196 protein-coding genes (1 of these 196 cut by a window edge) are annotated in these 230,686 nt (G+C 42.4%); 108 read left to right on the top strand and 88 right to left on the bottom strand.

Going from position 1 to position 230,686, the window contains the following annotated elements; all coding sequences use genetic code 11:
- From nusA to FN831_RS16780, 6 genes are all read left to right on the top strand, one after another.
- Positions 1–276: the 3' end of a transcription termination factor NusA gene (gene nusA / locus FN831_RS16805; protein ID WP_090555589.1), read on the top strand. Its footprint begins 960 nt before the window's first position; only the last 276 of its 1,236 coding nucleotides appear in the window; its start codon lies off the left edge, out of view; the stop codon is at positions 274–276.
- A 151-nt stretch (positions 277–427) separates the two neighbouring features.
- The gene (infB, locus tag FN831_RS16800; protein ID WP_142529347.1) at positions 428–3,496 is read left to right on the top strand and encodes a translation initiation factor IF-2; all 3,069 of its coding nucleotides are present in this window, start codon (positions 428–430) and stop codon (positions 3,494–3,496) included.
- Between the two features lie 29 nt (positions 3,497–3,525).
- Positions 3,526–4,503: a GDSL-type esterase/lipase family protein gene (locus FN831_RS16795; protein WP_142529346.1), complete on the top strand. Its 978-nt coding sequence runs from the start codon at positions 3,526–3,528 to the stop codon at positions 4,501–4,503.
- A 273-nt stretch (positions 4,504–4,776) separates the two neighbouring features.
- Positions 4,777–5,190: a C40 family peptidase gene (locus tag FN831_RS16790; protein WP_142529345.1), complete on the top strand. Its 414-nt coding sequence runs from the start codon at positions 4,777–4,779 to the stop codon at positions 5,188–5,190.
- 347 nt (positions 5,191–5,537) lie between these two features.
- On the top strand, positions 5,538–6,638 hold the full coding sequence (locus FN831_RS16785; RefSeq protein WP_142529344.1) for an acyltransferase family protein: 1,101 nt from the start codon (positions 5,538–5,540) through the stop codon (positions 6,636–6,638).
- A gap of 111 nt (positions 6,639–6,749) precedes the next feature.
- Complete coding sequence (locus FN831_RS16780; RefSeq protein ID WP_142529343.1) at positions 6,750–7,622, top strand: hypothetical protein; 873 nt, start codon at positions 6,750–6,752, stop codon at positions 7,620–7,622.
- Here FN831_RS16780 and FN831_RS16775 read toward each other — a convergent pair.
- The 3 genes from FN831_RS16775 to FN831_RS16765 all read right to left on the bottom strand — a co-directional run bounded on the left by FN831_RS16775 (position 7,609) and on the right by FN831_RS16765 (position 11,426).
- Positions 7,609–8,424, bottom strand: a complete 816-nt coding sequence (locus FN831_RS16775) for a DUF5672 family protein (RefSeq protein WP_142529342.1) — start codon at positions 8,422–8,424, stop codon at positions 7,609–7,611. The two genes, FN831_RS16780 and FN831_RS16775, sit on opposite strands and share 14 nt — an antisense overlap.
- Before the next feature lie 31 nt (positions 8,425–8,455).
- Positions 8,456–9,529: a glycosyltransferase family 4 protein gene (locus FN831_RS16770; protein ID WP_185960514.1), complete on the bottom strand. Its 1,074-nt coding sequence runs from the start codon at positions 9,527–9,529 to the stop codon at positions 8,456–8,458.
- A 64-nt stretch (positions 9,530–9,593) separates the two neighbouring features.
- Positions 9,594–11,426, bottom strand: coding sequence for an ABC transporter ATP-binding protein (locus FN831_RS16765; RefSeq protein ID WP_142529340.1), 1,833 nt, complete (start codon positions 11,424–11,426; stop codon positions 9,594–9,596).
- A gap of 128 nt (positions 11,427–11,554) precedes the next feature.
- On the opposite strand from FN831_RS16765, the gene FN831_RS16760 reads away from it, so the two are divergent.
- Positions 11,555–12,310, top strand: a complete 756-nt coding sequence (locus FN831_RS16760; RefSeq protein ID WP_142529339.1) for a glycosyltransferase family 2 protein — start codon at positions 11,555–11,557, stop codon at positions 12,308–12,310.
- Between the two features lie 13 nt (positions 12,311–12,323).
- Here the strand turns inward: FN831_RS16760 and FN831_RS16755 are convergent, their stop codons facing one another.
- The 4 genes from FN831_RS16755 to FN831_RS16740 form a co-directional block, all read right to left on the bottom strand.
- Positions 12,324–13,283 (bottom strand): glycosyltransferase family 2 protein, encoded by a 960-nt coding sequence (locus FN831_RS16755; protein WP_142529338.1) that lies wholly within the window; start codon positions 13,281–13,283, stop codon positions 12,324–12,326.
- Positions 13,284–13,322: 39 nt separating this feature from the next.
- Positions 13,323–14,120 carry a glycosyltransferase family 2 protein gene (locus FN831_RS16750; protein ID WP_142529337.1) on the bottom strand — a complete coding sequence of 266 codons (798 nt, stop codon included), beginning with the start codon at positions 14,118–14,120 and terminating at the stop codon, positions 13,323–13,325.
- Positions 14,121–14,192: 72 nt separating this feature from the next.
- Entirely contained in the window at positions 14,193–15,119 is a 927-nt protein-coding gene (locus FN831_RS16745; RefSeq protein WP_142529336.1) for a hypothetical protein, read from the bottom strand.
- Positions 15,120–15,265: 146 nt separating this feature from the next.
- Positions 15,266–16,168: a glycosyltransferase gene (locus tag FN831_RS16740; RefSeq protein WP_142529335.1), complete on the bottom strand. Its 903-nt coding sequence runs from the start codon at positions 16,166–16,168 to the stop codon at positions 15,266–15,268.
- An 87-nt stretch (positions 16,169–16,255) separates the two neighbouring features.
- Here FN831_RS16740 and meaB point away from each other — a divergent pair, with 87 nt between their 5' ends.
- On the top strand, positions 16,256–17,143 hold the full coding sequence (gene meaB, locus FN831_RS16735; RefSeq protein ID WP_142529334.1) for a methylmalonyl Co-A mutase-associated GTPase MeaB: 888 nt from the start codon (positions 16,256–16,258) through the stop codon (positions 17,141–17,143).
- Here the strand turns inward: meaB and FN831_RS16730 are convergent, their stop codons facing one another.
- Positions 17,144–17,800, bottom strand: a complete 657-nt coding sequence (locus tag FN831_RS16730) for a glycosyltransferase family 32 protein (RefSeq protein ID WP_142529333.1) — start codon at positions 17,798–17,800, stop codon at positions 17,144–17,146.
- A gap of 10 nt (positions 17,801–17,810) precedes the next feature.
- Positions 17,811–19,106 carry an aminopeptidase P family protein gene (locus tag FN831_RS16725; RefSeq protein WP_142529332.1) on the bottom strand — a complete coding sequence of 432 codons (1,296 nt, stop codon included), beginning with the start codon at positions 19,104–19,106 and terminating at the stop codon, positions 17,811–17,813.
- Between the two features lie 169 nt (positions 19,107–19,275).
- On the opposite strand from FN831_RS16725, the gene FN831_RS16720 reads away from it, so the two are divergent.
- The 3 genes from FN831_RS16720 to recG all read left to right on the top strand — a co-directional run bounded on the left by FN831_RS16720 (position 19,276) and on the right by recG (position 23,231).
- Positions 19,276–20,613: an OmpA family protein gene (locus FN831_RS16720; RefSeq protein ID WP_142529331.1), complete on the top strand. Its 1,338-nt coding sequence runs from the start codon at positions 19,276–19,278 to the stop codon at positions 20,611–20,613.
- 127 nt (positions 20,614–20,740) lie between these two features.
- Positions 20,741–21,121 (top strand): RidA family protein, encoded by a 381-nt coding sequence (locus FN831_RS16715; protein WP_142529330.1) that lies wholly within the window; start codon positions 20,741–20,743, stop codon positions 21,119–21,121.
- Positions 21,122–21,125: 4 nt separating this feature from the next.
- On the top strand, positions 21,126–23,231 hold the full coding sequence (gene recG, locus FN831_RS16710) for an ATP-dependent DNA helicase RecG (protein ID WP_142529329.1): 2,106 nt from the start codon (positions 21,126–21,128) through the stop codon (positions 23,229–23,231).
- Here recG and FN831_RS16705 read toward each other — a convergent pair.
- Complete coding sequence (locus tag FN831_RS16705; protein WP_142529328.1) at positions 23,228–24,436, bottom strand: serine hydrolase domain-containing protein; 1,209 nt, start codon at positions 24,434–24,436, stop codon at positions 23,228–23,230. The two genes, recG and FN831_RS16705, sit on opposite strands and share 4 nt — an antisense overlap.
- Before the next feature lie 139 nt (positions 24,437–24,575).
- On the opposite strand from FN831_RS16705, the gene fumC reads away from it, so the two are divergent.
- From fumC to FN831_RS16680, 5 genes are all read left to right on the top strand, one after another.
- A complete protein-coding gene (fumC, locus tag FN831_RS16700) occupies positions 24,576–25,973 on the top strand; it encodes a class II fumarate hydratase (protein WP_142529327.1) in 1,398 nt (465 codons plus the stop codon).
- Positions 25,974–26,010: 37 nt separating this feature from the next.
- Positions 26,011–26,472 carry a fumarate hydratase gene (locus tag FN831_RS16695; protein ID WP_246101589.1) on the top strand — a complete coding sequence of 154 codons (462 nt, stop codon included), beginning with the start codon at positions 26,011–26,013 and terminating at the stop codon, positions 26,470–26,472.
- An 8-nt stretch (positions 26,473–26,480) separates the two neighbouring features.
- Entirely contained in the window at positions 26,481–27,281 is an 801-nt protein-coding gene (locus FN831_RS16690; protein ID WP_142529325.1) for a S1/P1 nuclease, read from the top strand.
- Positions 27,274–27,732 (top strand): low molecular weight protein-tyrosine-phosphatase, encoded by a 459-nt coding sequence (locus tag FN831_RS16685; protein ID WP_246101588.1) that lies wholly within the window; start codon positions 27,274–27,276, stop codon positions 27,730–27,732. Before FN831_RS16690 ends, FN831_RS16685 begins: the two co-directional genes overlap by 8 nt.
- A gap of 75 nt (positions 27,733–27,807) precedes the next feature.
- Entirely contained in the window at positions 27,808–28,263 is a 456-nt protein-coding gene (locus FN831_RS16680) for a ferritin-like domain-containing protein (protein ID WP_142529324.1), read from the top strand.
- A gap of 59 nt (positions 28,264–28,322) precedes the next feature.
- On the opposite strand, the gene cphA is transcribed toward FN831_RS16680, so the two are convergent.
- On the bottom strand, positions 28,323–30,950 hold the full coding sequence (gene cphA / locus FN831_RS16675; RefSeq protein ID WP_142529323.1) for a cyanophycin synthetase: 2,628 nt from the start codon (positions 30,948–30,950) through the stop codon (positions 28,323–28,325).
- Between the two features lie 357 nt (positions 30,951–31,307).
- Here cphA and FN831_RS16670 point away from each other — a divergent pair, with 357 nt between their 5' ends.
- From FN831_RS16670 to FN831_RS16655, 4 genes are all read left to right on the top strand, one after another.
- A complete protein-coding gene (locus tag FN831_RS16670) occupies positions 31,308–32,183 on the top strand; it encodes a cyanophycinase (RefSeq protein ID WP_142529322.1) in 876 nt (291 codons plus the stop codon).
- A gap of 4 nt (positions 32,184–32,187) precedes the next feature.
- Positions 32,188–33,030: an isoaspartyl peptidase/L-asparaginase gene (locus FN831_RS16665; protein WP_142529321.1), complete on the top strand. Its 843-nt coding sequence runs from the start codon at positions 32,188–32,190 to the stop codon at positions 33,028–33,030.
- A gap of 38 nt (positions 33,031–33,068) precedes the next feature.
- Positions 33,069–33,746, top strand: coding sequence for a hypothetical protein (locus FN831_RS16660; RefSeq protein WP_142529320.1), 678 nt, complete (start codon positions 33,069–33,071; stop codon positions 33,744–33,746).
- 196 nt (positions 33,747–33,942) lie between these two features.
- Positions 33,943–36,096 (top strand): carboxy terminal-processing peptidase, encoded by a 2,154-nt coding sequence (locus FN831_RS16655; RefSeq protein WP_142529319.1) that lies wholly within the window; start codon positions 33,943–33,945, stop codon positions 36,094–36,096.
- An 81-nt stretch (positions 36,097–36,177) separates the two neighbouring features.
- On the opposite strand, the gene FN831_RS16650 is transcribed toward FN831_RS16655, so the two are convergent.
- Positions 36,178–37,104, bottom strand: a complete 927-nt coding sequence (locus FN831_RS16650; RefSeq protein WP_142529318.1) for an SPFH domain-containing protein — start codon at positions 37,102–37,104, stop codon at positions 36,178–36,180.
- Positions 37,105–37,226: 122 nt separating this feature from the next.
- On the opposite strand from FN831_RS16650, the gene FN831_RS16645 reads away from it, so the two are divergent.
- Entirely contained in the window at positions 37,227–37,412 is a 186-nt protein-coding gene (locus FN831_RS16645; protein WP_142529317.1) for a hypothetical protein, read from the top strand.
- Here the strand turns inward: FN831_RS16645 and FN831_RS16640 are convergent.
- Together FN831_RS16640 and FN831_RS16635 are read right to left on the bottom strand one after the other, a co-directional pair.
- Entirely contained in the window at positions 37,409–38,539 is a 1,131-nt protein-coding gene (locus FN831_RS16640; RefSeq protein ID WP_246101587.1) for a CapA family protein, read from the bottom strand. The two genes, FN831_RS16645 and FN831_RS16640, sit on opposite strands and share 4 nt — an antisense overlap.
- An 81-nt stretch (positions 38,540–38,620) precedes the next feature.
- A complete protein-coding gene (locus FN831_RS16635; protein ID WP_142529316.1) occupies positions 38,621–39,172 on the bottom strand; it encodes a C40 family peptidase in 552 nt (183 codons plus the stop codon).
- 234 nt (positions 39,173–39,406) lie between these two features.
- Between FN831_RS16635 and pdhA the strand changes: the two genes are divergently transcribed.
- From pdhA to hisS, 3 genes are all read left to right on the top strand, one after another.
- Positions 39,407–40,402 (top strand): pyruvate dehydrogenase (acetyl-transferring) E1 component subunit alpha, encoded by a 996-nt coding sequence (gene pdhA / locus FN831_RS16630; protein ID WP_090555553.1) that lies wholly within the window; start codon positions 39,407–39,409, stop codon positions 40,400–40,402.
- 29 nt (positions 40,403–40,431) lie between these two features.
- Positions 40,432–42,093 carry a pyruvate dehydrogenase complex dihydrolipoamide acetyltransferase gene (locus tag FN831_RS16625; RefSeq protein ID WP_142529315.1) on the top strand — a complete coding sequence of 554 codons (1,662 nt, stop codon included), beginning with the start codon at positions 40,432–40,434 and terminating at the stop codon, positions 42,091–42,093.
- 74 nt (positions 42,094–42,167) lie between these two features.
- Positions 42,168–43,559: a histidine--tRNA ligase gene (hisS, locus tag FN831_RS16620; RefSeq protein ID WP_142529314.1), complete on the top strand. Its 1,392-nt coding sequence runs from the start codon at positions 42,168–42,170 to the stop codon at positions 43,557–43,559.
- Between the two features lie 29 nt (positions 43,560–43,588).
- On the opposite strand, the gene FN831_RS16615 is transcribed toward hisS, so the two are convergent.
- Complete coding sequence (locus FN831_RS16615; protein WP_142529313.1) at positions 43,589–44,356, bottom strand: dienelactone hydrolase family protein; 768 nt, start codon at positions 44,354–44,356, stop codon at positions 43,589–43,591.
- A 102-nt stretch (positions 44,357–44,458) separates the two neighbouring features.
- Between FN831_RS16615 and ku the strand changes: the two genes are divergently transcribed.
- On the top strand, positions 44,459–45,229 hold the full coding sequence (gene ku / locus FN831_RS16610) for a non-homologous end joining protein Ku (protein WP_142529312.1): 771 nt from the start codon (positions 44,459–44,461) through the stop codon (positions 45,227–45,229).
- Here ku and FN831_RS16605 read toward each other — a convergent pair.
- The 4 genes from FN831_RS16605 to FN831_RS16590 all read right to left on the bottom strand — a co-directional run bounded on the left by FN831_RS16605 (position 45,226) and on the right by FN831_RS16590 (position 49,253).
- Positions 45,226–45,618, bottom strand: a complete 393-nt coding sequence (locus tag FN831_RS16605; protein WP_142529311.1) for a response regulator transcription factor — start codon at positions 45,616–45,618, stop codon at positions 45,226–45,228. The two genes, ku and FN831_RS16605, sit on opposite strands and share 4 nt — an antisense overlap.
- 232 nt (positions 45,619–45,850) lie before the next feature.
- The gene (locus tag FN831_RS16600; protein WP_142529310.1) at positions 45,851–47,296 is read right to left on the bottom strand and encodes an SDR family oxidoreductase; all 1,446 of its coding nucleotides are present in this window, start codon (positions 47,294–47,296) and stop codon (positions 45,851–45,853) included.
- The gene (locus FN831_RS16595; RefSeq protein ID WP_142529309.1) at positions 47,293–48,594 is read right to left on the bottom strand and encodes an ABC1 kinase family protein; all 1,302 of its coding nucleotides are present in this window, start codon (positions 48,592–48,594) and stop codon (positions 47,293–47,295) included. Before FN831_RS16595 ends, FN831_RS16600 begins: the two co-directional genes overlap by 4 nt.
- Before the next feature lie 5 nt (positions 48,595–48,599).
- The gene (locus tag FN831_RS16590; RefSeq protein ID WP_142529308.1) at positions 48,600–49,253 is read right to left on the bottom strand and encodes a TetR family transcriptional regulator C-terminal domain-containing protein; all 654 of its coding nucleotides are present in this window, start codon (positions 49,251–49,253) and stop codon (positions 48,600–48,602) included.
- 160 nt (positions 49,254–49,413) lie between these two features.
- On the opposite strand from FN831_RS16590, the gene FN831_RS16585 reads away from it, so the two are divergent.
- From FN831_RS16585 to FN831_RS16575, 3 genes are all read left to right on the top strand, one after another.
- A complete protein-coding gene (locus FN831_RS16585; RefSeq protein WP_142529307.1) occupies positions 49,414–49,752 on the top strand; it encodes a hypothetical protein in 339 nt (112 codons plus the stop codon).
- A gap of 165 nt (positions 49,753–49,917) precedes the next feature.
- Positions 49,918–52,239 carry a TonB-dependent receptor gene (locus tag FN831_RS16580; protein WP_142529306.1) on the top strand — a complete coding sequence of 774 codons (2,322 nt, stop codon included), beginning with the start codon at positions 49,918–49,920 and terminating at the stop codon, positions 52,237–52,239.
- Positions 52,240–52,364: 125 nt separating this feature from the next.
- Positions 52,365–53,354, top strand: coding sequence for an alpha/beta fold hydrolase (locus tag FN831_RS16575; RefSeq protein WP_142529305.1), 990 nt, complete (start codon positions 52,365–52,367; stop codon positions 53,352–53,354).
- A 31-nt stretch (positions 53,355–53,385) separates the two neighbouring features.
- Here the strand turns inward: FN831_RS16575 and FN831_RS16570 are convergent, their stop codons facing one another.
- The gene (locus FN831_RS16570; protein ID WP_142529304.1) at positions 53,386–54,411 is read right to left on the bottom strand and encodes a GntR family transcriptional regulator; all 1,026 of its coding nucleotides are present in this window, start codon (positions 54,409–54,411) and stop codon (positions 53,386–53,388) included.
- Positions 54,412–54,708: 297 nt separating this feature from the next.
- Between FN831_RS16570 and FN831_RS16565 the strand changes: the two genes are divergently transcribed.
- From FN831_RS16565 to FN831_RS16555, 3 genes are read left to right on the top strand one after another with little or no spacing between them, the layout of a single operon-like run.
- Complete coding sequence (locus FN831_RS16565) at positions 54,709–57,813, top strand: SusC/RagA family TonB-linked outer membrane protein (protein WP_185960513.1); 3,105 nt, start codon at positions 54,709–54,711, stop codon at positions 57,811–57,813.
- Positions 57,814–57,832: 19 nt separating this feature from the next.
- Positions 57,833–59,341: a RagB/SusD family nutrient uptake outer membrane protein gene (locus FN831_RS16560; RefSeq protein WP_142529302.1), complete on the top strand. Its 1,509-nt coding sequence runs from the start codon at positions 57,833–57,835 to the stop codon at positions 59,339–59,341.
- Complete coding sequence (locus FN831_RS16555; protein WP_246101585.1) at positions 59,341–62,100, top strand: alpha-L-rhamnosidase; 2,760 nt, start codon at positions 59,341–59,343, stop codon at positions 62,098–62,100. Before FN831_RS16560 ends, FN831_RS16555 begins: the two co-directional genes overlap by 1 nt.
- Positions 62,101–62,173: 73 nt before the next feature.
- Here FN831_RS16555 and FN831_RS16550 read toward each other — a convergent pair whose 3' ends face one another.
- Positions 62,174–62,959, bottom strand: a complete 786-nt coding sequence (locus FN831_RS16550) for a M90 family metallopeptidase (protein WP_142529301.1) — start codon at positions 62,957–62,959, stop codon at positions 62,174–62,176.
- The gene (locus tag FN831_RS16545) at positions 62,959–63,975 is read right to left on the bottom strand and encodes a Gfo/Idh/MocA family oxidoreductase (RefSeq protein ID WP_142529300.1); all 1,017 of its coding nucleotides are present in this window, start codon (positions 63,973–63,975) and stop codon (positions 62,959–62,961) included. Before FN831_RS16545 ends, FN831_RS16550 begins: the two co-directional genes overlap by 1 nt.
- A gap of 94 nt (positions 63,976–64,069) precedes the next feature.
- Here FN831_RS16545 and FN831_RS16540 point away from each other — a divergent pair, with 94 nt between their 5' ends.
- Positions 64,070–64,414 carry a hypothetical protein gene (locus FN831_RS16540; RefSeq protein ID WP_142529299.1) on the top strand — a complete coding sequence of 115 codons (345 nt, stop codon included), beginning with the start codon at positions 64,070–64,072 and terminating at the stop codon, positions 64,412–64,414.
- A gap of 118 nt (positions 64,415–64,532) precedes the next feature.
- Here FN831_RS16540 and FN831_RS16535 read toward each other — a convergent pair whose 3' ends face one another.
- From FN831_RS16535 to FN831_RS16510, 6 genes are all read right to left on the bottom strand, one after another.
- On the bottom strand, positions 64,533–65,213 hold the full coding sequence (locus tag FN831_RS16535) for an OmpA family protein (RefSeq protein ID WP_185960512.1): 681 nt from the start codon (positions 65,211–65,213) through the stop codon (positions 64,533–64,535).
- 149 nt (positions 65,214–65,362) lie between these two features.
- Positions 65,363–66,058, bottom strand: a complete 696-nt coding sequence (locus tag FN831_RS16530) for an ABC transporter ATP-binding protein (protein ID WP_142529297.1) — start codon at positions 66,056–66,058, stop codon at positions 65,363–65,365.
- A complete protein-coding gene (locus tag FN831_RS16525) occupies positions 66,055–67,530 on the bottom strand; it encodes a DUF5687 family protein (protein WP_142529296.1) in 1,476 nt (491 codons plus the stop codon). The genes FN831_RS16530 and FN831_RS16525 overlap by 4 nt, the downstream gene beginning before the upstream one ends.
- Positions 67,531–67,532: 2 nt before the next feature.
- Complete coding sequence (locus FN831_RS16520; protein ID WP_142529295.1) at positions 67,533–68,813, bottom strand: replication-associated recombination protein A; 1,281 nt, start codon at positions 68,811–68,813, stop codon at positions 67,533–67,535.
- A 50-nt stretch (positions 68,814–68,863) separates the two neighbouring features.
- Positions 68,864–70,111, bottom strand: a complete 1,248-nt coding sequence (locus tag FN831_RS16515; protein ID WP_185960511.1) for a DEAD/DEAH box helicase — start codon at positions 70,109–70,111, stop codon at positions 68,864–68,866.
- A 141-nt stretch (positions 70,112–70,252) separates the two neighbouring features.
- Positions 70,253–71,041 carry a DUF4197 domain-containing protein gene (locus FN831_RS16510; protein WP_142529294.1) on the bottom strand — a complete coding sequence of 263 codons (789 nt, stop codon included), beginning with the start codon at positions 71,039–71,041 and terminating at the stop codon, positions 70,253–70,255.
- Positions 71,042–71,164: 123 nt separating this feature from the next.
- Here FN831_RS16510 and FN831_RS16505 point away from each other — a divergent pair, with 123 nt between their 5' ends.
- Entirely contained in the window at positions 71,165–71,743 is a 579-nt protein-coding gene (locus FN831_RS16505) for an RNA polymerase sigma factor (protein ID WP_142529293.1), read from the top strand.
- On the top strand, positions 71,736–72,602 hold the full coding sequence (locus FN831_RS16500) for an energy transducer TonB family protein (RefSeq protein ID WP_142529292.1): 867 nt from the start codon (positions 71,736–71,738) through the stop codon (positions 72,600–72,602). The genes FN831_RS16505 and FN831_RS16500 overlap by 8 nt, the downstream gene beginning before the upstream one ends.
- Positions 72,603–72,630: 28 nt before the next feature.
- Here the strand turns inward: FN831_RS16500 and FN831_RS16495 are convergent, their stop codons facing one another.
- The 7 genes from FN831_RS16495 to FN831_RS16465 all read right to left on the bottom strand — a co-directional run bounded on the left by FN831_RS16495 (position 72,631) and on the right by FN831_RS16465 (position 78,506).
- On the bottom strand, positions 72,631–73,641 hold the full coding sequence (locus FN831_RS16495) for an inorganic phosphate transporter (protein ID WP_142529291.1): 1,011 nt from the start codon (positions 73,639–73,641) through the stop codon (positions 72,631–72,633).
- Positions 73,642–73,653: 12 nt separating this feature from the next.
- A complete protein-coding gene (locus tag FN831_RS16490; RefSeq protein WP_142529290.1) occupies positions 73,654–74,295 on the bottom strand; it encodes a DUF47 domain-containing protein in 642 nt (213 codons plus the stop codon).
- A gap of 86 nt (positions 74,296–74,381) precedes the next feature.
- The gene (locus tag FN831_RS16485; RefSeq protein ID WP_142529289.1) at positions 74,382–75,407 is read right to left on the bottom strand and encodes a sensor histidine kinase; all 1,026 of its coding nucleotides are present in this window, start codon (positions 75,405–75,407) and stop codon (positions 74,382–74,384) included.
- Between the two features lie 49 nt (positions 75,408–75,456).
- On the bottom strand, positions 75,457–76,218 hold the full coding sequence (locus FN831_RS16480; protein ID WP_142529288.1) for a TIGR03915 family putative DNA repair protein: 762 nt from the start codon (positions 76,216–76,218) through the stop codon (positions 75,457–75,459).
- Position 76,219: 1 nt separating this feature from the next.
- Positions 76,220–77,476, bottom strand: a complete 1,257-nt coding sequence (locus FN831_RS16475; RefSeq protein ID WP_142529287.1) for a putative DNA modification/repair radical SAM protein — start codon at positions 77,474–77,476, stop codon at positions 76,220–76,222.
- A 74-nt stretch (positions 77,477–77,550) separates the two neighbouring features.
- Positions 77,551–78,201: an HD domain-containing protein gene (locus FN831_RS16470; RefSeq protein WP_142529424.1), complete on the bottom strand. Its 651-nt coding sequence runs from the start codon at positions 78,199–78,201 to the stop codon at positions 77,551–77,553.
- Positions 78,202–78,221: 20 nt separating this feature from the next.
- Positions 78,222–78,506 (bottom strand): helix-turn-helix domain-containing protein, encoded by a 285-nt coding sequence (locus FN831_RS16465; protein WP_142529286.1) that lies wholly within the window; start codon positions 78,504–78,506, stop codon positions 78,222–78,224.
- A gap of 359 nt (positions 78,507–78,865) precedes the next feature.
- Between FN831_RS16465 and FN831_RS16460 the strand changes: the two genes are divergently transcribed.
- The 3 genes from FN831_RS16460 (at position 78,866) to FN831_RS16450 (ending at position 82,592) form a co-directional block, all read left to right on the top strand.
- Complete coding sequence (locus FN831_RS16460; protein WP_246101583.1) at positions 78,866–79,075, top strand: hypothetical protein; 210 nt, start codon at positions 78,866–78,868, stop codon at positions 79,073–79,075.
- 89 nt (positions 79,076–79,164) lie between these two features.
- On the top strand, positions 79,165–80,349 hold the full coding sequence (locus FN831_RS16455; protein ID WP_142529284.1) for an HlyD family secretion protein: 1,185 nt from the start codon (positions 79,165–79,167) through the stop codon (positions 80,347–80,349).
- A gap of 26 nt (positions 80,350–80,375) precedes the next feature.
- Positions 80,376–82,592 (top strand): peptidase domain-containing ABC transporter, encoded by a 2,217-nt coding sequence (locus tag FN831_RS16450; RefSeq protein ID WP_142529283.1) that lies wholly within the window; start codon positions 80,376–80,378, stop codon positions 82,590–82,592.
- Here FN831_RS16450 and FN831_RS16445 read toward each other — a convergent pair.
- Positions 82,589–83,857, bottom strand: a complete 1,269-nt coding sequence (locus FN831_RS16445) for a THUMP domain-containing class I SAM-dependent RNA methyltransferase (RefSeq protein WP_142529282.1) — start codon at positions 83,855–83,857, stop codon at positions 82,589–82,591. The genes FN831_RS16450 and FN831_RS16445 overlap by 4 nt on opposite strands.
- Positions 83,858–83,928: 71 nt before the next feature.
- On the opposite strand from FN831_RS16445, the gene FN831_RS16440 reads away from it, so the two are divergent.
- The 5 genes from FN831_RS16440 to FN831_RS16420 all read left to right on the top strand — a co-directional run bounded on the left by FN831_RS16440 (position 83,929) and on the right by FN831_RS16420 (position 90,661).
- Positions 83,929–84,300, top strand: coding sequence for a DUF3127 domain-containing protein (locus FN831_RS16440; protein WP_142529281.1), 372 nt, complete (start codon positions 83,929–83,931; stop codon positions 84,298–84,300).
- Positions 84,301–84,498: 198 nt separating this feature from the next.
- Complete coding sequence (locus tag FN831_RS16435) at positions 84,499–85,617, top strand: Fic family protein (protein WP_142529280.1); 1,119 nt, start codon at positions 84,499–84,501, stop codon at positions 85,615–85,617.
- A 154-nt stretch (positions 85,618–85,771) separates the two neighbouring features.
- Positions 85,772–87,595, top strand: coding sequence for a sensor histidine kinase (locus tag FN831_RS16430; protein WP_142529279.1), 1,824 nt, complete (start codon positions 85,772–85,774; stop codon positions 87,593–87,595).
- 1 nt (position 87,596) lies between these two features.
- Positions 87,597–88,292, top strand: coding sequence for a response regulator transcription factor (locus FN831_RS16425; RefSeq protein ID WP_185960510.1), 696 nt, complete (start codon positions 87,597–87,599; stop codon positions 88,290–88,292).
- Between the two features lie 101 nt (positions 88,293–88,393).
- On the top strand, positions 88,394–90,661 hold the full coding sequence (locus FN831_RS16420; RefSeq protein ID WP_142529277.1) for a helix-turn-helix domain-containing protein: 2,268 nt from the start codon (positions 88,394–88,396) through the stop codon (positions 90,659–90,661).
- A 68-nt stretch (positions 90,662–90,729) separates the two neighbouring features.
- Here the strand turns inward: FN831_RS16420 and FN831_RS16415 are convergent, their stop codons facing one another.
- The 3 genes from FN831_RS16415 to dapF all read right to left on the bottom strand — a co-directional run bounded on the left by FN831_RS16415 (position 90,730) and on the right by dapF (position 92,528).
- Positions 90,730–91,089, bottom strand: coding sequence for a hypothetical protein (locus tag FN831_RS16415; protein WP_142529276.1), 360 nt, complete (start codon positions 91,087–91,089; stop codon positions 90,730–90,732).
- A complete protein-coding gene (locus tag FN831_RS16410; protein WP_185960509.1) occupies positions 91,086–91,643 on the bottom strand; it encodes an ADP-ribosyltransferase in 558 nt (185 codons plus the stop codon). The genes FN831_RS16415 and FN831_RS16410 overlap by 4 nt, the downstream gene beginning before the upstream one ends.
- A 72-nt stretch (positions 91,644–91,715) precedes the next feature.
- A complete protein-coding gene (dapF, locus tag FN831_RS16405) occupies positions 91,716–92,528 on the bottom strand; it encodes a diaminopimelate epimerase (RefSeq protein ID WP_142529274.1) in 813 nt (270 codons plus the stop codon).
- Between the two features lie 290 nt (positions 92,529–92,818).
- On the opposite strand from dapF, the gene FN831_RS16400 reads away from it, so the two are divergent.
- The 4 genes from FN831_RS16400 to FN831_RS16385 all read left to right on the top strand — a co-directional run bounded on the left by FN831_RS16400 (position 92,819) and on the right by FN831_RS16385 (position 98,041).
- On the top strand, positions 92,819–94,360 hold the full coding sequence (locus tag FN831_RS16400; protein WP_142529273.1) for a trypsin-like peptidase domain-containing protein: 1,542 nt from the start codon (positions 92,819–92,821) through the stop codon (positions 94,358–94,360).
- Between the two features lie 200 nt (positions 94,361–94,560).
- A complete protein-coding gene (locus FN831_RS16395; RefSeq protein WP_142529272.1) occupies positions 94,561–95,241 on the top strand; it encodes a succinate dehydrogenase cytochrome b subunit in 681 nt (226 codons plus the stop codon).
- A gap of 26 nt (positions 95,242–95,267) precedes the next feature.
- Positions 95,268–97,247: a fumarate reductase/succinate dehydrogenase flavoprotein subunit gene (locus FN831_RS16390; protein ID WP_142529271.1), complete on the top strand. Its 1,980-nt coding sequence runs from the start codon at positions 95,268–95,270 to the stop codon at positions 97,245–97,247.
- A gap of 23 nt (positions 97,248–97,270) precedes the next feature.
- Positions 97,271–98,041, top strand: coding sequence for a succinate dehydrogenase/fumarate reductase iron-sulfur subunit (locus tag FN831_RS16385; protein WP_142529270.1), 771 nt, complete (start codon positions 97,271–97,273; stop codon positions 98,039–98,041).
- A 168-nt stretch (positions 98,042–98,209) separates the two neighbouring features.
- Here the strand turns inward: FN831_RS16385 and FN831_RS16380 are convergent, their stop codons facing one another.
- From FN831_RS16380 to FN831_RS27735, 3 genes are all read right to left on the bottom strand, one after another.
- Positions 98,210–99,829: a TonB family protein gene (locus tag FN831_RS16380; RefSeq protein ID WP_142529269.1), complete on the bottom strand. Its 1,620-nt coding sequence runs from the start codon at positions 99,827–99,829 to the stop codon at positions 98,210–98,212.
- Complete coding sequence (locus FN831_RS16375) at positions 99,826–100,203, bottom strand: BlaI/MecI/CopY family transcriptional regulator (protein ID WP_142529268.1); 378 nt, start codon at positions 100,201–100,203, stop codon at positions 99,826–99,828. The genes FN831_RS16380 and FN831_RS16375 overlap by 4 nt, the downstream gene beginning before the upstream one ends.
- A 248-nt stretch (positions 100,204–100,451) precedes the next feature.
- Complete coding sequence (locus FN831_RS27735; RefSeq protein ID WP_185960508.1) at positions 100,452–100,622, bottom strand: hypothetical protein; 171 nt, start codon at positions 100,620–100,622, stop codon at positions 100,452–100,454.
- Between the two features lie 409 nt (positions 100,623–101,031).
- Between FN831_RS27735 and FN831_RS16370 the strand changes: the two genes are divergently transcribed.
- Positions 101,032–102,057, top strand: coding sequence for a sensor histidine kinase (locus FN831_RS16370; protein WP_142529267.1), 1,026 nt, complete (start codon positions 101,032–101,034; stop codon positions 102,055–102,057).
- Between the two features lie 23 nt (positions 102,058–102,080).
- Entirely contained in the window at positions 102,081–102,833 is a 753-nt protein-coding gene (locus FN831_RS16365) for a LytR/AlgR family response regulator transcription factor (RefSeq protein ID WP_142529266.1), read from the top strand.
- Here FN831_RS16365 and FN831_RS16360 read toward each other — a convergent pair.
- From FN831_RS16360 to FN831_RS16350, 3 genes are read right to left on the bottom strand one after another with little or no spacing between them, the layout of a single operon-like run.
- Complete coding sequence (locus FN831_RS16360) at positions 102,830–103,576, bottom strand: lysophospholipid acyltransferase family protein (protein WP_142529265.1); 747 nt, start codon at positions 103,574–103,576, stop codon at positions 102,830–102,832. The genes FN831_RS16365 and FN831_RS16360 overlap by 4 nt on opposite strands.
- Before the next feature lie 6 nt (positions 103,577–103,582).
- Positions 103,583–104,137: an NUDIX domain-containing protein gene (locus FN831_RS16355; protein ID WP_142529264.1), complete on the bottom strand. Its 555-nt coding sequence runs from the start codon at positions 104,135–104,137 to the stop codon at positions 103,583–103,585.
- 20 nt (positions 104,138–104,157) lie between these two features.
- Positions 104,158–106,653, bottom strand: coding sequence for an outer membrane beta-barrel family protein (locus FN831_RS16350; RefSeq protein WP_142529263.1), 2,496 nt, complete (start codon positions 106,651–106,653; stop codon positions 104,158–104,160).
- Positions 106,654–106,750: 97 nt separating this feature from the next.
- Between FN831_RS16350 and FN831_RS16345 the strand changes: the two genes are divergently transcribed.
- Positions 106,751–107,353 (top strand): thioredoxin family protein, encoded by a 603-nt coding sequence (locus tag FN831_RS16345; RefSeq protein ID WP_142529262.1) that lies wholly within the window; start codon positions 106,751–106,753, stop codon positions 107,351–107,353.
- A gap of 128 nt (positions 107,354–107,481) precedes the next feature.
- On the opposite strand, the gene FN831_RS16340 is transcribed toward FN831_RS16345, so the two are convergent.
- The 5 genes from FN831_RS16340 to dcd all read right to left on the bottom strand — a co-directional run bounded on the left by FN831_RS16340 (position 107,482) and on the right by dcd (position 112,923).
- On the bottom strand, positions 107,482–107,763 hold the full coding sequence (locus tag FN831_RS16340; protein ID WP_142529261.1) for an ATP-dependent Clp protease adaptor ClpS: 282 nt from the start codon (positions 107,761–107,763) through the stop codon (positions 107,482–107,484).
- 66 nt (positions 107,764–107,829) lie between these two features.
- Positions 107,830–108,705, bottom strand: coding sequence for an SDR family oxidoreductase (locus FN831_RS16335; RefSeq protein ID WP_142529260.1), 876 nt, complete (start codon positions 108,703–108,705; stop codon positions 107,830–107,832).
- A 4-nt stretch (positions 108,706–108,709) separates the two neighbouring features.
- Complete coding sequence (locus FN831_RS16330) at positions 108,710–109,471, bottom strand: enoyl-CoA hydratase/isomerase family protein (protein WP_142529259.1); 762 nt, start codon at positions 109,469–109,471, stop codon at positions 108,710–108,712.
- A gap of 29 nt (positions 109,472–109,500) precedes the next feature.
- Positions 109,501–112,188, bottom strand: a complete 2,688-nt coding sequence (locus FN831_RS16325) for a carboxypeptidase-like regulatory domain-containing protein (protein WP_142529258.1) — start codon at positions 112,186–112,188, stop codon at positions 109,501–109,503.
- 198 nt (positions 112,189–112,386) lie between these two features.
- A complete protein-coding gene (gene dcd / locus FN831_RS16320; protein ID WP_142529257.1) occupies positions 112,387–112,923 on the bottom strand; it encodes a dCTP deaminase in 537 nt (178 codons plus the stop codon).
- A gap of 65 nt (positions 112,924–112,988) precedes the next feature.
- Here dcd and FN831_RS16315 point away from each other — a divergent pair, with 65 nt between their 5' ends.
- From FN831_RS16315 to FN831_RS16305, 3 genes are all read left to right on the top strand, one after another.
- Positions 112,989–113,630: a 4'-phosphopantetheinyl transferase family protein gene (locus FN831_RS16315; RefSeq protein WP_142529256.1), complete on the top strand. Its 642-nt coding sequence runs from the start codon at positions 112,989–112,991 to the stop codon at positions 113,628–113,630.
- A gap of 10 nt (positions 113,631–113,640) precedes the next feature.
- Positions 113,641–114,339, top strand: coding sequence for a lipoyl(octanoyl) transferase LipB (gene lipB, locus FN831_RS16310; RefSeq protein WP_142529255.1), 699 nt, complete (start codon positions 113,641–113,643; stop codon positions 114,337–114,339).
- Between the two features lie 139 nt (positions 114,340–114,478).
- The gene (locus FN831_RS16305; RefSeq protein WP_246101581.1) at positions 114,479–115,132 is read left to right on the top strand and encodes an SGNH/GDSL hydrolase family protein; all 654 of its coding nucleotides are present in this window, start codon (positions 114,479–114,481) and stop codon (positions 115,130–115,132) included.
- Positions 115,133–115,258: 126 nt separating this feature from the next.
- Here FN831_RS16305 and FN831_RS16300 read toward each other — a convergent pair whose 3' ends face one another.
- The 12 genes from FN831_RS16300 to miaB all read right to left on the bottom strand — a co-directional run bounded on the left by FN831_RS16300 (position 115,259) and on the right by miaB (position 133,388).
- Entirely contained in the window at positions 115,259–116,686 is a 1,428-nt protein-coding gene (locus FN831_RS16300) for an L-serine ammonia-lyase (protein WP_142529253.1), read from the bottom strand.
- A 37-nt stretch (positions 116,687–116,723) separates the two neighbouring features.
- Positions 116,724–117,383, bottom strand: coding sequence for an MgtC/SapB family protein (locus tag FN831_RS16295; protein ID WP_142529252.1), 660 nt, complete (start codon positions 117,381–117,383; stop codon positions 116,724–116,726).
- A 50-nt stretch (positions 117,384–117,433) separates the two neighbouring features.
- On the bottom strand, positions 117,434–118,474 hold the full coding sequence (locus FN831_RS16290; RefSeq protein ID WP_317132092.1) for a PorP/SprF family type IX secretion system membrane protein: 1,041 nt from the start codon (positions 118,472–118,474) through the stop codon (positions 117,434–117,436).
- Positions 118,474–124,482, bottom strand: coding sequence for a PKD domain-containing protein (locus FN831_RS16285; protein ID WP_142529251.1), 6,009 nt, complete (start codon positions 124,480–124,482; stop codon positions 118,474–118,476). Before FN831_RS16285 ends, FN831_RS16290 begins: the two co-directional genes overlap by 1 nt.
- A 143-nt stretch (positions 124,483–124,625) precedes the next feature.
- On the bottom strand, positions 124,626–126,266 hold the full coding sequence (groL, locus tag FN831_RS16280) for a chaperonin GroEL (RefSeq protein WP_142529250.1): 1,641 nt from the start codon (positions 126,264–126,266) through the stop codon (positions 124,626–124,628).
- A 53-nt stretch (positions 126,267–126,319) separates the two neighbouring features.
- On the bottom strand, positions 126,320–126,613 hold the full coding sequence (groES, locus tag FN831_RS16275; protein ID WP_142529249.1) for a co-chaperone GroES: 294 nt from the start codon (positions 126,611–126,613) through the stop codon (positions 126,320–126,322).
- A gap of 176 nt (positions 126,614–126,789) precedes the next feature.
- Entirely contained in the window at positions 126,790–127,866 is a 1,077-nt protein-coding gene (locus FN831_RS16270) for an aminotransferase class V-fold PLP-dependent enzyme (protein ID WP_142529248.1), read from the bottom strand.
- Between the two features lie 146 nt (positions 127,867–128,012).
- Positions 128,013–128,369 (bottom strand): preprotein translocase subunit SecG, encoded by a 357-nt coding sequence (gene secG, locus FN831_RS16265; RefSeq protein ID WP_142529247.1) that lies wholly within the window; start codon positions 128,367–128,369, stop codon positions 128,013–128,015.
- A 14-nt stretch (positions 128,370–128,383) separates the two neighbouring features.
- On the bottom strand, positions 128,384–130,153 hold the full coding sequence (locus FN831_RS16260) for a hypothetical protein (protein WP_142529246.1): 1,770 nt from the start codon (positions 130,151–130,153) through the stop codon (positions 128,384–128,386).
- Between the two features lie 32 nt (positions 130,154–130,185).
- On the bottom strand, positions 130,186–130,695 hold the full coding sequence (locus FN831_RS16255) for an LptE family protein (RefSeq protein WP_142529245.1): 510 nt from the start codon (positions 130,693–130,695) through the stop codon (positions 130,186–130,188).
- A gap of 3 nt (positions 130,696–130,698) precedes the next feature.
- Positions 130,699–131,931, bottom strand: a complete 1,233-nt coding sequence (locus FN831_RS16250) for a sigma-54 interaction domain-containing protein (RefSeq protein ID WP_142529244.1) — start codon at positions 131,929–131,931, stop codon at positions 130,699–130,701.
- A gap of 32 nt (positions 131,932–131,963) precedes the next feature.
- Positions 131,964–133,388 carry a tRNA (N6-isopentenyl adenosine(37)-C2)-methylthiotransferase MiaB gene (gene miaB / locus FN831_RS16245; RefSeq protein WP_142529243.1) on the bottom strand — a complete coding sequence of 475 codons (1,425 nt, stop codon included), beginning with the start codon at positions 133,386–133,388 and terminating at the stop codon, positions 131,964–131,966.
- 132 nt (positions 133,389–133,520) lie between these two features.
- Between miaB and FN831_RS16240 the strand changes: the two genes are divergently transcribed.
- Positions 133,521–135,377, top strand: coding sequence for a cell envelope integrity protein TolA (locus FN831_RS16240; RefSeq protein WP_142529242.1), 1,857 nt, complete (start codon positions 133,521–133,523; stop codon positions 135,375–135,377).
- Positions 135,378–135,433: 56 nt separating this feature from the next.
- Positions 135,434–137,230, top strand: coding sequence for a hypothetical protein (locus tag FN831_RS16235; protein ID WP_142529241.1), 1,797 nt, complete (start codon positions 135,434–135,436; stop codon positions 137,228–137,230).
- Between the two features lie 11 nt (positions 137,231–137,241).
- On the opposite strand, the gene FN831_RS16230 is transcribed toward FN831_RS16235, so the two are convergent.
- The 6 genes from FN831_RS16230 to FN831_RS16205 form a co-directional block, all read right to left on the bottom strand.
- Entirely contained in the window at positions 137,242–137,934 is a 693-nt protein-coding gene (locus tag FN831_RS16230; protein ID WP_142529240.1) for a tropomyosin, read from the bottom strand.
- Between the two features lie 206 nt (positions 137,935–138,140).
- Entirely contained in the window at positions 138,141–140,285 is a 2,145-nt protein-coding gene (locus tag FN831_RS16225; RefSeq protein ID WP_142529239.1) for a S9 family peptidase, read from the bottom strand.
- Positions 140,286–140,346: 61 nt separating this feature from the next.
- The gene (locus FN831_RS16220) at positions 140,347–141,411 is read right to left on the bottom strand and encodes a branched-chain amino acid aminotransferase (RefSeq protein WP_142529422.1); all 1,065 of its coding nucleotides are present in this window, start codon (positions 141,409–141,411) and stop codon (positions 140,347–140,349) included.
- Between the two features lie 59 nt (positions 141,412–141,470).
- Positions 141,471–142,430, bottom strand: a complete 960-nt coding sequence (locus FN831_RS16215; RefSeq protein ID WP_142529238.1) for a tryptophan 2,3-dioxygenase family protein — start codon at positions 142,428–142,430, stop codon at positions 141,471–141,473.
- 7 nt (positions 142,431–142,437) lie between these two features.
- Positions 142,438–143,736, bottom strand: coding sequence for an HAD-IB family phosphatase (locus tag FN831_RS16210; RefSeq protein WP_142529237.1), 1,299 nt, complete (start codon positions 143,734–143,736; stop codon positions 142,438–142,440).
- A gap of 1 nt (position 143,737) precedes the next feature.
- On the bottom strand, positions 143,738–144,706 hold the full coding sequence (locus FN831_RS16205) for an NAD-dependent epimerase/dehydratase family protein (RefSeq protein ID WP_142529236.1): 969 nt from the start codon (positions 144,704–144,706) through the stop codon (positions 143,738–143,740).
- Positions 144,707–144,779: 73 nt separating this feature from the next.
- Here FN831_RS16205 and FN831_RS16200 point away from each other — a divergent pair, with 73 nt between their 5' ends.
- Positions 144,780–145,967, top strand: coding sequence for a formimidoylglutamase (locus FN831_RS16200; protein ID WP_142529235.1), 1,188 nt, complete (start codon positions 144,780–144,782; stop codon positions 145,965–145,967).
- 695 nt (positions 145,968–146,662) lie between these two features.
- Here the strand turns inward: FN831_RS16200 and purD are convergent.
- On the bottom strand, positions 146,663–147,934 hold the full coding sequence (purD, locus tag FN831_RS16195) for a phosphoribosylamine--glycine ligase (protein WP_142529234.1): 1,272 nt from the start codon (positions 147,932–147,934) through the stop codon (positions 146,663–146,665).
- A gap of 275 nt (positions 147,935–148,209) precedes the next feature.
- On the opposite strand from purD, the gene secA reads away from it, so the two are divergent.
- The 9 genes from secA (at position 148,210) to FN831_RS16150 (ending at position 159,831) form a co-directional block, all read left to right on the top strand.
- Positions 148,210–151,515 (top strand): preprotein translocase subunit SecA, encoded by a 3,306-nt coding sequence (gene secA / locus FN831_RS16190; RefSeq protein WP_142529233.1) that lies wholly within the window; start codon positions 148,210–148,212, stop codon positions 151,513–151,515.
- A 168-nt stretch (positions 151,516–151,683) separates the two neighbouring features.
- Positions 151,684–152,124, top strand: coding sequence for an SPOR domain-containing protein (locus tag FN831_RS16185; protein ID WP_142529232.1), 441 nt, complete (start codon positions 151,684–151,686; stop codon positions 152,122–152,124).
- Positions 152,114–153,301: a M20 metallopeptidase family protein gene (locus tag FN831_RS16180; RefSeq protein ID WP_142529231.1), complete on the top strand. Its 1,188-nt coding sequence runs from the start codon at positions 152,114–152,116 to the stop codon at positions 153,299–153,301. The genes FN831_RS16185 and FN831_RS16180 overlap by 11 nt, the downstream gene beginning before the upstream one ends.
- A gap of 7 nt (positions 153,302–153,308) precedes the next feature.
- The gene (locus FN831_RS16175) at positions 153,309–154,232 is read left to right on the top strand and encodes a hypothetical protein (RefSeq protein ID WP_142529421.1); all 924 of its coding nucleotides are present in this window, start codon (positions 153,309–153,311) and stop codon (positions 154,230–154,232) included.
- Between the two features lie 124 nt (positions 154,233–154,356).
- Complete coding sequence (locus FN831_RS16170; protein WP_142529230.1) at positions 154,357–155,613, top strand: alkaline phosphatase family protein; 1,257 nt, start codon at positions 154,357–154,359, stop codon at positions 155,611–155,613.
- Positions 155,614–155,726: 113 nt separating this feature from the next.
- Complete coding sequence (locus tag FN831_RS16165) at positions 155,727–156,392, top strand: SGNH/GDSL hydrolase family protein (RefSeq protein ID WP_142529229.1); 666 nt, start codon at positions 155,727–155,729, stop codon at positions 156,390–156,392.
- Between the two features lie 9 nt (positions 156,393–156,401).
- Entirely contained in the window at positions 156,402–158,372 is a 1,971-nt protein-coding gene (gene dnaG, locus FN831_RS16160; protein ID WP_142529228.1) for a DNA primase, read from the top strand.
- A gap of 6 nt (positions 158,373–158,378) precedes the next feature.
- Positions 158,379–158,741 (top strand): YraN family protein, encoded by a 363-nt coding sequence (locus tag FN831_RS16155; RefSeq protein WP_142529227.1) that lies wholly within the window; start codon positions 158,379–158,381, stop codon positions 158,739–158,741.
- Positions 158,742–158,775: 34 nt separating this feature from the next.
- The gene (locus tag FN831_RS16150) at positions 158,776–159,831 is read left to right on the top strand and encodes a glutaminyl-peptide cyclotransferase (RefSeq protein WP_246101577.1); all 1,056 of its coding nucleotides are present in this window, start codon (positions 158,776–158,778) and stop codon (positions 159,829–159,831) included.
- 9 nt (positions 159,832–159,840) lie between these two features.
- Here the strand turns inward: FN831_RS16150 and FN831_RS16145 are convergent, their stop codons facing one another.
- Positions 159,841–160,380, bottom strand: coding sequence for a DUF4251 domain-containing protein (locus tag FN831_RS16145; protein ID WP_142529225.1), 540 nt, complete (start codon positions 160,378–160,380; stop codon positions 159,841–159,843).
- Between the two features lie 249 nt (positions 160,381–160,629).
- Positions 160,630–162,276, bottom strand: coding sequence for a glucose-6-phosphate isomerase (gene pgi, locus FN831_RS16140; RefSeq protein WP_142529224.1), 1,647 nt, complete (start codon positions 162,274–162,276; stop codon positions 160,630–160,632).
- A gap of 121 nt (positions 162,277–162,397) precedes the next feature.
- Here pgi and FN831_RS16135 point away from each other — a divergent pair, with 121 nt between their 5' ends.
- The 3 genes from FN831_RS16135 (at position 162,398) to FN831_RS16125 (ending at position 165,713) form a co-directional block, all read left to right on the top strand.
- On the top strand, positions 162,398–163,702 hold the full coding sequence (locus FN831_RS16135; protein ID WP_142529223.1) for an amidohydrolase: 1,305 nt from the start codon (positions 162,398–162,400) through the stop codon (positions 163,700–163,702).
- 16 nt (positions 163,703–163,718) lie between these two features.
- Positions 163,719–164,796, top strand: a protein-coding gene (prfB, locus tag FN831_RS16130) for a peptide chain release factor 2 (protein WP_142529222.1) whose coding sequence is annotated in 2 segments (ribosomal slippage) — positions 163,719–163,778 and positions 163,780–164,796 — 1,077 coding nt in all. Because the reading frame shifts where the segments join, the coding sequence is not laid out codon by codon here.
- On the top strand, positions 164,796–165,713 hold the full coding sequence (locus tag FN831_RS16125; RefSeq protein ID WP_142529221.1) for an alpha/beta hydrolase: 918 nt from the start codon (positions 164,796–164,798) through the stop codon (positions 165,711–165,713). Before prfB ends, FN831_RS16125 begins: the two co-directional genes overlap by 1 nt.
- On the opposite strand, the gene FN831_RS16120 is transcribed toward FN831_RS16125, so the two are convergent.
- Positions 165,710–166,579 (bottom strand): transglutaminase-like domain-containing protein, encoded by an 870-nt coding sequence (locus FN831_RS16120; protein ID WP_142529220.1) that lies wholly within the window; start codon positions 166,577–166,579, stop codon positions 165,710–165,712. The genes FN831_RS16125 and FN831_RS16120 overlap by 4 nt on opposite strands.
- 42 nt (positions 166,580–166,621) lie before the next feature.
- Between FN831_RS16120 and FN831_RS16115 the strand changes: the two genes are divergently transcribed.
- A complete protein-coding gene (locus FN831_RS16115) occupies positions 166,622–167,404 on the top strand; it encodes an O-methyltransferase (RefSeq protein ID WP_142529219.1) in 783 nt (260 codons plus the stop codon).
- Between the two features lie 76 nt (positions 167,405–167,480).
- Here FN831_RS16115 and FN831_RS16110 read toward each other — a convergent pair whose 3' ends face one another.
- Positions 167,481–168,611 (bottom strand): BamA/TamA family outer membrane protein, encoded by a 1,131-nt coding sequence (locus tag FN831_RS16110; RefSeq protein ID WP_246101575.1) that lies wholly within the window; start codon positions 168,609–168,611, stop codon positions 167,481–167,483.
- A gap of 342 nt (positions 168,612–168,953) precedes the next feature.
- Here FN831_RS16110 and FN831_RS16105 point away from each other — a divergent pair, with 342 nt between their 5' ends.
- The 20 genes from FN831_RS16105 to FN831_RS16010 all read left to right on the top strand — a co-directional run bounded on the left by FN831_RS16105 (position 168,954) and on the right by FN831_RS16010 (position 189,033).
- Positions 168,954–169,934, top strand: a complete 981-nt coding sequence (locus tag FN831_RS16105; RefSeq protein ID WP_142529218.1) for a deoxyhypusine synthase family protein — start codon at positions 168,954–168,956, stop codon at positions 169,932–169,934.
- 252 nt (positions 169,935–170,186) lie between these two features.
- Positions 170,187–171,485, top strand: coding sequence for a c-type cytochrome (locus FN831_RS16100; protein WP_142529217.1), 1,299 nt, complete (start codon positions 170,187–170,189; stop codon positions 171,483–171,485).
- Between the two features lie 49 nt (positions 171,486–171,534).
- Positions 171,535–174,564 carry a TAT-variant-translocated molybdopterin oxidoreductase gene (locus FN831_RS16095; protein WP_142529216.1) on the top strand — a complete coding sequence of 1,010 codons (3,030 nt, stop codon included), beginning with the start codon at positions 171,535–171,537 and terminating at the stop codon, positions 174,562–174,564.
- 23 nt (positions 174,565–174,587) lie between these two features.
- A complete protein-coding gene (gene nrfD, locus FN831_RS16090) occupies positions 174,588–176,060 on the top strand; it encodes an NrfD/PsrC family molybdoenzyme membrane anchor subunit (protein ID WP_142529215.1) in 1,473 nt (490 codons plus the stop codon).
- 2 nt (positions 176,061–176,062) lie between these two features.
- A complete protein-coding gene (locus tag FN831_RS16085) occupies positions 176,063–176,599 on the top strand; it encodes a DUF3341 domain-containing protein (RefSeq protein ID WP_142529214.1) in 537 nt (178 codons plus the stop codon).
- Positions 176,592–177,176 (top strand): c-type cytochrome, encoded by a 585-nt coding sequence (locus tag FN831_RS16080; RefSeq protein WP_246101573.1) that lies wholly within the window; start codon positions 176,592–176,594, stop codon positions 177,174–177,176. The genes FN831_RS16085 and FN831_RS16080 overlap by 8 nt, the downstream gene beginning before the upstream one ends.
- Positions 177,177–177,189: 13 nt before the next feature.
- Positions 177,190–178,407 carry a quinol:cytochrome C oxidoreductase gene (locus FN831_RS16075; protein WP_142529212.1) on the top strand — a complete coding sequence of 406 codons (1,218 nt, stop codon included), beginning with the start codon at positions 177,190–177,192 and terminating at the stop codon, positions 178,405–178,407.
- A gap of 66 nt (positions 178,408–178,473) precedes the next feature.
- Positions 178,474–179,730, top strand: coding sequence for a cytochrome c oxidase subunit II (locus FN831_RS16070; RefSeq protein ID WP_142529211.1), 1,257 nt, complete (start codon positions 178,474–178,476; stop codon positions 179,728–179,730).
- 20 nt (positions 179,731–179,750) lie between these two features.
- Positions 179,751–181,649, top strand: a complete 1,899-nt coding sequence (locus FN831_RS16065) for a cytochrome c oxidase subunit I (RefSeq protein WP_185960507.1) — start codon at positions 179,751–179,753, stop codon at positions 181,647–181,649.
- An 88-nt stretch (positions 181,650–181,737) separates the two neighbouring features.
- The gene (locus FN831_RS16060; RefSeq protein WP_142529210.1) at positions 181,738–182,796 is read left to right on the top strand and encodes a COX15/CtaA family protein; all 1,059 of its coding nucleotides are present in this window, start codon (positions 181,738–181,740) and stop codon (positions 182,794–182,796) included.
- 17 nt (positions 182,797–182,813) lie between these two features.
- Positions 182,814–183,716 (top strand): heme o synthase, encoded by a 903-nt coding sequence (gene cyoE / locus FN831_RS16055; protein ID WP_142529209.1) that lies wholly within the window; start codon positions 182,814–182,816, stop codon positions 183,714–183,716.
- A gap of 37 nt (positions 183,717–183,753) precedes the next feature.
- A complete protein-coding gene (locus FN831_RS16050) occupies positions 183,754–184,317 on the top strand; it encodes a cytochrome c oxidase subunit 3 (RefSeq protein ID WP_246101571.1) in 564 nt (187 codons plus the stop codon).
- 30 nt (positions 184,318–184,347) lie between these two features.
- Positions 184,348–185,055 (top strand): cytochrome c oxidase subunit 3, encoded by a 708-nt coding sequence (locus FN831_RS16045; RefSeq protein WP_142529207.1) that lies wholly within the window; start codon positions 184,348–184,350, stop codon positions 185,053–185,055.
- A 19-nt stretch (positions 185,056–185,074) separates the two neighbouring features.
- Complete coding sequence (locus FN831_RS16040) at positions 185,075–185,434, top strand: cytochrome C oxidase subunit IV family protein (RefSeq protein WP_142529206.1); 360 nt, start codon at positions 185,075–185,077, stop codon at positions 185,432–185,434.
- Positions 185,431–186,144: an SCO family protein gene (locus tag FN831_RS16035; RefSeq protein ID WP_142529205.1), complete on the top strand. Its 714-nt coding sequence runs from the start codon at positions 185,431–185,433 to the stop codon at positions 186,142–186,144. Before FN831_RS16040 ends, FN831_RS16035 begins: the two co-directional genes overlap by 4 nt.
- A gap of 37 nt (positions 186,145–186,181) precedes the next feature.
- The gene (locus FN831_RS16030) at positions 186,182–186,754 is read left to right on the top strand and encodes a DUF420 domain-containing protein (RefSeq protein ID WP_142529204.1); all 573 of its coding nucleotides are present in this window, start codon (positions 186,182–186,184) and stop codon (positions 186,752–186,754) included.
- 128 nt (positions 186,755–186,882) lie between these two features.
- Positions 186,883–187,131 (top strand): hypothetical protein, encoded by a 249-nt coding sequence (locus FN831_RS16025; RefSeq protein ID WP_142529203.1) that lies wholly within the window; start codon positions 186,883–186,885, stop codon positions 187,129–187,131.
- A gap of 11 nt (positions 187,132–187,142) precedes the next feature.
- Entirely contained in the window at positions 187,143–187,541 is a 399-nt protein-coding gene (locus tag FN831_RS16020) for a DUF983 domain-containing protein (protein WP_142529202.1), read from the top strand.
- On the top strand, positions 187,538–188,188 hold the full coding sequence (locus tag FN831_RS16015) for a DUF2461 domain-containing protein (protein ID WP_142529201.1): 651 nt from the start codon (positions 187,538–187,540) through the stop codon (positions 188,186–188,188). Before FN831_RS16020 ends, FN831_RS16015 begins: the two co-directional genes overlap by 4 nt.
- 2 nt (positions 188,189–188,190) lie before the next feature.
- Positions 188,191–189,033: an OmpA/MotB family protein gene (locus tag FN831_RS16010; RefSeq protein WP_142529200.1), complete on the top strand. Its 843-nt coding sequence runs from the start codon at positions 188,191–188,193 to the stop codon at positions 189,031–189,033.
- A gap of 139 nt (positions 189,034–189,172) precedes the next feature.
- On the opposite strand, the gene rfbC is transcribed toward FN831_RS16010, so the two are convergent.
- The 3 genes from rfbC to FN831_RS15995 are packed head-to-tail and all read right to left on the bottom strand — an operon-like array spanning position 189,173 to position 191,859.
- Positions 189,173–189,727 (bottom strand): dTDP-4-dehydrorhamnose 3,5-epimerase, encoded by a 555-nt coding sequence (gene rfbC / locus FN831_RS16005; protein ID WP_142529199.1) that lies wholly within the window; start codon positions 189,725–189,727, stop codon positions 189,173–189,175.
- A gap of 4 nt (positions 189,728–189,731) precedes the next feature.
- Positions 189,732–190,034, bottom strand: coding sequence for a DUF4286 family protein (locus tag FN831_RS16000; RefSeq protein WP_142529198.1), 303 nt, complete (start codon positions 190,032–190,034; stop codon positions 189,732–189,734).
- Between the two features lie 16 nt (positions 190,035–190,050).
- Positions 190,051–191,859 (bottom strand): tetratricopeptide repeat protein, encoded by a 1,809-nt coding sequence (locus tag FN831_RS15995; RefSeq protein ID WP_142529197.1) that lies wholly within the window; start codon positions 191,857–191,859, stop codon positions 190,051–190,053.
- A 258-nt stretch (positions 191,860–192,117) separates the two neighbouring features.
- On the opposite strand from FN831_RS15995, the gene FN831_RS15990 reads away from it, so the two are divergent.
- From FN831_RS15990 to FN831_RS15980, 3 genes are read left to right on the top strand one after another with little or no spacing between them, the layout of a single operon-like run.
- A complete protein-coding gene (locus tag FN831_RS15990; protein WP_246101568.1) occupies positions 192,118–193,938 on the top strand; it encodes a S9 family peptidase in 1,821 nt (606 codons plus the stop codon).
- 12 nt (positions 193,939–193,950) lie between these two features.
- Complete coding sequence (locus FN831_RS15985; RefSeq protein WP_142529195.1) at positions 193,951–195,621, top strand: sensor histidine kinase; 1,671 nt, start codon at positions 193,951–193,953, stop codon at positions 195,619–195,621.
- Positions 195,622–195,625: 4 nt separating this feature from the next.
- The gene (locus FN831_RS15980; RefSeq protein ID WP_142529194.1) at positions 195,626–196,315 is read left to right on the top strand and encodes a response regulator transcription factor; all 690 of its coding nucleotides are present in this window, start codon (positions 195,626–195,628) and stop codon (positions 196,313–196,315) included.
- Between the two features lie 79 nt (positions 196,316–196,394).
- Here the strand turns inward: FN831_RS15980 and FN831_RS15975 are convergent, their stop codons facing one another.
- The 7 genes from FN831_RS15975 to hemW form a co-directional block, all read right to left on the bottom strand.
- Positions 196,395–197,660 (bottom strand): metallophosphoesterase, encoded by a 1,266-nt coding sequence (locus FN831_RS15975; RefSeq protein WP_142529193.1) that lies wholly within the window; start codon positions 197,658–197,660, stop codon positions 196,395–196,397.
- A gap of 30 nt (positions 197,661–197,690) precedes the next feature.
- Positions 197,691–199,190 (bottom strand): sigma 54-interacting transcriptional regulator, encoded by a 1,500-nt coding sequence (locus tag FN831_RS15970; RefSeq protein ID WP_142529192.1) that lies wholly within the window; start codon positions 199,188–199,190, stop codon positions 197,691–197,693.
- A gap of 17 nt (positions 199,191–199,207) precedes the next feature.
- On the bottom strand, positions 199,208–200,305 hold the full coding sequence (locus tag FN831_RS15965; RefSeq protein WP_142529191.1) for a vWA domain-containing protein: 1,098 nt from the start codon (positions 200,303–200,305) through the stop codon (positions 199,208–199,210).
- Between the two features lie 129 nt (positions 200,306–200,434).
- Positions 200,435–201,319 (bottom strand): cupin-like domain-containing protein, encoded by an 885-nt coding sequence (locus FN831_RS15960; RefSeq protein WP_142529190.1) that lies wholly within the window; start codon positions 201,317–201,319, stop codon positions 200,435–200,437.
- Positions 201,320–201,398: 79 nt separating this feature from the next.
- The gene (locus FN831_RS15955) at positions 201,399–202,280 is read right to left on the bottom strand and encodes a cupin-like domain-containing protein (protein WP_142529189.1); all 882 of its coding nucleotides are present in this window, start codon (positions 202,278–202,280) and stop codon (positions 201,399–201,401) included.
- A gap of 144 nt (positions 202,281–202,424) precedes the next feature.
- Positions 202,425–202,976 (bottom strand): fasciclin domain-containing protein, encoded by a 552-nt coding sequence (locus FN831_RS15950; RefSeq protein WP_142529188.1) that lies wholly within the window; start codon positions 202,974–202,976, stop codon positions 202,425–202,427.
- Positions 202,977–203,067: 91 nt separating this feature from the next.
- Positions 203,068–204,204, bottom strand: coding sequence for a radical SAM family heme chaperone HemW (gene hemW / locus FN831_RS15945; protein ID WP_142529187.1), 1,137 nt, complete (start codon positions 204,202–204,204; stop codon positions 203,068–203,070).
- A gap of 208 nt (positions 204,205–204,412) precedes the next feature.
- Here hemW and FN831_RS15940 point away from each other — a divergent pair, with 208 nt between their 5' ends.
- The 10 genes from FN831_RS15940 (at position 204,413) to FN831_RS15895 (ending at position 214,576) form a co-directional block, all read left to right on the top strand.
- Positions 204,413–205,486, top strand: a complete 1,074-nt coding sequence (locus FN831_RS15940) for a site-specific integrase (RefSeq protein WP_142529186.1) — start codon at positions 204,413–204,415, stop codon at positions 205,484–205,486.
- A gap of 2 nt (positions 205,487–205,488) precedes the next feature.
- Positions 205,489–206,424 carry a hypothetical protein gene (locus FN831_RS15935; protein WP_142529185.1) on the top strand — a complete coding sequence of 312 codons (936 nt, stop codon included), beginning with the start codon at positions 205,489–205,491 and terminating at the stop codon, positions 206,422–206,424.
- Between the two features lie 133 nt (positions 206,425–206,557).
- Positions 206,558–206,911, top strand: coding sequence for a helix-turn-helix transcriptional regulator (locus tag FN831_RS15930; protein ID WP_142529184.1), 354 nt, complete (start codon positions 206,558–206,560; stop codon positions 206,909–206,911).
- An 8-nt stretch (positions 206,912–206,919) separates the two neighbouring features.
- Positions 206,920–208,119, top strand: a complete 1,200-nt coding sequence (locus tag FN831_RS15925) for a primase-helicase family protein (RefSeq protein ID WP_142529183.1) — start codon at positions 206,920–206,922, stop codon at positions 208,117–208,119.
- A gap of 234 nt (positions 208,120–208,353) precedes the next feature.
- Positions 208,354–209,229 carry a toprim domain-containing protein gene (locus FN831_RS15920; RefSeq protein WP_185960506.1) on the top strand — a complete coding sequence of 292 codons (876 nt, stop codon included), beginning with the start codon at positions 208,354–208,356 and terminating at the stop codon, positions 209,227–209,229.
- 311 nt (positions 209,230–209,540) lie between these two features.
- On the top strand, positions 209,541–209,918 hold the full coding sequence (locus FN831_RS15915; RefSeq protein ID WP_142529181.1) for a plasmid mobilization protein: 378 nt from the start codon (positions 209,541–209,543) through the stop codon (positions 209,916–209,918).
- Positions 209,908–210,882, top strand: coding sequence for a relaxase/mobilization nuclease domain-containing protein (locus tag FN831_RS15910; protein ID WP_142529180.1), 975 nt, complete (start codon positions 209,908–209,910; stop codon positions 210,880–210,882). Before FN831_RS15915 ends, FN831_RS15910 begins: the two co-directional genes overlap by 11 nt.
- Before the next feature lie 33 nt (positions 210,883–210,915).
- Positions 210,916–211,512 carry a hypothetical protein gene (locus FN831_RS15905; RefSeq protein ID WP_142529179.1) on the top strand — a complete coding sequence of 199 codons (597 nt, stop codon included), beginning with the start codon at positions 210,916–210,918 and terminating at the stop codon, positions 211,510–211,512.
- 831 nt (positions 211,513–212,343) lie between these two features.
- The gene (locus FN831_RS15900; protein ID WP_142529178.1) at positions 212,344–213,327 is read left to right on the top strand and encodes a helix-turn-helix transcriptional regulator; all 984 of its coding nucleotides are present in this window, start codon (positions 212,344–212,346) and stop codon (positions 213,325–213,327) included.
- A gap of 847 nt (positions 213,328–214,174) precedes the next feature.
- The gene (locus FN831_RS15895) at positions 214,175–214,576 is read left to right on the top strand and encodes a hypothetical protein (protein ID WP_142529177.1); all 402 of its coding nucleotides are present in this window, start codon (positions 214,175–214,177) and stop codon (positions 214,574–214,576) included.
- Between the two features lie 55 nt (positions 214,577–214,631).
- Here the strand turns inward: FN831_RS15895 and FN831_RS15890 are convergent, their stop codons facing one another.
- From FN831_RS15890 to FN831_RS15870, 5 genes are all read right to left on the bottom strand, one after another.
- Positions 214,632–216,152, bottom strand: coding sequence for a TlpA family protein disulfide reductase (locus FN831_RS15890; protein WP_142529176.1), 1,521 nt, complete (start codon positions 216,150–216,152; stop codon positions 214,632–214,634).
- 7 nt (positions 216,153–216,159) lie between these two features.
- Positions 216,160–217,560 carry a RagB/SusD family nutrient uptake outer membrane protein gene (locus FN831_RS15885; RefSeq protein WP_142529175.1) on the bottom strand — a complete coding sequence of 467 codons (1,401 nt, stop codon included), beginning with the start codon at positions 217,558–217,560 and terminating at the stop codon, positions 216,160–216,162.
- Between the two features lie 18 nt (positions 217,561–217,578).
- Positions 217,579–221,037, bottom strand: coding sequence for a SusC/RagA family TonB-linked outer membrane protein (locus FN831_RS15880; protein ID WP_185960505.1), 3,459 nt, complete (start codon positions 221,035–221,037; stop codon positions 217,579–217,581).
- A gap of 163 nt (positions 221,038–221,200) precedes the next feature.
- Positions 221,201–222,313 carry a FecR family protein gene (locus FN831_RS15875; RefSeq protein ID WP_142529173.1) on the bottom strand — a complete coding sequence of 371 codons (1,113 nt, stop codon included), beginning with the start codon at positions 222,311–222,313 and terminating at the stop codon, positions 221,201–221,203.
- An 86-nt stretch (positions 222,314–222,399) separates the two neighbouring features.
- Positions 222,400–222,975 (bottom strand): RNA polymerase sigma-70 factor, encoded by a 576-nt coding sequence (locus FN831_RS15870; protein WP_142529172.1) that lies wholly within the window; start codon positions 222,973–222,975, stop codon positions 222,400–222,402.
- A 382-nt stretch (positions 222,976–223,357) separates the two neighbouring features.
- Between FN831_RS15870 and FN831_RS15865 the strand changes: the two genes are divergently transcribed.
- The 7 genes from FN831_RS15865 (at position 223,358) to FN831_RS15835 (ending at position 230,517) form a co-directional block, all read left to right on the top strand.
- Positions 223,358–223,942, top strand: a complete 585-nt coding sequence (locus tag FN831_RS15865) for a hypothetical protein (RefSeq protein WP_142529171.1) — start codon at positions 223,358–223,360, stop codon at positions 223,940–223,942.
- 29 nt (positions 223,943–223,971) lie between these two features.
- A complete protein-coding gene (locus FN831_RS15860) occupies positions 223,972–224,622 on the top strand; it encodes a hypothetical protein (protein ID WP_142529170.1) in 651 nt (216 codons plus the stop codon).
- Between the two features lie 702 nt (positions 224,623–225,324).
- Positions 225,325–225,978, top strand: coding sequence for a PDDEXK nuclease domain-containing protein (locus FN831_RS27945; protein ID WP_221931345.1), 654 nt, complete (start codon positions 225,325–225,327; stop codon positions 225,976–225,978).
- Between the two features lie 60 nt (positions 225,979–226,038).
- The gene (locus FN831_RS15850; protein WP_142529169.1) at positions 226,039–226,311 is read left to right on the top strand and encodes a metallophosphoesterase; all 273 of its coding nucleotides are present in this window, start codon (positions 226,039–226,041) and stop codon (positions 226,309–226,311) included.
- 1,084 nt (positions 226,312–227,395) lie between these two features.
- Entirely contained in the window at positions 227,396–228,955 is a 1,560-nt protein-coding gene (istA, locus tag FN831_RS15845; RefSeq protein ID WP_142529168.1) for an IS21 family transposase, read from the top strand.
- 14 nt (positions 228,956–228,969) lie between these two features.
- Complete coding sequence (gene istB, locus FN831_RS15840; protein WP_142529167.1) at positions 228,970–229,725, top strand: IS21-like element helper ATPase IstB; 756 nt, start codon at positions 228,970–228,972, stop codon at positions 229,723–229,725.
- 141 nt (positions 229,726–229,866) lie between these two features.
- Positions 229,867–230,517 (top strand): hypothetical protein, encoded by a 651-nt coding sequence (locus FN831_RS15835; RefSeq protein ID WP_142529166.1) that lies wholly within the window; start codon positions 229,867–229,869, stop codon positions 230,515–230,517.
- Positions 230,518–230,686: the final 169 nt, after the last annotated feature.

The following is a 230,686-nucleotide window of genomic DNA, read 5'->3' as shown; positions in this document are numbered from 1 at the left end:
ATTGGCCGTGGCGGACACAATATCAAACTTGCCGGTAAATTAACTGGTTATGAGATTGATGTGTACCGTGAAGCTGGTGAAGAAGATGAGGATGTGGATATCGAAGAATTCTCAGATGAAATCGATAGCTGGATCATCGACGAATTGAAAGCAATTGGTTGTGATACTGCAAGAAGTGTACTGGCTTTATCAGTAGATGAATTAGTAAAAAGAACTGACCTGGAAGAAGAGACGATTAAAGAAGTCATCAGTATCCTTCAGTCAGAATTTGAGTAAGCGTTAACTTGATCAATTAAAAAACAAATACATACGGATGAAGATTGCATGGAATTTGCGATCTTCATACTGATAAAAAACAATTTGTACTGATGAAAAAACAAGAATAAACGTTACTTTTGTATAAGAATTAAGTAAAAATAGGAGATCAATGTCAGACGACAAACCAATAATTTTATTCAAAGCAGTTAAGGAACTTAACGTAGGGATAGCTACGGCCGTTGAGTTTTTAGAAAAGAAAGGCTTTTCTGTTGAGAATAAACCCACTACCAAACTCTCCCGAGATATGTATAATGCATTATTGAAGGAGTTTCAGGGTGATAAAATCGTAAAGGAAGAAGCCAATCAAATTGTCATTGGTAAAATTCGTCGTGATGAGCCTGAAGTAACTGAAAAAGTTGCTGAAGCACCCAGAAAGAATGTTGAATTTGAAAACGAAGGGATCTTAATCAAGAACCTTCATTCCTATACACCTCCTGTTGAGAAACACAAGGAAGAAGTGCCTGCACAACCCCTTAAAGAAGTTGCGGCAGAGAAGGAACCTGAAAAGGTTGAAGAAGGAACATTGAAAGGTGTTAAAATCGTAGGTAAAATCAACCTTGACGATTTAAACTCGAAAACACGTCCTGCTAAGAAAGAAGAAGTTCCGGCGCCTGAAGTTGCTAAAACTGAAGAACCGGCTGCTCCTGCTGCTGCGTCTATTCCGGCAGAAAAACCTGTAGAAGTTATTCCGGAAGCCCCGAAAGCAGTTCAGGAGGAAGTTAAACCGGTTGAGAAACCAGTTGAACAGCCTGCTGAAGTTAAAGCTGAAGTGGTTAAACCAGCGGAAGAAGTAAAAATAGAAGAAAAACCTATACCTGTGGAATCACCAGTTGTTAAAGCAGAACCGGTTAAAGATGTAGTAGCACCAAAACCTGATAAGCCTGACGAAGTTGAGGTGATCAAAGCGCGTTCGGTGAAACTTTCCGGACCAAATATCATTGGGAAAATTGTCTTGCCTACAACACCTGAGCGGAAATCACAGCCTGTGGCTTCTTCAGCTGAAAGTAATGATGCGAAAAGAAAACGCAAGCGTAAAAAGACTCCGGGAGCACCTGGACAACATCCGCAAGCCGGAGGTCATCAGGCCCCTGCCGGACAGCAAGGTGCTGGAGGGAGTACTACGCCGGCTACGCCTGCAAGACCTGCCGGAGCACCAACATTTACCAACAGACCTGATTTCAGGAACAACACAAATAATACAGCCAACAGGCCTAACTTTAGAAACAGCAAGCCTGGTACAACCGGCGGGCCTAAAGAAGAACCTACGGAAAAAGAAATACAAGACCAGATTAAAGCTACGCTTGCACGTTTAAGCGGAGCTGGTAAATCAGGTAAGTTTGCACAACGTGCGAAATTGCGCCGTGGTAAACGTGATGATGTAGCCCTTTCTGCTGAAGAAGCAGCAATGGAGCTGGAATCTCAGTCCAAAGTATTAAAAGTAACAGAATTTGTTACGGCTAATGAATTAGCAAGTATGATGGATGTACCGGTAACTAAAATTATAGGTACATGTATGAGCTTGGGTATGTTTGTATCCATTAATCAGCGTTTAGATGCAGAAACTTTAACTATTGTTGCTGATGAATTTGGTTACGAAATTCAATTCGTGAAACCTGATGATGAAGGTGACAGTATTATTGAAGAAGCGGACGAGCCGGAAGATTTAATCCCAAGAGCACCGGTAGTTACGATCATGGGTCACGTAGATCATGGTAAGACCTCATTGCTGGATTATATCAGGAAAGCAAACGTTGTAGCTGGTGAAGCCGGGGGTATTACCCAGCATATTGGTGCCTATATGGTAACCACGCCAACAGGGAAAAAAGTTACTTTCCTTGATACACCGGGTCACGAAGCCTTTACGGCGATGCGTGCACGTGGTGCGAAGGTTGCAGATATTGCAATTATCGTTATTGCTGCAGACGACGCTGTGATGCCACAAACAAAAGAGGCAATCAGCCATGCTCAGGCAGCTGGTGTTCCTCTAGTGTTTGCCTTTACAAAAATTGACAAACCAGGAGCGAATTCTGATAAGATCCGTGAGCAGTTATCAATCATGAATATTCTTGTTGAAGATTGGGGCGGTAAGTTCCAGTCGCAGGAAATTTCTGGTAAGAGCGGATTGAACGTAGATGCCCTGTTAGATAAAGTATTGTTAGAAGCTGAACTGTTAGAATTAACAGCGAATCCTGATAAACGTGCAACAGGTAGTGTAATTGAAGCTACTCTTGATAAGGGCCGTGGTATCGTAACTACAGTTCTGGTACAGGCAGGTACATTAAAAGTTGGTGATCCGATTCTTGCGGGTAGTTATAGCGGTCGTGTAAAAGCACTGTTTAACGAACGTGGCCAAAAGGTAGACCAGGCAGGTCCTTCAGTACCGGTACAGGTATTGGGTATGCAGGGTGCTCCAACCGCAGGTGATAAATTCAATGCGGTAGAAAATGAATCTGAAGCGAGAGAGATTGCAAACAAACGTTTACAATTGATGCGCGAACAGGGCTTGAGAACACAGAAACATATCACACTTGATGAGATTGGCCGTCGTTTAGCGATCGGTAACTTTAAAGAACTTAACCTGATTGTTAAAGGTGACGTAGATGGTTCGATTGAAGCATTAGCGGATTCACTGCTGAAACTTTCAACTGAGGAGATACAAATCAATATCATTAGTAAAGCGGTGGGTCAGATATCTGAATCTGATGTATTGCTGGCATCTGCTTCTGATGCGATCATTATCGGATTCCAGGTTCGTCCGTCTTCAGGTGCAAGGAAACTTGCTGAGGCTGAACAAATCGATATCCGTCTGTATTCTATCATCTACGATGCGATCAATGAGATCAAGGCGGCGATGGAAGGTATGCTTGCTCCTGAATTCCAGGAGAAAATTACGGCTAACGTTGAGATCAGGGATACCTTTAAAATCACCAAAGTTGGTACCATTGCAGGTTGTATGGTACTGGATGGAACAATCACACGTAACAGCAAGATCCGTATCGTTAGAGATGGGGTTGTAGTTTATACAGGTGAACTGGCTTCGCTGAAACGTTATAAAGATGATGTTAAAGAAGTAGCCAGAGGTTACGAATGTGGTTTGAATATTCAGAATTTCAACAACATTGAAGTTGGCGATATCGTTGAAGCTTACGAGCAAGTAGAGGTAAAAAGAAAACTCTAAGTTTAATAAATATTATAATACACCCTGCCATGAAATTTTTGACCACAAGGTTTTTAATTCTGGCAGGGTTTTTTTTTATGCATACAAGTTTGTATGCACAAGCCAGGTTTCCCGTTTGTGGGCCTCAGGCTCAATTTTATAGTAAGGATAGCATTCGCATCATCACCTTCGGTGCAAGTACCGTAGAGGGCACTCCTAAGCCTCTGAGTTTTCAAAAACCTTTACAAGCTTATCTGGAGAATTGTTACATGACCAAACCTGTTAATATCTTCAATTTTGGTGTAGGAGGCGAGACAACCGGTCAAGGATTGCTGCGTATTGATGCGGCTTTAGCTAACCCGGCTGATTTCTTTTTAATCCTGATGGGAGCCAATGATGCGATCAGGATAGCTGATAATCAATTAAGGGTCATTGATGCAGTCAACAACATGCGGGTTTTGATTGGAAAGGCCAAAGCAAAGAATCTCCCCGTGATTATTGGTACAATACAATATTTTGTTGAAGATCGGGGAACACCGGCAGAACGCGTTCTGGCCAGAAGGAGAAACCGGATCGTTGATCAGATTAATAATGCTTACAGAAATCTTGCTGTTGAAAGCAGTTCCAGAATTGCTGATTTCAATTCCACGATGGGGAAAGACCCCTCTCTGTATTCAGACTTTGTCCATCCCAATGCCAGAGGATATGAGGTGCTTGGCTTGGTTTGGTTTGATGCAATCAACCAGGAAATTGCACAGAATTTTCAATCCGTCGGCGTAGTACAAAATTATCCTAACCCTGCTAATACCTACACAAAAATTGGGTTTACATTAACTTCTGCTGCTAGGATAAAAATTACAATGTACAGCAGTTCTGGACAAAATATGGGAGTTATCTTTGATGACTACAGGAATGCCGGATATCAGGAAGAGCAAATTTCTACCTCTCAGTACGCTGCCGGAATTTATATCTTATATTATGAATTGCTGGGACTCAGGTTCTCAAAGAAACTGATCATTCAGCATTAATAAGCAAAACTTATTATGAGTAAACTAATGATAATCTTTAAGGGTTTTATCTTAGTTATATTTTATTATAAATAGGAATATAACTATTTCAAATTTCACACTACATAAATTTAGACTGGAAAATTATATGTTAATGATACTTAAAGTATCAATTGATAATAATTATCTTTATAATAAATTCTCATCAATTTTCTTGGTAACTAATCGTTTACATTTAAGTTATTATAACTTAATTAAATAGATTTATATTTATTAAAATTAATTCAATTAACTATGAAAACATTATTTAAAATTTTTATCTTTCTCACGGTATTCGTTGTAGGAAGTAGTGCAAAAGCTCAATCTGGTTTAGTTATTTTTAGAGAAAATAATGAGGGAACTGGTAAGACCATTAAACAGCTCACCGATTCTCCAGCCACTTATGATTTAACTCAAGTAGGGGGAAATGATGAGATAAGATCAGTGGTGCTGGTTAATGTTAGAGTTGGTGCAGTTATTTCAGTATTTAATGACAACACTGGTAGTTCGGGACATGCGTATACTGTTATTACCGTGAAGAGCTCTGGCCAATTTACATTAGGCGGATTTGAAGGCAGTTGGGAGGATGGAAACTTAAAGGTTGATTATCGTCCCTTTGGCAATGACCGTGAACTTGATGGTAAGGTCTCCTTTATTAGAATCGAATAAAAATTATTAACCGCGCTGCTAATTTATTATAACAGCGCGGTTTTTATTTTTAGAGATACTAACAAGTGGGGTTAATATTTGAATATGGTAAAACTTTTGCTTCTTATATACCAGGTACAAAGCTTATGTATCCATTGAATATTTTCTAATCGAAAATAAAATGCTAAAAATGGCTTTTACAGCCTTGACATTTATCATATTGATATTTTCTTTCAAAATACTCTCTTCTAACGTCAATAAGTGATAGAGTATATGGCCTCTTTTAATAGTAATAACTGTTAAAATATGTTATTTGGCGAATTTTTTCATTAAAATTGCATCATTTTATTGTCTAATACAATTAATTGATGCAGGAAGTACAATCAGCTATACAGATAAAGAAGAACTTTGATTTTGTAGATACCATAAGATGTCTGTCGATGATTGGGATAGTCTTTGAACACACGGAGGTATTTGGAAGTGCTAATTATGTGTCTTTTTACACCAGCTTGCTGCAAGCATCTGTGCTTCAGTTTTTTAAATTTGCCACAGTCGCGTTTTTCCTTATAGCTGGATTCCTAATCAATCACAAATTCACAGAATATACCCCATGGCAGTATTTGAAGAATAGATTTAAAAGTACGATTGGTCCATGGGCATTTTGGATTAATGTTTTGATACTAATCGATATTATCAATTTACTTTTTATTGCGTATTTCAAGTATAATGGAGAACGACATATGCCTTCTCCCTTTGCGGATTATCTGATCTCATCTTATTATTATATTATTACAGAAACCAGTTTTTGGTTTATACTGAATTTTTTGATCTGCATCGGAATTTTACTTCTTTTTAAAAGGTTTATTTATAATAAGATATTCGGTGTGTTACTTGGGCTGACTTCCCTGTTTTACAGCATCAATTTATACCATGGATGGATTAGAACGAGGCATACAACAGCGCTATTCGGATTTGTTTTCTTTCTATGGCTGGGTGCTTACATGAATAAGCACAGTGAAATACTTTTTAACTTTATCAAAAAGATATCCTTCATTTGGCTGACAGGCATTACAATCGTTTTATTTATTATGTCTGATCTTGAGATAATTTACCTGAAATCTATTGGGATGGAAGATGCTTATAACACACTACGTGTAAGCAATATTTTATATTCTCTATCATTTTTTCTTATCTTACTCAAGGTTGGTTCAATTCCTTCTGTCAATAGAATATTTCAGCCCAGAAATACCACGTTTGGTATCTACCTCATTCATCCCATCATTATCCTTCATTTTTTAGACGCTATATTCCGTCCATTTCACTGGCATGCTGAAGGTATGACAGCAATAGGTGCCATAGCTTACAGTGCTTTGAGGTTTGGGGTTACATACCTCATCAGCATCTTAATTGTAAGAGGATTATTAGTGACTAAGTTGCGCTGGACAATAGGAAGCTCCGTTCGTAATTAAGATTTCATAAAGAATCCTTACCTGTAGCATTTCAATTTAAATTTTCGTTTAACTGTCGGATCGACCTGATCTGTTTGTTCGTGGATTTAATATATACTATAAAAAGTAGAAATGAGTACTATAAAAGCGGGGTATCTAATCTCATATGATTATGAATACGTAAAAATTTCATTATTAAGAATTTATGATTTTGTCGACGAGATTTTTCTTGCTATCGATGTTGATCGCAAAACATGGTCGGGTAAGGATTTTTTAATTCGCGAGTCATTTTGGGAGTGGATAAAACTGGTTGACAACGCAAATAAGATAAAAATTTATGAAGACCGTTTTTATATTCCCGGACTCAGTCCCATGCAGTGCGACACCAGGGAACGCAACATGCTCGCGCAGCGGATGGGTGATTGTGACTGGTATCTTCAGATCGATTCAGATGAGTATTTTATTGATTTTGAAGTATTTGCTAGTAAGTTAAGAAGACTTCATCCGACTGTTCCGACAACAATTGTTTGCCCGGTTGCAACAATATTTAAAAAGGTAGTATCCGGATATTTACTGATCGCTGAATCCTCTGAAACGTTATGTTTTGCAACGAATCTCCCTGTATATGACAACGCTAAACATAATTCGGGGAATAACTATATATCCTGGGATGATCTTGTGTTACATCAGAGCTGGGCAAGGGAACCAGAGGAAATATACTGGAAATTGCATAACTGGAGTCATAAAAATGACTTTAATATAAATAGTTACTATAATTTATGGAATGCTGTTGACGAGTTTAATTTTTTTAGCTTGCAGGATTTTCATCCCCTGGGTTCTGGAGCGTGGCCAAAACTTAAAATGATCAAAGCAAAAAACATAGTCGAACTTCTAAATTCTGAAGAGGTAAGGATGATTAATCGCTCTGAAAAAGATAAGATAAAACGGAAGCCACTCACATCCAGGTTGTGGAAGGAAATTAGAAGTTCTTTTAAATATTCTTAATATCAACACCGCTCGCTGATGCCATTACTGGCGCCCAGAAGTCAACATACAAATTCCATGCATGGCAGCCAAATGGAAGCTTTCCCTCTGTGAGTTTGAACGCAAATTCCAGCTGATCATTCATTGAAAAGTAAATTGCTTTTTTGTAATTGGGTATGTTTAATTGTTTTCTTTTTCTATTAGCTTCAAGTCCGAAAAATACATCTTCATTAAATTGATGCTCTGCTCGACTGTTATAATGCGCTATCATTTTTTTATTCCGGATACATACTTCGTAAAAGCGTTTCGTATTTCTTAACGAAAATCCGCCATTACCTACGCGATTCTCAAGCTGTATTTCAGTGGGAAGGTTATTATCAGGTTGATGTAAGTTCAATTTGGTATGCAGAAAACGCTGTGTATGATTTTTGATCTTTTTGAAAACATCTGGATAAGCTGTATACCTTAGCCAGGGCGCCCCGATATAATCATAGCCCTGATTACACCAGTAAGCAAGATCATCCCTAAAAACAAAAGCATCGGGCTGGTAAATCAGTATAAACTTATATTTAAGGAATTTTTCATAGAAAGCTGATGAAAGCATAAGCCTGTTATACCCTGCTATGCTTTCAAAATATTCGTCCCCAAAACTCACTATTTCATTGAAAGGAAATTTATAATTAACCATCTCTAATTTTTGGGGTTTAAGAGCAATGATTTTGTAAGAAGACAATATTTTAAAACATTGACTGATTGAAATCTCTTCAAGTGGAGATAGTTCCGATTTATAGAGTGGTATAATGATAGATACTAAATCATCCATAATACAGTTGAATATTTATTTTGAATTTAATCTACGAGACGAGCTTGTTGTAAACGGATAACGTTTTATCCATACAGAGATCCATAGGGAATTTAGCTAGTTGTAAACGGCCTTTAGTGATTAGATTTAAGCGCAAATTTTGATTATTGATTACCTCTTCTACAGTTTTTAATATGCTATGTTTATCATTGGGTTGGAAATACGCAATTGCGTCTTCTCCAATCTCTTTGAAACATGGCTGGTCACTTGCAATCACTGGACAATTGCAGTTAAAAGCTTCCAGGATAGGTAATCCAAAACCTTCATAAAGAGATGGAAAAATAAATGCCTTGGCATTTTGATAAAGAGATGTCAATTCCCGATCCGTTGCACTTATTTGGGAGACCTGATTTTGCAATGTAAGCCTCGATATCATTTCTATTTCTGCCTCTGCAAAATGACCTCCTCCGGCACAGATTAGTTTTAAGTTGATGTCTTTCTTTAATAGCGGTGTCAATGCTGATAAAAAAACCGGGAAATTTTTATATCCTCGTCTATCTCCTACATATAATAAATACATTTTCTCAGTGGGAACCGGGCTCTCGGGTTCGGGTGGGAGAGAATTATTGATGTTCATCTGATAACCGTGATGTATAACAGTTATCCTATTTGAAGCAACATTCAGTATATCCTGCAGGTCTTTACTTGTGGATTCTGAAATTGCAATGATCTGGTCAGCATTTTCTATACAAAGTCTTTTATACCTTACATAGACGTCATTCGGGTCGAAATATTCCGGGAACTGCTCATGGATCATATCATGTACTGTGATGACAAATGGTTTTTTGTTATATTTTAAAAAGTAGGGATCATAGTAACTTGGGTGGAGAATATCAAAATCGTTCTTTTGAATCAGATATTTTGAATACTTCATGTTCCATTGAAAACGTCTGCTTTCTTTTTTAAGAAGCCATCGTCCCAGAGCATTATTTAAAGGTGCAGGATAATCCTTTAAATAATAATTTTTTGTGCAAAGAATTCCGACAACAGATTGTATGTCTTTTTTTACATCAGAAGTGTGTTGAATATTAGCAAAATAACGGGAGATTCCTCCATATTGTTGCATAGAGAACGTTTGATGGTCTATGAGGAGTCTTAGCATCTTCTGTTTTCCAATAATGATTTGAGAATTAATCGTTAAATGTCTGCATGTTTATCAGGCGTTTATATAATCCATTGTGTTCTATTAGTTCAGAGTGGGTACCTGTTTCCCTAATTTCACCCTGATCAATTACAACGATAAGATCTGCGTGCTGTATAGTACTTAGGCGATGTGCAATTACAATGGATGTCCTGTTTTGCATCAGTTTATATAAGGCATCCTGAACAAGTTTCTCCGATTCTGTATCCAGAGCTGACGTAGCTTCATCTAGCAGCATGATAGGAGGGTTAGCCAATACAGCTCTTGCAATACATAAACGCTGTTTTTGTCCACCTGATAGTTTATTTCCACGGTCGCCAATGTTTGTCTGATAACCATTTTCAGTATTCATGATAAAGTCATCGGCATTAGCAATCTTTGCAGCTCCAACTACTTCTTCATCAGTAGCATTAGGTTTTGCAAAGCGGATATTATTGATAATTGTATCATTAAAAAGTATGGATTCCTGATTTACAGTTCCTATTTGAGATCTTAGGCTTTCAGAAGTTATATCTCTAAGGTCAATGCCATCAATAGTTATTCTACCATCTTTAGGATCATAGAATCTTGGAATAAGATCCATTAATGTACTTTTACCGCCCCCCGATGGACCGATAACGGCTACAGTCTTTCCCTTTTCGATGGTAAGATTAATATTCTTCAGCACTTCTTTTTCACCATAGCTGAAACTAATATTATCAAATCTTAATTCCTTATTGAAATCATGGATTTCTGTGGCCGAAGGTTTATTCGTGAGCTCTGGATGTGTGTCTATAAGGTCTAATACACGTACTCCGGCAGCAATTCCTGAATGAATTCCACTGAATGAATCTGCAATTGCCTTCACCGGCTGCATTACCTGGGAAAATATTGCAATGTAGGCGATAAACCCAGCAGATGTCAACTCAGATGATTTATCAACCAGGATCATTTTACCGCCATATAATACAATCATTACAACTACGAGAATTCCCAATGCCTGAGATACCGGAGAAGCTAACTGTTGCCTACGGGCCATTTTCCTTGTGAGATCAGAATAATAGACATTCTCTTTCTGGAACTTCTCTTTTATTCTGTCAGTCGCATTAAATGCTTTGATAATTTTTATTCCTGATAATGCCTCGTCAAGAAATCCCAGCATCCTCGCGAAGGATTCATGTGCCTGAGTCGCCTGTTGCTTTAGGCGTTTTACAATTTTGCTGATAATAAAACCAGATAAAGGAATAACTAACAATGAAAATAGTGTAAGCTTAAGAGAAATGCTTACAAGGACAAAAATATAGAATATCAACTGTAGCGGCTCCTTAAATACTACCTGCAGTGTATTGGTTACTGTATATTGAACAACTTGTACATCGGAAGATACCTTTGACATAATGTCGCCTTTACGTTCATTATTGAAGTACCCTATGTGAAGATTCATTACATTGTTAAATACGGTTTTGCGAAGGTTTAGTAAAGTATGAACCCGCAGATCTTCCATAAAGCGCTGGGACAAATACCTGAAAAGGTTCGCCAATATCACTGAAACAAGAATGATACTGCATACCAATTTTAGTGTTCCCAATTTGTCATAATGTTGCATTGAATAGTCAACCAGTTCCCTGAATTTGGCCATAATGTTAAATATTGAGTCCGATTTTTCCACTGTACCGCTGTGAACTATTTTTTCTGGACTAGCAAATAAAGTGTCTAAAAGTGGAGCAAGCAGTGCAAGATTGAATGTGTTAAAAAAAACGGCTAACAGTGTTGCAATTACATAGGGAATGGCAAATTTTTCTATGGGTTTAGCAAATGAAAGTAATCTAAAATATGTTTTCATTAAAAATGATTAAAGTACGAAGGTACGCATAGTTAGTTTATAGACCTATTTTCAAGAAAAATAGCTATTTGATGCCAGATGGAAGTAGAATCATATATATGAAGTACATTTGAATCAAATATATTCAGATGAACAAATTACCTGATCCGGGAGTATTGATTACAGTAATTATTCCTTCTTACAATGCAGAGAAATACATTGCTGGCTGTTTGGAATCAATATTCAATTTAGATTTTTTATCTATTGAAATTATAGTAATGGATGGAGGCAGTACTGATAAGACTCTTGAGATACTATCGCAGTATACTTACAACATTCTACGATGGAAATCTGAACCGGATCTCGGAATATACGATGCGATGAACAAGGGGATTAGTATAGCTTCCGGCAGATGGTTGTATTTTATGGGGGCTGATGACAGACTTCTTCCTGGCTTTAAAGAGTTGGCGGGTAAGTTAACACATGACGGTACTATATATTATGGTAACAGCATTCCGTTTTATGAAGATGGGGTGGAAATAGATCCTTACGGATTGTTGAAGGGTGAATTTAGCGCTTACAGACTTGCTAAATATTGCATGAACCATCAATCGATTCTCTATCCGGCAAAAGCATTTTATAACTTAAAGTACGAGCTTAAATACAAGATAGCTGCTGATTACGCGTTGAATTTAAGGTTATGGGGTAACCATAATTTCAGGAAGGAATTCTATGCCATCGATGTTGTAAGCTACAATATGGGGGGATTTTCTGCTGGTAACAGTGATGAAATTTTTATAAAGGATAAGTCAGCTCTCATCAGAAAATGGATGGGCTGGAAAATTTATATGAGATATCTAATTAGAGGATTCAAAGATAAAAGGAGGCACAGGCAAGGTGTCTGAGGAAATATTAGAATTATTCTTTAATAAATTCTTTTATACGTGTAGAAATAGGATCGGATTTGATTCCAAAAGGCAGCATATGGAACAAGGTGTTACGTGCTTTCTCTGCTCTTTTTCTGGAAAAAGAAAATATGTAGTTAAAAGGAGTGATAATCAGAAGTAAAAACCAAATGTCAGGACGACCTTTCGTTTTTAATTTAGCTCTCATTGCCGCGTAATATTTCCTGAGAACAACATTAGCATCTTTAAACCGACCTAAATATGCATCTCTGCGTTTTACATCTAGTTTGTAATCCGCAATGAAATGATGGTAAACCAGCCCGGCGTCATAAAATAATCTGTAGCCCTTCAAAATTAAGCGCAAACAATATTCAGTATCTTCAGCAAAAATAATGTCGGTATCATGCTCAATAAGAAATGATGGAAAAGTTTTATACATTTCAAGATAAACAGATTTTCTGGTACTTAATCCCGCGCCCCAGAGTATAGATCTTACCGGCATAATACCGTGCTTTTTAGCTTGTGGGCCAACAGCATACACAACTTCGTAATCTTTAAACCAGTCGGGAAGTGGCTTGCCTTCTGTTACAGGGATTCCACGTCCGCCGATAGCTGCAACTTCTGGTGTTAATTCAAAGGTATCGTAAATTCGTTTAGCATAATCTGGTGCAAGCCAATTATCATCATCACAGGTGATTAGATATTCATAGCGTGCCGCTTGTATAGCTTTTTGTAATGCATATAATTTGCCCGGCTTAGGCTCACTAATTAGCCTGAAAGAAACATGGCTAAGTTCATACTTGTCCCACTCAGACTGGCCTGTTGCTGAAGAATTGTCGGTTGAGGCATTATCTACCAAAATTACTTCCCAGGGTATATCTGTCAGAGACTGCTGTGCAATGTACTCAATTGTTTTACCAAGTCGCTCAGCGCCGTTATATGTACATATAATTATTGTTACCCCTTTAGTCATGCCTTAATCTTTAATTCTATGCCCGCAGGCATTTTTTTATTATGCCTCAGTGAAGCCCTGAGCAGTGTAGGATAATTTCTCAGCAATCGTCTTCCTGTAAATGCTGTCATTTGGAAGGGTGTTATTCCTGGAATTGTCCTTATGAAAAATATGATATCCCAGAGCTGCCAGCTTTAGTCTTTTTCTTTTTATTCCTGAATGCAATAACCGGGCGGCAAATTCATAATCCTCTCCTCCCCAACCTTCAAACCTGTTATCGTATCCGTTTATTTTTATGTAATCACTTTTCCAGAATGCAATGTTGCAGGCTTTTATATGAAATGGATTAGATGGAAAGAGCATGATTATTCGACTTAGCAGTGGAAATCGTAAAGCATTGAACCTGCTGTGCAATCCCGATGAAAATACCGAAAAATTAATTTCTCCTGAATCCAGGATCTCTTTTGCCTTTTCTTCTGTAATCATTGCCCTGCTTCCCTGTACAAAATAACCTTGTTGGGCAGCTTTCAAGTGATCTGAAACAAAATGCGGATCTATAATTATATCACCATCAATTTCAAGTATATATGAAGAGTCTATATTTTGAACGGCCTTATTCAGAATTAAGCTTTTTCTAAAGCCTTTATCTTCATGCCAGATGTGCTTAACTGATAGCTTGTGCTGACGCTTAAATTCTTCAATCAATAATTTTGTATCATCCCTGGAACCATCATCTGCAATTACGATCTCATCTGGCATTCTTGTTTGCCTTGCTATACCTGCTAAAACCAGACTCAATGCCTGGGGCCAATTATAGGTAGAGATCAGGATGGCAACTGTAATGGGCTGGTCTTGCATTCAAATTATTTAAACTGATCTGCAAAATTACATCAATTATTGCGAATGTCAAATTATGAGGCTGAAGGACTCCTAGCGTATAGTTTCGATTTCGTTTTTTCTTGTATTAAAAACTTCCATTCCATGGATCTCCATTAAGCGATCAGTTCCATTGATATAAGTAAGCTGTCCTGCTGCATCTCTGCTTTCCCTGAACTGGGAGAGTACATAACCCTCCTCGAGGCTAAGCGGCTTCAGTCCCTTGATCTTATCCTCTCTTATAAAATATGCATTATTGCCATTGCTGTTGCAGCCGATAAAAGTATATCCTTTTTCTTTAGCCAAATCACATAATGACATTAACGAAGAACCAAAGTACAGATTACTATAGTGCGCATCTGTTCTGTAAAAGTTTGCTTGATAAGGAACTGTCCAAGGGTTTTTGTCACCAAATACGCTGTTGTATTCCACAATTACAATCACAGGAGAAACCACAGATATTGCTTTCCAAACCCAGTAATCATTACCATCAATGTCAATGTGCAACAATCCTAATTCGCCGGAAAATCCATGCTGACTGATTAATTCATTAATGTTTTCAGCAGTTATAAATGCTGTTACTGCAGTTAGATTGTACTTCCAGTAAATTTCCTGTTCATGCACATCTTTGATGTTACTTTCGGTACCGTCCATAATTAGCCCGGTCCAGTTATTATTTACTAACAAAAACCGGGTGTTGGATTCGGTGTAATTCTGTACTCCGAATTCTATAAATGTATTCGATTCCAGATCTAAATAGTCAACTAAGAATTGAATAATGCCATCATCCTTCCATTGCGAAAATACTTTGAACTCTGCCAATTGTATATTGTTAAGAACATGATGAGTATTGGCAATGTTTAACTGCGACAAAATAGCTGCCTGCAGTAATTTTTGCGAATTGGCGTCCTCTCTTAATGAATTTAATTCATCGATTATTGTGTTAAATTTTCTTGCGACAATATTATTCTTTGTGAACATAATCACAAATAAGCTAAAATTAAATTATATTTCAAATTAATTTCTATGTATTTAAGTATGTGATTAACGCATTGTGAGGTTGAATTATCTCCGAGAAGACAATTTTACCACTTTTAAATATTGTTTTCTTTGACCCTGGATATGATTTATCGTATGATCTTGTAATTTTTATACTCTCCGATCCTCCATCCTATGACCTGTTCGATGCGGTGCAGCATCAAACGGCGCAAAGAGAGTGCAATCTTTTTTGGGTTATGTACAAAAGTCCAGTCCTGGGCAGCAATGGTTTTTTGCATGGTAGCCGGATGCGATTCCGTAAAAGGTGCAAGAATGTCAGCTACTGTGCCAAAGTCAAACGTCTGGTAGGCGGCGTACTGCTCTTCCGTTTTTTCCTGCGACTGATAATAGTTATTGAACCGTTTTACTTTTCCCAGCAGCAGGTCCGGATTTCTGCAATAAGAATAATGGAATATCCTTGCGTTCAGCAATTTTACATTCAGCTTCCTGCTGTTGGTCTGGTTTTCGTAATCCTGCTCAGAAGGATAGATCCTGAAGCCCTGTGAATCTTTGTATGAAAATACTCCTGGCAAATTTCTTACAATCCGAATTTCGCGGCGATGCCAGCGCCTGGTGGTACCAATATGTTTATAGTCGCCAATAAAATGATAAAAGTTAAATAGAAAGCCTTCTACAGCAGGGTTATCCAGGTTGTCCTTCATCGCCTGCTGAATTTCGGCGAGAGCGTCCTCATGAAATACTTCGTCAGACTGTATGTGAAATGCCCAGTCGCCCGTTACCGCCTTCAGACCGATGTTGGCCTGTTGTGCAAATACCTTTCCGCCTTTAATCAGTTCATCATCCCATTCTGTATCGATAATCCTGATCTTATCAGAACCAATTGCTTCAATAGCCTCCCTTGTTCCATCATCAGATTTTCCTACCACAGCTATAAACTCATCACAGATCGGAAGGATAGATTTGATCGATTCAATTACAGGATAACCATATTTGAAACTATTGCGCATATAAGTGAAACCACTAACTTTCATTCTTTAAGGATATGAGTATTTTTATTTTGCCGGAGAATATATATTCTGGTTCTTTGCAACAAAGATAGATTTATCATTTATAATCAAATGAAAACCATACCGCAATTTTTAGCTGAAATCAGAAGAGGTGATTATTTATCTTTAGCGCGGGTGCTGACTCTAGCTGAAAACGAGCTGGCCGGTAGTGCCGAACTGCTGCAGGCTCTGGAAATGGATCCCAATATCCCGGTCATAGGTATTACCGGGCCTCCGGGAGCTGGCAAAAGCACGCTGGTAAGTTCAATGATCAGTATATGGAGCAGTCAGCAGAAGAAAGTGGCGGTATTAGCTGTGGATCCCACATCACCATTCAATCTGGGGTCTCTGTTGGGAGACAGGGTGAGGATGTCTGCACATTTTAACGACCCTAATGTGTATATCCGGTCTATCGCTACACGTGGTTCGGTGGGCGGGCTTTCAGGAAAGGTAATTGAAATGACGGATGTTTTAAGAGCTGCAAATTTTGATTATATTATTATAGAAACTGTAGGGGTTGGGCAATCAGAAATTGAAATTGCCGGTTTAGCCGATCTTACCATCGTTGTGCTGGTTCCCGAAGCGGGTGATGAAATACAGCATATCAAATCTGGTTTAATGGAAATCGGCGATGCTTTCATTGTGAACAAGGCAGACAGGGAAGGCGCCGGTTCTTTTGCCAGCAAACTGAGAAAGATGCTTCATCAGCGGATCAGCACTGTCCCGGTATTTGAAACAATCGCGGATAAACAGCAGGGCACAAAAGAAGTATTGGAGTGGCTGGAAGGAGCAGGGATTCAGAAAAATGGAAAGAAAGTATATTTATATACTGAGAAGGCCTATAAACTGATTCAAAATAAAAGGATGAAAGATGTTTCGAGAGCGGATCTCCAGCAGCGTATTGCTGACAGTTGTGATGCGCCAGGCTTCAATATATATCAGTTCATAGACCAGTACTAATTATTGCGGTTTCAGCACCGGGGTGGTTAACTGTTTCTTTTTCCAGTGATCTCCCTTTTCATATAAAAAGAATTTTCCAAGTTTATACTTCACCTTCAGGTGCCCGTTGTAATCCGTTCCCAAAAGCCTGTGCGGAGTTTGCGGATTGTTCTTTAAGCAATCGTCGATAGCAAGGGTATAAACGGTAGGCCCGGTCATGCGGTGTACATCGTGCGGGTATTTATCCTGACGGATATTGCTGAGTACCATTTCTATCGTTTTTTCGAGAAAAGGATGACCAGGGCTATAGATCAGCGCCCATTGTGCATAGAGTGTAGGATCTCCTTCTCTGGTAATGACTGCTACATCATCTGCGCGGATAAAATCATCCAGGCGGCTGTTGATGCCGCTGTCAATATCAACATAGATTCCACCCTTTTTATAGAGTACTGCATACCTGAAAAAATCAGCCTTTGCAGCGCCAATATTCAACCTGCTGTAAAGTTCAAAAACTTCGGCCCCGAATTCCTCCTGCAGGAACACAGCGATGCGTGCATCGTCATAAAACTCGTAGGCATATTCCGGATTTTTCTTCCTGAAGCCGGAAATATGCCAGCGCGTTAAGAATGGCAGTTTCGAAGATTTAAAAGTCTGATGTATGATTTTTGGTATGGACATGTCTGTGTGTTTAATAAGCGCTGTTCATCATCTCTTCGATTTCTTCCGCTTCCAGCGGGATATTTGCCATGAGATCAATATTGCCATCGCTGGTAAGGAGGAGGTTATTTTCGAGGCGGATGCCAAATCCTTCTTCAGGGATATAGATACCTGGCTCGCAGGTAAGGACATTTCCTTCTGAAAATGGAATATAACGGTTTGCAAAATCATGGACATCCAAACCAAGGTGATGACTGATGCCGTGCATAAAATACTTCTTATATAATGGATAAGCCGGATTCTGAGCCTTAACATCCTTTAGGTCCAGAAGATTCAGGCCTACCAGTTGCGCTGTCATTATCTCTCCAATTTCCAGGTTATAGTCTTTGGCAGTAAGGCCGGGTTTAAGCATCGTTTTTGCCTCTTTCATTACATACAGTACAGCGTTGTAAACATCTTTTTGCCGCGGTGTAAATCTGCCGCTTACCGGAATGGTGCGGCTCATATCTGCATTATAGTTTGCATATTCCGCTCCAAAATCCATCAGAATCAGTTCGCCTGCCGCACAAATCTGATTATTATCACCATAGTGCAAAATGTTCGCATTCTTACCCGAGGCTATTATAGGCGGGTAAGCATGTCCGGTAGCTCTTTTCCTGATAAATTCATGGATGATCTCCGCTTCAATTTCATATTCTGTCACACCCGGCCGGGTAAACCGCAGAACCCGCAAAAAAGCATCGCGGGTGATGTCACATGCTTTTTGTATCAATTGTACTTCTTCATGTGACTTTGTGTCACGAAGCTGACGCATTAACGGCGCGGCTCTTTCATAGTGATGTAACGGATATTTCGATTTTAGGTGTTCAATAAAACGGATATCACGCGAAGGGATGGTATATGCAGATGTAACATTTTCATTTATATTCAGATAAATGAAATCTGCGTAAGCAATGATGCTGTGCAAAATGGCTTCAAAATCCTCCAGCCAGTAAACCGTCTGAATACCAGATGCCTTTTGTGCTGAAAGTTTCGTGAATTTATGGCCTTCCCACACTTTAATCTGATCGCTGGTCTGTCTTAAAAAAAGGACTTCCCTGTACATAGGGTTAGGACAATCGGGATAAATCAGCAAAATAGTCTTCTCCTGATCTATACCAGAGAGATAAAACAAATCGGCATTTTGTTTGAACGGAAAGTCCTGATCACCGCTTTTTGGGAATTCATCATTGGATTGAAATATAGCTAATGAGTTGTTATTTAGGAGTTTCCGGAATTTTATTCTGTTTTCAATAAATAACTTGTTTTCTATATCTTCGTATTTCATGATCAGGCTGACTATATTGGCAAATAAAGTCAAATATATCCAAATCCTAAAATATGTTAAAATTGGAACGGTGTTTGTATATCTGTTGTGAGAAATAAAAATTTGTTTAATTTTGCTACACAAAAAAATTATACAGTTTAAATTTGTTTAACCTTAAAAAAGAAAAATTATGAATTATTCTACTTTGAAGAAGGGGCTAGCATTATCCTTTGTAACAGCTGTTGGAGTTTCGACTCTTGCTTCTGCACAGGATTCTACTGCAACTTCATCTTCAGCCAAAGTGTTTGGTGGAAGAGGCCAGTACAGAACTTGGTCAGTTGGTGTTAATGGTGGTGTTTTATCTCCGTTCATTGCGATCGGCGGATCAAACGACTTCACTAATGCTGATGTAAACTTAGGCTACGGTGTTTCATTAAAGAAACAACTAGGTCACGCTTTTGGTTTAGAAGGTAACATTTTCCGCGGAAAAGTTTCTGGAACAAACAAAGACGCTACAGGCGGATCACAATTTGGTGTTCAGGAATCTGAAACTTCAATCGGTTACGCAGCTGACATCAGAGGCGTTGTTAACGTTGCTACTGTTGACTTCTTACGTCGTGAGAACTCAGTTAACTTCTTCGTTACTGCTGGTTACGGTTTAGTTGCTTATGCTCCTAAAGTTACTTATACTGGTGGAACTGTTGTTGACTGGAAAGATCACGCAGGTGATAGCAGAGATAAAAAATACGTTAAAGAAGCTTACATCCCAGTTGGTGCTGGTGTGAAATTTAAAGTTTCTGACCGCGTTGCTTTTAACTTAGGTTACACAATGCACTTCATTGACAGCGATAACTTCGACGGAGTTTATGCTAAAGGAACTACTAAAGATAAATTCTCATACGGTTACGCTGGATTAGAATTCTCATTAGGTTCGAAAGCTAAACCAGATTTAGAATGGGTTAACCCTTTAGCTTTGATGTATGATGAATTGAAAGATCCTTCATTGCGTCAAGAAGTTGAAGCATTAAAAACTCGTGTTTCTAACGTTGAAAAATCTGTTGAAGATTTGAAAAAAGATAGCGATGGAGACGGTGTTTCTGATCAATTCGACAAATGCCCAGGAACTCCTGCAGGTACTGCTGTTGATGGTTCAGGATGTCCACTTCCAGCTCCAGTTGCTCCAGCAGCAAATGCTAACGTAACTGGTTTCGAAACTATCCAATTTGAATTCAACTCTTCAGTTTTAAAAACTGAATCTTACCCTACTTTAGATAAATTATCTTCAGTGTTACGTGAAAACGGTGGTAAAGCCTTAGTAAAAGGTTACGCTTCAAGCGAAGGTACTGCTGCATATAACTTGAAATTATCTAAAGACAGAGCAAACTCTGTAAAAACTTACTTAGTTAACTCTGGAGTTAACGCTAGCCAAGTTGCTACAAAAGGTTTAGGTGAAGCTAATCCAATCGCTTCTAACGATACTGAAGAAGGTCGTATCCAAAACCGTCGTGTTGAAACTTCAAGAAACTAATATTTCTTAAACAACATACAGAGAAAGGGCTTCGATTTATCGGAGCCCTTTTTTTTGTGCCCTGTTTTTCCTGCTATCCATTGTTTCTCTGCGAACAGGAATCACAATAATTATCTACATTTGTGATATGAAGAGAATAATCAATACTACAGATGCGCCGGCACCAATCGGACCTTATAGCCAGGCTGTTCTTGCAAACGGGTTTTTATATGTTTCGGGACAAATTCCTATCAACCCTGCAACGGGCGAGCTGACAATGGATTCAATTAAATCGGAAACAGAGCAGGTAATGCGTAACCTGAACGCCGTGCTGCTTGAAGCTGGGTTTGAATTTTCTGATATCCTGAAAACGACGATCTTTTTATCGGATATGAGTTTGTTTGCAGAAGTAAATGACGTTTACGGATCTTATTTTGAGACTGACTTCCCTGCACGTGAAACGGTTGCTGTAAAAGGATTGCCAAAAGGGGTAAATGTAGAAATATCTGTTGTTGCCTATAAGGGATAATATTTTGTTCGCGTCTGATCTTGATACCACGATAGAATTTTTAAAGGGCGTAGGGCCAAAGCGGGCGGAGATCCTGCAAAAGGAACTGGGGATATTTACTTATGGCCAGCTTCTTACCTACTATCCTTTCAGGTATATTGACAGAACGCGTTTTTATAAAGTTAATGAGCTCCAGCCAGACTTTCCCTATGTTCAGATCCTGGGCAGGATCACCGGGAAAGAAACTATCGGCGAGAAACATAAAAAGCGAATCGTTGCCCGCCTCACCGATGAAACCGGAACCATCGAACTGGTTTGGTTCCAGAGTTTAAAATGGGTTGAAGAAAATCTGGTACGTGGCAAGGTGTACATCGCCTTTGGCAAACCCACGGTATTTAACGGTTCATTCAGTATCTCACACCCTGAACTGGAAACCTATCCCCGTCCGCTTACAGTGACGGGCAATATGACGCTGCAGCCCGTCTACAATTCTACTGAAAAATTAAAGAAGTTCTCACTGGACAGCAAGGGAATTCAAAAGCTGCAGGCATTGCTGATCGAACAGTGTTTGCCTGAAGTAAAAGAGACCATGCCGGCATATATACTTGAAAAATACAAGCTGATAAACCGCCGGGAGGCATTATTAAATATTCACTTTCCCAAAGACACTGTTTCTTTACAGCGGGCAGAACGCCGGCTGAAATTTGAAGAACTGTTTTTTATTCAGCTGCAGCTGCTCAGCAGCAAACAATTCAGGGAAATGAAGTTCAAAGGACAGCTCTTCAGTATTGTAGGAGAACGCGTGAACCACTTTTACAAAGAGATCCTTCCTTTTGCACTTACAGGTGCGCAGAAACGGGTGATCAAGGAAATCAGGATTGATACCCAGCGCGGCGTTCAGATGAACCGTTTGGTTCAGGGGGATGTGGGCAGCGGGAAAACCGTAGTAGCTTTAATGAGTATGCTCCTTGCCAACGATAATGGCTTTCAGGCTTGTATCATGGCACCAACAGAAATCCTTGCACGTCAGCATTATCATTCTATCGCGTCATTGCTCGACGGCAAACTGATCAAGGTGGATATCCTTACCGGGAACAGCACAAAAAAACAGCGGACGCTGCTGCACCAGCAGCTCGAAGCCGGGGAGATTGATATCCTGGTAGGTACTCACGCACTAATTGAAGATAAAGTAAAGTTTAAGAACCTGGGCCTGGTAGTTATCGATGAGCAGCACCGCTTTGGCGTTGAACAAAGGGCAAAGCTTTGGCGCAAGAATGATATCCCGCCGCATATTCTGGTGATGACCGCCACGCCGATCCCCAGAACGCTTGCCATGACTGTATACGGGGATTTGGACGTGTCTATGATCGATGAGCTCCCTGTGGGCCGGAAACCGATTGAAACAAGGCATCTGTTCGAGGGGCAGCGCCTGCGTATGTTTGGGTTTATGAAAACGGAGATTGCCAAAGGCCGGCAGGTCTATGTGGTATATCCATTAATCAAAGAAAGCGAAAAACTGGACCTGCTGCATCTTGAAGCAGGTATAGAGCAGATGCGCTATCAGTTTCCGCTGCCGGAATATCAGATCAGCATCGTGCATGGAAAGATGCCGAATGCAGACAAGCAATTTGAAATGCAGCGGTTTATTGATGGGAAAACGCAGATCATGGTGGCCACCACTGTGATAGAAGTAGGAGTGAATGTTCCGAATGCCTCAGTAATGATCATCGAGAATGCAGAGCGCTTTGGCTTATCCCAGTTGCATCAGCTCCGCGGCAGAGTAGGAAGAGGGGCAGAACAGAGTTATTGCATCCTGATGTCGGGCCAGAAACTGAGCAGGGAAGGCCGGAAGAGACTGGAAACGATGGTCATGACAAACAATGGATTTGAGATCTCGGAGATCGATCTGGAGCTGCGCGGACCGGGAGATCTGGCGGGTACGCAGCAAAGCGGTGTGCTTGATCTTAAACTGGCAAACCTGGTGAAAGATCAGCAGATTTTGCAGGAGGCGCGAAACACCGTAATAGAAATTTTTCACGAAGATCCCCTGCTTGCTTTACCTGAAAATGCTTTACTCAAACGTTTCACAGATAAAAAAAGCAGAGGAATCGCTTTGGATAAAATTTCTTAGTCTTCGTCTGATCCAGGCATAGATCCTGTGCCTGTGTATGCACCTTTTCTGATCACAGGAACACCAAGGTGTTTATACAGATCATCAAGATGAAGCAGGCTGCCGTTTGTCAGGTTGCCCAGGAAAACAATCACAATATTTTTATCAAGATCGCGCACATAAATGTGGCGGAAACCATGCCACCAACCGGTGTGATATACTACTTTGCGTCCATTGTCCCCATCAAACATTCTCCATCCGTAACCATAGTTAAAGTGGCCGTTTACTGGTTTATTATGTCCGGTATAGGCAGAGTCCAGGCTCGCCTTCTTCAGTAATCTTCCTTTTTTAAGGGCATTATCGTACAAAACCAGATCGTGCACGGTACTGTAAACGCCTTTATCGCCCACAGGGCCATCCAGAAAGTTTTGTACTACAGAATATCTCCAGGTCCGGTCGTGACCTACTACATCAACCGGAATTTTTGGGTAAACCGTTGTTGAATATACATGAGTATGTTTCATTCCCGCAGGTTTAAATACATTGGCCATCATGTAATCAGCATACTTTTTGCCTGTTACCTTTTCTATGATTGCGCCAAGCACCATAAAGTTAGAGTTATTATAATGAAACCTGGTATCAGGCGCAGCATAACGTGCAGGTTTGTACTGTGCAATCAGGTCCATCACATCAGTATTGCTCATTGGTTTCCGTTTATCTTTCCATATTCCATCGGTAAAATATACATAGTTCATCATCCCGCTGCGGTGAGATAACAGCAGTTTTACCGTGATCCCCTCATACGGGAAATTAGGATAGAACTTTTTTACGTTATCATCCAGTTTGATCTTGCCCTGCTCAACCAGCTGCATGATGGCTACTCCGGTAAAAGTTTTGGTGATGGAGGCCAGCTCAAACTCCGAACTGATCTTCAGGCTGTCGCGATGCAGGTAATCTGCCCATCCAATGGCTTTTTCATAAAGGATTTTGCCGTCTTTGGCAACAAGCATATTGCCGTTAAAGCCATATTTCTTATGTAGGTTCTGAACAAAATCAGCGATCCATCGGTCACCTTTGGCGGGATTATAAACGAGCAGGAGGCTGTCTTTTTTATCGTCATTTACAGTCCGGACTTTTGGATCTTCGGTTTTTTTTTCAGCGTGTGAACAAGCATTAAATAGAAAAGTGGCCAGGACAGCCACAGGTAGAATGGTACGGTAGGTCATTGTATGGATAGGTATTTTTTGAAGCCGGAAAAATAAACAATAATTACCCTTTAAACGCAAAAGAGTTTTAAACATTATGATATACGTTACATTCACGTATGTATATAAACCTTATTTTTGGTTCAAAATTATAGAACAAATGAATTTTAGAACCGAACACGACACCATGGGCGAAGTGCAGGTGCCAGCCGATAAATACTGGGGCGCACAAACTGAACGTTCACGTAATAATTTTAAAATTGGTCCGGAGGCTTCGATGCCAAAGGAAATCATCCATGCTTTTGGTTACCTGAAAAAAGCCGCAGCACTGGCTAACCAGGAATTAGGTGTATTGACCAGTGAAAAAGCAGCATGGATTGCTTCTGCATGCGATGAGGTCATCGCTGGTCAGCTGGATGAGCAGTTCCCTTTAGTGATCTGGCAAACAGGATCAGGCACGCAAAGCAATATGAATGCGAATGAAGTGATTGCTTACCGTGCGCACGTGCTGAATGGTGGTGACCTTGCTGATGAAAAGAAAATCCTTCATCCAAATGATGATGTAAATAAATCACAGTCTTCAAATGATACCTATCCTACAGCCATGCACATTGCGGCATACAAACAGGCCGTAGAAATTACCCTTCCGGGTTTGGAGAAACTGCAGCAAACCTTACAGGCTAAAGCTGCAGAATTCAGCGATATCGTAAAAACGGGCAGGACCCACTTTATGGATGCTACCCCTCTTACCTTAGGACAGGAATTTGGAGGTTACGCACAACAGATTACCAATAGTATCCGCGCAGTGAAAAATGCGCTGGAGATGATCACTGAGCTTGCTCTTGGTGGTACAGCGGTAGGTACAGGTCTGAATACCCCTAAAGGATATGATGTGCTGGTTGCTGCAAAGATTGCAGAACTGACAGGACTGCCCTTTGTTACTGCACCAAATAAATTTGAGGCACTGGCGGCACACGATGCCATGGTAGAACTTTCTGCAGCATACAAACGTACAGCAGTAGCCCTGATGAAAATAGCAAATGATGTAAGGATGCTGAGCTCAGGCCCGCGTTCAGGAATTGGAGAGATCATTATCCCCGATAATGAGCCCGGTTCTTCGATCATGCCCGGAAAAGTTAATCCTACACAGCCCGAAGCACTGACAATGGTTTGTGCACAGGTAATGGGCAATGATGTTACCGTAGGTATTGGCGGAAGTAATGGTCATTTTGAACTGAATGTTTTTAAGCCTGTAATTGCTGCCAATGTTTTACAGTCGGGAAGATTGCTGGGCGATGCCTGCGTATCCTTTAATGATAACTGTGCTGTAGGTATTTTACCTAACCTGCCGGAGATCAAAAAACATCTGGAGAACTCTCTGATGCTTGTTACGGCCCTAAACCCGCATATCGGCTATGAGAATGCGGCGAAGATTGCCAAGAAAGCACACAAGGAAAATAAAACCCTGCGTGAGGCTGCCGTTGAACTTGGTTTATTGACCAGCGAGCAGTTTACTGAATGGGTGAAACCAGAAGATATGGTAGGTAGCTTAAAATAGCATGAATAAATACCATTATCTAATTATCCTATTATGTTTGACGGCGTTTCTCAGTTGTGAGAGACGCCCAAACGTTCAGGGTAATGGAGAACTTTTTTTGCAGGGCGTATGGAATCAGGACAGTGTAGCCAACTCGGCAGTGCTGCTCAATTACACAAAGTACCATATCAAATTTACCTGCGACTCTTTTTATGTAGACCTAACTACACATTCGAAGGTTAACTATTATGAAGACCCATGTTACAATAATGGGGTCTGGAAAGAGTATGCAAAAGGGGTTTACCAGGTTAGAAAGGATAGCCTGTTCCTGGAAGGCACCTACACCAAAGACAACTACAAGCAGAAAGTATCAGGGTGTTATACTATCGGTATTTACAGAAAAGGATTTATTGTTAAATCTTCGGATGCCGGACACCTTTACCTGCAGGGCTTAAGCGATCAGCGCGATGTTAACCTTGTTCTTAAACAAAAGATAACCTGTGTACCACAGGAATTATAGAAAAGTATATGATTTTAGCTCATCAATTAAAGAAGGCTCTTATAGCGATTGCACTGATCGCTTACCTGCCATTAACTGCCGGTGCCTGGGGCATGACGGGGCACCGGATAGTTGGGCAGATTGCCGATTATTATTTAACCTCAAAAGCACGTAAGGCTGTGATGCAGGTGCTGGGAACTGAGAGTCCTGCGATGGCAAGTAACTGGCCGGATTTTATCAAATCTGACAGTACTTATAACTATCTGAGCAGCTGGCATTATGTAAACCTTCCAGGTAACCTGGATCAGAATGGTGTATTTAATTTTTTGGATAGCTACAAGGAAGCGAATGTTTATAACAAGATTCCTGAGATGATTGCCATCCTGAAGGATAAGCAAAAGACAGGGGCAGAAAAGAAGATGGCCATGCGTTTGCTGATTCACTTTTTAGGGGATATTCATCAGCCGATGCATACGGCCAGAAAGGATGATCTTGGCGGAAATAAAGTGAACGTTACCTGGTTTGGCCAGCGGTCAAACCTTCACCGTGTTTGGGATGAGCAGCTGATTGACTATCAGCAATTGAGTTATACAGAATATGCTGTGGCAATCAATCATCCTACTAAGGAGCAATTGACTAAATGGCGAAGCGATTCACTTAAAGAAACTGTTTACGAGTCGTATGAAGCTTGTAATAAAATATATGCAGCTACAAAAGCAGATGATAAGTTAAGTTACCGCTATAATTTTGAGTTTGTTGATCTTATGAATGAACAGCTGCTAAAAGGAGGAGTGCGTTTAGCACAAATACTCAATACGATTTATGGCTAGGAAAAAGATACTTATGGTATGCCTGGGCAATATTTGCCGTTCCCCTCTTGCCGAAGGAATTGTGCGGCAAATCGCTGCAGACCATCAGCTCGACTGGGAAATTGCTTCCGCAGGTACCGGAGACTGGCATGTTGGGCAACCGGCAGACCGGAGAAGTATCGCCGTGGCCAAAAGTTATGGTTATGATATTTCCAGGCAGCGCGCCCGGCATTTTGACAGCAGTATGCTGGACGAGTATGATCAGATCCTGGTGATGGATAAAAATAATCTCAGGGATGTACTAACGCTGGCCAAAAACGATGAGCAGCGCAGAAAGGTGAGCTTATTCCTTACTGAAAACATGGATGTTACTGATCCTTATTATGACGATCAGTTATTCGACCCGGTATTTCTGACTATCGAAGAGAGGGCGAAAAATTTGGTGAAGGAGTTAATGGCAAAATTTAGTTAATCAACTTGTCTTTTCAAAAAAAATGAAACTTTTTTATAAGAGAGGTGTTCTTTCCGTACATCAAAACCTATAAAAATGAGTAATCTTACAGTAAACCCAGAAACATTAAACGACCTGATCCAAATTAATAATGACAGAATTGCTGGTTATGAAAAAGCAATTGAAGAGCTTTCTCCTGAAGACAGTGATCTGAAGGCATTATTTGTTAAAATGGTTGGTCAAAGTCATAAACATAAATTAGCATTAGCTACTGCAGTGCAGGGCAGCGGAACAGAACTGGAAACAGGTACTACTAATTCTGGTAAAATTTACCGTGCATGGATGGATGTGAAAGCAATCTTTACTGGTCATGACCGTAAAACTGTATTAAACAACTGTGAAGCAGGCGAAGATGCTGCTCAGAAAGCATACAAAACCGCTTTAGAAGAAGAAGGTTTGTCTGCAGATACAAGAGCACTCATCACAGAGCAAAAAGCTGATTTAAGAGTTTCTCATGATGAAGTTAAAGCGCTGAGAGATCAGCAGGCTTAATCTTTTCAATAAGCATAAAAAAACCGCAGAAGATATCTTCTGCGGTTTTTTTATGCTTATTATTTAGAGTTGTATATACCAAATTCTTTATCAAGATGTTCGGTTACCCTCTCGATCGCATTATCTATGGTATTGCTCAGGATCGTAATGAATGAACCTGATTTTGCTGTAGCAACCAGAAATTGCAGGGCATCAGCGCCATCATTGTTGATAATGATTTCCATTTTGGGATTTACATCATGTATACCTGCAATTAGCAGATCAATGAGTTCCTGCTGCTGTCTTCCGCGGAGGTACTTTTCCTGGCAAATGATAATCTTATCAAACATCTGCGCTGCGATGCGTGCAGTTTCTCTGATATCCTCATTTCTTCTGTCGCCCGTTCCGGAGATCACGCCGATATGTTCAGTAGCTTCTACGGTTTTAAGGTAATTTTTAATCCCGTTAAAACCATCCGGGTTATGCGCAAAGTCAACAAGAATTTTAAATTCCTTAAATTTAAAAATATTCATTCTTCCTGGGGTTTGCGCCGCTGAAGGGATAAATGTTTCAAGAGACATACGGATATCCTCTATTTTATAGCCATACAGGAAGGTCGCTAATGTTGCTGCCAGTACATTCTGGATCATAAAATCAACGCTGCCGCCAAAGGTTAAGGGAATATGTGTTACTTTCTCTACACGGATCTTCCAGTCGCCTTTTTTAATGGTGATATATCCATTTTCATAGATTGCAGCAGAGCCGCCTTTCTTGCAATGTTCAACAATCACAGGATTGTTTTCATCCATGCTAAAGTAAGCCACCCTGCAATCTGCATTCTGGCCAATCTTCACACAATATTTATTGTCTGCATTTAATACTGCCCAGCCATCTCTTTTCACAGCGCCGATCACTACCCCTTTTACTCTGGCCAGGTCTGACAAATTATGGATATCTGAGATGCCCAGGTGATCTTCCTGGATATTGGTGACGATACCGATATCACAGCGGTTAAATCCAAGTCCTGCTCTGAGAATACCTCCACGGGCAGTTTCCAGAACAGCAAATTCTACTGTAGGATCCCTGAGGATAAACTCTGTGCTGACAGGCCCGGTGGTATCACCTTTCATCAGCAGGGTATTCTGTACATATATTCCGTCAGACGTAGTATAGCCCACCCTGGTGCCATTGCTTTTCACAATGTGTGCAACCAGTCTTGTCGTTGTTGTTTTTCCGTTGGTTCCGGTGATCGCAATAATAGGTATCCTTGCAGATTTCCCGGGAGGATATAACATATCGATTACCGGTGCAGCCACATTTCTAGGCAATCCTTCGCTTGGTGCAAGGTGCATGCGGAAGCCGGGAGCGGCATTTACTTCAAGAACAACCCCGCCATTTTCTGTAAGCGGCTGTGTCAGGTTTTGTGCCATGACATCGATCCCACAGATATCCAGGCCAATGATCCTTGATATACGTTCGCTAATAAATATATTCTGAGGGTGAACAAGGTCTGTTACATCAATGGAAGTACCGCCGGTACTCAGGTTAGCTGTAGACTTCAGATACACCAGTTCGCCGTTAGGTGCTACTGTGTCCAGTGTGTAGTTCTTTTTGGCCAGCAGGTCCATCGTGTCACGGTCTACAATAATTTCGGTGAGCACATTTTCATGGCCATATCCGCGGCGGGGATCTTCATTCTCTTTATCAATCAGCTGCTGTATCGTAAGGATACCATTTCCTGTAACATGTGCAGGTACGCGCAGCGCTGCGGCAACCATTTTATTATCAATGACAAGTATACGGAAGTCGTACCCGGTGATAAAGCTTTCAATGATGATCCTGCGGGAGTATTGCTTGGCATATTCAAAAGCTGCTCTGGCTGCCTCGGCAGTCTTCACATTAATCGTGGCGCCCTTGCCATGATTGCCGTCAAGCGGTTTAAATACCAGCGGGAATCCTACAGATTTAATCGCCTCATCCAGGTCTTCAATTTCTGAAATGGTCACGCCCTTGGCAACCGGAATGGCCGAATCCTTCAGCATCCTTTTGGTTTCATCCTTATTTCCGGCAATGTCTACAGCTATGCTGTTGGTCTTCTCCGTCATTGTTGCCCTGAAGCGCACCTGATTTTTACCGTATCCAAGCTGGATCAGCGAGCTTTTATTAAGCCTGATCCAGGGTATGTCCCTTGCTATGGCTTCATCAACTATAGAGCCTGTACTTGGGCCAAGCATTTCCATATGTCTTAATTCCCTTAGGCGCTGGATATCCTCCTCCAGATTATATTCCACATTATTAATCAGCGCTTCTGCGATCCTCACACTGGCTTCTGCGGCATAGATACCGGATTTTTCTTCCAGATAGCTGAATACGACATTGTAAATCCCGTCGGTTTTAGTGGAGCGCGTTCTTCCGAAACCAGTGTCCATCCCCGCAAGGGTCTGGATTTCCAGTGCAATGTGCTCTATTACATGGCCCATCCATGTACCTTCTTTTACGCGTTCAAAAAAACCGCCCGGTTCTCCTTTTGAGCACCTGTGCGAGTATAGACTTGGCAGTATTTTTTCCAGGCGATCACCAAATCCTTCAATTGAGTTTGTGGGACGTTGTTCCATATCCTCCAGATCCAGCCTCATTTGAATTAATTTTTTTCTGTTGATCGACCAGATATTTGGTCCTCTTAGCACTTGAATGCCGAGTATTTTCATAAGTTGTTTATTTGTCTTTATAGGTTATGAAGCTTGCAGCAGTTTGCTCATAAAAAAATGAAATGTAGTGCTGCAGGTTTCATATAATGTATATTTCAGTTTTAGGTAATAGAGCTACCATGAGTACCTTCCATGCCCATGGTTAACCAGCAAAAATGCTCAGAATAAATTGAGGTTAAATCTAATCAAACAATGTCAATATTAAAGGAAAAAAATATTAGTGCTTTTTTCAACTGAGATGAATGATGTTCATTAAAATTTCATTTTTGCTAATAATTGTCAATTACTGATGAAATTATGGTAATAATTAAAGTATTGAATATATATTTGAAATTTTAGGATAACAAAACACATACAATGGCTCCAAAAGGTAAATTAATAATAATTGGTGGTGCGATAAACACCGGCAGTTTTACTGAGACCCAGTTCGGGCTCCCTCAGAATATGAATTTTTTTGAGAGAGGCATATTAAAACGTATTACCACAGAATCAGTAAAAGATGCTGCATCCCGTTTCGAGATCATTACCACTGCCTCTTTGGTTCCTGAAAAAGTTGGTGAAGAGTATATCAAGGCTTTTGCGCAGCTGGATGTCCACAATGTAGGTGTACTTAATATCAGCAACAGGGAACAGGCCAATGACCTGGCAAATTGTGAACGGGTAAAGGCTGCAGAGGTTCTTGTTTTTACAGGGGGCGATCAGTTGCGGCTATCTTCTATATTTGGAGGTACCGCCATTCATCAGATCCTGCTCGATAAATATCAGAATGAGGAGATTGTAATTGCCGGAACATCGGCCGGAGCAGCTGCGAGTTCAAAGAATATGATCTACCAGGGCAACAGTAAAGACGCCCTGTTAAAGGGAGAGGTTAAAATTACTGCCGGATTAGGATTTATTGACGGCGTGATCGTAGATACCCATTTTGTACAGCGCGGACGCATCGGCAGATTGCTTTATGCCACAGCCAGCAGCCCGGGAATCCTGGGTATTGGACTTGGTGAGGATACAGGTTTGTATATCTCAAACGGGAATATGATGGAGGCTATCGGCTCTGGTATGGTGATCCTGGTAGACGGGCGTCATATGAGCGATACCAATCTCACAGATGTGGAGATGGGCCAACCTGTTTCCATAAAAAATATGATTGTTCATGTCATGTGTGACGGTGATACTTATGATCTGACAGATCATCTTTTAACCATCCATCACCCTAAAGTTATCCCTCAATATTAAGACGATGAAACTGATCATTCATGGTGGTTTTTTTAGCGAATCCGCTACAAACCAGGAAACCAAAAAAGCCAAGCAGGACGCACTGGCAGAAATTGCTACACTATCCTATCAATATCTGCAATCGCATACTGCTTTAGAAACGGTAGCCTATGCGGTAAGCCTGCTGGAAGACAATCTACTTTTTAACGCGGGGCTGGGATCACAAATCCAGAGTGACGGAAAAGTGAGGCTGAGTGCCTCCATCATGGATGGTAAAACTCAAAAATTTGGTGGAGTAATTAATATTCAGGATGTTCAGCATCCAGTACAGGTGGCTTCGCTTTTATTAAATTATGAAGACAGCGTGCTGAGTGGCGACGGGGCCCTGGATTTTGCAAGGAAAAATGATTTTGCCTACTTTGATCCGATTACGCCTCAGCGACAGGAGGAGTATGAACTTAAACTCAACCAGCACAATAATAAGGGAACGGTAGGTTGTGTAGCACTGGACGCAGAGGGCAATCTTGCTGCAGCTACCTCCACCGGGGGCAAAGGTTTTGAAATTCCCAGCAGAGTGAGCGATTCTGCTACGGTAGCGGGCAATTACGCAAACGGTTTTGCAGGTATCTCCTGTACGGGAGTAGGTGAGGATATTGTGAGTATAGCTTTGTCTGCAAGGATTGTCACCCGGGTGACTGATGGATTTACACTTAAAGATGCCTGTGATAAATCTTTCGCAGAGCTTAAAGCTATAGATGGATTCGCCGGAATTATTGGAATAACCGCTGATGGGCAGGTGTATCATATCGATTCTCATCCCTATATGGTATGGGCATCTTATGATGATAACTTACAGGTATTCAACTAAAAAAGTATATATAATCAAAAAAGATATATATTTGTTACATGTATAAACTATGTTTCGCCTTGCTTTGCCTTGTTTTTTCCGGTTCGGCAATCGCACAAACGAATACTTTTACTCAGCAGGACCCCAACACCGGCGGGGGGGCAATCAGTATTGCCACTTCCGGCGCAGATGAAGCAGAAGGAGATGTTTATTTTCAGGAAGCGGAAAAAAATGAGAAAATGGGCGACTTGAACGATGCGCTGACACTTTTTGGAAAAGCTGCATTTGAGTACAATAACTCGGGCAATTTTTCGCGTTATGGCGCCTCTTTATTGAGATTGAGCAATGTTCATTATATGCTTGAACACTATACAGAAGCAGAACAGGTAGTACTGAACGTAGCGCTGAAAACGTATTCGCGCTTTGGTAACCGTACGGGACAGATGGCTTCATACAATCAGCTGGGCAAAATTTATCTGGCAGCAAATAAACTGACACAGTCGATGTGGTTTTATACCCAGCAGGGAATCCTGGCCAGACAGGTGAATAATAATTCTTCCTATATCGATTCCATCCTGGGATTGGTGCAGGTGAAAATCAGGAAAAAGGAATATACGCTGGCAATTAAAGACATTAACCGCGCAGAGCTTTTCGCTAAAAGCTCCAATATCAGCCAGTTCAGAGGGCAGATCAAACAGGCAAGAACTACTATTGCAGAGAAGAAAAGAGTAATGTAAATTAATCGTACGGATTTTCCGTATATTAGGGAATCACTGTTTGTACCATTCTTAAATACGGTGTACAATGGTCAGAACCATGTATTTACCGCAGAATTAATTATATTTGGGAAAGATTACAGAAAAGAGACAGTATAATACTGTCTCTTTTCTGTTTATTTGAGAAATTGGTATCATATTGGTTCTTACTATAAAAATGGAATTTAAATTATTTAAAGAGATGTTGAAAAGAATATTACTGGTAACCTTCACTGCAGCCATATTAGCCTGCCAGGCCGCTCCAAAGCCACAAAAGCTGGTTGAAGGAATCCCTAATATTAAGCCTGATGAACAGCAGAGTTTGGTATGTAAGGAAATTGTAGCACTGATTGAAAATTACAATTATAAAAAATTAACACTGAACGATTCTATTTCCTCTCTGATTTTAGATAAATATGTAAAGGCCCTCGATCCGTACAGAAGTTATTTTCTGGCTTCTGATATTAAAGATTTTGAACAGTTCAGAACTACACTGGATGACCAGTTCAGGGCAGGCGATCTTACTGCGCCATTTTATATTTTCAATGTTTATTCCAAAAGATATAATGAAACACTTGACTATGCCATTGCGCATATCAAAGATAAATACGATTTCAACCAAAATGATACTTACGTTTTTGACCGTGAGAAAATGCCATGGGTAAGCTCAACAGCAGACCTGAACGACATCTGGAAAAAAAGAGTAAAATATGAGCTGATCAACTTGAGTATTGCTGGTACCGCCGACAGTAAAAATGTGGAAACACTAACAAAAAGATATCAGAACCTTAAATCGCAGTCCTCAAAACTGAATAACCAGGATGTATTCCAAACGATCATGGATGCGTTTACAGAGACGATCGATCCGCATACAAACTATTTCAACCCAACCAATGCCCAGCAGTTTAATGAGGATATGGCCCGTTCTTTTGAAGGAATCGGCGCGCGTCTGAAACTTGAAAATGACGTGCTGAAAATTGATGAGATCATTGCAGGCGGACCTGCCTTCAAAAGTAAATTGCTGAATGCAGGCGACAGGATTATTGGTGTTGCTCAGGCTACCGGTGATTTCGAAGATATCATTGGATGGAGAATTGAAAGTTCAGTAGCCAAAATCAAAGGGCCTAAAGGAACAAAGGTAAGATTGAAGATCATTCCTGTGGGACATGAAATGTCATCCAAACCGGTAATTATAGAGCTGATCAGGGAGAAGATCGTAATGGAAGATCAATCCGCGAAAAAAGAAGTTAAAACCATTCAGTCTAACGGAAAACCATTTAAAATAGGTATTATCACTGTTCCTGGTTTTTATGCCGACTTTAAAGCGGCAAACGCAGGTGATCCAAATTACAAAAGCACAACGCGTGACGTAAGGTTGCTGATTGATACCCTGAAAACAAAAGATAAAGTAGATGCGATTGTAATGGACCTGCGTGCCAATGGTGGCGGTTCACTTGTAGAAGCCATTGATCTGACAGGATTATTTATTGACCGCGGCCCGGTGGTGCAGGTTAAAGATTTAAAAGGAAATATTGAAGTAAGTGAAGATGAACATCCGGGTGTTGCATGGGACGGCCCTTTTGGTGTGATGGTCGACAGACTGAGTGCATCTGCTTCTGAAATCTTCTCTGGTGCGATCCAGGATTATGGAAGGGGAATTATCGTGGGTACACAAACCTATGGTAAAGGTACTGTACAGTCTTCGATCGATTTAAATAAGCTGGTAAACCCTTCAATCCTTCAGCGTTTGGCTGCCCTGGTTCAGAAAGGACCAAACTCTTCAGGACTGGCAGTTAAAAGTGGTAAAGATGCAACTCCTCAATTGGGTCAGATCAACCTGACAATGGCCAAGTTTTACCGTGTAAACGGAAGCAGTACGCAGCATAAAGGCGTAATGCCTGATATCGTACTTCCTTCTTTCTATCCGATGGATAAAATCGGTGAGGATACAGAGCCATCGGCGCTGCCATGGGATGAGGTTCAGCGCTCTAATTTTGTGGCTGTATCAGATCTTACCGCAATCAAGCCTGAGCTTGTTAAACTCCACAACGAAAGAATGGAAAAATCGCTTGATTATAAAGGGCTGATCCAGGATATCGAAGACATGAAAAAACGTGATACCGAGACATCTGTAACACTGAACGAAAATAAACTTAAAGCAGAGCGGGACAGCCTTGAAGCTAAAACTTTAGAGAAGATCAACAAACTAAGGGCATCAAGAGGACTGCCGGCTGTTAAAAAAGGCGATAAGATCAAGAAGGACGAGACTTTTGACTTTGTTGAAGATGAAACCATGCACGTAATGGCAGATTTCATCCAACTGAAGAAATAGTAACCGCTAATAATAAAAAAGGGTATGATAATCAGACATTCTGAATATCATACCCTTTTTTATTTAAGGACATCTTAATTTCTAAGATTCCTTGCGCTTGGAAATCTGCATAGACATCATCTCTTTCATGGTTTTATTCATACCATCGGTAGAGCCATCAAGGAAGATCACATTGCCGTCACTATTCTCTGCAAAATGTTTAATAGACTCCGTCCACATTGTAAAAAGGATTACTGAGATGTCCAGATTGGCCTGTTCCATTTCCTGTGCCGCTTTGGTCATACCGTGTGCAACTTCTGCACGGAACAGCGCAATACCCTGTCCCCTTAACTGGGCAGCTTCGCGCTCTGCTGCTGCCGCAATCTTAATTGCATTTCCATCAGCTTCTGCCCCTTTGGTTTTGGTAATCAGTAAAGCCTGTCCCTCATTCTCAGCAGCAGCCTTCAGGTTATTTGAAGCAACCACGCGGCTCATCGAGCGCATGATCTCCTCGTCAAAGGTGATATCGTTCAGCTGAAGATCCTGCAGGTGATATCCCCATGACTCCAGAACTTTATCGATCTGTTCTTTCACGTGGAGCACAATCTCATTACGCTGGGCGAGCACATTCGCCTGTTTTTGTGTAGCCACGTAAGCCCTGATCGAACCTTCGATGGTACGGATGAGCGCCTGCATCAGGTTTGTGGCATCTACGAACTTAAAAGCCACATTTTTAATAGTTTCTTCATCATGATCCAGAACCGAATACAATAACATGGCCTTGAAATATACATTGGCCTGATCCTGCGTGACTGCCTGAAAAGACAGTTCTACCGAACGGTTCTGTATCGAGATCCGGGATTGGATCACCTCAATCAGCGGGATTTTAAAATTGAGACCGGGGCCTAACTGGCGCCTGTACTTGCCAAAGATTGTAACCACAGCGATGGTCCCCTGTTTAACCGTTACAAACGAGCTAAACAGTATAACCAGTGCTATAAAAAGGAAAATTAATAATCCGTAACCCATAAATTGAGAATTTTAAATTTAAACTTTTTCAAGATACGGAATTTAACAGGGATCATATTATGGAGCCTTAAATTAATGGGGCACAGATATTGTAACAAAAGCATTGAATCAAACAAAAAACTATGAACGTAAAACGTACTTTCGGAACAATTTTAACAGTACTAGGTATTATCGGCCTGATCTATACAGGCTATGGATTTGTGAAACATGACAATAACACCCGTTCGCTGCTTGTTGCAGGCCTGATCGGTGTGGTATTCTTTTTTTCCGGTATCAGCCTGGTGAAAAATACAAAAGACGAAGCTTAGTCTTTTTTCATTTTTATTTGCTGGTTGGCAAAAGACAACCGGTGCCCAACGAAATCAGAATCCGTTAAGGAGACGATCTTTTTAAAAGCGGTATGATTATGGTCGACCGTCAGGCGGCTCAGTTTTGTCTGCCTGGTAGACACCACATCTGCGTAAAGAAAGTCTCCACGCTTATTTAGCTTAATATTCAGCAGCGGCGCATAACCATTTGGGCCGTTCAGGTTAAACTGTCCGTAAGTACAGAAATTACCAAGGCTGTAAGCAATAAATTTGTTTTTGTACACTTCTACAGCCCTGGTAACATGCGGCCCGTGTCCCAAAACCAGGTCGGCCCCCGCATCAATTACCGCATGAGAAAAGGCGTATACATCGCCCCGGTCTTCCTTATAAAAGATTTCATGGGCTCTGGGAACATGCTCAAACGTAGCGCCTTCGCCACCTCCATGGAACGAAACAATAACAATATCTGCCCGCTGTTTCAGAAACGAAACAAGTTGTTTTGCACTGTCGATACTGGTGATAGAGAGCGTAAAATCATTGGGAGAAAAAGCACAGAAACCATATTTGACACTATCTTTCTCAAAAATTGTATAGGGATGGCTCGTTAGTCCGGCATAGTTGATCTGCAGGGAATCCAAAAGTTCCGAGCTTCGTTTTCTTCCGGCAAAGCCGAAATCGCCAACATGGTTATTCGCTGTACTCAGAAGATTAAAGCCCGCATTTTTATAAACTGCGGCATAATGCTCCGGCATCCTGAAAGCAAAACAACTGTTGCCTACGGTATCTTTGCATTTTGTGGATCTCCCCTTATTCAAAAAACATCCTTCAAGGTTCCCGAACACAACATCACCTTTCAGGTACGATTTAACATGCTTAAAACTGCCTGCAGCGTCATCAGGTGGGAGGTCTGCTGCTGACCGGTATGCGGAGCCCAGCATGATATCACCCACGGCAACGATAGATATGGTGTCTTTTCTGGCTACACTTGGCGTATCTGTTTCAGCTACCTGGCCTATGACATTCGTACTGCCGGCACAGCTGATAAATATCAGGGCAGTAGCTACACCCAGCAGCATCTGACAGCAATATTTTACCCGGATAAAGGTCATTTTTGTAACTCTGTTCATGATATGCCGGTGATAAATAATAAAAAAAAAGTCCCTCTAAAATAATTAGAAGGACTGTATATCTAAAAAAAGAATTTCAATTTATTCCTCAATCAGTTCTTTCTTGGCCGATTCAATAATGCGCCCTCCTCTGTAGAAGTGTCTTGCGTAATAAGGCTCGTCGAGGTTACTGATTACTACGCCACGTGATGAAGATGCATGTGCGAAACGATGATCGCCCAGGTAAATCCCGATATGTGTAATTCTTGAGCTTTTGATTTTAAAGAAAACTAAATCGCCTTCTTTCAACTCATCTTTTGCCAGGGGATCTACCATACTGAAGATATCTCTTGAGCTTCTCAATAAAGTTGTGTTAAAAACTTTCTCGTAAATCGCTTTAGTAAAAGCTGAGCAATCGATCCCTTTTTTGGTATTGCCACCATATTGGTAACGTACACCAACCCATTCGTAAATGAATTTGTAAAGTTTAATGTTTGATGTCGCATCCAGTGCAACACCCATAACCTGGGAAAAGTATTGAGAAGCTAGATTATCAGGATCTTCTAATTTGTTGGTTTCTTTTGTTGTTTGTGCGTTTAGAGCAGTAATGCTGCACAAGGCAATAAGGGTAGAAAACAAAAACTTTTTTATCATGTTACACTTTTAAGTTTGGGTAAAGACGTACTTGCACTTAAACTTACACCACTGCGGGCTTATTGTCAGGTTTTTCAAAACTATGTATTTCAGATTTGTTATCCAAATGTAATTTGTGGAAAAAACAGGTTTGTCACATTAATATGTAAACATCTCGTTCATTTTCTACTATTTCTTCGATTTATTGCAATAAAAAAGTAGATTTGCTCTCATAAATAAAATCAATAGCCAAAAATGAGTGCAGTAGAAATTAATAAGGATACCTATCTGAAGTGGTTCGAGTCGATGTTGCTGATGCGTAAATTCGAAGAGAAAACTGGTCAACTTTACGGACAACAAAAAATCCGTGGTTTTTGTCATCTATATATTGGTCAGGAGGCGGTAATCGCCGGGGCAATTTCAGCCCTTCAACCTGGAGATTCTATGATCACTACCTACCGTGATCACGCCCATGCCCTGGCATTGGGAGTGAGTGCTGACAGTATCATGGCCGAAATGTACGGTAAAGCTACGGGATGCTCTAAAGGCAAAGGTGGTTCAATGCACATGTTTAGCAAAGAACATAATTTTTATGGCGGCCACGCAATCGTTGGTGGACAGATCCCACTTGGTGCGGGTATTGCATTTGCTGAAAAATATAAAGGAACAAGCAATCTGAATGTTTGCTATATGGGTGATGGTGCTGTTCGTCAGGGCGCACTAAACGAAACCTTCAATATGGCGATGTTATGGAAACTTCCGGTAATCTTTGTTTGCGAGAACAATGGTTATGCAATGGGAACTTCTGTAGAGCGTACTACAAACATGACAGAGATATACAAAATCGGTTTAGGTTTTGATATGCCATGTGCTCCGGTTGATGGAATGGATCCTGTTGCTGTTCACAATGCAATGGATGAAGCTGCTCAGCGCGCACGTAATGGCGAAGGACCAACATTTTTGGAAATGAGAACTTACCGTTACAGAGGACACTCTATGTCTGACCCGGCTAAATATCGTACAAAAGACGAATTAGAAGAATATAAAGCTAAAGATCCGATTGAGCAGGTGAGAGAAGTAATACTGAAAGAAAAGTATGCTGACGAAGCCTGGTTTGAAGAAATCGAAGCTAAAGTGAAAGAGACTGTTGATCACTCCGTTAAATTTGCCGAAGAGTCTCCTTGGCCAGAAGCATCAGAATTATATACTGATGTATACGTACAATCCGACTATCCATATATCATGGATTAATTTAGAACTCTTTCAATATAAAATATAGAATGGCTGAAGTAGTTAAAATGCCCAAAATGAGCGACACCATGACCGAAGGGGTGATGGCTAAGTGGCACAAAAAAGTTGGCGATAAAGTAAAAAGCGGTGATGTTCTTGCTGAAGTGGAAACTGATAAAGCGACCATGGACCTTGAATCTTACTGGGATGGTGTGATGCTGTTTATCGGTGTAGAAGAAGGTAAAGCCGTTCCTGTAGATGCAGTTATTGCTGTTATAGGTAAAGAAGGAGAAGATTACAAAGCTGCTCTGGATGCTGAAGGTTCTGCTGCTCCTGCAAAGGAAGAAGCGCCTGCGGAAAAACCTGCTGAAGAAAAAGAAGCACCAAAAGCTGAAGCTGCCGGCGCTGCGTTAACAGATGCAGACCTGGAAAAAGCAGGTGTAACGGTTGTGCGTATGCCTTTGTTAAGCGATACCATGACTGAAGGCGTAATTGCTGAATGGCATAAAAAAGTAGGTGATAAAGTTAAAAATGATGATATCCTGGCTGACGTAGAAACTGATAAGGCAACTATGGAAGTAATGGGCTATGCAGACGGAACTTTACTTCACATTGGTGTAGAGAAAGGTGCTGCTGCAAAAGTAAACGGTATTATCGCGATTGTTGGTCCTGAAGGATTTGACATCAGTGGAATACTGAACCAGGGCGATGCGCCTGCGAAACCGGTTGCTGATAAAACTGCTGACGCTCCTGTTAAAGAAACAGCTGCTCCTGCTGCTGAATCAAAATCAGAAGAAGCTCCGGCTCCTGCAGCCACTGACGGTGCCCGTTTAAAAGCATCTCCGCTGGCTAAAAAAATCGCAAAAGATAAAGGAATTGATCTTTCACAGGTTTCAGGTAGTGCTGACGGTGGACGTATCATCAAAAAAGATATAGAGAACTTTAAGCCTGCTGCTCCTGCAAAAGCTGCTGAAGGATCTGCTGCACCTGCAGAAAAAGCAGCACCGGTTCTGGCTGCTTACATAGGTGAAGAGAAATTTACAGAGAAACCAGTATCGCAAATGCGTAAAGTAATTGCAAAACGTTTATCTGAAAGTCTGTTTACAGCACCGCATTTCTATCTTACAATGAGTATTGATATGGATGCTGCAATTGCTGCACGGGGCAAAATGAATGAGTTCTCTCCGGTGAAATTATCATTTAACGACCTGGTTGTAAAAGCAGTTGCTGTTGCGTTAAAACAACATCCAAATGTGAACTCTTCATGGAGAGGTGATGTGATCCGCTACAATGAGCATGTGAACATTGGTGTGGCAATCGCTGTTGAAGATGGCCTGCTTGTTCCGGTTGTTCGTTTTGCTGATGGTAAATCATTGTCACGCATTTCTGCTGAAGTGAAAGACTTTGCACAACGTGCAAAAGCTAAAAAACTGCAGCCGTCTGACTGGGAAGGTTCTACATTCACCGTATCTAACCTGGGTATGTTCGGAATTGATGAATTTACTGCAATCATTAATACGCCAGATTCCTGTATCCTTGCAATCGGAGGAATATCACAGGTGCCGGTTGTTAAAAATGGTGCTGTAGTTCCGGGAAATGTGATGAAAGTTACTTTGAGCTGTGATCACCGTACGGTTGACGGAGCTACAGGTGCTGCATTCCTGCAAACATTTAAAGCTTTGATGGAAGAACCAGTGAGATTATTGGTTTAATAAATCGATGAAATAATTAAAAAGCTGCTTCGGCAGCTTTTTTTATGCCTTTTAGTTTTTGTACTTTTGCAGTCATGTCTAATATTAAACCGTCCTTAGCCAAAGGAACCCGTGATTTTTCACCCCAGGAAATGGTGAAACGTAACTACATTTTTGATACGATTAAAAAGGTATTTAAGAAATATGGTTATGCGGAGATACAAACTCCCTCAATGGAAAATCTCTCTACCCTTACAGGGAAATACGGTGATGAAGGCGACAAACTGATTTTTAAGATCCTGAATTCCGGAGACTATCTTTCCAAAGCAAATGCAAATCATCTGTCTGCGATGAACTCCAATGCACTGATCTCTTCCATCAGCGAAAAAGCATTGCGCTATGACCTCACTGTGCCGTTTGCACGTTATGTGGTGATGCACCAGAATGATATTGCATTACCTTTTAAGCGCTTTCAGGTGCAGCCGGTATGGCGTGCCGACCGTCCGCAGAAAGGAAGATACCGCGAGTTTTACCAATGTGATGTTGATGTGGTAGGCTCAGAAAGTCTGCTGAATGAAGCAGAATTTGTGCTGATTTATCAGGAAGCGTTAAGCAACCTTGGCATGACGGACTTTACCATTAAGATCAATAACCGAAAAATCCTTTCCGGCATCGCCGAGATCATAGGTAAGCCTGAACTGATCGTGGATATGACCGTAGCCATTGATAAACTGGATAAGATCGGTTTTGAGGGCGTAACCAAAGAACTGATCGAAAGAGGATTTACTGAACAGGATATTGACAAGTTAAAGCCGGTAATCCTGCTGCAGGGTACAAATGAAGAGAAACTGAGCAGTCTGAAACAAGTGCTGTCAGCTTCTGCAACAGGTTTAAAAGGCATTGAAGAAATCGAAACGGTATTTTCTTACGTTGCAGGACTGCTCTCTGACAGCAAACTGAAAAAACCAGATCTGGAACTGGATATCACCCTGGCACGCGGACTAAACTATTATACAGGCTGTATCTATGAAGTAAAAACCAATGAGGCTGCCATGGGCAGTATCGGGGGCGGTGGCCGTTATGATGACCTTACGGGTATGTTTGGTTTGAAAGGCCTTACCGGTGTAGGGATCTCTTTTGGGGCCGACAGGATCTATGATGTGATGCAGGAAGTTAACCTCTTCCCAGAATCTGCAGCTGCAGGAACAAAGGTGCTGATCAGTAATTTCGACAGAGAGGCAGAATTGTATGCGCTGCCGCTTTTACAGCAGTTAAGGGAAGCAGGTGTTGCCGCAGAACTTTATCCTTCATCAGCGAAGCTTAAAAAGCAGATGAGCTATGCCGATGATAAATCTATACCTTATGTGGTTCTTATTGGAAGCGATGAAATACAAAGCGGAATTCTTACTTTAAAAAACATGCACACCGGTGAGCAGGAAAAGCTTTCAAAAGATGCTATCGTTGACTTATTAAAAGCACAACAATAGCATACTCTATATCTTTTAAGTATTAGCCATTAATTGGCTAATACTTCATCAAGGAACATCATCATATGTTTCCATGATCTTTTATCTGCAAGTTCATTATAAGCTGCGCCCTTGGAATTATCATTCCCCGCTTCAGCCTCTGTAAATGAATGGACAGCATTTGCATAATAGATCATCTGCCAGTCGGCCTTAGCTGTTCTCATCTCTTTCTGAAAGGCCAGTATTACCGGAACCGGAGCATACGGATCATCTGCGCCATGCAATACCAGTACCTGTGGTTTAATTGGATTAATCGTACGTGTACTGTCGCGGTCCAGTCCGCCATGGAAGGAAACAATACCCTTAACCGGGAAGTTCTCCCTGGCAGCTTCTAAAGCTCCTGTGCCACCAAAACAATAACCGATCACAACAATCCTTGAGGCATCAGCTCCGGATTTGATCAGTTCCTGCATCGCCAGTTTGATACGCTGATGATATGCTGCAATATTCTTTTTATAATAACCTGCCTTTGCACCTGCTGCTTTGACATCAGCAGGATAATTGCCTTCACCATAAATATCTGCTATAAATGCGTGGTAGCCTGATTGCGATAACTGTGCTGCAACTCTTTTTGAATGGGCATCAATTCCCATCCAGGCAGGCAGAATGAGGATACCGGCTTTCTTCATATTCCCCCTGGCAGGAGCAATAGAAAAACCATTTAATTTCTGGCTGCCATCCTGATAGGATACAGGTTTGAGCTGTGCCGAGCTGAGCGAAACGATGAGCGCAAATGCGATAGTAAGTATTGTTTTCATGTAATTTTTAGGGGTATAACAATATTGAATTTGCAATGTTTGCTCCAAAGCCTCCCAAACAAATGATAAACCCTGTTGTTAAAAAGATAAAATCTATTGATTATGAGAACACTCTGGAGAGGATCTATTGGATTCGGACTGGTGAATATACCGATAAAACTCTATTCTGCTGTACAAAGCAGTCATCTTGACCTGGATATGCTGGATAGCAAGGATCATGCCCACATCAAGTTTAAAAGAGTGAATGAAAATACAAACAAAGAAGTGCCTTATGATAAAATCGTAAAAGGATATCTTGTAAAAGACCAGTACGTAATTTTGGATGAGCACGACTTTGAAGACGCCAGTCCGGAAAAGACCAAGATGATCGAACTGGAGAATTTTGTGAATATCAATGATATCAACCCGATTTATTACGAGATCTCTTACTATGCAGAGCCAGAGAAGCAGGGTAAAAAGGCTTATGCCCTTTTATTAAAAGCACTGGTAAAATCCGGCAAAGCAGGAGTGGCGCGCTTCGTCTTTAGAAATACCGAGAATTTATGCGTAATCCATCCGCTGGGTGATGTACTTGTGGTCACCAAAATTCGCTTTCAGCAGGAAGTAAGGGGATATGATGAACTCGAAGTGCCTGAATCCAGCACGGTTACTAAAAAAGAACTGGATATGGGCCTGGCATTAATCAAGCAGTTTACATCTGAGTTTAATATTGAGAGTTTTAAAGACGAATACAGTACAGATCTGCTGAAGATTATCAAAGCCAAGGCTAAAGGTAAAAGGGCAACTGTTAAAAAACTGAAACCAAGAGAAGAAGTCAGCGACGATCTTTATACCCAGCTGATGCAGAGCCTCGACAAAAGAAAAGGAGCCTAATATATTTTACCGGCCAGGATTCCTTCAATCCGGTCCAGAAGATCATCAATATCAAATGGTTTTGCCAGAAAGCCATTTGGTTTGAATTCTCCATGCTGCACATTTTCTGCGGTATATCGTGCCGATATCATCAGTACAGGTATATCTGCTGTACTGGCGTCAGAACGTATTGCTTTTAATAAATCACGCCCGTCACCATCCGGTAGCATGATATCTAAAATGATGAGATCAGGCTTAAATTGCTCAATATGGATCATCATATCAGCACTTTTGTTCAAGCCCGTCACTTTATAAGATTCGCTTTGCAGGATTAAAGTGATCACATCCAGAATGGCGTGATTATCTTCAATTACAAGTACGTTTTTACAGGATGGTGGAAGTATGTCCAAAGCATTAAAAATTTGTCTACAAATATATTTATCTATATGGATTATGTTTACATATTTCAAAATTATTATAAACAAAAGACTTTTATGAGACAATATGACTTGTTCGATTTTGAAATTACACGTTTAGGTGGAATTAATTGTAAACCATTCAAACCTTTTGAGTTTACTACTGTCTTATATATAAGTTTTTAGGTTAGAATAGGGGGTATAGTTGTGGCGACTATACTCCTTTTTATTTTGGTCGATAGGTGGTAATTTGTTTGGCCATACCTTTAAAAAGTACCAAATGGAAAGGATACATGGAATACCAGTACAACCTGCCCCATAATCCTGAGGGCCTGAATGTAGCCACCTGAAGAAGATAAGATTTCCCGTGGTAGCTGATGATCTTCAGCTCAAGCCATGCCTCACCCGGTACTTTCATTTCCGCATACAACAACAGCCTTGTATTTTTTCTGTCTGCCAGAAGCACCCTCCAGAAATCCAGTACATCACCGGCCTGTAAAGTAACATTGCTGGTGCGTCCTCTTCTGGTGCCTACGCCCCCGAATAACTTATCAAGAAAGCCCCGTAGATTCCATAGCCAATCCAGATAATACCAGCCCCTGCTGCCTCCTATACCCCAGATGTTTTCAAAAACCTCCTCAGCTTTTCTTTCAAATGGCATTTTTACTTTGTATTCAAGTGTACCTTTTTGCGGTACTTTTACCTGATCCATGAATGATGTATCCAGGTATCCCCTGTTTAACGCATCCTTCCAGCTCGATACGATAGAGTGCTGTTCAATCTTCTCAAAGGCGAGCTTAAGGGTTTCCATATAGTTGAAACATGTTCTTGGCACTACTTCTTTGATATGGTCATCTTTGCAGACCACTTCATTTTTCATACTGTCTACCAGGCTGCGGGCCAGGGAATACGGTACGGTGGTTACCAGGTTTAGCCACAGTGACGATAATCGCGGCGTAAGTACTGGTACAGTAAAAATCCAGCGCTTTAATCCGCGTGATCTGGCATACTGCAGCATCATTTCTTTATAGGTAAGGATATCCGGTCCACCGATATCAAAAGTCTCATTAAAAGCTTTTTCATTCATCAGTATGCCGCTCAGGTAACCCAGCACATCACGTATACCGATAGGCTGGCACCTGGTATTTACCCATTTGGGCGCAACCATTACCGGCAGTTTTTCTGTAAGATCACGGATAATCTCAAAGGAGGCACTTCCTGATCCGATGATAATCGCGGCACGTAAGATCGTGTAGGCTATTCCTGATTTCTTTAATTCTTTTTCTACGGCTAAGCGCGAGGTCAAATGTTTGGAAAGATCTTCATCATTGACAATTCCGGTCAGGTAAATAATCTGTCTGCAGGATGTTTTCTGAATTGCCTTTACAAAATGCATGGCCGATTCAAACTCCTGTTCTGAGAATTCACTACCGCCAGACGACATGGAATGCACCAGGTAATAGGCGGCATCAATGTCATCCGGAATGTTTTCCAATGTCTCCGGTTTAAGCAGGTCACCAGTGATAATTTTCACCTTATCCCCAAAATCTGATTCCGCGGCAAAACGGCGCTTGTCGCGCACCATACAAACTACATCATGTCCCTCTTCCAGCAGGACCGGTAAGAGGCGTGTGCCGATATAGCCATTGGCGCCAGTTAGCAGGATCCTCATGCAACATGGGGTTTAAAGGTATCTGTGCGTACAACCGCTTTTAATTCCTGTAGTATCGTATACAGGCCAAAGTTGGTCCTGTTTACATAGATAAAGTGTTTTACACCACGCGCCTGTTTAAATTCAGGCATCTTCGCGATCTTTTCTCCATAAGCATAAAGTTTGGCGAAGAACTCCGGCTCACTAAAATCAAAGGTGCTGCTGAGATAAGGCTTTGCAAAAAGCTGGATCATCTCCAGATATGCTTTGTAATAAAATTCTATCTGTGCCGGGGTATCGCCGGTATGGATCATATCCAGTTTTCTGAAGGCTTCGATTGTTTTTTGTTTGTCGTTCACCACGTCAGACGAGATCAGTGAAAAGAAAGGATCGTAAAAGTCGGCCGGCATTTCCTTGATACAGCCAAAGTCGATTACCCCAAGCTTCTCGTCCGGTGTGATCATAAAGTTCCCCGGATGAGGATCTGCATGTACAGCCCTGAGCTCATGCTGCTGGAAATTATAGAAATCCCACAGTGCCTGGCCAATCTTATTGCGCAGTTCCTGTGATGGATTTGTTTGCAGGAACTCCTTTAAGTGGAGCCCCTCTATCCAGTCCATTGTGATAATCCGTTTGCCCGACAATTCGGGATAATAAGTTGGGAAAACCACATTATCGAGTACTTTACAAGCTTCTGTGATTTCTATCGAGCGGCGTACCTCCAGTTCGTAGTCTGTTTCTTCCAGCAGTCTTTCCTCTACTTCTTTGATATAGATATTCAGTTCTTTTTCGCTCATCCCGAGTAAACGGAAGGCAAAAGGTTTTACCAGTTTCAGGTCCGAAGAAATACTGTCGCCAACGCCCGGGTACTGGATCTTCACTGCTAACTTTTTCCCTTTCAGTTCAGCCTGGTGTACCTGGCCTATCGAAGCAGCATTGGTGGAGACAATATTGAATTTGTCATAAATTGCTTCGGGGGTTTTACCAAAGTTTTTGGTAAATGTCCGCACAATCAGCGGTCCTGAGAGCGGAGGTGCGTTGTATTGTGACTGTGTAAATTTGTCGACATACGATTTGGGCAGGATGTTCTTATCCATACTGAGCATTTGCGCAATTTTCAACGCGCTTCCTTTCAGTTCGCTCAATGATTTATAAATGTCTGTAGCATTATCTTCATTGAGTTCATCCCTTCCCATCTCGGGGTTAAAAAGTTTCTTGGAGTAATGTTTGATATAATTGCCGCCAATCTGGAAACCCGTTTTTACAAATTTAGCTGATCGCTCAGCTTTGGTAACAGGGATACTGTTCTGTTCGTTCATATGCTCTATTTCCTCATTTTTTCTGTAAACCTGCTGTTTCTCGACAAGAACTTTCCATACTCAAACAAGTTATCGAGAGGGGAGCGCTGAAACAGATCGAAGGTTACGTTAATGCCTTTTTCAATGGCTTCGTCGGTTTTTTCAAATCCTGTACTGTCGTCATTCACCCAGAAATTAAGAATAAAGGCAAACTGGATCCATAATGCGTCTTTATATCTTTTGGTCAGGAATTTACGGTCGGCCAGTTCCCCGTTTTCCACTCCTTCGCTGATCAGCTCTTCGGCAAAATTTTCGAATATTGGTTTTACGCCAGATAATACTGACGGTGTGGCAAATTTGGCAGAATGCTGTTTCAGGCTGTAAACGATAAAGCTCCTGTGTTTTTTCAGCACTTCTACATAACTGTAAAAGAACGAAAGCATCCTGTCACGCGAAGAATACTGTGCCCACACTTCCTGCTGCTGTATTGTATCTATCGTATCCACTGTAAGGTCTGCCCAAATCAGCTTCTCAATACTTTCAAATGAGGCATAGAACTGATAAAATTCAGATTCTGTGATTTTCAGTTTTTTCACAAAACTGTAAACAGATTTTGGCTGCTCGTCATGTGTAAGTACGTAATCGATATAGCCAGTTTTTATTTGCTGAGACGTTGCCATATAATTTGTATTTGATTTTAGAAATATCTGCTAAATGGCGTACAGTTACTATGCCATAAGTAGATACATATACGCTATTTGTAATTTAAAAGGTTTTATAAAGGCTTTGTTACTTTATAATTACACGAATGATCCTTATTTACTTACTTTTACAGATCAATTGAAAAAGAAACGCTTACATATTCAACAGGCCTTTGCGGTTTGTATGCTGTGGGTATTTGCCATAGCACTCATTCCCTGGAGTACTCTTCATCATCATGAGGAGGAGCAGAACGATTGCGCCAAATATGGTAAGATGTGTATGCACAAGACGCATATTGGCAATGAATCCCATAACTGCCTGATCTGTTCTGCACACTTTGAAAAAGATTATTTAACAAGTACCCATTCCTTTGAGCTGAAGTCCAGAAGTATATTGCTGATCAAAACTTATGTTTTGATTACTGCAAGTTATACTGCTTTAAGAGGCACTTCTCTACGCGGCCCCCCGATAGCCTGATCTCATTCCAAATAAACAGGTCTGTGTTTTACAGCACAGGCATCTGCTGAATACCTATTTGGCCTTCAGTAAATTACACACAAATGAAATCATGTGCTAATAGGATTTTGCAATAGCTCTAACCATCAATAGCGTTGCAGGCCATTGGCGAAAATATAAATATATATGAAAAAGATACTTCTATTTTTAGTTGTACTCATCTCCGTTTTTACTTTCAATGTTACATCCGCTGCCGCACAGACAGAGTTCAGGGGCAGGATTACTGATGCACAAACACAGTCACCTCTGCCAGGCGCAGCTATTTCTATTCCCGACCTGCGCAGTTCTGCAATTACCAACCAAAATGGAGAATTCGTTATCAAAAATATCCCTGCACGCGGACGCTTCCTCGTTCAGGTAAGCTATATCGGGTACAGGACCATCACACAATCTGTTGATCTTGCAAATGCCGGCGCGCTTAACTTTGCTTTACAGGCGAGCGTGATTGAAGGAAGGGAAGTAGTGATTACCGGATCTGCTTCAAGTTCAGATAACCGCAAAAACAGTACTTCCGTTTCTGCGGTGAGCAAGGCCGATCTCCTGTATCATCCTTCTACAAACCTGATTGATGCGATCTCCCGCGTACCGGGAGTAGCCCAGGTTACTACAGGCCCGGGTATCTCCAAACCAGTTATCCGCGGATTAAGCTATAACCGTGTGGTTACAGTAAGTGACGGTGTAAAACAACAGGGGCAGCAGTGGGGCGATGAGCACGGTATTGAAATTGATCAGTACAGTGCCGACCATGTGGAGGTACTGAAAGGCCCGGCCAGTTTAATGTATGGCTCCGACGCATTAGGCGGGGTAATCAATATCCTTGACGGGCTGCCTGCACCGGACGGTACACTGAGGGGAGAATTCCTGACCAATTATGCTACCAACAACGGGCTGACCGGAAGTTCACTGATGCTGCAGGGCAACGAGAACGGGTTTATATATAAAGTGCGCGGATCATACAAAAATGCCTACTCTTATAAAACCCCAACTGAATTTGTTCCAAATTCGGGCTTTAATGAAACAAACTTTGAAGGACAGATCGGCTTAAATAAAAAATGGGGATATGCACATTTGGATGCGTCCAGCTTTCGTACCAATATTGGCTTTTATGAGCCTGTGAGAAATGACGCAGGCGCGCTGGTAGATGACGACGGCAATACTTTTACCGATGCACAGAATAAAGACAGGACACTGGCCTACCCAAAACAGGATGTCCGCCATTACAAAATTGCGCTGAACAGTAATATCCTTTTAGGCGATGGTAGTTTAAAAGCTACGCTGGGTTATCAGCATAACCTTCGCAGGGAACTCGAAGGCGCAGGAGATGACGGACTGGCTCTATTCCTCAACAGTTATACTTACAGCTACGACCTTAAATACTCATTTAAGGAAGTAAACGGATGGGCCCCAGTATTGGGTGCATCAGGAGAATTTATGCACAGTATCAATACTACCGGTGCCGAACAGCTGATCCCTGATTATGATTCACAAGCCGCAGGTGGATTTGCCTATGTAAAAAAAACATGGGATAACGATACCTTTAATGCGGGTATCCGTTTCGACTACAGAAAAATGACTGGTAAAGCCTTTGACGGCGACTCACAGTTCAGTGCTTTTGACAATAAATTCTCGCACGTTACCGGGGCCCTGGGTTATACACATGAATTTAATGAGGCATTCAGCTTTAAGGCCAACGCAGGAAGCGCATTCAGGGCACCAAACATCGCAGAGCTATCAGCTAATGGCGTACATGAAGGTGCTTTCCGCTATGAGTTGGGTAATCCGGATCTTAAACCGGAACAAAGTTACCAGGCCGACGCTTCTTTTGAATACCAGAACCAGTATGTAAGTACAAGCCTGGGTGCTTTTGCCAATATCATCAACAACTATATTTATTACAGTACAAATGGTCAGAACATTGATGTAGATGGCAGAGATTACCCTGTATACAACTTTGTTCAGGACGATGCTTTTCTGCGCGGGATAGAAGCTACATTAACTTTACACCCGGTTAGCCTGATCCATTTTGAAAATAGCTTCTCTTATACCAGGGCAACAAACCGCACTACCAAAGAGTCGCTTCCGTTTACCCCGGCTGCTGCTTTGCGTAACGAACTGCGTTTTGAACCAAAGATAGCAGGAACCTCACATTCGTATGTTTCTGTTGGTATAGATAACTTCTGGAGACAGAGTAAAATTGACAGCTTTGAGCAACCTACTGCGGGCTATACCCTTTTAAATGCCGCTATCGGAACTACCCTGAAGCTAAGCAAAGATCAGGTGATCACGATTTATGCAGCGGGTAAAAATCTGCTGAACAAAGCTTATTATGATCATTTAAGCCGTTTTAAACCGGGCAGATTAAGTGATGAAGATCCTACACTGGGGATCTATAATATGGGACGTAATATCACATTTGGTGTGAATATTCCTTTTACATTAAAAAAATAGACTAGATCAATTCCGCCATTTTAAGCCCCGTTTCTTTAAAAAGGAACGGGGCTTTGTTGTAAATAATCGTTAATTTTAGAAACTTATCCTTCTGTGCATGTTTCATAGAGGAAAATTAAAACCCTATGTTCAGAAAACTTCTAGTTTCATCTTTCCTGTTATTTTGTTTTATGCTGTCTGCGTCTGCCCAGAAGACTGATACGCTTTCTATCACACTCGAAAATATCAAATACCCTTATCCCGTAAAGTTCTTTCCTATCCATACCGAAGGACAGGATATACGTATGGCTTATATGGATATCGCGCCCACTCAAAATGCAAATGGAAGAACAGTAGTCTTATTTCATGGAAAGAACTTTGGCGGTTATTACTGGACAAATGTAATCAAGGCTTTAACCGGCAGGGGTTTCAGGGTAGTGGTTCCTGACCAGATTGGATTTGGTAAATCATCGAAAGCATTTATCCATTACAGCTTTCACCAGATGGCGAGATGGAATAAAGCCTTATTGGATACCCTGGGGATTCAAAAAGCAAATATACTTGGCCATTCTATGGGCGGTATGCTGGCCACCAGATTTGCCCTCATGTATCCGCAAACTACAGAAAAGCTGTTGCTTGAAGATCCGATAGGTCTGGAAGACTACAGGCAGTTTGTGCCATACACCACGACAGAAGAGCAATACAAAACAGAACTGAAGGCTACTGCGGAAAGTATCAAAAAATATTATCAAAGCTCGTATTTTACAGTATGGAAGCCGGAGTACGATGAGCTGGTAAGTATAGGAGCTGGTGTAACCGGCAGTGCCGATTTCCCGCGCTATGCAAAAGTAGCGGCCATGACATTCACAATGATTTATGAACAGCCGGTACTGTATGAGTTGCAGAACATTACTGTGCCTACAATCTTGTTTATCGGCAAAGAAGATAAAACCATTGTAGGAAAAGGATTGCTCAGCCCGGAACTGCAGGCCGCTCACGGACAATACAAGTTGCTCGGAAAACAGACTGCTGCCCGTATCCCTAAAGCAAAGCTGATAGAATTTGACGGCTGCGGACATATCCCGCATGTAGAAGTTTCCACAGAGTTTATTGTGGCGCTGTTAGGCGGGCTTTAATAAATAAAAACCGCTATGCACAGCGGTTTTTTTATAAGCTTGCACGCTTCGTAAAATAGAAAGGTACTTCTATGTGTCTTCTCGAATTATCCAGGATCAGGTTTGCTGCTGCATTGCCCATAAAGCTGAAATCAGTCGAAATTGTAGAGATCCCGTTCACCAGTATCTTTTTCAATGGTGTCTCATTATAGGAAATTACCCCTACGTCCTTTCCTATTGTAGACCCCAGACTGATCAGGCGCTCCAGCAGTACAACCAGGTCATCTTCCATCAAATTGATAAACACTTCTCCTGAGTTAATCGGTTCAATAGAAATATTGTTCACCACCTGATGTGTAAAGGCATATTGCTGGCAAAACCTGATAAAACCTTTCAGGATCTCCTTTGGGAAATAGCTCTGTTTTGGAAAAATAATCTTGATCGTATGGTACTTGCTCAGTGGGGCCAGCGCCTGCTCCAGGGCATTATAGATATTCTGTTCAAAGTTTTCATAGGCAGCTGCATATTCACCCTCTATACCTGGCAGCAGCTTGTCCAGCATCACCAGTTTGTGTTTTGGCAGCAGGTTGATCACATCCCTTGCAAAGCCGTCGTCGTCTATAAAATGAGGAATAATTACATAATGTGAATAATCGTCCTTCTGGTTGGCCAGGAAATGTTTGAACAGGCTGAAGTTGTTGTTATAGATATAAAAGTCTACCGTAACATCCTGGCCCAGGGTGGCGATAAAGGCGTCATAAATAATCTTTTTATGTGCACTGAGTTTATTAAACAGCAGAAATACCTTCAGCTGCTGCTTAAAATTTGTATTGGTGATGTAGTAGCCTTTTCCCGGTACGGAATTGATGATGCCTTTCTTTTTGAGGTAACGATAGCCCTTTTCTGCTGTATCCCGTGATAATTCCAGATTGCAGCTCACTTCATTGATGGAGGGGAGCATACTGTCCATCTTTAATTTCCCCTGTTCGATGGCTTTGATCACCAGCCGGGAGAGCTGCAGGTACTTCGGGGTAGCAGAATATTCATCAATACAATCACAAAACATATTTGTCTTCATGTGATAAAAGGTTTTAGTCTTTCGTGAATAATAAATCCTTTCAGCGCGGCCGCGCTATAGCAGATTTCATACAGTACATCTATTTGGTTTATTATTTTTTTAAATAATAGTTCAAGGTATAATTTATTTGAGAGATAAACTATATCAATTTATATCTTTTTAAAAAAAGATAACACATTGTTTAGTAGTCTGTTAACGTGTATTTTCCATAACTGTACAGGACGGTTGTCAGGATGCTACAGGTCACTTTTTTGACACATGGCCTATACATTAGATCATCCAAATATTATTCCAGTTATGAAAAGAGAATTTCTACTATTCCGTTTTCCGGGTAGCCCTATGCTATTTTTCTTCTTGCTGTTTTGTTGCAGTGGCAGTTTGCTGGCGCAAGACATCACCGTGCAGGGAAAAGTAACCAGCGCAGATGACAATACACCATTACCCGGGGTGTCAGTTTATGTGAAAGAAACCCGCAAAGGGGCTTCAACCAATACCGATGGCCTGTTTTCTATCAGCGCTGCAAAAGGCAATACCCTCATCTTTACTTTTGTAGGCTATGAGACCAAAGAGGTACCTGTCACAGGTGCTGCTATCAGTGTAAAGCTCAGTCCGGCCAGCGCCGCCCTTTCTGAGGTAGCAGTAGTAGGGTATGGGGTGCAGAAAAAGAAAGATCTGACAGGTTCCGTGGCTACGGTAGACCTGGCACAGATCAAAGATCTGCCGGTTACCTCTGTAGACCAGAAGCTGGTAGGCCAGGTTTCCGGTGTGCAGATCAGTACCAATACTGGGTCGCCGGGGGCAGGGTCAACCATTAAAATCCGTGGTTCCGGATCCATAGGGGCAGGAGATAATCCCTTGTTTGTGGTGGATGGTTATCCCATCTCCAATACTGCCGGATTAACGTACAATCCATTAAATGTGATCAATCCTGATGATATCGAGTCGGTCACTATACTTAAGGATGCCTCCTCTACGGCGATCTATGGTTCGCGCGGATCAAATGGGGTTGTGGTGATCACTACTAAAAAGGGAAAAACAGGTGCGCCGGTCATTACCCTCAATTCTTATGTCGGCACCCAATCCGTCCCGCAGCGTGGCAGGCCTAAAATGCTCAATGGAGAGCAGTATGCGCAGTTCCGCCAGGATATCATTACTGATGATTTTGCTTTCAGGGGTGTACCGGTTACCCAGGTAGATATTCCTGCAGAATTCCGTAACCCTGCGCAGTACGGGGCGGGTACGGATTGGTACAATGAGATCCTGCGCAGGGCCACACAAAATAGCCTGGACCTGGGTATCAGCGGAGGTACAGAAGATACACACTATAACTTTTCGGTCAACCGTCTTAACCAGGAGGGTACCATCAGGTATACCGACTTTTCCCGGTACTCCATCCGTGCCAATATAGAAACTAACGTCAGTAAAAAATTAAAGGTGGGCATTAACCTGGCTCCCACCAACAGCGTGCAGAACCGTAATAATTTTGATTCCGGGGGCCGGGACGTGATCACGCGTGCTTTATGGCTCAGCCCTATTGTTCCTGTAACTGATGTGAATGGCAACCGTACTTCCTATATCAACTCTCCGGGCGGCATCGGGGCGCCAAATCCGCTCAACTCACTTCAATTTGCAGGAACGCAGGATAAATATTTCCGTGGCCTGGGCGGTGCCTATGCAGAATATCAGATTATCCCCGGCTTAAAAGCAAAATACAGCTACAATGTAGATTACACCAGTGAGAACTCATTCAACTTTAACCCCTCAACCGTAGGTGGAGAGAGTAACCCCGCACCGGTAGTGCCAAATTCCAATACCTATAAAAATACTACCTTCAACTGGCTGTCGGAGTTGTTGCTGAGCTATGATAAAACCTTTGGTACCAATCACCATGTGAGTGCCGTTGCAGGTTTCAGTGCACAGAAGGAGAGAATGAATGCGATTACACTTTTCGCTGATAACTATCCTGATGACCTGGTTAAAACGATCAATGCCGCAGCGGTAATCAGCACCTATGGAGAGGATATCCAGAAATGGTCGCTGATTTCCTACCTGGCCAGGGCAAACTATTCCTATAAGGATAAATACCTGATCACGGCAACTATCCGTACTGATGGTTCTTCGCGCTTTGGCAGCAACCAGCGGTATGGTACCTTTCCTTCCACTGCTATCGGATGGAGAGTGTCGCAGGAAGACTTCCTGAAAGATACCAAATGGCTGAGCGACCTGAAACTGCGCGCCAGTTTTGGTAAAGCCGGTAACTTTAATATCGGAAATTATACCTATACCTCCAATGTCGGCACCGCCAACTATGCTTTTAATGGCAACCTGGCTCCGGGCAGGGTATCCACTACACTGAATAACCCCGATCTTACCTGGGAAAATTCCGAAGAGTTTGATGGGGGTATCGACCTCGGATTATTCAAAGACCGTATCTACCTGAATCTCGATTATTATAACCGTTTAACTACTGGTATGCTCTACAACAGTGAGATCCCGCAGTCATCCGGATACTCGAATGCCATTATCAACTCCGGTAAAATCCGTAACCGCGGTTTTGAGATTGGCCTGTCTACGAAAAACCTGCAGGGCCAGTTCAAATGGAACACCAATGCCAACATTTCCTTTAACCGCAACAGGGTGCTGGCACTCAATGCCAATAATGATCCTATTTACAGCGGATTGAGTGGCGAGGGTTCCTACACACATGTTACTCAGGTGGGTCAGCCGATCGGGCAGTTCTATGGGTATGTGGTAGAAGGTATCTATAAAGATCAGGCAGACCTCAACAATTCGCCTCACCACGTTACTTCCGTAGTAGGGTCTATCAAATATAAAGATGTAGATGGCAATGGTATTATAGAACCTGTCAAAGATTTCGCCGTGATTGGTCATGCACAGCCCAACTTTACCTATGGCTTCAGCAACTCCTTCTCCTACAAAAACTTTGACCTCAGTGTAATCTTTGTTGGTTCGCAGGGCGGTCAGGAACTCAAAACAGCCAATCAGTACCTGCTCAACATTGACGGTGTATTCAATGTAGACCAGAAGGTACTCAACCGCTGGCGCTCGCCCCAAAATCCGGGTGATGGGTTTACGCCCACCACTAACGGTTCAAGGGTCATCTACCGTGATGTCAACTCCTCATGGGTAGAAAATGCCAGTTTCCTGCGCCTGCAGAACGTAACCCTTGGTTATAATTTTGCGGGCTCCCTGCTTGCCAAATCCAAATTGATCAAAGGTGCCCGTTTTTATGTCAGTGGCCAAAATCTGTACACCTTTACCAAGTACAATGGTAATCCGGAGGCCAATACCGCCACAGGCAGTGCTTTAACACCGGGAGAAGATTTTACCAACTATCCTTTGGCAAGAACGCTGATCATGGGACTTAACCTAACTTTTTAGACAAGCTTATCTGATAATCATGAAAACCACGATAAAATACATAGTCCTTCCCCTTTGTATCCTGCTCATTACTGCAGAAGGATGTAAAAAGGATTTCCTGGAGCAGTCGCCCGAGGCTACCATTGTAGGACAGAACTTCTTCAAAACTGAGACCGATATCAAACAGGCTGTAAACGGTGCTTACAGTTCACTAAACGGCCTCGGCAATACCAGCTACTGGCTTTTTGGCGAAATGCGCTCGGATAATACCTCGTATCAGTACAATGCAACCGACAGAGGACAGGAGCAGCGTGAGTTTGTAGACGAGTTTTTATCTTCCGCTACGGCACCGCCAATACAAACGTACTGGTCGCTCACTTACACTGCCATTTCCCGCTGTAACGATGTGCTCGACCATCTGGATGCCATCACCATGACAGCCACAGCCAAAGCACAATACAGTGGCGAAGCCAAATTTTTGCGCGCCTGGCATTACTTTAACCTCGTACAGCAGTTTGGTGGTGTTCCCTTAAGGATTACTGCGGTGCAGTCGCCCAGTGATTCCAAATCTGCCGGCCGCGCTGCTGTGGCCGACGTGTACACACAGATTGTGGCCGACTTAACTTCTGCCTCTACCTCGCTGCCTGCCAGCTATACCGGGGCCGATCTCGGCCGTGCCACCAAAGGCGCTGCCTTTGCACTGCTGGGCAAGGTTTACCTGACGCAAAAGAAATTCGCCGAAGCGCTTACCGCCCTGCGCCAGGTTACCGGCTACAGCCTGCTGCCCAGTTATGCCAGTGTGTTCGATCCTTCCAATAAAAACAATGCAGAATCTGTTTTCGAAATCCAGTACCTCGGTACCAAACCGGAGCTCGCCAGCAATTTTCTTTACCAGTTTGCACCCTGGACTTCGGGCAGTGCCGTTACCGGTGATCCGGGAACTAACCTTGGCAGCGGCAACGGCTGGAATATCCCAACTCAGGACATGCTCAATGCTTACGAAGCCGGAGATGCACGTAAAGATGTGTCCCTGGGTACCGGTTTCATAGGTTCCGATGGCAAATTCGTCAACGTACCTTATGTGAAAAAATATAATCATGGATTTGTAGACCGCAACAGGACTAACGATGATTTTCCTATCTTACGGTATTCAGATGTTTTGTTGATGATGGCAGAAGCCCTCAACGAACAGGGTTTTACCGCCGGTGGCGAAGCTTTTACCTTACTCAACAGGGTACGCACGCGTGCGGCGCTTCCTGATAAATCGGCTGGTAATGCAAATCCATTACTTGCTGTGAACGATCAGGCAGCCTTCCGCGCTGCGGTATTGCAGGAACGCAGGGTAGAACTTGCCTTTGAAAACCAGCGCTGGTATGACCTTGTACGTTCAGGTACCGCTGTAACGGTAATGACCGCCCACGGACAAAGAGAGATGCAGCAGTTTAGCAATATTCCTGCAGGATCTTATGTAGTTACGGCCAATAAATTGCTGCTGCCTTTACCACAACGTGATGTTACCTTAGATAATTTAACCCAAAATCCACAGTAATGAACAAGCCTTTTCTGATAAACATTCCTAAATTATACAGTGGCGGTATAGCGCTTGTACTGATGCTAACCTTTTCTGGCAGCCAGGCGCATGCCCAGCAGCTCAGTGTCAGCGATCTGGCCGTAGAATACATGCACCATCCCATGGGCCTGGATGCCCTGCATCCGCGAATGAGCTGGAAACTTAAAAGCGACGAGCGCGCAACGATGCAAACTTCTTACGAGATCAGGGTGGGTAAAGATGCTGCAGGTACCGCTGCCGGCAGAAACCTTGTATGGCAAAGCGGGGAGGTTAAAAGCGATGCCTCGGTACAGATCGCTTATGCTGGTCCGGCGCTGCAGGCCAAAACGCGTTATTACTGGCAGGTGCGTGTAAAGGATAACCATAAACACAGCTCTGCCTGGAGCCAGGTAGATTACTGGCAGATGGGTATGCTGTCAACATCCGATTGGTCGGCCAAATGGATCAGCACCTATGTGGGCGATACTGTTGTTGGCCCCAGCCCCTATTTCCGCAAATCCTTCAGCTTTTCCAAACCCATCAAATCGGCCACTGCCTATATCACGGCCCATGGTATGTACGAGGCCAGGTTGAATGGTAAAAAGATCGGCAGCGACTTCTTTACCCCCGGATGGACCAGCTACCATAAACGGCTCCTTTACCAGACTTACGACGTTACCGATCTCCTCAAATCCGGCAATAATACGATCGGTTTTGCGCTCGGCGACGGCTGGTACCGCAGTCAGATTCCCTTCAAAACCCAGCACGGTTATTATGGGAACCAGCTCAGCGGATTGCTGCAGCTGGAGATCGAATTTACCGACGGACAGCGCCAGGTTGTGCAGAGCGATGAATCCTGGAAATATCTTAAAGGACCTATCCTGTATTCTGATATATACAATGGAGAAACCTACGACGCCCGTTTAGAGGTTCCCGGATGGGCGGAAAATACTGCCAGCACCAGTAAATGGAAACCTGTGGCAGTGGTTTCGGCCGGCGCGGAGCGCCTCGAAGCCAGCATCAGTCCGCTGTCGCGCAAACACGAAACTTTTAAACCCAAACAGATCATCACTACGCCAGCCGGCGAAACTGTGATAGACTTTGGCCAGAACCTTGTAGGCTGGGTACAGTTTAAGGTACACGGGGCCAGGGGTACCGTTGTCAAAATTGAACATGGCGAAGTGCTCGACAAAGCGGGCAACTTTTACACTGCCAACCTGCGTAGTGCCAAACAACTGGTTACCTATACCCTCAAGGGCGCTGCAGTGGAAGAATACGAACCTCATTTCACTTACCAGGGTTTCCGTTATATCAAACTTGAAGGCTTTCCGGGAAAGCCTTCAGCGGCAGATTTTACAGCTGTGGCCATCTATTCAGATATGAAACCTACGGGAACGTTCAGCACTTCAAATCCCCTGTTAAACCAGTTGCAGCACAACATTCAATGGGGGCAGAAGGGGAACTTTGTAGATGTGCCTACAGATTGTCCGCAGCGTGATGAGCGCCTTGGCTGGACGGGTGATGCACAGGTTTTCTCACGTACCGCTTCCTATAATATGGAGGTAGCCGGATTTTTTACCAAATGGCTCAGAGATCTGGCCGCCGATCAGTTGCCGAACGGCAGCGTTCCTTTTGTAATTCCCAATGTACTGGGCGACCAGGCAGGGTCTACCGGATGGGGCGATGCGGCCACTGTTATTCCCTGGGATATGTATCTTGCCTATGGCGATAAGGACATCCTCAGCAATCAATACAGCAGCATGAAAGCCTGGGTAGACTTCATGACCGGCAAGAGCGTGAACAGCCTCTGGAATACCGGTTTTCACTTTGGCGACTGGCTTTTTTACCGTCCTGATGACGATAATGATGGCAGGGCGGCGATTACCGACAAATACCTGATTGCCCAATGTTTCTGGGCACATTCTACCCAGCTGCTCATCAACACCGCCCGCGTACTGGGTAAAGATGAAGATGTGCGCAAATACAGTGAACAGCTGGAAAACATCAAAAAAGCTTTTGTAAAAGAGTATATTACTCCGAGCGGGCGCATGGTATCAGGATCACAAACTGCCTATGTGCTGGCGCTCAACTTTGATATGCTGCCCGAAGAGCTTCGCGCGCAGGCTGCAGACCGCCTCGTAGAAAATATCAAAAGTTATGGCAACCACCTTACCACGGGATTCCTGGGCACTCCTTATCTGTGCCATGTGCTCAGCAGGTTTAACCATAACGATGTGGCGTATGACCTGTTATTGCAGGAGACCTATCCTTCATGGTTATATCCGGTAAAAACAGGTGCAACCACCATATGGGAACGCTGGGACGGGCAAAAACCGAATGGTACTTTCCAGACAACCGATATGAACTCTTTTAACCATTATGCTTATGGAGCTATTGGCGACTGGATGTACCGCACCATGGTGGGACTGGATACTGATGAATCCGGACCGGGGTATAAAAAGATTACTGTTACACCAAAACCAGGCGGCAACCTGAATTATGCCGCTGCCGAACTCCAGACACTATACGGTTTAACCAGTGCCAAATGGACCAGGTCTAGCCAGGTGCTGCAGCTTGATGTAGTGGTACCGCCCAATACTTCGGCAGTAGTCGTATTACCCGGGGGAGCAGAAGCTGCCATTACAGAATCCGGGAATCCTGTTAAAAAAGCTGCGGGTGTATTCAAAACCAGCACCGAGGGTAAGGATCTCAAAGTAAATGTAGGATCAGGGATTTATCACTTTGAATACAAACAATAGTACTATTGCCTGTTTAAAAGAGGCACATTGATCCGATAGTCTCAACAGGAATATCGGATCAATGTATATTCTGTCAGATCCCTGCTTTATTAGCAGGGTCCTGCAGGAAGGTATCAGCAAGCATCCGGTAAAGTTCCGGATGCTTGTCTTTAAACTGTTCTGGCTTCTCAAAAAAATACTCAGAAACTACAGCAAAGAATTCCGCTTCATTTGTAATCGCATAGGGATTGATGTCGGATTTGCCCTGCTCAATCCTGGCTATTTCCTGATGGATCATTTTTACCCAGGGAATGATATACTGATGTGGCATGAGATTTTCGGGAATACCGTCGGTAGCACCATCAGATTTATCCAGCAGATGAACGAACTCATGAATGGCCGTATTTTCCTTTCCTGCACTAGCAGAGAAACCCTGCTGCAAAGCAGAGCGTGACAGGATCATCTGGCCGTTCATATAGCCCGTGCCCACCATTCCAAGAATACTGCGTTCGGCGCCCTCAAACTGAAAATCCTTATTAAAGGTATCCGGATAGAGCAATACACTGCTGATGTTCTGATATGTCCAGCGCTCAAATCCAAAAACAGGAATGATTGCGCTGGAGGCAACAAGAAGCCGGTCCAGCGGCTCAATGCTTATTCCCACGCCTTCGATACGGACGCTGCCCAGAAATTCGGTTACCATGGCTTCAAACTTTAAGCGCCCGTCGGGAGCTAATTTCTGGTAATAGCTTACATGGTCCGAAAGCAGCTTTTTATCCGTTTCCGTTAAACCGCTGACCTCCGCGGATTGCCCTTTCTTTCTGAAGATAAAATAAAGGGCAATGATAAATGCAGCAATAAGTATAAGATATGGGCCCATTATTGCGCCTGCAGTATTTCAAGCTGTGCAAGTATCTGTTCCCGCGTTACAGGAAAAGCTTTGTCATTCACGAGCGACTGGTATACCTCTTCAAACAGAGAAAGATAAGTAGCACTGTCAGACGGCACAAGTTCCTGTGTCCGCTCTCCGTTTGTGTCAATCAGAGTCAGCTTACCTTCCTTGCCCCTGGCTTCTACGCCAAAACCAGCATCGTTGGGTTTGATCCCTTTCAAAAGTTGCTCTTCCTGGATATCCGCACGTTCCTTGATAAAACTACCTTTTTCTCCATGCAGCACAAATGAAGGCTGTACATCAACTACGAGCATGCTCGCATGAACAAAAACATTAACGCTGTTGGGGTAACTCAAATGAATAGAAAAATAGTCGTCAACCTTGGTACCAGCCCTATTTTTTCCCAAGATCTTGTGAAAAGAGTCTGGTTTGCCAAAGAGGCTGATCACCTGGTCGAGCAAATGCGGGCCAAGGTCATACTGAAGTCCGGTAGCGGGAAACAGCTCTTCTTTAAAGCTTTTAACACCAATCCCGGCTTTATAGCGGTCGTATCTGAAATTTACTTCAGACAGTTTTCCCAGTTTGCCACTGTCAACAATCTTTTTGACAGCATTAAAATCACTGTCCCATCTGCGGCTCTGAAAAACGAATACCTTTTTACCCAGTTTTTCTGCCAGTTCAAAGATTTCTGTAGCTTCTTCACTAGTAGCAGCAAATGGTTTTTCAACAAGAATATGTTTGCCTGCCTCCAATGCCTTTTTAGCGTTTTCATAATGCAGATAATTTGGCGTATTGATCACGATCAGGTCAATATTCTCATCAGCGATCAGCTCATCGGTACTATCATAACTGATAATACCCGGAAAGTCTTTCTCAGCATTCTTTTCGTGGCGCTCGGTAACTGCATGTAATTTGAATCCCTGATGTGCATCAATAAAAGGGCCCTGAAATAATTTGCCGGACATTCCGTAGGCCAATAGCCCTGTTGATATTACTGTACTCATTCGTTTCTGTTTTTATGGGTTAAAAGTAACAAATCTCAAAACTTATGTATTAATTATAATGTCATAAACCTTCCTTTTGTTTCTATCTTTGTATATGAAGCCAGCAGAAATAAATGCAAAATGGAAGGTTCTGCAGCAAAAGATTGCGCAGGAATTCGACTCAGATATACCAGATCTGAAAGTGATGTTATTTTTAATAGGTGTTCAGGAATTAGGCAAGGGGCCGGGTAAATACAGTAAGCGCCAGAAGGAAGAATTGATGCACATCGCTACCTGTCGTTTGCTGAGTGAGATGGGATTTTACGAACTGGAAGGACTTGACCAGGACGGGTGGCCGCACTGGAAACTCCTCAAACCGGTTCCATCCTTTGCGATGATGGAGCAGGAGCTGCTGCTGAAGTCGCTCACGATCTCTTATTTCGAAGACATCTACGAATAGAACTGTTATCAGTTCACAAAAAAACCGGAATACAAAGTACTCCGGTTTTTTGCTGTTTAATGTCAGGCAGAGCCTGTAACAATATTTAAATCGTCTCAGGGTAGCGCAGACTATAATTTTAGTTTGCTTGTGCAGCAGCTTCTTTTTTCAACTGATCATTTGCTGTAATTACTACCTCAACCCTACGGTTAGCAGCTCTTCCGGCTTCTGTAGTGTTGTCTGCGATAGGTTCAGAGAATCCTTTACCCAGCGTAGTTAAACGTGAAGCAGGTACTCCCTGTGCAACAGCGTAAGCCTTAACGGCAGCAGCTCTTTTTTCTGATAAGTTCAGGTTGTAAGTCTCAGTACCTTTGTTATCCGTATGTCCAATTACCCTGATCTCCGTGTTAGGATATTCATTGATCGAGTTAGCCAGTGACTTTACATTGTCCTTAGCCTGTGCTTTCAGATTGGCACTGTCAAAATCAAAAAGAATACCACTGTCAAATTTGACGATAATACCTTCGCCTTCACGTACAACTTCTGCATTCGGGATTGTATTCTGAATTTCTGCAGCCTGTTTATCCATACGTTTACCAATGAATCCACCAGCTGTACCACCTACCGCTCCACCTATAATTGCTCCAACAGCAGTGTTACCCGCTTTTTTACCAATAATTGCACCTAAAACACCACCTGCAGCAGCACCAATTCCGGCTCCTTTTTGAGTTTTTGTTAAACTATCGCAGCCTTGAAATCCCATTGCAGCAATTGATAAGGCTATACTGAATGTAGCTATTTTAAATTTTGAAGTAATCATATTCATAATTGTTTGTTAATCTCCGGACTAAAACAAAGGTAATGCCAAGTTGAGATTTTGTTCATTTATTGTATAAACACAAGTATATTACATTTCGGCTCATGCGGTTCTGTCATGCTTCCTTTTGCTGCTGACTACAATTGTGTACACTATTGAGAAAAGTAGGCTTCCAGTTCTTCCAGCGTATTCTCATTGGTGTAAATATCCTTGATTACCCTGCCCTTTTCGAACAGGATGATCCTGTCACAAACATCGGTTACATGATTGAGGTCATGGCTGGAGATCAATGTGGTCAGCGTGCCTGACTTCAGTGATTTAATATTGGCTTTCAGCCTGATCTGTGTAGTTGGGTCAAGATTTGCAAAAGGCTCGTCCAGTACCAGCAATTCCGGCTGCTGCATAAGTGCTGCAGTTATACCGATCTTGTTTTGGTTGCCCTTTGAAAAGTCCCTGATATACTTTCCCCTGTCAAGGATCTCAGCATTAAAAAATTCTTCATATCTATGCAGGTAATCCATTACCTCGCGGCTTTTCATCTGATGCAGGCTGCCGATAAAAATAAAATATTCTTCGGGGGTGAGGTAATCAATTAAAAAGCCTTCATCGAGGTAAGAGGCAGTATACTGCTTCCACTGATCATTATCAGCTACATTCTTTCCCTTCGACAAAATCTCTCCGGAATCAGGGCGTATGAGATCAAGCAACATCCTAAAGAGCGTAGTTTTTCCTGCACCATTGTTACCGATAACCCCTACAGTTTCTCCTGCGCCGATTGTCAGCTGCTCAATGTCAGTAACCGTACGGCCGGCATATGTTTTTTTTAGTTTGTTTATTTCTATAATCATGATCTTTCTCTAAAGCCTGCGGCAATCTGATGTTTTCTCTTCTGAAATTCGTTCGCCAGAAAACTGATCCAGAATTTCCGCGTAATTAAACCTGCTATGCCCAGAAAAGTGATGCCCAGCAGCCCCCAGTATGGTCCAATCAGGGAGAGGGGGAAGTAAATCAGATAAGGTGATAAAAGGATTGGAAGTGCAAGCAGCATCGTTGAAGCACTGACGCCTTCCCAGTTGAACTGCGCTCCCTTGCTGATGTCAATGTATTTGTAATTTCTTGTGGCAAAATAGAGCACAACGATGCTGCTTACCCCAATATTATACAGGTATGCTGCAAGATGTAAAATCAGGATCTTCCAGCTGAGATAGGCATAAAATGTAGTGAGTACCGTTAGCAACGATGCTGAGATTGTCAGCAGGATCAGCTTTGCCCTGAAAAAATCTTTGATGTTCACGCTGTTTGCCAATATTCCATCAAATTCGGCCGCCTGCCAGCCAAACATAAACTGTCCATAAATCAGAATTGTATTGCCTGTCATGAACACCGCTGGAAAAAGCATCTTCCCAAATTGACTGGAGGCAATCAGATCCCCTTTATAAAAGATGAAACCATAAAACAAGAGGAGCAAAGCCTTGGTCACCGTAGCCTTAGGGCGTCTGTTTCTTAAAATGAGTTTGATCTCCAGTGCTGCCAGCGTACCTGCCGCACCGAACCTGTCCAGAAAGGGGTAGTCTGTACTGGATTTCTTTTCCTCAGCCGATCTGAGGTTCTCCAGATAAAGATTGTTTTTGAGATACCTGTCGTTGATCAGAAAGATCGAGATGGCAAGTGCCGGGAAAACGCAGCCTGCGGCCGGATGAGTGGCAATAAAACTGAAAAGCTCATCAGAAAATGCCGCTATAGAAAATATATGCAGGTATTCGAGTCCGCCAACAATTGCCAAAGCCAGAATGGCAGGGATAACGATTTTAATGTTTTCTGCCGAAACCCTTTTGAAATATAGTGCAGCATAATTGTTAAATATGACCAGAGAGAATATACTGCTCAGGTATATTACGCACGCAAAAATTCCATATTCAAGCCCGATATTCCGGATGCAAAAGGGAAAGAAAATGATGAGGGGAAAAATGTTGATCACCGACAGCAGAGACCTGATCTGCAGGAAGTTCAGCAGCTTCCTTTTGGAGATATTCAGATGCAGGTAGGGCGTAATCGCCAGGGTGGGTAATTCCTGTATCTGCAGGCGTACGATAAAATCAATGGCAAAATAATAAAGGATTATGCCATTGAATACGGTAAAGACATCGCGCCCGGGCAGGAACTTATCAATCAGGTCTTCCATTACAAAACCTACCAGAAAGCATACCCCAATAAGATAAATTGCGAAAAAACCCAGGATCACCTGTGCCGCAATAGTTCCGCCTTTATTTCTTGATCTCCAGAAACCAATCCACTGGTGGTGTAAAAATGTTGAGAACATATTTAGTAATTGTATTTGTCTTTCCAGTTCTGCCTGAGTTTTTCTCTCAGCTTATCTTCTGCCGGATTTTTTCCGGGGTCATATAATTTTGTGCCGCTGATCAGTTCAGGTAAATATTCCTGGGCAGCAAAATTTCCTTCATAACCATGTGAGTATTTATAGTCTTTACCATAACCTATATTTTTCATCAGCTTGGTAGGCGCGTTCCTGATATGCAGCGGAACAGGGAGGTTGCCTGTCTGTTTCACCAGCTGCTGTGCATGGTTGATGGCTTCGTAAGAGGCATTGCTCTTCACTGAAGAAGCCAGGTAAGTAACGGCCTGGGCAAGAATAATCCTGGCCTCAGGGTAACCGATTACATTTACCGCCTGAAAACAATTGTTGGCCAGTAGCAGCGCGTTGGGGTTGGCATTGCCGATATCTTCGGAGGCAAGGATCAGCAGGCGGCGGGCGATAAATAAAGGGTCTTCACCGCCCTCAATCATCCTGGCCAGCCAGTACACTGCCGCATTGGGATCACTTCCCCTGATAGATTTAATAAAGGCTGAGATGATATCATAGTGCTGTTCGCCAGCTTTATCATACAAGGCAAGATTTTGCTGGGCATGCTCCAGTACATTTTCGTTGGTCAATACAATGGTCTTGCCGCCAATTCCGTTTACTGCAATTTCCAGTACGTTCAGGAGCTTCCTGGCATCACCACCAGACAGGCGGATCAGTGCTTCGTGGTCTTTTATTGTGATTTTCTTCTCCTTCAACAATACATCTTCACGAATTGCGGTATGCAGTAAACCGGAGAGCTCATCCTCATCCAAAGATTTGAGGATATACACCTGACAGCGGGAAAGTAGTGCGGAGATGACTTCGAAAGAAGGATTCTCTGTAGTTGCCCCAATGAGGGTCACCAATCCTCGTTCTACTGCACCCAGCAGACTGTCCTGCTGTGATTTGCTAAAGCGGTGTATCTCATCAATAAACAAAATAGGCAAACCCAACAGGCTGTCTTTTAGCAGTGCTGCTTTATCAATCACCTCGCGGATATCTTTTACACCGGAGTTAATGGCGCTTAAATTAAAGAAAGGGCGGTCGAGCGTCTGTGAAATAATAAAAGCCAAAGTAGTTTTGCCAACGCCCGGAGGACCCCAGAAGATCATCGATGGCAGCTGACCGCTTTGTATGGCCTTACGCAAAACGGCGTCTGGCCCTACCAGGTGTTTTTGGCCAACATACTCATCCAGATTGTGCGGACGCATACGTTCTGCTAATGGAGGTAGGTTTTGCATAACAGTAAAGATAAAAAAAACAGGAGCAAATTTGTTGCTCCTGTTCAATGTTATTCAGACTTGGGCGCGCTGCCGGCAGTCTTGGGTTTCTTCTTCCAGAATTTGCGCTGAGGCTTTCTCTGTTCCGGTTTGCGGTCGCCCGATGCCGGGGCTTCACCTTCTGCAGGTGCCTCTCCCAGATGCTCCGGTAATGGCATCCTGTCGATTGTCTTCCCGATTAGTTTTTCTATGTTGGCAAACTTGCGTTTGTCTTTGTCGTTTACTAAAGTTATTGCTGTTCCGGTAGTAGCAGCCCTGGCGGTACGCCCAATCCTGTGGATATAATCTTCAGGGTCATGCGGCACATCAAAGTTGATTACCAGCGAAATACCTTCTACGTCGATACCCCTTGATAATACATCAGTTCCGATCAGTACAGGCACACGTTTGTTCTTAAACTCTGATAAGATCGCTTCCCGTTCTTTCTGATCCAGGTCTGAGTGAAAAGCTTCAGCTTTAAAGCCCAGTCCGCGGAAAACCTTGCCAAGATTTTTTACCTTTTCTTTTGTAGAGGCAAAGATCAGGATACTCGGGTATTCCACATTTTTCATCAGCTCTGTCAGCAGTTTCACCTTCTGTGCATCATGCACAAGGTAGGCCTGCTGGTTAATACCTGCTGCCGGTTTAGAAATGGCAATGCTGATTTGTTCAGGCTCATGCAGCAGGCTGCTGGCCAGCTTTCTGATTTTCGGAGGCATCGTTGCCGAGAAAAGTACCGTCTGGCGTTTCTCCGGAAGGAAACTTACAATGCGCATGATGTCATCATAGAAACCCATGTCCAGCATTCTGTCAGCTTCATCCAGTACAAGGTGCTGCAGCTGGTCCAGCTTCAGTAAACCTGAGGAAAGATGTGAGATCAGCCTGCCTGGTGTGGCAATAATGATATCTACACCCTCACGCATACTGCGTTTTTGCTGTTCGTAAGCAATCCCGTCACCACCCCCATACACAGTTAAAGAACTGATATTAGTAAAATAGGACAATGCTTCTACCTGAAGGTCTATCTGCTGCGCTAGTTCACGTGTAGGCGCAAGAATGAGTGTGTTATTATGGCGGTTCTCTGTCTGGCTGATCATATTCATGACCGGCAGCAGATAGGCTCCTGTTTTACCAGTACCTGTTTGAGCACACGCTATTAAGTCTTTTTTCGCAAGGATGAGTGGAATCGCTTCCTGTTGTATCGGAGTTGCATTTCTGAAACCCATCGCTAATAAACCCTCTAAAAGATCGGGGTTAAAATTAAAATCTTTAAAATCCAATATACCTGTATGTTATTCGTAATTGTTCTCTATAAAAGTAGCTTTTTTTTATGAGTAATTGTTTTTTTTATCAAGCTTGTCAGGCTTTTATCAGCTACAACATTAATCAGGAGGCTACATTACCATTTCACTGCTTTATCATTATTTAAGCTGATCGGCATAGCCAAACACCTTTTGCAATAATGTAGAGGAGCGTGCGCCAATATTATTCCTTATCGTTAGTTCTTCCTGCGCCACCTGTATAAACATGCCCTCGATAGCTTTTTGCGTAGTATAGTCAGACAGATCAGTATTTACCTTCGTTACCATAGGCAGTTTGTTATACTGGCCTGTAGCGGTGCCCCAATATTTTGTTGCCCCTACCTTTTCAAGGCTGCCGGCGATTACCGGTTTAAATTTCTCCATCAGCTGTGCTGTTGTGGCCTTTTTAAAATATTCTGTAGCAGAGTTTTGGTTTCCAAGAAGGATATTGGTTGCATCAGTAACCGTCATTTGCTTGATGGCAGAAACAAAGATCGGCTTTGCTTCTTTCGCTGCATCTTCAGCCGCGCGGTTTAAACTCGTGATAACGTTGTCGGCCAGTGATCCCAAACCAAGGCTGCGCAGTGTTTTTTCAACTTTTTGTGCCTCAGGAGGGAAAAGAATCTTCACGGCGATGTTGCCCAGGTAACCATCTTTTGCTGACAGCAGGTCGGCTCCCCTGGAAATCCCAACTTCCAGCGCTTCTTTAATCCCTGTTCCAATTTCCAGTGTAGTAGGTTTGGCTGCGGTAGTTGTAGTAGTGGTGGTAGTGGTTGTTGTTTTTCCGCCTGCCTTTTGTGTAGTGGTAACTTTTTTAAGCAGTGTGCCTAATTTAGACTGGCCGTTAACGTTGTAACTCAGCAAAATGATGGCAGAAAAAGCAATCGCCAGAGATTTAATTTGATTCATTATTGATATATAATATATTCAATATTAAGCAAATCTCTGGCCATTTGCACTAACTTTCATAATTTCTATAAATCAGTCGGAAAATATTTTTATACTTGACAAGAATTTTCCTTCATATATACTTTGAAATTTATAAAGAATACAGCCGGAACTACTAACCAGGATGATGCAGCGCTCATAGCCCAGTATAAAAGTACGGGAAGCCTGGAGCTGCTTGGTGTGCTGTATAACCGGTACATGCACCTCGTTTATGGTGTGTGCCTGTCTTATTTTAAAGACGAGGAGGCCAGTAAAGACGCAGTAATGCAGATCTTTGAAGAACTGGTGCTCAAACTGCGGCTCCATGAGGTACAAAACTTCAAAAGCTGGCTGCACGTGCTTACACGGAACCATTGTTTGATGGCGCTGCGAAAAATGTCTAAACATGATACTGTATCTATCGATGATGTTTTTGTGGAAAATGCCGATTTTGTGCATCTTGATATCGAAGACACCAAAGAGACACAGCTCAGCATTATGGAGAAGTGCATGGATACCCTGCCGGTAGAACAAAAGATTAGTGTAGACCTGTTTTATCTGCAGGAAAAATGTTATAAGGAAGTTGCCGAGATTACCGGTTATGAAATGCTCAAAGTAAAGAGCTATATTCAAAACGGCAAAAGGAATTTAAAAATTTGTATAGAAAAAAATAGCAGTGAATAACGATTGGTTAGATATAGAATTACTGGAAGATTACCTGGATGGTAAGCTAGACAGCAAAGCTATGCACCGGATTGAGAAGCAGGCCCTTGAAGATCCCTTTGTTGCGCAGGCACTGGCCGGGCTCAGCGAATCACCAAAGCGCGCTTCGCAAAATGTTTCCCTGCTGCAAAAACAATTGTATGAGCGTATCGGCCAGCAGCAGGTAGCTAAAAAAGAAAGTGTATATACCTGGCAGCGTCTCAGCATTGCTGCTGCTGCCGCGGTGATGTTTATCTCAGTGAGCATTATTTTCTTTATGCGCGAGCAGGAACGCCGTACCGAAATTGCAAAGCTCAAAAATCAACCAAAAAACATAGAAGTAAATATTGCGCCCTCAGCATCATTACCTGATTCTGCGGTAACTGAGGATTATGCAGCTAACCCAAAACCTGTTGGTGTTGGCCAGATCAGTCCCAGAAGGAAAATGGAGAACCAGCCGGTACAAGTGGACGCTGCATTGTCGGCAGATGTACAGGGCGTAAAACAGGACACTGCTAAGGCAGGAACACAGGTGGCTGCCAGTAAAGTAAATGCAAGGATAGCTTCAGTATTGCCGGCTGCAACTGCTCCGGTTGGAGGATGGGCCAGTCTTGATACGTATATTACCGACCATAATGCCTTCACTAAGAACGGCAGTACCGGTAAATTTGTGGAACTCAGTTTTGGGATAGATGCCGAAGGTAATCCCTCAGAAATCAGAATAGAGAAAGGTGTTGCAAAAGAATTTGATGACGAAGCTGTTCGCCTGATCAAAGATGGCCCTAGATGGGAACAGCCAAAATCTGCAGGTGCCCGGATCAGTTATACAATCGCTTTTTAAGCGTTTGCAATTTCCTGGCTGAAAGCAGTTAGGTCAATAAATGGATAATGCTGTAAATAACAGCTGCGAGGGTTGCAGATACCGGTATAGTTAATACCCAGGCCCACAATAGGTTTACTGTTACGCCCCATCTTACTGCAGAAACACGTTTTAGCAGACCAACACCTACAATGGAACCCGTGATCGTATGCGTAGTAGATACAGGGATACCAAAGTGTTCGGTTAAACCTAAGGTTACTGCACCGGCAGTCTCTGCCGCTACACCTTCAAAGGCATTCACCTTGGTGATCTTGGAACCCATGGTTTTAACAATCTTCCACCCGCCGCTCATGGTGCCCAGTGAAATCGCCGCATAGCAGGAAATAGGAATCCATTCTGGCATGGCGTCACCAGTTTTGAGTACATTAGATGCAACCATGGCAACGTATATAATACCCATTACCTTTTGCGCATCGTTTCCTCCGTGCGTAAAGCTTAATGCTGCTGATGAAACCAGCTGTAATTTCTTAAACCACCACTCAGCCACTGACGGTCTGGCATTTTTGGCAAGATGCAGCAGGATAATGGAGATGATTACTGAAATAAACATACCGATTACCGGTGCCAGCACAATAAAGGCAACTACTTTCAGAATTGGCGCAAAGTTGATCGCTGCCATGGCACTGGCGCCCATTGAGGCAGCTTTCGCCATTCCTGCACCGGCAAAACCGCCCAGCAGCGTATGTGAGGAGCTGGAAGGAATACCATACCACCAGGTAAACAGGTTCCATAATATTGCTGCCACAAGTCCCGCAAGAATCACTTCTAAGGTGATATATTGTTCAAGGACTGTTTTGGCGATTGTATTGGCTACCTTATGATCAGTAAAATAGAAGTATGCAGCAAAATTGAACAGTGCCGCCCAGAGTACCGCCTGAAAAGGTGTGAGGACTTTAGTAGACACAACCGTTGCGATGGAGTTGGCCGCATCGTGAAAACCATTGATATAGTCAAAACCAATAGCCAGTATTATTACAACAACCAATAAGGTAGTTACCATTTTTATGATTTTTTAAGCGTTCTTAACCAGGATAGATTCCAACACATTTGCGGCATCTTCACATTTATCTGTTGCCATTTCAAGTGTTTGCAGAACTTCTTTTTGTTTAATCAGTTCAATAGCATTGGTTTCAAATTCAAATAATCTTGCAATAGCCAGATTACAAACATAGTCTGCCTGATTTTCACCGCTGTTGATACGTACACATGCATCAGCGATAACGCGAATATTTTTAAAACTTCTCAGTTCCCTGATCGCCTTGTCTAAATCCGTACACATTTCTACCAGTAGTTCTGCAAGTTTAATCATCGCATCACCAATATTCTTGATGTTATACAATTCGATATTGGTAGCGGACGCATGAATATAATCTGCAATATCATCCACGGCACTTGCCAGGGCATGGATATCTTCCCTGTCGAATGGTGTGATGAAATTTTTGCTGAGTTCAAGGAAGATAGAGTGGGTAATATCATCTCCAACGTGTTCTAAACGCTCAATTTCTTTGATATATTCTTTTCTCTTTTCCAAGTCTTTCGTGCTCAGCGCAAGAAAAAGTGCCTCAGAGATTTTTAAAACATTATTTCCGGCTTGTTCAAAAAGAGGTTGGAACTTTTTGTCTTTTGGTGTAAAGAACTTAAAGATGTTATTCATGTTAACAATAAAATATGGTACAAAAGTAGTAAGACAATGTTAAGTTAATGTTAAGTGTTAACATATGTCTTATATTTCTCAGTTATTTAACCTGTCTTCTCCAGGGTAAAAGCAAAAGTTGTTCCTATCTGAAGGGTACTTCTTACAGAAATGATTTGCTCATGGGCCTCCAGAATATGTTTTACAATAGCTAGTCCCAGTCCTGTTCCCCCTACCTCGCGTGAACGGTGCGAATCTATCCTGTAGAAACGCTCAAATAATCTTGCCAAATGTTTCTCATCTATCCCGATCCCGTCATCCGTTACTTCTATCAGGTACTGATCGTGTAACTCGAAGATCTTAATCGCTGTTGATCCATGTTCTTTACCGTACTTAACTGAATTGGAAATCAGGTTAATCATCACCTGCCTGATTTTTTCACGGTCTGCCCTTACAAAGGCCGGGTGCATATATTTTTCCTTGAAGGACAGCGAGATCTCTCTCTTTTTGGCTTTATCCTCCAGGCCTTCCATCACCTCTTTTGCCAGCAGGACAAAATCAAATTTTTGATAGTCGATGGGTATTTCTCCCGATTCAAGTTTAGAAATAGAATCCAGGTCATTGATGAGGTAACTCAGTCGCTCCACATTCTTTTCTGCCTTTTGCAGAAATTTTACCGCCATTTCCGGATCGTCAAGCAGGCAATCCTGCAGAGTTTCTATGTAGCCCTGTATTGCAAATAGGGGAGTTTTAAATTCATGCGAAACATTAGAGAGGAACTCCCTTCTGAATTGTTCCTGCTTTTTAAGTACATCGATTTCATTTTTTTTGGCACCAGCCCACTCTTTTACTTCCTGCTCAACATCATTGATTGGATCTGAGCTTACATACTCTCCCAGTGCATCCTTCAGGTCTTTTCCCAATTTCAGGTTGTGGATCAGCTTATAGATGAGTTTAATTTTAGAATAGATATATTTTTCAAGCAGGTAATAAAACAGGATAAAACTGGTGGCAAAAGAGATCCCGAAAGATACCAGCAGGTAATACCAGCTTTGCTGAAAATGGAAATTTACCAACGCAATAGAGAGCGCAACTCCGAGCGCCGTGATGAGAACCAAAACACTTAACTTCATGTAGGCAATTTACGAGTTAATTTTACAATTTAATGTTAATTGTATTCGCTTATTGCTGTTTTTCAGTCAGGTATTTCCAATACCGCTTCGGGACATGCTGAACGTGCAGTTTAGTGTTTTTTCTGGCCACAATATTGGCACTTTTAAAATAGTCTTTCCAGAGAACAGTGTATAACTCTTCTTTGTCGGATAGCGATCCTGAAGAAGGCCTCAGCATATTCGGCTCATTAAAATCCATTTTGATTTCTTCAACTTTTTCAAGATTATAATACAGCCCATATTTTCGGTTGATATCATAAATGATCCATTGCTGATCGGCATAGCGGTTTTTGAAATGCGACATGATTAAGGGCAGCACATTAAAATCAGGATCTATCCCGCAGTAAAAAATGCCATCGGCAGTATGCTGAAAGCGGATAAAGGCTTCCATCCTGTGTTTTTCGCGCTCAACTTTTATGGCAGTCTTGCTCACTGCAAGTACATGAGGGTTACCATAGTTGTTTTCCGCACCTGGTTCCGCAGAAAAGATATAGCAGGTAAATTCAAATAAAGCCGTATATGCTTCAGGGCTTTCTGATAAGTACGTACAATAGAACCTGCGCATCCAGCCTTTGGGCAGCCGTGACTGCAGTCCCTTCCAAACTCTGTCAGCCTTTCCCGCTTCAGGCAGAATATCCAGATGAGCAGTAAAGGCATCCGGCTGAAAGTCGTTTTTAGTAACCAATTGTATCTGCCCCGGTTTGCGCTCAAACCATTCAAATACTGCACAAAGCAGGCCTTCCAGGCTTCCGTCGAATACATAGATCTGCATGCTAGAACAGGATCAGCTGACTGGTATCGTGCTTAATATATTTACTCTGGCTTTCTGCAAGGATGAAAGATTTAATCTGAGTGCTCTGATAATCTTTTAGCTGATATGGGCTGTCTGCGCATTTAATAAAATGTTTGGCCCGGTTGTAAGCTACACCTATTTTCTGCAACTGGTCAATACGGAGCCTGCCAAATTTCCTCGCCTGCACAATTTTCTTTGCAGAACCTACGCCTATGCCGGGAACCCGTAAAATCACTTTATAAGCAGCTACATTTATATCCACCGGGAAATGCTGCAGGTTGCGCAGCGCCCAGCTCAGCTTGGGGTCGATATCAATATCGAGGTGCGGGTTTGCATCATTCAGGAGTTCATTTACATGAAAGCCATAAAAACGCATCAGCCAGTCTGTCTGGTAGAGCCTGTTCTCGCGGATCAGCGGAGGCTGGGTACCCAGGATTGGCATTCTGCTATCATTACTGATGGGGATGTAACCCGAGTAATAAACACGTTTGAGAGAAAAGTTGCGGTAGAAAGCATCTGCAGTATGCATAATGTCCTTATCTGTTTCAGGCGTTGCGCCAATCACCATTTGTGTGCTTTGCCCTGCTGGCACAAATTTAGGGACGCTCCTGATCAGTTTGCGCTCTTCTTTAAACTGAACAATCTGATTCTGTACAAAGCCTAAGGGCTTGATCACATCCTGATGGCTCTTATCCGGTGCCAGTAATTTCAATCCGCTTTCTGTAGGCATTTCCAGGTTGATGCTCATCCTGTCTGCATACATCCCTGCTTCCCTGATCAGTTCATCACTTGCTCCCGGAATAGTTTTGAGGTGTATATATCCATTAAAACGCTCTTCAAGCCTCAGCTTTTTTACCACCCTTAGCAGGCGTTCCATTGTAAAATCCGCATTTTTGAAAATGCCGGAACTCAGGAACAAGCCTTCAATATAATTCCTGCGGTAAAAGTTCATCGTCAGCTCTACCACTTCTTCAACGGTGAAAGCAGCACGCTCGATATCATTGCTCTTACGCGAAACGCAATAGGCACAGTCAAATATGCAATGGTTGGTGAGGAGAATTTTCAGCAGCGAAACGCAACGCCCGTCTTCAGTATAAGTATGACATATGCCTGAGGCATGACTGTCCCCAAGTCCTTTGTTATCATTTTTTCTTGTCCCTCCACTGGATGAACAGGAAACATCATACTTTGCTGCGTCGGCCAGGATATTGAGTTTTTCTCTAATGCGTTCAGACATAATACTATATTTGCTAACAAATATAGTATTTAATTACTATTATTATTAGTTATAAGTATTCCCGCACAGAGTATCTACTTTCCTTCCCATTCAGCATAAAACTGGTCCAGATAGCGCAGCATAAAATCATGGCGCTCCTGTGCAAGAGTTTTTCCTGCACTGGTTTTCATCAGGTCCTTCAGAAGAAGCAGCTTTTCGTAAAAATGATTGATTGTTGGCGCGCTGGAGTTTTTATAGGCTTCTTTACTTTGGTTGGCTACGCTTGGAATAGAGGGATCGTACATGGTCCTGTTTTTATATCCTCCATAAGTAAAGGCCCTTGCAATACCGATCGCTCCAATGGCATCCAGCCGGTCGGCATCCTGAACAACGTCAAGTTCTTTTGAATGAAAAGTAACTCCGGATAAACTGGATTTATAACTCAGGTTCCGGATGATCTGCTGTACATGGACAATAACTTCCGCTGAGATATTGAGGCCAGAAAGAAATTTTCCGGCCATCTGGGGGCCAATTTCTTCATCTCCGTTATTGAACTTGCTGTCTGCAATGTCATGTAATAACGCAGCAAGTGCAACGGTGAATAAATCTCCATTTTCCTGCGCATTGATATTCAGAGCAGTTTTGTAGACTCTTTCAATATGAAACCAGTCATGGCCAGCCTCAGCTTCGGCAAGCGTCTCCTTTACAAAACGTATCGTTTGTTCTATTATACTATCAAAATCCATTTGCATGGAGCAAAGATAACCTAACTAGACTTATATTTCAACGTATCGCCAGCGGCTGGGTCCAGTTTAACCGTTACTCTGTGGTCTACACAGATCAGCTGCATCACTTCAATGTCGAGGATGATAGCAATCTGAAATAACCTGTCTAAAGTAATTTTACTGTATCCCAGTTCAATTTTGCTGTATGCATTCTGTGAAATAGACAGTTTAGCCGCAAGGTAATCCTGAGTATAGTTTCTATACTCTCTGATTTTTCTGATGTTGCCTGCTACAACTTTAGGTTTTAATTCAATTGGGTCTTTCATAAATCTAATTTTTTAAAATTGGATTTTGTAATTAACGAAATATTTAAAGTGCCGGATTTCTGTTAATCTGATTTTATCAATAAAGAGGTGCTGATTATCAACTGATATGGGTTTTCTGCTACGTATTATCAACCCTTTTAGTTGACGTAACACCCACAACCACAGGGGGTAATGTATTCCTGCAGGTTGTGTCATATGAAGTGAAAAAAAAATCCTGTTAAAACATCTTCTCGTTCTATTATTTGAGAAGGCACCAGACATTTGGTACAGTCCAGGAACAGCCGAAGACCTGAAAAATAGTAGGCAACAACCAAATTTTAAGAATACGTATGAATCTTCAAGAATTGACTCAAAATGAAATGACAGAAATTAATGGTGGTGGATTATTAGACGGTACTAATCTCATCCAGGGTAACCTGATCGGCCCGGTAACTATCGGCAATATCTTATCGCTGAGCGTGAACTCGCAATCAGGTGTAACAGCATTACTGGCTACCGGCCCGCTTACCAATCTTACTAGCGGCCTTAATTTAGGCGGTCTTTTAAGTGGTCTTAACCTAAGTCTATAAAAACAAAGTTTAAACCAAACATCAGGTAAACAAAGGGAGGAAACGTCAGATTTCTCCCTTTTGCTTTTTTATTCACCCTTTGCTGATTTATGAACCAGGACCAATATATTTTCCCGCAGGAGATTATCGAGAACACTGCCGAGTTTCATTTTCATACGCATCGATCCGGAACAACTGTGATCTATCAGGCGATGCTGCTGGTATTGCTGGCGGCGTTTCTTGGACTGTTTTTTATAAAGGTAGATGTCAATGTAAAAAGTATGGGCCTGTTCCGGCCTGTGTCAGAACGCAATGAGGTCAAATCACTGGTATCAGGCAGGATAGATTCTGTATTTGTTACCGAGAATGCACATGTCCGGTCGGGGCAGGTGCTCCTGACTATTAAACGTGAATCTCTAGACGGAAAAAACGATATGACCTCCCTTCAGCAGGGTGATGTAAGGGCGCAGCTCAATGACCTTGTAGCGCTGATTGCTGCCAGTAAAGGAAACAGGTGGTCTCAGCGGCTTTCGCTCCGATCGGGATTATACGGACAGCAATACAGTTATTTTATGCAGCGGATCGCCGAAGCCCGTTCCAGGTATCAGGTAGCACAACGGAATTTCGACAGGTATCTCTACCTCTATCAGCGCAGGGCGATATCCTCACAGGAATATGAAGAGGCAAAACTGAAAGTGGATAATATCAGCAATGAGCTTTCCCTGATTGGTGAAGATCAGGGCAGTAAATGGCAGGCAGAATATAATGGCCTTCAAATCCAAAACCGCGAGCTCAATTCCCAGAACAGACAGTATTCAGAAGAAAAGGAGTTTTACACACTGAGAGCAGCGGTAACAGGATCAGTACAGCAGCTGAAAGGAATTCAGCCCGGAAGCCTGGTGACGGCCAATGAGCTGCTGGGCGAAATATCTCCTGATTCAGGAATCATCGCCGAAACATATGTGCTGCCCAGGGATATTGGACTGTTAAAAAAGGGGACACCGGCTAAATTTCAGGTTGATGCCTATAATTATAACCAGTGGGGCATGATTAAAGGAAAAGTCATCTCCATTTCCAATGATATTTTTATGGATAACGGTAAACAGCCTTACTTTAAAGTGAAATGCACGCTGGACCAGCACCAGTTAACACTCAAAAATGGCTATGTGGGAAAGATCAGAAAAGGAATGACCATGCAGGCCCGGTTTTTTGTTACCCGCAGAACGCTTTTCCAGCTGCTGTACGACAAGGCCGACGACTGGCTTAACCCAAATGTGACCGCCAATCAAATGTGATCATACTCCAAACCATAAATTAACGCATGAGCTCAAAAGGATCTTTCATCAGCAGGTACCTCTCCCTGAAAAAGAAAAACAAAAGGACAAATATAAAGCAGCATGATGTGACGGATTGCGGCGCTGCCTGCATTGCCTCGGTAGCTGCATTTTATGATCTGGATTTGCCTATCGCAAGGATCAGGCAGATGGCATCAACAGATACAAAAGGCACGAATATCCTGGGGCTGATTGAAGCCTCCGCCAGGATCGGCTTTACAGCTAAAGGGGTGAGGGGAACTTATGAAAACCTTCCCAATATTCCGCTGCCAGTAATTGCACATGTGAACCAGAATAATATGGCGCATTACGTGGTGATTTATAAAGTTACGGCATCATGGCTGGAGGTTATGGACCCGGCCTATGGAGAAAGGCAGAAGGTAACTTCCGATGAATTCAGAAAGAACTGGACAGGCGTGCTGTTGCTCCTGCTGCCTGGTGACGACTTTTCTGCCGGCTCGGAAAAAATCAGTATCGAACGGCGTTTTTTTTATTTGCTGAAACCACACCGTTCTGTATTGTTACAGGTACTTGCCGGCTCTGTTTTTTACACCATTCTGGGATTATCGTCTTCGATTTTCTTACAGAAGATCGTGGATAATGTACTGCCAGACGGGAACATGAACCTGCTCAACCTGATGGGGACGGTGATGATCGGGATTATCCTGCTGCAGATCTTTATCAACCATGCAAAAACACTGCTTACGATTAAGACAGGGCAGCAGATTGATGCCCGGCTGATCCTGGGATACTATAAACACCTTTTAAAACTTCCCCAGCAGTTTTTTGACACGATGAGGGTAGGGGAAATCATTTCCAGAATGAACGATGCCGTAAAAATCAGGGCATTTATCAATGATGTGCTGATCGGTTTTGCCGTTAATGTTTTTATCATCTTCTTCTCCTTTGCACTGATGTTTACGTATTGCTGGAAACTGGCGCTGATCATGCTGATCGTTGTTCCGCTTTATGCGCTTATTTACTATTTTTCCAACAGGCTAAACAAGCATACCCAGCGCAAGCTGATGGAAAAAACCGCGGAGCTTGAAAACCAACTGGTAGAATCCGTCACTGCGGTAAGCACTATAAAGCGGTTCGGACTGGAGGAGTTTACCAATCTGAAGACCGAAATCAGGTTTATCAATCTGCTGCGGACTATCTATACTTCAGGTATGAACTCCTTATGGATCAGCAATGCCGGGGGATTTATTTCCAGTTTGTTTTCCGTTATCCTGTTGTGGACCGGTGCAACCTTTGTGGTGGCCAATATGATTACGGCTGGTGAATTATTATCTTTCTACGCGATCATTGGATATTTTACCGGCCCGGTAGTGAGCCTGATCGGGATGAACAAAGTTCTGCAGGATGCCAGGATTGCGGCCGACCGTCTCTTTGAGATTATGGACCTGGAAAGGGAATCCACGGAAAATAAAACAGAACTGACCCATGATATGCTTGGCGATATCATCTTTAAGAATGTTGGCTTTCGCTATGGTACCAGGGTAACAGTTTTTGAAGATTTCAGCTTACAGATCCCGAAGGGCAAAATCACGGCTATTGTTGGGGAAAGCGGATCAGGGAAAACTACCCTGCTGTCACTGCTGCAGAATATCTATTCCCTTCAGTCGGGCAGTATCCAGATTGGCGATTACGATATCAAATACATCAGCAACAGCAGCCTGCGCAGCGTTGTAGGTGTGGTGCCCCAGGATGTACACCTGTTTGCAGGCAATGTGATCGATAATATCGCGATCGGCGATCTTGAACCAGATATGAAGAAGATCATCCGCATTTGCGGTGAGATCAATATCCTCGAATTTATTGAGAAACTGCCCAATGGGTTTGAGACCTGGTTGGGTGAAAATGCAGGTAACCTGTCGGGAGGCCAGCGGCAGCGCCTGGCCATAGCACGGGCCTTATATCGCGAGCCGGAAATCCTGATCCTGGATGAAGCTACTTCCTCACTTGATTCTGCCGCAGAGGAATATATCTATAAAACGATTGCTTATCTCCGTGAGAAGGGAAAGACGATCATCCTGATTGCGCACCGCTTAAGTACGGTGGTTAATGCCGATCAGATCTGTGTACTGCATCATGGAAAGCTGATCGAGGAAGGCAGGCATGCAGAATTGCTCAGGCGTAAATCTGCCTATGCGGCGATGTGGCAGAAGCAATTTCCCCTGCCGGAGCAAGCCGGGGTTTAATCTTCCGGCTGTTGTTCTTCCGGCTGTTGTTCTTCTGGATGTTGTTCTTCTGACTGGGCCTGCTCTTCTGCTTTGTAGGGTTTTGGCTGTGGCCTTTCGTCATCTGCGCGTTTTGAGCCATCATACAATTCATATTCCATCATGCGGCAATCTAATTTACCGTTGTAGAATTCTACTTTTCTGGATGCTTTTAAACCGATCTTTTTTGCAAGATCAGGGTTGCCGGTAAAGATATAACCGCTATATCCCTTACAATCCTTTTTCATGAAATCGCCAATACGCTTGTAGGTCAGCTCCAACTGTGAGTGCACGCCCAAACGCTCGCCATATTCAGGGTTAAATACAACTACTCCTTTTCCGCCTTCAGGTACAGGGGTGTCTGCAAAATCACAAACCTCAAAGGTAATCAGGGTATCTACTCCAGCTGTTTTGGCATTTTTACGGCTGATATCTACGGCATCTTCAGATAAATCCGAAGCTACAATCTGCAGGTCAACATTTTTAATTACCTGGTCTTTCAGAATGCGGCGTTCAGTAAAAAACACTTCTTCCTCGTAACCTATAATATGCATAAAGCCGTAGTTCATTCTGAACAGTCCCGGACGGCGGTTTGTTGCCAGCAGCGCAGCTTCAATAGCCAGCGTTCCTGATCCGCACATCGGGTTGATAAAAGGAGACTTCTGGTCCCATTTGGTGCTCATCACCACGCTTGCCGCCAGTGCTTCGAGCATAGGGGCTTTGCCTGGTATTTTACGGTATCCGTGTTTTGCAAGTGTTTCTCCTGAGGTATCCAGGAAAATATCTGCTTCATCATCTTTCCAGTAAAGATGCACAACGGTTTTATTGGCGTCTGATCCAGAATTGGGGCGGATACCTTTCTTATCCTTGATCCGGTCTACGATGGCATCCTTAACTTTCAGATTAGTGAAAAGCGGGGTAGTAATCGTTGGATTGTCAACATTGGAAGTAACGGAGAAATAACCTGCAAAATCGATCAGGTCTTCCCAGGCAATATCTACTACCTCACGGTACAGCTCCTCAGGATTGTTTACTTTAAAACTGCCGATGCAATATAAGATTTGGCTGGCACATCTCAGATTGAGATTTAGTTTAATACATTCTGTTAGCGTGATATTGAGCTCAACCCCTGTCTGGAAATCTCTTACGATTTCATAGCCAAGCGCTTGAACTTCTTCCACCAGGTATGGTGAGAGCCTTTTGTTACAGGTGATGATCACCTTACTTTTGTTGTGGAAAACTTGCATAATTTATTGTGCGAAGTTATCAATAAAAATATAGAGATTTGGACTAGTAAGTAGAATAAAAGAGTATTGTTATGGAATTAAAAGGAAAAGTGCACGAAATCGGTGCATTACAACAGGTAAGCGAGACTTTTAAAAAACGTGATCTCATCATCGAGTACGCGGAAAACCCAACTTATCCTGAATATATAAGATTTGAAGCTTTGCAAGACAAAACTGCTTTGTTTGACAGCTTAAAAACTGGTGATGATGTAGAGGTTTCTTTCAATCTGCGTGGCCGCCCATGGACAGATAAAGCAGGAAAAACTTCTTATTTCAACAGTTTAGTAGTATGGAGAATCAATGCACTGACAAACAGTGCAGCAGGTGCGCCTTCAACTCCGCAATACGCTCCGCCGGCAGACTTAAACAGCGCGCCAGGTGAAGAAGATGATTTGCCATTTTAAGAACTTTTTTAGGAAACAAATTGTACTACGGATGCCGGAAATTTATTTCCGGCATTTTTTTTTACGGCTATTTGAATATTATTGTTAATTGTATTATGCGGAGATTACGACCGCCAATCTCCGCATAATATGCGTAGTTTATATTGACATTGCGGAGAATAATCTGTATATTGGACGCGTAAAATGCGGAGATTAAATATGTATATTCATCAATTACCTCAATGGCCAAAATTTACCTGGGATGAAAATGTCCTTTCAGCATTATTAGGTAATGTCAGATATCTTCAGGGCAGATTACTCGGGAAAATGGAAGGTATAGGATTTGAGTTACAAAATGAAGCGTCTCTTCAAACCCTGACAGAAGATGTATTGAAATCCAGTGAAATTGAAGGAGAAATCCTGAATCCAGATCAGGTTCGATCTTCTATTGCCAGGAAATTAGGAATGGAAGTGGCTAGCCTTGTTCCCTCAGACCGAAATGTTGATGGTGTCGTTGAAATGATGCTTGATGCTACTCAACGGTATAGGAATGAATTAAGCGAGGAACGTTTATTTGGTTGGCATTCAGCATTATTTCCAACAGGTCGCAGCAGCATGTATAAAATAATTGTCGGCAATTGGCGCGATAATGATAAAAATGATCCAATGCAAGTTGTATCAGGGGCAATGGGGAAAGAGAAAGTACATTATCAAGCTCCCGACTCCGACATTCTATCCTCAGAAATGAAGGCTTTTTTAGTATGGTTCAATAACTATAACAAGATCGATCCGGTATTAAAAGCGGGAATAGCCCATTTATGGTTCGTCACAATCCACCCCTTTGATGATGGTAACGGGCGAATAGCGCGGGCAATAACGGATATGCAACTCGCAAGAGCTGACGGGAGTGCACAGCGCTTTTACAGTATGTCGGCACAAATACGATTGGAAAGGAATAAATATTACGAAGTATTAGAAATTACGCAAAAAGGGACAGTCGACATAACAGAATGGCTCTACTGGTTCCTGGATTGTTTTGGCCGTGCTTTATCCGCTACAGATCAAACACTGTCTAAAGTCTTATTTAAGGCCAGGTTCTGGGAGTATTTAAATAAGGCTACGCTGAATGATCGGCACAAGTTACTACTGAATAAATTGCTTGATGGTTTTGATGGAAAACTTAATTCTTCAAAATGGGCAAAAATCGCTAAATGTTCCCAGGATACGGCTGGACGTGACATTCAAGCTTTACTTAATCAAAATATTCTAATTAAGGAAGAAGCTGGCGGGAGAAGCACAAGCTATGTTTTAAACGAACAGCCTGGCAAAAATGAATAACTCTTTTGATCTGCTAAAAAGCGATTTCTCATAATTGATAATCACCACAATAAAATAAAAAACATATTATCCAACTGTTTGAATCTTACTGTGTTAAAAATTGTTAAAATAGCGCTTATCCACTTACTCTTCCTTATTTTTGCCCTTGTAAATAATGAAGAAAAAAAGCCTTTGGCTGATTACCGGACTCATGACCATAGCTTTGCTTGGTGTATTTGTAATGCAATTGTATTACATCAGGGAGGCATATCGGCTTAAATCACAGCTTTTTGAACAGGAAGTAAACCAGGCACTCAGTGCCGTGGCCGACAAGGTACAGCGGATCAACGCGGTAGACCGTATCAGCAAAACAGATTACGCCTGGCGTATCAAGATTGAAAATCAGCGCCGCGACAGGACCCGCCGGCTGATGGACCTCGATCAGAAATATAAAGAAGACGAGCGCAAAAGAAAGTACGATCAGCAGAAACAGATGATTGACGAACTCAATTATCAGGATGGCATGATCCGTAAAATGTACCTCAGCCCAACGATCATTTCTGAGGCTGATTTCTTTGCCCTGGCCAATCAGGCCACTACACCCCTGAATGTAGATGTCAATGTTGGTTTCGACGAGAACCTGAATATGATCGGCAGCAATGTACGAAAGGTATTCAGGATCGGCTCTGGCAAGACCTTTAACCTGGAGCCTAAAAAACTGCCTGACAGTATCAGATATCTGGTATATAGCAGCAATGACGGTCGTCCGTTGCGGATTTCCCTGCCCAGCCTGAATGCAGATATGCGGGCCAAGTTTAAAATTGAAGATGAGATTGCCGCCAGAAGGCGCAGCAATGCGCTGAGCGAATTACAGGCAGATACCGTGAGGCTTAACAATGGCGATTTTAATGTGCTCGAAGCCGCAGCCAGGGAAATGAGGGAGCTTGATATCCCGCTGGATGAGCGGGTGTCTAAAGGCAAGCTGGATACGTTGCTGCGGGCAGAACTGCTCAACAAAAATATTCAGCTGAATTATGATTTCTGGCTGAAAAGCGAAACCCGCGATTCTGTGGTTTTCAGTAAGGTGTCTTTCATCAAAGGAGAAATCTTACCAGACAATACCTTTAAAACAAAACTATTTAGCAATGATGTGATCCGTGACCCGGGAGTGCTGTATATCAATTTTCCGGATAAGGAATCTCTGATCCTGAGCAACCTGAAAGTGACAATGGCCTCGTCCGGAGCCTTGTTGCTGGTGCTGCTCTCCATCTTCTCCTACACGCTGTATGCGATATTAAGACAGAAGAAGATTTCTGAAATGAAAACGGATTTCATCAATAACATGACCCACGAGTTTAAAACACCCGTGTCTACGATTATGATCGCCAGTGAGGCGCTCAGGGATCCTGAAATCCTGGAAGATAAGGCGCGTATCGGCCGTTTGGCAGGAATCATTTACGATGAAAATGTACGCCTTGGAAATCATATCGAAAGGGTGCTGAGCATTGCGCGGCTGGATAAAAAAGAATTGAAACTGGAAGAAGAAGAAGTGGATATGAATGCGCTCATTGCGGCCGTTACCGATAGCATGAGCCTGCAGTTGCAGAAAAAAGATGCAGAGGTTGTGCTAAACCTCGATGCCCTTTATCCTGTAGTGAAAGGCGACGAGCTCCACTTGTCTAACGTGCTCTATAATTTGATTGATAACGCCAATAAATACAGTATCGATCCGCCGAAAATTACGATAACCACGAGAAATTCCGGGAAAAATCTCGTACTGGAGATAGAGGACGAAGGCATTGGAATGACAAAGGAACAGAGCAAGCGTGCATTCGACCAGTTTTACAGGGTGCCTACAGGTAACCTCCATGATGTAAAAGGATTTGGCCTGGGCCTTAATTATGTGTTGGATATTGTAACACAAATGAACGGATCCATTAAGGTACGCAGTGAGAAGGATAAAGGAACACATTTTGAAATAATTATACCCCTGAATTAAAATGAAGAAAATTCTATTGGTCGAAGATGATCCTAACCTGGGAATGCTTTTGCAAGATTATTTACAATTAAAAGGCAAGTTTGATATCGTTTTGTGCGTGGATGGCGAAGAAGGGCTGCGTGCATTTAACAAGCAGGCTTTTGACCTTTGCATCCTGGATGTGATGATGCCTAAAAAAGATGGTTTTGCCCTGGGTAAGGAAATCCGCAAGATGAATGAAACCGTGCCGATTATCTTTGCAACGGCGAAGGCGATGATGGAAGACAAAGCCTCGGCATATGATCTTGGGGGGGATGATTATATCACAAAACCGTTCCGCATAGAAGAACTGCTGCTGCGGATCAATGCGCTGCTGAAGCGTGCTTCAGTAAAGGAAGTTAAACCAGCCGAGCCTGTGCAATGCCAGTTCCAGATCGGCAGCTATACTTTCGATTATACCACCCAGCTGATCCAGCATAACGGACAGCAGCAGAAGTTATCCACCAAGGAGGCGGAGCTGCTCCAGCTCCTGTGCCTAAAGCAGAATGCTGTGCTTACCCGTGAAGAAGCATTGCTGAGCATTTGGCACGACGATAACTATTTCAACGGCAGAAGCATGGATGTATTCCTGAGCAAGCTGCGGAAATATCTTAAAGAAGATCCGAAGGTAGAGATCCTGAACGTACACGGAAAAGGGTACAAATTGCTGGTTAATTAATAAATTATACTTAATATTTTTAATTAGTGATGAATATTAATTGTATCTATAATTAGTTTGTTCCAATCTTTAGTACCTTTGCTTCAAAACTGTTGCAAAATATGTCTGAATACAATCCCGCTGAAATTGCTGCTAAATTCATCAATTACACCTCGCGGCACATTTTCCTGACAGGGAAGGCCGGTACAGGAAAGACCACCTTCCTGAGGAATTTAATTGAACTTACGCACAAGAAAGCCGTAATTGCTGCCCCCACCGGGATTGCCGCAATCAACGCTGCGGGAGTTACTATTCATTCACTGTTCCAATTGCCTTTTGGTACTTATCTCCCTAAGCAGCCAACAGCAGAGCACCCCAACCAGCAGTACAATACCCCCAGATCTATTGTGCGCCATTTGCAGATGACCAGTACCAAGCGCAGGATCTTTCAGGATCTTGAACTCCTGATCATCGATGAAGTCAGTATGCTGCGGGCAGACCTGCTGGATGCCATCGATATGGTGCTCCGATATATCAGGAAGAACAATGCCAGTTTCGGAGGTGTACAGGTCTTGTTTATCGGTGATCTTCACCAGCTTCCGCCGGTAGTCAAATCAAACGAGTGGCAGCTCCTTGGAGAATTCTACAACAGCGTTTATTTCTTTGATGCCCATGCCCTGCAGCAAAGCCCTCCGGTGTATATCGAACTGGAGAAAATCTACAGACAGGCAGACGGGGTGTTCATTAATCTCCTGAACAACCTGCGCAACAATGAAATTACCCCGGGGGATGTAGCACTGCTGGAGCAGTATTACAAAGCCGGATTTGTACCGGCAAAAGAAGATAAATATATCACACTGACTACGCATAACCAGCGTGCGGATGCCTTAAACAAAAAAAGCCTGGATGATCTTGAAGGGGTGTCTTACCTCTTCCAGGCAATAATCGAAGATGAATTTTCTGAAAGCTCCTATCCCGCAGAACGCATCCTGGAACTGAAGCTTGGCGCCCAGATTATGTTTATAAAAAATGACCAGAGTGGCGACCGCAGGTTTTTTAACGGGAAGATCGCTACGGTAATCAGCCTTAGGACAGACCAGATTGAGGTGGAAACTGAAGGTGAGCGGGAGCGTATTATCCTGGAGAAATACACCTGGAAGAATATTAAATACACTAATCATAAGGTGACCAATGAGATTGAAGAAGAGGTGATCGGTAAGTTTATACAGTATCCGATTAAACTGGCCTGGGCAATTACCGTGCACAAGAGCCAGGGGCTTACCTTCGATAAGGCGATCATTGATATCGGCAATGCCTTTGCGCCCGGGCAGATCTATGTGGCCCTGTCACGCCTCCGCTCCCTGGACGGACTGGTACTTACTTCGCAGATCTCAAAAACGGGTATCCGGCAGGATCAGAATGTTTCTCATTTTTCTAAGAACAAGCAACAGGAAGAAGAGCTGAAGATCCAGATCAAACAGGAAAGCGAAGCTTTTCTCAGAAGCTACCTGCTGCAATGTTTTGACCTTACTCCACTGGATAATTATGTATATGAACATGTGCATTCCTACAGTAAAGACATCAATAAGTCGGCAAAACAGAAACATGTGAAATGGGCACAGGCCCTGCTAAAAGAACTTAGCGAGATAAAAACCAATGCCAATAAATTTCTTGCCCAGATCCAGCGGCTGAGCCACGACCAAACACCCGAAGGCTTATCTGCCATGCTGCTCCGCACCACTGCTGCAGAAAATTATTTTAATCCCCTGCTGCTTGAGCTGTCCAAACGCATATTTGAAAGGATGGAACTGGTTAAACAGGACAAGCAGGTAACCGCGTTTCTGACTGAACTGCTGGAAATGGAATCGCTGTTCTATGAACAGTTTAAGAAGATCAGAAAGGCTACGGCCTTGTTGCAGTCTACCATCAACGGGACGGAATTCACGAAATCTGATGTGGGCTTACTGTTAAATCAGTCTGAACGCGAAGCACAGATGAAAAAGGTTTTTGCTATGCCCAACAAGCTGGATTTTACGGCAAAAAAGGAAAAGCCTAAAAAGGCCAACGCTGCAAAAACACCGAAGCCACCTAAAGAAGATACCAAAGAGGTTTCGCTGGAACTCTTCCGTAAAGGCAGGAGCATCGCCGAAATTGCTGAGCAGCGAAATATGGTGGTCGGTACCATTGAAACGCATCTGGCGCATTATGTAGCCAGGCAGGAGCTTGATGCCAAAGATATCCTGGGCAGAAAAAAGCTGGATAAGATCCTCGAAGCAATCAATGAACTGAAAACGGTAAATCTGAATCCCCTGCGTGCCCAGCTAGGAACCAGTGTCACTTTCGGCGAGATCAAGATCGGTATTGCGGCACACCTTGCGGGAGACAGTTAAGGTCTGCATCTTATTAACTCCCGATTTCGGGTAATGAAAATTAGACTTTAATTAATGATCATATTGATTTATTTTTTAGCGAACACAGACTGAGATTTGCGCCCTAACCTTTTACCTGCTTTGTGGATATCATTAAGATTAGTTTCATCAGTTAATAATTCTAAGAGCTCCTTTTGCCTGTTTAATTTAGATATAAATTTTATAAGCTGCAATTTCTTTTCTTTTGATCCAGTAAAGTGGAGTTTTAGATATTGTTCGATAAAAGTAGCAAAGGAGCTTATTAAGATTTCTTTTTTTGAAATAAAAGCCTCATCAGTATAATCCCCATTTGTAGTAATAGAATCATACATGATTTTTGTGATCTCATTAAATTCATCCTTATTTATCTGGTTATTCTCATCCTCTGCTGCAGATTTCAATGTTATCATATTTCTTCCATCGTTATTAAAGTATAACCGGCCTCTTTTATTACCTCTAATATAGTGAATTTTCTGCCCGATTTAAACAAAACTTCCTTCTCATTCGCAGGATCAAATTTCCCATATTTAGCAATTTTTTCGATTTCTTTTCCTGTCTTTGAATATATCACGAATCTGGTATTTCGACCAAAGGATATGGCAGTTAATTCGGATTTTGTGGTAGATATAAAAGAATGCTCTATTATTGCTTCCCCATCTTTTTCAGCGTCCAGGTATTTTTTTAATTCAAAACTATTAAGACTTGCACACCTATATACCAAGCCTTCAAAGTTTTCTAACTTCGACAGACAGGTATTGAGAATCGTACCAAAATTGCTGTTTGTTTTTCCATTTGTAGATCTCAGTAATTCGTTAACTTGTTCATAGCCGTCTTCTGAATACTTATAAATAATTGCTTTTTCATATACACTAAGATCGGGCAATTCATTTTTTCGAGCACTCCTCTCGATTTCATGTATTTCCCTTCCTAAATATTTTCGGGCGAACTGCTCTGCTTTAGTCAAATTTACAATCTTTTGATGATTGTAAATTTAACCATATAGAAATAAAAATAAAAATATTATCTTGAAATAAAACTACAACTTAACATCTCCCTCAAAAACAAGTTCTGCGGGTCCGCATAAAAAGATATTGCTGAAATCCTTTCCATCGTAGTCAAATTCGATACGCAGTTTACCCCCAAGAACAGTAATATCTGTTTTTAAGCTCCCTTTCTGATCATGTGCTTTTGCCATTGCCAGTGCTACAGCAGTAACCCCGGTACCGCAGGCATAAGTTTCATCTTCTACGCCGCGTTCAAAAGTGCGCACAAAGAGGTGGTCGCCTTTATCTTCAACGAAGTTCACGTTGATGCCTTCAGCTTTATAGGTTGAATTGTTACGGATTTCCTTGCCCCTGGAAAATACGTCCATATCTTTCAGGTCTGATACCTGGTCCACATAATGAGGGGAGCCGGTATTCAGCACATAAGCCGAACCGTCATTTTCAATGTCCTGCACATCAATCATCTGAAGTTCAACCCAGTTACCTTCTGCTGAAATTTTGGCATAATGGGGGCCGTCAACTGCCAGAAAGTTAGTCTCAGTGTCAATAATTCCGAGGTGTTTTGCGAATGCCACTATGCACCTGCCGCCGTTGCCGCACATGCTGCCCAGTCTGCCGTCAGCATTAAAATAAAGCATCTCAAAATCGTAATCCGGATGGTCCTGCAAAAGCATCAAACCATCACTGCCAACGCCAAAACGCCTGTCACACAATTGCAGCACAATATTGTTATCTTTATATTGGAATTTCAGTGAGCGGTTATCCACCAGGACAAAGTCGTTTCCTGCTCCCTGATATTTATAAAAATGCGTATGCTGCTGATCTGAAGGGGTATTATTTAACATTTTTTAACAATTTATGTGATGTTGTGCTGATACAAATATCGGTGTAATGGTATTAAATTTGAATATAATCCAACTAAATTAACAAATGATACCATTATATGACATATCTGGCTTCATCAGCGTTAAACTAAAGCAGTTCTTCTGCAGTCAAATGAAGCGTTCCCCAACAGGCCGTTAAGACAATAAAACCGAAAGTATAATAAGCAAATGAAACATTTATACGCTTAACAAATCTAATAAACCAGGAAGCCCTCAAAGCTTCATAACAAATTTTAAATCATAATACACACATGAAAAGAATAGCATTAATAGTTTTCGCTGCGTTCGTAGGTGGTGCAGCAGCAATCGGAGGTTATAAAATGCTGGAGAATAAAACCAGCAATCTGACACTGGCTGAAAAGCAGAATGTTCTTTTTGCCAGCAATCCGACAGCAATTGCTTCTACAGGAGCAGTTGATTTTGTACAGGCGGCAGCAGCAGTTTCTCCTGCGGTAGTTCACATCAAGACTACTTTTACTTCCGGCGGTTCCAGTGAAAGCGGATCACCAATGGATATGATGGAAGAGTTCTTTGGTGGCGGCAGCAGGGGCAGAAGATCGCGCGCGCCGAGGGCCGCTTCGGGATCTGGTGTAATCCTAACTCCTGACGGTTACATTGTAACCAACAACCACGTCGTGGAAAACGCAGAAAAGATCCAGGTGATCTTATCTGACAGGCGTAAGGTGGAAGCTAAAGTGATTGGCCGCGATGCCAACACAGATCTTGCTTTAATTAAAGTTGATGCTACCGACCTTCCGGTTGTAAAAATGGGCAACTCTGATAACGTTCAGGTAGGTGAGTGGGTACTTGCAGTAGGATTCCCCCTTGATCTGCAAACAACAGTTACTGCAGGTATTGTGAGTGCAAAATCACGTCAGATTGGTATTTTGGGCCGCGAAAGACAACAGCCTACAGAAGAAGAATATGAAGAATATCAGCGTACCGGAAAAGCTCCAGTAAGGGCTGCTAACAGTGCAATCGAGTCTTATATCCAGACTGATGCTGCGATTAATCCCGGCAACAGTGGCGGTGCCTTAGTAAATGCAAACGGTGAACTTGTTGGTATCAACTCTGCTATCGCTTCCCAAACAGGAACAAACGAAGGCTATGGCTTTGCTATTCCTGTAAACCTTGCCAAAAAGATTCTTGAAGATTTTAAAAAATATGGCAGCGTAAAACGCGGATATGTAGGTGTTACATTCCAGGAACTGAATGCCGATGTGGCTGAAGACCTGAAAATCGATGATATCAGCGGATTATATGTAAGTGAGGTCATGCCAAATGGCGGCGGTGCTGCTGCAGGAATCAGAAAAGGTGATATCATCAAAAAGGTAGAAGGGAAAGAGGTGTTCAACTCTCCGGACCTGCAGGAAAAAATCGGACGTATGAGCCCTGGTGATAAAGTTCTGCTTACCATCGCAAGAGAGGGAAAGTTACAGAATGTAAATGTCACATTGAAAGGCGATGCCAGCATTGGTGTTAAACCAAAAACCATCCTGGCCTCGAGAACAACAGGAACAACACTGGATAAACTGGGTGCAACATTTGCCCCTGCATCCGCTGCAACAAAAGCAAAGTATGGCGCTAAAAGCGGTGTCGTTGTAACTGCTGTTGAAGAGGGCAAGCTTTTTGACTCTTTTGATATCAGCAGAGGCTTATTGGTGACCGCAGTAAATGGAAAACCAGTAAACAGTGCCAAAGATGTTGAAGCTGCCCTGCCCACTTCAAGAAATGGTAAAACAACAATTTCCGGAATCGGCCCCAACGGGAACTATACCTTCAGTTTTAACTAAATTTATTGATTATATTTCCTTTAAGGGGGCAATGAAAATTGCCTCCTTTTTTGTTTTATATGCGTTATAATCAATTATTACACATTACGACGTAGAACGTTTCTAAATAGCTTTTTTATTACTAATAGATGATATTCGTGTTTAAATTAAGTCATTTATTAAATACTTTTGCAGGAATAGAACTCAAATATAAAAATCTAATGGCTAGTTTCGGAAACGCTTTTTCCTCATCTATAGGAAAAAAACTAATAATGGGTATCACCGGCCTGTTTCTAATCTTATTTCTCATCGTACATTGTTTTATCAATTCATTGATATTTCTGAATGACGGTGGTTTGGTATTTAACCTTGGAGCCAACTTTATGGCTACCAACTGGCTGATCAGGGGATCAGAAGTAATTCTGATGCTTGGTCTGATTGTACATGCAGTACAAGGCCTTCGTCTTACTTTTCAAAATCAGGCGGCACGCCCTGTAAAGTATGCAGTGAACAACGGAAATGCAAACAGTAAATGGTATTCCCGCTCGATGGGCTTACTGGGAACTTTATTACTGATCTTCCTGATCGTCCATTTGTCTAACTTCTGGGTAGTATCACGTTTTACAGGAATTCCTACTGAAGATGCAAACGGTCGCGAAAATCTATATGCAGTAATGCAGCAGGCCTTCCAGAATATCTGGCTGGTAGTTTTATATGAACTGGCGATGGTTTCTCTGGCTTACCACTTATTGCACGGTTTTGCTTCGGCATTCCAGACACTGGGCTGGAACCACAGAAAGTATAGCCCGCTGATTAAAGGCGTTGGTGTATGGTACTCAATCATCATATCGTTGCTTTTTGCAGCTATGCCTGTGGCATTTTATACAGGTCTTATTAAATAATTTCGAACGTATAACGCTAATATAAAATGGCAGATTTTAATGCAAATATACCGGAAGGGGAACTAACCGTAAAGTGGACTAAACTGAGGTCTTCAATGCCTCTGGTAAATCCGGCTAATAAAAGAAGTATAGAAATAGTAGTAGTAGGTTCAGGACTGGCAGGTGCTTCGGCAGCAGCTACACTGGCCGAAATGGGATATAAAGTAAAATGTTTTTGTTTCCAGGATTCTCCGAGACGGGCACACTCTATTGCCGCTCAGGGAGGTATCAATGCAGCAAAAAACTACCAGAATGATGGTGACAGTGTTTACCGTTTATTCTATGATACAATCAAAGGTGGTGACTACCGTGCCCGCGAAGCAAACGTTCACCGTTTGGCTGAAGTAAGTACAAGTATCATCGATCAGTGTGTAGCTCAGGGTGTGCCCCTGGCAAGGGAATATGGTGGATTACTGGATAACCGCTCATTTGGTGGTACACAGGTTCAGCGTACATTTTATGCCGCAGGACAGACAGGTCAGCAATTGCTTTTAGGTGCATACAGTGCCCTGGAGCGCCAGATCGGTATGGGTAAAGTGGAAATGTTTACCCGTCATGAAATGCTTGATGTGGTAGTGATCGAAGGTAAAGCACGTGGTATTATCGCACGCAACCTGATCACCGGCGAGCTTGAACGTCATTTTGGTCATGCAGTATTGCTTGGTTCAGGTGGTTACGGTAACGTATTTTACCTGTCTACCAATGCCATGGGCAGTAACGTGACTGCTGCCTGGAAAGCACACAAAAAAGGCGCATTCTTTGGTAACCCTTGTTTCACACAGATCCACCCTACCTGCATCCCGGTATCGGGAGATCACCAGTCTAAATTAACACTGATGTCTGAGTCCCTTCGTAATGACGGAAGGATCTGGGTGCCTAAGAAAAAAGACGATCAAAGAAAGGCTTCCGATATTCCGGAAGACGAAAGAGATTATTATCTGGAACGCCGTTACCCTGCTTTCGGTAACCTTGTACCGCGTGACGTAGCTTCGAGAGCAGCTAAAGAGCGTTGTGATGCAGGTTATGGTGTAGGTAAGTCTAAACTGGCGGTATATCTTGATTTTGCTGCGAATACAGAGCGTTACGGTCGTATTGAAGCTACAAAACATAACATTCACAACCCTGACAAAGCAACTTGTGTACGTCTTGGACTCGAGGTGATCAAAGAGAAATATGGTAACCTGTTTGATATGTATGCACAGATTACTGGTGAAAACCCGTATGAATTGCCAATGCGTATCTATCCTGCGGTTCACTATACCATGGGCGGTCTTTGGGTGGATTATAACCTGATGACTACTATTCCCGGTTTATATGCCTTGGGTGAAGCTAACTTCTCAGATCACGGTGCAAACCGTCTGGGTGCTTCTGCTTTGATGCAGGGACTGGCTGATGGTTACTTTGTGATCCCTTATACTATCGGTGCTTATCTTTCAAAGGAACTGGCGACAAAACCAATTCCATTGGATCACCCTGCTTTTGTGGAAGCCGAAGCAAGTGTGAGAGGAATACTGGAAAGGTTCGTTAACATTAAAGGCACCAAATCTGTGGATTTCTTCCATAAGAAATTAGGTCTGATTATGTGGGAGAAATGTGGAATGGCACGTAATGCACAAGGCTTAACTGAAGCGATTGCGGAAATTCAGCAGTTGCGTAAAGATTTCTGGAGCGATGTACGTGTACCTGGTGTCATCAATGAATTCAATCCTGAACTTGAGAAAGCAGGTCGTGTGGCCGATTTCATCGAGCTGGGAGAGCTGATGTGTATCGATGCACTGAACAGAAATGAATCCTGCGGAGGTCACTTCCGTGAAGAATATCAGACTGAAGAAGGTGAGGCTTTGAGAGATGATGAAAACTATGCATACGTAGCTGCATGGGAATTCAAGGAAGGTGTGAAATTTGAACTCCATAAAGAGGAGCTTAAATTTGAAAACATCAAGATCGCACAAAGAAGTTATAAATAATCTAGTACTAAATTATCCATACCATGAGTACAGGAAATATGAATTTAACGCTGAAAGTTTGGCGTCAGAAAGATAATAAAGCCAAAGGCAGTTTGGTAGATTATAAATTATCGGAGATTTCTCCGGATATGTCCTTCCTGGAGATGTTTGATGTTCTGAACGAGCAGCTGATCACCAAGGGAGACGAACCAGTTGTGTTCGACCATGACTGCAGAGAAGGTATCTGTGGTTCATGCTCAATGTTTATCAACGGCAGGCCGCATGGGCCAAAAGACCTGGTGACTACCTGCCAGCTACATATGCGCTCTTTCAAGGATGGTGATACCATTGTGGTTGAACCATGGAGAGCGGCTGCTTTTCCGGTAATTAAAGATTTAACGGTAGACCGTACTGCATTTGACAGGATTATCGCCGCAGGGGGCTTTATTTCAGTAAATACTGGTAATGCCCAGGATGCAAATGCACTCCCAATCCCTAAGATTCAGGCGGATGCTGCTTTTGAAGCTGCGGCTTGTATAGGCTGTGGTGCCTGTGTAGCTACCTGTAAAAATGCATCAGCGATGTTGTTTACCTCTGCTAAGATCTCACAGCTGGCATTATTGCCACAGGGACAGCCTGAAAGATACCGCCGTGCTCAGAGTATGGTTGCACAAATGGATGCAGAAGGCTTCGGAAACTGTACCAATACGGGTGCCTGTGAAGCTGAATGTCCTAAAGGAATCTCTCTGGAGAACATTGCAAGGATGAACAGAGATTTTTATGCTGCAAAATTTGTTTCTGAGGAAGAAGTTTAATAAATTTAGGCTCTACGAGACAAGGATTTAACACAAAAACCCCGGCTAAATTTTAGCAGGGGTTTCGTGTTTTTAAACGCTTTATTTTTACTGTTTGGATATGCATCGCACAGCTGCAAACCTGTATGTGCAGGATCGTTTAGGGATGCGGGTTTTCATCACGATTCTTTACTTTGATTTCTTAGAGACAATCAATACCACACCGTTTTTAGCCTCTGGTCCGTAGCTCTCTAAAGCAGCTTTATCTTTGATCACACTCATCGACTCAATCGTCTCAGGATCTATTTTATTTAATTCTGCTGAACTGGTACGTACACCATCGAGATATAAAATTGGACTGTTTGGCCCTTTAATCCTGATATTTGCCCGGGCTCCGTCTTCAGGTTTTGCCCCCGCAGGTCTTGCAACAGGTGCCTGATTCAGATTTGGTTTGTCAGTATCTGCCTTAGAGAGTGCAAAAGTTATCGGGATATTGTATTTCACACGCACCGGCTGATTACCGCTTGTACCTGGAACCCATTTGGGAGAAGCTTTCAGAACCCTCAATGCCTCTTCATCAGTGCCGCTTCCCAGGCTTCTTTCCACTTTAACATCAGTAAGCCTGCCATCCTTTTCTATAATATAGGATAAGAAAACTTTTCCCTGCACATTCTTCTCCAGTGCTTCTTTGGGATATTTTATGCTTTCTGCTATGTACTGGTAAAAGTGGTCCATACCGCCGGGAAAGCCTGGTTGAGTGTCAATTGAAACAAAATCATAGACCTTATCACCATTGGCTCCATTATCAGTTTTATCAGCCGGAGCAACTACGACTATCTTTGCTGGTTTAGACTGGCGTTTTTTCTTTGTGGTATCCTGCTGTGCCGGGCCGCTGATATCAGTGCTGACAGGGTTTTCTTTGCTCTCTGTGGTAAATAGTTCAGGGACAGGCGCAGGGATCTTCCTTGCCAGGTCCTTGATTTCTTCATTCCTGCTGATCTTTGCAGATGACAGCAGAAGCATTCCCGCAAACAGCGGGAGAAAGAGGCCATACTTTAGAATGGCGGTTTTGGTGGATCTTTGTTTATTCAGCATATATATTCGGTTTTTAATGAGTGATTTTGAAAAGAAGCTATTGGTAAGGGCACTTTGGTCTACATTAAAAGCACTGCATAACAGAAGTATTGCATAGGATTCCTTATCACCCTCCAATTGCGCCGCTGCCTCATCGGCCAGGTATTCATGTATATTTTTAATCGAATTTTTGTACAGGTAGATCACCGGGTTACACCACAGGAGAATACCCAGCAGTTCAAAATATAATACATCCGCCGTATGGTACTGCCGGATATGAATGTCCTCATGCTGGTGTATAATGCCCTGACCCGGCAGGTTCTGATCAATCACCTTTTTCCCCAAAAATGAAAAAGCCATTCCTTCGGAGTTTGAGCCAATCAGCCTTTTAACAATCAATAAGCGCCAGACGAAAAATACGCTGAAGAAGATCGCACCGCCAACATATATTGCTGCGATCAGTGCGCCCCAGTTAAAGCTTGTATCTGCCGCTGTATTTCCATCTGCAACCAGCATCGTCAACTGTCCCGCACTGATACTGATGTTCTGGTTGATGGCCGCTTCAGATATCCATTCCGGTTTGATGAATGGGATCAGAAGTGACAACGATCCTGCTGAAAGCAGATAAATCCTGTTCAGCATAAACCACGTTTCCTTTTCGAGAAGTACTTTATAAAATGCGTAAAATATAACCACGTATATATTTACTTGCAGGAGATACCAGGCCCAGGTCATTTTGATTTGTTTTTAAGTTTACTGATCATTTTAAGAATCTCGTCCACATCGTTCACATCCATCTTTTCTTCCTTTACAAAAAAGGAGAACATGCTTTCTACGGAATTTTCAAAGTAATTCCCCAGTAGTTTTTCTGTAGCATGCCGCTTATAATCTTCTTTGGAGATCAGTGGGTGATACTGATGCGCCTTACCAAATGCGGTATGGCCGATGAAGCCTTTAACTTCAAGTATCCGGATGATGGTCGAGACTGTATTGTATGCAGCTTTGGGTTCTGGCAGGAATTCCATCACTTCTTTAACAAATCCCTTTTCGATCTGCCAGATTACTTGCATAATCTGTTCTTCTGCTTTGGTGAGGTCTTTTATTTCCATCGTGCTGGTTTTGATTAAGTTAATAGTTGAACTAAGAATATAGTTAAATGTATGAACTATATTCTTAGTTTCAAAATATTATGTGTTTTTTTTTCAAAACCTTATAAAAAAGCAATGGCGGCCATCCAGCCGCCATTAACTACTATTAACTATAACTAAAACTAAAATTTTTGAGCACAGTGCTCATGATGTCTAAAAGACGTACTATATATCTTAACGTTGCAGGTACAGCTAACGTCGATTGATTTTTATTTTAAGATTGCGTTCGGTATGACAGCAACGCTTGTATTTGTAGCTGGCTTCAGGTTTGCCGAAGCGCTGTCTGAAGTGCCGGTATTACTGGACACTGTCAGGATCATCATGATAAAAACAGGTACCAGCAGTAATAAAAACGGAGAGACATTTGTTAATTTTTTCATGATATATGTATATATATTAGTCAGTTTGCTGAAGTCTATTTGATATGAAGAATAAATCCTGTTGTGTATTAAAGTGTCGAGGTGTTGAACAGATGCGGTTTTCATAATCGTTTCGTTTTGATGAAACAAATAGAATCATAAAATTCATGCTGCTAAAATGTTTTATACCAAGTGGAAATAATCATAGATCAACAGGTGATTTTAAGAAAAAATGCAAAATGTTGGTATTTTAGCCGTTGGTAGAAAAAAAATGCCAGTTCGTCGAAAGCTCTGACCAAAAAGTATTACTTTCAGTACTTTGGTTCAAAGCAAAAGAGTGCCCGGAATGCCTTTACAGAGCAATTAATGAATCCGCATTTATAGCTAACTGACTCCTGAAAATAATTTAGAAAATAACAGATACAGACAGATGAAGGGTAAAAGAGAGTTGATAGCACATTTGGTTTATTGGCTGCTGATTATAGGTCTGCTGGTACTACAACTGGTGTTTAGTGAGATCAAGCGTGATTCTGCTTATATCATTGTTAACATCGGCTATTTTTCTATCATCAACGTATCTGTGTTTTATATCAACTACACGCTGCTGATCCCGCAGCTTTTAAAAAAATACTGGTACTATATCGTCTCTCTTATCGCACTGATTGTGCTGATGTCTGCTGCAAAAACAATTATGGCTGTTCTTTACCGCGACCAGGTATTACAGCGTATCAATTCTAAAACCGGAATTTCTGAGGAAATCAGCCTCACCACATTTATTGTTACCACGATATTTTCTTCAGGATTCTTTATTATTTCGGGCTGCCTGATTAAGTTTGCGCTGGACTGGTTTGGAAATATCCGTATACAGCGCAGTTTGGAAACTGAGAAAAAAGATATGGAACTGCAATTTTTAAAATCCCAGCTTAACCCGCATTTCCTGTTCAATTCCCTGAATAATATTTATTCCCTGGCCTACCAGAAATCTGATAAAACGGCAGATGCAATCCTCAAATTATCAGAGATCATGCGGTATATGATCTACGAGAGCAATGACAGCTGGGTAACGCTGAGCAAAGAGATCGAATATGTACAAAGTTATATAGAGCTTCAAAAGCTGAGGTTTAAGGATGGTGCCGCCGTAGTGATGACGCTCAATGGTGAAATTGACAACCAGAGGATCCTGCCGCTGGTACTGATCTCTTTTGTGGAGAATGCGTTCAAGCATGGCGTGGCCAATGACCCATCAGACCCGATCAGGATCAATATCATTGCCAATCAGAAGATCCTGCATTTCAGTATTACAAATAAAAAAAATAACGCCAACAAAGACCATGTTGGCGGGGTGGGTTTAAATAATGTAGAACGCCGGCTGCAGTTGCTTTATCCTGAAAGGTATAAGCTAAATATCGTAAATTCGGCTACGCATTATACAAGTGAACTCATGCTTGATATATAAATTTCAGATTTAAAAAGAATACAATGACGCTAAAATGTATTGCAGTGGATGATGAGCCTTTAGCGCTCGATATTATTGAGGATTATGTTTCTAAGGTGCCATTTCTGGAATTGGTAAAGAGAACAGAAAATGCAATTGAAGCTTTGCAGATGGTACAGGCAGGGGGCATCGACCTCGTTTTCCTGGATATCCAGATGCCAGACCTCACAGGTATTCAGTTCCTCAAGATCGCAAATAATAAAGCAAGCTATATCTTAACTACGGCCTATTCGCAATACGCACTGGAGAGCTACGATTTAAACGTATCAGATTACCTGCTAAAGCCAATCGCTTTTGACAGGTTTTATAAAGCCGTGGAGAAGGTACATAACCAGCATAAGAACAATGCAGAACCTGCTCCTGCAACTGCACCTGTCGTACCAGTTGCAGCTCCGGCAGCGGTTCCCGTTCAGCCTGTGCAGGACTTTATTTTCGTTAAAACAGAGCATAAGATCCAGAAGATTGAGCTTGACAATATTCTTTATATTGAAGGCCTGAAAGATTATATTTCCATTTTTACTAAAGCTGAAAGGGTGATCACCCTGCAGAACATGAAAAGAATGGAAGAAACACTTCCGCAGTCGCAGTTTATCAGGGTGCATAAATCATATATCATCGCACTGGATAAAATCGAAAGTATTGAACGCAGCAGGATCACCATTTGCGGCAAGATTATTCCTATAGGTGATACTTACAGGGATGAGTTTTTCAAAAAGATAGAGAACAAGAATATTTAGGCTTTAATTTCCTGTTTAAGGGCTTTCCTGATCGCGGTTTCTGCCATCAGGGTAAGTTCTTCGGCATTTTTGCCAATGGGTAGGATAGGCTCCAGTATTGTCCAGCGAATTTTCTCGCCAAAGCTTAAAGGGTACATTCCGTACCGCACCGTTTTCCAGGAGTTCTCTATTGCCACAGGTACAATCAGCGCGTTAGGTACTGCTTTTAGCAATGTGGCAATGCCTCCAACCTGAAAGGGCTTCATCTGCCCGTCTTTGGCACGGGTGCCTTCTGCAAAGATCATGGCCGACCAATTGTTATCTTTCATTCTCCTGCCCAGTTTAATGATCTCAGAAATGGCCTGTTTACTGTCTTTCCTGTTGATATTTGCCCCGCCGCCATACTTGAGGTTAAATGAAATGGAAGGTATGCCTTTAGTGAGCTCAATTTTGGAAATAAATTTTACGTGGTATTTTCTGAGGAACCAGATGAGTCCCGGTATATCGTACATGCTCTGATGGTTGGCCACAAAAATAATCGGGTGATTGAGCGGAAGCTCCTGCTCATTTACAAAAGTAGAGGAGGAGCCCAGGAAAATGTGGCTGTATGTCAGGAAAAAATTAAGATAGTCTACAGACACCTTGTGTGCCTTGTAACCAAACAAGCGATAGCAAATCCATTGCACAGGCTGGAAAACGAGCAAAGTCAGTAAAAAGAAAAAGTAAAATACGGGAGTAAAGATATATCCCAAAAGTTTGTTCATATGGTTTTATATTTTGCCTTCCAACAATAACAGTTTGGTTTTTAACAGCCCGGCAACACTCATGCTGTCGGTAATTCTTCCGTCAAGAGCCATTTGGTAAGCCTCTTCGAAAGGTAATTTACGCAACACCAGTTCTTCAGTATCTTCTGGTTCAGCGAGCCCCATGGTAAGATCCCTTGCAATAAAAATTACTGCAGCTTCGTCACTTACGGAATTAGAGAGGTGCATTTTTAACAATTCTGTCCAGCTGCCTGCAATTATTCCTGTCTCTTCCTGCAGTTCACGCTTTGCACTGTCCAGTACGGGCAGGTGCAGCGGGCCCCCGCCTTCAGGGATCTCCCAGCTGTAGGCCTTCAGCGGAAAACGGTATTGCCCCACCAGCCAGGTATTCATTTCTTCATCCAGCGGGATAATTCCGATGGCATGGTTCCTGAAATGGACTTCTCCATAAATTCCCTTGCCACCGGAAGGATTAATCACCTGATGTTCTGTCAGCCTTATCCAGTTATTTTCATAAATTTTATGGCTTTCCATAGTAGTCCAGGGGTTCGTATCTTCCATGCTGCAAGATACGAAATTCCCTAAAAAGTTCCTTCGTCAGGTTTTTGTTCCTGTTGTTCCTGTTTTTTCTGTTTCTTCTGGAAAGTAGTTTTTCCGAAACGGTAAGAGAAGGTGAGGTTTCCCATCTGTCCTTTCTGGTAGCGCTGGAAATCAGTGATCGTATTGGCATCCTGGATGATAGCGCCAAATTTCCGGGTATTGAATATATCCCTCATGTTAAAGCTAAGTGAAGCTTTCTTGTTTGGGAAGTCGTACTTTGCTCCTGCATCTACGCCATACATCGCCTTGCGTTTTCCCTGCGCCTGTAATTCTGTGGAGTTATAATCTCCCCTGATCTGCAGTGAGATATTGTAAGGAAGCGTAAAATTATTGGTCAGGTTGGCATTCCAGCTGTACCCTGAGGTAGAATTGATGTTATAAGCTGGTACAGCATCAATATTGCTGTGATATCCGTTTACGTTAGCTGTAAAGCTCCATGCTTTCACCGGATCTACTTTGGCAATGATCTCCAGTCCGCTGTTTGTACTTTGCGTTAAGTTAAACGGTGTAAGGATAATCACCCCTGCCGAGTCTGGTGCAGAGCGCACCCGCTGGATGAGGTCGTTGGTATGGCGTGAATATAAACTGGTGATCAGCGTTACCTTTGGCCAGAACTTACTGTAGCTTAACTCATAGGAGTGTACATCTTCAGGAAGCAGGTTGGGGTTACCCTGGCGCCAGCTCAAGGGATCTGAATAATCTATGAAAGGATTGGTATCCCATGGTCTTGGCCTGTTTACCCTTCTGGTATAGCTTAATTGTAACTGCTGCTCGCCTTTAAACTTCTGTGTCAGGAAAATACTTGGATATAACCTGTCATAGGCAATACGTCCGGCGGCATTGGTTACCGTACCGTTAAGGTCGTAACCGCCGGAGTTGGTGTTTAGCCTGGCCATCTCGCCTCTCAGTCCAACCTGGTAACCAAAGTTTTTGATCTGGTTTGAATAATTCGCATACAAGGCATGAACCTGGTCTTTGCTGTTAAACAGGTTGGATAGCTGGTAATTATTGTCAAAGGCACCCGTTGCATCGTTATATGTTCTTGCAATGGTATTGTTATCGGAGTACTTGATCTGGCTGCGGTATCCTGTTTCAAGTTTACCAAGCTTGCCTAAAGGCATGGTATAATCAGCCTGTATATTGTAATTTTTGTTTGTACCGTCGTTATCGTTAGTCAGAATTTCTGATGGATCTGTTGCAGGAAGGCCATTCTGGCTAAGTACGGTCGTGTTGTACTGCTGAAAGTTATCGTTTGTCCCGTGCGAATATCCAAAATTAAACGTCAGTTCCTGGTTAGGTTTCCATTTATGGCTGTAATCCAGGTTCAGGTCATAGCTATCGCCGCTACCGTCAGTAGTATTGATCCTGTCACTTAAAAGTATGGGAGAGCCATCTATGTTGTTATACGTATTTACATTCAAAAAGTCTCTTTTATCCTGGTCACGTTTATTATAAGAGACACCAAAACTCAGGATATCCTTTTTGGTCAGGTAGTAATCTATCCCGGCTTTTGCATTGTGGGTTTTCTCCAGCTGATTGGAGGTGGTCAGCTGTTCAGCTCTTCCCAGAGAGTCGGCGCGGTTTAGATAAGTGATATTGTTATAGCCACCACCTATGCGTTTACCATACCGGTAGCCATAATTTCCGTACAGGTTGATCTTATTATTCTGAAAGCTTAAGCTGGCATTCCCGTTATAGTTATCCCTGTTACCGGCGGTGAGAGCAATGTTTCCGTTCAATCCCAGTTTTGAGTTTCTCTTCAGGACGATATTGATAATGCCGGAGTTACCCTCTGCATCATATTTTGATGAAGGGTTAGTGATCACTTCCACAGTTTCGATAGAACTTGCAGGGATCGAAGCCAGGATCGAAGCAATGTCTCCGCCTGCTATCAGCGAAGGTTTTCCATCAATCAGTACTTTTACACCTGTTGACCCTCTAAGGCTAACATTTCCATCTACATCGATCTGTACCGATGGAACATTGGTTAACAGGTCTGAAGCAGATCCGCCCTCGCTTACCAGGCTCTGGTCTACCGAAAATACTTTTTTATCGATACCCAGTTGTATTGGCGCTTTCTTGGCAGTCACGTTTACCTCATTCAGCACAGTACCTTTAGAAGCTTTCATTTTGATGGTGCCCAGTGCAAGCATTTGTTTTGAGGCACTCACAGAGACTGAATCTCTAACCAGTGTCTGGTAGCCTACATAACTGATCTTAATAGAGAAGGTACCATTAGGGATACCATTGATCACAAGATTACCGTTAACGTCGGTCTGGCCTGTTGCTACATTGACTTTTGTTTGCCTGTTCATAATCACTGCGGAGGCAAAAGGAATCGTTTCATTTGTTTGGGCGTCTACAATTTTTCCTGTAAGTTTACCAGACCCCGGGGCCTGAGCATGAAGTTGAAAGGAAGTGGCAGTAATACAAATAGCGAGCAGTATAAATATAAATTTACAGCTTAAATTGTTCATTTCGAATATATCGTTTTAGGTTTCTTTTGATAGAGGGACAAAGTAACGGCGAGGAAGTTTAAAAAACAGGCGGTAACTATTTTATTACAACGCATTTATGGCCAATTACAGTAATATTTTTGTGAGAGAGGGATTAAAGTATGCAGAATACCGCGAACTGATCAGTTCTCTCCTGGCGGAAGGTAAATCTACAAGTGCCGACCATAGCGAAGAGATGCTCCATTACACCACGTTAAATGTTCAGCGCATGAACCGGCTGGAGAAAACAGCGGTGTTAAATGAAAGCCTGACCGAAGCTATAGGCCGCTTAAAAAAGCATTATCATTTGCTGGTGATTACTGAAGGCTGGTGCGGGGACGCGGCGCAAATCGTTCCCTTGTTTGATAAAATAACTGCACTTAGTCCGGAGAAGTTCGACCTGCGTTTTGTATTCCGGGATCAGAACCTGCCCCTGATCGATGCACACCTGACCAATGGCGCCAGGTCTATCCCTGTAGTGCTGGTACTGGATGATGAAGGTGAGCTTCTGGTAAAATGGGGCCCAAGGCCCGCAGCTGCGCAAAAAGAACTGAATTACTGGAAGGCAGAATCGACCGATAAACATCTGCATTCTGAAAAACTGCACTTATGGTATGCCAGGGATAAAACACAGGCTACCCAGCAGGAGCTGACGGAGCTAATCAGTAATCTTGAAAAATGATCATATTTCAAAAATCACTAAACGGGAAAGCCAGCAGCTGTTTGATTCAGCGATGTTACGAAGTATAAAGGTGTGCCGAAATCAAGATCGTGCTGAAATATCAAGATCGTACCGGCTAATCGCAGGCATTAATCAACAGTAACTGTTAAACCTTCCTGCTGCAGGATTTTTCTATATACTTCCATTTCTGTAAAAGAGCCTTCCAGCACTGCGCACTTTCCTTTATTGTGCACTTCCCATGCAATTCTCTCCGCCTGGCTTTCTGTGTAATCAAGATATTTAGTCATACAGTGGATCACATGATCAAAAGTGTTTACGTCATCGTTCCATAAGATTAAACGGTGAGAGGTTTTGAGAGAGGTTAAAATCTCCTCAAGTGTAAAGGTTTCTTCTTTTGTTTCTGTTGACATGGTACAAAAATAAGCTAATTTCAAATAAAGAAGACGTTAAAATAAATTTTGCTTTAATGATTCAGCTTAGCTGCCTTTTGCCGACCTGGTCATCTGGGCAAAACTATCCCACAGATCATCCGGTATAGCTTCAAGGCCGTTGAACTGCCCGGCCCCCTGCAGCCATTCCCCACCGTCAATTGTAATGACTTCCCCATTGATGTACGCGGAGAAATCACTGACCAGAAAGGCCGCCAGATTGGCCAGCTCCTGATGGTCGCCCACGCGTTTCAGCGGTACCCTGTTTTTAAAGTCGAACTTCTCTGCCAGATCCCCCGGCAGCAAGCGGTCCCATGCGCCTTTGGTAGGGAAAGGCCCCGGAGCGATTGCATTGGTACGGATGCCATACTTGCCCCATTCTACTGCCAGTGAGCGGGTCATGGCCAGTACACCGCCTTTTGCACAGGCTGAAGGTACCACATATGCCGACCCGGTAAAGGCATACGTAGTCACGATGTTTAAGATGCTTGCCGGCTGTTTTTCCTTGATCCAGTGTTTGCCAAAGGCCAGCGTACAGTTCACTGAACCTTTCAGTACAATATCAATGATTGTTGAAAAAGCATTTGCTGACAGGCGCTCTGTAGGAGAGATAAAATTGCCCGCGGCATTATTGATCAGGCTGTCGGCCCTGCCAAACGTTTTCAGCGTTTCTGCCAGTACATTTTCTACCTGCTCATATTCCCTTACATCACAACTAACCGCAAGTACCCTGCCCCCTGTTTCTTTCTCCATCTCCTCCGCAGTCTTTTGCAATACATCCGCTTTGCGGCTGGTGATCACCAAATTGGCGCCCAGCTTTAAAAAGTAAGTGCCCATCGCTTTTCCCAGACCGGTACCGCCACCTGTAATGATGATGGTTTTACCTTTTAAGGCGTCATCTCTTAACATCGGTTGATTATACATATGCTTATTTCTTTTGCAGGTTATCAATAATCATTTTCAGCAGGTTTCTGCTGGAGGGCGACCACCATTGTGCAAGGAGGGTATCCAGGGTGGCCGACTGGTCTGCTGCCGTGGCGGCGATCAGCTCTTTTCTGATGTTGAGCTTGCTCTGCTGCCAGGTGTTTGGTTCCATGGCCATATATTTCCTGATCCTGCGTTCTGCGGCTGTCATGATGCTTGCCGGATTAACCAGCTCGTCTACCAGTCCGATGCTCAGTGCCTCTTCAGGACTAAACAGTTTTCCTTCGAGCAGGCTTCTGCTGGCATGGGCCCTGCCCAGCCAGAAGGAGTAGAGCTGAAATACACTGTCAGGTACGATAATACCTACCGGAATTTCGTTCAGGCCAATGATATATTTCCCCTCGGCCATTACCCTGGCATCACAGGCCAGTCCGATCACACAGCCACCTGCAGGAGCATGCCCGTTGATTGCAGCTACCATGGGTTTTTTGAAGGCTACAATCTTTGCCGTGAAATCCAGGAACAGGTTCCAGAATGATTTAATCTCCTCTTCATTATAGCTGTACAACGCAATCAGGTCTAGTCCGGCTGAAAAGAAATGTTCCTTTCCTGTAATGATCACACCACCGATGTTTGCATCGTTGTTAATGTTGTGCAGCATGTCACTCAGTTCAGTGAGCATTTCCCTGTCTATTGCATTTGATTTGCCGCGGTTGAGGGTGATCAAAGCTAAACGGTCTTTTATAGTAACATTTATGGTGTTCATCTGTGTGTTTTATTGAATTGTGTTCAGTTTTATTTTACCTGATAAGTATATACTTTTCTGGCTATATGGCCATCTTCGTTAATGCCTTCAATTACAATCCTGTACGTTCCTGGTTCATCAGTATTGTAAAAGTTGAATTTGCCAAGCCCATCGCCGGTAGCCACATGAGGGTTCCAGTATACTGTTGATCTTTTATCCTCATTGTTATCTGTATGCTCCGGTGTGTATTGCGGAGAGTAGAATTGTCTAACCGCATAATAACCTTTAGGTGCATACGTGATGATGCCGGGCGAATACCTCGAAAAACTTAAATCACCGCCGCCCCGCTTGGTGGTGATGATCAGCACACCGCCCCCGCCGCGGGAACCATAGATAGCCGTATTGCCTGCGTTTTTTAAAACTTCGATCGTTTCTACATCAAAGGGCTGGATATTATCAAGGAAATCTGGTTCTACATACATGCCGTCGAAGATGATCTGCATAGGCTGGCCATTGTTCCTGGTCAGGAAAGCTTTTCCATTCTGGATGGTCATGCCCGCTACCCTGCCCTGCAGGCACTGCGACAAGGTGATGCAGGTTCCCAGATCTTTTGAGGTCATGATGTAATCAGCATTGCCGGCTCCATTTAAATTTGCCGAGTTCTTTGCAGGGTTCTTCTTCTGCACCACATTAACCTGATCGAGCAGTAAAGTCCGTTCCAGCAGTCCGCGTTTATTTAGTCCGTCAAAATAACTGTTGCTCTTTTGGATATATCCCTGGATAGATTCATTGACATTGACTTCTACATCTCCGCTGTTCTTATTTTTGGTGACCACCTGACCGGGTAAGATATCTAAATTGATCTCTACATACTTTTTGTTTTTTGCATTCCGTGCCTGCACAATAAACTTGGTGCTATCTCCGAAAGAAAGATTATCAAAGCTAAAATGCCCTTTTGCGTCTGTAAGGGTATCCACCATAAACAGCCCGCCCCCGGTAGAGAACAGCGATACTTTTCCGTTAGGTACTGGTTTGCCGCCTGTGGTTGTAATGGTACCGGCTACTTTTAAGGCTCTTTCAGGTGGGAAAGCAATAGGTTTAGCTGCATCCGACATCAGATCTGACCATAGTAGCCTGCTCCATCCCTGAATGAGCATGAGGTTGTCCAGATGTTCGCGCGTTTCTTTGGTATTATTCCGCAGGTAATAATTCGGTTTCTCTACATAACCTTTTAAGTCGGCCGTAAGGAGTAATCCCGTTAGGATGTTACTTTCATTATCCGGATCTGGCGTAACTAGGCTGGTATTGGTAACAGCGACAGAAAAACTGCCTATCGTGGGTTTATCCCCATCCTTTGCAGCAAGTGTAAGCTCTACATTGCCGCGCGGGCTATAACTGTTTTTTAAGCCTGTGACACTGGCGCTGATCTGGTCGGCCGGGTTGTTGATAAAAATCAGGCGTTCTGCAACCGGCAGATTTGTAGCGTTAAACAGGGTTAAATGCAAAATTCCCGATGGTAAATCTTTCTTTGGCAAAGACAGTATATTCACCTGTTTAACCGATTGTATTTTCTGAACAGCAAAAACTGAATTGTTCTGCTGGATTACCAGTTTCAGTTCGCCCTGGCCAATCAAATTCTGACTGGTTAGTATTCTTATGCCAACCTTACTGCTGTCGCTATTATTTACGCTGAGTACATATCCTGATGGTACCGCTTTAGGCAGTGGTATGTCCATCGCAGTACCGTCTTTTAATTTAATCCTGGCTGTATAGGTCTTTCCCGGCTGCGGATTCACAATAAAGTTACCCATGCCCAGGTGTGTGGTGTTAAAGGCCAGCACTTCAGTACCATCATTATCTGTTAAAACTCCGGAAACGTCTATGCCCAGTCCTGCCGGGCTGATGGCTTTGATCCCTACTTTAGAGGGCAGGTTTTCCACGAGGGCTCCCCCTTCAGGAAACAGCTGTACCGACAGGGAACTGGCAGTAGTTTTTACAGGAATAGTTTTAACAATCTGCTGTTTGTTTGGCAGTGTAATGGTAGCTGTAACCGCACCTGATGCAGGTGTTCCTGTAGCATTCTGAAAAGAGAAATTGACCTCGCCCTGCGCATTGGTCATGCCTTTTCCACGTCCTGCAGGTTTGTTTTTCAGATGTACTTCGTAACTCACGCTCTGTCCTGCATAAGGGTTGCCATCCTTATCACTAAACCTGATCACCGCATCCACCAGCTCTGCATTGTTTTTTTTGCCAAAAGTATAGGTTGTACTGGTAAAAACCTTGTTTGCCCAGGCATTTCCTATCCTTATGGTTTTATCGAAAAAGTAATCCGGGCCGGCATTCCTCATCCATTGTGTATATGCCCTGATCCTGTAATTTCCTTCTTTAAGCGTATCCGTTAATTTGAAGTCGCCCCAGCTGAGGCCGCTGACCAACGGAAGTTTGATTTGCTTTTTGATGGAATCTCCTTCGCTGATCAGTTCTACATAAATTGCAGAACTGATTTTTGAAAGCTGGCCGCTGCGGTTGTCCGTCACATAAGCTTTAAACCAGATATTGTCTCCCACAGCATAATAAGGTTTGTCTAAATGGAGATATACTTTTTCCTGCGGATGCTCTTCGTTATACGCAGCAAGTTTTTTCAGCAGGGCTTCAAAAGGATCATCTGCGAACCGGAAGGCCAGAAACAGTGCAGATGCCAGCAGGCAAAATAAGACTTTCAGATATTTGGATTTCATCTATTAAATTTATTGTTTTAATTTGTCAGATGGAGCCTTTGATGATTAAAATAGTTCTTCTGAAAACACGGGAATACTAATTTTAATCATGTCGGGTTCATAGGTATCTATTGCTTTTTCATAGGTATACAACCGAAAAAAATAAAGCCTCAATATAAGAATATTGAGGCTCAAATGCTATAGCGATTAATCCAGCGTTTAAAAGTTATTCTTCCACATCATGCTTTCTACCGGTTTAGTGGTTTTGTTGCTGTATTTTGCATCATTCTTGGCATTGTACATGGTTTCAATATTTCCTTCCACCATGAAATAAATCAGCTGTCCGATGGGCATCCCTGCATAGATCTTCACCGGCTGGGCGCAGGAGATTTCCAGTGTCCAGGTATTGCAGAATCCTACATCGCCTTTTCCGGCGGTAGCGTGGATATCAATCCCCAAACGGCCGGTACTCGATTTGCCTTCCAGAAAAGGAACATGTGCGTGAGTTTCGGTATATTCAAGTGTTACGCCCAGGTATAGAGTGCCCGGCTGCAGTACGAATCCATCTTTTGGGATTTCAAAATGGATGATTTTGTTATGTGCTTTAGCGTCCAGCACTCTGTCTGCATATGTAGCCAGGTATTTGCCCAAATGAACATCATAAGAATTGGTGCCTAAACATTCTGGTTTAAAGGGCTCAATTATTATTGTTCCTTTGTCAATCTCCTCTAAAATACGCTTGTCCGAAAGTATCATTTGTTAAGTCTTTGGGCGAAATTATGATTAATTTAAGATACTTTTGCATTGATTTTTTAAATAGGATGCCTGTAATCTATAATCAAGACATTGACGATCATACCATACTCGCCGTATGGAAAATCGAAGAAGGAGAAGAGCAGTTGCTCTCCGGCCTCCAGCTAAAGCAGCACGAACTGGACTTCCTGGCTACACTTAGTCCTGGTAAACGTTTGCTGCAGTGGCTGAGTACGCGTTTTTTATTGCGTACTATGCTTAAAACCTCGGAGTATATCGACTGCCGGATGGATGAGCACGGCAAGCCATATCTGGCCGATTCTTCTTACAGCATTTCCCTCAGTCACTCCTATGATTATGCCGCTGTAATGATTGGCAAAGAAAAAGGTGTAGGGGTAGATATTGAACTCATTAAACCCAAAATCCACAGGATACAGCAGAAATTCCTTTCATTGCCGGAGCTTGCGCAAAGTAATGTGAAAAATAATACCGATGCACTATACGCCTGCTGGTGCGTAAAGGAAGCGGTGTACAAATGGTACGGAAAAAAAGGCCTGGAGTTCAGGAAACATATCCATATACAGCCCTTTGAATTACAAGATCATGGCTCGATGACAGTCCTTGTAGACCTCCCAACGGGAACGCAGCGCTTAACTGTATGCTATTTTAATACCATACCAGGCTATATGCTTGGCTATGTAGTTGCTTAATTGAAACAGGATGAACAAGAACGTTAAATTTGTAGATTGGGGAATGGTTGATTACCAGGAGGCATGGGACCGTCAGGAGCTCCTGCTGAATGAAACCGTTGCGATAAAGACCAGTAACCGGAATAACGGAACAACGGAGCAAACACCTAATTACCTGATTTTTTGTGAACACCCCCATGTTTATACGCTAGGCAAAAGCGGCCACTCTGAAAATTTGCTGCTCGATGAAGATGGGCTTAAAGAAAAACACGCTACATACTATAAGATCAACCGCGGGGGCGATATTACTTACCATGGCCCCGGTCAGCTGGTAGGTTACCCGATACTGGACCTGGATAACTTTTTCACGGATATTCATCTTTATTTAAGGACACTTGAAGAAGCCGTTATACTTACCCTGGCTGATTTTGGTATTCCCGCAGGCAGATATCCCGGATTTACCGGTGTATGGCTTGATGCCGACAATGATAAAGCCAGAAAGATTTGTGCAATGGGGGTAAGGTGCAGCCGCTGGGTAACAATGCACGGCTTTGCATTTAATGTAAATACAAATCTCGACTATTTTAAGAACATTGTGCCCTGCGGGATCGATGATAAAGACGTTACCTCGATGCAGCGTGAACTTGGGCATGAGGTGGACATGAATACCGTAAAAGAGGTGCTCAGGACTCACATCGCCGATCTCTTTCACATGGAGATAGCTCTGTAATCGTTGACTCATTGTGCCGGTAAAACATCGGTCCAGCATCTGATCATTTATTTCTTTCGTAGATTTACCCATGAAAATAACAGCTGCATTGATCTTGCTGCTATCGATAATAGCATGCGGGAAAAGTTCAATAAATGGAATGAGTAAAACCGACACAACAAAAATAGCAACTCCTGCCGTCGAGCTGAGTTATCTTGCGCTCGGCGATTCGTACACCATCGGTGAGGCCGTAGCACAAAGTTCATGTTTTCCCTTTCAGCTGGCATCACAGCTAAATAATGTTGGAATAAAGGTAAACACACCAAAGATCATTGCTAAAACAGGATGGACAACCAATGAACTGCAGGACGGTATTCAGGCTGAAGCTTTGACCGGCAAATTTGATATTGTTACGCTTTTGATTGGCGTAAACAATCAGTACAGGGGCAATTCTATTGAAACATACAGAACTGAATTCAAGGAACTACTGCAGACTGCAATCGGCTTTGCGGGTGGAAATAAAGCTCATGTTTTTGTAGTGTCCATACCTGATTGGGGAGCCACACCATTTGGGAAACAAAGCGGAAGGGGAATGCAGGTGATCGCCAAAGAGATTGATGCGTTCAATGCAATAAACAAAGAAGAGACAATAAAAGCAGGCATCAGCTATACGGATATCACACCAGGGTCAAGAAACGCTGCTACCGATCATTCTTTAGTTGCATCAGACGGGCTGCATCCTTCCGGTGTGATGTATAAGGATTGGGCTGCCATGCTTGCGCCTTCTGTTTTTAGGGCGTTTTCAAAAAAATAGCCAGGTTTACCCACTCCCCGGAAGGTTTACTCAACCCCGGTAGATTTACTTACTTCAGGGAGGAAATGTATATAGACAAAAGCGTGATTTGTACAGGGCTCTGCTTACTATATCAACAAGTAAAGCTTAACACTCCGGCAAGCTGATCGGAATATTCGTTGCCAGACCGCCGTCCGAGGTTTCCTTATATTTTGAGTTCATGTCAAGGGCCGTTTCCCACATCGTATTCACTACCGCCCCAAGACTTACTTTAGCCTTATCCGGATTACTCTGCAGCGCAAGCTGACTTGCCGTGATCGCTTTTATGGCACCCATTGTATTCCTTTCAATGCATGGAATCTGCACCAGGCCACCTATGGGGTCACAGGTTAAGCCTAAATGATGCTCCATTGCTATCTCCGCTGCCATCATTACCTGGCGCTGTGAACCGCCCATACATTCAGTTAAAGCTGCTGCAGCCATCGCAGAAGAAACCCCGATTTCGGCCTGGCATCCGCCCATTGCAGCAGATATGGTGGCCCCTTTTTTAAAAATGCTGCCGATCTCCGAGGCACACAGAATAAACTGTATGATCTTTTCTTCGCTGAAGCAGTCGCAGAAAGCGATTGCATATTGCAAAACTGCAGGGATTACACCTGCGGCGCCGTTGGTAGGAGCGGTAACTACACGCCCAAAGGAAGCGTTCTCTTCATTAACCGCCAAGGCAAAACAACTCACCCAGTCCAGCGTATAATTAAAGCTGTTACCGCCAGCCCTGATGGCATGTATCCAGCTATTGTAATCAGTATAAGGTCTTCCGGCCATCAGCCTCTTGTTTAACGCGGCCGCCCTGCGCCCAACATTTAATCCACCTGGCAGGAAGCCTCCGGCATGACAACCGCGGAAAGTACATTCCTGCATGATCTTGAAATGCTGCATTACACCGTTAATTGTCTCAGCTTCGCTGCGCCATGCGAGTTCATTTTCCATCACTACTTCAGAAACTTTTAGCCCTGTAGTGAGGCACCAGTGCAGCAGGTCGCCAGCTACCTCTATTGGGAAAGGCAACTCTACCATTTCTTTATCGTTCTTCAATTCCCCGTCTTTCACTACGAAACCTCCGCCCACAGAATAATAAGTCTCAGAAAAAGCCTTACCTGTCTTCAGGAAGGCCTGGAAAGTAACTGCATTGGGATGGAAGGGCAGGCTTTCCATATAAAGGAATACCAGATCTTCAGCATAATCAAAATTAACAGGATGTGTGCCTGCTAGCAGCAGGCTATGGTTGGTTTTGATGGCCTCAATTGTTGGCTCAATCGCATCGACATCAAACGTTACCGGATCTGCTGCCATCATACCCAAAAGAATAGCAATATCGGTACCGTGGCCAACACCTGTTTTAGCCAGAGAACCATACAGAAGTATTTTAATCTGAACCACCTCGTCCAGGAGCTCCTGCGCTGCAAGACCTGCCGTAAACTGCTGTGCCGCCCTCCATGGGCCTAAGGTATGTGAACTGGATGGGCCGATTCCGATCTTGAAAATATCAAATACTGAGATTTGTTCTCTAAACATGTGATAAAGCTAAACAGATTAAGGTAGTTTCGGAAAACTAAAAATGGAATTCGAGAATTTTCTCGTCCTGTAACATCTGATTTACAAATTTTTTGTGATTTTCCGGGCTGCCTTTAGCTGTCCAGGTTCCGCTGATTTGTCCATCCCGCATCTCCTGCAAACCACGCTGAAATTTTAAGCCCGATGTTCGCTTAATATAGTATTCAACTGCGTCAATATCCTCCCCTTCATATTTTTTGGATATTTTGTACTCACGTGCGGTATTTGTTCGTTCCAGCACCGCTTCAATATATGGGAAAAAGATCAGGGCAAGGAGCACCACTACTGTCACCCCTATTGCCTGTTCATAATATCCGTCGCCTATAGCCATACCAATAGCGGCGACAATCCAGATTACACATGCTGTGGTAAGTCCTTTGATTCTGTTTTCTTCTCTGAAAATTACGCCTGCGCCGAGAAATCCAATACCTGTTACAATGTTTGAAGCAATACGGTCCTGAGAATTAAGGCCTATTTTAACAGAAAGAATGGTAAACAGCGTCGATCCAAGCCCGATCATGATCATCGTTTTCAATCCCGCCTGTTTTGCACGAAGCTCCCGCTCTGTGCCAATCAATCCACAAAGTAAAATGGCGAGTAAAAATTTATTTACTTCGCTCTGTGTGATAAAGTGGTTACCCTGTATAAAGCTTTCCATTCTGCATCAAAAAATAAATATAAGCAAAGAATATTCCGGTTCTGAAACGATTAATAGAAATCGTAGCAGCGCAGACCATTGAATTTATTATAGCTGGAGCTGTTAGGGAAATATTTTTGATAACCGATACTGCCTTCAGATGTTCCGTTGGTATTGGTGTAATTGATCTTGGAAGTGGTGGCGTCATGACTGATCCCCACTCTCAGTTTCTCTCCGTTCTTGCGGTCGCTGGAGAAGATGTCAAAAATCAGTGAGACTACAATAGCATCAGGTCCGCCTTCTCCGGCGGTGCGGTACCAGAGACCGGCATTTACACCTTTGTATTTGTATTGCGCTCCGGCGCTCATTGATGAGACATTGCCCTGTTTATAATACACTACCGAAGGGATCAGGTATGAGCCATCGTCAGAACCATAGTTATAGCTACGTGTTAAAGGAAGACGGTAACTCGCATTTACGGCAATCCTTCTGGGCAGTTTGGCCTGTGCACCGCTAAAGGATTCGTCGGGCTGATTGATATGGTATACCGCAGCGCCTGCCATAAAATTACCGTAAACAAGGTTTACGCCGGCTCCAGGGTCAAAGAAGAACCTTTGTGCCATGTCTGGCAGCTGCGCAGAACTCACGCTTCCCGGAATATATCCCAGCCGGTTATCGATCTGATCTGAAAACACCAGTTTGTCCCAGTTGATACGCCTGTTTGTAAATCCGGCCTGTATCCCAAAAGAGAGCACAAAATCATCACTCCCCACACTATAGGCGTAAGTAGCCGCGATGTTGTTTTTTACAAGGAATGCTGTTCCTTCTGTGCTGCGGTTAAACTGCAGTCCCACCCCGCCGCCAAAATTAGGGATATTCAGGTCGCCAGAAGCATTCACGTAAGACAAGGTACCGTTCAGTCCTGACCATTGGTTCCTGTAGATCATATTCAGCCGCACATCCCCTTCAAACTGTCCTGTTAATGCCGGATTTAGATAAAGAGGAGCATTGTAAAATTGCGAATAGATATGATCCTGTCCGGATGCATGCAATGACCATCCGGATAAAAACACCAACACTATATATCTTAAGTACAATTTCATTTTCTTCATTATCTTATCATATGGATCACCCCTGTTTTTTTCGGTGCCGACGAATCGTAGGTCATCCCTTTCCAGGCAGTTCCATTCACAAACTCAACATCAATCTTCCAGAAGTATACTCCTTGCGGCTGTAATACTCCGTTAAACATTCCATCCCATCCTTCCACAGGCCGGCCTTCATTCAGAAGTGTGGTCTCCCATAATGTCTGTCCCCACTTATTAAATATGTTCATCCTCCATGATTTGATGCCAGATCCTTTTGCAATAAAAGTTCTCAGCTCAGGAGTTTCGCTTCCCGGCATAAAAGAGTTGGGAACAAACAGATAACCCGGAACTCCGACTATTGTTACAGTTTTAAATGTAGTGGTGAAACATCCCTGCTGATTACTTACTCTTAAGGTCACTACATACTTTCCTGTATCCAGATAGGTATGTGAAGGGTTCTTCAATGTTGAGTTTGTACCGTCTCCAAAATCCCATGCCCATATCGTAGGGGTATTGGTGCTCTCATCTTCAAACCTGAAGGTATAGTTAGGGATGCTGATCAGTGTTGAAGGCGCTACATTAAATAATGCATTAGGCGGTGGTACCACATGGATGTACTGATTCATGGTTGTGGTAGCCGGACAGCCGAGGCTGTTGGTAGCGGTGAGGCTGATCGTATAATATTCCTGGGCTCCAGTAAACACATGTCTTGGCTGGAACTCGTTCGAAGTGGTGCCATCGCCAAAGTCCCATAGGTAACTTACCCCGTCTGTACTGGTGTTTTTGAATTGGACAGCCAGTCCCGGGCAACCCAGTGTAACATCTGCGCTGAATGCCGTCAGCGGCTGCGGCAATACGGTTACCGACTCGGTAGTCGTAGTGTCTGAACAACCGTTAGAGGCTGTAAGTGTAATGGTATAGGTGCCTGCGGTAGTAAAGGTGTGTTTGACAACTTCCGGTGCACTTCTGGTAATAACAGTACTGCCGTCACCGAAATCATATTTAAATAAATTGGCGCCCCTGCTGTTGTTGTAGAAATTAACCGCAAGTGGTGCACAGCCTGTTTGTTCGTTGGCATTCACCACCAGCTCGGGCAGTACAGTATTTGGAGAAACGCGGATGGTATAGGAGCTTTCGTCCCTGCCGCACTCATTTTCAGCAATCATCTTCACTACAAAGTCTCTGACTACATTGGTGATGAAGATATGCGAGACCGGCAGTTTATCTGTTTTGGTTAATAGCGTACCGTCTCCGAAATCATAGTAGAAAGTGTTGTTTGTGCCAGGTGAACTGTTTGTAAAGGTTACTGTCATCGGAGAGCAGCCTACAGTTTTACTTGGAGAGAAAATAGAGATCGGTTTAGCTTTTACGAGTACGGTAGAGGTAATAGAGCTGGACCCACAAACAGTAGTTGCAGTAAGCGTGACGGTGTAAGTAATGTCTTTTCCTGTTGGGTCGGGCTGGTAGGTTACCGCCGCAGGCATAGTTTGCGAAGAAGTGACGCCGTTTCCAAAATCCCATCTGAATGTTGCTGCGGTCAGAGAAGTTGAGGTGTTCACAAAGTTGACCACTAAAGGGCCGCAGCCATCAGCAGTACTCTGGGTAAACGCTGGTGTAACAGCTTGCACAGTACTAAAGTCGTGCGACATCTCATCCGGCTGGCAACCTGTGCTCGGGGCGGTAACCAGTTTAATAGTCACTACGGCATTACTTGTTGTAATGGTATAACCAGGGAACGTAATGCCTGTGCCGATCTGTACATTATTTGCATACCAGGTATATGTGGCGTTGCGGTCCGGGTACGCTACTGCTTTTACATTATTGGCATCAATCACAAAAGGTGAACATGCTTTATCTGTCGTGTAAGTGAATTCCGCTTTTGCATTTGGTTTAACTGTAATCGTGACAACGTTACTTATACTTCTGAGATCTCCGTTACATGTAATGGTGCTTACTACACGTCTGTAGAATGTTGTTGCCGTGAGCACTGGCGGTGCATAAGCCGGAAATACAGCAGTGTTAATATCTGCCCATGTGGTGCCGTTTGTACTGATTTGCCACTGGTAATTAAAGTTGCCGTCAGATCCTGTAGGTACTGTTCCTGTCAATGCAACAGGAAGCGCTCCTGTACAAATGGTTTGATCTGCCGAAATCGTGTTATTTGAGATCGGTGGCTGGGCGATAATCCTGATGATATTGCTTACTAATGAACAGGCGCTGCTGTTTACAGTTCTTCTAAAGAATGAGGTAGCCTGAAGCTGATAGCTCAGGTCTTTTCCGGTTTGTCCGGCAAGCGTATTCCAGTTGTTTCCGTCTGTGCTTACTTCCCATTTATAAGTATATGATCCGTTTCCACCTGTTGGCGTGTCTCCGGTGATGGTGATAATCTGGTTGTAGCAAACCTCAGTGCTTGTGCTGCTGATGGTGTTGGTTAATGGAAGAAGATCAGTAATGGTCACATCATCCCTGGTTGGGCCGCAGGGCGATGGGCCTGTGATCGTCCAGGTGAAGGTATAAGTTGTTCCGGGAGCAAGGTTTTGTACTTGTGTTGCAGGACTGTTTGGGCTTACAATTACCGTGTTTGGTAACGCAGGGCTAACTGTCCACAATCCACTTTCACCTGCTTTTAATGCAGAAAGAGCAGACAGCTGAACGGTTGTTTCGTTGCACAATGTCTGATCCGCACCTGCATTTGCTATTGTTGTGGCAGGGGTAACGTTTATTGTGGTTATACTTGAAGTTGCGGCTGCACATTGTCCATTTTGAACAACTGCGCGGTACTGTGTAGAAGCAACAATATTGGAAAATGTAAGCGTTGTTGCTGTATTGGTGATTGATTGCCAGGTTGCTCCGTTATCTGTAGAGCTTTCCCAATTGAGTACTGTTCCAGTTTGACCTGATAAGGTGATCGTGCCTGTGTTTGCGGCCTCACAAACAAGAGGGTTAGTTGTGGCAGTTGCACCAGGAACAGTTGGAATGTTTACGGTAATTACTACATCATCTTCTGTGGGCGGGCAAGCACCGGTACCAGTAATGGTCCATCTAAAAGTATAATCCTGTCCTGAAGTAAGTCCTGAAACAACAGCATTTTCTGAACTGGGGTTGGTGATAGTTACACCAGTTTGTCCCGCTGTAGGTATGAATGTCCAATTACCGGTTCCAACGATTGCAGGGTTACCCCGTAAGGTATAATCTGGACGATCACATATACTTTCAGGCGGCCCGGCGTATGCAACGGTTGTAGCAGGATCCACCAATACTACAAACGTTTGTGCTGTGCCCGGACATCCAGCCTGGTTATCAGGTGTAACGTAGTATGGGATTATTGTATAAGTGACAGTCGCCTGAGTCGTTCCAGTATTTACTAGACGATTGGAGATTGTTGTTGTTGGCAATGGATCATTCTGACCGAAGTTTCCAGTTATCGTTCCACCAGTTACCGTTGATTGCCATGTATATCGGGTATTGGGATCAAGATTAGATGTTAAGCTGATTCCCGCCTGATCATTACTACATATTGGTGCTGTTGGTCCTGTAACTGTAAGTACAGGCAACGGATTAACGGTTACAGTGAGTGTAAAAGGGTCAGCTAAACACCCATTGCTGACAGGGGTAATGGTGTAAATTACAACAGCATTGGCTGTGGCGTTTGTATTAATGATATTGTCATTTATTTGGGTACCAGATCCTGAATTAAAGCTTCCTGGTTGGGCATTTCCGTCAGCATTTGTAGCAGTCCAGGTAAATGTACTTCCAAATATTTCAGAATTGGGTGTGTAATTTGTTGAAGTGCCTGTACAAATAGTCTTAGTGGTTGCACTGGTTCCTAAATTCCTTGGTCGCACATCAATGATTGGAGTATTGGCCTCAACCTGTGCACAATTTCCGGTTATACCTGTGTTGACAAATAGTTTTATACTTGTCGTCCCGGCAGCTATTTCTGATGCGGATGGAGTAAACGTTGGATTAAGACTATTTGCCGGAGTAAAAGTTCCTCCGCCGGTGCTGCTCCAAGTATATGTTGTGTTGGCGGTACTGTTTGTGATCGTGCCCTGAACATTTATCGGCTGGCCGTAACAGATTTGTGCCGGAGCGACGATTGATGGAACCGGTGCTTCGGAAAATGTGATTAACTGAGATGCTGTGACGGTTCCGCAATTATTCGTATGTGTTACCGAAACTGTATAAGTAGTATACTGAGTGAAATTAATTGTTGGGTATTTTGTGTTTGGTCCGTCGGTCCCAACAAAGTTTGCTGTTCCTCCAGTTACAGACCAAGTGTATGTACCGAGGTTACTGGCCTCTGTTGCTACAGTTGTGCCGGTAAAAGTTGTCTGTGTAACGCCCCCTGTAGGGCTAAACGTATAATTGCCTTGGGCACAAAGATTCTTAGGACCAGAAATGTTTATTTCGGGTGTGCTATTTACAATTACCGTTTGAGGTAAGGTGGTCTCAGAACAGAAGCCTGTCTGGATAGACAAAGCAATAGTGTAACTTCCAATTGCCGGGAACCTGAATTCAGGACTTGCACTTCCCTGTGTAAATGTTACGCCTGCTGCTGGTGTTACTGTCCAAGTGTAAGTAGGGGGAGTTCCGCAGGTATTATTCAATACTGTAGCACTACTGTTAGCGGTGACTGCACTGGATAGGCATGTTGTAGTCTCCGAAAGGGTAAATGCTGGCACAGGAGGGATCTGGACACAAACATTATAAATATCTTCACTTGGAGTACATGCACTGGAACCATTGGAAGCTACCAGCCTGACTGTGTGCGGCCCGGCGGTGGTAAAGGTCCAAACTAATGGCTCAGTAGTATTGGTGCTAAGGACCGGAGTAGGGTCAGAATCGACAAACCATGTATAATCCATTTGGCCCGTACAGTCTGACCTTGTTCCTCCGGTAGAACTATTGTTAAAAGTCATGGCTACATTAGTACAACCTATGGTGCTGCCGCTTATCTTGGCTATTGGGTTTACGAGTACCTGTGCATACACAGTAATAGGTTTGGTCGTTGCGCAAACAGTACTCACAGCGGTAATAGTAGCCTGAAAGGAATTGTTATTGGATCCATCTGGTGAACCCCCTTTGCCGCAAGAGGTCTCTGTATAAGTATGGAAGACAGAACCGCTGCTTGCCATAATCTGCGCATAAGTAAGCTCGCCTGTAGATCCGTCCCCCCAATTTATCCTGTAAATTGTCCCCGGATAATTTCCTGCAGTTGAGGTGATTCCATATGATACGGACGCCCCACCTCCTGCACCATTAATACAGCCTACACTTACACCCGAATCGCTAATTCCAAGACCCAAAATTGTATTATGAAGAATATAAGTTTTACTAGATTTAGTAGTGATCCCAGCGGTTATAGTTGTCGCAACTGCAGTCACTGAATAGTAGCCAATTGCTAAACCGGTAATATTATAGCCATTACTACCAGAAACAACAATTTCCGGATAAACTGTCGTTGCATTTGTCACAAGATTGCGTACTGTGACTTCTACTACTGAGGTAGCGGGCAAATTGTCTCTAAGTATAATGGATTTGTTTGGACCAGCATCGCTAGTACAAAAGCCGATGTTGTCACCTCCCAAGGCATTGCTGGCTGAATTGGGGGTAAGTGTCACTGCGGGTGTCGTTTGTGCCAGAATCGTAATAGGGGTTGCAACATCGAGAAATGTTGTAGCTGGGTTATTCGCAGGATTGCTAATCCTTATTCTTAACTTGTAGTTTGTACCTGCGGTTGTAACATTTGTAGGAATAGCACCATTTACAGCTGGGGTGTAAAAACCACTAAATGATCCTAGCAGTGTCCCATTTCCTATAAATGTACCAGTTGCGTCCGATAAGTATAATTCGAATACTGTACCAATCGGTAAGTCGGATTGATTACCTGCGAAATTAAGCGGAATAGTAATATTGCTACCAATTCCATACGGTCCCGGGTCAACCGTCCCAATAGTAACCTGTCCTTTGGATTGCGAGAAAATCAGAACTAAAATGAGAGTCCCAAGAGCGTGTAAAATTTTCCTCATAGTGTAGCGTTATCTAAAAATATCAAAATAATATGATACGTTCCAAACAACTGCCTTACAAAGAGTTGAAATTTCCACATAATAAAAAATCCTGCGAGCTATCGCAGGATTTTTTATTATAAAATAAATGGTTAAACGCTGAATTACATCATGCCGCCCATACCGCCACCGCCCATAGGAGGCATGCCGGCACCTGGCGCACTGTCTTCAGGATCATCAGCCAATACAACTTCTGTTGTTAACAACATAGCTGCAATAGAAGCTGCATTTTCCAATGCTACACGACTTACTTTAGTTGGGTCGATGACACCAGCACCAATCAGGTTTTCATATACATCAGTACGTGCATTGTAACCGAAGTCTGCAGTACCTTCTTTAACTTTCTGAACTACGATAGAACCTTCAATACCTGCGTTTTCACAGATTTGACGCAATGGCTCTTCAACCGCACGTTTCACGATAGCGATACCTGTAGTTTCATCTTCGTTATCACCTTTGAGGTTAGCCAAAGCTTCGATGGCGCGAATGAAAGCAACACCACCACCTGCAACGATACCTTCTTCAACCGCAGCACGGGTTGCATGTAAAGCATCATCAACACGGTCTTTTTTCTCTTTCATTTCAACTTCAGAAGCAGCACCTACGTAAAGAACAGCAACACCACCAGATAATTTGGCCAAACGCTCCTGTAATTTTTCTTTATCGTAATCAGATGTAGTAGTCTCAATCTGAGCTTTGATCTGGTTAACACGGCCTTTGATATCTTCAGACTGACCAGCACCGTTGATAATAGTTGTATTGTCTTTATCTACAACGATTTTCTCAGCAGTACCTAAGTAAGTAAGGTCAGCATTTTCTAATTTATAACCTCTTTCTTCAGAAATTACAGTACCACCAGTTAAGATTGCAAGATCTTCCAGCATCGCTTTTCTGCGGTCACCAAAACCCGGAGCTTTAACAGCAACAACTTTTAGGGAACCACGGATCTTATTCACTACCAAAGTAGCTAAAGCTTCACCGTCTAAATCTTCAGCGATAATCAACAATGGTTTACCAGTCTGAACTTGTTTCTCCAAAATCGGCAATAATTCTTTCATATTGCTGATCTTTTTGTCATAGATCAAAATGTAAGGGTTTTCTAATTCCGCTTCCATTTTATCAGCATTGGTTACAAAGTAAGGTGATAAGTAACCACGGTCAAATTGCATACCTTCAACTGTTTTTACTTCAGTTTCAGTACCTTTTGCTTCTTCAACAGTAATCACACCATCTTTACCTACTTTACCCATTGCTTCAGCAATCAGTGAACCGATTACTTCGTCATTGTTTGCAGAGATAGAGGCAACTTGTTTGATTTTGTTGTTGTCTTCACCAACAGTTTGTGATTGTTGCTTTAAGTTAGCAACGATAGCAGTAACTGCTTTGTCGATACCACGTTTCAAATCCATTGGATTTGCACCGGCAGCAACGTTTTTAATACCAGCAGTAACAATTGCCTGTGCAAGTACAGTTGCAGTTGTTGTTCCGTCACCTGCGATATCCGCAGTTTTAGAAGCAACTTCTTTCACCATTTGTGCACCCATATTTTCAATTGGGTCTTTCAACTCAATTTCTTTTGCTACAGTAACACCATCTTTAGTGATTGCTGGTGAACCGAATTTTTTGTCGATAATTACGTTACGTCCTTTTGGACCTAAAGTTACTTTAACTGCATTAGCCAAAGTGTCAACTCCTCTTTTCAGGGCGTCGCGGGCTTCTACGTTATATTTTACTTGTTTTGCCATTTTAAAATGTTGTTTAAATATTTGGTGGGTTTTGCTGGAAGTTAAACCAACGATTAAAGAACTGCGTAAAGATCAGTTTCACGCATTATAAGATACTCTTTACCTTCATAAGTAATTTCAGTACCGCCGTATTTTCCATATAAAACTACATCCCCAACTTTAACGCTCAATGGTACTAAGTTCCCTGTTTGTTCGGCAAATTTACCTGGTCCAACTGCTACAACTGTTCCTTGCTGAGGTTTTTCTTTAGCTGTATCCGGGATGTAAATACCCGAAGCAGTTTTTTCTTCGGCAGGAGCAGCTTCAACAACTACTCTATCTGCAATGGGTTTAATGTTTAAAGCCATAACTTAATTATTGTTTTAATTTAAAGGTTAATGTATAAATTTTATTAAACACGATGTACACAACAGTTTTTATGCCAAGCGTACATTGCTTGACAAATTTACACAGGCTTGTCAGCTAATAGATTAAGGTCATGTTTTTTCGTGTCAGACTGGCAGGGTAGAATTTAAGAATGCGATTAGCTTCGGTCTATCACTTCAAGTAAATGGTCGATGTCTTCTTCTGTATTGTAAAAGTGAAAGCCTACTCTGGTTCCCTGACCCCGTGAAATACATACAATGCCGGCAGCCAGGATTTTTTGGTGCAGCTCATCGCTGATATTAATCACATAAATGTGTGATGGTTCCTTTTGCAAAAGAACTGCCGGTTCAAGTAACCCCCGTTCAGCGAATGCTGCCTTCGCCTTTACACCAAGTATCCGGAGCTTGTTTTCAATAAACTCATGTCCCAGCTGTTCTAAATAAAATACGGACTGTTGCAGGGTGCCATGAGCTAGTGTATCGAGGTGGCCGGGTTCAAAATAAAGTCCCAGATGCCCCTGAATATTTTTAAAGCTTTCCAGAGGCAAGGGTCTGTTTTGGACACTGGAATAAAGCTGTTTTGCAATTCTGTCTTTGAGAAGAACAAATCCGTTCCCATAACCTGCCAGCATCCACTTGTAACCACTGGAAATCAACACGTCTAATCCGGATTCCTTAAAGTTGAACTTTGCCGTACCGCAGAATTGCGTTCCATCTGCAACGAGTATCAATTCAGGGAACATTGATTTCAGTCTTTTTGTAAATTCAAGGCTCATCTGCATCCCATTGGTATACTGAATCAGGCTGAACGCAAAGACAGTGGGTTTAAAAAGCCTGATTTTTTCAATAATATTGTCTTCCAGATGTTCATTAACAGGCAGAGAGTCACAAATAAATCCCCTGCTCTGTACAGGATAAGTAACTGAAGGGTAGTCCCCCTGTAAAAGCAGAAAGCGCTGGTCACCCGGCAACCCGTCCAGGAATACGTTATAACCAAAGGAGAAATTGGAGACCAGAAATATCTGGCCCGCTTTAGCATGAAAGAAGCTTGCCAGGGTATTTCTCACATCGTTGAGGAAAATATTCTGATGTGTTCTGAAACCGCTGCCATAATTCAGGAATTCGGTGTCATGTGCCCTTCGCCATTCAAATGTGGACTTTGATAAAATGCCTGAATTGGCAGTATTGAGATACGTACATTGATTTAGAATCGGGAACTGCTCTTTGAAATCCATCTGTAAATATATTTATAAATACAGATATGATCTGGTTATAACCCGTTAAAATTGTAAAGAACCGGTAAATACGAAATAAAAAATCGCCTGTGGTTTACTCAAATGAGCAATCCACAGGCGATCCCTGTATTTGTATTAGCCTGAGGCTATTTTTTTGATGTATCTGTAGTTGTTGCAGGTGCGGTCGCTGGTGCAGTACCTAATGCTCCACCGATTGGGGAAGGCGTTGGTGTCTTGTCCAGTTGCTCCTGAATTTTTGAATCTGTACTACCTGAAGTAGTACCGCCAGTTTTTCCAATAGCAGTAACCGCCAATGAAATAACTACAATAAGTGTTAACAATACCCAGGTGCCTTTTTCCAGAACATCTCCTGTACGTTGTACGCCGAACATATTGCTGCCAGACCCGCCTGTTGCCAGACCACCGCCTTTAGGATTTTGTATCAGAACAAACAGGCCTAACGCAACACAAATAATGATTAATAAGATAATTAAAAAAAGCATAGTATGTTAAATGGTTAAATTTTCTTTTCTATAGATTGGATAAGGTCGGCAAAGTAACGGCTTTTTTCCGGGAACTTCAAACTTAATTTTTCATAAGTATCTATCGCCTTGTCATAAAGCATCTGTTCGATGTAAATTCCGGCGAGGGTTTCAGAAACCAGGTCGTTCTGGTCCTCCGCACTTTTCTTCGCCTTATTTTCATTGTCGATCTGCTCGGCCTTGGGCGGATGGATCTGCGGATCATTTTTGATAAAGCTGTCGATGATCTGGAAATCCCTGCTTACCGGCTTTGGCTCTTCTGTACTGTCCAGCAGGGCCTCAGTTCCGGTGAGGTGGCTCTGTATGTGAAAAATATGTTCTACATACTGCTGTTGCAGTTCGTTTGAACCGGGCTTTTTCGCCGCAACATAAGGCTGAAAACTCTCATGTTCCTTGCGGGTTTTAGCAAGCCACCACAAAAAGGTATATGGCAGTTTATCGTCGTTATAGTTACTGACCCTGCTGTTGGCAACTTCAGCTGCGGCAGCTTCATCGTGTTCCTCAATAACAGGAGGGGCAGGTATTTCTGCCTTTTCCGGTTCAACTTCTTCAACGGCACTGAAGTTATTTTCAAAAGCAAAGAAATCCGAAGACACAATGCTTTCAAATACGAAATCATCTTCAAAAGTGTTTTTCTGTATATCTGATTCCGTGTCAGCCTTTTGCTCTGGCAAGTCCTCAACCGACTCTGCTGTATCCGGTATACTTTCAGTAAGATCCTCTTCCGGAAGGCTTTCCTCTGCAGTTCTGTCTTTAGGCAATACCGTATAAAAACCGGTGGATGCTTCTTCCGGTTTTGATGGCTCATCAGCCTGTGCTGAGTTCCTGAAAGGACGGTAAGCATTATAGTCAACCTCACCAATTTCTTCAAAAATATTTTCTTCTGTATCCGGCGAAATATCTTCAGCAGGTATATCTGCTACCGTTGGCGCAGGAATGGTTTCAAAATGCGCAATTCCATCAGGCTCAGAAATTTCTTCATAAGTCTCCTGTTCATCGGCTTCAGCAGAATGTACGACGGAATTCAGATCTCCTTCAGCATGTAAGTGCTGTTCATCTGGCACCGGAATGCTTTGCAGTTGACTAAATGCAGCAGTTTCAGAAATCTCTTCGAAGGTTTCCTGTTCGTCGCTAAGAGAATGTTGTTCTTCAAGCGGTACATCTTCATCAACTGGCAGCTTTTCTTCGTATGTCGGGTATTCTCCGACTGAGAGGTCATCTTCAGCGGTAACTTCTTCAATCTTAATTTCTTCAGAACTGGCAATACCTTCTTCTGTTTCGCCTTCAGTATTTACAATCGCCTCTGCAGGCTCGGTGTCGGCAATAAAGTGCTCAGTCTGTGCAGCTGTAACAGGCTCGTGAGAAGCAACTCCAGCAGGTTCATAGGAAGCAAAAGATAAAGGTTCAGAAATTTCTTCAAAGGTTTCCTGCTCATCCGTTACTACCGGAAGATCCGCACCAATCGCAGCAGGAGCTTCGTTTAACTGAAAATCACCCTTTATCTCTCTTTTTTCAAAGAGAAAACGGTGCAGTGTTTGTCCGTTTGTATAGAGGGATGCTTTTGCCAGTGCATTGTTGCGCTCTTCTGAATTCAGGCTTGCTTTCGCCAGCAGCAAGTGCAGTGGTTGATAGTAAGGATATTGCTGTAACAAATCATTTAACATTGCCGTATGCTGCGGCGATACCTTTTCAGGGTCCGCAAGTAATCCGGCGAGTTCTTGTTCTATGTTTTTGTCCAGCTCCACGTTGCTAAGTTAATAATTGGAATTCAATTTTCTTACCATTGTGCAAATGCCCTGTTGAAAATATCTTCGATGAGCATCACGTTGATATCTTTAATCAGCTGGATTTGAGCAATATCAAAAGTTGTGGTTCCAACCGGGAAATCCTTATACCTTTCGAAAGATTCTTCGAAACTTAGTTTAGGGTTTATGTTGTTGGTATATTTTACGCTTACCTTAATTGTAAGCCTGTTTGCTCCTGCGCTTGGGTTGTTATTGTTCTGAAGTGCCACAGGTCTGATATCATAACCTGTGATCCGGCCTTCAAACACAGCCTGTGCATCTGATGTGACAATATTCAGTCTGGTCTGGGTACGGATCCTGTTCTTCAGGGCTTCTGTGAAATCCTGACTCAGGGTAGGCACAACCAGCGGCGCATTGTTTTCAAAAAACAGTACGGTAATTGTCTTCATCTCTCCGGGGATCGAGATACCGTTCAGTTTCACCGAGCACGAATTTACCAGCATTACTAAGGGCAGCAACAGCAACAAATATATTTTCTTCATCTCTTAATTTAAATTCAGTTCTTTAATCTTTCTGTATAATGTACGTTCCGAGATGCCCAATTCCTGTGCAGCGAACTTGCGCTTGCCTTTGTGTTTTTTCAGTGCCTTTTTGATCAGGTCAGATTCCTTGTCGATCAGCGAAAGCGATTCTTCCACTTCCTCGGCCTCATGCGTATAGTTATAGTCTACAGGTGCATTCTGTGAAGGCTTTTTGATCGTTAGTGTAGAGTCATTATTCCCGGTCTGGTCAATCTCCTGATAAAGCTGGTTGATATAATGAGGATTGTCTGCTACAATATGAGATGTATTCCCGCCGCTCTGGATAATCTCCGCAACAAGTTTCTTCAGGTCCATCATGTCCTTCTTCATATCGAAAAGCACTTTGTAGAGAATGTCCCGTTCTGAAAAATCTTCTTTGTTATTGCCGTTGATCGCCATTGGCAGGTTGCTGCCGCTTTCATTAGGGATATAGTTCAGCAAAGCAGCGGCTGTTACATTGCGGTCTTTCTCAAGCACACATACCTGCTCGGCAATATTTTTCAGCTGCCTCACATTTCCCGGCCAGCTGTAGTTGCTCAGCATCTGTATTGCATCCGGTTCCAGGTGGATACCCGGACTGCGGTATTTGTCGCTGAAATCAGCAGAAAACTTTCTGAACAGCAAAAATATATCTTCTTTTCTTTCGTGTAATGCCGGAATGCGCAAAGGCACGGTATTTAATCGGTAATACAGATCCTCACGGAATTTGCCCGATTTTACCCTGTTGTACACATCTACATTTGTAGCTGCCACAATACGGACGTCCGTTTTCTGTACTTTAGATGATCCTACGCGTAAATACTCGCCGCTCTCCAGGATACGCAGCAGGCGTGCCTGTGTGCCCAATGGCAATTCTGCTACCTCATCCAGAAAAATCGTTCCGCCGTTAGCTACCTCGAAGTAACCTTTACGTGCTTCATGTGCACCGGTAAACGAACCTTTCTCGTGACCAAATAATTCTGAGTCTATTGTTCCCTCCGGGATGGCACCGCAGTTTACTGCAATAAAAGCACCATGCTTGCGTGTGCTCATCTGGTGAATGATATGCGAAAATACTTCCTTTCCGCTGCCACTTTCACCAGTAATTAAAACTGACATATCCGTTGGAGCTACCTGCCTGGCAATGTCAATTGCCCGGTTTAACAGTGGGGAACCACCAATAATTCCAAATCGATTTTTAATATCCTGTACGTCCAAAATAAATTGAATTTGTTTAAAATATTCTTCTCTTAACTGGCAATTCTGCCTAATAGTGTTGCTGAAGTACAACGCTCAATCACAACATTCACATATTGGCCCGGCTTAATATTTTCTTCTGCCGGAAATACGATCATTGCATTTTGGTCATTTCTTCCGCATAAGTCTTTGTCAGACTTCTTAGAGAACCCTTCTACAAGGATCCTCACGGTTTTACCAACTGAAGCCTGCAGCCGCTGTAATGATGTCACCTGCTGTTTTAACAGGATTTCCTGTAAACGGCGTTTTTTTACGTCTTCAGGGATATCATCTTTAAACTTCCTTGCGGCCAGGGTACCCGGCCTTTCAGAATAGCTGAAACAGAAAGCGAAATCATAACCCACATAATCCATCATGCTCAGCGTTTCCTGATGTTCTTCCTCTGTTTCTGTGCAGAATCCTGCGATAACATCGGTTGATATCGCGCAATCAGGGATAATGCTCCTGATGGCATCGATCCTGTTGATATACCATTCACGGGTATAGGTTCGGTTCATTATATCCAATACCCTGCTGCTGCCCGATTGTACGGGAAGGTGGATATTATTACAGATGTTATCATACTTTTTGATCGTATACAATACTTCATCAGTAATATCTTTTGGATGTGATGTAGAAAAGCGGATCCTCAAATCAGGGCTGATCAGGGCTACTTTTTCAAGTAACTGGGCAAAGTTGACCATAGTCTCAGCTGCCTCATCCTCGCCTTTCCATTTGTAAGAATCTACATTCTGCCCCAGTAAAGTTACTTCTTTATAGCCGCGGTCAAACAGGTCCTGCGCTTCTGCCATGATTGAGTGCGGGTCTCTGCTGCGCTCACGTCCCCTGGTAAAAGGGACCACGCAGAAGGAACACATATTATCGCAACCCCGCATAATAGAAATAAATGCGGTAATGCCATTTCCGTTTAAGCGGACAGGGCTGATGTCTGCATAAGTTTCTTCCCTCGAAAGTAATACGTTAATCGCTTTCTGGCCTTCGCCTACCTGCTCGATCAGCTGTGGCAAATCGCGGTAAGCGTCCGGTCCAACAACCATATCAACCAGTTTCTCTTCTTCCAGAAATTTTGATTTCAAACGCTCTGCCATGCAGCCCAGTACACCCACAATCAGCTTGGGGTTCCTGCGTTTTTCTATGCCGAACTGCGATAAACGGTTGCGCACGCGCTGTTCTGCGTTCTCCCGTATAGAGCAGGTGTTAATAAATATTGCGTCTGCCTCGTGATAGTCTCCCGTGGTTTCAAAACCCTGATCAAGCAGGATAGAAGCTACGATTTCGCTATCGGCAAAATTCATCTGACAACCATAACTCTCAATATATAGCTTTCTCGCATTGAGCACTTTAGGTGCTTCAATGATCAGGGCTTCACCCTGGCGCTCTTCATCGTGTGTCTTGTCTGCTAGCTGTAAATCAATCATAAACTGTAATCATATTACTGGGGTACAAAAATACAAAATATAATTCGTAAATGACAAATTGGCAGAATTTAAATTCCTGTCCAAACATTGTGAGCATGGTTGTTGTAATGTGTATGCATACAAACCTAAACTATGATAAACAAGGGATCAGGAACTCGAAAAATATGGAAATGGATAGGGGGAATAATTATCGCCCTGATCGTTGTGGCAGGCAGTGTTTCAGTCTATTTCAGCATTCGCTGGAAGCCGGTGCTGACTCAAAAAATCAAGGATGTGGTCTATAACGGATCTGAACATCTATACACATTAAACTTTAAAGACATACATTTAAACCTCCTTACAGGTAGTGTAACGGTTGACAGTATTTTACTTGCACCTGACACAGCCGTTTTCAATGAGCGGAAAAAATCCGGCACCGCACCTACCCACTTATACCGGGTAAAACTGGAAAAGCTCCAGCTCCGCAGAATTGAAATCCTAAGCATCTATTTCAAGAAAAGAATAGAGATGAATGATATAATTTTGGAACACCCTTCCATCAATATGATCTATAATAAGGTCTATAAAAAACCCACACCGGTGAAAGACAGGCGAAGCCTGTACGAACGAATCTCGAAAACACTAAAATCTGTTCACATCAAAGGCATTAAGATTGAAGATGCCGATCTCGACTATGTGAGCGGGGCAACAGGAATGATATTAAATTCCGTAAAACATCTAAACGTAAATGTAAAAGACCTTTTATTGGACGAGCACTCCAAAACCGATACAACCAGGTTCTACTATACAAAGGACATATCTTTTGAAATGACGGGATACCATTCTTTGTCGAAAAATAAGATGTACACCATGAAAGTGGATACCATCACGGGATCTGCCATTGGCAGAACAGTTCATATCAGGGGATTTAAAATGATCCCTATGTATCCCGAAATACAGTTCAGCAAAATGCTGAAGACCCAAAAAGACAGGTATGACCTGGCTTTTGACCAGATCGATTTCAAAGGGGTAAATTTCTACCGTTTAAATATCAGAGGTATCCTGCAGGCCAAATCGCTCCGTATTAAAAACGCAAATGCCAAAGTTTTTATGAATAGGGAGATGCCGCCCGGACATGGGGATAAATCGCAGAACTTCCCGCACATGGCCTTAAAAAGGCTGCCTGTAGAAAGTACGATCGACACGCTTCAGTTGCGTGGTGTCAATGTAGCATACACAGAATACAACCCTATTTCACAGGAAAAGGGCACGGTACACATCGACCGCCTCACCGGAAATATCTACAACGTAACCAACGACTCAACTTCACTGTCTAAAAATAAATACGCTGTTGCAGATCTTGACGCCTATCTGATCAGGGCTGCACAATTACACATCCGTATCAATTTTAACCTGCTGGCCACCAATGCTGCTTTCACTTTTAAAGGTCATATCGGTAAAATGGACATGGTTAAACTTAATCCCCTGTCCAAAGCATTGGGGCTCGTTAAAATCCAAAGCGGACAGGTACAGCAAATAGATTTTGATGTGAAAGCCAGCGACAAAGGTTCCAGGGGCACCATGCAGATGTATTATAACAACCTGAAGATAGAACTGCTGAAAGAAGGCGAAGACGGCCAGCCGGCAAAAAAGAAAGGCCTGCTTTCTTTCCTTGCCAATACACTGATTATAAAAGATGAGAACCCTTCAAAAGGAAAACCAGTCCGCAGCGCTGATATCGTATTTGAACGCCCGCCAGGTGCTTCATTTTTTAATTTATTATGGAAAAGCGTTTTCATAGGAATGCGTGAGACGGTAGGACTTGGAATCATACCTATGAAAAGCCCGGAAGAGGGACGTAAAGTGGTCGTTAAAAAACTGGAAGAGCGTAAAGAAAAGAGAGAGGACAGGAAGCAAGAGAATCAGGACAAAAAACAAAACCGTCAGGAAAAACGGGAGAAAAGACAAGCCAGAAGAGCTGAAAAAAAAGCTGCAAAGGAACAGAGTTAAGTATATCACTGATTTGAGAAAAAACGTATATTGTAAAATCATATTCCCGGTAATGCATGATTAAAACCTCCCGACAGACATTTACTGTACTCAAATGGATCGCCGGAATTGTATTCGTACTGTTTATGACTGCTGATGCCGCGTCGTGGTATCTCAGTTCTAAGCGCAGGCCGATCGTTACCAAAGAGCTGAAAGACCTGGTACTGCATGCTACAGACAGTTTGTATCATGTAGAATTCAGCACTGTAAATACAAACTATCTGCTGGGCAACGCTTCCATTCTGGATGTGCGCATCCTGCCTGACACTAATATCTTTAATAAACTGGTACGCCTTAAGCATGCGCCAAACAATATCTATGAAGTAAGGCTTAAAAAGCTGACAATCTGGAATTTTCATCCCTTAAGATTATTCAAGGATAAAAAACTTAATGTTGATCAGCTGCTTTTTGAACACCCCAGTGTTGTAATGATCAATAAGCAGTTCGAGTTCAATGAGAACCGGCCTGCCAGACCGTATAAATCTCCTTATACTTACATATCCAAATTCCTGAAAGAGGTAAGCGTAAAAAGCATCGATCTGAAGGACGTTAGTTTTAAATATGTGAACAGGAATCTCCCTGTAGCAGAGTCTGATTCACTCGATAACCTCAATATAACGTTCAAAGACTGGCTGATAGATCCGCATTCCGCAACTGATCCCTCAAGGTTTTACCTCCTGAAAGATGTTCTCATCAATCTGAACGATTATGAGTTTGCCACTCCAGACAGCCTATATCATATGCGTATCAATGCCCTGGCATTTAAGGCTTCGACAGGAATGCTGCATATCAACAGGTTCAGCCTCACTCCCAGGTACTCAGAAATGGATTTCGGACGCGTGGCAGGCTATGCGAAAGACCGCTTCCATATTCAGATGAGTGACATCCGTTTAAACGGGATCGACCTTCCGCTGTATGTGAAGAAGCTGCAGCTTTCAGCAACGGACATGACCATCGATAATGGATTTGTCAATGTATTTAACAACAATGAGCTGCCATCAAAAGGAACGGTGCGTATGGGAAAATTTCCGCATCAGCTTTTGCAGACGGTTAAAGGGCAGCTTTCGGTAAAGAAACTTAGCCTGAATAATGTTGATTTCAGCTATGCACTGTTCGATCGCTATACACGCCAAAAAGGAAAGATCACATTTGAAAATACCTCGGGGTCTATTTCAAATGTGACCAACGAAATAAAAGTTAAAGAGAAGAATCCTTTCATGCTGGCCAGTCTGGATAGTTACATGATGGGGCAGGGAAAGCTGCATGTTAATTTTAAATTTGATCTGAATGCAAAAAATGGTGCATTCTCCTACAGTGGACAGCTTACCAATATGAAAGGCTCTGTTTTAAATAAGATTACAAAGCCTCTGGGCCTTGTACAGGTAAAAAGCGGAGAAGTGCAGAAACTAAACTTTAATGTAGTAGCCGATGAAACACAGGCCAAAGGAAATCTTGCCTTTGCCTATGATGGTCTATCTATTGGCCTGCTGAAAAAAGTACAGGGAAAAAACAGGCTGGTAAAACAGGGGCTGATCTCCATGCTGGCAAATGCCCTCGTGATCAATCCCGCTAATCCAAACAAAGCCGGAGAATTTATTACAGCACCGATCAATTTCCAGCGTGACCCTACTAACTCTTTCTTTAGTTTTATCTGGCAGTCACTTTTCCAGGGGATCAAATATACTGTGGGACTAACCCCAAAGAAGGAAGCAGAAATTGCGGCAAAGGTAGCGCAGTTTGAAAAAATGAAAGCCGACAGGGCAGAGCGCCGGGAAAACCGGCAGAAAAGGCATGATTCCCGTACAAAAAGATAAGACTGTCGGCCTTATCTTTTTGGTTTACCAGACGAAGAACCATTTTTCACCAGATAAGGGTAATCGTTATCATATCGGGTCACAACGGAGATCTTTTTGAGTTCAGCTATGATATCATTCATCCTTTTTTCAAGGGTTTCGATACTGGCAGATGAGTTACCCTGCATCCTGTCTATTTTTTCATTTAATGTTCTGATTTCGCTATCGATGGATTTGAATTTTCCATCCGCTGCATCAAATCTCTGATCAACTTCATCGAAGTTACGATCAATTGCATCAAACCTCTGATCAACTTCATCGAATTTAAGATCGATTGCATCAAACCTCTGATCAACTTCATCGAATTTACGATCGATTGCATCAAACCTCTGATCAACTTCATCGAATTTACGATCGATTGCATCAAATCTCTGATCAACTTCATCGAATTTACGATCGATTGCATCAAATCTCTGATCGATTTCATTGAACTTACGATCGATTGCATCAAACCTCTGATCGATTTCATTGAATTTACGATCGATTGCATCAAACCTCTGATCGATTTCATTGAATTTACGATCGATTGCATCAAACCTTTGATCAACTTCGTCGAATTTACGATCGACCGCATCAAATCTCTGATCAATCTTTTCGAATCCTGATAGGACTGCGGTAATAAAGTTGTCCAGCTTGTCTTCTAATCTATTTAAACTTTCTTCCATTTGTTAAGATATAATGATGACAAATTCAGTTTCTTTTGCCAGCTTCCTTCTGTTTAGTAGCAACTTCCCGCTATTTTAACATCTGGACAGGCATATCTTTCAGGTTTATTTTGTAATCCAAAGTTAATATTTAGAATTTTTATTTACAAATAATTACATAATTAATTAAAAAGACAGCCTGTTTAAACTTGTCACCATTACAATCTTTACTTTAGCAACTCTTCCGGTACTGGTTTTTCCAGTAAATTCTGATAATAAAATCTTGCACGCTCTGTAAAATCATGCTTCCCTTTAACCGTGGCAGACCATCCATGCCTGCCGCCCGGATAAATCATGAGTTCAAAGTGTTTGTTCGCATCTTCCATTTTATTGATCAGCTGGATAGTATTCTGCATATGCACATTGTCATCCATATCCGCATGCATAATGCGCAACAGTCCTTTATACTTGTCCACATAAGTTAGTACCGAAGCATTTTTGTACCCTTCAGGGTTTTCTTTTGGCGTGTCCATAAATCTTTCTGTATAGGCAGAATCATAGAGTTCCCAGCTTGTTACCGGTGCACCGGCATATCCGTAGTCGAAATAGTCAGCACCGTATGTTAAGGCCATCGTAGTCATGTAGCCGCCATAACTATGCCCTGTAATCAGTAATTTTTTCTTGTTCACCCAGGTCTTTGCTTTCAGCCATTTCGCGGCGGTAATATAGTCCTTCATCTCCCATTTGCCCAGGTTCCTGTGCATAAGTGCCACACCTGCCTTGCCAAACTGTCCCGAAGCACGGTGATCTACCGAAATCTGGATAATTCCCTCGTTGGCCCACCATTGGATAGCGGCACCCTTCCAGGTATTAGTTACCGTTCCCGCATCCGGCCCGCCATACATACTGAAGATTACCGGATAGGTTTTTGTCTGGTCAAAATCCACCGGATAAGTGATTACCGCCGGCAGATTGTAACCGTCATCAGTAGGGATGGTGATCATTTCAGTCTTCCCGATATCGAAATTTGCGAAATCTGCGGATTTGCTGTCTGCAATTTCCTTAATGACCTTTCCATTGTTGTCCAAAAGCGTCTGCCTGGGAGGGGTGTTTACATTTGAATATGTTGTAATGAAATATTTTCCCGATGGTGATATCTGTACCTGGTGACTATACTCCCCAAAAGTCAGCCGTTTAAGGTCCTTCCCACTATAGTTTACCCGGTAGAGATCCGTACGTGTAGAGGCTTCTTTGCGGGCGGTAAAATAAACGACTTTGTTCTTTTCGTCAACATACAGCAAATTCGTCACTTGCCATTTGCCGCTGGTCAGCGGATTCAGCAGTTTCCCATCAAGCGTATACAGATAATAGTGTGCCCATCCGGTTTTATCGCTTTTCAAAATATAGTGTTTTTTATCTTCCAGATATGTGATGCGGCCATCATAATCAAGATCTACCCATGAAGGCTGTTTCTCATCATAAGTTTCTTTTTTAGTCCCGGTTTCCGGTTTAACTGCATAGAACTTCAAATTATCCTGTCCGCGGTTCATCCATTGCACCATCATGCTGCTGCCATCGTAGCTCCAGTAGGGGGTGCCAAAATACTGATCATCTTTCTCGTTAAAATCTGCCCATACCACGGATCCGCCTGCTGCAGGAACAAAGCCGATTTTTACCTCAGGGTTTGGGTCCCCTGCTTTGGGATAGCGTGTTTTCTCAGTATATCCATGCTGTCCTGTAGCACCGTTGATCGGGAACATCGGAACCTTCGTATCATCAAAACGCATAAAGGCAAGGTGTTTACTGTCGGGCGACCACCAAAAGGCTCTGTACTTTGTAGGACGGCCCAGGATCTCTTCAAAATATACCCAAGAGGAATACCCGTTATAGATTACATCAGTAGCATCCGTTGTATACCTGATCTCTTTGCCGGTGGCAACTTCTACAGCGTACAGATCCCCTTTTCGGGTAAAGGCAACATATTTCCCATCCGGCGATAACATAGGATTTTTCTCCTCCGCCGTATCGGTTGTCAATCGTTTAGGTTCGTCTTTTCCATACTGAATGTAGACATCCTTATCTTTCACCATCACATTAACATTGCTCCTGGGAGGTGGGGTATAGGGATTGCGTTCACCGGAGTTTATGTCTACGGCGTACATCTGTTTGGTTTTGGTATCCGTTTCAATATAGTGATTTTCATCGCTCCAGCCGGAGATTACACCCAGTGTTTTTGTGAGCGAAGGTACAGTGCCCTGCGTTTGCTGAAAAGTTAAACGCTGCTGCTGTGCGCCTGCAGTAAGAGCAGCAAAAGAGGTAAAAACTACACATGCAGTTACATTAAGGCATGAGGTGAGAATAGATAGCTTCATCTTATAAAAAATTAAAGGCGCCTGTTAGGGGCGCCTTATCGTAACAAATGTCTTTTTGTGGTTAAACGATCCAGTTCCAGCCAAATTCATCGGCTGTAACACCATAACGGATATCATTTAATTTTTTTGCAATTCCGGTAGAAATGGTGCGGCTGGCAGGATCCGTCAGGGGATAAGCTTTGCCTTCGAAATTCATTTCATAGATCTGGGTAACAGTAGCGGCGGTACCAACAGCAAAAGCCTCGGTAAGCCTTCCGCTTTCTGCATATTCAAGTACTTCCTTAATCTCAACCCTTCTTTCCTCCACTTCATAACCCAGGCTTTTCGCCAGCTGGATTACGGTGTCGCGCGTAACGCCATCAAGGATCGTTTCGCGTACTTCCGGAGTTAAAATCTTTCCGTCTACTACAAACATCAGGTTGGCCGCACCGGATTCTTCCACATATCTGTGCTCTTTTGCATCTGTCCAGATGAGCTGGTCAAATCCTTCCTCATGAGCTTTGGTGGTAGGCAGCATCGCCATGGAGTAATTTCCTCCGGTTTTTGCCGCGCCTACGCCCCCGTCTACAGAGCGGGTATATTTAGTCTCGATCTTCACCTTCAGCGGTTTGCTGTAGTAAGGAGCACTGGGGCTCATCAGGATCATAAATTTATAGGTCAATGATGGTCTTACACCCAGAAAAGGATCAGTAGCAAACATTGTTGGCCTGATATACAAAGAATAGTTTTCAATATCCGGCACCCATGCCCTGTCAATATCAATCAGTGCGGCAAGGCCCTGCATGAAGATATCTTCAGGAAGAGTAGCCATAGACATCCTTTCGGCCGATTTATTCAGACGCGCAAAGTTTTTGTCTGCTCTGAAGACGCTCACACTGCCGTCAGCTTGTTTATATGCTTTTAATCCTTCGAATATTGTTTGTCCGTAGTGCAGCGCAGACATTGCCGGGCTCATCTCAATCGGGCCATATGGGACAATCTCTAAGTTTGTCCATTGCCCGTCAATATAATCCGCAACAAACATATGGTCAGTAAAATACTTTCCAAAGGGTAAATCGGTTTTATCCGTTTCGGCCAGTCTGGAATGAGCAGTTTTTGTGGTTTTTATTGTCAAAGTCTCTATCACGGTCTCGGTATTAGTGTAGTTCAAAATTAAGAAAAAATATTTTATGAACCAGTTTATTTTTAAGTGTGGAGTGTTTTTAAGACACTAAGTACCCACGACTTACCCCATTCTTCCACTTGCGTTTCTGTCCATAAAAAAGGATAGAAGATCCTTTTCTGAAAACGCGGTGGCAGATATTTCTGCCAGTTGGTACCACCTGTTGCGGCAATATCTACGGGGTCTCTCTCCAGATATCTTACCGCAGATTTATAATGTGACAGCGGCCATTCTACATTGACAAAAAGATCAAGCTTCTTCAGCTCTTCTGCCAGCAGGCTCACATCTTGTCCTTCGTCAAGCAAACGATGATACAAAGCGGCAAAGTTTGTTTGTTCACGTTCTTTGATCAGCTGCAGGAACTGGTCTGCATATTTGGCGATAAACTGCTTCAGCGTCAGCGTTTGTTTACCGCTGGCAAGTTCAGTGGCACCAAACTTCCAGTAGATATGTTCAAACTTTTCCTCGGTTGTTGCATTGGCCAGTTCTTCGCGCCTGCTTTTGTCTATTAGTCGCATAAAGTCTGTAGCACAGATCTCTATCATACGGTACTGGCCCGACTGAAAGCCGCTGGCGGGCAGCAGCGACATGCGGAACTTCAGGAATTGCTCCTTTTCCATCCCGTTTACCATTACTTCAAATGAGCTGACCAGCGCATTGAAATAGGCATTGATCCGTTTTACCCTGTTGGCAAAAAACTCCGCCGTCAGTGCCGGGTGTTCTGCAATCTGTTTACACTCATGCAGGCTCAGCTTAAAATAAAGCTCAGTGATCTGGTGATACATGATGAAGATCTCCTCATCAGGAAATGGTGTCTTGGGACTTTGCAGGCTCAGCAGCGTATCCAGGTGGATGTAATCCCAGTACGTGAGGAAGTCGGCATACAATAAGCCATCCAGGTAAGCCGCCATATCCTGTCCCATTGCGGCATACTTTTCCTGGAGTTTATCCAGCTTATCTTTTATTTCAGGGGTAAATTCCATGGTAGTGCTAATAGAGTACTCTGAATTTTATAGTTTGGTCAATTTTCTTTAAGGCTTTAAAAACATCTTTATCATATTCTGCATTGATATCCGTGATCGCATAACCGATCGTAGTGTTGGTCATCAGGAACTGGCCAACGATGTTGATGCTGTGTTTGGCAAAAACGGTATTGATCTGGGCCATGATACCCGGTACGTTATGGTGTACGTGGATCAGGCGGTGGCTCTGATTAAATCTTGGCAGCTGCAGGTTAGGAAAATTACTGCTCAGGTAGGTTGTGCCTGTATTCATAAAATCCATCATCCTTTTAGGGATAAAATTGGTGTTCCTTGGATTATGTTTTGGATCTTCAAAGATCACAATGCCCATATCTGTACAGGTTTGCATATCCAGATAGTTTTTGGCATTGCCCAGGTAGCCCACAGTTTTTAGTTTCACAGCAAGCTGTAATTTTTCCGGATCCATTTTTTCGCCATCGGCCATCAGTACCATATGTACATCTTTTACGTATTTATCCTCGAAGGTGGATTTGTGGCGGATAGAAAAACCGTCTTTTTTTAGCAAAGCGATACTTTCTGCAGGCACTTCGCCAATCACCAGGCATAAGATCCTGTTCTTCGGATAGGATATCGCCCTTGGCAGATTATTTACATACAGGAATTCATCAAAACTTGGCGTCACATGGTCGGCCCTGCTTACGATGCTCTCCCTCGAAATATTTTCTGTAAAAGCGTAGAACTTCTTGATCATTCCGCTTTCGCGCAGCTGGAAATCTGAATATCCATCGCCAATGCCATAGAGATCGCCCTCCAGGTTCAGCTGCTGCATCAGTTTTACTTTGCCCCCTTCTTCGCTCAGCGGATTGGCATGGTCGTAATCTATGATCCTGCCATCGCCCGTAGTCACAAACGTATTGGCGTAAATATTTTCTTTTTTAATATGGTACTGGCTCACCACAGGAGTGATAAACTCCTTAAATCCGCCAGAAACGATCAGTACCTGATCTGCATGTTTTTTAAAGAATGCCGCATTGCGGGAAAATGAACTTGATACTTTCTTTTTTAATCTTGTGATCAGTTGTTTCAAATGATCTTCAGAAGCTTCCAGCAGTTTTACACGCTGGGCAAGACTCTCACTGAATGACAGTTTACCTTCCATAGCCAGGTTGGTGAGGTCTTCAATTTTCTTAAAGATCGCTTCCTTATCCGGGTGTTTGTTCAGGGAAATGCGGGCAAGCTCATCCAGAGCTTCCACTTGTGTAAAGGTACTGTCGAAATCAATAATGTAAATGTTCTTCTGCTTCATCTTAGTTTTTTATTAAACCTGCACATACTTCCTTGATGCTCTCATGCAGGGGCTTAAAGGTAATTCCTGTAGTTTTTTTGATTTTTTCGTTGCTGTAAAAGCTAACGTTCATACTGCTTCTGGCCGCATCGCTGGTGAGCCCCGGTGCTCTCCCTGTAAAGAGAGAAAGTACTTTTAAGCTGCGCCAGGCCACGCCCAGCATCCATGGAGTTGCTTCTTTAGCAGGTGCTTTCACACCAAAACCGGCGGCAATCTCCGAAAAAAACTGTTTATAGTAATAATTCTCTGCTGATATTGTAAATCTTTCGCCGGTAACAGGGCTTGCCATCAACAGAATCATGCTCTTTGCCACATCGCCCACATCCACCAAACCGGTAGCGCCCGCAGAATAATATTTCAAACCATCCTGTACAATTTTGAAGATTGCCCCGCTACCGTTATATCCCGCCCCGGCACCAAGCATAATCGCAGGATTAACGATTACTGCGTCCAGCCCTTCGGCAATCGCACGCCAGACTTCCATCTCGCCTTCATACTTGGAGATGGCATAAGAATGAACTTTCGGGTCATATTCCCAGTAATCGTCTTCGGTAATCTGCATGCCTTTTTTAGGCTCGCCAAGGGCAGCTACGGAGCTCACATGTAAAAGCCTTGCGTTATAATGTACGCATAGATTGGCAATGTTACTGCTGCCTTCAATATTGATCTTTAGTAATTTTGCTTTGTCTTTAGGGTTAAATGAGACAAACGCGGCACAATGATATACCTGGGTAATATTTTCAAATGCTTCATCCAGTGACGCAAGATCATTGATCTCTGCTACCACCCATTCTACCAGAAAATTACCCCTTAATATTTCAGGAATAACAGATTGTTTTCGTTTGAGTGCACGTATTTTTTTTCCCTGCCGCGTGAGCTGAACAATCAGCTCTGATCCTAAAAAACCTGTGGCGCCGGTAACTAAAATCATTTCATTTTTTTTAGGATGTTCATTAATATGTGGTCTCAAAAATAGATATTTGGCAGCATACATTATATCAAATATGTCATTATCCGATTTTTTCTCACCTTTAATTCCCGAAAAATTCAGTCCTAAACAAGGATTTTACACCAGTCAGCTGGGATTAAAGGCCCGTTTTTATACTGAGAAATTTCCCGAACTCGGAGATGAAGAATACGATATCGCTATTATTGGTGTAAAGGATGACCGCGCGGCGATCAATAACAATGGCTGTTCACTGGGCCCTGATTATTTCAGGGAGCAGTTTTATCTGCTGAACGAAGGGGCTTTCGACAGCAGGATCATCGATCTTGGTAATATCAAGGCAGGTGAAAGCATTTCCGATACGTATATCGCGGTCAAAACCGTAGTTACGGAACTGATCAGGCTTAATATCATCCCTGTGATTATTGGGGGCGGGCAGGACCTCACCTATGCACAATATATGGCTTATGAAAGCCTGGAGCAGAAAGTAGACCTCGTGGTGGTCGACAATAAGTTCGATCTTGATGAAGATGAATACGATGAAGCAAATATTGCTACGCATTCCAACAGCTATCTGAATAAGATATTTTTACATCAGCCCAATTACCTGTTTAACTTTAGTAACGTAGGTTACCAAACCTATTTTGTAAACCAGGACAGCTTAAAGGTGATGAACAAACTGTATTTTGATGTACACCGGCTAGGAGAATTTTTAACGGAGATCAGCTCCGTTGAGCCTGTGATGAGAAATGCAAATATGGTGAGTTTTGATCTTTCTGCTATCCGTTCTTCTGATGCCCCTGCAAACGGCAATGCCAGCCCGAATGGCTTTTATGGCGAGCAGGCTTGTAAAATCGCGCATTACGCGGGATTAAACGATAAGCTTACTTCCATTGGTTTTTACGAATTTAACCCTGCATTTGATAACAGCAGCCAGACAGCGATGCTTTTGGCACAGATGGTGTGGTACTTTGTTGACGGGTTTTATAACCGGAAAAAGGATTTTCCGCTGAATCCTAAATCGCAGTACCTGATATACCGGGCAAGCCTGAAAGACGGTTCAGGAGAAATGCTTTTTGTGAAAAGTAAGAAATCCGACCGCTGGTGGATGCAGGTACCTTACCCATCGGGGGTGTCTAAAAATGAGCGTTACCATCTGGTGCCCTGCCGGTATGAGGATTATACCGTGGCCGTAAATGGGGAGATGCCTGACCTGTGGTGGCGGACCTATCAGAAGTTGCTGTAGAAGCCGGTTTCCGCCTATATATTGCTGATATCTTGCTCGTGTTTTGGTATAGTTGAAGCTATAGCTCAGCTCTATTTAAACTATGTTCAAGCTATACCATGTCTACCCCTTGTGGACTGGAACTCTACTATAACTCTACGTAAATAGTAAACATTATGTAGACATGTTGTAAAGTAGTAGTCCACAAGGGGTAGACATGGTATAGCTTAAGTATAGTTCGTCTATAGCTGAAATTTAGCTTAAACTATACTGAAACACGAACAGTCTGCGAGGGAAATATGAGCAGCGCCTGTCTGAAATAGGATTTGGCAAAAATCTGAGGCAAGTTGCCCGGCTTAGCTTGAGTGCTAAATATCAAATGATGTAGCCATAGCCTGGTACATCTGATTCTTCAGGTGTTGTTGCGATATCCAATCTTGTTATTACTAATCTGATTTTGCTTACCAGCTGTGACTGGAGTTTGATGAATCTCCTTTTCATAAAAACTTTAAAACCTTTGTTTAAAGCTAACAATCATATACAAAAGTAAGATGATACGTGTCTCCAAAATATATGTTTAAGGATTAAAGATTCCAGTAGAAAATCTGCAGGTCACCATATGTAAAATCAAATGATAGTTTAACCAATCTCGTATATAATAACAAAAAGCCCTGAAATCTAAGAAAACAGGGCCTTTCATTCAAATGTTTTTGTTTTTACATCAGGTCAAACCCGATATCTTCCCTGAAGTACTTTCCGTCAAAGTAAACCCTGGCCGCATCGGCAGTGGCTGATTGCAGGGCTTCAAACATGTCATCCTGCAAACTAGTTACAGCCAATACACGACCGCCGTTGCTTTTGATCACCCCGCCTTCCAGGATTGTTCCGGCATGGAATGGCAATGACCTGCGCAGGTTGTCAATACCCGTTATTGCTTTTCCTTTTTCATAATCTCCGGGATATCCTCCGGCAACGATCATAACTGTAGCAGCACTTTTCGCACTAATTTTCAGTTGCACATCCTTCAGGCGTTTTTGCGAAGCTGCGATGAACAGTTCTACCAGGTCATTCTCGATCCTTGGTAAAACACTTTCCGTTTCCGGGTCGCCCATGCGGCAATTGTATTCAATGATCATTGGTTTGTCGCCAACTTTGAACAAGCCAAAGAAGATAAAACCAGTGTAATCAATATTATCTTTTTTCAGTCCTTCAATCGTAGGAATGATAATCGTTTGTTCTACTTCGCTCAGGAATTTCTGATCAGCAAAGGGAACCGGTGATACCGATCCCATACCGCCTGTATTCAGCCCTGTATCGGCCTGGCCTATCTTTTTGTAGTCTTTTGCCTCCGGCAGGATCACATAGTTATCACCGTCGGTCAGCACAAATACAGACAGTTCAATTCCAGTCAGGTATTCTTCGATAACTACCAGAGATCCCGCAGTGCCAAATTTACCGCCCAGCATCAGTTTTAATTCTTCCTGTGCATCAATGCTGCTTTCGCAGATCACTACACCTTTGCCCGCTGCAAGTCCGTCTGCTTTTAATACTACAGGCAGGCTATGATTTTCCAGGTAAGCCAATCCTTCAGCAAGAGTCTCATTCGTGAAAGACTTTGATGCCGGGGTAGGGATACCATGGCGTGCCATAAATTCTTTTGAAAAATCCTTGCTGCCTTCCAGGATTGCGCCTTCTTTTTTGGGCCCTATCACCGGAATTTTTGAAAGCTGCTCATCGGCAACAAAGAAATCATGAATACCATTTACCAGAGGTTCTTCAGGCCCTACCACTACAAGAGTGATGCTTTCTGTCATAACAAACTTTTTGACAGCCTCAAAATCGTTTGGATTCAGATTTACGTTTTTGCCATATGCTCCTGTTCCACCGTTACCCGGTGCGATAAATAGTTTTGAGCATAACTCAGACTGGCTCATCTTCCAGGCGAAAGCACTTTCTCTGCCGCCGGAACCTAATAATAAGATATTCATGGGGCAAAGATAACCGCTTTGCCCAAAATTTCATCTGTTATTTTATTGTTGTACCATCTGTTATTGATATCCATTTCCACTTTATCCATTGCGGCTATTCTTACAGCAGGATGACAATTTGTACTGGTCTCACCAAATAAAGCAATACTGTCTGATCATTATACAAGATATTTTGTATTTTTATCCCCCGGCAACTGACAAAGTGACCTATCAGCTGATATGGCTTGGTTGTTGTAAAATCATGATTTTTAAATAAATAAACACAGATAAAAACAATGTTAGGATTTTTAACGAAAGTTTTTGGAAGCAAATCGGATAGAGATATTAAGGCAATCCAACCACTTGTCATCAAAATAAATGAAGAATATGCTAAGCTTTCGGCTTTAAGCAATGACGAATTGCGTAACAAAACTGTCTATTTCAAAGACGTTATTGCCAAATCTTTAGTAGAAATCGATAATAAAATCAGCGGGCTGAAAGCAGATGCCGAAGGCCAGGATTTGTCTTTACCAGAGAAAACTGCAATCTATGAGCAGATCGACTTATTGGTAAAAGACAGGGATAAAGAACTGGAAGTAGTATTACTGCAGATTCTTCCCGAAGCTTTTGCTGTGGTAAAAGAAACCTCAAGACGTTTTACTGAAAATGCACAACTTGAAGTTACTGCTTCGGCGTACGACAGGGAATATGCATCGCGCAGGGCGAATGTAAAGATTGAAGGTGATAAAGCTTTCTGGGCAAACTCATGGGATGCTGCAGGCAGCACGGTACAGTGGAACATGGTTCACTATGATGTGCAGCTGATCGGTGGTATCGTACTGCATAACGGTAAAATCGCTGAAATGGCAACGGGTGAGGGTAAAACACTGGTAAGTACATTACCGGCTTACCTGAACGCACTTGCCGGACAAGGTGTACACATTGTAACGGTGAATGATTACCTGGCACGACGTGACTCGGAGTGGAACGGACCTCTGTTTGAATTCCATGGTTTAAGAGTAGATTGTATTGATAAACATGAGCCAAATTCTCAGCAGCGCAGAGATGCTTACCTGGCGGATATTACTTACGGTACCAACAATGAGTTTGGTTTCGACTACCTGCGTGATAACATGGCACAGGAACCTGGACAACTGGTTCAGCGCAAACTGCACTTCGCGATGGTGGATGAGGTCGATTCAGTACTGATCGATGATGCCCGTACACCATTGATCATCTCAGGACCTGTTCCTTTTGGAGATCAGCATGAATTCCATGAACTGAAACCAAGGATCGAGCGACTGGTGAATGCACAGCGTGAGTATGTGACCAAAGCTTTAAACGAAGCAAAGAAATTAATTACCGACGGAAAAACCGGAACCGAAGAAGGTGATGGTGGCTTAGCTTTATTGCGAGCGCACCGCGGTTTACCAAAAAATAAAGCCCTGATCAAATTCTTAAGTGAAGGCAGCAACAAGCAGATCCTCCTGAAAACTGAAAACCATTACATGGCAGACCAGTCAAAGAATATGCCTAAGGTAGATGCAAACCTGTTCTTCTATATCGATGAGAAAAACAATCAGGTAGAGCTTACTGAAAAAGGAATTGAGCTGATCACCAAATCTGGTGAAGATGAGCATTTCTTTGTGTTGCCGGATGTAGGTACCGAGATTGCCGAAATCGAAAAATCAAAACTGGACAGTGAAGAAAAGATCGCAAGGAAAGATGAACTGATGCGCGATTACTCTATTAAAGCTGAACGTGTACACTCGGTTAACCAGTTGCTGAAAGCCTATACCTTATTTGAGATCGATGTAGAATATATCATCGATGAAGGTAAGATCAAGATTGTTGATGAGCAAACAGGACGTATCATGGACGGCCGCCGTTATTCTGATGGGCTGCACCAGGCGATCGAAGCAAAAGAGAATGTGAAAGTTGAAGATGCTTCACAAACCTATGCTACTGTTACCTTACAGAACTTCTTCCGTATGTACCACAAACTTTGCGGTATGACAGGTACGGCAACTACTGAAGCTGGTGAGTTCTGGTCAATCTACAAACTTGATGTGGTAGAAATTCCTACCAACAGGGTAATGTCCAGAAAAGATGAACAGGATTACGTTTACCGTACGATCCGCGAAAAATATAATGCAGTTGCAGAAGAGATCGTGAAACTGACTGAAGCGGGCCGCCCGGTACTGGTGGGTACTACTTCGGTAGAGATTTCTGAACTTCTGAGCCGAATGCTGAAATTAAGAGGTATCAAACACAATGTACTGAACGCGAAGATGCACCAGAAAGAGGCTGATATCGTAGCTGAAGCTGGTCAGGCCGGAACGGTAACGATCGCTACCAACATGGCTGGTCGTGGTACGGATATTAAACTGGGTGCAGGTGTGAAAGAAGCAGGTGGTCTGGCCATTGTAGGTACAGAGCGTCATGAATCGCGCCGTGTAGACAGGCAGTTGCGTGGTCGTGCAGGTCGTCAGGGAGATCCGGGTTCATCCCAGTTCTTCGTTTCACTTGAAGATAACTTAATGCGTTTGTTCGGTTCTGAGCGTATCTCTAATATCATGGTTAAAATGGGTATTGAAGATGGCGAAGTAATCCAGCATTCAATGATTACCAAGTCTATCGAGCGTGCACAGAAGAAAGTTGAAGAAAACAACTTTGGTATCCGTAAGCGTTTGCTGGAATATGATGATGTAATGAACTCTCAGCGTTCGGTGATCTATTCAAAACGTAAAAATGCCCTGTTTGGCGAGCGTTTAGATGTAGACATGAACAACATGGTCTTCGACGTTGCCGAAGATGTAGTTAGTGAGTATAAAGAAGAAGGTAATTATGAAGGCTTCAAACTTGAAGTTATCAAAAACTTCTCTCTGGATACTGCAATTACAGAAGCAGAATTCAGCTCAAGAAGCGTACATATCCTTACAGACAAATTGTTTGAAGAAGCTGTAGCCTTCTACACAAGAAAATCAGATGCGATCATCAGTCAGGCAATGCCGGTGTTAACACAGGTGTTCGAAGAACGTGGTGACCACGTTGAGCAGATTGTTGTTCCTTTTACTGACGGTATCAGAAGTGTTCAGGTTGCAGTTGACCTGAAGAAAGCGATGCTGAATGACGGCAGAGAAGTAACAAAATCGTTTGAGAAAACGATCGTTCTGGCTTTAATCGACGAGTCATGGAAAGAGCATTTACGTGAAATGGACGAATTGAAACAGTCTGTACAAAATGCTGTTTATGAGCAGAAAGATCCGTTGATTATTTATAAAATGGAAGCCTTCAACCTGTTCAAAAACATGCTGAATGCCGTAAATAAAGAAGTAGTAAGTTTCTTATATAAAGGTGGCATCCCTGTACAACAGGAAGCAGATGATCTCAGAGAAGCTCAGGCACCAAAACCTGCCAGCAAGCTGAAGTTATCTAAACCTGAATTTGCTTCGGCTACAGGTGCTGAGGTTCAGTTTGACGATACCCGCGAGCAGGCACCCCAACAACCGGTACGCAAGGAAGTAACGATCGGAAGAAATGATCCTTGCTTCTGCGGAAGCGGTAAGAAATACAAAAACTGCCATGGTGCAGGAATGTAATTTGTAATACACACAAAGAATGCCGATTTTTGTAAAAAGAAGTCGGCATTCTTTTTTTATAAACCTTTATGAACCCGACATGATTCAAATAAGTATTAAGCATACCTGCAATAATTATTTGAATCATCCAAGGCTCCATCTAACCTTAAAAAAACAATATAAAAATAGATGAACACTTTCTATACGCTGATTATTTGTTGTTTTTCGCTTGCCTCATTTGCCCAGAAAAGGGGTGTGGTAACGGTTGTTAAAGATCCGCTGATTGACAGCCTGATTAAAAGAAGGATTGAACTCAGCAAGAAAACTACTACAGTTACTATCCGTAAAGATGGCCCAATTGTATCCCAGATGGGTTATCGTGTACAAATATTTTACGGGTCTGACCGTAGAGAGGTGTTCAATGAACAGCAGCGTTTTAAAAGTTCCTATCCAAAGATCAATACTTATATTACTTATAAAGAACCCAATTATTATTTACGTGCAGGGGATTTCAGGACTCGCCTGGAAGCCCAGAGGATGATGAACGAACTGCGGCCGGTATTTGCCACGCTGTTTGTGATCAGAGAGAAAATAAATGCACCCAGTTTAGAGCAAAGCAATGATAAATAAAGAACAGATCCAACATTTAGCAGGTACCATTTTTGAAGAGGTGGTAGGTTACCGTCGTCATCTTCATGCCAATCCTGAACTGTCGTTTAAAGAGTTCGAAACATCGGCTTTTGTGAAATCAAAACTGACTGAATGGGGAATTCCATTTGAAGGAATCGCCAATACCGGAGTGGTGGGCTTAATCAAAGGAGACCTTCCTTCCGAACAGGTTATCGCCCTGCGCGGAGATATGGACGCCCTCCCGATCAATGAAGCTAATGACAAACCTTACATCTCAAAAAATCCCGGAGTAATGCATGCCTGCGGACATGATGTACATACCTCTTCTCTACTGGGAGCTGCATACATACTCAATAACATGAAAGCTGAATTCGGAGGGACGATCAAACTAATCTTTCAGCCGGGCGAAGAGGTGCTGCCGGGCGGGGCGAGTATCATGATCGCAGAAGGTGTACTTGAAAACCCTAAGCCTCAGCATATCATCGGCCAGCATGTAATGCCGCTGATCGACGCAGGAAAAGTAGGTTTCCGTTCGGGTATTTATATGGCCTCTACCGATGAACTATATGTTACTGTACATGGCAAGGGCGGGCATGGTGCCCAGCCGCAGCAGAATATAGACCCCGTGCTGATCAGTGCACATATCCTGGTGGCACTACAACAGATCGTCAGCCGTAATGCTGATCCGAGACTGCCTTCGGTACTTTCTTTTGGAAAGGTTATTGCCAATGGGGCCACCAATATTATTCCGAATGAAGTGAAAATGGAAGGTACTTTCAGAACGCTGGATGAAGACTGGCGTAAGGAAGCAAAGCGCCTGATGAAGAAAATGGCCGAAGGGATTGCAGAAAGTATGGGCGGAAGCTGCGAGTTCAGGATCATGAATGGTTATCCCTTCCTGATCAATGAGGAAAAGCTGACGGCGAATGCACGTGCCTTTGCAGAAGATTATTTGGGGAAAGAAAACGTGGTAGACCTGGATATCTGGATGGCTGCGGAAGATTTTGCGTATTACTCACAGGTAACGGATGCCTGCTTCTACCGCCTTGGTACCGGAAATGCAGCTAAAAACACTCAATTTTCTGTGCATCATCCTAATTTTGATGTGGATGAGGATGCACTGAAGATCTCAACAGGCCTGATGGCTTATATTGCACTGAAACAGCTTGGGAATTAGTTTGATGATCAAAAGAATTTTATTAGTTGCACTTTTTCTTTGCGGGCTGGATGTTTCCGCACAGCAGATCGAACGCTTTAACCCGGATACGATCAAGACGATCACACTGGATTCAAATGTGAATATCGTTGCGCAGAAGCTGAGCGTAGAAACTTTTATTAAAGCAGTAACTACGGATACTACGTTTTATGCTGCCTTCAGGCGGATGAAAGCGCACAGCTTTATTGCGGAGAACAGGATTTATACCTACGATAAGAAAAATAAGGTGAATGGTAAGATCTACAGAAAGATCAGGCATACTGTTCGTCCTGCAAAAATCGAATACCTGGTAAAGCAGGATACTGGTAAGGTTTTTAAGAAAAATGGCAAGTACCAGTTGTATACCGTAGAGATGTTTGATTACATTTTTATGAATGCTTACCAATCTGATTTTGTGTCTGATGCTCCCTCAGCCAGTCCAAAGGGAGATTCCAATGAGAGCTATAAAAGTAAGTTGAAGACACTGATTTTTAATCCCGGCAGACCTGTAAAAGGCATTCCTTTTATCGGCAGCAAAACGGAGATCTTTACGGCAAATATGCGCCAGTATTACGACTATAGTTTCCAGAGCGGAACCTACCTGGATTCTATTCCCGTGTACCGTTTCAGGGTACTTGTAAAAGATGGCCTGAGCAACTGGACAAAGGACGGGCTGATGATTAAAGAACTGGTAACGATCTTTGATAAGCGTAATTTTGCGATTCTGGGCCGGTATGTGGATATGAAATACAGCAATATGCTCTTTGATTTTGATGTGCAGATGAACATTGAAATGAGCTATTTTGCTGAGGAAAAACTACCTTCAAAGATTACCTACCAGGGCAACTGGAACATTCCTTTCAAGAAGGAAGAACGGGCAAGTTTTTTGATTTTGCATAAGGATTATCAGTAAAAGTCTAACCCATTCAAAAAGCACCTGTCTTATTCGGCAATATCTGGTATTCGTAATCAATTGATAATGCATCCTTAATGATGATTGCTTAAATTGCGCCAGTTATATAACGAATCCTATATTCATGAAAAAAGTGCTGACTTTCCTCGCGCTATCATTTTGTATCAGTAGTCTATCTGCACAAACCGATACAGTCTCTCATATTATTGCAGGACGCAGCAATACAGCAGAACAGCAGAAAAAGCCATATGTGATCCTGATTTCTGCCGATGGTTTCAGGTACGATTATGCCAAAAAATATCATGCAGACCACCTGCTGGAACTCAGTAGCGAAGGAGTGCGGGCAAAAGCAATGATCCCATCATTCCCTTCAGTTACTTTTCCCAATCATTATACTTTGGTAACAGGTATGTATCCTTCTCATCATGGCCTGGTGGGCAACAGCTTTTACAGCGCGGAGCGAAACGACCAGTATAGTATGAGCAATAAGCGCAAGGTAACTGATGGAAAATGGTATGGCGGCACGCCTTTATGGGTGCTGGCAGAGCAGCAGCATATGCTTGCGGCCAGTCTTTTCTGGGTAGGCTCAGAAGCTGTGATCAAAGGAATCAGGCCAACCTACTATTACAACTATACTGAAAAAATCAGTATGCCACAAAGAATTGAGATTGTGCTCAACTGGTTAAAACTGCCTGAAGAAACAAGGCCGCACTTTATCACTTTTTATCTCTCTGAACCAGATCATTCAGGTCATCATTCGGGGCCTGAGACCCCGCAGACGGCAGCGGCTGTCAGGATGGTTGATTCTGTTGTATATCAGCTGACGCAAGCGGTTAAAACTACGGGGCTTCCGGTGAGTTTTGTTTTTGTCTCTGACCATGGAATGACCCAGGTGGATACTGCACACCCAATTCCTATGCCCAAGATCATTGATGCGGATAAATTCAGGACTACTTTTTCCAGTACAACGCTTGCACTGTATGCCAGGGATAAAGCCGATATCGCCCCTATGTACAATGCACTCCGCAAATCAGCCAAAGACTACAAGGTATATCTGAAAACAGAGATGCCGGAGCGCTTACATTATGGCGCAGAAGACGACAGGATGAACCGTATCGGGGATATCATCCTGATCCCGCAATGGCCAAGGGTATTTTCAGACAAAACACCGGGTATGGGCCATCATGGTTTCGACCCGCGTAAGGTGAAAGATATGCAGGCTACATTTTTTGCCTGGGGACCAGCCTTCCGGGAGCATGTTAAAATCCCTGCATTTGAAAATGTAAATGTATATCCGCTGATTACAAACATCCTTGGGTTGAGTTATACAGAGGAAATCGATGGTAAAAAGGAGATTCTTGAAGGGATACTAAAGAAATAATTCTTAGCACAGCCTCTTGACAGCCCGTCGATAATTAGTAGACTGAATAACCTATAAAACTTTAAATTTGGTTATATTTGACATTCGTCTGAATAGGTAAAATAAAACTAACGATGAAAAAAATTATCAAATCTATACTGTACCTCATGGCATGCTGTTTTGCCGTTTCGGTCTTGGCTATGAAAGTAAAACCTAAAAAAATAATTTTCTTTGGTGATTCTATTACGCAGCAGGGCGTTGCCCCGGGCGGATATGTGAACCTGATTAAGAAAGCGCTGGATTCTTCAAGATATGAAGTGATTGGAGCGGGAATTGGCGGAAATAAAATTTACGACCTGTATCTCCGTCTGGAGGATGATATCATCTACAAGAAACCAGACCTGGTGGTAATTTATATCGGGGTAAATGATGTATGGCACAAGCAAACATCCCATACCGGTACCGATCTGGATAAATTTGTGAAATTCTACCAGGCACTGATCAACAAGATCCAGTCCGGTGATGCCAAGGTAATTCTTTGCACACCTGCGGTGATAGGTGAGAAGAAAGGCGGAAAAAATGAAATGGATGCTGAGCTGGACAAGTTCTCTGAAGCTATCCGCCAGCTGGCGCAGAAAAATAAATTGCCGCTGGTAGATCTGAGAAGCCAGTTTGTAGCGTACGACCTGGCGAATAATCCGGAGGATCTCGCAAAAGGAATACTCACCACGGATGGCGTACATTTAAATCCACAAGGAAACAAGGCTGTAGCGGATGTGCTGCTGCCATTAGTGAAGTAAACAACCTTAATGATATACCAGGATACCATTAACAAAATCATGGACACCGCCCGTATTGAGGAGGTTGTTGGTGATTTTGTGTCTCTGAAGAAGCGCGGTACCAGTTTAATCGGTAACTGCCCCTTTCACAATGAGAAAACCCCGTCTTTCCACGTATCTGTTACCAAAGGTATATACAAATGCTTTGGCTGTGGTAAAGGGGGCGATGCGGTCCATTTTATCATGGACCATGAGAAGTACTCCTACCCGGAGGCTCTAAAATATCTTGCCCAGAAGTATAATATAGAGGTTGAAGAAAAAGAGCAGAGCCCGCAGGATGTAGAAGCGAACAATGCCCGTGAAAGTTTATATGTAGTATCGCAATATGCGGCAAATTATTTTGCCAGTGAACTCTGGACAGGAGAACAGGGAAGGGCTATCGGGCTTAGCTATTTTAAGGAGAGGGGCTTCAGGGAAGATATCATCAGGAAATTTGAACTGGGTTATTCGCCCGACCAGTGGGATGCACTGATCTTAAGTGCCAAAGCTGCGGGCCATAAGGAGGAATACCTTGAACGCACGGGTTTATCTGTGCATAATGATAAAGGAAGGGTGTACGACCGCTTCCGGGGGCGTGTGATGTTCCCCATCCACAATTTTACCGGAAGGGTGATCGGCTTCGGCGGAAGGACGCTGAAGACAGATAAAAATGTTCCCAAGTACGTCAATTCCCCTGAGAGCGATATCTATCATAAGTCGAACGTTCTCTATGGCCTCTTCCAGGCAAAAAAGGCAATCCGCGAGGTCGACAATTGTTACCTCGTGGAAGGATATGCCGATGTGCTTTCTGTGCATCAGGCCGGTGTAGAAAATGTGGTTGCCTCTTCAGGTACTTCACTTACCGTAGAACAGATCAGGCTGATTGGCCGTTTTTCGCAGAATGTGACCATTTTGTATGATGGTGATGCCGCAGGGATCAAAGCCTCGCTGCGTGGACTGGATATGATCCTGGAAGAAGGGCTGAATGTGAAGGTGGTGAACTTTCCTGATGGCCACGACCCGGATTCATATATGCACAAGGTGGGTGCCGGGGCATTTAAACTTTATATAGAAAATAACCGCAAGGATTTTATCCTTTACAAAGCGGATATCCTGCTGAAAGAAGCCGGTACAGACCCGATTAAACGCGCTGGAATTATCAGGGATATTGTAGAAAGTATCGCTAAGATCCCTGACGATATTAAAGCTTCTGTGTTTATCAGGGAATGCAGCAGGTTACTGCAGGTAGAAGAACGCATGCTGCTCACCGAGCTCAATAAAATGAAATCGGCCCGGAGCAAAAAAGCCTTCTCCCAGCAGAACCCACCTAAGCAGCAGTTTTCATCTCCTCCCGGTATGCCAGATGGGCCGCCCGAGAACCTTTTTGATGATAATTTCTCCCCTGACCTTCCTGAACTGGAAACCACTGTAGACAATGACCAGTTACAGGAACATGAGATTGTAAGGCTCTTACTGGCGTTCGGGCATGAGCTGGTGAGCTGGGACAATATCGATAACATGTATATCGGGTCGTTTATTATGCAGAACTTAGCGGATGTAACCTTTGAAGATGAAGTTTGCAAACTGATCATCCAGAACTACAAGGAAGAAATTGAAAACGGGCACCTGCCTGTAGCCAACCAGTTTATCAAAAATGAAAACCGTGTAATTGCCGATCTGGCCATTACTTTGTCTACCTCGCCCTACGCACTGAGTGAAAACTGGTATAACAAACACCAGATTTATGTAAGAGACGAAACGGTGAATTTAAAGGCTACGATCCTTGGCGGATTGTTCCACTTAAAAAAACGGAAAGTGGACCGTATCCTTTTGGGATTACTGCAGGAAATTAAAACCGAAAATGATCCTGTAAACCAGGAAATACTAATGCAGCGCTATGCGTATATCAAAAATGTAGAACGGGAAATTTCTAAGTTCCTCGGCTCTGTGATATTGAAATAAAATACAATGGCAGAACATAACGAACTGGGCAGACACGGAGAGCTTTTAGCAAAAACATATCTGGAGCAACTTGGTTACCAGATTCTGGAGCTGAACTGGGTGTATGGAAAAGCGGAGATCGACCTGATCGCATTTTACGATAATAAACTCATCTTTGTGGAAGTGAAGACCCGCAGGTCTGCAGAGCACGGTGAGCCGGAGGAATTTGTAGACTGGAGAAAAGAGAAACAACTGGAGTTTGCCTCTTCGGCTTATATCGAGCGGAAAAACCACCAGGGGGAGATTAGGTTCGACATTGTTGCAATTGTTTTTGAAAATAAAGAACTTTATAAAATTAATCATATAGAAGATGCATTCTGGCCAAGCTAAAACTTTTTTAATACGCGCTTTAAAACGTTCTCAAATGATAAATCTGGCTGGTGTACTGATGGTAATCACTCTTGCCGGCGCCTGTAAAAATGAAGGCAGCAGGAATGAGGTACTGGGATTTAAATTCCCGGAACAGGGACAAACCTATGGTCTGGGCGAAGAAGTAAAAGTTGAGCTTGACATCCCCGCAGAAAGCAAGGTGATCAATGTGAGTTACCTGGTTGATGGTAAGGCCGTTGATTCAAAAACAAATAAAGATGCATTTGCCCTCAAAACGGCTGATCTTTCATTGGGCTACAGGCTGATCTCTGCGGTGGTTGACAATGGGGAAAAGAAAGATACGGTGACGATCAATATTGTGTTGAAGTCGGCTGTTAAACCTGCAGAATTTACTTATAAAGTGCTCAATACCTTTCCTCATGATACCAGTTCATATACTCAGGGGCTGGAATACCATAATGGCAGGTTCCTGGAAAGTACCGGTGAGTATGGGACCTCTACGCTGAGGTGGGTTGCCCTGGAAACAGGCAAGGCACTGGAGCGGATTGATATCGACAAAAAATATTTTGCAGAGGGTTCTTCGCTCGTGGGCGATAAGATCGTAATGTTAACCTGGAAAGAGGATATTGGATTTGTTTATGATTCAAAATCATTAAAGCAGTTGAGTACCTTCCCTTACCAGAACAGCAGGGAAGGCTGGGGCCTCACCTATGACGGTGAGCGCCTGATCAAATCTGATGGTACCAACCGGATCTGGTTCCTGAACGGAGCGGATTACAAAGAAGAAAGTTATATCGATGTGTATGACAACAACGGACAGGTAGATGAGCTTAATGAACTGGAGTATATCGACGGTAAGATCTATGCCAACATCTATCAGACAGATAAGATTGCTGTTATAGATCCTAAGAACGGCACTGTAGAACGATATGTAGATATGTCTGGTATCTTACCGGCTAAAGATAAATTTCCCAATACAGACGTGCTGAATGGCATTGCCTGGGATGCAGCGGGAAAACGCCTTTTTGTGACGGGTAAAAAATTCTCAAAACTTTTTCAGGTAGAGCTGATTCCCAAAGGATCTAAATAAGTCAAGAGCTTAATCAGCTTTTTTCTTGGGCTTTGTTTCTGCGATGTAACCGTTAAAAGTAATGGATTGCTGATTGTTATTGTTTACAGTCAGCGTACCATAGCCAGACTCAGTGATCACCAGATTCAATGTATAATTGTCTTTCACGTCCTTTGGCTTTATGGCAATATTGTATCCGCCTTTTTTACGTGCAGAACTGGTATAACTGAACTTTTTGGATTTAAACTTTATACCGTTCTCATCAATCGACCCGTACTTTGGTGTGTAGGAACGTCCGTAATAGGGAAGATAGGAGGTAATACTGTCTTTGGTGACCGTAAGATCGTAACTTGACCCGTTGAGGTTGATGGAGCCGCCGCCATTGTAGCCCGGCATTTTATTCATGATCTGATTGATGTCTGAGGCATTGAGCGGAAGTGCGGTAGTAGCAACAAATACATAGTTTTGTGCTTCAACAATCCGGGCAGTTGTAGCCTTATCTGTCTGGGCATTCAGTTTTACTGCAGAGAACAGCAAGGCAAGAATGATTATATTTTTAAGCGTTTTCATCTGTATTTTGATTTATGTGTTATAAGTTTGACTATTAACCCGGTTGCAGGTTTATTCAACAAATAAATATACCAAAATGTTACAGTACAAATGCAGCATGACCGGCGTAATTATTAACCCTGAATGGCAATAATTATCCGGTCATGAAGCATGGTGTCAACATCAGCTTCCGAAGAAGCCTGAAGGCAAAGCATGAAAGGTATCTGAGAAAAAAAATTGATGCTCAGATTAAATACTTTTTATAAATTCTTATCTCCAGCTCTTGTACTGGTTGATCAGTCCGTTTGTAGAACCGTCATGAGATGAAACAGGCTCATCACCTTTCAGCTCAGGTAAAATACTTTTTGCAAGTTGTTTTCCAAGTTCAACACCCCACTGGTCAAAGCTGAAGATGTTCCAGATAATTCCCTGAACAAATATTTTGTGTTCATAGATTGCGATCAGCGTTCCAAGGCTGCGTGGTGTTACTTTTTTCAGCAGAATGGAATTGGTAGGCCTGTTACCCTCAAAAATTTTGAAAGGAGCCAGTTTTTTAATCTCTTCATCAGTTTTGCCATCTTTCTGCAATTCTGCAACTACCTGCTCTTCAGTTTTACCGTTCATCAGCGCTTCTGTCTGTGCAAAGAAATTTGATAACAGGATTGGGTGATGTTCACCGATCGGGTTTAAGCTCTGTGCCGGAGCGATAAAATCACAAGGGATCAAACGTGTGCCCTGGTGGATCAGCTGATAAAAGGCGTGCTGACCGTTAGTACCTGGTTCGCCCCAGATAATCGGTCCTGTTTCATAGGTTACTTCCTCACCGTTGCGGTCAACATGTTTACCATTGCTTTCCATATCTCCCTGCTGGAAATAAGCAGCAAAACGGTGCATATATTGATCGTAAGGCAAAATAGCCTGTGTTTCTGCATCAAAAAAGTTAATGTACCAAACACCCAGTAAGCCAAGGATTACAGGGATATTGCTTTCAAAAGGCGTGTTTTCAAAATGCTGATCTGCCGCGTGTGCACCTTCCAGTAACTGTTTAAAATTATCAAATCCTACGCTCAAAGCGATAGGCAGTCCGATAGCGCTCCATAGTGAATATCTTCCGCCAACCCAGTCCCAGAAACCAAACATGTTTTCTGTATCGATACCGAAAGCAGATACGTCTTTGGCGTTGGTAGAAAGTGCGGCAAAATGTTTGGCTACATCTTCCTGTTTCCCTCCTTTGCTCAGGAACCAGTCTTTTGCAGTATTGGCATTGGTCAGCGTTTCCTGTGTAGTGAAAGTTTTTGAAGCGATAATGAAGAGCGTAGTTTCAGGATCTACAACCTTCAGGGCTTCTGCCATATGTGTACCGTCGATATTCGATACAAAGTGCATCGTCAGGTGGTTTTTGTAGGCTTTAAGTGCTTCTGTAACCATTACCGGGCCCAGGTCAGATCCGCCGATTCCAATGTTTACCACATCAGTGATTGCTTTGCCGGTATAGCCTTTCCATGCACCAGAGATGATCTGCTCCGAGAATTTCTCCATTTTTGCCAGTACAGCATTCACATCGTCCATTATGTTAACGCCATCCGCAAGAATAGGGCTGTTGCTTTGATTGCGCAAAGCGATATGCAGAACCGCACGGTCTTCAGTCTGGTTGATCTTATCTCCGCTGAACATCGCCTTAATGGCCTCATCCAGCTTGCATTCTTTTGCTAATTGCAGCAATAATGCAATGGTTTCATCATTAATCCTGTTTTTAGAATAGTCTAAAAGAATATCTTCAAAAATAACTGAGAATTTCTCAAAACGTTTTTCATCTTCTGCGAAAAGCTGTTTCAAGTTTTTGTCATTGATATCAATGAAGTGATCAGCCAGGTATTTGTAGGCTGCGGTCTCTGTAAAGTTTACGGTTGGAAGCATAATGCGGTATTTTTTTTAAATGTACTGGTTTAATTCTATTGATGAAGCTAGTAACAATATTTCTGCCGTTAAAATAAATCTCGGAAGATTCGATTATATTTAACATAAAAATAACGCTCTCATGAAAAGATTTTACTTTCTCCTGTTGATACTGATATCTGCAAACACATTTGCGCAGAAAACTGCACTAAGGGCAGAGGTTGCAAAGAAGGCTGCACGCATCGAACAAAAAGTGATTGCCTGGCGGCGCGACTTCCATGAACATCCCGAACTGGGCAATGAAGAAGTACGTACATCTGAAATCATCACCAAACATTTACAGTCGCTGGGTATGATCGTAACTGCCGGTGTAGCAAAAACTGGTGTGGTAGGTATCCTCCATGGCGGTAAACCCGGGCCGGTAGTGGCACTGCGCGCCGATATGGACGGACTGCCCGTAACCGAGCGGGTAAAGCTGCCCTTTGCCTCTAAAGTAAAAACCACCTATAACGGTCAGGAAACAGGGATCATGCATGCCTGTGGACATGATTCACATATGGCTATACTGATGGGGGTAGCAGAAGTGCTGGCCTCTATGAAAAAAGACATTCCCGGCACCATAAAGTTTATCTTCCAGCCTGCGGAAGAAGGCGTACAGTCCGGCGAACTCAGCGGTGCCGAACTCATGGTGAAGGAAGGCGTGCTGAAAAACCCAACAGTAGAAGTGATTTTTGGTTTGCACATCAATTCGCAGACTCCTGTGGGCAATATCTCGTATCGTCCCGGAGGGATTATGGCCGCGGTTAACGACATGAAGATCACTGTAATGGGCAGGCAGGCTCATGGTGCCTATCCCTGGAGCAGTATCGACCCAGTAGTCATCTCTGCACAGATCATCAATAACCTGCAGACGATTGTGAGCAGGAACTTAAACGTCACAGAAAATGCCGGTGTGGTAACCATCGGTTCTATCCAGGGAGGGATCAGGTCTAATATTATCCCGGAGAAAGTGGAGATGCTGGGCACGGTGCGCAACCTGAGCAAAGAGGATGAAGCAATGTTCATCGACAGGATTAAAACAATAGTGACCAAAACTGCGGAAGCAGGAGGTGCAACGGCGGAACTGAAAATCCCTTTCAGCTACCATTACCCGGTGACATACAATGATCCCGCGCTGACGGCGAAAATGCTGCCGAGCCTGAAAGCTACAGCGGGAGCTGATCATGTGAGATTAAAACCCGCAGTAACGGGTGGGGAGGATTTTTCATTCTATCAGGAGAAGATCCCGGGTTTGTTTATTTTCCTGGGCGGGATGCCAAAGGGACAGGACCCGATGAAAGCACCATCTCACCATACCCCGGATTTCTTTATCGATGAAAGCGGCTTTGTACTGGGAGTTAATGCACTATCTAATCTGGCGCTGGATTATATGGCGATGAAGAAATAATGATATATTTGCTGGTATGACAAAAGAACAAATACAGGATTTAAGGGACAGAGTAGCGTCGCTGAGGAGGCATCTTTGACGTCGAAACCCGACTCGAAGCTATTTATATAGAACAGGAGCTTACCTTACAACCGGATTTTTGGGATGATCCCAAAAAGGCCGAAAAGCATTTGGCAGAAATGAACTCTAAAAAGGTATGGACAGATGCCTGGCAGAAAGTAAATGCCGAATTTGAAGATACACAGGTGTTGTTTGATTTCCTGCAATCAGGAGATGCAACCAAAGAAGAGATGGAGGAGCAGTATGAGAAATGCCTGCACCTGATCGAAGACCTGGAGCTTAAAAATATGCTCAGCAGCAAAGAGGACCAGCTGGATGCGGTGATGCAGATCACGGCAGGAGCGGGTGGAACAGAAAGCTGCGACTGGGCAGCCATGCTGATGCGGATGTACATCATGTGGGGCGAGAAGAACGGATACAAGGTAACGGAACAGGATTTCCAGGCAGGTGAGGTAACGGGTGTGAAATCAGTCACTTTACAGTTTGCAGGCGATTTTTCATACGGATATCTGAAAGGGGAAAACGGGGTACACCGGCTCGTGCGTATCTCTCCATTTGATTCCAATGCACGCCGTCATACTTCTTTTGCCTCTGTATACGTTTATCCCTTGGTAGATGATACAATTGAGATCGAGATCAAGGATGCAGATATTGAATTTGAAACCTTCCGTTCAGGCGGTGCAGGTGGTCAGAATGTAAATAAAGTGGAAACCGCTGTGCGTTTATATCACAAGCCTTCGGGAATTGTAATTAAAAACCAGGAATCGAGATCACAACTGCAAAACAAGGAAAACGCACTGAGGTTGTTGAAATCGCAGCTGTATGAAGCAGAAATGCGCAAAAGGATGGAAGCATCTGCTGCCGTTGAAGGTTCAAAAATGAAAATAGAATGGGGTTCCCAGATCAGGAACTATGTACTGCATCCGTACAAGCTGGTGAAGGATCTGAGGACGAATTATGAAACCTCAAATGCACAGGCAGTACTTGACGGGGAGCTGAACGACTTTTTAAAGGCTTATTTAATGGAATTCTAATGAGGAAATTTTGGCTGTTAAGTTTAGGACTAGGTATGATTGGATTGCAGACAGTAAAAGCACAGCAGGTTATAGAGCTGTACCCGGGAGCGATACCCGGAGCAAAGGCTGCGCCGGCATCCTACAAAGAAATTCAAACAGTTAAAGATGGTAAGGTGACAGGCCTGTCTAAGGTCTTTCACCCTACTGTTACCTTATACCAGCCCGCTGCAGGCAAGGCTAACGGCACTGCGGTGATCATCTGCCCGGGTGGCGGATACCAGCACCTGGCCATTGGTCATGAAGGTGATGAAGTAGCTAAAAGGTTTATTGAAAGCGGCGTAGCGGCTATTGTCCTGAAATACCGCCTGCCGGATGATACTACGATGGTGGATAAATCATTTGGCCCTCTGCAGGATGCCGAGCAGGCTATTTATCTGGTACGTAAAAACGCGGCGAAATGGAACATTAATCCTGCCAAGGTAGGCATTATGGGCTTTTCTGCCGGAGGCCACCTGGCTTCTTCTCTGACTGTCCATTACCGGGACAGCAAGATAGAAAACAAAGAAAAACTAAGCCTGCGGCCAGATTTTGCGATACTGATTTATCCGGTAATCAGCTTTACCGCGCCAACACATGCCGGCTCTGTTAAAAGCCTGATCGGAGACAATGGCACACCGGAGCAGAAAGAATATTTTTCAAATGAAAAACATGTTGATGCACAAACGCCTATCACTTTTCTGGTACATGCCAATGATGATAATGCCGTTCCTGTTGAAAACAGTATTTTGTTTGATCAGGCCCTGGTGAAAAATAAGGTTGCCGGAGAGATGCATCTTTATCAGGGCGGCGGTCATGGTTTTGGCCTGCACAATAAGACTACAAAGGACGATTGGTTTGAGCGTTTGCAGAACTGGATGACAGCCAACAAGCTTTAAAGATTGCTGTTCAGCAGGATCTCCTGTAATTCTTTCAGTTCCTCTACCTTTTCTGCAGAACCCAGGTTTTCATAAGAGGAGATCAGGTTCCTGATGATCCTTCGTATAATTTCTACGTTGCTGCAGGGAGCATAAAAACCCGGAAGCGGTTGCAGGTTAAGCTGGCGCAAAAACTGGTCTACATCATGTTTGCCAAAGATAGCTCCTTTGTTAAAGGCATTGATATAGAACAATACTCCAAATTCATTTTCATCTCTTTTGCTTTCATCAATATATCCGAGGATAAAATGCTGCGGCAGGTTTACCCCATAAACGGGGATATCCAGCTTTTGGGCAATGGTAGAATAGATAATGGCCAGTGAGATCTGGTTCCCTTTTTTGGTGTCAAGCACCTGGTTGATATATGAATTTTGCGGATCGTGATGGTTTTTGGTATTGCCGCTGAACCCGTAGATCGTATAAAAAATATGATTGATCAGTTTAATTTTCTCAACCGAGCTCATTTCATATTGCAGGCCGGTCCATACTTCCCTTTTGATCTCTTCAATCTGATTGACGATCTTCTGTTCGTCAAGATCAGGATACTGGTAGCGGTTGATCACAAGCGCGCCCTGCAGGAGGTCGAAGGCCCCGCTCTGGTACCAAAGGTTAAGATCTTCCTTGACGCTGTTAAACTGGATCTGGTGGACGATGTTTTCAATTCTTTCCTGCAACAGCGTATCCAGTGATTTTTCCCATTCTGTTTCCAGAAAATGGATCACAGAATTACCATGTTCAAGCAGGCGTTCGCGTACATCCAAGAAAACTTCCGGATCAGGATCGTCCAGTAATTTTACTAATGCGTTTATTTCTGTACTATTTTCCATTAAATGCGAATTACAATGTTGTGTTTGCCTATTTTTGCAGTTATGGTCTTACAATTTTTCAGCGATTATCTGAAGCATCGTTTAACTGCCAAAAGCAGGCATGGTACCCATTCTCCCTTTGTTTACAAACTGGTGGATGAGGTAATTTACGATTTTAACTCCAAAACTGAATATATTGGTATTGAGGAGCAGCGAAAAAAACTTTTAAATGACGATACGGTTATTAGCGTTACAGACCTGGGAGCGGGTTCTCATCTGAATAAGAACCGTACCAAGAAGATCAAGGAAATTGCTAAAAATGCGCTGAAAACGCCAAGGCTTGCACAGCTGATCTACCGTCTGGCAAAAAACAGTCAGCCCGCAACTTTGCTGGAACTGGGCACTTGTCTGGGCATCACTACGGCTTATCTTTCCAGGGCTGCGCCAGAAGCGGATATTGTAACCATTGAAGGCTGTCCTGAGACGGCAAAAAAGGCATACAACAACTTCCAGGACCTGGAACTGGAGAATATTGAATTACAGGTGGGCAATTTTGATGAGCTGCTGCCAAGGGTAATTGAGGAGAGCACACAGCTTGATTTTGTCTATATTGACGGTAATCACCGTAAGGATGCTACCTTAAACTATTTTAAATGGTGCCTGCCAAAAGTGCATGAAAATTCCCTGCTGATCTTCGACGATATTTACTGGAGCAAGGGTATGAAGGAAGCGTGGGAGGAAATAAAAAGCCACCCTGATGTGACAGTAACCATAGACCTGTTCTGGATCGGCCTGGTTTACTTTAAAAAAGGACAGGTAAAAGAACACTTTAAGATTAAGTTTTAGTTTTCCGGTATTTCAGCCAATTGCCATATCGTGTTGAGAAGGAGAGGCCCCTGTCTGATTATTCCCTGTAGTAAGGTTAAAACGCTTCTGCAAGGCTCAGGTAAAATCCTGATTGTCTTGCTTCATTGGGCCGCTTTTCTCCGATGCCATAATCTGCTCTTACACTCAGGCCTTTTGCCGGATCAAAGAAGTAGCGCATCCCGCCGCCTACTGAAGGTTTAAACTGCTTAAAGGAAAAATCGCCATTGGCAAATACGCGGCCTCCGCCTGCAAATACCACCACGCCAAAGCGGTTACTAAAGCGGTAGCGCAGTTCTGTTTGCGCAGCTATAAGGTTTTCGTCCCGGTATCTCCCGGCATAGTATCCGCGCATGATATCTTCATTTCCAAGTTGTGGCAGCAGGTAGAAAGGAGTGTTGCTGCTCTGAACGGTGTAATAAATACCATTTACAGCGAGCACCAGCTTTTTGGCAACCGGCCAGAAGTTTTTGAGAACTACCCTGATCTGACTGCCGCTGAAATCGTCCTTACCAAAAATATCAGGTGCGTACTGATAGGTTACCCTGCCAAAAAATCCTCTTGTAGGATAGTTGTTTGAATTTCTTGTATCGTAGGTTTGTGAAACGCCCAGATAACCTACGCTGCCACCGGTCTTGTCCAGCACACGGGGATCGGTATCCAGGATTCCGCCTGCATCCACATCACGAAAAGTATTTCTCTCGAATCCTATTGAGACCCCTGTATAGGCAAAAGGGAAGATGTTTTTTTCTACGTCAAGTCCGGTTCTGATCTGGTGCTGAACAACCCTGTCTTTATTCGCCTGCAGTGTTTCATTGCCAATACCAAAAAAATCAAAAGGTGTGCTGCGCAGACGCAAGTCCCCAATAATATGGAAGTCGTTATTTTTTGTCCAGATATCTCCTTTGAGTGTGACGTTATATTGTTTTTTTGTGGAAACGGATAGTATCGTTGCAAAGTTTGAGCTTCTGTTCAGCGGATCGGCTTTGTCCAGATATGTTGAGTACAGAGCGCCGAGACCAAATTCCATTCCTACTTCCTGTGAATATTTAAGAAAGGGCAGGGGCATGAAGCTGGCTTTTCGGGTAGTGTCCATCTCTTCTGACAACATACGTTTGATCAGTTTCATTTGTCCGAAGCCGGATAGAGTGGAGAGCAGCAGGAAGTTACAGATAAATAGTTTTTTCACAGTAGTAGATAATTGTCCTTTCAGTAGTAATATTGTTTTTGTCTTCAGACTGCCTTCGGCGTTAATGCTATGAGGCCTGCGTTAGATCGTCGTTCTTTGTAAAACGTAATCCCATTCAGGTTTCATTGGCCTTTTAGCGCCTTATATAATAAGGTAAGGGGCCGCCAAATTAAACATTTGAAATGAATATATCTTTCTGAATAGTTAATATAGAGCCCGGATGCCATTTTTAGAGTAACGTATGAGTACTGGCGATGGTTTTAGCTATTTGATAACATGGCCTGCAGAATGTTTTTAATATAATTTGCTATTTTTGCGCCTGATAAAAAAACATTATATAAGATGAGCGTAACAAGAGGACCAATATCTAAATTCATGGAAGGGCATTACCTCCATTTCAATGCAGCGGCAATGATGGATGCGGCTAAAGGCTATGAAACACATTTGGATGAAGGCGGTAAAATGATGATCACCCTTGCCGGTGCCATGAGTACGGCAGAGCTGGGTATTTCACTGGCTGAGATGATCCGTCAGGATAAGGTTGCTATAATTTCATGTACAGGTGCCAACCTGGAAGAAGATATCATGAACCTTGTTGCCCATTCACATTATAAACGTGTTCCCAACTACCGTGACCTGAGTCCGCAGGACGAATGGGACCTTCTGGAAAACCATTATAACCGTGTAACGGATACCTGTATCCCTGAAGAAGAAGCTTTCAGACGCTTACAGAAACATGTTCACAAGATCTGGAAAGATGCAGAAGATGCGGGCGAGCGTTATTTTCCGCATGAGTTTATGTACAAAATGCTGCTGAGCGGTGATCTTGAGCAGTACTATGAGATTGATCCTAAAAACTCATGGATGCTGGCAGCTGCCGAAAAAAACCTTCCGATAGTTGTACCGGGATGGGAAGACTCTACAATGGGAAATATTTTCGCGTCGTATGTGATGAAAGGCGAGCTGAAAGCTACTACCATGAAAAGCGGAATTGAATATATGGGCTACCTGGCCGACTGGTACATTGCAAACAGCGGCGGTAAAGGAATTGGCTTCTTTCAGATCGGCGGTGGTATTGCCGGTGATTTCCCGATCTGCGTGGTACCGATGTTATATCAGGATATGGAAATGGAGAATATCCCCTTCTGGAGCTATTTCTGCCAGATTTCTGATTCAACTACTTCATATGGTTCATACTCAGGCGCTGTGCCGAATGAGAAGATCACATGGGGAAAACTGGATATCAATACACCCAAATTTATCGTAGAGTCTGACGCCACAATCGTAGCTCCATTGATTTTTGCATGGATATTAAAAATGTAATTATAACTTCCAAATTTTCATAAAAAAAATGGAAGATCAGAAAATCAGCAAAATTGAAAAATTGCTGATTTTCTTCGTTTAAAGCCCAAAAAAGGCAATGTTTAGAATGATTATAAATTGTATTTACTGTCATTTCTTTGTCATTGGTAAATTAATAAATTTTACTTTTGTGGACGCTTTGACGGAGAACAGAAGTTTAAACATCAATTGCGGTTGTTAAAGTTTTTTAAAATAAAGCATAAAATACTCATTATGAGGAATATCTCATTGATCATTAGAAGAGTTTGGAAGTCGGCATTTATGGTTACGGCTCTATCTGTTTTAATCGTTTCAGGTACACAAGCACAAGACGCAGCAGCGGGAAGAACGATCTTCAAAGAAAAATGTACGTCATGTCATGCTCTGGACCGCGATTTAATCGGTCCTGCACTGCAGACAGCCATTCCATTGAAGAGCGAAGCCTTTTTATTAAAATGGATTAACAATGCTCCGGCATTTATCGCATCAGGTGATAAAGAAGCAGTAGAGGAGTCTAAATGGAATCCAAATGCAGAGATGACTGCATTTCCGACATTAACTCCGGTTGATATCAAAAACATCCTTGCTTACATTAAAGCAGGTGAGCCTAAAAAAGCAGGTGACGCTGCAGGCGCAGGAGCTGGTGCTTCTGAAGAAGTGTCTGACTTCTCTCTTGCAGGAGTAGTTGCCGTGATCCTGATCTCCATCGCAGTGCTGGTGATCTTAGGCCGCGCAATTAAAATGCTTGAACGTTTGATCCTTCAGAAACAGGGCGTCGTAATTGTTGAAGAGGAAAATGTTTCTATGGCGGCTGGCATCAACCAGTTGTTTAAAAACAAAAAATTCGTTTTCTTCTTTATCCTGTGTTTAGTGATCAGCTTAGGTTCATGGGGATGGATGGGAATGTGGAACACTGGTGTAAACACCGGTTACCAGCCAACTCAGCCAATTAAGTTCTCACACGAACTGCACGCTGGTGTAAACCAGATCGACTGCCAGTACTGTCATGCTGGTGCATTCGAATCAAGAAATGCAACTATCCCATCTCTTAACGTTTGTATGAACTGTCACAAACAGGTTCAGGCAAGAGACAGCCATGATGGCAATATCTCTCCTGAAATCCAGAAGATCTACAATGCTTTAGGTTACGATGCTGATAAAATGACTTATGATAAGTCTAAAGAGAAACCTATTGAATGGGTTCAGGTTCACAACCTTCCTGATTTCGCTTACTTTAACCACTCGCAACACGTTGTTGTAGCTGAAGAAGCTATCCGTAAAGAAAAAGGACTGAAACCAAATGAGCCGGTATGTTTTGCTTGTCACGGACCAGTAAACACCATGACAGAGATCTATCAGTATTCTCCTCTGACCATGAAATGGTGTATCAACTGTCACAAAGACACAAAATTAGAGGTGAAAGACAATGCTTTCTATACAAAGATTATTGCTGCGCATGAGAAGATCAAAAAAGGTGAGAAATTAACACCTGCAGCCTTAGGCGGAATAGAGTGTGGCAAATGTCACTATTAATAGTAGAGTTTAATAAAAAGAACGTTCGATAAACAGTAATATAGCTTAAATGGAAAGCAATAAAAAATACTGGAAAGGCTTAGAGGAATTTAACAAGACCTCCGATTTTGTTGAAAGCAATAAAAACGAATTCGCAGAGCCGCTTCCAATAGAAGATGTTTTAAATGAAGCAGGGTTAAGTACAGTAACCCCGCGCCGTGACTTTTTAAAAGCCCTGGGCTTTGGTCTGGGTGCGGTTTCACTGGCGGCTTGTCAGCCTGCTCCGATACACAAATCAGTACCTTACCTGATCAAACCAGAAGAAGTAATCCCGGGCGTGCCGAATTACTATGTATCCAGTTTCAAAGGACAAAGTATTTTGGTTAAAACCAGAGAAGGACGTCCTATTAAAATTGAACCAAATCCTAATGCAGGAGAATTCAATAATGGTACAGACGCAATTGCACAGGCTTCGGTCTTAGATTTATATGATGTTTCAAAACTGAAAACCCCGGTTTTAAAGAATGATGAAACTACATGGTCTAAAGTTGATGCGTTTGTTAGTTCAGAACTGGCAAAAGCAAAAGCTTCGGGCAAGAAAATCAGAATTGTTTCTTCATCAGTATACAGTCCTTCTACGCTTGCAGTAGTGGCCGACTTTATTGCTGCTTATCCAACCACTAAACACGTTCAGTATGATGCCGTATCTTATACAGGTATCATCAAAGCGAACGAGAATAGCTTTGGAAAAGCTGTTATTCCAAAATATAACTTCAACAGGGCAGACCTGATTGTAAGTTTTGGTGCCGATTTCCTGGGAACATGGATCAGCGGAGAAGAGTTTACTTCTCAGTACATGACCAACAGAAATCACAAATCACTGGCAAAAGGTAAAATGTCACGTCACTTCCAGTTCGAAGCCGGAATGAGCATGACAGGAACCAATGCTGATACACGTGTACCGATTAAATTATCAGAGCAGGGTGCTGCACTGATCACCTTATATAATGCAATCACTGGTGCAAATCTTGCAGGTGGCGCCCTTCCAAACAATGTTATAGCTGAAAAAGCTTTAAAACTTGCTGGTAAGGAACTGCTGCAGCAAAAAGGAAAAGCACTTGTTGTTTGCGGATCGAATGACGTTTCTACACAGATCCTCGTAAATGCAATCAACTCCGCTATCGGAAGTTATGGTACTACGATTGATCTTGACAATCCGATCAAACGTTACGCAGGTAATGATGCAGAATTTGCAGAACTTCAGAATGAAATGAACAGAGGCGAAGTTGCTGCTGTTTTATTCCTGGATGCCAATCCTGCTTACGATGTAGCCAATGCAAAAGCATTTACTGATGGCTTAAGCAAAGTGCCGCTTAAAATTTCGTTCTCAGACCGTAAAGATGAAACATCTACATTATGTGATGTAATCGCTACCGGTCAGAACTATCTTGAAAGCTGGGGCGATGCAAGTGCTTACGAAGGTTCATACTCTATCGTACAGCCTACCATTAATCCAATTTTTGATTCCCGTCAGGCAGAGCAGAGTTTACTGATCTGGTCTAACGCACCTGTTAAAGAATACTTCCAGTACGTACGTAACAACTGGGAAAAAAATATCTTACCTTCTATCGGTAAAACCTGGAATGAATTATTGCAGACAGGTGTATTCTCAGCTCCGGCTAAACCAGCAGGAACATATACATTCAGCTTATCCCTTGCAGCTGTAGCACCTTCGGTATTAAGCGCAGGAAAAGCACTTGCAAAAGATGTTGAGCTTCAGGTTTATGAAAGTGCAGCAATGCGTGACGGTAAACATGCCAACAACGCATTCCTGCAGGAATTACCTGATCCTGTTTCGAAAGTAACATGGGACAACTATGTTGCCCTGGCACCTAAGTTTGCAGAAGAGAAAGGTATCGCTGAATTTGACCTTGTTGAGGTTAAGGGAAGCAACGGTTACTCGATCATCCTGCCGGTTCTGATTCAACCGGGACAGGCAAGAGGTACTGCTTCCATTGCTTTAGGATATGGACGTACCAAAGTAGGTAAAGCTGGCGATAACGTTGGTAAAAACGCATTTCCTTTCCTGAGCTTCAGCAACGGAACATTACAGTATGCAACTACAGTAACGATCAGCAAAACCGGCGGTACTTACGAGCTGGCACAAACACAAACACACCACTCTTTCGAGGGCAGGGACATCATTCGTGAAGCGAGCTTCACGGCATTCAAGAAAAACCCTGCTGCCGGAACCGGTAAAAAAGAAGAAGGACATAAATCTTACGATCTATGGGATAAATACGAAAAACCAGGAAACGACTGGGTAATGGCAATCGATCTGAATGCCTGTACCGGTTGTGGTTCTTGTATCGTTGCCTGTAACGTAGAAAACAATATTCCTGTTGTAGGACGTGATGAGGTTCGCAGACGCAGAGAAATGCACTGGTTGCGTATCGACCGCTACTACAGCTATGAAGAAGGTGATAAGAGCATATCTGAAGAAAAAGAAATCGCTCATATGGAAAACCTTGACAATGTGACTGTTGTTCACCAGCCGATGTTATGTCAGCACTGTGATCACGCTCCTTGTGAAACGGTTTGTCCGGTACTGGCTACCACACACTCTTCAGACGGATTAAACATGATGGCTTATAACCGTTGTGTAGGAACCCGTTACTGCGCAAATAACTGCCCGTACAAAGTTCGCCGTTTCAACTGGTTTAACTACTGGAATGATTCACGTTTTGATAATTACCTGAACAACGAGTTTACTCAATTAGTGCTTAACCCTGATGTTACTGCCCGTTCAAGAGGTGTAATGGAGAAATGCTCAATGTGTATCCAACGTATCCAGGCTGGTAAATTGCAGGCTAAAATTGAGAAACGTCCTTTAAAAGACGGAGATATCAAAATGGCATGTCAACAGGCTTGTTCAGCAAATGCAATCATTTTCGGTGACGCAAATGATCCGGAATCAGAAGTTTCGAAAGCATTACGCAGTGAGCGTATCTATTATGTACTGGAAGAAGTAAACACTAAACCAGGTATAGGTTACATGACCAAAATCAGAAACACAGATTCACTAACAACAATAGCGTAAGCTGATATTAAAGAAAATACATTATGTCAGGACATAACGAATCAATATTAAGAGAACCACTGATCACCGGAAGGGATATCACGTATGCTAAAATTACGAGCGATATTCTTGAGCCGGTTGAGAACAAGCCTAACAGGGCCTGGTGGATTGGATTTATCGCGGCTCTTTGCGGAGCCACCTTATGGCTGGTAGCTGTAAGTTATACCTTCTGGAACGGTATCGGTTCATGGGGCTTAAACAAAACTGTAGGATGGGCATGGGATATCACCGGCTTCGTATGGTGGGTAGGTATCGGTCACGCCGGAACACTGATTTCAGCGGTACTTTTGCTCTTCCGTCAGAACTGGAGGAACTCCATTAACAGGTCTGCAGAGGCGATGACAATTTTTGCGGTTATCTGTGCTGCAACATATGTTGTATCCCACATGGGCAGGCCATGGTTAGCTTACTGGGTATTACCTTTGCCAAACCAGTTTGGGTCACTATGGGTTAACTTTAACTCACCGCTGGTTTGGGATATGTTTGCGATCTCTACGTACTTCTCTGTATCCTTATTATTCTGGTACACAGGTTTACTTCCGGATATCGCTACCATCCGCGACCGTGCTGTTGGATTACGCCGCAAGATCTACACCATCTTCTCTTTCGGATGGAACGGTAATGTGAAAACATGGCAGCGTTTTGAGACAGTGTCCCTGATCCTTGCAGGTATATCTACTCCACTGGTACTTTCTGTACACACGATTGTATCCATGGACTTTGCAACATCTGTAATTCCGGGATGGCATACAACGATCTTCCCTCCATACTTTGTGGCGGGTGCGATCTTCTCCGGATTTGCGATGGTATTAACACTGTTACTTGTTGCCCGTAAAGTACTGGGCCTTGAAAACTACATCACCATGTTCCATATCGAATCGATGAATAAGATCATCATTCTTACAGGATCGATTGTGGGTGTGGCATATATCACTGAGTTCTTTATTGCCTGGTATTCAGGATCTGAATATGAAGCATATGCATTCGTCAACCGTTCTACCGGTCCTTACTGGTGGGCATACTGGATGATGATGACCTGTAACGTAATCTCTCCGCAGTTACTCTGGTTCAAAAAGATCCGTCTGAGCATTCCTGCTACCTGGATCCTTTCGATTGTAGTAAACATCGGGATGTGGTTTGAGCGTTTTGTAATTATCGTGACTTCACTTCACCGTGATTACCTTCCGTCAAGCTGGGCGATGTTCTATCCTACATGGGTAGATGTGAGCGTGTTCGTAGGTTCAATCGGTGTATTCTTTACCTTATTCCTGCTGTTCCTGAGGGTTCTTCCTTCAATCGCGATAGCTGAGGTGAAAATCATCTTGAAATCATCAAGTGAGCAGGCTAAACTGAAACAGATCAAAGAAGGCCACCTTGATAAAACTTACGTAAAGGAATACGTAGAGTCGTTAGAGAAATTTGATAGTGTTAAACAAGAAGATTACGCAAAAATATAACAATGAGTAATATCAAATATATTTTAGGCAGTTTTGGCGATCCGGACGAAATGCTGCATGGCATTGAAAAGTTGCAGGAGAACAACATTAAGATACATGATGTGTATACGCCTATGCCAATCCACGGCATCGAAGCCAAACTAGGAATTAAAAGATCCAGACTGGACATGCTCGCTTTTTTCTGCGGGATTACAGGTACAGTATCAGCATTTGCACTGATCTATCTTACCTCGGTAGTAGACTGGAGAAATAACATCGGTGGTAAGCCTGCCTTTGCATTGCCGGATTTTATTCCGATTATGTTTGAGCTGACCATTTTGTTTACTGCATTTGGTTTGGTATTATCTTACTATGCCTCTACCCACCTCTTCCCTGGAAGAGCGCCAAGGGTGATGGATCTAAGAGCTACTGATGATAGATTTATTATCGCTGTTGATGCGCAACTCAATGCCGAACACAGTAAAATTGATGGATTATTAAAAGACGCTGGTGCTATAGAAGTTAAGCACAATGAAAGGAAGTATATTAGCTATGAATAAGAATAAAATAGTTCTGGCCTCATGTGTGGTTCTTAGTGTTATTGCATCGCTTTCGGCATGCAGGGACAAAGAGAGCAGAGGTTTAGAGTATGCAAGGAATATGTATGACAATGTTGCTTACAAGCCTAACAGGGCCAACAAGAACTTTGCAGACGGATTAACCAACCAGACTCCTCCTCCAAATACAGATCCTATCGGCTTTGTAAAATATGAGTATGCAAATACCAAAGAAGGATACGAAGCTGCCGGTTTAAACCTTAAAAACCCATTAGCTAAATCTCCGCAGAATCTTTTGTCCGGTAAACATTACTTCACTGTATTTTGCAGCCCTTGTCATGGTGACCAGGGAGATGGTAAAGGCCACCTGGTTCAGATTGAAAAATTCACTGGTGTTCCTGCTTATCATGGTGATGCAGCATCGTCACGTGGTGGTTTAATGAAAGATCTGTCCGAAGGAAAGATCTACCATACGATCATGTACGGTTTAAATAACATGGGTTCGCATGCTTCACAACTTACACCTGACCAAAGATGGAAAGTGGTGATGTATGTTCAACAATTACAAAAAATACAATAGAAAACAGATATAGATGGGAACTCACAATTATAATTTAACTGAACAGTTTGAGTTTACTGGGAAGGCTAAAACTTTAAGTATAGTCGGTATCGTAATCGGTATTGCTTGTATCGCTTATGGTTTTTCTGATCATGAACTTCATGAGCGGACCTTTGGCAACCTGTTACTAATGGCATATTACTTTGCCTGTGTATGTATGTCGGGAACATTCTTTCTGGCTGTTCAGTTTGTCGCACAAGCCGGTTGGTCGGCCTCTATCCTGCGTGTACCACAAGCAATGGCAAAAACACTGCCTATCGCAGTTGTGGTACTGATTGCCGTAATTGGTGCAGGTTTGTACTCACATAACCTTTACCACCACTGGCATGCAGATGGATTAACTGATCCTAACAGCCCTAACTACGATAAACTGATCGACGGCAAGTCTGCTTTCCTTAACGTTCCGTTTTTCATGGGCCGCCAGGTAATATTCCTGGGAATCTACAGCATGTTCTCCATGCTGCTGACCAAACTGTCCAACAACGAAGATCTTGAAGGTGGTTTAAACTCTTACACTAAAAGTTTTAAATACTCTTGTATATTTTTAGTGATCTACGGATTTACTACACCAATCTTTGCTTTTGATACAGTGATGTCATTAGAAGCACACTGGTTCTCAACAATGTTTGGATGGTATAACTTCGCAGCAATGTGGGTGAGCAGTCTGGCAACAATGGCAGTGATTATCATCCTGCTCAGAAAAGCTGGTTACATGCAATGGGTTAATAACAGTCACCTTCATAACCTTGGACAGTTTATCTTCGGATTCTCTATCTTCTGGACTTATGTATGGTTTGCTCAATTTATGTTGATCTATTATGCCAACATGCCGGAAGAAACTGTGTATTTTTACAAACGTTTTGAATTTTACAAGTTCTGGTTCTTCCTTAACCTGGTAATGAACTTCCTGTCACCGGTACTGTTATTAATGGACCGTGACAACAAAAGGAAAGAAAATATCCTGTTAACAGTATCTATAATTGTACTTTGTGGTCACTGGGTAGATTATTACCAGATGATTATGCCTGGTACAGTTGAAGACGGAACAAACGGATTTGGAATAATTGAAATAGGAACAGCTATTGGTTTTATAGGCTTGTTTACCTTTACAGTACTGACTGCATTAAGCAAGAAACCTCTGATTGCAAAGAATCACCCTCTTCTTTCGGAGAGTCTGAATCACCATTTGTAATTGGTTGGATTAGAGAGTATATAAATTAATAGTATAGTAGAAGTACATCGTACTACTTTTAAGAAAATGAGTTTAAGAAAATTTATAAGCAATAAGACAATGGCGGCCCTGGCAGTACTCGTTACTGTGTTTGCAAATACCAGCGCATTTGCACAAGAAGCAGCCGCCGGCGCCGCTGCAGCCGCCCCGAAACAAATCGATATGGTTCCGATCTATAAATCGGTTGCATTCTACACGATGCTATTTTTACTGCTTTGCTTATTTATAGCAATTGTAGGAAAAGCGATCAGGGTATATGAATTGACACGCGAAGCGCAGGATAAACCAGATAGCATCAACTGGAATACTGTCAATGGTGTGATATTCGTCCTTTTCTTAATTGCTGGTTTGTTCGGTGTATATTTTGAATATACTGTTCACGGGCATATGCTTCTTCCGGATGCAGCATCTGAGCATGGTAAGAAGATCGATTCGATGTTTAACATCACTTTGATCCTTACTACTATCGTTTTCATCGGAACACACATTGCATTATTCCTGTTCTCGTTCTTCTACAGAAATACAGGAAAAAGAAAAGCATACTACTATCCGCATAACAATGCTTTAGAGCGTATCTGGACGATTGTTCCTGCATTGGTACTTACAGTATTGGTTCTGATGGGTTTCCTAACCTGGAGATCAATCTTCTATAAAATCGAAGATCCAAACAACAAGCCATTAAGCATTGAGATTACTTCTCAGCAGTTCCAGTGGACTTTACGTTACCCGGGTGCTGACGGTATTGTTGGATTAAAAAACTATAAACTGATTACCGGTACCAACGGACTGGGAATGGATTTCAAGGATAAAAACAACCTTGATGACCAGAATGCAGACGAAATGGTTATTCCAGTAAACAAACCGGTAAGGTTAATCATTACCAGTAAAGATGTTGTACATAGTGTGTACATGCCGCATTTCAGGGTTCAGCTCAACAGTGTACCGGGTATGACTTCTTATTTCGAATTCACGCCAACGATCACTTCAGAAGAGATGAAGACAAAAGTAAACGATCCTGCATTTCAGTATCTGCTTTACTGCTCTAAAATCTGCGGATCAGGTCACTATAACATGAAAAAGGTAATTAGAGTTGTTTCTCAGGCAGAATATGAGGCTTGGGTACTTAAACAACCTAAATTCATCAATAACGATTTGAGAAAAGAATTCAATTTGCCTTTAGTACCTGACGCAGCAGCACCAGCAGCAGCTCCTGCTGACAGTACAGCTACGCCTGCAAAGGATTCGTCTGCTGTAGCAATGAATAAACCGGCTTTAAAAAAATAATTATACTGGAATAGCGCATTATGTCAACTATAACATTACACGATACACATAACAACGGTCACCATGACGATCACGATCATGGGCACCACGAACAATCTTTTATAACGAAGTACGTATTTAGCCAGGATCACAAGATGATCGCTAAACAGTTTTTGATAACTGGTATCGTTATGGCTGTTATTGCAATGGGATTGTCTATCTTATTCCGTATTCAGCTGGCCTGGCCGGATAAAAGTTTCCCTATCCTCGAAACATTTTTAGGAAAATGGGCTGAAGGAGGAAGGATCAAACCTGATTTCTATCTTGCCCTGGTAACGATACATGGTACCATCATGGTATTCTTTGTACTGACTGCAGGACTAAGCGGTACCTTCAGTAACTTGCTGATCCCGCTTCAGCTCGGGGTACGGGATATGGCATCGCCATTTATGAACATGCTTTCTTACTGGTTCTTCTTTACTGCCTGTATCATCATGATGAGTTCATTCTTCATCCAGACTGGTCCCGCAAGTGCAGGATGGACAATCTACCCTCCGCTGTCGGCATTGCCAAAAGCAATTCCGGGTTCAGGTTTAGGTATGACTTTGTGGTTGGCAAGTATGGTGCTTTTCGTGGTTTCCCAGTTGATGGGTGGTATCAACTACGTAAGTACAGTATTAAATATGCGTACAAAAGGTATGGACCTTTGGAAAATGCCTTTAACAATCTGGGCTTTCTTCCTTACTGCTATCTTAGGTGTACTTTCATTCCCGGTTCTTGTAGCTGGTGTGGTATTGTTAATCTTCGACCGTAGTTTTGGTACAAGTTTCTACTTATCTGATATCGTTATGGGCAGCCAGGTATTGCCAAATGAAGGTGGTTCACCTATCCTTTGGGAACACTTATTCTGGTTCCTTGGTCACCCTGAGGTGTACATCGTAATTATGCCTGCATTGGGTATATCATCAGAAGTAATCTCTGTAAACTCAAGAAAACCAATCTTCGGTTACCATGCCATGGTTTATTCACTGATTGGTATTACGGTACTTTCATTCATCGTATGGGGTCACCATATGTTTGTGACGGGTATGAATCCATTGTTGGGTGGGGTCTTCATGATCACCACGCTGATTATTGCGGTTCCTTCTGCCGTTAAAACTTTCAACTATTTAGCTACACTGTGGCGCGGTAACATCAGGTTCACACCTGCAATGTTGTGTGCTATCGGTATGGTTTCATTCTTTATCTCTGGTGGTTTAACAGGTATCTTCCTGGGTAACGCTTCACTGGATATCAACTTACACGATACTTACTTTGTTGTTGCCCACTTCCACCTTGTAATGGGATCAGCAGCAATCTTTGGTATGCTTGCCGGTGTTTATCACTGGTATCCAAAAATGTTTGGTACAATGATGAATGCCAAGTTAGGTTACCTGCACTTCTGGGTTACTTTCATCTGTGCTTACCTGGTATTCTTCCCGCTTCACTTCTTAGGACTTGATGGTGTGCCAAGACGTTACTATGCCTTTACTGAATTTGAATTCATGCAGAAATGGGTAACGGTAAATATCTTTGTAACCTGGTCTGCAATCGTTGCAGCCCTGGCTCAGGTGGCCTTCCTGTTTAACTTCTTCTACTCGATCTTCTTCGGTAAAAAAGCAACGCAGAATCCTTGGGAATCCAATACACTGGAATGGACTACACCGGTTGAACATATCCACGGTAACTGGCCGGGAGAAATTCCTACAGTACACCGCTGGCCATATGACTACAGTAAGCCAGGTGCTGAGCAGGATTTTATCCCTCAGACTGTTCCTTACTCTGAAACAATGTTGTCTAACATGCCGCACGACTTTGAAGGTAACGCTGAATCTGAGCGTATCCAGAGAGAGTGGGATGCAAAAAATGCTCCTGAAAAAGCTGATGTGCATTTCCATTAATCCCGTGCTTTAAAATATACAATGAGGTTACCTGCCCTGAGTATTGACTTAGATCAGTAACCTCATTTTTTTTAACATAAATATACCAATGGTTCCTAAATCTGAGCATAGATTTATCCGGCTAAACCTGATTACAATCATCGTCACGTTAGTGCTTATCCTTGCAGGTGGCATTGTACGCAGCACTGGTTCAGGTATGGGTTGCCCGGATTGGCCTAAGTGTTTCGATCAGTATATCCCCCCGACATCTGTAGACCAGCTGCCAAAGGATTACAAAGAGAAATATGTGGCCGGGAGGATGAAGAAGAATGAACGTTTTGCCAAACTGCTGGATAAAATGGGACGCAGTGATGTGGCCGACAGTATCCGCCACGATCAGACCATCACAGTTCCTGAGACATTCAATGTAGCTAAAACCTATACAGAATATATCAACAGGCTCACCGGTGCGGCAACAGGATTTTTACTGATTGCATTGGTTGTGCTCTCTTTTACTTACCGGAAGAAAGCCAAAAGGATCGTTATTTTAAGTGTTGTAAACCTGATAGTAGTTGGCTTCCAGGGATGGTTGGGTTCTATTGTGGTCTCCACAAATTTACTGGCCTGGATCGTTACGCTGCACATGCTGCTGGCATTGGTCATTCTGGCCATACTGGTGTATACCTATTATTATACGCAGACGCTCTATAAGCAGGAAACGGTGATCATGTCTAAAGTAATCTGGCTAAAGGTACTGATACTGGCAGCCATTGCACTCAGCGTGATACAGATTACTTTAGGTACAGAAGTAAGAGAAGCTATTGATGCCACGGCAAAACAACTGTTGTATGCCCAGCGTGAAACCTGGGTAAGCAAGGCAGGGCAGGTGTTCTCTTATCACAGGGACCTGGCGATCTTTGTAGCCGTCGTAAATGTGTTTGTTTACCAGATTGTAATGAACAGGTTTGGAGGTAAGGCAACTGAACTGAGACTGGGCAATTCAATCCTGATAGTTTTATTAATTCAGATTGCAAGTGGCCTATTATTGTCTAACTTTGCGCTGCCTCCCGTCACCCAGGTGATACATTTAGTGTTCTCAACCGTATTGTTTACCCTGCAGTTTTATCTTTATCTGCTGGTATACAGAACAAACACTTATAATCAGTAATATTAAATAAATAAGAATTGAAGTTATTTTTCGCAGATTTATCCAAACTTATCAAATTCAGGCTCACGTTCCTGGTTGTATTTTCGGCATCAATCACTTTTCTGATTGGTTCAAGAATGCAGGTAGCGCGCGGAGAAGTTCCCGGTATCGACTGGGGGAACTGGCTCATCCTGGTAGCTGGTGGCTTTCTGGTTACTGCTGCCGCCAATTGCTTTAATGAGATCATTGAGGTCGACCTGGATAAACTGATGACCCGCACAATGGACCGTCCTATGCCTGCCGGCAGGATGACAACCGGACAAGGGTTGGTGATGGGACTGATTATGGGCATGCTGGGTACCTGGTTGCTGGGTAAACTTAATCTGGAAACAGGTTTACTATCTGTCTTTTCTATTTTACTATACGCCTTTGTTTATACGCCTTTAAAAAGGAAGTCGCCCATAGCAGTGTTTGTTGGCGCTATTCCGGGTGCATTGCCACCGCTGATTGGCTACCTGGCTGCTTTAGGCCATATCCGTCATTTTTTGCCTGTGGATTACGAGATTGCCAGTATTTTATTTCTGGTGCAGTTCGTATGGCAGTTTCCTCACTTCTGGGCGATTGCATGGGTGCTGGATGATGATTACAAAAAGGCTGGCTTCAGGCTGCTGCCAACCAAAGAGAGAGATAAGATCAGTGCAGGCTTTGTGTTTGTAAGCACACTGATCCTGATCCCTGTGAGTTTGCTGCCAACCTTTTACCATTTTGGGGGTTACTACATTGCTGGATTTTCTCTGATTGCCGGAATTGTATTTGCATGGCTGGCCTTCAAACTGCTGGTAAAGCAGGATATAGCCAGTGCGCGTAAAGTGATGTTCTGTTCGTTCTTTTATATACCACTGGTGCAGTTGATTTTATTGTTTGATTTTATAGGTAAATAGAATTTTTAATATGGTACATACATTAAATCAGGGAGAGATGGAACAAGAGCTTCCACCTTCATTGAAAGCCAAAAAGTTTATCCTTTGGCTGTTTGTAGTTTCTTCAACGATCATGTTTGGAGGATTTACTAGTTTTTATATTGTGTTTGCAGCATCAAAAGGCAAGGGGCATGGTTTGGTTCTGCCTGATGTTTTTATGTACAGCACAGCTGTGCTTGTACTGAGCAGCATCTGCCTGTTTTTTGCTGCCAAGGCTGTACGTAACCAGAATGTGCAAACACAGAAGATATTTTTATCAGCTACGCTGGTGCTGGGCCTTGTATTTGCATGGCTGCAGATCGATGCCTGGTCTGCCTTATATCAGACAGGAGCTACACTGGTAAACAACAATGCGGCGATTTCCCTGATCTATATTGTCTCGGGAATGCACTTGCTGCACATTGTAGCTGGTCTTTGCTTCATCGCAATTAGTCTTTTCGGTGCATTTAGCAATGTTCCGGCACAAAAAGCGGTTTATCGTATCGAGATCGCTTCTATATTTTGGCATTTTATAGATATATTGTGGATATATCTGTATGTTTTTTTACTTTTGAACAGTTAGACTTTTTAACAAACTATTACAATTTTCAAAATGGATTCATTATCACAATTAGATCAGGTAAAGACTACTCCATGGAGTGGCGGCCGTTCACCATGGTCGATAGAATATGGAAAACTAATGATGTGGTTTTTCCTGCTATCTGATGCGTTTACCTTCTCCTCGCTATTAGTTTATTACGGAGCCCAACGATTCTCAAAAACTACCTGGCCAAACCCAGACCTGGTATTCCAGTCGATCCCCGGTGTTGTGGATTCTGGTGCGCCACTGGTATTTGTAGGTATTATGACCTTTATCCTGATCATGAGTTCAGTAACAATGGTATTAGCTGTTGAAGCTGGTCACAGACGTGCAAAAAGCCAGGTGATAGGATGGATGATCGCTACCATTATTGGTGGTTTTATGTTCCTTGGCTGCCAGGCTTTAGAGTGGACTCACCTTCACCATGAAGGTTTCTGGTGGGGATCTATTCCTGACGCAGAAAAATTACAGGAATTCTTTACAGGACCTGTATCTAACGTTGCTGCACAGCAGTTTGCTAACCTGTTCTTTACCATTACCGGATTCCACGGATTTCACGTTTTCAGTGGGGTAATCATTAATATCATCATCTTATGTATGACCATTAACGGTACCTTCGAAAAACGCGGCCATTATCTGATGGTAGAAAAAGTAGGTCTGTACTGGCACTTTGTGGATTTGGTATGGGTATTTGTATTTACCTTCTTCTATTTAGTTTAATTTCCTTATAAAATATATTATGTCTGAACAACACATACACACAACAGATGAGCATGCGCATGATGAACATGCAGGCTTGAGTAAATCTAAGATCTGGCAGGTATTCTTTATTTTACTGGGAATAACCGTAGTAGAATTTATCATTGCACTGGTAATCTTACCAAAAGGTATGATCCCCCGTACTGCCGGAAATATTGCATATATCCTGTTAACACTGCTGAAAGCTTATTATATCGTGGCTTTCTTTATGCACCTTAAATTTGAAAAGACAGGACTGAAACTGTCAATGGGACTCGCATTCATTTTTATCATCTATTTTATTACCCTGATGCTAATTGAAGGCGGTTACCTGCACGTACATCAGACCCTTCATTCATGAAGCTTGCTTCAATAAAAAAAGTATTAATCCTGGTAGCCATTTTAGCGGTACCGGGATTTTTATATTATGAGCTTGTTCACCAGGGTAAGAACAGATACAAACCACTTCCTTTTTTCGGGCCTAAAGCGGTAGCGTCAACTTTTCACACTTTTCATGGGAAAAAGATACCCGATACCATCTATCATCAGCTGCCTGATTTTAAATTTGTAAACCAGCTGGGCGATACCTTAACCTGGAGAAACTTCAGAGGCAGGATTATTGTACTGAACCTGTTTTACACCAAAGGCAATAACTATGCGGTACAGTTTGCCAACAAGGCGATGGGCGCCTTTTTGCAGAGCTATGGCACAAACAATATGATCCGTCTGGCAGGACTGAGCATAGACCCTGTTACAGACCATGCTTCGGAGTTAAAACCGTATGCTGATCAACTGGGTGCCAAAGCCGGTAAATGGGATCTGCTGACAGGCGACAGTACTGCTGTGTACAGCTGGATCAACAAGGGTTTATTTATAGATGCGCATCAGGAATCTGATCAGGGCGAACGCAAGTTCGTTTACAGCAACATGTTTGTACTCCTCGATCCCCAGCACAGGATCAGAGGATACTATGACGCCACTAACCAGGAAGCACTTTCCAAACTGAATGATGAGGTAAAGGTACTGGTAGCAGAGGAATTGCGTGCCAGAAGGGCTAAAGAAGCTGAATAAACGTTCAGGATGACATTCATCCATATAAAAGACACACATGAATTTAAATGACAAATTTTTCCTGCGACTGATCTGGATAGTAACAGCCGTAGTTCTTGTAGTAGTGGTAGTATTAAAGATCGTTCCGCCACCAACTGTGAAACCGTCCTTTATCTATCTTTTGCCACATATCATCGGTGGTATCAATGCGGTTTGCGCGGTATTGCTCATTCTTTCGCTGATCTTTATCAAGCGTAAAAATATCCAGGCACATAAGATCACGAACGTGATCACGTTTGTGCTGTCGGCTTTTTTTCTTGTTTTCTACATTCTGTTTCATTTGTATGAAAAAGACACCCGATATGGGGATATCGATCATAATGGCGTGCTTTCTGCCGCAGAGCTTGCTGCTGTTGGTGCGTCGCGCATGATTTATTTCGTGATACTGATCACGCACATTATGCTTGCGGTAGTTGTTCTTCCCTTAATCCTGATCAGCTTCCTGCGCGGCTTTAGCATGCAGATTGAGCGTCACCGCAAGATTGTAAGATGGGCCTATCCTGTATGGTTATATGTTGCGGTTACGGGCGTCATCGTATACCTGATGATCTCTCCGTATTACAATTTTTAAGGGGATAAACCTAAGGTTTTTACATTTGGCTTATGTAATTAACATTTTGGTTCTTCGTTTTATGAGTATATTTGTTGCACATGCATCTGATGTTATTACACAGTAAACATCATCATTAAATTAAAATTATGAAGAAGGCAATCCTGATATTCATTCTCTTTATCTCCGTATTCGCTGTCACAGGAACTACGACCGCATCTGCACAATGTGCAATGTGTACGATCAATGCAGAGCAGGGCGTTAAAAACGGCAATACTCAGGCCAAGGGCATTAATTCGGGGGTATTGTACCTGATGGCTATCCCATACCTGATGATCGGTGCCCTTGGTGTTTTATGGTACAAGAAATACCGCACAAACGTATCTAAAACCTCATAGCTTTCTCAGCAATGGAGAAAACTTCTAAGCTCTATGCCATAGTTCATGGGAAGTGCCCGCATTGCAGGAGAGGAGATATCTTCCGCGGTAGTTTATATGGATTTGATATCCAGCATACCAATGAAATTTGTGGCCATTGCGGGCAGCGTTTTGAAATTGAGCCGGGCTACTTTTACGCTGCAATGTATGTAAGCTATGCGATGAATGTAATCCAAATGATTACTACGGGCATTGCAACCTATATCCTTTCGGGCGGGAACCTTGATTTTGATTCTCTCTGGCTGTATGTAGGGGTCATCTTTGGGATGAGTTTTATCCTTTCCCCCTTCAATTACCGTTACTCACGTGTCATCCTGCTGCACTGGCTCTCTCCAAAAATTAGTTATAACGCCTATTACGATACACCATGATCAAACAAGAAACACTGGCATTTTTAACAGAAATCGTTGAAAATAATAACCGCGAGTGGTTTGCATTGAATAAAGACCGCTACGAAACAGCAAAGGCAGATGTGCTTGCCTTTATTGATGAGCTTATCCCTGTTTTATCGAAGATTGACCCTGAAACCCAAACCGAGGCAAAAAAATGCCTGATGAGAATTTACAGGGACATCAGGTTCAGCAAGAATAAAGCTCCTTATAAGAACAACTACGGCATTTCATTTTCCATTAAAGGCAACAAAGGCCCGGAATATTATCTGCACCTGCAACCGGGAAAATCATTTTTTGCCGGGGGGTACTGGATGCCTGAGGCCGCGGACCTGAAGAATATCAGGGAAGAGATCGATTACAATACATCCGAATTTCTGGAGATCATTCAGGCAAAGAGTTTTGCTTCGCTGTTTAAGCTCAGTACTGAAGATTCCCTGAAAAAAGCACCCAAGGGATACGATCCTGCGCACCCGCAGATTGAACTGCTGAAGCTTAAAAGCTATATCGCTACAATTCCCATTAGTGACGAAGAATTGTTCAAACCAACCATTGTTAACCATTTAAAAAAGGCTTTTGAGGGAGTTTATCCCTTTGTTCAGTTTCTGAAAAGAGCCGTAGTACAATAATCATGAATAGAATACTTTTGTTTCTGGCGATTGCTTTATTTGGCAGCGCTTTTACGTCTTGTGTGGTGTTATCTCCTAAAAAGTATAAGGCTTTACTATCGAGGCAGGACTCGCTGAACAACGGCTGGTCTGAATCACAATTATCAGGCAGCAAACTGGAAAAGGAAGCGGCACAGCTAAAACGCGATACTGCAGATTTATATGGCCGTTTAAACGAGCTTCAGGGTAAGTATGACAATACCGATGCCAACTACAAGAAACTAAAGAGCAACAGCTCTACGGCGATCAGCAAACTTTCTGATGACCTTAAAAAACGTGAGCAGCGTTTAAAAGAAGTTGAAGATGTTTTGCGTAAACGCGATGAGGCATCAAATAAGCTGAAGGAGAAATTACAGGAAGCCCTGCTTGGTTTTACCAAAAGCGGCTTAACCGTAGAGATGAAGAACGGTAAGGTTTATGTTTCCCTGACCGATAAGTTACTGTTTCCATCAGGAAGTATAGTGATCGATGATAAGGGCAAACAGGCATTATCTCAGCTGGCGAAAGTGTTAAAGGAACAGCCGGAGATTATTATCGCTGTTGAAGGACATACAGATTCTCAGAAAATCAATAACCTGGGGCAGATCAAGGATAACTGGGATTTGAGTGTACTGCGCTCAACCTCTGTGGTACGTTTCCTTACAGAGACGGAAAAGGTACCGGGTATCAGGCTTACGGCGACAGGTAAGGGAGAGTTTCAGCCATTGGAGGCGAATACTACACCTGAAGGAAGAAGCAAGAACAGAAGGATTGAAATCGTGCTCTCGCCGAAACTGGATGAGTTGTATAATCTGATTAAGCAGTAATGCTTATTTGAAGAGGCTGTATCATAAATCATGATCAGCCTCCTTTTTGTTGTTTTTACTCATACCCCCCTACAGGCGTACTTTCAAATATTCGATTCTCAGAGGCTCAATTTCATCAGTGATACAGCCTCTTAATATATTAAAACGGGCTCGGCCAATCCTTAAAAGCAGGCAGTACCGTGTCTTTGTCAGACAGCAGCAGGTCTTCCAGATTGATATCGGCAACCCAGTTGATGTTCAGGTCGGGATCATTCCAGATCACCCCTACTTCAGATTCTTTATCATAGTAGTTCGTTACTTTGTACGTAAAGATCGTATCATCTTCAAGCGTAAGAAAACCATGGAGAAATCCTGGCGGTACCCATAACTGTTTGTGGTTGTCGCCAGTCAGTTCTACGCTGAAATGCTGACCAAAGGTAGGAGAGTTTTTTCTCACATCCACCGCAACATCCAGCACACTGCCCTGAATCACACGTACCAGTTTACCCTGGGCAAAAGGCGCCTTCTGTGCGTGTAGTCCGCGTAAAGTGCCTTTCTGGGAAAACGACTGGTTATCCTGTACAAAATCAGCCTCAATACCCTGTGCGGCAAAGGCCCGGCCACTAAAACTTTCGTAGAAATAGCCACGGCTATCTTTCCATACTTTTGGCTCTATGATATAGAGATCTGCTATTGGTGTTGATATAAAATTCATATAGTTAGGCTACGTACTCCATAAGAGTTCTAAAGGAAACAAATTTATCCCGGAAGCGGGTATTTAAATCTTCCTGCAAAGCAGGTTCAAACTGAGACTGATAAGTTTCATATTCTGCCATAGACTGTGCTACATATTGCGCACAGTAGGTCAGCCCTTCATTTGGAGAGTCTACTACTTTTAATAATCTGCTGGAAACAAACATGCCCGTTGCCATCACATCCGGTATATGTTCTTCCTGCATCCATTGAAGCCATGCATCCGCAGAAGCATCTTCTATAATAATGGTCACGTTGTATAATAACATGAAACAAAGATATAAACTATGATTCAATATTATCCCCACGAAGTTTCCTGAAATGCTTGCGCGCCTCTGCCGTAAACATGCTGCCCGGGAATTCAGAGATCAGCCTTTGGTACAGTATTTTGGCCTGTTCAGGTTGGTGCAGCTGCTCTTCGTACAATCCCGCAAGAATAAAGAGTGCATCATCCGTCCAGATATTTTGCTGTGGGTGGTCAATCAGTTCTTTAAGCAATGCTGCAGACTGGCTGAAATCGCCTCTCTTGATATAGATCCGTGATTTGGCCATGAGGATATCATCGGCCAGACTATTCTGGGGATAGGCCAGCGGGATGCTGTCCAGTTTTTGCAGTGCCAACTGATCATTGTTCCTGAAATGCATAAACTCCGCCGAGGCATAAAGTTTCAGGGCAAGGGTATCCGCGGCACTTTCCAAATGGTCTGAGATGAGCAGGCTCAGGTTTAAGGCATCATTGGCGATCAGCTGGGTAGTGGAGGCCTTCAGCACATCCGCCTGCGATTTGGCGTAACTGAAGTTGCCCTGGAAGAATGACAGCCTGGCCGAACGGTATTTTGCTTCGTTGCCTGTGTCCTGATTCTCGTAGTCCTTTGCTACCTGCCCGTATACAAGGATTGCCTCCCAGGGCTGTCCGGTAAGCACATAAATATCGCCCAGCTCCAGCTTAATCGCAGCGATATCTGCCGGGGCCACACCGGGCATGGTCACCGCAGTTTCCAGGGCTTCTTCGGCCTTTTCCAGATTGTGGAGGTAATAGGCCTGGATGGTGGCCCATTTTCGTAATGCAAAGAGTGTTTTTGAATTCCTGCCGTATTCTTTCAGGATCGCCTGGTACTGGTCTGCCAGTACAATAACCTCTGCTTTATCATCATTGCCCAGCAATAATGCCTGGTACCTGGCGTCTACCATGGATAAGCGGGAACTGAGATACCAGGGACTGTCCTTTCCCTTGCTCAGCAGATATTCGTAAGCCTTGATGGCTGTGTCATAAGCTTTATTGGAGATAAATACCTGTGTGTTTTCAAAGACGGCTGATCCGTCCCCTCTTGTTCTTTTATCCTGCGCAATCAGCTGCCGCAAGGCCATCTCATATTCCTGCTGCTGCAGGTACTGCCAGATCAGCAGCCTGCTGAACGATTCATTTTCCGGATCTTTCTGTATCTTTTTGAACAAGGCATTCTGAAGGTTAAGGTAGTCGGAATTGCCTTCGAAAACTGATGACAGTACAGTCTGTGCCTGCGGCAGCATTTGCGGCATGGTCTGCAGGGCATTCAGAAACTCCTGAATCAGCATGTTCTTGTCTTTTTTGTAGCGGTACAGGCTCAGCAGCTCAAAGGTAAAAGCCTGTGGATTGCCCAGGATTTCGCGGCCCTGCTGAAATACTTTGATGGCCACATCATATTCCTCAATCTGATACAGATTGTTTGCGATATCCCTGATCAGGGCCTCGTCTTTAGGAAGATTGCTCAGTACCTGATCAAAGGTCTTTGCCGCACTCTCCTGCTGTCCTTCCTCCTTATATATCCTGCCCAGTGCAATTTCATATTTGATGGAGGCAGGGTTCTGGCGGATGAGTTTTTTTGTTACTTTCTCTGCTTCCTGGTATTGCTTTGATTTGAGCAGCGCATTAAAATAGAGGCCGAAATAGGCATCGTCTTTAGTCCTTGCAAAAAGCGTTTCCAGTATTTCTGCCGCCTTTTTAAAATTCCCCTGCTGGTAATACTGCATGGCGATATCATCATCACTGGTGTCCTGGGCAACAGAAAGCAGGGGGGCAAAGGCGAAAAACAGGAGCAGGAATCTTCTTTTCATGACGCGTAGATGCTGGATGTACTAAATTAACAAAGATATCCCTATTTGCGTACTTTAAATGTTACCTCCAATTATTTCGGCATTCATTAAATATGGTTATTTTGAAATCCGCTTTCGTTGTGGCGCAAAGTAACAATATTACTGTATTACCCAATGGACAGACAGCGTTATGTATTTTTGTGTGCTATGATCTTAAACTATAGATGTTTTTTGCTTGTTTTTGTTGCTTTCTTCACCGCCTGTAAGCAAAAGGAGCAAGTGAGAATAATTCCTGTGGCCGACTTTTTTAAATCGCAGGAGAGAGGTTCTTATGCCATATCCCCGGATGGGAAATTACTTTCTTACCTCAAAGTGCAGGGTAAAAAACAGAACTTGTTTGTAGAAGATCTTAGCTCCGGAAAATCGGTTCAGGTTACTCAGCTGCAGGAAAAAAATATCAATTATTATTCCTGGGTCAGTGATGACGAGCTGATCTATTACAAGGAAAAAGGTGGTGCTGAACGCTTGTCGGATATCTTCATCATCAATAAAGAAGGCGGCGAAGAGCGAAAGCTGAGCGACAACGGCAAAAGCAGGATGCGCGTTTTAAAAGATGAGCTGATTGATGATAAGTTCCTGCTGGTTTCTTCCAACAAAAGAGACTCTACCGTATTTGATGTTTACCGTTTAAATGTAAGGGATGGTAAGATGGAGATGGCCGCCAGAAATCCCGGAAATATTACCGACTGGATCACAGATTCGCGGGGCAAGCTCAGGCTGGCCACATCCAGCGATGGCGTAAACGAAACACTGCTGTACAGAGATACAGAAACCCATGTTTTTAAGCCGGTGATCACCAATAATTTTAAAACTACCCTGAAGGCTATCGCCATCTCAGATGACAGGCCAAATATTGTATACGCGATCTCTAATGTAAACAGGGACAAAAATGCCCTGATTGAGCTGGACTGTATCACAGGTAAAGAAAATAAAGTCCTCTTCAGGAATGATACCCTCAACGTAGTGGATGCGCAGTATTCTGAGTCCAAGAAAAGGATCTCTTTTGTAGTATGCGAAACCTGGAAGAAAGAGAAGTATTACCTTGACAGCTCCGCAAAACAGCTTTATAAAAAACTGGATAAGTTGCTTCCGGGAACAGAATCACGGGTAATCGGCAGAGATAAGGCAGAGAGCACTTTCATCGTCAGGACTTTCACCGATAAAAATCCGGGTTCCTACTATCTGTATTTTGCCAACAAGGGAACCATCAGGAAACTAAGCGATTTTAACCCTTACGTAAAGGAATCCGAAATGAGCAAAATGCGGGCGGTGAGTTTTACCTCGCGCGACGGATTAAAGATACAGGGCTACCTCACGCTGCCCCTGCGTGAGTCGGCAGAGAACCTGCCGGTGGTGGTATTGCCCCATAATGGCCCTGGAATGAGAAATTCCTGGGGATACAATGCAGAAGTTCAGTTTCTGGCCAACCGTGGATACGCTGTGTTCCAGATCAATTACCGTGGTTCAACCGGTTATGGCAAATCGTTCACCGCAGCAGGTTTTAAGCAGTGGGGGGCAAAAATTAAGGACGATATTACTGACGGAGTGCAGTGGCTCATTGCAGAGAAAATCGCCAATCCCAAAAGAATAGCTATTTATGGTACAGGTTTTGGAGGATATATTGCTTTGAATAGCTTATATTCGAGTCCGGGAATGTTTGCATGCGGCGGATCTAACTCTGGAGTGATTAACTTATTTAGCTATTTAAAGTCGATACCCCCATTTTTAAAGACCAACCTGCAGATGTACTATGAGATTATCGGAAACCCGGTTACCGAGGTTGATTATATGAGGCAGGCTTCTCCGGTGTTTCACGCCGACAAGTTTAAAGTCCCTGTGTTTATTGCGCAAAGTCCCAAAGACCTTGCCGGCAATTCTGCAGAGGCCATACAGTTTGTAAAAGAGTTGCAAAAGCGGAATGTAAAAGTTACTTATCTGGAAAAGGAGTATAATGAGTCTTTTACGAAAGGAGAGGAAGTACGTCAGAAGTTATACGCCGGCCTGGAGCAATTTTTATCCGCAAATCTGTCTAAAAAATAGATAAAAACAAGAATGGCATCAGAGAGATACAGTGGTTATCGTAAAAATTTTTTATTGATCCTGACCTTTATTGTTCTGATCTCTGCCCTTTTTGTGCTGTCCCTGTTCCTGGCATACAACTTCAGCAAGAAATTTATTGAGAATGAATTTGTATCCGAAAAGGTCAAAGTGCTCGAAGAAAGTATCAAGCCATACAATGAATTCTTTACCAATAAAGTACCCGAAATATCTTATTATAACGGATACCTGGATTCTGCCACTACGTCAAAATTTGTAGATACCGTCCTCAATGATTACCCCTTTGTATCAAAGGTGATCTTTTACGATTCTGAGATCAACAACTTTTATGTAAAGGACGGGCTCAATGCACGTCAGCATTTTTCTTTTGGCCCCAAGAATATTTACCAGTTCGGGGATCTTGTGCCGCTGGACTCTGTTAAGCTCTTTTCAAAAGAGAACACAAAAAATTTCACAATAGGGGACGATTTCAATGCCCTGGGGATTAAGTTTATCTCTTATATTGCTGCTCTTGACACGACCCGGGCACCTACCCAGGATGAGCTGTTTACCAACTTCAGCATTATCCGCTCCAATAAGATCACCTATTTAAATATCCCCCGGATCGAAGATCTCAAAGTATACAAGGAGATGCTGCACAAGCAGCTTAATCCGATGCCCGTTTATCAGCAGGATATGCTATCCTTTTTCCTTGACCCCTACAAGATCAGGATTATCAATACACGGAAGAAACTGTATCAGAATATCAGGATAGAGCCGCTTACCTACGATCCCTTAAATACCTCTACAGATTATGTAGCTACCGAAATTACCCTGCCTGGTCCCTTTTCGGATTATAAGCTGTATTTTATTTCTGCCAAGTCTTTTGTAGACCAGGAAATCCTCAGCTATTTTCTGCCCATTGCCCTGCTGATCCTGTTGTTTTACAGCCTGCTGGTGCTGGTAGCTTATCTGATTTACAGGAACCTGAACATCAACCATAAGATGTTTAAACTACAGTATGATTTTGTGAATAACCTTACGCACGAGTTTAAAACGCCGGTAAGTGTAATCAAGATTGCCGGTAATAATATCAAAAGCGCAAACGCGCTGACAGAGCGCGAGCTTAAACTGTACGGTAAGATCCTGGATGAAGAGGCCGACAAGCTCAACGGGCTGATGAATAAATTACTTGCATTTACACAGATCGAAAACAAGGCCATCCAGTTAAACCGGGATGAGATCTATATTGAAGACTTTATAGAAAGCACCATAGAATCGCACCAGCTCAAACATCCTGATTTTGATGTTACCTACGAAGTTTCCGGTTTTATCACTTTTATTACTGATCCCGTGTTATTAGGCAGCCTTTTTGATAATCTGGTAGAGAACGCCTATAAATATTCGCCGCCTGAATTGAAGAAGCTTCATATCTCGGCCAGAATGATCAAGGGAAAGGTCGTATTCAGGTTTATTGATCAGGGAATTGGGATTCCGACGCCGGAAATAAATAATATATTTAAGAAGTTTTACCGAATACAAAACCAGTATAACCAGAACGGCAGTGTTGGCCTGGGGCTGGCTTTTTGCAAGGAACTGGTGGTCTTTATGAAAGGTGAGATCACCGTAAAGAGTAAAGTAAATAAAGGAACAGAATTCAAAATAGTACTGCCTTATAATAATTAATGATATGTCTAAAGGAATTAAAATACTAATAGTCGAGGATGATGAGAATTTAAGATTTTTAGTCGTACACCGTTTAAAATCGGAAGGTTACGAAGTGCTTGAAAACGGCGACGGCGAGCTTGCTGTGAAAATGATACTGGAGGAGAAACCTGACATTGTATTGCTCGACTGGATGCTGCCAGGAAAACAGGGATCAGAGGTTTGTGAAGAAGTACGCCAGAAGGGCTTTGAGAACCTGATCATCATGATGACCGCCAAGGCGCAGGATGTTGATAAGATCGACGCTTATAATTTTGGGGTGTCTGACTATGTAGCAAAACCTTTCAATATGGATGTTCTTGTGGCGATGCTGGAGAGCAAAGTTAAATTTCTGCTGAACAACGACAGGTCTGAGATCCACCGTTTCGGTGATATGGAACATCATCCAAATATCCATACGCTGTACCGTAACGGAAGAAAGATCGAGCTGACAATACTGGAGAACAGGATTTTGTTATACTTCCTGAGAAACCCCAATAAAGTGATCAACCGCGATGAACTGATGCTGGTTGTATGGGGTTATAATTCGGACGTGAATACACGCACGCTGGATATGCACATTGTACGCTTAAGGAAAAAGATAGAATTAAACCCCGATAATCCGCAGTTGTTACAAACAGTAAGAGGTATAGGATACCGCTTTAACGCAGGATAAATAGGCGCATCATCTGAGGAACAAAAGTACAGCCTGTAGTCATTAACAGGCTGTACTTCTGTTCTTTAATTTATCGGGTTTATACTTTTGCGCCCCTTTTAAGGGTAAAAACCGTAATTTCAGGTAGAATACCAACTCTTCCAGGAAATCCAAGGAAGCCATAGCCTACATTTACATACAGCTGCTGATGCTGTTCCTGGTACAGCCCTGCCCATTCCTTGTAGATATATTCAATTGGGCTCCACTGATATTTTTCTGTACGTACGCCAAACTGCATACCATGGGTATGGCCACTGAACATGGCATCGATCTGCGGGTATTTGGGCAGCACTTCTGCACGCCAGTGTGACGGATCATGCGAAAGCAACAGTTTTACAGGCAGGTCGTCAGTATCTTTAACTGCAAGTTCCATTTTCCCGTACTTGGGAAAACGGCCCATTCCCCAGTTTTCAATACCTAAAATACCGATTTCTTCGCCATCCACCTTGAGCCTCCTGTTTTCGTTCATCAGCAGGTCCCATCCCATCAGTTCGTGAGTTTTAATCACATCTTTCAGGTTCTTCGCCTTGGCAGGAGAAGCTTCTTTACCGAAGTGGTAGTCACCATAATCATGGTTTCCCAGTGAAGAGAACACCCCCAGGGGAGCTTTAACTTTACTAAAGATATCCTGGTAATCCCGCATTTCATTGGCCATATCATTTACAATGTCGCCAGTGAAAAAGATGAAATCAGGTTTTTCTCCCAGCAACATTTCTACCCCGCCTCTTACCGCCTTGGGGTTATAGAAACTGCCGGAGTGGATATCTGAGATCTGAGCCATAGTAATACCATCAAAGGCTGCAGGCAGATTAGGCAGGAATAAAGTTTTCCTCCTCACCTGATAATCGTAAGCACCAGAAACGATGCCCCAGGTAAGTGATGTCAGAGGCACTGCCGCCGCAACCATACCCGCTTTCAGCAAAAATGAAGAGCGGCTGATGGTTTCGCCCTCTGCTGCTGCAGAAGAAGCCTCAGTGATGGTCCCTCTTGTCAATTTCCTGTAGAGGAAAATCAGTCCCCGCCTCAGATCGTCTGCCAAGAGGAAAAGCAGCAGTACGATTTTGCAGGCTGTGATCAGGAAAAACGCAACCAGGATCACCGCCCGGAGGGTAAGAAAAATATTAATATATATACCTGCAAATATGCCGATAATCAGCGCAATGCTCAGTCCATAGTAAATACTGGTAAACCTCTTTTTTGCTTTTTCAGTCCAGTTTTTAAATACAGCAAGCGCAGCACTAACAAAATAATAATCGAATGCCAGGATCAGCAGGCACCCTGCAATAAGAAAGGGTAATCGGCCCATCTGTTGTTTAGTAAGTATGTATCTTGTTAATTATCTGAAGTCGGTATCTTCCTCGTCATCTTCTCCTATTTCGGTGTTAAACAAGCTGTCAAACATGTCTGAAAACCCAAATCCGCCGTCAAGGTATTTCTTGCTCAGCTGCGAATATTCTGCCAGCCCGTGCAATACAAACTCCATCAGCAGCAGCGTTTGATTGGCGCTAAGCTTGGGATGGAATTTTTTCACCAGTTCATTCAGGCCTTTTACCTGCATCAGTTCCTTTTTATACTGTACTCCGGTAAGCCCGTCAGCAATATCCAGTGTATTTCCATCCGTAAACCAGTCGGTAATCAGCTGATATGGGTTTGCGGCTTTGCTCTTTTTCGCTTTTTCGGGATCAGGGAAATAGCGGCTAAACAAGGTTTTAATTGCCTTTCCGATTAAAGTATTGGCAACTTTTGCAGGCCCTTCAAGTTCACCTTCATAAACCAGCTCAATTTTTCCGGTTACAGCAGGTATAATACCTGTTAGGTCAGACAGCCTTACAAAAGTGTTTTCTTCCCTGTTGATCAGCATTCTTCGTTCAGCAGAGCTGATCAGGTTTTCATATGCAGAAATCGTTAAACGTGCAGATACACCTGATTTCTGATCAATAAACTCACTTTTACGGGCTTCAAAAGCCACCTGCTCTACCAGGTCTTTCACCAGGCCGTCTGCTTCAACTTTCAGCTTCTGTGCTTCAGTGATCTTTGCTTCCTGGAAAGTGATTTTTCTGGAGATGGCAATTGTCTTTGGATAATGCGTAAGGATCTGGCTTTCAATCCTGTCTTTCAGCGGCGTCACGATTGAGCCCCTGTTGGTATAATCCTCGGGATTGGCTGTAAAAACAAACTGTACATCCAGCGGTAAACGTAATTTGAATCCCCTGATCTGGATATCTTTTTCCTGCAGCATATTAAATAATGCTACCTGTATGCGTGCCTGCAGATCGGGCAGCTCATTGATCACGAAAATACTGCGGTGTGCCCTTGGGATCAGCCCAAAGTGGATTACCCGCTCATCGTTATAAGTCAGTTTCAGCGTTGCTGCTTTAATAGGGTCCACATCACCTATTAAATCCGCTACCGTTACATCCGGCGTAGCCAGCTTTTCGGTATAGCGCTCAGAGCGGTGCTGCCAGCTGATCACGGTATCATCGCCATAAGTTTCTATTTCGCGCTGGGCAAACCATGAAATAGGGTTCAGCGGATCGTCAAATATTTCACTTCCGGTTACGTAAGGGATATACTCATCCAATAAGTTCACCATTAAACGGGCAATACGGGTTTTAGCCTGGCCTCTTAAACCAAGGAGCAGGATGTTGTGCCTGGAAAGGATAGCAGTCTGTAATTCTGGAATAACAGTGTCGTCATAGCCTAAAATACCTTCGAAACCAGCATCCTTATTCTGGAGCTGCTGAATAAGGTTCTTGCGCAATTCATCTTTTACTGTTAACGAAACGTAATTGGAGGCTTTTAATTCGCCAAGAGTTTTAATTGATGTATAATCCATATGATATGTATCTCCGATTAACGGACCGTTTTTCTTCTGTTTTTTATGTAATCTTCAAATATGTATTCTCCCAGACCTGTCAGTGAACTATAAAAAGCCCTTCCGCCATTGATCTGCGTAAATTCGCGTACAAACTGCTGCAGGTAAGGGTCCTGTGCAATCATAAAGGTGGTAATGGGAATATTCAGGCGTTTGCACTGTGCCGCCATATTCAGGGTTTTGTTGATCACCTTCCTGTCCAGACCCATACTGTTCTTGTAGTAGCGGCCATTTTCTTTGAGGCAGGTTGGTTTCCCGTCGGTGATCATAAAGATCTGTTTGTTATGTGTTTTGCGGCGGCGGAGCAGATCTGCTGCCAGTTCCAGTCCGGCAAAAGTATTGGTATGATAAGGTCCCACCTGCAGATAGGGAAGATCTTTAACCGTAATTGGCCAGGCATCATTTCCAAATACCACAATATCCAGTGTATCTTTCGGATATCTTGTTTTGATCAGCTCAGCAAGGGCCATGGCTACTTTTTTGGCAGGAGTGATCCTGTCTTCGCCATAGAGGATCATGGAGTGGGAAATGTCAATCATCAGCACGGTAGAAGTAAGCGTTTTAAAGTCTTTTTCTTCCACTTCAAGATCGCGCTCGGTCAGCGTAAAATTGCCTATACCGTGATTGATCTGTGCATTCTGGATAGAGGCGGTCATATCAATCTGGTCCAGGCTGTCACCAAAAGAATATTCACGGCGGTCGGCATTTTTCTCTTCGCCGATGCCAGACAGGTTGCTGTTGTGATTTCCCTTGCCGGCCTTTTTCAGTTTACCAAAGATCTCTTCCAGGGCAGATTTACGAATGGTCTGCTCGGTTTTCGAAGTGATCTCCATCTCGCCATCCTTGGGGTTTTCTTTGATATAGCCTTTATCTTTCAGCTCGTCAATAAAATCGCCCATCCCATAGTCGCCATTGGTAAACTTATACTGTTTATCCAGTTCATTCATCCAGGCGAGGGTCTCGCCTGCGTCTCCTGCTGTATAATTCAACAATTGTGTGAATAGTTTTAGCAGTTCATCAAATCCGCCTTTTGGCAGGTCGTCGGCTTGAAAATCAGAAAAATGGAAACCTCTCATATTCTTATATTAACGGTATATCGAAGGTAAAAGTTTGCTGCCGTACTAATGTTACCTGCTTGTAAAAATACTTCAGGCAAATTAGTACGGATAACCGTTGCTGGAAAGATGACAGAGGAGCCAGTGTGGCTAGTGCCTTGGATATCCTTTAGCAAGTGCGCGGTCTGCACGCTTAATGGCCAGTTTTTCCCTGAAGGTAGCATATGGTGCTTTCAATGCCATCTTCAGTAAGCTGTCAAGCCCACCTTTGATGGCCAGGTTGAACAGGCTCTGTGCCTTTCGCACCGGCGAAGCGTCCCAGGCCCGCAGGCTCAGCGAGAATGAGCCGTCAAGATATTTCATCCAGTGCCACATGCCTGTTGGCATAAACAGCGTATCGCCGTGCTCCAGGAAAACTTCGTAGCCTTCCACACCTTCCAGTGCGGGGAATTTTTTAAAATCAGGATTGGCTACATCATAGTCTTCCAGCGCATAAGTAGCGTTGGGAATACAATAAAGACGTTCTTTCCATTTATTATCGAAGAGTATAATGTGTTTTCTGCCGCCAAAGTGTGTGTGGAAAAGATGCGGCAGATCTATATCGTAATGCAGAAAGGTAACAGAATTGGAGCCTCCAAAAAACATCGCCGGCATACTTTCAATAAAACCGCCCATCAGGTCTTTTGGCAGGATGATATCATTGATCAGGCTCGGTACATGCTTAAAGAGGTTAAAGAAAAATATACGCAGCTCTGTAGGCTCCCTTTTGATCAGGTCAAGATAATCTCCAAAGCGCATATGTGCTGCCGCAGAATTGATCGGTTTTGAGGGGTCAACTTTAGCATTGTCATACAGGGGCACTTCAAGTCCCCCGGCGATTTCCTTCAAATACTCAGTAGTCCATTTATCCCTTGCAGGCCAGATTTTTGTTAAGCCCTTAATGATCAGTGGCTTCCTTGGATCTAAATAGTTCTTTTTAAAATCAGCCGGACTGATGCTCTCAACGGTATCTACTGGCTTAAGGATGAAGCTCATAATAGTGGGAAATCTTGTTAGAGAACAAAAGTGTAAATTAAAATCTATTTATTTAAATAAAAAGGAACAGCAGCTTTATTTATTGAGGAAGATGACTCTCTAGTGCTTTATTGGCTTTCTTTATTGCCATGCGCTCTTTCCAGGCCATATATTTCTCCCTGAAATTACCTTTCATAAAGTCATCAAATTTGCGTTGTACAGTCAGGTTATAGAGACTTTTGGCCTTTACCGCCCATGATTTGTCCCAGGCACGGAGGCTGATGGAAAAGGAGCCGTCCAGGTATTTCATCCAGTGCCAGTAACCGGTGGGCATAAACAGCGTATCACCGTGCTCAAGATAGGCCTCAATTCCCTTTACACCTTTCAGTGCAGGAAACTTATCGAAATCGGGATTCTCCACATCGTAGTCCTCCAGCGCGTAGGTGGCATAGGGAATCTGATACAGGCGCTCTTTCCATTTGTTCTCAAACAGGATCACATGTTTTCTGCCGTTAAAATGTGTATGGAAAATATGTGCCATGTCAATATCGTAATGCAGGAAAGTTACCGATCCTTTGCCGCCGAAGAACATATTTGGATAGCTGTCCAGAAATCCGCCCATCAGGTTTTTGGGAGCGATATAATCATCCAGCAGTTTAGGGGCATGTTTAATCGGATCAAAAAGAAAAATACGGAGATCTGTAGGTTTAGTTCTGATCAGGTCTATATAATCGCCGAATTTCATTTCGGCTGCAGAGGCATTGATGGGCTTGGATGGGTCAGCCTTGGAGCTGTCATATAAAGGGACCAGCTGATCGCCGACAACAGTTTTCATATAGTCCATAGACCATTTTTCGTACGCCGGCCAGTTTTTAGCCATGTTTTTAATCACCAGCGGCCGGCGTGCATTAAGATAGTTTTTCTCAAAATCTTCTTTAGAAATGTCATCAACGCAATCAATCTGAGATAAGTCAAACTTCATGTTAATATAATGTTAATTCATGTAAAATTATATAAAAATAGAGATAGCAATCAACAGTAGTGTTGATAATTCAAAAATTCTGACAATAAAAAAACACAGCTATCTTAGCTGTGTTTCTTGGGATTGCCCGTTGTTATTTTTGAATTAGTTTGGCATTAAAACCGTGTCTATGACATGGATAACACCGTTTTTTTGCATTACGTTAGCGATGGTTACTGCAGCTGAATTACCTTTTTCATCAGTTAAAACCAGCTTGTCGCCTTCCATTGCAGCCCAAAGTTTTCCACCAGACACTGTAGTGAGCTCTGCTTTTCCATTACCCGCTTTAATCGCTTTGGCAATAGTTTTAGCATCCATCTTTCCGGCTACCACGTGGTAGGTAAGTATTTTAGTAAGCATTGCTTTGTTTTCTGGTTTTACCAGTGTTTCTACCGTTCCGGCAGGTAATTTATCAAAGGCTGCGTTTGTTGGTGCAAAGACTGTAAAAGGCCCTTTGCTTTTTAAAGTCTCTACCAGGCCGGCTGCTTTAACTGCGGCTACCAGCGTAGTGTGGTCTTTTGAATTAACTGCATTGTCCACAATGTCTTTTGTCGGGTACATTGCTGCACCGCCAACCATCGGGTTTTTCTGAGCGTAAACATTTGATGAGAAAGCCATAGCTACTACGGCAATTAGAGGCAAGATTAATCTTTTCATAATTTGGTGTTTGATTTTATGCGAAAAGATACGTTGGAAAATTACGCTTGGTTTTCTATGGGTTAACGATCAGATATACTGTTTGTTATGCCTATTTCTGTTCGTCGATCAGGAATAATTCCGAAGCAATATAGTCGGCAAACAGCTTACCGTCCTGTGTAAGCGTCAGCGTGCCGTTCTTATTTTCCAGCCAGTTTCTGCGGATAAAAGTCTCACTGTTTTCAATGGTATCATTCAAGAACTCCTTGCCAAAATCTCTTTCGATTTTACTTAAATCAGTTCCCCACATGGTACGCAGCGAAGTCATTACATATTCATTAAACCGGTCGTAGATATCCAGTTCTTCCACTGTTTCTGCCAGTTTGCCGGCGGCAATCTGAGTCATGTATTTTGCATTGTTTGCAATGTTCAGGTACCTGGTATTTCCGTTAAAACCATGGGCTGATGGGCCGATGCCCAGGTAGGGGATGCCCCGCCAGTAATTGGTGTTGTGTACGGCGTGTTTGCCGGGCAGGCTGAAATTGGAGATCTCATAATGATCAAAACCCGCCATGCCGCTTTTTTCAATCAGTGAAATAAACTGTGCGGCGCTTTGCTCATCATTTACAGGAACCTGTTTTCCCTTTTTAATGGCGGCCGCAAGAGCGGTCCTGGGTTCAACGGTAAGCGAATAGGCAGACAGGTGCGGTACCTGTAAACCAATTGCCTTACGGATATTGCTGTGCCACTTTTCATCTGTCAGCAGGGGATAACCGTAAATGAGATCAATGCTCAGATTTTCAAACCCTGCATCCTGGCTGCGCATGATGCAGGAATCGGCTTCAGCAGCATTGTGTGCCCTGTTCATCCAGATCAGGTCTTCGTTAAAAAAGGACTGTATGCCAATACTAAAGCGGTTAACGGGAAGCTGCCGGAGTATGGCAATCTTTTTTGCATCCAGATCGTCCGGATTGGTCTCTATGGTGATCTCTGCGTCCGATGCGACAGAGAAATGGGTAGTCAGGGTGTTGAATATTTTCTCAAAAGATTTTTGTGGCAGGATGGAAGGGGTTCCCCCGCCAAAATAAATACTGCCCACCTGATCGGTGATCCTGTCCTTTTTCATGATGATTTCTGTGCAGATGGCATCAGTCATTTCATCCACATACTGCAACGAAGTACTGAAATGGAAGTCGCAATAGTGACAGGCTTGCTTACAGAAAGGGACATGAATATAAATTCCGGACATATTACAAAGCTAGCTTAAATGGTAATGGAGCAATATAGATTATCGTTGTTATTCGCTTCATTTTCAACTATTAAAGTGTTTTACTGTTATTTTCATCTATTGTATTTTATGGTAGTTTTCGTTATTTTTGTTACTCATTTGTTACTCGTTCACTTTTTTGAGTAACACGAGTAACAAAATATTGTTAAACCTTGAAAATCGTATTGTCATGGTAAAGGTAAGGTATAAAAAATTGGCTAGTGGAAAGTTTAGTGCGTATTTGGATATTTATTCGAATAATAGTGGTGAGGGGCCACGCAATTATGAATTTCTCAAAATATATGTATCCAAGGACTATTCTGATCCCAAAACAAGGGTCGCCGAAACCGACAAAGATAACATGAAGGTGATAAATGCCATCAGGAATTCCAGGGAGACTGACACAAACTTTTCTGAGAACGGTTATAAGAAGCCAGGCAAAACCGATTATAATTTGATCAACTATTTTCGGCAATGCCTAAAGAGCAAATATAATTACAGGTTGGAATGTGTCACGATTCAACTTGAAAAATACTACGGGAAAAGAACAGTATACTTTCAGGATGTCGATAATGAATTATTGGATATTTTTCAAACCCATCTACTTAACACTGTTTCGCAAAATACAGCAAACTCTTACATGTGTACTTTCCGCCAATTTTTCAATAAGTTGGTCACTAAGGGTATTTTAAAGACTTCACCATTTTCCACATTTAAAGTTGTGAGTGAAGCAGAAGTTGAAAAAACCACCCTGACAATTGAAGAGGTTAGGGCTCTTGCTGAGTATACTCCCAATAGAGGTAATCCTCAGATAAAGGAAGCCTTTTTGTTTTCATGCTTTACGGGGTTAAGACTGTCCGATGTGAAGAAATTTACCTATGATGAAATCGTTGGCGATGAAATTGTTTTTCGTCCTGCTAAGACATCAAAGAAAATTGTTCGGGTGCCATTAGTTGATGATGCTAAAGTTATTATTGCCAGCCTTCCCAAGCATCCAAAGAACTTAAAGGTATTTTGGAATTTGCCGTCCGGCCAAGTAATCAATACTTATTTAAAGTTTTTTGGTTTAGGGGCAGGGATACAAAAAAATCTTCATTTTCATGCTGCCAGACACACATTTGCCACAATTGGTTTAACTTATGGCATCGATATATACACAATGAAGGAGCTGCTTGGGCACAGTAAAATTGAGATGACCCAGATATATGCGAAAATTGTAGACCAGAAAAAAGTGATGGAGATGGCTAAATTCCCAAAACTCTGATTATGAAAAAGATATTTTTTGAAATTGGCTTGGTAATTATCTTTTCACTGATTTATTTGCTTTTTCCAACAGTACGAATAGCTTTAATAATCGCATTTAGTTGTTTGGCGATTTGGATTGTGCCAGTACAATTATTTCTCTCGATAAACTTGCAGAATTGGTTGAATGAGTTAGGGGGACGCTTCCACAAACTTACTCCAGATGATCGCTTGATGCAAATAAGGGAGACTTTTAAAGGTTTGGATCACATAGATGCAAGTAAGCTTCGTAGATTTTATATTCATGTCAGCGTGTTTCATTATGTATTAATGATCTTCTTTGCCCTTGGCTTTTTAACGATGGGGATATTTTTTTTATTTCTAGGGGTTTTATTTCCAGGTCCGAATATGGCTGCAATCAGTCTGGTTGGCTTCGTTGTTACTAGTATTGTAGGCTACTTAGTAGTTAATAATGTATTTCCCGGGAGTGTCAAGAAAAATATTGATGCTGTTTTGTTCTTGTTTTGGAGTAAAGATTGGCGTAGGAAGTTGTTTGATGGCACAGAAGGGGAGGAAACTTCCGATTCCATACTTCGTAATTTCTTTAGTTATTGGTGCGTAGGAAAAACGCGAGAGGAAAAAGAGATAAATTTTAGAACATTTATTAATGACTTAAACACTGCTAGTACAAATGGTCAGTTGTTCACTATTAAGGATGATGGTAAAATCCTAATTAACGAGGTCGCATACGCAGGATCATTTAACAAATCTTTTTCGGGCTTCTTGAAGTATTGCATTGAGGAGAGGAAAGTGCTTTCTAGCGATATTCTCCATAACAAGAAAAGACATTTATTGAGGGAAGTTTTTGCACTGGATAACTCAAAATCTTTGATCTTCCTTGAAGATAGCCGTATGAAGGCCGTCAGTGATGACTACGTAAAGGTCTATAGGGTTAAATAAAAATACCTAGTAAATCACTATTGTAACTAAATTAACATGGAACCTTTTATTAGATCATTCGATATCGAACAATCGTTCGTATAGGTTTATTTTCTTCTATTTTTTTGCTTTCGTTAACCAAATCGGAGGTAAAATGAATATCAATGAAAACACAAGGTTAATAGATTTAAAAGTCTCTGATCTATTAATCATTCTTAAACAAACAAATCCAGCTGTAGAGGATAATCCCCCTGCTGTAGCACTCCCTGGCGATGATGAGATTGGCGGTTATGAAATAGCCGAAAAGGTGACGGGTTACGCTCGGCAGACGCTGTATCAACTAAAATCAGAAGGTAAAATTCCTTATATCGGATTACCGAATGGTGGTGTTAGGTTCTCAAAAAATGCCATTTTGGAATGGCTTTTATCTCACAGAAAGTTAACTGATGCTGAGGTGGCAGCGAAAGCAGAAGATTTTGTTCTGAAACGTAAATTGCGGAGGAAGTGAGGGATACAATGGAACATACACGCCCTTACATCCGCATAGGCACCAGTTATTACAAAACTGTTAGAAAGCCCTTGGCTTCAGGAGATGCAATGGTTATGCTCATCCCTTGGTCAGCAGAGTGCATCAAACAGGATCATGGAAAAAGCTATCTGTCCGAAATAGAAAAGTATGATGGCTTCTGCTTTGTTCCCAGCCATTTAAACTATCAGCGGATCGTTGAGAATTTCTATAACCGTTATTATCCTTTTAAGCACAAGGCTAAAGAAGGTGATCCTGTTAACAGTCTTAACTATCTCCGGCATATATTCGGCGAGCAGCTGGAGTTTGGCCTCGACTATTTAAAGCTCCTTTTGGAACGGCCTATGCAAAGACTTCCAATCCTATGTCTGGTCAGCACCGATCGTAATACAGGGAAAACGACATTTTTAAATTGGCTTAAAGCCATTTTTGGAGACAATATGACGATTAACACCAATGAAGATTTTCGTTCCAATTTCAATGCGGAATGGACGCAAAAGTTATTGATTGGTGTTGATGAAACTTTCCTTGAACGGCGAGAGGACTCAGAGCGCCTCAAGAACCTGAGTACGGCCACTTTTTACAAAACCGAGGCTAAGGGGATGGATCGGCAGGAAACTGAATTTTTCGGAAAATTCATCCTTTGTAGTAATAACGAAGATAACTTCCTGATCATTGACCCAGGTGAAACAAGGTACTGGATAAGAAAAATTCCGGTGCTTATGTCTGATAACCCACATCTGTTGGCAAAGCTGAGAGAAGAAATTCCCATGCTGGTACACTACCTGACGAAACGGAAGATGACCACCAACAACCAGACCAGGATGTGGTTTAGCCCGGAGCAGATTTTTACACCAGCGCTGAAAAAAGTAATTCGGCAGAACAGGGTGAAACTGGAGGTGGAGCTTGCGGGGGTGCTATTGTCAATAGTCGACGATCAGGAATTGAAAGAGATCAGCTTTTGTATCGGCGATGCCCAGGGATGGCTTAACCGCAGAGGTATCCGAAGCCCTGATACGCCCTCGATTAGAAGAATACTGCAAAACGTATGGAATCTAAAACCTGCTTCTAATTCCAATGCCTATATGCAGTACAAATTTTCTACGGAAGGAAATATATATGAGCAGGCCAGTAAAGGTAGATTTTATACGCTGGATATGGAAACCATTTTAAAACTAAATGATAGTTGATGACTTGATGATAAGTAATATAATTGGCTGAATATGAATAAAATAACCATCATCAATACCTCATCAACTCTTCATCAAAAAAAGTTGCTGATGAAGAGAAAATGATAAAATTAAAAATGATGATGCGTTTGATGAACATTTGATGAACCTGCAATAAGTTCTAATACAGTATATTAGTGGTGCTGTTCATCAAATCATCAAGAAAATAGAGTACGAACCCTATAAAAAATGAATATGAGCAATTTAACATGTGAACAAGCTAGGCTTATACCAATAATAGAATACCTAGATAACCTGGGATTCAAATGCCAATATACCAGAGGAAGAAACCACTGGTACCTATCACCTTTTAGGAATGAGAAACATGCCTCTTTTAAAGTAAATAGCCTGCGGAATATATGGTATGATTTCGGTGAAGGATGTGGAGGAAACTTAATTGATCTAGGTACTCGGTTACACCAATGCAGTGTGTCCGACTTACTGCAAATGCTTGCCGGATCAAGTTATAATCCGGTATCGACTCCAGTCGATAGATCTGCCATTGAAAAGGAACAAGCGGATAGCAAAGTTAAAATTATTGGCACCTTTGATCTGGTGGATGATGGATTGCTGGCCTACCTGAAGAGTAGAGGAATTAATCTGGCCTTAGCCAAACAGTATTGCAAGCAGGCTGACTTTACTATATATCAAAAAAAGTATATGGCCATTTCTTTTGCCAATCGGTCAGGCGGTTATGAACTCCGTAATTCAGGGATTAAGGTTTGTTCGTCCCCAAAAGATTTTACGCTGATAGACAACGGATCAAAAAACTTAAAATCGACTGAGGGTTATATGGACTTTCTGTCCCTGTTGACCATGCATCCTAAAGACCATACCGATTTTAATTACCTGATTTTAAATTCGGTGAACATGCTCTCTAGGGCACTGGAAAGTATGGGCGAATATAAAAATATCTTCACCTATTATGACCAAAACAATGCCGGGAGAAAAGCAACGGATTTGGTTATGAGTACCTTTAAAAATGCTCTTGACGCATCCGTACTTTATCCCAAGTACGAGGACGTTAATGACTATTGGGTTGACCAACTCAGTCGAGGCAGGCCCCGGTAGTTTTTCCGGGCGAGACATTGTCCGATACAATCGGCCTGATACAATATATCTGCGGTATCAATTAACAAAATCCTGATAGCGTTTACTGCTGCCGAATCAATCGCCCCGGTTGCAGTTACATGCCGCAATAATCCTATATACTTTTGACGAAAATTAAGGTGAACCGCTAATCAGTTCGTACCCTCACTATTGACGGTTGGTAAGGAGCGAGTTAATGTATTTGCTATACAAATACTCCCCTTCCACCCGAAAAGGGCGTTGGGACTCGCTCCCGGTGGTCGACATTTCAAACAGTTTAATGAAGAGTATTAATGATAGTAACACAATCAAATACCAAAGAAAGCAAAAAGCGTCTGCCAGGCAGACCCAAGAAAGCGGTCAAAAAAAGTGATATGCTGATGGTACGGATGACTCCGACCGAACGCCTGTTTATAGAAAATAAATCCAAAGCTGCCGGAATGAAACCAAGCGAATGGTGTCGCAAAGCTGCGAAGGGTGCAAAGGTAGTTCCCCGCTTTTCAACCGAGGAAATGGGTTGGTTTAGATCACTGTCGGGTCTGGCAAACAACCTGAATCAGTTGACACATTTGGCGCATGTGTCAGGGCTGTTCACTCTCGGTTTAAAGTGCAGAGCATTGCTCACTCAAATAGAAAGTCTATTTACTAAAATTAGTAATCATGATCGGTAAACCAATTACTGGAAAGAGCTTTGGCGGCTGCGTCCGTTATCTCCTGGACAAGCCGAATGCAAAGATCATTTCCGCTGAAGATATCAGAACCAAAGATGCAAAGTCAATTACCCAAGATTTTAATTTGCAGCGTAAATTGAGGCCGGGACTAGGGAAGGCTGTTGGGCATTTGGTATTGAGCTGGAGCAAAGAAGATTTGCCAAAACTGAGCGATGAAGTTATGATCGCAAGAGCGCAGGAATACATGAAAAAGATGGGAATCGCTAACACACAGTATTTAGTTGTTCGGCACCAAGATCGTGAGCATCCACACGTGCACATTGTGTACAATCGTGTCAACAATTCCGGTCAGACCATTACTGACAAAAATGATTACCTGCGTAATATCAAAGTCTGTAAAGAAATCACTTTAAAGTATGGTTACCACTTAGGCGAGGGCAAAGACCTAGTTAATCGCCAGGCACTAAAAGGAAAGGAGAAACTTAAGTATGAACTGTATGACGGCATAAAAACTGCCCTAAAGCAGTCGACCAGCTGGAAAGGTTTTGAAAATAAATTGAATGTTAAAGGGATAGCCATAGCTTATAAATACCGTAGTGGAACCAAAGAGGTGCAAGGTCTTTCGTTTGAAAAAGGCAACTTAAAAATGAAAGGCTCTTCAGTAGACCGTATTTTCAGTTTTGCCAATTTGGATAGCCAACTGAATAGAAACTATCAGGTAAAACAATACCATGAGGCCTTGGTAGCGAACAAACCTTCTTTAGCTGATCAGTTAAGAGAAGCAATCAAATTGGACATCCAATCAGATCAACACTTCAGCCATGATAAAGGTGAAAGTCTACTGGATATTTTGTTTCGCAGTGGATTTGTTCCGGCACAATCAGATCCTGTAGGTGATGCAGAAAAACGTCGCAGAAAGAGGAAGCAACATGAGGCTGAGCAGTCCCAAGGCGTAAGCAGATAAATAAAATAAGTAATAACCCCAAAAAAACATCGCATGACAGAATTAGAGGAAAAAGTAAATATGTTAGAAGAATTATTTCAAGGATTTGTTACCAGAGTAAAAGTCTTAGAAAGCGACGTTCCAGAATATTTGGTTGCATTTTTAAATCATTATAACAATTCGCTGACTGGAATTTATGAGCAAATTGATTTATCAAATAGGCGGTATGACCATTCTAAAATTCAGCAGAATATTGATGATATGACGAAAGTTCAAGCCTCAATGCCAACAGTTATTGAAGTTAAAAATCGTCATTATTTTGGCGCCTGGTCAAGATCTCTGATTATTGCAATAGTGGTTTCCTTCTTTCTGGTAGCTTCATCTGTAGGAACTGCTCTTCACCTGAGCAATAAGAATAATGAATTAAAGAGCGAAGCACGTAATTTCTGGTTTGTCCGGGCACTTTACCCTATAACAGCTAAAACGGTAGTCAGTAAGCTAGAAGAAGATCCTAAAACCTTCACCGAGCTTGCTGAGAAAGAAATTGAGAAGCAGAATGCAATTATTGCAGCCAAAGCCATAGCAGAAAGGGCAGAAGCCGAACAAAAAGCAGCAAAGGAAAATCTGGAAAAAGCAAAATCAGGTAAATAACCCAATGAATATAAAAGGGAGGCGATCATTTCAAATCCCTTTTATTTTTCGAGAAGTTCTAAGCTATAAGGGCGATCGTAACCCATGACCCTGGGAACTTTGGCAGGGCCTATCTGGTGCAGCGTGTCGAGTTTTCGATGTAACGTATTGCCCGCATCTATTGCTTTTCTTTTTAAACAATCAAACCTATGCAGATAAGAATTATAAATGGGTTTCAATTTCAGTCCAGATCCAATTATCTATAATATAGGAAGCATCGTAAGATTTGAATGCAGGCAATCTATTTAATTTAAAAAATTGCCAAATTTGAACTTTTTTGAAAACCACGCAATCTACTTGCCATCCCTAACCCCCAATTGTGAGTACGCAGTCCGAAGAGGTTTCAAAATGAGATTTAGACACATGTCTGAAAATACCCGACACCTGACCGAAAAATCGAGACACTCGAACACAAAAATCGAGACACAGAACAGCGATTTTCCAAAATTACCTGCCTAACTTGATTACAAATAAGTGCTTTGGTAAGGATAACGAAATTTATTAATTTCGTTCACAAGGAATTTTAGAGAGAAACAAATATGAATATAAACCCTTAAGGCAGGCTTTCATTACATGTTGGGCTTGCCCACTTTAATGGATGACTTATGAAACGTGCCTTTTCTTTTAACCCCTCTGTAGCCGAAGCATTTTCCACTAATGCTTATTGTCCGGGTACAGACATCTTTCCCGCAATTTTTCTAGGCAAAAAAGACAGCTCTAATTTTACCAGAGTATCTTTTGCTAAAATTCATCTGATTACGCCAATTTCATGTAATCTTAAAACGGAATGAGATGGGGCAGAACATGCAAAGGCCGATAGAGCTACGGTTCAGGTCACCACACAGAAGTAGCAAGATCAGTCAGAACTTCCTTAAAAAAGTTCGTTATAAAGTAAGCTATGGAGATAAGGAATTGATCCGCTTCAAAGAGGGTAGCTGTTATTCGCAACGATACAGCCATTACCTGTTTTACATTGAACTCATGGAGGTCAGGCTAGCAGAAAGCCTGGATATGAGTTACCTGATTAAGGATCCAGCCCTGTTTCTCTTCTTTATGCTTGAAGGAAATGTAAGTTTTAGCATGGCCGACGGCACGCCCATCTCGAATGCAAAAAAAGGGATTTGCTATCCTACCTATAATAAAACAGGAGAGTTTTTCGTGCATTTCCCAGCAGGAGTTCATCGCCTTTTATATATTTCTACCAGACCCGGATGGCTTAAAAACCATTTACAGACCTATCCCCATTTTGCGGAGTTCATGTTAGGCTTTGAGCAGAAAACAAACATGTATGAGCATATGTTCCAGTTTCCCATTACAAGGGGGATGCGTGGTTTTCTGCGAGAGCTTTATAAAATAGATCCTGTTTCAGCCCGTAAGCTGGAAGTTGGTATAACTGATAACTGCATGGGTCTTTTTGAAGAATATCATCAGATGCTGCTATCTGGTAATAAAAGCCTGAGCTTACTGGATGCCGTTGTGCAGTTGAAGGCTCATCTCGATGGCCATTTTACGGAGCGCGATGCGGATATCCTGTCGAAACTGTTAGAGGAGATTCCTTTTACCGAACGCACCGTCCGCCATGCCTTCCACGAACAACTAAAATATACTGTTCACGAATATATTGAGCTTTTACGGGTGAACTACGGACATGAATTATTGCAAAAAACGAAATTATCCGTAAAAGAAATCGGCCTTAAAACAGGTTTTAAAAGCCATGCACATTTTACTTTTGTGTACAAAAAGCACTATAATAGCTCTCCAAGAAGCGACCGATAGGCCATTAAACGTGGTTTTTAAGGTTAAACTATCATAATCGTGCTAAAAACATGCGAAAAATGAAACCATTTTTGCATGAATATGATAGTTTCGTTACCGAAATTTACTAAAGTTAACCCATTCAAATTCAATTCGATAAAAAGAATGCTTATGAACACTGTAATAAACAACACTGCCAGCCAATGGCTCGAAGCCTTCGCCCCAGGCCGTTGAAGATATAAAATATGGATGGGTAGTACCGTGCTGCTGGCCGTTCATTCCTGACGGTGAAGTACCAGAAACAGGGTAACAGTCCCAGAAGCAACAGCTGCTATCCGCAAATGATCCCGGTCGGTACTGGTAAGAAGATGCCGGATCTGGTACAGGGAAGGTAGGTACAACCTTAAAGTGCAAACAATTAATGGGCAGGTGGTGCCAAGGCAGTGCCAGCGGAGTTTAAGAACAACGAAGTAAAAAGGTAGAGAAATGAAAATTGTCGATGCAGCGAAAATAATAGACATTGCCAGGATCATATCCTTAGCGGCAATGCTTGCCTATATGGCAGCGCTGTTCATCCGGTTCATGCTATGTTACCTGTCTGCCTTTGTACATTATCTTATAGTACACCTGGAGACAATCTTCAATTGCCCTTACGCCCGAAAGAGAGTGGTTAACAGAATAGTTCACGACCATAATAATTCGATATTTCGAACAAACCCGGATAGTCGGGGCAGGGCTATCCGGGAAATGAAACCAATGTATCGGGATACAAAGGAATTCAGTGAGGTCTACTAAAAGACACCCACAACTTAATTACATAAATATAAAGTTTTTCTTCCTTTTTGCTATTATAAAAGGTTGCATAATCATGGTAAGAAACCTGATTAATTTTAAAAAAGCATGGCTTGGAGCCTTTGCTTTGTTGCTAATGGTTGGAGTTATTACATTAACCTTTGCTTTTAAAGCAGAGAATAACAAAGTGCAAGAACTGGCAAATGCCAAAGCAAAAGAAACTGTCAACAAAAAAAGAACGATAACTTACAATTTTCTTGTTCAAAGCTCATTAAACTCATTTACTGGTAGGACATCTGCATCAAATGCTTGCACAGGAACAGCAACACTTAATTGTAAATACAATGTGACGCCATCTGGAAAAGCAAATATCCCAGATCAGGAGGATGAACCTTACACTGCATCTCAAATAAATGCCTATGTTACTGCGGGCTATTTGACAGTGGCTAGCGGTTCCAGCCCTGGCTTATATCCTTAATCCACAATAAGTAGGTGCCAAATTAATTGAACGGGAAAGTGTGAGCCTTTCCCGTTCAATTTAGATTGCGATCTATCAAGCTGATAAAACGTTGAGCTGCTTCAGGCGTACGTGGGTGAGGTGGGCTACTTGTTATAATGTTTCCATTTTTATCTATCAAAATTAATGTTGGATAAGCGTAGATGTCATAGTGTTTAATGATCGGGTGTTCTCTGGACAGACCATCCGTAAATAAATTCAAACTCCCAGTATGAGAATAAACACCGGACTTAACGCTATTCTTCCATGTCTCAACCTTTTTATCTGTCGATATACTTACAAATTGAATGTTAGGATTACCTTTATAATACTCATAAACTGGCGACATTTTTTCATTTAAGTAGGCACAGCCACCACATCCACTAAACCAAAAGTCGAGTACCAATAACTTCCCTTTGAGCATTTGAAGGGTTACGTTATTGCCAGTTGTATCTGTTAAACTGAAATTAAAAGCAGGCTCACCAGTCCCTCTACTTTTCTTAATGTCTTGTATAATGGTTCTGTATTCCGGAATCTTAAACGATTTCAAAGCTAAATCTAAATAATATTCTGGCGCTTCACTTAACACAAACTGATTAAGAAAATAACCAGCGAGAATTTTTTCCCTAAGTGTCCCAGTATAAGCTTGACTCATCTTATCATACAATTGTCCAAAAGTTGGCCTTACCCATAAACTTGTCACTTCCATTAGAATATCCATATCCCTTATCTGTTTTTTGATCAGAAAGTCAACGTACTGTCTTGAAAATAAGGCTGCTTTTTCGGTACTCTCGATTGGATATGTGCTAAACAGGAAATGATCTATATAAAACTTAAGTTTGTCCTTGTTCTTTTTCTGTACGTCAGCGGTATTATCAAAAATCGACCGACTTGCTGACATTAAACGGTCTTCAAGTTCAAAATAACAGTCAAGTTTAATAACCTCTTTTGAAAAACTATCAATTTTAGTACAATTATTTTGTAAATAGCTACGTTGCCGATTATAGATGTCCTCATAATGATTCGCTAACGTTAACAGTTTTTCATAAGTACTGGGCTGCTTATTTTTTTTAATGCCGGCTTTGAATGTATTGCTTGAAATACTATCCAGTTTAAACTGACAATCTATCAATTCGGCGTCTTTACCAGAGATTGAAATACCTGACTTATCACTGATATTAATTACGATAGATGCTCCTGATTTAATTAATAGTGTTTTGTAATTGACTTTAAGTCTTTCAGGATATTTTAATGCATAATTAGCATCACTACCATCCACATATTCCAACAGGAAGTATAGATAGGGCGCCTGTTCCGAAAATTCAAATTCAAAAGTCTGATCTTTTATTTTTGCTTTAAGCTTATTTCCTCTTAGTGGTAGGGACGAAATCCCGAAATATTCAGACGCGTAATATAGGGTTATTGGCTTACCGTTTACATCTGGTGATGTAAAAATTCCTTTAATAATAGTTTTATAAGTTTGCTTATCATCAGCCACACTTATTTGGCTAATGATGCAGAAAAATATGAAAAGGAATATTTTTAATGCGTTATTCATAAGGTTTCTACCGTTTATTTTGTTGGATTCCACTTAAAGCGATTTCATCGTCAGGAATAGGAAACACGTAACGTGAGTCGTTGGGTGCTATTGAATACGTCTGACCATTTAATACTCTGGTTAAAGTTATATTTGCACCTTCTAAATTTAAACGCTTAAGGTCGTCCCACCTTAAGGTACGCCAGATGAGTTCCTTTCTGCGTTCTCCTAGGACTATTAACAATGCTTCTGCTGCATTTGCCGCTGAAACTGGAACAAAATTTCCTGTAGAAAATCTTTTTATCAATAAGTTATTAAGCCATGTCATTGACTGAATAATTTCTCCCCGACGTGCAAGACATTCCGCCTTAATCAGGTAAATTTCATCTAAGGCTAGCCCGCTAAATGGATATGCAGAAAATAATCCTTCATAACCATGTTTCATACTGAGCTGGCCTATGGGGTTCGTTATAAAAAAAATAGGCTTTCTTAAATCGAATTGCTGGTATGAACTCACGATGTCGGGGTTAGGAATAACAGAGGTATTTGTGGTCGTTTTGCCATTAATTTCAAAATAAATACCAGGTGTGGTAGCACTGTACAAAACTTCCTGGTTATCTATCAAGAACGGTGTCTCTGTCACCGTGTCTACAGTATTATAGTCTATCAAATTATTGTACAGTCTTAATGTACTATCTGCGTAAGCTTCAGCTTTGGGGTAATTGCGCATGCTTAATGAGATTCTGCTCGCAAGTGCATAAGCAGATACTTTTGATGGGCGGTTGCGCTTTGATTCCGGCAGGTTATTTAATAACGGGATAGCACGATTAATGTCTATAAAAATCTGATCATATGTTTGCTGGAGGGAGCTTCTGGGAACGACCTCATCTATTTCTGTTCTTAATTTTAATGGTATTCCTAAGTCTGTATGAGCAGTGGCTGCGTTATAGACGGGTGAAAAATGACGTGCCAAATCATAAAACATAAATGCCCGTACAAAATATGCCCACCCCTTGATTTGCTTATATTGGCTGCTGTTGGCAGGTGTCATCTCTATTTTATCAAGCCCTTCCAGCGCATTATTACTATAAAAAGCACCGAGGTAAGGATAAGACCAGGCCCATACGTTATTTGCACCCTGAAAAATATCTTTAGACCAAATATATGAATTGCGCTCGACAGTATTCGCTGACTGCCACTCATTGTAACCTGCAAAAACGTAATCGTCACATGCCATTTGCGATAGCCCTGGCGTGGATTGGGTTATTAGATTGTTTTTTAAAAGCCCCTCCAGGTCATCAAGGGTTTTAGGTGTAACAATTGAAGAGTTCGGCTTGGCATCTAAAAACCCCTTTTTACAGGCTGGGGCAAAAAGAAAAACAGGAAGGATCAGAAAATATTTTAAAAAGGTGAGTATATTCTTTTTCATATCAACTATAGTTAAATTTTAAAAATCTGCTTTTAATCCAAAAGACAGTGTTCTTGAAGCAGGTAAGGCATTGGGGTAATCAGGATCAATTTTATATTTCGTGGCTTTCCAAAGAATTCCAATATTAGATGCATAGCTATACACCTGTAGACTTCGAAAAGGCAGTTTTGATTGTTTAAGCCTTAAAGTATATGCTAAACGAATATCCTGTAAGCGTATGTGGTCGCCTTTCTCTACAAGAATTTCCGAATTATTGTAAAGTTCCTGACGTGCAAAATCCAAAGGATATACCAGTGCGGGCACATTTGTTGTCGACTCGTCTCCTGGTTGTTGCCATCTTTTACCATAATCAGGCATTTCGTAAGTGGAATATGTACCGTAAAGGAGTGTATTATCCAACGAGGTCCGTTTGAATACATAATCAAATTTATAGGTGATATTAAAACTCAGTTCTATCTGCCGCCAATTGAACGTATTTCGGAGGCTTCCGTAGTATTGAGGGGTAAGCGTTCCGCTATAAACCAGGTCTTCTGGTTTATACGAATAGGCGATACTGGAATAATCAGTGCTTGCCAGACCATTTAATATTCCTTGTGGATCGCCCGTCGCATTTAATCCCATCCATTTGTAAGTAAATAATGAATAATAAGAGTGTCCCTCTATTGGGTTCTGATAATTGTTATTAACAATATTGCTATTACTGGCCTGTTTACCTTTGTAATTTGTAATCTTGTCCGTATTGTAATTGAAAAGCAAATTCGTCTGCCAGGTAAAAGTTGGAGTAACAATATTATTTGAATTTAACAAAATGTCGAGCCCGTGGCCTGTAATGTCTGCATTGTTCCCCCTATAGGTAGTGATACCAGTTTGCTGGGCGATAGGGCTATTTCCGATCAGATCTTTCCCCTTTTTGATCCAATATTCGATAGACCCTGTAATCTTATTATTTCGTGTACCAAAGTCGATTCCTATATTTGTATTTTTAACTTTTTCCCACCGCAGAGATGGGTTTGGTGGATTAACAATCTCCAGAAAGTTTTCGTCCCATACACTTAATCCAGACATAGAATTGGCTGTAAGATAGGCTGAAGTAGTTTTATCTACATTTCCATTATACCCATACGTTAACCTAAGTTTCAGATAAGGAATCAAAGATGAGCTGTAAAATTGCTCGCTGCTGATATTCCAGGCGAGTCCTGCAGACCAAAGTGGAACCCCCTTCTGATTAGTTTTAACACCAAAAATATTGGACTCGTCCCTGCGTGCACTCCCGCTCACAATATATTTGTTGTCATAAGTATAAGAGAAATTTCCAAAATATGATCTGTACCTATCAACATTCCAGTAATTGCTGGTCCCGGGATTTATTGTTGTATAAAGCGATCTATAATAGTAGCGGTATTCGTTCGCATAGTTGATCGTAGAATTGAGGTTTGTAGCCGTTTCAGGATCATAGCCATATAACATGTAAGAGGACACATCATCACGGTAATCTTTTATCTCATAGCCCGCTATTGCACTGACCTGGTGTTTTTGGGAAAAGCTACGGTTAAAACTGAATTGCCCCCTTCCATAGTGCGAATAATAAGAACTATTCACGTTGCTTAAAATATCTCCTAACGGGATTGGCCTTGTCACTACACCTGTCGTTTGATCTATTGAAGTGATTAGGTTAATTTGGTTTCTGGTTGAGTAAGATTGTAAACTATTGCTTGTCGTTGAATTCAGTACACCTTTCTGGAATGTATAGGTTCCAGAAAAATCGAGCCCTTTGACTATATGATAAGTTATGCCAGTGTTGAAGCGGTAGTCAGTCATTTTATCGGCTGATGTCCGGTATTTATTGCGGAGCTCATCCAGCGGGCGATAGTGCCAATCGAGTAAGCGACCAGCCCCTACAGTATCCACATACGAAAGGCGAAGTGTTCCATTCGTTACGGCCAGGGGATTTCCATTTGCGTCTTCAATTTGGGAATAAGGGTAACGTGGCTTGTATGTAGAGCCCTCGTTATTGATGTTGTTTAAGGTGAAAATAACCCCGGTTGATAGTTCTACCTTATTGTTAAATAAATTGGTGCTATTATTTGCATTCAATGTCAGGCGGTTCGTACTATTACCAACCGTATTTGAAAGATTATTATCGTATCCAAGAGAAACGTAATACTTGTTGAACTGCCCACCACCTTTTACGTTTAGTTGGTACTGCTGGGTAACACTTTCCCTGTAATAGTATTTATTCAACTCAGATTTGCTGTCATGTTGGCTTATAGAATCGAGCATAGTAGCGTGTTTACTATCGTTGATATTATTGTTTCTTCTTAAAAGCATTATCTCAACTGCTGGAGAAAGAGCCCCGTACCTATTGTTTATTGCAGTGTTATACCTGCCCTTATCAAATAGGAATTGTTCCACTTCGATATATTCTTTATTGGTAAGTTGTGGTAAATAATATAAATCCGGTTTAGTACCAATGGTGACATTACTATTGAAACTAACCTGCGGTTTTTGATTCAGCTTTCCTTTCTTTGTCGTCAATACGATTACACCATTTCCTGCCCGTACTCCCCATATGCTAGCTGCTGCCGCATCTTTGAGAACTGAAACTGACTCTATATCCATAGGGTTAATGTTTTCCAGATTCCCGTCATAAGGGAAATTATCAAGAATGATTAAAGGGTTAGGGTTGCCCAAGATGGTACTTCGACCGCGAATACTAATATCTGAGGTATTACCGGTCTTATTTTTATTAAATATTAAACCACTTGTCACCCCATCAAGGCGGTCTAAAATATTTCTGCTTACTTTGCGATTCAATAATGCACTGTCAATTAATATGAAACTGCCTGTTGCTCGTTCCTTAGGAAGTTGTTGGAAGCCCGTACTCACAACTTCGACTTCTTGAAGACCACTTTCAACTTCTTTTAAAGTTACTTCAAAAGGCCCCACGTTTACCTCGCTAAAACCTACCTCCTGAGTTTTGTAACCCAGATAGGATATAACAAGGACACCATTATTTCGCTTACTTATGATCGTAAAACCACCCTGGTCGTTTGTTCTGACAGTAATAGACTCCCCAAGAATTTTAATGGTCGCTCCGACTAAAGGTTTACCCAGAGTATCGGCAACTGATCCCGTAATAGTTACTTCCCGCAGAAGGGACCCTATACTTTCAAAAAAAGTGAATTCTTTCTTCCTAATTGTAATGGTTTTATTTTGAATACTGTAAGTAAATGGTTTCTTTTCAAAGCACTTGTCAAGTACTTCTATGATACTGGCGTTGGTAACAGAAATATTGATCCTGCCAACTTTAGAAATTTGCTGTTCTGAATAAGAAAAATCATAGTCTGTTTGCGTCATGATTTCTTCAAAAACGCCCGTTAAGGATGTGTTTTGTTTGTTTAAGGTTATAGTTTGTGCGCTGGTTGAAGCTGCAACCTGCATCAAGGGTATGATCAAGAAGAAAAAACTTAGCTTCATAATGATCAAAAATTTGACCATGCGGCTCCTGGCGGGCGCACCGTATAAGTAAATATTGTACATTTGTCTCGGTTTAGTTGATTGTAACGTGTTATTTTTTTCTGAGCCAAACCGGGGGATTCAGTTCCTACGCTGCCCCCGGTTGCTATTCACCAAATGGTCTTTACTTCATTACCAATACCTGCCTTTCTTTAATTTTGAACCGAACGTCTCCGGTCGTTTCCAGAAGGTTTAGCACCTCTGAAATATTTTTAGACCTTGAAATGGAACCAGTAAATTTGCCTTCAACAGGGTAGTACTGATAGACAACCTGAATGTCATACCACCTGCTGATCATGCCCATGACAGTTTTAAGATCAGCCCGGACAAACTGTATTTTGCCTTTCTTCCAGGCTAATTCTATGTTGGTGTTTACCTTTCTTACCTCGATTGCTCCTGCTTTATTTACCGATTGTTCACCAGGCACTAGAATTTTTGATTTTGTTTTAGACGTATGGACATTGCTTTGTACTCTTACAGAGCCTTCCAGTAATGTTGTCTTTATTGAGCCAGGTTCGTATGTGTCTATATTGAAATGTGTGCCGAGTACCAATACATCTTGCTGCCCCGTCTCCACGACAAAGGGGCGTTTTTTATCTTTATATACTTCAAAGTAGGCTTCGCCGCGCTCCAGCCTTACTTTTCGCTCCCCCCGCTCTCTCATTAGGTTTGCAGAAAATTGTAAGGTTGTGGCGGCGTTAAGCCATACTTTGGTGCCGTCAGAAAGCACAATTTGATATTCCCCACCTTTAGGGGTAGATATAGTTGCCATTCCTGGAGCGTTACCACTCCTGTTTGTAATGGCGGTACTATCAATATATTTTATGTTATTATCATCAATTATAATCCCGGTTTTAGCAGCACTTAGATTGATGGTTTTGCCATTTGCCAGTGTTAAGGTCGCTTTGTTCCCACCAGGGGTAATATTGAAGGTGGACTTATTTTCTATTGATGATGTATTAGGCCGTGGATAAAATAATAGAGTAATAATCCCAATAAGGCTGACAGAGGCAACGGCTGTAATTATCGACAATAGTTTAATCCTTCTGGATTTACCATCAGACCCAGGCAGATTTCTATAAATTTCATTGCCGAGTTTTTCTAATTTCTTTTCGGATAATCCAGGTTGATCTTCATTGAATTGCATTAAGGTTTCTTCAATGATGGTTTTTTCAAGTTCAGTACATTGACCTGTGTTATATCGTTCAAGTATTTGCTTTATTTCCTCTGTTGTCATATCCTTTAGGATTGATTTTAGATTGTACAACGAGGAATGTATAGGACAGGACAATTAAAGATGAAAAAAAATCATCTTCAATCTAATTAGAATATCCAGCTTGTAAGTTTAGTCTTAAGAGATCTTAAAGCCCGAGTAATGTGCTTAGACACATTTTCTTCGGAAGTGTTCAATTTTTGTGCGATATGCTTGTGGGAAAGGTGTTCCGTTCTGCTCATTTGGAACACTATTCTCATTTTTTCAGGTAAGGATTTGATTTGTCTGTCAATATATTCATTCAGCGATCTTTCCCTTGCCAAGTAGTCTGTTTGAGCATATCCAGCAACAGAAAATGCTTGTTTTAAAACTTCGATATATTTAGCTTGGACATTTTGGTTTTTGAAGTGATTGAGTATTCTGCTTCTTATAAATATGTAAAGGTATGAGCGAAGATTCCCCGATTCTAATATTGTCTCCCGCTTTTCCCAAACGTTGGTAAATAATTCCTGTACAAAATCTTTAGATAAGTCCTCGTCATACAATTTTCTGACAGCAAAATTGAGCATAAGTGGATAGTAACGCCTATAAATTTCAGCAAAAGCAGCGTGGTCGCCATGCCGTAAAAGAACGATAAGATCGGTGTCAGATAGTGGTTCGTACTCGGCTTTATGTTGACTATTCATCGCTCGTTATCCATGTAACGAGTCCCAAAGTACCTTTGGGGAAAAGCTATAGCGGGCCCCTAAAGGTACCGTCGTGCAGGCTTCCGAGGGCCTTAGGAACGATACACAATAGGAGCCCATACTGCTATAGCGGTACTAAAGTACGCAAATAACAATTATGGGCATTAACCTATTGCCTCGTCCGTTAGCAAAACTCGGAATTCGCACGCGAGACTCTTATTAATACCACTCCAAAAATTTGGAGCATATTTTCTATTTAGTTTCTTTTTTTCTCTCTTTTAATATGTTACGTTCTTTGTCAGAGCTAATTTAAATAAAAATACATGTAATTCAAAATTATTTTTTAGACAAAGCATAAAATGTCCTATTGATACTTTGCTTAATGAGCAAAGCAGTTTATATATCGGCAGTTGTACTTTATATAATAAATAAGATTCGCCAAATTCGGATGGAGTTGGGATTATCTCAGCGTGAGGTTTCTCAAATGATTAATCCAGGCTCAAATGCTAATCTAGTTGGAACAATTGAAACAGAAACTAGTAGTGCTGCATATACGGACTCGCAGTTACATATATTAACAAAAAAGTTTAGTAGAGTTGCTGAGATCAGACAAACGGAGTTTGATCTAATCCCTGATAATAGGAATCAGATAAAAACAGTGTATACTATGGCTGATTTCTATCCTAGTGCTAAAGTCGAAGATAAGTTAGTGGTAAAGAAAATTGAAACAATCGAAAAGGATTTATATCCGACGGGTGCACTATATAACATGCTGGAAGATGGTGATTTTTTGAATTTACCTCGAACCACAAAAGAAATTACGGATGAAGCGAATAGACGATTTAATAAAACCTGGCAAACAACAGATTTTGTTTCTCCATTAGACCGAGCCACATCAATAGGGATTATCGTTAAAACACCACCTCCCGCTGATGTTACTTATCAAAAGGCTAAATTTAATGGCTAATTGATTTAGAATTTTGTTAATTCGCAATTATGGATCACCCACAGGTAGCAAAGAATCAATCTGCCCATTACTTTGGGCGGACTGCGATCGATTTTGAAAAGAGTTATAAAGTAAAGGATCTGCGTGTGTCCAAGGGTTTTTCCGATAGAGATTTATCCTTTTTGCTCGGTTTTAGAGCATTGTATGTTAGAGACGTAGAGAACCCGTTACATAAACTAATATATAAAGCAAAAGAAACCAATTATCTGCAACATATTTTTGATTGTTCTTTAGATCAGGTCATGTACTTGACACTACCTGATCTTAATTATGATCTGTATATCCTTGCAACTGCTAATAGTGAGGGAACCAACTCGTATGAGATTTTTAAGGAGGATGTTTCTGGACGGTATGTTCTTCTTCATTCTTTTACAGAACTGGCAAAGGATACACAAATTCTTCCAAAATGTAATACTTCCTCTGAGAAAGTCCAGGAGTATATTTCTAGTTTGCAGGAAACTGATTATTTTTTAACCCCTAAAACTGGTCTGGAAATTTTTAGAAAATGTATTGAGCATTTTAAAGGGCATCTCAAACCTACATTTATAGAGGAGGCTATAAAGAATATTAACAAAAGCAGTAGTACAAAAATTACCATCGGCAAGAACGAAATGCGGAGATTTGTGTATTCAACGGTATAGCCAAATACTTTTAAACATGTAAAGGCGTTGAACACAATGGCTTTGTGGTTATACAGTGAACTTTAATTAATTTTGGCGACGGTAATTACTGACACTCGCCTATATTAAACTCCCTATGGAAAACCTGAATTACATGTAAATAATATACTTAAAGGTGTAATCCACTTAATTGAAGATGCGAGACAGAAAGTAGCCTTGTATGTTAATGCGGAAACAACTCTTCTGTGTTGGTTATTGGCAGTTTCTTGAATAATGTATTATCATAGAACAGTAAAACACGAATGAAGAGGATGTCTATACAGAATTTAAAAGCAGTTTAACAATGGATAAACCTCAAGAATATAAAATCTGTCTCAGTGAGCTAAAGTCGAAAATTCGTTCCTCGCAAATGAAAGCCGCAATCACCATTAACGCAGCTTTAATACGTTTCTATTGGGAGCTAGGTAAAATGATTAGTGAAAAGGAAGTTCAATGGGGGGGATAAACTTATTGAGCAGGTAGCTAAAGACTTAAAGGTTGATTTTCCGAACATGAGAGGATTATCCTATACCAAATCTTAAATACTGCAAAAGATTTTATAGTTATTATCAACCTGCAATTGGTCAACAGCTTGTTGACCAATTAGACAACCATGTAATACTACAGATTCCCTGAGGACATAACATACTAATTTTCACCAAGTCAAAAGATATAACCGAAGCCATGTTCTATATCGGTCAAACTATTGAAAATAATTGGAGTCGTGAAGTCTTGGCATTGCAAGTAAAGACAAATTTGTATGTGCGAACCGGAAAAGCTATTACAAATTTCAAACATACATTACCCGATCCTGTCTCTGATTTGGCACAACAAACCCTTAAAGATCCATATGTCTTTGACTTTATGACAATGACTAAACCGTACAAAGAGAAAGACATCGAAGATCAACTAGTCCAGCACATCACTAAATTTTTGCTCGAGCTTGGAAAGGGATTTGCATTCATAGGCAGGCAATACCATTTGGTAGTCGGTGAGTCCGACTATTACCTCGATTTGTTGTTTTACCATACCCGTTTAAAATGTTATACCGTTGTAGAAATCAAAAATACTGCGTTTATTCCGGAGTATGTTGGGAAATTAAATTTCTATCTATCGGCTGTTGATAGCTTAATAAAACAAGCTGATGACAATCCGACCATTGGTATCTTGCTTTGCAGAGATAAAAACAACATAGAAGCGGAATTTGCGCTTAGAGACATTAATAGACCAATGGGCGTGAGCGAATTTGAGATTACCGAAACACTTCCTGACAACCTGAAAAGTAGTCTCCCTACAATAGAAGAAATAGAAAACGAACTAAAAAGCGGAGAGAACTAAGTTCGTAAAAACCGTTGAGGCTTTTTTATCTTACAAAATATAAAATACGCTTATGAAAAGATGAAGCATATTATTATTCCGGATTTACATGGCCGCAATTCCTGGCAGGATATTGACTTTAAGCAGTTTGACAAGGTGGTGTTTTTAGGTGATTATGTAGATTCTTTTACTGAAGAAGATAACGCTATTTATAACAACCTGATGGCGATCATCAAACTCAAACGCAAGTATTGGAATAGGGTTATTCTGCTCCTGGGCAATCACGAAGTCCAATATCTGCATTTCCCCAGGTATCAGATCAAAGGTTTCCCTGCTGGCATGCAGAGGCAGTAAACCGAATTGTTGAATCAGAACCGAGATTGCTTCCAAATGGCTTACCAGCGGGGGAATTATATTTTTACCCACGCAGGGATTTCTGCCTCCTGGTATCGGGAGTTTTTAAAATCACCCATCATCAGCTAGATCAGGGATGATAATGATTCTATTGCCGACCTAATTAACAAGGTTGAGGCGATAGGAACCCCTCAGCAGCGGTACATGTTGTACAGCGAGGGGATACACAGGGGCGAATCAGGGGACTTGGGGCTTGGTAGCCCGATTTGGACTGATCGTAAGGAAACAATGCTTGATATGCTTACTGGTTACCATTAGGTGGTAGGACATACCCAGGTGCCGGAACCTGAACCCATCCGCTTTACCTCCAATTCGATAACCTATATTGACGTTTTACATACTATGACTTATTTTCATGAAATTGATATTTAATAACCAATATAAGCATGTGCAGTTTCAAATGACTAATACTTATCTATTTCAAGTGCAGGCTACACAGATTCGGGATTGATGATAGATCAGCTACTTTAACGCGCCTCCCACGATAGCTTTTTAATTTAGATTTGGAGGTTTCCATACAATACATATATTTGTGCTTGTTAAAAATGTTATTTACTGCATGTCACCAGTGCAGCCATTGATTGAACACAATTTTTCCTACCGGGAGTACTGACAAAGTCACCGGGATTGTGTTGATATAATCTAATTATCAGATAACAGGATGTTTACCCAATTTGATTGGGGTTCGCCGCAATTTGACCGAGTATTTTTAATTCAGGTTGTACTATTACGTCACCCGGATTTGATGTTGGGCAAAATCAGCGTGCCAGAATTAACATTATGATACTCCATTCTTATGGTGTAGCCGCAGATTTAGCACGGATTTTTCCTGCCAGAGAGACCTCAAAGTTTCAGAATAAGTGTTAAAATAGTCTGGGCGAGCGATAGAGAATAGTTTTTTTCTTGAAGGGATAATGGTCGATTAGGCTAGTAATATCCAGTTCAAATAGATGAATATTTTCAATCCTTTGCTTCATGCTAAGCAGGCTATCCATGTTTGGGGATTTATTAATCATTCAATTAAATGGCTAATACCACTATAAGCATGAATAAAATTAGACAAATTCTAAGGTTATATGACCAGGGGAAGGGAAAGCAGAGGATTGCTGACTATGTCGAAATATCCCGCAATACCGTAAAAAAATATATCGCAGCATTTGAGGCTAGCAATTATCCCATTAAAGACGTTGATAACCTCGATGACGATGAACTGAACGATCTGTTTGGAGAGATTAAAGAAAAACCTAAATTAAAGAATCGTCGGATGGAGGCCTTGGTACGCTGCTTTCCTAAAATGGAAAAAGAGTTGAAGCGTACCGGTGTTACCAGAACTACCCTTCATGAAGAGTACATAAGGGAATTCCCGGACGGCTATAGATATACGCAGTTCTGCTACTACTTCGGATTGTGGCAAGAAAAGGTCAGTCCCACCATGCACCAGACGCACAAAGTAGGAGATAAATTATTTGTTGATTTTGCAGGTAAAAAGTTAAGCTATACCGACAAAGAAACCGGTGAAGTGATTGACGTCGAGGTTTTCGTGGCGATCTTAGGCGCAAGTCAGCTTACTTATATTGAAGCGGTTGCCAGTCAGCAAAAAGAGGATTTTGTTAAAGCCTGCGAAAATACGCTGCACTATATCGGCGGAGTCCCCTCAGCCATCGTGCCGGATAATCTGAAGGCGGCTGTCATCAAGAGCCATCGTTACGAACCGACCCTAAATCAGACCTTTGAGTCTTTTGCCCAACATTACGATACTTGCGTGCTGCCTGCCAGAGCCTATAAACCAAGAGATAAGGCGCTTGTAGAAGGAGCTGTCCGGATTATGTATACCCGGATTTATCTCCCTGTTAAACAGAAAGTCCATCACTCCCTTATCGAATTGAACAAAGCCATTTGGGAAAACCTGGAAATTCACAATAACCTTTTGCTTAAGGGACGTGATTACAGCCGTAGAATGCAGTTTGAGGAGATCGAACGGAAAGAACTTAAAGCGCTTCCGGTGGATCGTTTTGAAATGAAGGATCAGGTCTGGTCGAAAGTTAAGACCGATGGTCATGCCTATCTAGGGCAGGATAAACATTACTACAGTGTGCCGTTTCGCTTTGTACATTCTAAAGTAAAAATCCTGTATACCGTTTCAACTGTTGAAATATTTTTCAAAAACGAACGGATCGCAGTTCATAAACGGGACAAAACAAAATACGCCTATACCACCAACAAAAATCACCTGAGCCAACGTCACCAGTACTCCACAGAACGCTCACCAGAAAGATACTTAGAACGGGCTGCTGCCATCCATGAAGATGTGAGGGCAGTTATTGCAGTGATGCTGGAAAGTAACAGACATGTTGATCAAATCAATCGGTCATGTGAGGGTGTGTTGAGTCTGGAAAAAAAGTTCGGCCCCGAACGCCTGGCTGGTGCTTGTCGGAGGGCAATGGACTTTGGTGTACACACTAAGTTTAAATCTATCCAATCCATTTTGGAGAAAAACATGGATAGTTATCGTGAAAACCCATTCGCTGGTGAACTCCCAATGCCTAGCCATAAGAACATCAGAGGTGAAAAATATTACAAATAGACTTAAAGATTATTATGAACAATTCAGACACTTTAGATAAGCTCAGAGAAATGAAATTCTTTGGCATGTTCCACACCTTTAAAACCCACCTGGACACTGGTAATACAGAGCGATATACCCCTGATGAATTTTTGGCTGATTTGGTGGAAGCAGAATACGAAGATCGTGTTAACCGCAGGATCAACAGGCTAATAGATGCGGCAAAATTCCGGTATAAGGGGTCGATAGAGGACATCAACTTTCACCGTGACCGGAGCATCGACCGTAATCAGATCATGAGGCTTGCTGAATGCACGTTCATTGAAAAGCATGAAGATGTATTGATCACCGGGCCTACCGGGATCGGCAAGAGCTATATCGCATCGGCATTAGGCTATCAGGCTTGCGCTAAAGAGTATAAAGTATTGTACTGGAGTACACCCAAGCTTTTCACAAAGTTAAAACAGGCTAAGGCAGACAACAGTTACATCAAAGAGATGACCAGAATTGAAAAAGCTGAACTGCTTATCCTGGACGATTTCGGCTTGCATCCATTGGACGCCACATCCAGAGCAATGTTGATGGACATCATTGAGGACAGACACGACAAGATGTCCCTGATCATTACTTCACAACTTCCGGTAAAAGAGTGGTATAATATAATCGGCGAAAAGACCATTGCAGATGCGGTGCTTGACAGGATAGTTCATAATGCGCATAGAATTGACGCCACCGGAGAATCCATGAGAAAGACCCGTCCTAAAAAGATGGAAGATAATGCGTATGAATAAATAATGAAGCGATAAAAGTGGCCACTAGACCAAAGTCCGGGAGTTTCAAAGATGGTGGCCACTCAATTCGCAATAACTATCGGAAAGTTTCGATGTAATTGAATTACCATTTGAGCGGAGGTTTTAAAAAACCCATTTATTATGAAATCTAAACCAACTACAGGTATAAAAAAGTACAGAATTGAAGAGCTGTTGGAATATCGCAATTATCCTGTTTATCACACATACGATTGCCGAACAAGGTTTAAGAAGAATCTTTTTGTAGTTAATCTACATGCATCAAAACGGGGTGACTGGGCAAAACCCCTGATTGGTATTTGTGCGATTTACAACAGGCAGGATGGTAATTATCTTGCAACGTTAGGTATAGATAAGAATATGACGACCATTTATCCACCACATTTTTTTAAAAGATACAGGGATCGAATAGTAAAAGATATGGGCTCTTCTAATGAGGATATCATCAGACTTTATCTGCATAGAAACGGCTGGGGTTTGGTTGCAGCTCCAACAGATGAAAAGTATCAGGTTTTATATAACATTTTTGAAGCGGAAATGAGCGGTACGGACATCAGTTTTGCATGTGTAAATTCTGAAGGTTTCTGTTTCGGGGAAAAGCTGGGAGCTATAAATGTTATGAAAACCATAATTTCAGAGGATATGCTTTTTGATGACCAAAAAGAAGTTTTGCTAAACTTAAAGAAGAGTTTGAACTTTTCAACAAAAGCATGTTTGGCAGCAGGTATTCTGGATAAATCAACAAAGCCGGGAGTTTCGAAAATTGGTCCCTGATTCAGCAATTAATGGTATGATAATCATTCCAACTGGTTTTTACTCAATACACTTATGAAACTGGAAAAGTTGTATGGGAGTTTCGCCAAAACTGACCTCTTCATTCCGCAATTAAACTGACGCTTCATTCCGCTCTAAATTGACCCCCTCATTTCGGTGTAAAGTGACC

Origin of the sequence: Pedobacter westerhofensis (genome assembly GCF_900182595.1) — a bacterium.
Lineage (GTDB): Bacteria > Bacteroidota > Bacteroidia > Sphingobacteriales > Sphingobacteriaceae > Pedobacter > Pedobacter westerhofensis.
The sequence above is the reverse complement of the archived record's forward strand: the minus strand, read 5'-3'. Positions and strand labels throughout refer to the sequence as shown.

Bases quoted from the DNA above. Each gene is read 5' to 3' on its own strand.
- FN831_RS16685 (WP_246101588.1), top strand. From the start codon at position 27,274: ATGGCTAGGAAAAAGATACTTATGGTATGCCTGGGCAATATTTGCCGT.
- nrfD (WP_142529215.1), top strand. From the start codon at position 174,588: ATGTCAGGACATAACGAATCAATATTAAGAGAACCACTGATCACCGGA.
- secA (WP_142529233.1), top strand. From the start codon at position 148,210: ATGTTAGGATTTTTAACGAAAGTTTTTGGAAGCAAATCGGATAGAGAT.
- FN831_RS15895 (WP_142529177.1), top strand. From the start codon at position 214,175: ATGGTAAGAAACCTGATTAATTTTAAAAAAGCATGGCTTGGAGCCTTT.
- hisS (WP_142529314.1), top strand. From the start codon at position 42,168: ATGTCTAATATTAAACCGTCCTTAGCCAAAGGAACCCGTGATTTTTCA.
- hemW (WP_142529187.1), bottom strand. From the start codon at position 204,204: ATGTCCGGAATTTATATTCATGTCCCTTTCTGTAAGCAAGCCTGTCAC.
- FN831_RS16295 (WP_142529252.1), bottom strand. From the start codon at position 117,383: ATGGAAAGCTTTATACAGGGTAACCACTTTATCACACAGAGCGAAGTA.
- FN831_RS16355 (WP_142529264.1), bottom strand. From the start codon at position 104,137: ATGGAAGATACGAACCCCTGGACTACTATGGAAAGCCATAAAATTTAT.
- FN831_RS16240 (WP_142529242.1), top strand. From the start codon at position 133,521: ATGATAAACAAGGGATCAGGAACTCGAAAAATATGGAAATGGATAGGG.
- FN831_RS15950 (WP_142529188.1), bottom strand. From the start codon at position 202,976: ATGAAAAGATTAATCTTGCCTCTAATTGCCGTAGTAGCTATGGCTTTC.
- dnaG (WP_142529228.1), top strand. From the start codon at position 156,402: ATGATATACCAGGATACCATTAACAAAATCATGGACACCGCCCGTATT.
- FN831_RS16215 (WP_142529238.1), bottom strand. From the start codon at position 142,430: ATGGAATTTACCCCTGAAATAAAAGATAAGCTGGATAAACTCCAGGAA.
- FN831_RS16715 (WP_142529330.1), top strand. From the start codon at position 20,741: ATGAAGAGAATAATCAATACTACAGATGCGCCGGCACCAATCGGACCT.
- FN831_RS16510 (WP_142529294.1), bottom strand. From the start codon at position 71,041: ATGAATCAAATTAAATCTCTGGCGATTGCTTTTTCTGCCATCATTTTG.
- FN831_RS16225 (WP_142529239.1), bottom strand. From the start codon at position 140,285: ATGAAGCTATCTATTCTCACCTCATGCCTTAATGTAACTGCATGTGTA.
- FN831_RS16170 (WP_142529230.1), top strand. From the start codon at position 154,357: ATGAAAAAAGTGCTGACTTTCCTCGCGCTATCATTTTGTATCAGTAGT.
- FN831_RS16640 (WP_246101587.1), bottom strand. From the start codon at position 38,539: ATGAACAGAGTTACAAAAATGACCTTTATCCGGGTAAAATATTGCTGT.
- FN831_RS16480 (WP_142529288.1), bottom strand. From the start codon at position 76,218: ATGCAGATCTATGTATTCGACGGAAGCCTGGAAGGCCTGCTTTGTGCA.
- FN831_RS15970 (WP_142529192.1), bottom strand. From the start codon at position 199,190: ATGGATTATACATCAATTAAAACTCTTGGCGAATTAAAAGCCTCCAAT.
- FN831_RS16745 (WP_142529336.1), bottom strand. From the start codon at position 15,119: ATGTTCACAAAGAATAATATTGTCGCAAGAAAATTTAACACAATAATC.
- FN831_RS15935 (WP_142529185.1), top strand. From the start codon at position 205,489: ATGAAAAAGATATTTTTTGAAATTGGCTTGGTAATTATCTTTTCACTG.
- FN831_RS16330 (WP_142529259.1), bottom strand. From the start codon at position 109,471: ATGAACACCATAAATGTTACTATAAAAGACCGTTTAGCTTTGATCACC.
- FN831_RS15865 (WP_142529171.1), top strand. From the start codon at position 223,358: ATGAGCAAAGCAGTTTATATATCGGCAGTTGTACTTTATATAATAAAT.
- FN831_RS16725 (WP_142529332.1), bottom strand. From the start codon at position 19,106: ATGAAATACGAAGATATAGAAAACAAGTTATTTATTGAAAACAGAATA.
- FN831_RS15975 (WP_142529193.1), bottom strand. From the start codon at position 197,660: ATGGGCCGATTACCCTTTCTTATTGCAGGGTGCCTGCTGATCCTGGCA.
- FN831_RS15915 (WP_142529181.1), top strand. From the start codon at position 209,541: ATGATAGTAACACAATCAAATACCAAAGAAAGCAAAAAGCGTCTGCCA.
- FN831_RS16625 (WP_142529315.1), top strand. From the start codon at position 40,432: ATGGCTGAAGTAGTTAAAATGCCCAAAATGAGCGACACCATGACCGAA.
- FN831_RS15835 (WP_142529166.1), top strand. From the start codon at position 229,867: ATGAAATCTAAACCAACTACAGGTATAAAAAAGTACAGAATTGAAGAG.
- FN831_RS16545 (WP_142529300.1), bottom strand. From the start codon at position 63,975: ATGAGTACAGTAATATCAACAGGGCTATTGGCCTACGGAATGTCCGGC.
- FN831_RS16595 (WP_142529309.1), bottom strand. From the start codon at position 48,594: ATGAACGAACAGAACAGTATCCCTGTTACCAAAGCTGAGCGATCAGCT.
- FN831_RS16450 (WP_142529283.1), top strand. From the start codon at position 80,376: ATGAGCTCAAAAGGATCTTTCATCAGCAGGTACCTCTCCCTGAAAAAG.
- FN831_RS16065 (WP_185960507.1), top strand. From the start codon at position 179,751: ATGTCAACTATAACATTACACGATACACATAACAACGGTCACCATGAC.
- FN831_RS16790 (WP_142529345.1), top strand. From the start codon at position 4,777: ATGAAAACATTATTTAAAATTTTTATCTTTCTCACGGTATTCGTTGTA.
- purD (WP_142529234.1), bottom strand. From the start codon at position 147,934: ATGAATATCTTATTATTAGGTTCCGGCGGCAGAGAAAGTGCTTTCGCC.
- FN831_RS16335 (WP_142529260.1), bottom strand. From the start codon at position 108,705: ATGTATAATCAACCGATGTTAAGAGATGACGCCTTAAAAGGTAAAACC.
- FN831_RS16720 (WP_142529331.1), top strand. From the start codon at position 19,276: ATGAATTATTCTACTTTGAAGAAGGGGCTAGCATTATCCTTTGTAACA.
- FN831_RS16165 (WP_142529229.1), top strand. From the start codon at position 155,727: ATGAAAAAAATTATCAAATCTATACTGTACCTCATGGCATGCTGTTTT.
- FN831_RS16375 (WP_142529268.1), bottom strand. From the start codon at position 100,203: ATGGAAATAAAAGACCTCACCAAAGCAGAAGAACAGATTATGCAAGTA.
- FN831_RS16050 (WP_246101571.1), top strand. From the start codon at position 183,754: ATGGAACAAGAGCTTCCACCTTCATTGAAAGCCAAAAAGTTTATCCTT.
- FN831_RS15905 (WP_142529179.1), top strand. From the start codon at position 210,916: ATGACAGAATTAGAGGAAAAAGTAAATATGTTAGAAGAATTATTTCAA.
- FN831_RS16270 (WP_142529248.1), bottom strand. From the start codon at position 127,866: ATGGATTTCAAAGAGCAGTTCCCGATTCTAAATCAATGTACGTATCTC.
- FN831_RS16530 (WP_142529297.1), bottom strand. From the start codon at position 66,058: ATGATTATAGAAATAAACAAACTAAAAAAAACATATGCCGGCCGTACG.
- FN831_RS16665 (WP_142529321.1), top strand. From the start codon at position 32,188: ATGAAACTGATCATTCATGGTGGTTTTTTTAGCGAATCCGCTACAAAC.
- FN831_RS16600 (WP_142529310.1), bottom strand. From the start codon at position 47,296: ATGAGGATCCTGCTAACTGGCGCCAATGGCTATATCGGCACACGCCTC.
- FN831_RS16075 (WP_142529212.1), top strand. From the start codon at position 177,190: ATGGGAACTCACAATTATAATTTAACTGAACAGTTTGAGTTTACTGGG.
- FN831_RS16300 (WP_142529253.1), bottom strand. From the start codon at position 116,686: ATGTTTAGAGAACAAATCTCAGTATTTGATATTTTCAAGATCGGAATC.
- FN831_RS16030 (WP_142529204.1), top strand. From the start codon at position 186,182: ATGAATTTAAATGACAAATTTTTCCTGCGACTGATCTGGATAGTAACA.
- FN831_RS16025 (WP_142529203.1), top strand. From the start codon at position 186,883: ATGAAGAAGGCAATCCTGATATTCATTCTCTTTATCTCCGTATTCGCT.
- groL (WP_142529250.1), bottom strand. From the start codon at position 126,266: ATGGCAAAACAAGTAAAATATAACGTAGAAGCCCGCGACGCCCTGAAA.
- FN831_RS16080 (WP_246101573.1), top strand. From the start codon at position 176,592: ATGAATAAGAATAAAATAGTTCTGGCCTCATGTGTGGTTCTTAGTGTT.
- FN831_RS16040 (WP_142529206.1), top strand. From the start codon at position 185,075: ATGTCTGAACAACACATACACACAACAGATGAGCATGCGCATGATGAA.
- FN831_RS16125 (WP_142529221.1), top strand. From the start codon at position 164,796: ATGAGGAAATTTTGGCTGTTAAGTTTAGGACTAGGTATGATTGGATTG.
- FN831_RS16420 (WP_142529277.1), top strand. From the start codon at position 88,394: ATGTCTGAATACAATCCCGCTGAAATTGCTGCTAAATTCATCAATTAC.
- FN831_RS15850 (WP_142529169.1), top strand. From the start codon at position 226,039: ATGAAGCATATTATTATTCCGGATTTACATGGCCGCAATTCCTGGCAG.
- FN831_RS16730 (WP_142529333.1), bottom strand. From the start codon at position 17,800: ATGTCCATACCAAAAATCATACATCAGACTTTTAAATCTTCGAAACTG.
- FN831_RS16060 (WP_142529210.1), top strand. From the start codon at position 181,738: ATGGTTCCTAAATCTGAGCATAGATTTATCCGGCTAAACCTGATTACA.
- FN831_RS16565 (WP_185960513.1), top strand. From the start codon at position 54,709: ATGAAAAGAGAATTTCTACTATTCCGTTTTCCGGGTAGCCCTATGCTA.
- FN831_RS16550 (WP_142529301.1), bottom strand. From the start codon at position 62,959: ATGGGCCCATATCTTATACTTATTGCTGCATTTATCATTGCCCTTTAT.
- FN831_RS16370 (WP_142529267.1), top strand. From the start codon at position 101,032: ATGAAGGGTAAAAGAGAGTTGATAGCACATTTGGTTTATTGGCTGCTG.
- FN831_RS16180 (WP_142529231.1), top strand. From the start codon at position 152,114: ATGATAAATAAAGAACAGATCCAACATTTAGCAGGTACCATTTTTGAA.
- FN831_RS15985 (WP_142529195.1), top strand. From the start codon at position 193,951: ATGGCATCAGAGAGATACAGTGGTTATCGTAAAAATTTTTTATTGATC.
- FN831_RS16670 (WP_142529322.1), top strand. From the start codon at position 31,308: ATGGCTCCAAAAGGTAAATTAATAATAATTGGTGGTGCGATAAACACC.
- FN831_RS16290 (WP_317132092.1), bottom strand. From the start codon at position 118,474: ATGAAGAAAATGAAATTGTACTTAAGATATATAGTGTTGGTGTTTTTA.
- FN831_RS15880 (WP_185960505.1), bottom strand. From the start codon at position 221,037: ATGAAGCTAAGTTTTTTCTTCTTGATCATACCCTTGATGCAGGTTGCA.
- FN831_RS16210 (WP_142529237.1), bottom strand. From the start codon at position 143,736: ATGAAGCAGAAGAACATTTACATTATTGATTTCGACAGTACCTTTACA.
- cphA (WP_142529323.1), bottom strand. From the start codon at position 30,950: ATGAAAATACTCGGCATTCAAGTGCTAAGAGGACCAAATATCTGGTCG.
- FN831_RS16660 (WP_142529320.1), top strand. From the start codon at position 33,069: ATGTATAAACTATGTTTCGCCTTGCTTTGCCTTGTTTTTTCCGGTTCG.
- FN831_RS15955 (WP_142529189.1), bottom strand. From the start codon at position 202,280: ATGAAGTTTGACTTATCTCAGATTGATTGCGTTGATGACATTTCTAAA.
- FN831_RS16575 (WP_142529305.1), top strand. From the start codon at position 52,365: ATGTTCAGAAAACTTCTAGTTTCATCTTTCCTGTTATTTTGTTTTATG.
- FN831_RS15995 (WP_142529197.1), bottom strand. From the start codon at position 191,859: ATGAAAAGAAGATTCCTGCTCCTGTTTTTCGCCTTTGCCCCCCTGCTT.
- miaB (WP_142529243.1), bottom strand. From the start codon at position 133,388: ATGATTGATTTACAGCTAGCAGACAAGACACACGATGAAGAGCGCCAG.
- FN831_RS16485 (WP_142529289.1), bottom strand. From the start codon at position 75,407: ATGAAGTTAAGTGTTTTGGTTCTCATCACGGCGCTCGGAGTTGCGCTC.
- FN831_RS16465 (WP_142529286.1), bottom strand. From the start codon at position 78,506: ATGAAAGACCCAATTGAATTAAAACCTAAAGTTGTAGCAGGCAACATC.
- FN831_RS15930 (WP_142529184.1), top strand. From the start codon at position 206,558: ATGAATATCAATGAAAACACAAGGTTAATAGATTTAAAAGTCTCTGAT.
- FN831_RS16350 (WP_142529263.1), bottom strand. From the start codon at position 106,653: ATGAACAATTTAAGCTGTAAATTTATATTTATACTGCTCGCTATTTGT.
- FN831_RS16535 (WP_185960512.1), bottom strand. From the start codon at position 65,213: ATGATTACTTCAAAATTTAAAATAGCTACATTCAGTATAGCCTTATCA.
- FN831_RS15960 (WP_142529190.1), bottom strand. From the start codon at position 201,319: ATGAGCTTCATCCTTAAGCCAGTAGATACCGTTGAGAGCATCAGTCCG.
- FN831_RS16365 (WP_142529266.1), top strand. From the start codon at position 102,081: ATGACGCTAAAATGTATTGCAGTGGATGATGAGCCTTTAGCGCTCGAT.
- FN831_RS16395 (WP_142529272.1), top strand. From the start codon at position 94,561: ATGGCTAGTTTCGGAAACGCTTTTTCCTCATCTATAGGAAAAAAACTA.
- FN831_RS16000 (WP_142529198.1), bottom strand. From the start codon at position 190,034: ATGTTATTATACAACGTGACCATTATTATAGAAGATGCTTCTGCGGAT.
- FN831_RS16425 (WP_185960510.1), top strand. From the start codon at position 87,597: ATGAAGAAAATTCTATTGGTCGAAGATGATCCTAACCTGGGAATGCTT.
- FN831_RS16345 (WP_142529262.1), top strand. From the start codon at position 106,751: ATGGCCAATTACAGTAATATTTTTGTGAGAGAGGGATTAAAGTATGCA.
- FN831_RS16315 (WP_142529256.1), top strand. From the start codon at position 112,989: ATGCCTGTAATCTATAATCAAGACATTGACGATCATACCATACTCGCC.
- FN831_RS16305 (WP_246101581.1), top strand. From the start codon at position 114,479: ATGAGTAAAACCGACACAACAAAAATAGCAACTCCTGCCGTCGAGCTG.
- FN831_RS16770 (WP_185960514.1), bottom strand. From the start codon at position 9,529: ATGCAACAATATGGAGGAATCTCCCGTTATTTTGCTAATATTCAACAC.
- meaB (WP_142529334.1), top strand. From the start codon at position 16,256: ATGAAAACCATACCGCAATTTTTAGCTGAAATCAGAAGAGGTGATTAT.
- FN831_RS16235 (WP_142529241.1), top strand. From the start codon at position 135,434: ATGATTAAAACCTCCCGACAGACATTTACTGTACTCAAATGGATCGCC.
- lipB (WP_142529255.1), top strand. From the start codon at position 113,641: ATGAACAAGAACGTTAAATTTGTAGATTGGGGAATGGTTGATTACCAG.
- FN831_RS16680 (WP_142529324.1), top strand. From the start codon at position 27,808: ATGAGTAATCTTACAGTAAACCCAGAAACATTAAACGACCTGATCCAA.
- FN831_RS16340 (WP_142529261.1), bottom strand. From the start codon at position 107,763: ATGTCAACAGAAACAAAAGAAGAAACCTTTACACTTGAGGAGATTTTA.
- FN831_RS16325 (WP_142529258.1), bottom strand. From the start codon at position 112,188: ATGAAATCCAAATATCTGAAAGTCTTATTTTGCCTGCTGGCATCTGCA.
- FN831_RS15920 (WP_185960506.1), top strand. From the start codon at position 208,354: ATGAGCAATTTAACATGTGAACAAGCTAGGCTTATACCAATAATAGAA.
- FN831_RS16780 (WP_142529343.1), top strand. From the start codon at position 6,750: ATGAGTACTATAAAAGCGGGGTATCTAATCTCATATGATTATGAATAC.
- FN831_RS16360 (WP_142529265.1), bottom strand. From the start codon at position 103,576: ATGAACAAACTTTTGGGATATATCTTTACTCCCGTATTTTACTTTTTC.
- infB (WP_142529347.1), top strand. From the start codon at position 428: ATGTCAGACGACAAACCAATAATTTTATTCAAAGCAGTTAAGGAACTT.
- FN831_RS16100 (WP_142529217.1), top strand. From the start codon at position 170,187: ATGAGGAATATCTCATTGATCATTAGAAGAGTTTGGAAGTCGGCATTT.
- groES (WP_142529249.1), bottom strand. From the start codon at position 126,613: ATGGCTTTAAACATTAAACCCATTGCAGATAGAGTAGTTGTTGAAGCT.
- FN831_RS16085 (WP_142529214.1), top strand. From the start codon at position 176,063: ATGAGTAATATCAAATATATTTTAGGCAGTTTTGGCGATCCGGACGAA.
- FN831_RS15885 (WP_142529175.1), bottom strand. From the start codon at position 217,560: ATGAAAAAGAATATACTCACCTTTTTAAAATATTTTCTGATCCTTCCT.
- FN831_RS16760 (WP_142529339.1), top strand. From the start codon at position 11,555: ATGAACAAATTACCTGATCCGGGAGTATTGATTACAGTAATTATTCCT.
- FN831_RS16555 (WP_246101585.1), top strand. From the start codon at position 59,341: ATGAACAAGCCTTTTCTGATAAACATTCCTAAATTATACAGTGGCGGT.
- FN831_RS16380 (WP_142529269.1), bottom strand. From the start codon at position 99,829: ATGACCTGGGCCTGGTATCTCCTGCAAGTAAATATATACGTGGTTATA.
- FN831_RS16095 (WP_142529216.1), top strand. From the start codon at position 171,535: ATGGAAAGCAATAAAAAATACTGGAAAGGCTTAGAGGAATTTAACAAG.
- FN831_RS16135 (WP_142529223.1), top strand. From the start codon at position 162,398: ATGAAAAGATTTTACTTTCTCCTGTTGATACTGATATCTGCAAACACA.
- FN831_RS16070 (WP_142529211.1), top strand. From the start codon at position 178,474: ATGAGTTTAAGAAAATTTATAAGCAATAAGACAATGGCGGCCCTGGCA.
- FN831_RS16460 (WP_246101583.1), top strand. From the start codon at position 78,866: ATGACAGAAATTAATGGTGGTGGATTATTAGACGGTACTAATCTCATC.
- FN831_RS15900 (WP_142529178.1), top strand. From the start codon at position 212,344: ATGGGGCAGAACATGCAAAGGCCGATAGAGCTACGGTTCAGGTCACCA.
- FN831_RS16650 (WP_142529318.1), bottom strand. From the start codon at position 37,104: ATGGGTTACGGATTATTAATTTTCCTTTTTATAGCACTGGTTATACTG.
- FN831_RS16590 (WP_142529308.1), bottom strand. From the start codon at position 49,253: ATGGCAACGTCTCAGCAAATAAAAACTGGCTATATCGATTACGTACTT.
- FN831_RS16525 (WP_142529296.1), bottom strand. From the start codon at position 67,530: ATGTTCTCAACATTTTTACACCACCAGTGGATTGGTTTCTGGAGATCA.
- FN831_RS16445 (WP_142529282.1), bottom strand. From the start codon at position 83,857: ATGCAAGTTTTCCACAACAAAAGTAAGGTGATCATCACCTGTAACAAA.
- FN831_RS16580 (WP_142529306.1), top strand. From the start codon at position 49,918: ATGAAAAAGATACTTCTATTTTTAGTTGTACTCATCTCCGTTTTTACT.
- FN831_RS15875 (WP_142529173.1), bottom strand. From the start codon at position 222,313: ATGACAACAGAGGAAATAAAGCAAATACTTGAACGATATAACACAGGT.
- FN831_RS16540 (WP_142529299.1), top strand. From the start codon at position 64,070: ATGAAGCCAGCAGAAATAAATGCAAAATGGAAGGTTCTGCAGCAAAAG.
- FN831_RS16205 (WP_142529236.1), bottom strand. From the start codon at position 144,706: ATGATTTTAGTTACCGGCGCCACAGGTTTTTTAGGATCAGAGCTGATT.
- FN831_RS16045 (WP_142529207.1), top strand. From the start codon at position 184,348: ATGGATTCATTATCACAATTAGATCAGGTAAAGACTACTCCATGGAGT.
- FN831_RS15965 (WP_142529191.1), bottom strand. From the start codon at position 200,305: ATGAGAGGTTTCCATTTTTCTGATTTTCAAGCCGACGACCTGCCAAAA.
- FN831_RS16150 (WP_246101577.1), top strand. From the start codon at position 158,776: ATGATAAATCTGGCTGGTGTACTGATGGTAATCACTCTTGCCGGCGCC.
- FN831_RS16285 (WP_142529251.1), bottom strand. From the start codon at position 124,482: ATGAGGAAAATTTTACACGCTCTTGGGACTCTCATTTTAGTTCTGATT.
- FN831_RS16775 (WP_142529342.1), bottom strand. From the start codon at position 8,424: ATGGATGATTTAGTATCTATCATTATACCACTCTATAAATCGGAACTA.
- rfbC (WP_142529199.1), bottom strand. From the start codon at position 189,727: ATGAATTTTATATCAACACCAATAGCAGATCTCTATATCATAGAGCCA.
- FN831_RS16655 (WP_142529319.1), top strand. From the start codon at position 33,943: ATGGAATTTAAATTATTTAAAGAGATGTTGAAAAGAATATTACTGGTA.
- FN831_RS16520 (WP_142529295.1), bottom strand. From the start codon at position 68,813: ATGCAAAACCTACCTCCATTAGCAGAACGTATGCGTCCGCACAATCTG.
- pdhA (WP_090555553.1), top strand. From the start codon at position 39,407: ATGAGTGCAGTAGAAATTAATAAGGATACCTATCTGAAGTGGTTCGAG.
- istA (WP_142529168.1), top strand. From the start codon at position 227,396: ATGGCTAATACCACTATAAGCATGAATAAAATTAGACAAATTCTAAGG.
- FN831_RS16415 (WP_142529276.1), bottom strand. From the start codon at position 91,089: ATGATAACATTGAAATCTGCAGCAGAGGATGAGAATAACCAGATAAAT.
- FN831_RS16105 (WP_142529218.1), top strand. From the start codon at position 168,954: ATGAGCGTAACAAGAGGACCAATATCTAAATTCATGGAAGGGCATTAC.
- FN831_RS16035 (WP_142529205.1), top strand. From the start codon at position 185,431: ATGAAGCTTGCTTCAATAAAAAAAGTATTAATCCTGGTAGCCATTTTA.
- FN831_RS16470 (WP_142529424.1), bottom strand. From the start codon at position 78,201: ATGGATTTTGATAGTATAATAGAACAAACGATACGTTTTGTAAAGGAG.
- FN831_RS16570 (WP_142529304.1), bottom strand. From the start codon at position 54,411: ATGAAGACAAATATGTTTTGTGATTGTATTGATGAATATTCTGCTACC.
- FN831_RS27945 (WP_221931345.1), top strand. From the start codon at position 225,325: ATGTTCTATATCGGTCAAACTATTGAAAATAATTGGAGTCGTGAAGTC.
- FN831_RS16490 (WP_142529290.1), bottom strand. From the start codon at position 74,295: ATGAATAACATCTTTAAGTTCTTTACACCAAAAGACAAAAAGTTCCAA.
- FN831_RS15925 (WP_142529183.1), top strand. From the start codon at position 206,920: ATGGAACATACACGCCCTTACATCCGCATAGGCACCAGTTATTACAAA.
- FN831_RS16560 (WP_142529302.1), top strand. From the start codon at position 57,833: ATGAAAACCACGATAAAATACATAGTCCTTCCCCTTTGTATCCTGCTC.
- FN831_RS15940 (WP_142529186.1), top strand. From the start codon at position 204,413: ATGGTAAAGGTAAGGTATAAAAAATTGGCTAGTGGAAAGTTTAGTGCG.
- FN831_RS15980 (WP_142529194.1), top strand. From the start codon at position 195,626: ATGTCTAAAGGAATTAAAATACTAATAGTCGAGGATGATGAGAATTTA.
- FN831_RS16765 (WP_142529340.1), bottom strand. From the start codon at position 11,426: ATGAAAACATATTTTAGATTACTTTCATTTGCTAAACCCATAGAAAAA.
- FN831_RS16475 (WP_142529287.1), bottom strand. From the start codon at position 77,476: ATGTCTGAACGCATTAGAGAAAAACTCAATATCCTGGCCGACGCAGCA.
- FN831_RS16010 (WP_142529200.1), top strand. From the start codon at position 188,191: ATGAATAGAATACTTTTGTTTCTGGCGATTGCTTTATTTGGCAGCGCT.
- FN831_RS16400 (WP_142529273.1), top strand. From the start codon at position 92,819: ATGAAAAGAATAGCATTAATAGTTTTCGCTGCGTTCGTAGGTGGTGCA.
- FN831_RS16155 (WP_142529227.1), top strand. From the start codon at position 158,379: ATGGCAGAACATAACGAACTGGGCAGACACGGAGAGCTTTTAGCAAAA.
- FN831_RS15910 (WP_142529180.1), top strand. From the start codon at position 209,908: ATGATCGGTAAACCAATTACTGGAAAGAGCTTTGGCGGCTGCGTCCGT.
- FN831_RS16020 (WP_142529202.1), top strand. From the start codon at position 187,143: ATGGAGAAAACTTCTAAGCTCTATGCCATAGTTCATGGGAAGTGCCCG.
- FN831_RS16455 (WP_142529284.1), top strand. From the start codon at position 79,165: ATGAACCAGGACCAATATATTTTCCCGCAGGAGATTATCGAGAACACT.
- FN831_RS16615 (WP_142529313.1), bottom strand. From the start codon at position 44,356: ATGAAAACAATACTTACTATCGCATTTGCGCTCATCGTTTCGCTCAGC.
- FN831_RS16015 (WP_142529201.1), top strand. From the start codon at position 187,538: ATGATCAAACAAGAAACACTGGCATTTTTAACAGAAATCGTTGAAAAT.
- FN831_RS16435 (WP_142529280.1), top strand. From the start codon at position 84,499: ATGTATATTCATCAATTACCTCAATGGCCAAAATTTACCTGGGATGAA.
- FN831_RS15890 (WP_142529176.1), bottom strand. From the start codon at position 216,152: ATGAATAACGCATTAAAAATATTCCTTTTCATATTTTTCTGCATCATT.
- FN831_RS16440 (WP_142529281.1), top strand. From the start codon at position 83,929: ATGGAATTAAAAGGAAAAGTGCACGAAATCGGTGCATTACAACAGGTA.
- istB (WP_142529167.1), top strand. From the start codon at position 228,970: ATGAACAATTCAGACACTTTAGATAAGCTCAGAGAAATGAAATTCTTT.
- FN831_RS16185 (WP_142529232.1), top strand. From the start codon at position 151,684: ATGAACACTTTCTATACGCTGATTATTTGTTGTTTTTCGCTTGCCTCA.
- FN831_RS16230 (WP_142529240.1), bottom strand. From the start codon at position 137,934: ATGGAAGAAAGTTTAAATAGATTAGAAGACAAGCTGGACAACTTTATT.
- FN831_RS16390 (WP_142529271.1), top strand. From the start codon at position 95,268: ATGGCAGATTTTAATGCAAATATACCGGAAGGGGAACTAACCGTAAAG.
- FN831_RS15870 (WP_142529172.1), bottom strand. From the start codon at position 222,975: ATGAATAGTCAACATAAAGCCGAGTACGAACCACTATCTGACACCGAT.
- secG (WP_142529247.1), bottom strand. From the start codon at position 128,369: ATGCTTTTTTTAATTATCTTATTAATCATTATTTGTGTTGCGTTAGGC.
- FN831_RS16495 (WP_142529291.1), bottom strand. From the start codon at position 73,641: ATGGTAACTACCTTATTGGTTGTTGTAATAATACTGGCTATTGGTTTT.
- dapF (WP_142529274.1), bottom strand. From the start codon at position 92,528: ATGTTAAATAATACCCCTTCAGATCAGCAGCATACGCATTTTTATAAA.
- fumC (WP_142529327.1), top strand. From the start codon at position 24,576: ATGAATTTTAGAACCGAACACGACACCATGGGCGAAGTGCAGGTGCCA.
- ku (WP_142529312.1), top strand. From the start codon at position 44,459: ATGAGAACACTCTGGAGAGGATCTATTGGATTCGGACTGGTGAATATA.
- FN831_RS16145 (WP_142529225.1), bottom strand. From the start codon at position 160,380: ATGAAAACGCTTAAAAATATAATCATTCTTGCCTTGCTGTTCTCTGCA.
- FN831_RS16740 (WP_142529335.1), bottom strand. From the start codon at position 16,168: ATGAAAGTTAGTGGTTTCACTTATATGCGCAATAGTTTCAAATATGGT.
- FN831_RS27735 (WP_185960508.1), bottom strand. From the start codon at position 100,622: ATGAAAAAATTAACAAATGTCTCTCCGTTTTTATTACTGCTGGTACCT.
- FN831_RS15860 (WP_142529170.1), top strand. From the start codon at position 223,972: ATGGATCACCCACAGGTAGCAAAGAATCAATCTGCCCATTACTTTGGG.
- pgi (WP_142529224.1), bottom strand. From the start codon at position 162,276: ATGCTTCCAACCGTAAACTTTACAGAGACCGCAGCCTACAAATACCTG.
- FN831_RS16755 (WP_142529338.1), bottom strand. From the start codon at position 13,283: ATGACTAAAGGGGTAACAATAATTATATGTACATATAACGGCGCTGAG.
- FN831_RS16795 (WP_142529346.1), top strand. From the start codon at position 3,526: ATGAAATTTTTGACCACAAGGTTTTTAATTCTGGCAGGGTTTTTTTTT.
- FN831_RS16645 (WP_142529317.1), top strand. From the start codon at position 37,227: ATGAACGTAAAACGTACTTTCGGAACAATTTTAACAGTACTAGGTATT.
- FN831_RS16785 (WP_142529344.1), top strand. From the start codon at position 5,538: ATGCAGGAAGTACAATCAGCTATACAGATAAAGAAGAACTTTGATTTT.
- FN831_RS16750 (WP_142529337.1), bottom strand. From the start codon at position 14,120: ATGCAAGACCAGCCCATTACAGTTGCCATCCTGATCTCTACCTATAAT.
- FN831_RS16430 (WP_142529279.1), top strand. From the start codon at position 85,772: ATGAAGAAAAAAAGCCTTTGGCTGATTACCGGACTCATGACCATAGCT.
- FN831_RS16635 (WP_142529316.1), bottom strand. From the start codon at position 39,172: ATGATAAAAAAGTTTTTGTTTTCTACCCTTATTGCCTTGTGCAGCATT.
- dcd (WP_142529257.1), bottom strand. From the start codon at position 112,923: ATGATACTTTCGGACAAGCGTATTTTAGAGGAGATTGACAAAGGAACA.
- FN831_RS16690 (WP_142529325.1), top strand. From the start codon at position 26,481: ATGATTTTAGCTCATCAATTAAAGAAGGCTCTTATAGCGATTGCACTG.
- FN831_RS16705 (WP_142529328.1), bottom strand. From the start codon at position 24,436: ATGACCTACCGTACCATTCTACCTGTGGCTGTCCTGGCCACTTTTCTA.
- FN831_RS16255 (WP_142529245.1), bottom strand. From the start codon at position 130,695: ATGAAGAAAATATATTTGTTGCTGTTGCTGCCCTTAGTAATGCTGGTA.
- FN831_RS16385 (WP_142529270.1), top strand. From the start codon at position 97,271: ATGAGTACAGGAAATATGAATTTAACGCTGAAAGTTTGGCGTCAGAAA.
- FN831_RS16120 (WP_142529220.1), bottom strand. From the start codon at position 166,579: ATGGAAAATAGTACAGAAATAAACGCATTAGTAAAATTACTGGACGAT.
- FN831_RS16200 (WP_142529235.1), top strand. From the start codon at position 144,780: ATGTCATTATCCGATTTTTTCTCACCTTTAATTCCCGAAAAATTCAGT.
- FN831_RS16115 (WP_142529219.1), top strand. From the start codon at position 166,622: ATGGTCTTACAATTTTTCAGCGATTATCTGAAGCATCGTTTAACTGCC.